205 protein-coding genes, 3 tRNA genes, 1 other RNA gene, 2 pseudogenes and 1 other annotated feature (2 of these 212 running past the window's edge) are annotated in these 230,686 nt (G+C 45.4%); of the genes and pseudogenes, 176 read left to right on the top strand and 35 right to left on the bottom strand.

Annotated elements, in window-relative coordinates; all coding sequences use genetic code 11:
• From GON05_RS21885 to GON05_RS21865, 5 genes are all read left to right on the top strand, one after another.
• Positions 1-1,207 carry the 3' portion of a DEAD/DEAH box helicase family protein gene (locus GON05_RS21885; RefSeq protein ID WP_181646166.1) on the top strand. 2,168 nt of this gene lie to the left of the window's left edge, so the window shows 1,207 of its 3,375 coding nt (coding positions 2,169-3,375); its start codon lies beyond the left edge, outside the window; the stop codon is at positions 1,205-1,207.
• Between the two features lie 306 nt (positions 1,208-1,513).
• Positions 1,514-1,759, top strand: a complete 246-nt coding sequence (locus tag GON05_RS21880) for a hypothetical protein (RefSeq protein WP_157321769.1) — start codon at positions 1,514-1,516, stop codon at positions 1,757-1,759.
• 111 nt (positions 1,760-1,870) lie between these two features.
• Positions 1,871-2,917: a nucleoid-associated protein gene (locus tag GON05_RS21875; protein WP_157321767.1), complete on the top strand. Its 1,047-nt coding sequence runs from the start codon at positions 1,871-1,873 to the stop codon at positions 2,915-2,917.
• A gap of 44 nt (positions 2,918-2,961) precedes the next feature.
• Entirely contained in the window at positions 2,962-4,434 is a 1,473-nt protein-coding gene (locus GON05_RS21870; RefSeq protein WP_157321765.1) for a hypothetical protein, read from the top strand.
• A gap of 450 nt (positions 4,435-4,884) precedes the next feature.
• The gene (locus GON05_RS21865) at positions 4,885-6,606 is read left to right on the top strand and encodes a TniQ family protein (RefSeq protein ID WP_157321764.1); all 1,722 of its coding nucleotides are present in this window, start codon (positions 4,885-4,887) and stop codon (positions 6,604-6,606) included.
• Positions 6,607-6,626: 20 nt separating this feature from the next.
• On the opposite strand, the gene GON05_RS21860 is transcribed toward GON05_RS21865, so the two are convergent.
• The gene (locus GON05_RS21860; RefSeq protein WP_157321762.1) at positions 6,627-6,902 is read right to left on the bottom strand and encodes a hypothetical protein; all 276 of its coding nucleotides are present in this window, start codon (positions 6,900-6,902) and stop codon (positions 6,627-6,629) included.
• Between the two features lie 96 nt (positions 6,903-6,998).
• Here GON05_RS21860 and GON05_RS21855 point away from each other — a divergent pair, with 96 nt between their 5' ends.
• The 13 genes and pseudogenes from GON05_RS21855 to GON05_RS21795 all read left to right on the top strand — a co-directional run bounded on the left by GON05_RS21855 (position 6,999) and on the right by GON05_RS21795 (position 24,509).
• Positions 6,999-7,877 carry a helix-turn-helix domain-containing protein gene (locus GON05_RS21855; protein WP_157321761.1) on the top strand — a complete coding sequence of 293 codons (879 nt, stop codon included), beginning with the start codon at positions 6,999-7,001 and terminating at the stop codon, positions 7,875-7,877.
• Positions 7,878-8,078: 201 nt separating this feature from the next.
• Positions 8,079-9,683, top strand: a complete 1,605-nt coding sequence (locus tag GON05_RS21850; RefSeq protein WP_157321759.1) for a TniQ family protein — start codon at positions 8,079-8,081, stop codon at positions 9,681-9,683.
• Positions 9,671-11,638, top strand: a complete 1,968-nt coding sequence (locus tag GON05_RS21845) for a Mu transposase C-terminal domain-containing protein (RefSeq protein ID WP_157321757.1) — start codon at positions 9,671-9,673, stop codon at positions 11,636-11,638. Before GON05_RS21850 ends, GON05_RS21845 begins: the two co-directional genes overlap by 13 nt.
• Positions 11,619-12,551 carry a TniB family NTP-binding protein gene (locus tag GON05_RS21840; RefSeq protein WP_157321755.1) on the top strand — a complete coding sequence of 311 codons (933 nt, stop codon included), beginning with the start codon at positions 11,619-11,621 and terminating at the stop codon, positions 12,549-12,551. Before GON05_RS21845 ends, GON05_RS21840 begins: the two co-directional genes overlap by 20 nt.
• Before the next feature lie 1,254 nt (positions 12,552-13,805).
• The gene (locus tag GON05_RS21835) at positions 13,806-14,315 is read left to right on the top strand and encodes a DUF1643 domain-containing protein (RefSeq protein ID WP_157321753.1); all 510 of its coding nucleotides are present in this window, start codon (positions 13,806-13,808) and stop codon (positions 14,313-14,315) included.
• Between the two features lie 380 nt (positions 14,316-14,695).
• On the top strand, positions 14,696-16,114 hold the full coding sequence (locus GON05_RS21830; protein ID WP_157321752.1) for a 3'-5' exonuclease: 1,419 nt from the start codon (positions 14,696-14,698) through the stop codon (positions 16,112-16,114).
• The gene (locus GON05_RS21825; RefSeq protein ID WP_157321751.1) at positions 16,104-16,787 is read left to right on the top strand and encodes a DarT ssDNA thymidine ADP-ribosyltransferase family protein; all 684 of its coding nucleotides are present in this window, start codon (positions 16,104-16,106) and stop codon (positions 16,785-16,787) included. The genes GON05_RS21830 and GON05_RS21825 overlap by 11 nt, the downstream gene beginning before the upstream one ends.
• Before the next feature lie 7 nt (positions 16,788-16,794).
• Entirely contained in the window at positions 16,795-18,426 is a 1,632-nt protein-coding gene (locus tag GON05_RS21820) for an ADP-ribosylglycohydrolase family protein (RefSeq protein WP_157321749.1), read from the top strand.
• 1,341 nt (positions 18,427-19,767) lie between these two features.
• Positions 19,768-20,499: pseudogene (locus tag GON05_RS21815) on the top strand (DNA/RNA non-specific endonuclease); the annotation flags it as partial.
• Positions 20,500-21,053: 554 nt separating this feature from the next.
• Positions 21,054-21,239 carry a hypothetical protein gene (locus GON05_RS21810; protein WP_157321747.1) on the top strand — a complete coding sequence of 62 codons (186 nt, stop codon included), beginning with the start codon at positions 21,054-21,056 and terminating at the stop codon, positions 21,237-21,239.
• A 345-nt stretch (positions 21,240-21,584) separates the two neighbouring features.
• Entirely contained in the window at positions 21,585-22,436 is an 852-nt protein-coding gene (locus GON05_RS21805) for a hypothetical protein (protein WP_157321745.1), read from the top strand.
• 204 nt (positions 22,437-22,640) lie between these two features.
• Positions 22,641-23,342 carry a hypothetical protein gene (locus GON05_RS21800; protein ID WP_157321743.1) on the top strand — a complete coding sequence of 234 codons (702 nt, stop codon included), beginning with the start codon at positions 22,641-22,643 and terminating at the stop codon, positions 23,340-23,342.
• 432 nt (positions 23,343-23,774) lie between these two features.
• Complete coding sequence (locus GON05_RS21795; RefSeq protein WP_185157233.1) at positions 23,775-24,509, top strand: hypothetical protein; 735 nt, start codon at positions 23,775-23,777, stop codon at positions 24,507-24,509.
• Positions 24,510-24,931: 422 nt separating this feature from the next.
• On the opposite strand, the gene GON05_RS21790 is transcribed toward GON05_RS21795, so the two are convergent.
• Complete coding sequence (locus GON05_RS21790; RefSeq protein ID WP_157321739.1) at positions 24,932-25,588, bottom strand: hypothetical protein; 657 nt, start codon at positions 25,586-25,588, stop codon at positions 24,932-24,934.
• Positions 25,589-26,126: 538 nt separating this feature from the next.
• Between GON05_RS21790 and GON05_RS21785 the strand changes: the two genes are divergently transcribed.
• Entirely contained in the window at positions 26,127-27,803 is a 1,677-nt protein-coding gene (locus tag GON05_RS21785; RefSeq protein ID WP_157321738.1) for a ComEC/Rec2 family competence protein, read from the top strand.
• Positions 27,804-27,807: 4 nt separating this feature from the next.
• Here GON05_RS21785 and GON05_RS21780 read toward each other — a convergent pair whose 3' ends face one another.
• The 4 genes from GON05_RS21780 to GON05_RS21765 are packed head-to-tail and all read right to left on the bottom strand — an operon-like array spanning position 27,808 to position 31,864.
• A complete protein-coding gene (locus tag GON05_RS21780; protein ID WP_157321736.1) occupies positions 27,808-27,993 on the bottom strand; it encodes a hypothetical protein in 186 nt (61 codons plus the stop codon).
• 3 nt (positions 27,994-27,996) lie between these two features.
• Entirely contained in the window at positions 27,997-29,199 is a 1,203-nt protein-coding gene (locus GON05_RS21775) for a Ger(x)C family spore germination protein (protein WP_157321734.1), read from the bottom strand.
• Positions 29,189-30,298: a GerAB/ArcD/ProY family transporter gene (locus tag GON05_RS21770; RefSeq protein WP_157321733.1), complete on the bottom strand. Its 1,110-nt coding sequence runs from the start codon at positions 30,296-30,298 to the stop codon at positions 29,189-29,191. Before GON05_RS21770 ends, GON05_RS21775 begins: the two co-directional genes overlap by 11 nt.
• A gap of 3 nt (positions 30,299-30,301) precedes the next feature.
• Entirely contained in the window at positions 30,302-31,864 is a 1,563-nt protein-coding gene (locus tag GON05_RS21765; RefSeq protein WP_309491764.1) for a spore germination protein, read from the bottom strand.
• Positions 31,865-32,202: 338 nt separating this feature from the next.
• Here GON05_RS21765 and GON05_RS21760 point away from each other — a divergent pair, with 338 nt between their 5' ends.
• The 3 genes from GON05_RS21760 to holA all read left to right on the top strand — a co-directional run bounded on the left by GON05_RS21760 (position 32,203) and on the right by holA (position 35,213).
• The gene (locus GON05_RS21760; protein ID WP_127449845.1) at positions 32,203-32,751 is read left to right on the top strand and encodes an RNA polymerase sigma factor; all 549 of its coding nucleotides are present in this window, start codon (positions 32,203-32,205) and stop codon (positions 32,749-32,751) included.
• Positions 32,748-33,977 carry an anti-sigma factor family protein gene (locus GON05_RS21755; RefSeq protein ID WP_157321729.1) on the top strand — a complete coding sequence of 410 codons (1,230 nt, stop codon included), beginning with the start codon at positions 32,748-32,750 and terminating at the stop codon, positions 33,975-33,977. Before GON05_RS21760 ends, GON05_RS21755 begins: the two co-directional genes overlap by 4 nt.
• Before the next feature lie 216 nt (positions 33,978-34,193).
• Positions 34,194-35,213 (top strand): DNA polymerase III subunit delta, encoded by a 1,020-nt coding sequence (gene holA, locus GON05_RS21750; RefSeq protein ID WP_157321727.1) that lies wholly within the window; start codon positions 34,194-34,196, stop codon positions 35,211-35,213.
• Positions 35,214-35,284: 71 nt separating this feature from the next.
• Here the strand turns inward: holA and rpsT are convergent, their stop codons facing one another.
• Positions 35,285-35,536 (bottom strand): 30S ribosomal protein S20, encoded by a 252-nt coding sequence (gene rpsT / locus GON05_RS21745; protein WP_028557986.1) that lies wholly within the window; start codon positions 35,534-35,536, stop codon positions 35,285-35,287.
• A 196-nt stretch (positions 35,537-35,732) separates the two neighbouring features.
• Here rpsT and gpr point away from each other — a divergent pair, with 196 nt between their 5' ends.
• The 19 genes from gpr (at position 35,733) to GON05_RS21645 (ending at position 56,131) form a co-directional block, all read left to right on the top strand.
• Positions 35,733-36,731 (top strand): GPR endopeptidase, encoded by a 999-nt coding sequence (gene gpr, locus GON05_RS21740; protein ID WP_157321725.1) that lies wholly within the window; start codon positions 35,733-35,735, stop codon positions 36,729-36,731.
• Positions 36,732-36,864: 133 nt separating this feature from the next.
• The gene (locus GON05_RS21735) at positions 36,865-37,338 is read left to right on the top strand and encodes a nucleotide-binding protein (RefSeq protein ID WP_157321723.1); all 474 of its coding nucleotides are present in this window, start codon (positions 36,865-36,867) and stop codon (positions 37,336-37,338) included.
• Entirely contained in the window at positions 37,335-38,312 is a 978-nt protein-coding gene (locus GON05_RS21730) for a TIR domain-containing protein (protein ID WP_157321721.1), read from the top strand. Before GON05_RS21735 ends, GON05_RS21730 begins: the two co-directional genes overlap by 4 nt.
• A 588-nt stretch (positions 38,313-38,900) precedes the next feature.
• Positions 38,901-40,127 (top strand): stage II sporulation protein P, encoded by a 1,227-nt coding sequence (gene spoIIP, locus GON05_RS21720; RefSeq protein ID WP_157321717.1) that lies wholly within the window; start codon positions 38,901-38,903, stop codon positions 40,125-40,127.
• A 59-nt stretch (positions 40,128-40,186) separates the two neighbouring features.
• Positions 40,187-40,600 (top strand): DUF3679 domain-containing protein, encoded by a 414-nt coding sequence (locus GON05_RS21715; protein WP_157321715.1) that lies wholly within the window; start codon positions 40,187-40,189, stop codon positions 40,598-40,600.
• Positions 40,601-40,676: 76 nt separating this feature from the next.
• Positions 40,677-42,491, top strand: coding sequence for a translation elongation factor 4 (gene lepA / locus GON05_RS21710; protein WP_157321713.1), 1,815 nt, complete (start codon positions 40,677-40,679; stop codon positions 42,489-42,491).
• A 133-nt stretch (positions 42,492-42,624) separates the two neighbouring features.
• A complete protein-coding gene (gene hemW, locus GON05_RS21705) occupies positions 42,625-43,776 on the top strand; it encodes a radical SAM family heme chaperone HemW (RefSeq protein WP_157321711.1) in 1,152 nt (383 codons plus the stop codon).
• 153 nt (positions 43,777-43,929) lie between these two features.
• Complete coding sequence (locus GON05_RS21700; protein WP_127450506.1) at positions 43,930-44,409, top strand: N-acetyltransferase; 480 nt, start codon at positions 43,930-43,932, stop codon at positions 44,407-44,409.
• Positions 44,410-44,520: 111 nt separating this feature from the next.
• Entirely contained in the window at positions 44,521-45,549 is a 1,029-nt protein-coding gene (gene hrcA / locus GON05_RS21695) for a heat-inducible transcriptional repressor HrcA (protein WP_127449825.1), read from the top strand.
• Complete coding sequence (locus GON05_RS21690) at positions 45,546-47,087, top strand: TCP-1/cpn60 chaperonin family protein (protein WP_157321709.1); 1,542 nt, start codon at positions 45,546-45,548, stop codon at positions 47,085-47,087. The genes hrcA and GON05_RS21690 overlap by 4 nt, the downstream gene beginning before the upstream one ends.
• Before the next feature lie 60 nt (positions 47,088-47,147).
• Positions 47,148-47,723, top strand: coding sequence for a nucleotide exchange factor GrpE (grpE, locus tag GON05_RS21685; RefSeq protein WP_157321707.1), 576 nt, complete (start codon positions 47,148-47,150; stop codon positions 47,721-47,723).
• A gap of 74 nt (positions 47,724-47,797) precedes the next feature.
• Complete coding sequence (dnaK, locus tag GON05_RS21680) at positions 47,798-49,645, top strand: molecular chaperone DnaK (protein ID WP_157321706.1); 1,848 nt, start codon at positions 47,798-47,800, stop codon at positions 49,643-49,645.
• Positions 49,646-49,753: 108 nt separating this feature from the next.
• A complete protein-coding gene (gene dnaJ, locus GON05_RS21675) occupies positions 49,754-50,866 on the top strand; it encodes a molecular chaperone DnaJ (protein ID WP_127449817.1) in 1,113 nt (370 codons plus the stop codon).
• A gap of 242 nt (positions 50,867-51,108) precedes the next feature.
• Positions 51,109-52,839, top strand: a complete 1,731-nt coding sequence (locus GON05_RS21670; protein WP_309491763.1) for an alkaline phosphatase — start codon at positions 51,109-51,111, stop codon at positions 52,837-52,839.
• 83 nt (positions 52,840-52,922) lie between these two features.
• Positions 52,923-53,600, top strand: a complete 678-nt coding sequence (locus GON05_RS21665; protein WP_157321704.1) for an ABC transporter ATP-binding protein — start codon at positions 52,923-52,925, stop codon at positions 53,598-53,600.
• Positions 53,597-54,820 carry an ABC transporter permease gene (locus GON05_RS21660; protein ID WP_157321702.1) on the top strand — a complete coding sequence of 408 codons (1,224 nt, stop codon included), beginning with the start codon at positions 53,597-53,599 and terminating at the stop codon, positions 54,818-54,820. The genes GON05_RS21665 and GON05_RS21660 overlap by 4 nt, the downstream gene beginning before the upstream one ends.
• Before the next feature lie 17 nt (positions 54,821-54,837).
• Positions 54,838-55,626 carry a hypothetical protein gene (locus GON05_RS21655; protein WP_246239281.1) on the top strand — a complete coding sequence of 263 codons (789 nt, stop codon included), beginning with the start codon at positions 54,838-54,840 and terminating at the stop codon, positions 55,624-55,626.
• A 78-nt stretch (positions 55,627-55,704) separates the two neighbouring features.
• Positions 55,705-55,854 (top strand): YfhD family protein, encoded by a 150-nt coding sequence (locus GON05_RS21650; RefSeq protein WP_157321698.1) that lies wholly within the window; start codon positions 55,705-55,707, stop codon positions 55,852-55,854.
• A gap of 1 nt (position 55,855) precedes the next feature.
• A complete protein-coding gene (locus tag GON05_RS21645; RefSeq protein ID WP_157321696.1) occupies positions 55,856-56,131 on the top strand; it encodes a hypothetical protein in 276 nt (91 codons plus the stop codon).
• Between the two features lie 70 nt (positions 56,132-56,201).
• On the opposite strand, the gene GON05_RS21640 is transcribed toward GON05_RS21645, so the two are convergent.
• A complete protein-coding gene (locus GON05_RS21640) occupies positions 56,202-57,008 on the bottom strand; it encodes a glycerophosphodiester phosphodiesterase (protein ID WP_157321695.1) in 807 nt (268 codons plus the stop codon).
• Positions 57,009-57,245: 237 nt separating this feature from the next.
• On the opposite strand from GON05_RS21640, the gene prmA reads away from it, so the two are divergent.
• From prmA to deoC, 5 genes are all read left to right on the top strand, one after another.
• A complete protein-coding gene (prmA, locus tag GON05_RS21635; RefSeq protein ID WP_157321693.1) occupies positions 57,246-58,220 on the top strand; it encodes a 50S ribosomal protein L11 methyltransferase in 975 nt (324 codons plus the stop codon).
• A gap of 10 nt (positions 58,221-58,230) precedes the next feature.
• On the top strand, positions 58,231-58,902 hold the full coding sequence (locus GON05_RS21630) for a site-2 protease family protein (RefSeq protein WP_157321691.1): 672 nt from the start codon (positions 58,231-58,233) through the stop codon (positions 58,900-58,902).
• A 117-nt stretch (positions 58,903-59,019) separates the two neighbouring features.
• Positions 59,020-59,787, top strand: coding sequence for a 16S rRNA (uracil(1498)-N(3))-methyltransferase (locus GON05_RS21625; protein ID WP_157322307.1), 768 nt, complete (start codon positions 59,020-59,022; stop codon positions 59,785-59,787).
• A gap of 5 nt (positions 59,788-59,792) precedes the next feature.
• Positions 59,793-61,133: a tRNA (N(6)-L-threonylcarbamoyladenosine(37)-C(2))-methylthiotransferase MtaB gene (mtaB, locus tag GON05_RS21620; protein ID WP_127449799.1), complete on the top strand. Its 1,341-nt coding sequence runs from the start codon at positions 59,793-59,795 to the stop codon at positions 61,131-61,133.
• Between the two features lie 118 nt (positions 61,134-61,251).
• On the top strand, positions 61,252-61,932 hold the full coding sequence (gene deoC, locus GON05_RS21615; protein ID WP_157321689.1) for a deoxyribose-phosphate aldolase: 681 nt from the start codon (positions 61,252-61,254) through the stop codon (positions 61,930-61,932).
• Here deoC and GON05_RS21610 read toward each other — a convergent pair.
• On the bottom strand, positions 61,895-62,896 hold the full coding sequence (locus tag GON05_RS21610; protein ID WP_157321687.1) for a Na/Pi cotransporter family protein: 1,002 nt from the start codon (positions 62,894-62,896) through the stop codon (positions 61,895-61,897). The genes deoC and GON05_RS21610 overlap by 38 nt on opposite strands.
• 121 nt (positions 62,897-63,017) lie before the next feature.
• On the opposite strand from GON05_RS21610, the gene GON05_RS21605 reads away from it, so the two are divergent.
• From GON05_RS21605 to GON05_RS21570, 8 genes are all read left to right on the top strand, one after another.
• On the top strand, positions 63,018-64,394 hold the full coding sequence (locus tag GON05_RS21605; RefSeq protein WP_157321685.1) for a class I SAM-dependent rRNA methyltransferase: 1,377 nt from the start codon (positions 63,018-63,020) through the stop codon (positions 64,392-64,394).
• A gap of 824 nt (positions 64,395-65,218) precedes the next feature.
• Complete coding sequence (locus GON05_RS21600) at positions 65,219-66,337, top strand: citrate synthase/methylcitrate synthase (protein ID WP_157322306.1); 1,119 nt, start codon at positions 65,219-65,221, stop codon at positions 66,335-66,337.
• 180 nt (positions 66,338-66,517) lie between these two features.
• Positions 66,518-70,045, top strand: a complete 3,528-nt coding sequence (gene addB / locus GON05_RS21595; protein ID WP_157321683.1) for a helicase-exonuclease AddAB subunit AddB — start codon at positions 66,518-66,520, stop codon at positions 70,043-70,045.
• Positions 70,046-70,070: 25 nt separating this feature from the next.
• On the top strand, positions 70,071-74,033 hold the full coding sequence (gene addA, locus GON05_RS21590) for a helicase-exonuclease AddAB subunit AddA (protein WP_309491761.1): 3,963 nt from the start codon (positions 70,071-70,073) through the stop codon (positions 74,031-74,033).
• 15 nt (positions 74,034-74,048) lie between these two features.
• Entirely contained in the window at positions 74,049-75,236 is a 1,188-nt protein-coding gene (locus tag GON05_RS21585) for an exonuclease SbcCD subunit D (protein ID WP_157321678.1), read from the top strand.
• The gene (locus GON05_RS21580) at positions 75,223-78,696 is read left to right on the top strand and encodes an SbcC/MukB-like Walker B domain-containing protein (protein ID WP_157321676.1); all 3,474 of its coding nucleotides are present in this window, start codon (positions 75,223-75,225) and stop codon (positions 78,694-78,696) included. Before GON05_RS21585 ends, GON05_RS21580 begins: the two co-directional genes overlap by 14 nt.
• A 152-nt stretch (positions 78,697-78,848) precedes the next feature.
• The gene (locus GON05_RS21575; protein WP_157321674.1) at positions 78,849-79,946 is read left to right on the top strand and encodes a chymotrypsin family serine protease; all 1,098 of its coding nucleotides are present in this window, start codon (positions 78,849-78,851) and stop codon (positions 79,944-79,946) included.
• A gap of 128 nt (positions 79,947-80,074) precedes the next feature.
• The gene (locus GON05_RS21570; RefSeq protein ID WP_246239280.1) at positions 80,075-82,021 is read left to right on the top strand and encodes a stalk domain-containing protein; all 1,947 of its coding nucleotides are present in this window, start codon (positions 80,075-80,077) and stop codon (positions 82,019-82,021) included.
• A gap of 64 nt (positions 82,022-82,085) precedes the next feature.
• Here GON05_RS21570 and GON05_RS21565 read toward each other — a convergent pair whose 3' ends face one another.
• Positions 82,086-84,008 (bottom strand): FAD-dependent oxidoreductase, encoded by a 1,923-nt coding sequence (locus tag GON05_RS21565; protein WP_157321670.1) that lies wholly within the window; start codon positions 84,006-84,008, stop codon positions 82,086-82,088.
• Between the two features lie 191 nt (positions 84,009-84,199).
• Between GON05_RS21565 and rsgA the strand changes: the two genes are divergently transcribed.
• The 26 genes and pseudogenes from rsgA to rnpB all read left to right on the top strand — a co-directional run bounded on the left by rsgA (position 84,200) and on the right by rnpB (position 105,674).
• On the top strand, positions 84,200-85,261 hold the full coding sequence (rsgA, locus tag GON05_RS21560) for a ribosome small subunit-dependent GTPase A (protein ID WP_246239279.1): 1,062 nt from the start codon (positions 84,200-84,202) through the stop codon (positions 85,259-85,261).
• Between the two features lie 84 nt (positions 85,262-85,345).
• A complete protein-coding gene (locus GON05_RS21555) occupies positions 85,346-85,657 on the top strand; it encodes a hypothetical protein (RefSeq protein WP_157321668.1) in 312 nt (103 codons plus the stop codon).
• 162 nt (positions 85,658-85,819) lie between these two features.
• Complete coding sequence (locus GON05_RS21550) at positions 85,820-86,170, top strand: histidine triad nucleotide-binding protein (RefSeq protein WP_127451851.1); 351 nt, start codon at positions 85,820-85,822, stop codon at positions 86,168-86,170.
• A gap of 114 nt (positions 86,171-86,284) precedes the next feature.
• A complete protein-coding gene (rpsU, locus tag GON05_RS21545; protein ID WP_029195880.1) occupies positions 86,285-86,458 on the top strand; it encodes a 30S ribosomal protein S21 in 174 nt (57 codons plus the stop codon).
• Positions 86,459-86,466: 8 nt separating this feature from the next.
• A complete protein-coding gene (locus tag GON05_RS21540; RefSeq protein ID WP_127451853.1) occupies positions 86,467-86,910 on the top strand; it encodes a GatB/YqeY domain-containing protein in 444 nt (147 codons plus the stop codon).
• A 140-nt stretch (positions 86,911-87,050) separates the two neighbouring features.
• Positions 87,051-87,722 carry an NfeD family protein gene (locus GON05_RS21535; protein ID WP_157321666.1) on the top strand — a complete coding sequence of 224 codons (672 nt, stop codon included), beginning with the start codon at positions 87,051-87,053 and terminating at the stop codon, positions 87,720-87,722.
• Between the two features lie 12 nt (positions 87,723-87,734).
• Positions 87,735-88,727 carry a flotillin-like protein FloA gene (floA, locus tag GON05_RS21530; RefSeq protein WP_157321664.1) on the top strand — a complete coding sequence of 331 codons (993 nt, stop codon included), beginning with the start codon at positions 87,735-87,737 and terminating at the stop codon, positions 88,725-88,727.
• A 15-nt stretch (positions 88,728-88,742) separates the two neighbouring features.
• Positions 88,743-89,201, top strand: coding sequence for a hypothetical protein (locus tag GON05_RS21525; protein ID WP_157321662.1), 459 nt, complete (start codon positions 88,743-88,745; stop codon positions 89,199-89,201).
• Positions 89,202-89,360: 159 nt separating this feature from the next.
• Entirely contained in the window at positions 89,361-89,639 is a 279-nt protein-coding gene (yqfC, locus tag GON05_RS21520; RefSeq protein ID WP_157321660.1) for a sporulation protein YqfC, read from the top strand.
• A gap of 28 nt (positions 89,640-89,667) precedes the next feature.
• On the top strand, positions 89,668-90,861 hold the full coding sequence (yqfD, locus tag GON05_RS21515; protein ID WP_157321658.1) for a sporulation protein YqfD: 1,194 nt from the start codon (positions 89,668-89,670) through the stop codon (positions 90,859-90,861).
• A gap of 6 nt (positions 90,862-90,867) precedes the next feature.
• The gene (locus GON05_RS21510) at positions 90,868-91,833 is read left to right on the top strand and encodes a PhoH family protein (RefSeq protein WP_127451865.1); all 966 of its coding nucleotides are present in this window, start codon (positions 90,868-90,870) and stop codon (positions 91,831-91,833) included.
• Positions 91,834-91,873: 40 nt separating this feature from the next.
• Positions 91,874-94,102 (top strand): HD family phosphohydrolase, encoded by a 2,229-nt coding sequence (locus GON05_RS21505; RefSeq protein ID WP_157322302.1) that lies wholly within the window; start codon positions 91,874-91,876, stop codon positions 94,100-94,102.
• A gap of 33 nt (positions 94,103-94,135) precedes the next feature.
• A complete protein-coding gene (ybeY, locus tag GON05_RS21500) occupies positions 94,136-94,663 on the top strand; it encodes an rRNA maturation RNase YbeY (protein ID WP_127452390.1) in 528 nt (175 codons plus the stop codon).
• Complete coding sequence (locus tag GON05_RS21495) at positions 94,663-95,367, top strand: diacylglycerol kinase family protein (protein WP_127451867.1); 705 nt, start codon at positions 94,663-94,665, stop codon at positions 95,365-95,367. Before ybeY ends, GON05_RS21495 begins: the two co-directional genes overlap by 1 nt.
• A gap of 13 nt (positions 95,368-95,380) precedes the next feature.
• Positions 95,381-95,812: pseudogene (locus GON05_RS21490) on the top strand (cytidine deaminase); the annotation flags it as partial.
• A gap of 6 nt (positions 95,813-95,818) precedes the next feature.
• Complete coding sequence (gene era / locus GON05_RS21485) at positions 95,819-96,718, top strand: GTPase Era (RefSeq protein ID WP_127451871.1); 900 nt, start codon at positions 95,819-95,821, stop codon at positions 96,716-96,718.
• A gap of 96 nt (positions 96,719-96,814) precedes the next feature.
• A complete protein-coding gene (locus GON05_RS21480) occupies positions 96,815-96,967 on the top strand; it encodes a YqzL family protein (protein WP_127451872.1) in 153 nt (50 codons plus the stop codon).
• 45 nt (positions 96,968-97,012) lie between these two features.
• Complete coding sequence (gene recO / locus GON05_RS21475; RefSeq protein WP_157321654.1) at positions 97,013-97,762, top strand: DNA repair protein RecO; 750 nt, start codon at positions 97,013-97,015, stop codon at positions 97,760-97,762.
• A gap of 183 nt (positions 97,763-97,945) precedes the next feature.
• A complete protein-coding gene (locus tag GON05_RS21470; RefSeq protein WP_127451875.1) occupies positions 97,946-98,761 on the top strand; it encodes a pyruvate, water dikinase regulatory protein in 816 nt (271 codons plus the stop codon).
• Between the two features lie 93 nt (positions 98,762-98,854).
• A complete protein-coding gene (locus tag GON05_RS21465; RefSeq protein WP_127451877.1) occupies positions 98,855-99,319 on the top strand; it encodes a YaiI/YqxD family protein in 465 nt (154 codons plus the stop codon).
• A 49-nt stretch (positions 99,320-99,368) separates the two neighbouring features.
• Positions 99,369-101,216, top strand: coding sequence for a DNA primase (gene dnaG / locus GON05_RS21460; protein ID WP_157321652.1), 1,848 nt, complete (start codon positions 99,369-99,371; stop codon positions 101,214-101,216).
• A 37-nt stretch (positions 101,217-101,253) separates the two neighbouring features.
• The gene (gene rpoD, locus GON05_RS21455) at positions 101,254-102,369 is read left to right on the top strand and encodes an RNA polymerase sigma factor RpoD (RefSeq protein ID WP_127451881.1); all 1,116 of its coding nucleotides are present in this window, start codon (positions 101,254-101,256) and stop codon (positions 102,367-102,369) included.
• 113 nt (positions 102,370-102,482) lie between these two features.
• On the top strand, positions 102,483-103,313 hold the full coding sequence (locus tag GON05_RS21450; protein ID WP_127451883.1) for a hypothetical protein: 831 nt from the start codon (positions 102,483-102,485) through the stop codon (positions 103,311-103,313).
• A gap of 3 nt (positions 103,314-103,316) precedes the next feature.
• Entirely contained in the window at positions 103,317-104,081 is a 765-nt protein-coding gene (locus tag GON05_RS21445; RefSeq protein WP_157321650.1) for a tRNA (adenine(22)-N(1))-methyltransferase, read from the top strand.
• On the top strand, positions 104,057-105,166 hold the full coding sequence (locus tag GON05_RS21440) for a Nif3-like dinuclear metal center hexameric protein (protein WP_157321649.1): 1,110 nt from the start codon (positions 104,057-104,059) through the stop codon (positions 105,164-105,166). The genes GON05_RS21445 and GON05_RS21440 overlap by 25 nt, the downstream gene beginning before the upstream one ends.
• A gap of 90 nt (positions 105,167-105,256) precedes the next feature.
• Positions 105,257-105,674, top strand: an RNA gene (rnpB, locus tag GON05_RS21435) — RNase P RNA component class A.
• 108 nt (positions 105,675-105,782) lie between these two features.
• Here rnpB and GON05_RS21430 read toward each other — a convergent pair.
• The gene (locus GON05_RS21430; protein WP_157321639.1) at positions 105,783-107,723 is read right to left on the bottom strand and encodes a S8 family peptidase; all 1,941 of its coding nucleotides are present in this window, start codon (positions 107,721-107,723) and stop codon (positions 105,783-105,785) included.
• Positions 107,724-107,896: 173 nt separating this feature from the next.
• Here GON05_RS21430 and GON05_RS21425 point away from each other — a divergent pair, with 173 nt between their 5' ends.
• The 9 genes from GON05_RS21425 (at position 107,897) to GON05_RS21385 (ending at position 116,053) form a co-directional block, all read left to right on the top strand.
• Entirely contained in the window at positions 107,897-108,397 is a 501-nt protein-coding gene (locus GON05_RS21425) for a YpuI family protein (RefSeq protein ID WP_127451891.1), read from the top strand.
• A gap of 78 nt (positions 108,398-108,475) precedes the next feature.
• The gene (locus GON05_RS21420) at positions 108,476-109,570 is read left to right on the top strand and encodes a glycoside hydrolase family 15 protein (RefSeq protein WP_157321637.1); all 1,095 of its coding nucleotides are present in this window, start codon (positions 108,476-108,478) and stop codon (positions 109,568-109,570) included.
• 47 nt (positions 109,571-109,617) lie between these two features.
• The gene (locus tag GON05_RS21415; protein ID WP_127451895.1) at positions 109,618-109,833 is read left to right on the top strand and encodes a DUF1540 domain-containing protein; all 216 of its coding nucleotides are present in this window, start codon (positions 109,618-109,620) and stop codon (positions 109,831-109,833) included.
• A 2-nt stretch (positions 109,834-109,835) separates the two neighbouring features.
• The gene (locus GON05_RS21410) at positions 109,836-110,261 is read left to right on the top strand and encodes a hypothetical protein (protein ID WP_157321636.1); all 426 of its coding nucleotides are present in this window, start codon (positions 109,836-109,838) and stop codon (positions 110,259-110,261) included.
• Between the two features lie 350 nt (positions 110,262-110,611).
• On the top strand, positions 110,612-111,904 hold the full coding sequence (locus GON05_RS21405) for a hemolysin family protein (RefSeq protein WP_157322301.1): 1,293 nt from the start codon (positions 110,612-110,614) through the stop codon (positions 111,902-111,904).
• A 141-nt stretch (positions 111,905-112,045) separates the two neighbouring features.
• Positions 112,046-112,744 carry a lytic transglycosylase domain-containing protein gene (locus GON05_RS39775; RefSeq protein WP_157321634.1) on the top strand — a complete coding sequence of 233 codons (699 nt, stop codon included), beginning with the start codon at positions 112,046-112,048 and terminating at the stop codon, positions 112,742-112,744.
• A gap of 162 nt (positions 112,745-112,906) precedes the next feature.
• Positions 112,907-114,085 carry a cysteine desulfurase family protein gene (locus GON05_RS21395; protein WP_157321632.1) on the top strand — a complete coding sequence of 393 codons (1,179 nt, stop codon included), beginning with the start codon at positions 112,907-112,909 and terminating at the stop codon, positions 114,083-114,085.
• A complete protein-coding gene (gene thiI, locus GON05_RS21390; RefSeq protein ID WP_157321630.1) occupies positions 114,082-115,290 on the top strand; it encodes a tRNA uracil 4-sulfurtransferase ThiI in 1,209 nt (402 codons plus the stop codon). The genes GON05_RS21395 and thiI overlap by 4 nt, the downstream gene beginning before the upstream one ends.
• Before the next feature lie 82 nt (positions 115,291-115,372).
• On the top strand, positions 115,373-116,053 hold the full coding sequence (locus tag GON05_RS21385) for a TerC family protein (protein ID WP_127451904.1): 681 nt from the start codon (positions 115,373-115,375) through the stop codon (positions 116,051-116,053).
• 94 nt (positions 116,054-116,147) lie between these two features.
• On the opposite strand, the gene GON05_RS21380 is transcribed toward GON05_RS21385, so the two are convergent.
• On the bottom strand, positions 116,148-117,356 hold the full coding sequence (locus GON05_RS21380; RefSeq protein WP_157321628.1) for an MFS transporter: 1,209 nt from the start codon (positions 117,354-117,356) through the stop codon (positions 116,148-116,150).
• Between the two features lie 221 nt (positions 117,357-117,577).
• Here GON05_RS21380 and GON05_RS21375 point away from each other — a divergent pair, with 221 nt between their 5' ends.
• The 6 genes from GON05_RS21375 (at position 117,578) to GON05_RS21350 (ending at position 121,511) form a co-directional block, all read left to right on the top strand.
• Positions 117,578-118,060 carry a LiaI-LiaF-like domain-containing protein gene (locus GON05_RS21375; RefSeq protein WP_157321627.1) on the top strand — a complete coding sequence of 161 codons (483 nt, stop codon included), beginning with the start codon at positions 117,578-117,580 and terminating at the stop codon, positions 118,058-118,060.
• 164 nt (positions 118,061-118,224) lie between these two features.
• Positions 118,225-120,066, top strand: coding sequence for a translational GTPase TypA (gene typA, locus GON05_RS21370; RefSeq protein WP_157321625.1), 1,842 nt, complete (start codon positions 118,225-118,227; stop codon positions 120,064-120,066).
• A 135-nt stretch (positions 120,067-120,201) separates the two neighbouring features.
• Positions 120,202-120,480, top strand: a complete 279-nt coding sequence (locus GON05_RS21365; protein WP_157322294.1) for a YlaH-like family protein — start codon at positions 120,202-120,204, stop codon at positions 120,478-120,480.
• Positions 120,477-120,905, top strand: coding sequence for a hypothetical protein (locus tag GON05_RS21360; protein ID WP_157321624.1), 429 nt, complete (start codon positions 120,477-120,479; stop codon positions 120,903-120,905). Before GON05_RS21365 ends, GON05_RS21360 begins: the two co-directional genes overlap by 4 nt.
• A 1-nt stretch (position 120,906) precedes the next feature.
• Positions 120,907-121,188 (top strand): hypothetical protein, encoded by a 282-nt coding sequence (locus GON05_RS21355; RefSeq protein ID WP_157321622.1) that lies wholly within the window; start codon positions 120,907-120,909, stop codon positions 121,186-121,188.
• Positions 121,189-121,367: 179 nt separating this feature from the next.
• The gene (locus tag GON05_RS21350) at positions 121,368-121,511 is read left to right on the top strand and encodes a hypothetical protein (protein ID WP_157321620.1); all 144 of its coding nucleotides are present in this window, start codon (positions 121,368-121,370) and stop codon (positions 121,509-121,511) included.
• A 42-nt stretch (positions 121,512-121,553) separates the two neighbouring features.
• Here GON05_RS21350 and GON05_RS21345 read toward each other — a convergent pair whose 3' ends face one another.
• Positions 121,554-122,099, bottom strand: a complete 546-nt coding sequence (locus GON05_RS21345; RefSeq protein WP_127451914.1) for a YhcN/YlaJ family sporulation lipoprotein — start codon at positions 122,097-122,099, stop codon at positions 121,554-121,556.
• Between the two features lie 110 nt (positions 122,100-122,209).
• On the opposite strand from GON05_RS21345, the gene GON05_RS21340 reads away from it, so the two are divergent.
• A complete protein-coding gene (locus tag GON05_RS21340; protein WP_127451916.1) occupies positions 122,210-123,541 on the top strand; it encodes a PhoH family protein in 1,332 nt (443 codons plus the stop codon).
• A 54-nt stretch (positions 123,542-123,595) separates the two neighbouring features.
• On the opposite strand, the gene GON05_RS21335 is transcribed toward GON05_RS21340, so the two are convergent.
• The 3 genes from GON05_RS21335 to GON05_RS21325 form a co-directional block, all read right to left on the bottom strand.
• On the bottom strand, positions 123,596-124,084 hold the full coding sequence (locus tag GON05_RS21335) for a hypothetical protein (protein WP_157321617.1): 489 nt from the start codon (positions 124,082-124,084) through the stop codon (positions 123,596-123,598).
• 37 nt (positions 124,085-124,121) lie between these two features.
• On the bottom strand, positions 124,122-125,216 hold the full coding sequence (locus GON05_RS21330) for a coiled-coil domain-containing protein (RefSeq protein ID WP_181646164.1): 1,095 nt from the start codon (positions 125,214-125,216) through the stop codon (positions 124,122-124,124).
• Positions 125,217-125,319: 103 nt separating this feature from the next.
• Positions 125,320-126,285, bottom strand: a complete 966-nt coding sequence (locus GON05_RS21325; RefSeq protein WP_157321613.1) for a hypothetical protein — start codon at positions 126,283-126,285, stop codon at positions 125,320-125,322.
• 90 nt (positions 126,286-126,375) lie between these two features.
• On the opposite strand from GON05_RS21325, the gene GON05_RS21320 reads away from it, so the two are divergent.
• Positions 126,376-127,497, top strand: a complete 1,122-nt coding sequence (locus tag GON05_RS21320; RefSeq protein ID WP_157321611.1) for a class I SAM-dependent methyltransferase — start codon at positions 126,376-126,378, stop codon at positions 127,495-127,497.
• 59 nt (positions 127,498-127,556) lie between these two features.
• Here GON05_RS21320 and GON05_RS21315 read toward each other — a convergent pair whose 3' ends face one another.
• Positions 127,557-127,787, bottom strand: a complete 231-nt coding sequence (locus tag GON05_RS21315) for a DUF2626 domain-containing protein (RefSeq protein WP_028558057.1) — start codon at positions 127,785-127,787, stop codon at positions 127,557-127,559.
• Between the two features lie 367 nt (positions 127,788-128,154).
• Between GON05_RS21315 and GON05_RS21310 the strand changes: the two genes are divergently transcribed.
• The 38 genes from GON05_RS21310 (at position 128,155) to ileS (ending at position 171,146) form a co-directional block, all read left to right on the top strand.
• A complete protein-coding gene (locus GON05_RS21310; protein ID WP_157321609.1) occupies positions 128,155-128,808 on the top strand; it encodes an RsfA family transcriptional regulator in 654 nt (217 codons plus the stop codon).
• A gap of 109 nt (positions 128,809-128,917) precedes the next feature.
• Positions 128,918-129,877, top strand: coding sequence for a ketopantoate reductase family protein (locus tag GON05_RS21305; protein WP_157321607.1), 960 nt, complete (start codon positions 128,918-128,920; stop codon positions 129,875-129,877).
• A 15-nt stretch (positions 129,878-129,892) separates the two neighbouring features.
• Positions 129,893-130,294: a DUF3397 domain-containing protein gene (locus tag GON05_RS21300; RefSeq protein WP_157321604.1), complete on the top strand. Its 402-nt coding sequence runs from the start codon at positions 129,893-129,895 to the stop codon at positions 130,292-130,294.
• Between the two features lie 401 nt (positions 130,295-130,695).
• Complete coding sequence (locus GON05_RS21295; protein WP_157321602.1) at positions 130,696-132,378, top strand: peptide ABC transporter substrate-binding protein; 1,683 nt, start codon at positions 130,696-130,698, stop codon at positions 132,376-132,378.
• Between the two features lie 104 nt (positions 132,379-132,482).
• Entirely contained in the window at positions 132,483-133,415 is a 933-nt protein-coding gene (locus GON05_RS21290; protein ID WP_157321600.1) for an ABC transporter permease, read from the top strand.
• A gap of 3 nt (positions 133,416-133,418) precedes the next feature.
• Complete coding sequence (locus GON05_RS21285; protein WP_157321598.1) at positions 133,419-134,351, top strand: ABC transporter permease; 933 nt, start codon at positions 133,419-133,421, stop codon at positions 134,349-134,351.
• 16 nt (positions 134,352-134,367) lie between these two features.
• On the top strand, positions 134,368-135,402 hold the full coding sequence (locus GON05_RS21280) for an ABC transporter ATP-binding protein (protein WP_246239275.1): 1,035 nt from the start codon (positions 134,368-134,370) through the stop codon (positions 135,400-135,402).
• Positions 135,395-136,357: an ABC transporter ATP-binding protein gene (locus GON05_RS21275; RefSeq protein ID WP_157321594.1), complete on the top strand. Its 963-nt coding sequence runs from the start codon at positions 135,395-135,397 to the stop codon at positions 136,355-136,357. The genes GON05_RS21280 and GON05_RS21275 overlap by 8 nt, the downstream gene beginning before the upstream one ends.
• A gap of 158 nt (positions 136,358-136,515) precedes the next feature.
• Positions 136,516-138,144: a bacillithiol biosynthesis cysteine-adding enzyme BshC gene (gene bshC, locus GON05_RS21270; protein WP_246239274.1), complete on the top strand. Its 1,629-nt coding sequence runs from the start codon at positions 136,516-136,518 to the stop codon at positions 138,142-138,144.
• Positions 138,145-138,156: 12 nt separating this feature from the next.
• A complete protein-coding gene (locus tag GON05_RS21265; protein ID WP_157321590.1) occupies positions 138,157-139,419 on the top strand; it encodes an adenosylhomocysteinase in 1,263 nt (420 codons plus the stop codon).
• A gap of 134 nt (positions 139,420-139,553) precedes the next feature.
• Positions 139,554-140,639, top strand: a complete 1,086-nt coding sequence (locus GON05_RS21260; RefSeq protein ID WP_157321588.1) for a DUF4349 domain-containing protein — start codon at positions 139,554-139,556, stop codon at positions 140,637-140,639.
• Between the two features lie 125 nt (positions 140,640-140,764).
• Positions 140,765-141,202, top strand: coding sequence for a division/cell wall cluster transcriptional repressor MraZ (mraZ, locus tag GON05_RS21255; protein WP_157321586.1), 438 nt, complete (start codon positions 140,765-140,767; stop codon positions 141,200-141,202).
• A 27-nt stretch (positions 141,203-141,229) separates the two neighbouring features.
• Complete coding sequence (gene rsmH / locus GON05_RS21250) at positions 141,230-142,180, top strand: 16S rRNA (cytosine(1402)-N(4))-methyltransferase RsmH (protein WP_127451958.1); 951 nt, start codon at positions 141,230-141,232, stop codon at positions 142,178-142,180.
• A gap of 20 nt (positions 142,181-142,200) precedes the next feature.
• The gene (ftsL, locus tag GON05_RS21245; RefSeq protein ID WP_127451961.1) at positions 142,201-142,635 is read left to right on the top strand and encodes a cell division protein FtsL; all 435 of its coding nucleotides are present in this window, start codon (positions 142,201-142,203) and stop codon (positions 142,633-142,635) included.
• 15 nt (positions 142,636-142,650) lie between these two features.
• The gene (locus GON05_RS21240) at positions 142,651-144,858 is read left to right on the top strand and encodes a penicillin-binding transpeptidase domain-containing protein (RefSeq protein ID WP_157321584.1); all 2,208 of its coding nucleotides are present in this window, start codon (positions 142,651-142,653) and stop codon (positions 144,856-144,858) included.
• Positions 144,859-144,952: 94 nt separating this feature from the next.
• Entirely contained in the window at positions 144,953-146,881 is a 1,929-nt protein-coding gene (locus GON05_RS21235) for a stage V sporulation protein D (protein ID WP_127451966.1), read from the top strand.
• Positions 146,882-146,993: 112 nt separating this feature from the next.
• Positions 146,994-148,481 carry a UDP-N-acetylmuramoyl-L-alanyl-D-glutamate--2,6-diaminopimelate ligase gene (locus GON05_RS21230; protein ID WP_157321581.1) on the top strand — a complete coding sequence of 496 codons (1,488 nt, stop codon included), beginning with the start codon at positions 146,994-146,996 and terminating at the stop codon, positions 148,479-148,481.
• Positions 148,478-149,860: a UDP-N-acetylmuramoyl-tripeptide--D-alanyl-D-alanine ligase gene (locus GON05_RS21225; RefSeq protein ID WP_157321580.1), complete on the top strand. Its 1,383-nt coding sequence runs from the start codon at positions 148,478-148,480 to the stop codon at positions 149,858-149,860. The genes GON05_RS21230 and GON05_RS21225 overlap by 4 nt, the downstream gene beginning before the upstream one ends.
• 96 nt (positions 149,861-149,956) lie before the next feature.
• A complete protein-coding gene (gene mraY / locus GON05_RS21220; protein ID WP_127452395.1) occupies positions 149,957-150,892 on the top strand; it encodes a phospho-N-acetylmuramoyl-pentapeptide-transferase in 936 nt (311 codons plus the stop codon).
• A gap of 3 nt (positions 150,893-150,895) precedes the next feature.
• Complete coding sequence (murD, locus tag GON05_RS21215) at positions 150,896-152,290, top strand: UDP-N-acetylmuramoyl-L-alanine--D-glutamate ligase (protein ID WP_157321578.1); 1,395 nt, start codon at positions 150,896-150,898, stop codon at positions 152,288-152,290.
• Between the two features lie 101 nt (positions 152,291-152,391).
• Positions 152,392-153,489 carry a stage V sporulation protein E gene (spoVE, locus tag GON05_RS21210; RefSeq protein WP_157321576.1) on the top strand — a complete coding sequence of 366 codons (1,098 nt, stop codon included), beginning with the start codon at positions 152,392-152,394 and terminating at the stop codon, positions 153,487-153,489.
• A 7-nt stretch (positions 153,490-153,496) separates the two neighbouring features.
• Positions 153,497-154,567 (top strand): undecaprenyldiphospho-muramoylpentapeptide beta-N-acetylglucosaminyltransferase, encoded by a 1,071-nt coding sequence (locus tag GON05_RS21205; RefSeq protein ID WP_157321575.1) that lies wholly within the window; start codon positions 153,497-153,499, stop codon positions 154,565-154,567.
• A gap of 200 nt (positions 154,568-154,767) precedes the next feature.
• Positions 154,768-155,673 carry a UDP-N-acetylmuramate dehydrogenase gene (gene murB / locus GON05_RS21200; RefSeq protein ID WP_157321573.1) on the top strand — a complete coding sequence of 302 codons (906 nt, stop codon included), beginning with the start codon at positions 154,768-154,770 and terminating at the stop codon, positions 155,671-155,673.
• A 15-nt stretch (positions 155,674-155,688) separates the two neighbouring features.
• On the top strand, positions 155,689-156,969 hold the full coding sequence (murA, locus tag GON05_RS21195; RefSeq protein WP_157321570.1) for a UDP-N-acetylglucosamine 1-carboxyvinyltransferase: 1,281 nt from the start codon (positions 155,689-155,691) through the stop codon (positions 156,967-156,969).
• 115 nt (positions 156,970-157,084) lie between these two features.
• A complete protein-coding gene (locus GON05_RS21190) occupies positions 157,085-157,975 on the top strand; it encodes a cell division protein FtsQ/DivIB (RefSeq protein ID WP_157321568.1) in 891 nt (296 codons plus the stop codon).
• 303 nt (positions 157,976-158,278) lie between these two features.
• Positions 158,279-159,526: a cell division protein FtsA gene (gene ftsA, locus GON05_RS21185; RefSeq protein ID WP_127451985.1), complete on the top strand. Its 1,248-nt coding sequence runs from the start codon at positions 158,279-158,281 to the stop codon at positions 159,524-159,526.
• A gap of 30 nt (positions 159,527-159,556) precedes the next feature.
• The gene (gene ftsZ / locus GON05_RS21180; protein WP_157321566.1) at positions 159,557-160,693 is read left to right on the top strand and encodes a cell division protein FtsZ; all 1,137 of its coding nucleotides are present in this window, start codon (positions 159,557-159,559) and stop codon (positions 160,691-160,693) included.
• 234 nt (positions 160,694-160,927) lie between these two features.
• The gene (spoIIGA, locus tag GON05_RS21175; protein WP_127451988.1) at positions 160,928-161,851 is read left to right on the top strand and encodes a sigma-E processing peptidase SpoIIGA; all 924 of its coding nucleotides are present in this window, start codon (positions 160,928-160,930) and stop codon (positions 161,849-161,851) included.
• A gap of 139 nt (positions 161,852-161,990) precedes the next feature.
• Positions 161,991-162,713: an RNA polymerase sporulation sigma factor SigE gene (gene sigE / locus GON05_RS21170; RefSeq protein WP_090816111.1), complete on the top strand. Its 723-nt coding sequence runs from the start codon at positions 161,991-161,993 to the stop codon at positions 162,711-162,713.
• Positions 162,714-162,928: 215 nt separating this feature from the next.
• Complete coding sequence (gene sigG / locus GON05_RS21165) at positions 162,929-163,711, top strand: RNA polymerase sporulation sigma factor SigG (protein ID WP_127451991.1); 783 nt, start codon at positions 162,929-162,931, stop codon at positions 163,709-163,711.
• 136 nt (positions 163,712-163,847) lie between these two features.
• Positions 163,848-164,147, top strand: coding sequence for a YlmC/YmxH family sporulation protein (locus tag GON05_RS21160; RefSeq protein ID WP_127451993.1), 300 nt, complete (start codon positions 163,848-163,850; stop codon positions 164,145-164,147).
• Between the two features lie 107 nt (positions 164,148-164,254).
• Entirely contained in the window at positions 164,255-165,106 is an 852-nt protein-coding gene (gene pgeF, locus GON05_RS21155; RefSeq protein WP_157321564.1) for a peptidoglycan editing factor PgeF, read from the top strand.
• 45 nt (positions 165,107-165,151) lie between these two features.
• Positions 165,152-165,838, top strand: coding sequence for a YggS family pyridoxal phosphate-dependent enzyme (locus GON05_RS21150; protein WP_157322288.1), 687 nt, complete (start codon positions 165,152-165,154; stop codon positions 165,836-165,838).
• A gap of 41 nt (positions 165,839-165,879) precedes the next feature.
• Positions 165,880-166,302, top strand: coding sequence for a cell division protein SepF (locus GON05_RS21145; RefSeq protein WP_127451999.1), 423 nt, complete (start codon positions 165,880-165,882; stop codon positions 166,300-166,302).
• 65 nt (positions 166,303-166,367) lie between these two features.
• On the top strand, positions 166,368-166,607 hold the full coding sequence (locus tag GON05_RS21140) for a YggT family protein (protein WP_157322286.1): 240 nt from the start codon (positions 166,368-166,370) through the stop codon (positions 166,605-166,607).
• A gap of 2 nt (positions 166,608-166,609) precedes the next feature.
• Complete coding sequence (locus GON05_RS21135) at positions 166,610-167,392, top strand: YlmH family RNA-binding protein (RefSeq protein WP_157321561.1); 783 nt, start codon at positions 166,610-166,612, stop codon at positions 167,390-167,392.
• 116 nt (positions 167,393-167,508) lie between these two features.
• Positions 167,509-167,988 carry a DivIVA domain-containing protein gene (locus GON05_RS21130; protein WP_127452003.1) on the top strand — a complete coding sequence of 160 codons (480 nt, stop codon included), beginning with the start codon at positions 167,509-167,511 and terminating at the stop codon, positions 167,986-167,988.
• A 73-nt stretch (positions 167,989-168,061) separates the two neighbouring features.
• Positions 168,062-168,308 (top strand) — a binding site (T-box leader).
• A gap of 69 nt (positions 168,309-168,377) precedes the next feature.
• Entirely contained in the window at positions 168,378-171,146 is a 2,769-nt protein-coding gene (gene ileS, locus GON05_RS21125) for an isoleucine--tRNA ligase (protein WP_157322284.1), read from the top strand.
• Between the two features lie 55 nt (positions 171,147-171,201).
• Here the strand turns inward: ileS and GON05_RS21120 are convergent, their stop codons facing one another.
• Positions 171,202-171,942 carry a TraR/DksA C4-type zinc finger protein gene (locus tag GON05_RS21120; RefSeq protein ID WP_127452004.1) on the bottom strand — a complete coding sequence of 247 codons (741 nt, stop codon included), beginning with the start codon at positions 171,940-171,942 and terminating at the stop codon, positions 171,202-171,204.
• Between the two features lie 179 nt (positions 171,943-172,121).
• On the opposite strand from GON05_RS21120, the gene lspA reads away from it, so the two are divergent.
• Genes lspA through GON05_RS21105 form a run of 3 tightly spaced genes read left to right on the top strand, consistent with a single transcriptional unit; the run spans position 172,122 to position 174,751 of the window.
• Positions 172,122-172,640 carry a signal peptidase II gene (gene lspA, locus GON05_RS21115; RefSeq protein WP_127452400.1) on the top strand — a complete coding sequence of 173 codons (519 nt, stop codon included), beginning with the start codon at positions 172,122-172,124 and terminating at the stop codon, positions 172,638-172,640.
• The gene (locus tag GON05_RS21110) at positions 172,615-173,565 is read left to right on the top strand and encodes an RluA family pseudouridine synthase (protein WP_157321559.1); all 951 of its coding nucleotides are present in this window, start codon (positions 172,615-172,617) and stop codon (positions 173,563-173,565) included. Before lspA ends, GON05_RS21110 begins: the two co-directional genes overlap by 26 nt.
• Before the next feature lie 31 nt (positions 173,566-173,596).
• Positions 173,597-174,751, top strand: a complete 1,155-nt coding sequence (locus GON05_RS21105; protein WP_157321557.1) for an aminotransferase A — start codon at positions 173,597-173,599, stop codon at positions 174,749-174,751.
• 51 nt (positions 174,752-174,802) lie between these two features.
• On the opposite strand, the gene GON05_RS21100 is transcribed toward GON05_RS21105, so the two are convergent.
• From GON05_RS21100 to GON05_RS21085, 4 genes are all read right to left on the bottom strand, one after another.
• Positions 174,803-175,924 carry an N-acetyldiaminopimelate deacetylase gene (locus GON05_RS21100; protein WP_157321555.1) on the bottom strand — a complete coding sequence of 374 codons (1,122 nt, stop codon included), beginning with the start codon at positions 175,922-175,924 and terminating at the stop codon, positions 174,803-174,805.
• A gap of 20 nt (positions 175,925-175,944) precedes the next feature.
• The gene (gene dapD / locus GON05_RS21095; protein ID WP_127452012.1) at positions 175,945-176,655 is read right to left on the bottom strand and encodes a 2,3,4,5-tetrahydropyridine-2,6-dicarboxylate N-acetyltransferase; all 711 of its coding nucleotides are present in this window, start codon (positions 176,653-176,655) and stop codon (positions 175,945-175,947) included.
• A gap of 107 nt (positions 176,656-176,762) precedes the next feature.
• Positions 176,763-178,649 carry an ABC transporter ATP-binding protein gene (locus GON05_RS21090; protein ID WP_157321553.1) on the bottom strand — a complete coding sequence of 629 codons (1,887 nt, stop codon included), beginning with the start codon at positions 178,647-178,649 and terminating at the stop codon, positions 176,763-176,765.
• The gene (locus GON05_RS21085) at positions 178,646-180,370 is read right to left on the bottom strand and encodes an ABC transporter ATP-binding protein (RefSeq protein ID WP_157321550.1); all 1,725 of its coding nucleotides are present in this window, start codon (positions 180,368-180,370) and stop codon (positions 178,646-178,648) included. Before GON05_RS21085 ends, GON05_RS21090 begins: the two co-directional genes overlap by 4 nt.
• 522 nt (positions 180,371-180,892) lie before the next feature.
• Here GON05_RS21085 and pyrR point away from each other — a divergent pair.
• The 7 genes from pyrR (at position 180,893) to pyrE (ending at position 189,638) form a co-directional block, all read left to right on the top strand.
• Complete coding sequence (pyrR, locus tag GON05_RS21080) at positions 180,893-181,447, top strand: bifunctional pyr operon transcriptional regulator/uracil phosphoribosyltransferase PyrR (RefSeq protein ID WP_157321548.1); 555 nt, start codon at positions 180,893-180,895, stop codon at positions 181,445-181,447.
• A 2-nt stretch (positions 181,448-181,449) separates the two neighbouring features.
• On the top strand, positions 181,450-182,349 hold the full coding sequence (locus GON05_RS21075; protein ID WP_157322282.1) for an aspartate carbamoyltransferase catalytic subunit: 900 nt from the start codon (positions 181,450-181,452) through the stop codon (positions 182,347-182,349).
• Between the two features lie 19 nt (positions 182,350-182,368).
• Complete coding sequence (locus GON05_RS21070; RefSeq protein ID WP_157321546.1) at positions 182,369-183,652, top strand: dihydroorotase; 1,284 nt, start codon at positions 182,369-182,371, stop codon at positions 183,650-183,652.
• A gap of 158 nt (positions 183,653-183,810) precedes the next feature.
• Complete coding sequence (locus tag GON05_RS21065; protein WP_127452021.1) at positions 183,811-184,995, top strand: carbamoyl phosphate synthase small subunit; 1,185 nt, start codon at positions 183,811-183,813, stop codon at positions 184,993-184,995.
• A gap of 14 nt (positions 184,996-185,009) precedes the next feature.
• On the top strand, positions 185,010-188,219 hold the full coding sequence (carB, locus tag GON05_RS21060) for a carbamoyl-phosphate synthase large subunit (protein ID WP_157321544.1): 3,210 nt from the start codon (positions 185,010-185,012) through the stop codon (positions 188,217-188,219).
• On the top strand, positions 188,212-188,964 hold the full coding sequence (gene pyrF / locus GON05_RS21055) for an orotidine-5'-phosphate decarboxylase (RefSeq protein ID WP_157321535.1): 753 nt from the start codon (positions 188,212-188,214) through the stop codon (positions 188,962-188,964). The genes carB and pyrF overlap by 8 nt, the downstream gene beginning before the upstream one ends.
• 32 nt (positions 188,965-188,996) lie before the next feature.
• On the top strand, positions 188,997-189,638 hold the full coding sequence (gene pyrE / locus GON05_RS21050) for an orotate phosphoribosyltransferase (protein ID WP_127452026.1): 642 nt from the start codon (positions 188,997-188,999) through the stop codon (positions 189,636-189,638).
• Positions 189,639-189,775: 137 nt separating this feature from the next.
• Here the strand turns inward: pyrE and GON05_RS21045 are convergent, their stop codons facing one another.
• Positions 189,776-190,660, bottom strand: a complete 885-nt coding sequence (locus GON05_RS21045) for a LysR family transcriptional regulator (RefSeq protein WP_157321533.1) — start codon at positions 190,658-190,660, stop codon at positions 189,776-189,778.
• A gap of 123 nt (positions 190,661-190,783) precedes the next feature.
• Here GON05_RS21045 and dapA point away from each other — a divergent pair, with 123 nt between their 5' ends.
• Positions 190,784-191,659 (top strand): 4-hydroxy-tetrahydrodipicolinate synthase, encoded by an 876-nt coding sequence (gene dapA / locus GON05_RS21040; protein ID WP_157321529.1) that lies wholly within the window; start codon positions 190,784-190,786, stop codon positions 191,657-191,659.
• Between the two features lie 19 nt (positions 191,660-191,678).
• Positions 191,679-192,068, top strand: a complete 390-nt coding sequence (locus GON05_RS21035) for a RidA family protein (RefSeq protein ID WP_157321527.1) — start codon at positions 191,679-191,681, stop codon at positions 192,066-192,068.
• Positions 192,069-192,166: 98 nt separating this feature from the next.
• Here GON05_RS21035 and GON05_RS21030 read toward each other — a convergent pair whose 3' ends face one another.
• Both GON05_RS21030 and GON05_RS21025 read right to left on the bottom strand, forming a co-directional pair.
• A complete protein-coding gene (locus GON05_RS21030; protein ID WP_157321525.1) occupies positions 192,167-192,673 on the bottom strand; it encodes a GNAT family N-acetyltransferase in 507 nt (168 codons plus the stop codon).
• A gap of 18 nt (positions 192,674-192,691) precedes the next feature.
• A complete protein-coding gene (locus GON05_RS21025) occupies positions 192,692-194,074 on the bottom strand; it encodes a dipeptidase (RefSeq protein ID WP_157321523.1) in 1,383 nt (460 codons plus the stop codon).
• A gap of 188 nt (positions 194,075-194,262) precedes the next feature.
• Between GON05_RS21025 and GON05_RS21020 the strand changes: the two genes are divergently transcribed.
• The 16 genes from GON05_RS21020 (at position 194,263) to GON05_RS20950 (ending at position 214,415) form a co-directional block, all read left to right on the top strand.
• The gene (locus tag GON05_RS21020) at positions 194,263-194,808 is read left to right on the top strand and encodes a GNAT family N-acetyltransferase (RefSeq protein ID WP_157321521.1); all 546 of its coding nucleotides are present in this window, start codon (positions 194,263-194,265) and stop codon (positions 194,806-194,808) included.
• Between the two features lie 254 nt (positions 194,809-195,062).
• Entirely contained in the window at positions 195,063-195,833 is a 771-nt protein-coding gene (locus tag GON05_RS21015; protein ID WP_157321519.1) for an ABC transporter ATP-binding protein, read from the top strand.
• The gene (locus GON05_RS21010; RefSeq protein ID WP_157321517.1) at positions 195,796-196,890 is read left to right on the top strand and encodes an efflux RND transporter periplasmic adaptor subunit; all 1,095 of its coding nucleotides are present in this window, start codon (positions 195,796-195,798) and stop codon (positions 196,888-196,890) included. Before GON05_RS21015 ends, GON05_RS21010 begins: the two co-directional genes overlap by 38 nt.
• Positions 196,890-199,835 carry an ABC transporter permease gene (locus tag GON05_RS21005; protein WP_157321514.1) on the top strand — a complete coding sequence of 982 codons (2,946 nt, stop codon included), beginning with the start codon at positions 196,890-196,892 and terminating at the stop codon, positions 199,833-199,835. Before GON05_RS21010 ends, GON05_RS21005 begins: the two co-directional genes overlap by 1 nt.
• 1 nt (position 199,836) lies before the next feature.
• Positions 199,837-200,760, top strand: a complete 924-nt coding sequence (locus tag GON05_RS21000) for an ABC transporter ATP-binding protein (protein WP_127452040.1) — start codon at positions 199,837-199,839, stop codon at positions 200,758-200,760.
• Positions 200,757-202,229, top strand: coding sequence for an ABC transporter substrate-binding protein (locus GON05_RS20995; protein ID WP_157321512.1), 1,473 nt, complete (start codon positions 200,757-200,759; stop codon positions 202,227-202,229). The genes GON05_RS21000 and GON05_RS20995 overlap by 4 nt, the downstream gene beginning before the upstream one ends.
• A gap of 54 nt (positions 202,230-202,283) precedes the next feature.
• Positions 202,284-204,434: a hypothetical protein gene (locus GON05_RS20990; RefSeq protein ID WP_157321510.1), complete on the top strand. Its 2,151-nt coding sequence runs from the start codon at positions 202,284-202,286 to the stop codon at positions 204,432-204,434.
• Positions 204,435-204,724: 290 nt separating this feature from the next.
• On the top strand, positions 204,725-207,835 hold the full coding sequence (locus GON05_RS20985) for an efflux RND transporter permease subunit (RefSeq protein WP_157321508.1): 3,111 nt from the start codon (positions 204,725-204,727) through the stop codon (positions 207,833-207,835).
• Positions 207,836-207,864: 29 nt separating this feature from the next.
• Positions 207,865-209,124: an efflux RND transporter periplasmic adaptor subunit gene (locus GON05_RS20980; protein ID WP_127452047.1), complete on the top strand. Its 1,260-nt coding sequence runs from the start codon at positions 207,865-207,867 to the stop codon at positions 209,122-209,124.
• Between the two features lie 24 nt (positions 209,125-209,148).
• Complete coding sequence (locus GON05_RS20975; protein WP_157321506.1) at positions 209,149-210,900, top strand: hypothetical protein; 1,752 nt, start codon at positions 209,149-209,151, stop codon at positions 210,898-210,900.
• Positions 210,901-211,057: 157 nt separating this feature from the next.
• Positions 211,058-211,222 (top strand): hypothetical protein, encoded by a 165-nt coding sequence (locus GON05_RS38865; protein ID WP_164484139.1) that lies wholly within the window; start codon positions 211,058-211,060, stop codon positions 211,220-211,222.
• A gap of 89 nt (positions 211,223-211,311) precedes the next feature.
• Positions 211,312-211,388, top strand: a tRNA-Met gene (locus GON05_RS20970).
• A gap of 10 nt (positions 211,389-211,398) precedes the next feature.
• Positions 211,399-211,472, top strand: a tRNA-Ile gene (locus tag GON05_RS20965).
• 195 nt (positions 211,473-211,667) lie between these two features.
• The gene (locus GON05_RS20960; protein ID WP_157321504.1) at positions 211,668-213,215 is read left to right on the top strand and encodes a copper amine oxidase N-terminal domain-containing protein; all 1,548 of its coding nucleotides are present in this window, start codon (positions 211,668-211,670) and stop codon (positions 213,213-213,215) included.
• A gap of 45 nt (positions 213,216-213,260) precedes the next feature.
• Positions 213,261-213,548, top strand: coding sequence for a DUF2277 domain-containing protein (locus GON05_RS20955; RefSeq protein ID WP_127452054.1), 288 nt, complete (start codon positions 213,261-213,263; stop codon positions 213,546-213,548).
• A 132-nt stretch (positions 213,549-213,680) separates the two neighbouring features.
• The gene (locus GON05_RS20950; protein WP_181646162.1) at positions 213,681-214,415 is read left to right on the top strand and encodes a DUF1906 domain-containing protein; all 735 of its coding nucleotides are present in this window, start codon (positions 213,681-213,683) and stop codon (positions 214,413-214,415) included.
• Between the two features lie 47 nt (positions 214,416-214,462).
• Here GON05_RS20950 and GON05_RS20945 read toward each other — a convergent pair whose 3' ends face one another.
• Positions 214,463-215,602: a hypothetical protein gene (locus GON05_RS20945; protein ID WP_157321501.1), complete on the bottom strand. Its 1,140-nt coding sequence runs from the start codon at positions 215,600-215,602 to the stop codon at positions 214,463-214,465.
• Between the two features lie 177 nt (positions 215,603-215,779).
• Here GON05_RS20945 and GON05_RS20940 point away from each other — a divergent pair, with 177 nt between their 5' ends.
• From GON05_RS20940 to GON05_RS20915, 6 genes are all read left to right on the top strand, one after another.
• Entirely contained in the window at positions 215,780-216,631 is an 852-nt protein-coding gene (locus GON05_RS20940; RefSeq protein ID WP_157321499.1) for an alpha/beta hydrolase family protein, read from the top strand.
• A 7-nt stretch (positions 216,632-216,638) separates the two neighbouring features.
• On the top strand, positions 216,639-217,979 hold the full coding sequence (locus tag GON05_RS20935) for a Na+/H+ antiporter NhaC family protein (RefSeq protein WP_157321497.1): 1,341 nt from the start codon (positions 216,639-216,641) through the stop codon (positions 217,977-217,979).
• 19 nt (positions 217,980-217,998) lie between these two features.
• A complete protein-coding gene (locus GON05_RS20930; RefSeq protein WP_157321495.1) occupies positions 217,999-218,511 on the top strand; it encodes a metallophosphoesterase in 513 nt (170 codons plus the stop codon).
• Between the two features lie 76 nt (positions 218,512-218,587).
• Positions 218,588-218,761: a hypothetical protein gene (locus GON05_RS20925; protein ID WP_157321493.1), complete on the top strand. Its 174-nt coding sequence runs from the start codon at positions 218,588-218,590 to the stop codon at positions 218,759-218,761.
• A 180-nt stretch (positions 218,762-218,941) separates the two neighbouring features.
• Positions 218,942-219,259: a hypothetical protein gene (locus tag GON05_RS20920; RefSeq protein ID WP_157321491.1), complete on the top strand. Its 318-nt coding sequence runs from the start codon at positions 218,942-218,944 to the stop codon at positions 219,257-219,259.
• Positions 219,260-219,418: 159 nt separating this feature from the next.
• Positions 219,419-219,925, top strand: coding sequence for a hypothetical protein (locus GON05_RS20915; RefSeq protein ID WP_157321488.1), 507 nt, complete (start codon positions 219,419-219,421; stop codon positions 219,923-219,925).
• Positions 219,926-219,996: 71 nt separating this feature from the next.
• Here the strand turns inward: GON05_RS20915 and GON05_RS20910 are convergent.
• Positions 219,997-220,069: transfer RNA gene (locus GON05_RS20910), tRNA-Val, on the bottom strand.
• A 372-nt stretch (positions 220,070-220,441) separates the two neighbouring features.
• Here GON05_RS20910 and GON05_RS20905 point away from each other — a divergent pair.
• The gene (locus GON05_RS20905) at positions 220,442-220,636 is read left to right on the top strand and encodes a hypothetical protein (RefSeq protein WP_079420361.1); all 195 of its coding nucleotides are present in this window, start codon (positions 220,442-220,444) and stop codon (positions 220,634-220,636) included.
• Positions 220,637-220,727: 91 nt separating this feature from the next.
• Here the strand turns inward: GON05_RS20905 and GON05_RS20900 are convergent, their stop codons facing one another.
• The 3 genes from GON05_RS20900 to GON05_RS20890 all read right to left on the bottom strand — a co-directional run bounded on the left by GON05_RS20900 (position 220,728) and on the right by GON05_RS20890 (position 221,730).
• On the bottom strand, positions 220,728-221,021 hold the full coding sequence (locus GON05_RS20900; RefSeq protein ID WP_157321486.1) for a hypothetical protein: 294 nt from the start codon (positions 221,019-221,021) through the stop codon (positions 220,728-220,730).
• Between the two features lie 200 nt (positions 221,022-221,221).
• Entirely contained in the window at positions 221,222-221,431 is a 210-nt protein-coding gene (locus GON05_RS20895; RefSeq protein ID WP_127452072.1) for an alpha/beta-type small acid-soluble spore protein, read from the bottom strand.
• A gap of 143 nt (positions 221,432-221,574) precedes the next feature.
• Positions 221,575-221,730 (bottom strand): hypothetical protein, encoded by a 156-nt coding sequence (locus tag GON05_RS20890; RefSeq protein ID WP_157321483.1) that lies wholly within the window; start codon positions 221,728-221,730, stop codon positions 221,575-221,577.
• 306 nt (positions 221,731-222,036) lie between these two features.
• Between GON05_RS20890 and GON05_RS20885 the strand changes: the two genes are divergently transcribed.
• From GON05_RS20885 to GON05_RS20875, 3 genes are all read left to right on the top strand, one after another.
• On the top strand, positions 222,037-222,363 hold the full coding sequence (locus tag GON05_RS20885; RefSeq protein ID WP_127452074.1) for a hypothetical protein: 327 nt from the start codon (positions 222,037-222,039) through the stop codon (positions 222,361-222,363).
• 169 nt (positions 222,364-222,532) lie between these two features.
• Positions 222,533-223,081: a superoxide dismutase family protein gene (locus tag GON05_RS20880; protein ID WP_157321481.1), complete on the top strand. Its 549-nt coding sequence runs from the start codon at positions 222,533-222,535 to the stop codon at positions 223,079-223,081.
• A 22-nt stretch (positions 223,082-223,103) separates the two neighbouring features.
• Positions 223,104-223,622 carry a hypothetical protein gene (locus GON05_RS20875; protein ID WP_157321478.1) on the top strand — a complete coding sequence of 173 codons (519 nt, stop codon included), beginning with the start codon at positions 223,104-223,106 and terminating at the stop codon, positions 223,620-223,622.
• A gap of 338 nt (positions 223,623-223,960) precedes the next feature.
• On the opposite strand, the gene GON05_RS20870 is transcribed toward GON05_RS20875, so the two are convergent.
• The 3 genes from GON05_RS20870 to GON05_RS20860 are packed head-to-tail and all read right to left on the bottom strand — an operon-like array spanning position 223,961 to position 227,478.
• A complete protein-coding gene (locus GON05_RS20870; protein ID WP_157321476.1) occupies positions 223,961-225,052 on the bottom strand; it encodes a Ger(x)C family spore germination protein in 1,092 nt (363 codons plus the stop codon).
• Entirely contained in the window at positions 225,049-226,125 is a 1,077-nt protein-coding gene (locus GON05_RS20865) for a GerAB/ArcD/ProY family transporter (RefSeq protein WP_157321474.1), read from the bottom strand. The genes GON05_RS20870 and GON05_RS20865 overlap by 4 nt, the downstream gene beginning before the upstream one ends.
• A gap of 42 nt (positions 226,126-226,167) precedes the next feature.
• Entirely contained in the window at positions 226,168-227,478 is a 1,311-nt protein-coding gene (locus GON05_RS20860; RefSeq protein ID WP_157322280.1) for a spore germination protein, read from the bottom strand.
• Positions 227,479-227,551: 73 nt separating this feature from the next.
• On the opposite strand from GON05_RS20860, the gene GON05_RS20855 reads away from it, so the two are divergent.
• Positions 227,552-227,689: a hypothetical protein gene (locus GON05_RS20855; RefSeq protein ID WP_157321473.1), complete on the top strand. Its 138-nt coding sequence runs from the start codon at positions 227,552-227,554 to the stop codon at positions 227,687-227,689.
• Between the two features lie 154 nt (positions 227,690-227,843).
• On the opposite strand, the gene GON05_RS20850 is transcribed toward GON05_RS20855, so the two are convergent.
• Complete coding sequence (locus tag GON05_RS20850) at positions 227,844-228,275, bottom strand: CBS domain-containing protein (RefSeq protein WP_127452081.1); 432 nt, start codon at positions 228,273-228,275, stop codon at positions 227,844-227,846.
• Positions 228,276-228,436: 161 nt separating this feature from the next.
• Between GON05_RS20850 and GON05_RS20845 the strand changes: the two genes are divergently transcribed.
• A complete protein-coding gene (locus GON05_RS20845; protein WP_157321471.1) occupies positions 228,437-228,898 on the top strand; it encodes a divergent PAP2 family protein in 462 nt (153 codons plus the stop codon).
• Between the two features lie 75 nt (positions 228,899-228,973).
• A complete protein-coding gene (locus GON05_RS20840; protein WP_157321469.1) occupies positions 228,974-229,411 on the top strand; it encodes a GNAT family N-acetyltransferase in 438 nt (145 codons plus the stop codon).
• A gap of 29 nt (positions 229,412-229,440) precedes the next feature.
• Here GON05_RS20840 and GON05_RS20835 read toward each other — a convergent pair whose 3' ends face one another.
• Positions 229,441-230,686 carry the 3' portion of a sensor histidine kinase gene (locus GON05_RS20835; protein WP_246239273.1) on the bottom strand. 332 nt of this gene lie beyond the right edge of the window, so 1,246 of the gene's 1,578 nt are visible here — the last part of the coding sequence; the start codon falls outside the window, past its right edge; its stop codon occupies positions 229,441-229,443.

The following is a 230,686-nucleotide window of genomic DNA, read 5'->3' as shown; positions in this document are numbered from 1 at the left end:
ACCTAATCAACATAAAACGCACGCGCTGTTGTTTGATATGTGTGGGAATGTGGAATATTTTGATGCGTTTCAAGAAGGAGAAGACGAAGGTTCAAAGGTCATCTCTCTTAGTGAACAACTTTTTGAGCAACGTAGCGAACTCATCTATGAATTACATAAAACTCAGCAGTATCCAGACCTGATGAATGCAACCATTTCATATGTGACAAATCAATTAGAGCAAATGGATGAACATCACTTTACGATACGTCCTCATTTATCAACTGTAATTAAATATCGGCAATCTGAAAATTGGATATCACTCTCAGAGGGAATTAAAGCAGAAGTTATTTCAACCCTTGCTCCGATCGTATACGAAGATGTGACGGAAGAGAAAAAGCGGTTTGATTTGCTAATGTTACGTCTTCAAAGGTCAGTGCTGGGTGTTACATCGATAGGAAAAAGGAATTCGTATATTAATAAACTAATATCAATTGGAACACAGCTACTAACGAAAGATAAACAAAATATCAAGGAAATCAAAGATCATTTGCCACTCTTAAAGAAAATAACGACAACTGAGTTTTATAACGAAACCAATGTTTCTGAGCTAGAACATGTCAGACTGGTTGTTCGTGAACTATTAGCTTTACTAGATACCGAGCAGCGAACGATTCTTTACACGAATTTTACCGATGAATTACAAAGTGATGAAGAAGTAGATCTTCCTAAGTCCAGTGATTTCTCTGCTTATCGTAAGCATGTATGCGACTACATTTTTAAGCATCAAGATCATATTGCGATTCAAAAACTTCGTAAAAACAAACCTATTACTGGATACGACGTGAGTTCTTTCGCAAGCATGTTGTTTAACGAACAGATAGGCACCCAGGAGCAATTTGAGAAGCTCTTTGGTGGAAAAGGTGCGGCTTCTTTTGGATCCTTTGTAAGAGAGCTTATAGGGCTAGAACAAGATGCAGCGCAAGAAGCATTTGCAAATTTGCTTAGTAAAACGAATTTGAACCCTAATCAAATACATTTCATTAATTTGATTATCGAATATCTAACTAAGAATGGAAATCTGGATCCCGGTAAATTAATGGATGAACCATTTATCCATCTTCATCAAGAAGGTGTTTATGGAATGTTTGAAGAAGCTGAAGTTGACGAGATCGTACAAGTAGTGCGATATTTGCAAAATAACGCAAAAATAAATGATGTTTCATAAAATAATTATTAATTGTAATCAAGGGTGCACGCACGAATAAAAAGCTTTATTAAAGAAAAGTATGCTGGATTTTTCCAGCATACTTTTCTTGTTTCAATTCTTTTGTGTAGGGGTATTGTTTCATAATAAACAAGTCTCATACATTCGAGAAAGTGACATAGTATATTGTGAAGGTTGCATGTTGCAGTTCCCCACTCCGTAAATGGATTATACATCTACACTATTGTCGATAATGGAACTATGTAAATGTCTTGCTTTTGTTTATTTATGTGATGAATACTTTCAAATCTAAATAGGAGTTGATATATGATGAAAAATCCAAGAGTCGTACGAGCGCAAGTGACGGTAATTTGCGAGGTTCTTGTTGACGATGAATTAGTAGAAGGAATTGCTGACCAATATAAAACACCCAAAGACGATCAAGATGCTGCAACTCAATTGTTGTACGCCATGATAAATCCAAAACTACAAGGCGCATCCACAGAAGGGAACTGGGACGGCGTTTGTGATTTCACAGGTAGGTTTAAAAATCTTAATGTTTCAAATAAATAAAGTATCAAAAGGTGGGGGAGCTTTCCACCTTTTTTTGTTAGGTTATATCCCCAAGAGGAAATTTGTGGTAAATTGTTAACAACTGCTTATTCTAAGGGGAGAGATTTTAATTTGTCAAACATTACAATTGAAAAAATGATTGCACACGATTTAAATTTAGGCAACGCGGCTCCACTATTTTTTCGTCAAGTGATTAATTTAGTAGATAGCGAAGTAACAAGCTTCTTCAGTAAGCATATCGAAAACGCATTGAAAACAAAACAAATAAGAATGTGTACTTTTACATATGAGAACGCTTCAGTCCTTGTAGATACCATTGAAATTTCAAATGATGTAACGAACGATCAATTATTCGTAGATAACACAATTAATATGACGCAATCATTATTTAACAATATGAGCGGTGCAGCGTCTAATGGAGCATTAATATTTATTTTATATATCGATGCACGAACGGATCATCGTTATTTAGCTATTCTTAAAATGGATCCCAATAAGGCTATCCGCCTTGACCGAACTACCTTCTCTTTTACTGTACAAAGAGATATTTTACCAAGTGTAAATGAGAGGCTACATAAATGTGCTTTTATCAAAGTAGATAATAATCTTTGGAATGAGGAAGTTCATCTTCGCGTTCTGGACAAACAGCAAAATACCGGTGAAATATCAAAATACTTTCTTTTGAATTTCTTGGAAGCAAAAACGTGTGTTGATGATAAAGTGATGACTGAATTGGTGGATTCAACAATTATTGATTTTGCCGTGGAGGAAGGATTTATTTCCACAACTGCTGAGAAATTGGATTTTGTCTCTAGAGTAGATCGGCTATTATTTTCAGGCAAAGTGGTTGACCTTGAGCGAGATTTAGAGAGTTTATTTGAAACTTATGTTTCAGGAGAAGAAGATCTAAAACAAAAGATTGACCGATATAAAGACAAGCTCTTGGAAAAACGTGAAAACCTTCATTTTATTTTTACTGCGGAAAAGAATCCTACGGTTGCGGTTTATGCTGATGAAGGTAATGATATTAAAATCCAGTTCCCAATTAGATACAACAACAACAAAGTCAAAGTGGATTATGAAGACGAAGATGATGGTACAAAAACAACAGTTATTCGAATCGTAGGTGTGGAATTAAAGGAAAAATTTAAGCATTAGGGAGCAGTGTCATGAATGAATTGTTAAATACTTTTTTAACAATTATGAAAGAAATTGAAACCTCCGAAATAAAAGCAATTGAAAATTCGGAGGATTTTACAGTGCAATATGAGGTTAATATCGATGCGATAAAATTATTATCGCATCGATATGTAAGTGTATTTCAAAATTCACAAATTAGCTTTGAGGTTAATTGTGAGGGGAAAAACTTAGGTTTTGAGAATTTTAACCGTGTATCTGATTTCCTAGACGCAGATGGAAAAGCGCAATTAACGCTTGCCATTAATAAAAAACAGCATTTTCAACTTGATGAGAACACATTTATTTTTTTTAAGAGAGAGTCTTTTTTTAAAAATTTCGATGTGTTAAATAAAAATTTTATCAAAAATATAAATTTTCAAAAAACTATTCACTTTCATCTTCCTGTTGATAAGGAATATTCAAATTCATACGTAAAACTTTATCCGATTGAAAATGGCATGATATATTATGCTGCCGACCTCGATGATAACAGCATCTCTGAGCAAGAGAGATTAATAAAAATTAGGGATGATACTTCTCGTGCCACTAGACCTTTTTTTGTGCCTAATTTTTATGAGTTTCCAAAAATATCAGAGGATTTTAAGCAGTGGTTTGATAAAAATTTATTTAAGGCAAGTTTGATTTATTTATCCAACAAAATTTCTAATGATAATAAGGTTATTATTCGTGGACATAAAAATACTGAAATTGATTTTTCTACGGACCATTGTGTAAAACATGCCGAAATAATCTATAAAAAAATATTTCAATTTGCGTATGAGGAAAAGCACTATAATGATAAAATTGAAATTGCCAGAAACATTTTAACTATTTATTTAAGTACAAGCGATTCAACCGAGAAATTAGACGAACTGATGCCTAAAATTGAAAAAACAATTTCCAGTCATTTTACGGCATACATACAGGATAGTATCAAAAAGTTTTTCACAGATCGGAAAGATGTAGTAAAAGAAACCCATAAATATGCAACGGATTTAAAAGGCGAATCGGACAAATTACTAACCTATATAAATACATCATTAATCGGTGTAGTTACTGCGGTCTTTTCTGGAGCTTTGGGTTTATCTAAAGGGGATCGTTTGTTCTTGATAGTTGCCTTTTCACTTCATGCGATTGTTTTTGCGGTATCTTATTTTTACAATAAGAATTATGTAAAAGAAAGAATCGAAGAAATTGAACGCGTTTATGGAGAATATACAAAAGAATTTGTAGTAGTAGCGGAAAAAGATCTTTTGGAAATTAAAAATATATATATTAATCCTGCTGTTCAAAATGTTGAGAAATACATTAGAAGATATCGCAATTTGATAACAATCTTAGTTTTATTAATGTTAGCAGCGGCTGTCACATCGTATTTTCTTTCCAGCTCATTTTTTAATAACAAACCACAAGAAAATAAAATTAGTACGCAAATAAATAAAACTGGAGAGAATAATCCTTCTGTGCAGAGTGTCAATGAAAGTATTTATAAATAAAAGATATAGGAATAGTGGTGTTTTTGGCAACAATTCCCATTAAATAACGGAATTTGCCGTTACGCTTGCCATATGAATAATATTATTGAAAACAGACCAGTCAGATGGCAAGTTCCGCGTTTTTCTTCGTTTTTGTAATAATAGTTGCTAAACCTGCCTGAACATGCAGAAGGCGGTGAATGAGCGATGACCAATTTCTTTGCATACGACTAACTATTGCCGAAAGCCACACTTGAACTTTGTCTGTATCACTGATCGTAAATGTTGTGAATTCCCTGAGGGGTTAAACAAATGTAAGAACTATAATAAGGCTGCCACTAGATTGGCAGCCTCATTTATTATGATTATATCGACATAACAAAAAAGGCGCAGCGCTATATCCGCGCTTTTTTTTGTTTTTCTATTCATAAAAAACGGTCACTTGCTTATATTAGGCTTGAGGTGACAAAAATGAATGTTATACCCGAAGTAAAATCTGGTGAGAGTTTGGCAAGTTATATCTACAGATTAGCAGAAGCCAATTTTTATGTAAGCATGGAAAGCCTATTATCCGAATGGAAGATGAGAGTTAGACAATTAGAAAAGAATGTTTTTACCGATTCCGTGCTAGAGATTATTATGGGAATTACTGGAGTTGAGAAGAATAGTATTCGTCAAATGAGTAGCCAATATTTTAGATGTCAGTTTGGTGACGGTTTTTACAAGAAGTATGTAATTCGTAACCAGCATAAATATTGCCCAGAGTGTCTTTCACAGCATGCATATCACAAGCATGATTGGATGCTTGAACCAGTTACAATTTGTCTGGATCATGAGCTATTACTTTTGGATGCTTGCCAGGGATGTCAAAGTAAAATTACTTTGAGAGGCTTGATGACAGGAGCTTGTGAAGGATGTGGTTTTTATTTTTCGGCAGCAAACAAGGAGAAAATTAGTGATCCTTTTCTTGTAGAATCCCAAAAAATTTTACAAAATCAGCTTTTGAATAATGAGATTATTAAAAAGGGTGCTTTAAAAGGACTGGATATCGTTGGATTTTTAAAGCTCGCAAGAAGCTGCAGCTACTTCCTTCAAGGCAATCTTAGTTTTGTTGGAAAACCTATTGTCATTGAACCGTTTTATAAAAAGAACGTAACATTAAATAATGAAATGTCATGTTATAAATACGGAAATGTTTACTGGATATTTATTGATTTTCCAATAAATATAAAAAAGGTTAAAAAGAATTTTGATCAATTACCAAATCGGTATAAGCATGCAAAGCTGCAAATGGCAAAAAAAATATCGTCCAATTCGGACTGCTCAGTTCTCCTTGGAAAGATTTATGAATTGTTGGACAAACCAACAAAAGCGCGCGTTAAGCAGACAAAAAAGATAATTCCAGTTCTAAAAAAACAACGCAAGCAAAAGCAAGCCTGTGCCGCAAAAGACAATGTTGTAATAACCAATGACTTGGTCGATCAAGATTGTATTACACGAGAAGAGGCATGCTCAATTTTGGGGATAATAGGAAAAGAACAAATGAATAGAATCATTGATTCTGGCTTTTTGATTCTTCGGAAATACCCAAAAGGTCGCTGGTTTTTAAGTAAAAATGAAGTGGTAAATTTCCTTGAAAAATATACTGGCGAATATAAATCTTTTGACAATGGCATTACTTTTTACGGTGCTTTAAAAAAATATTCCCAAAGTGGACTTAGCATGGTGAGATTGTTGAGCTTTATAAGAGAAAGCAAACTGGAGCCGTTTAGAATAAAAAAGGGAGGTAATTTCACCGATGTAATTTTCCAATCGTGTGAATTGAAGAGATGTATGAATGATTTTTATAAAATTAAGTATGAAAGGAAGGGATATACGAAAAGCGAATTGTTAAAATTATTGCGAATGGATTTTTTTACAATAGATGCGCTTGAAAAGAGGGGGGTTATTAAGGCTAGTTTTGAAAAATCCAAGTTAGGCAATAGAAAAATCAAAATGTATGATAAAAAGACAATTGAAGATTTTCAAAAAAGATATATTGATTTAAAACAGGCAGCCGCATTGTTTAACGTTACTATCCTGCATCTGAGAAAATTAATTTGGAGTGGAGTTCTTCATGAAGCGCTGCCTGGAATTACAAAGAAATATATTGTAGATGTTAATGAAACTAGAGCCTTACTAGTTTCTAGCTGAGACCGTGCAAACGGTCTTTTTTATTTGAACAGATTTTTTAAACGATGCTTTTTATTTACTTCTTCTAAGGTAACCTTATAAAGTAAAGCAAACCAATCTGGTTCTAAGAAAGAATCGTTTTTAAAAAATGTGTACTTGCTCACTATGCCCTCTTCGAAACTTATAGAAATATACCCAATAAATTCATCAATTAATGTTCTCTGAGCAAACCAATAATAATAAATTTTTCTGTTGTTAATAGGTATTTCCAGACGAATAAAATGCTGATTGGATTTTAAAAAATTTAAAAAATTCATTTTTTCACCTCCAATCTATTTATTTCCTTAAATACAAGTTTAATTCAAATGAAAAACTATCATACTACTAATAATAAGTATGGAGAGTGATGACTGTTGGTAAGAGCTGGGGGAAATCTACTATTTTCAGTTAACGATTTGGTTGAGCTGATGGAAAAAGAAAGTGTACATATATATGTTATGTATCCAGCAGCATATGAGAATGATTTTAATGAGGTTATAGGCTCTTTTGAGAATATCATTTTGAAAATTGATCTATTCTCAGGTAATAATGATATGCGTCATGAAATGGAGGCGAATCATATTCATGAATCATTTCAACCTGATAACAACGAGCAACCTCAGATATTATCTTTTGGTAGTTATGAAGAAATAAAGAAGAAAATTGGTAAAAACTTACGATCGTCAATAAAGAGTAAAGGTTTGAATCAGGCTAGTGCCGCGAGTATATTGGGAATTTCAGACGCGGCGATATCAAATATAATAAACGGGAATACCTCATTAAAAATAGAATCAGTGGCAATGATAGAAGCGCGGTTAGGGATTAAGAAGGAGGAATTGCTACACGGCATCAAGTGGGATGAGCAAGCGTACAGTGACCAAAAAAGTATTGAGGATTCTGCCCCCTTAGATGAAGCATTAAATAAAATCATTGGCGCCATTTCCCGAATTTCAAAAGAAGATGAAAATAACCATCTGGCGGGTGTAGTATCATCCATAGAACGCATATCAGGTAAAATTGGCATCGAGAGCACAAAAATTATTCTTGGAGAAATTGAACAGCTTATGAGAAAACTCTTAAATACAGTAGATTTCCCTAAGGTATGGTTTGTCGAAGAATACATCAATTTACTTGACAACATTACCAAAGTATTTACTTCTTACAAGCCCGGGTACGAAACAAGCATGAAGCGAATTTTAGATTTGCTGGATTATATGCAATATCAGAATAAAAAAAACAAGGATCATGATTAATTAAAACTAAATTAAACTTTGAAAGGAGCGTAGTTACTACGCTCCTTTTTTGCATTTCCATAAATATTGGCAGAGATATTGAAAAGTTATTTTTCAATATCCAGATGTATGCTGTTTACGAAAGCTGATGCAGTCAAAAAAAATTTTTTTGAGATTCATTGGATTTGTCCATGAGCTGAATATAGTAGGAGGGAACACAATTTGAGTCAACTACAGCTGATTCCAGAAGTGCAACCTGGTGAGAGCTTTATGAGTCTTGCGCAACGACTTGCAAAGGCAAACTTTCATCAGACTTTACAGACATTCATCAATCGAAAAGGGAGTCATTTCGACTACAGGTCGAACCTTAACTATTACCAAGAGAAAAACCGTTGGAATAGTGAGATTGTGAATATCTTGAAAGCGCAAAATTATGAGAATGTGGACAACCTTACCCTAAATCAGTTTGATGGGTTGTTATTTGGTGGGTCATCCACGCTTCTACAAAGGCGGCAACACTATTATCAGTCAAAGGTTAAGTTTTGCCCACATTGCGTAATGGAGGCTAATTACCATCGACTTGTGTGGGATGTGAGTATGGTGGGGGTATGCTTGAGACACGATTGTTTCTTAATTGAGAATTGTAATGGTTGCAATCGAGTTATCAGAATGAATGATCTAATAGGAGGTGGATGCATATGTGGGGTTAATTACGCCGACATTTGCGAAGGTGAAAAGCCAAACGAAGACATTTTATCTGCGCAACGAATTATCCAAGGCTTCATAGCGGATGAAATTAACGAAGTGGTGACGGAAGAGGGCATTACCCTTACAGGGAAGGAATACTTTAATGGGCTTGATTTGCTTTCTAAGCTCTTGGATGGCTTGCCGTTTGCCAACATGAAATTCGCAGACTTCACTGTCACTTTAGGAGAAGCAAACTACAGCTTAATTAGGGGAGATAAGCGCAACCTCCTAATGATTATTTATCTTTCTACTGTAGCACATCACTTGTTAATGTCTCCAAATAAGAATTTTGCCGCGGTTATTAATGAAGTGGAAATTAATCGATCGAGCAATAGACAAATGCGGAGAAAGAGGGAACTTTTCGATAAAATCATTTGCTTAGGAACTTTTGCAGCACACAAGAAAATTTATATTGATTTTCACAATACTGTAAATTTGGAGTTCGCTCGAATGAGATACATTTTACAACCAGAAGAATTCCGCTTCTGTTCCTTGTTAGCTGCAAGGAAAATATTGAAATGTGACGACAACATCTTGAAAAAGCTTGGGGAAAGTGGCGTACTCGAGTTTATGTCTCGAAAGGTGGGGCGGCGTAAGTTGACGCTAGTAGAAATCGAAAGTGTTGAGAAGTACGCCAAAGTTAGAGAAGAGTTTATCACAAGCATAGAAGTAGCTAAGTGGCTTGGTGTTCCAGGTTCAATCATTAGAAAACTAAGTGATTTGAAGTTACTGCTCATCGAGCATGGTCCAGGGAAAGATGTGTTTGGAAGACGTCTATTTCATCCCAGTGCTATTAATCGATTGCTAAAGGAGCTCGAGGAGTTATGCGTTAAGGAAATTTCAGACTCAGACCAGTCAAATTGGGTGCCTTTTGATTTTAAACTTCTAAAGGAAATGCACTATCACTCTAATTTTGCTAGTGTCCTGAAGGCAGTTATTTCCGGCAATATCAGGTGTTGTTGCACCACTGAGGTCAGAAGATTTGCAGATGTAAAACTCAGCCGCGCTGAGCTTATGAATTACATTGGCTCTAAAAAAACTAATGACAAAAGAAAAGGGGTATATAAATGCAAACTGTGATTATTGAAAAAGGGGTCCGTTTTAAAATGAACGAAAGCGTATTTGAGATTTCGAGAGAGCATCTTCCAGGTAAATTTATTATCAAGAACCTAACAGGTAATAGTGAAGTATTGTTTGACCTGAAGGACTTGATGCTGTTTCATGAGAATGGCACTTTAAAGTTCGAGCCAATTGGTCCGGCAACAAGCTTGTTGGAGTCGTCAGGGGTACGTGAAAACAAAATCGTAGATTACTCGATGCTACCCGAATCTGAAAGAAAGATTGCTGCTGCGCGATACGATGCAATAAAACCGCTGCTACCTTTTGCAGGGCAAAAAATGTCTCGTTATTTTGATGCCAGGGAAAAAGAACTTGAACTCTTTGGGCATAAAGTATCCGCAATGTCACTAAGGCGGTGGTTCAATGCTTTTGTAAATAGCGGCGGAGACATCACAGCTCTGGTTCCCAATACTGCTGACTGTGGCACGGGAAATCGTATGTCGAACGAGGTAGAGGAGAAGATCGATGGCGTTTTGGATAGTTTTTACGCAAAAAGAGAAAAGCCTTCCGGGAAAGATGCTTATGCGATGCTTGGAGATTCAATTGAAAATATCAACAAATTTCGAACGGAGGAAACGAAAATTAAGATGCCTTCCTACAATACAGTTCTTAGGCGTATTGCGGCAAGAAACCCGTTAGAAATGTTAGAGAAAAGAGAAGGGAAGAAATACGCATTTGATAAGTTAAGTTCTGTTAATACAAGGGTAAAACCCACAATCCCTTTGGAAGAAGTTGAAATGGATCATACCAAACTTGATTTATTTGTAGTTGATGATGACAGCAGATTACCTCTGGGAAGACCATGGATTACTATTGCAATTGATAAAGCGACGGGGAATCTAATTGGCTTGTACGTAGCATTTCACTCACCTTCTTATGTGTCAGTGATGAAAACTATGAGGCATATGATGACTTCCAAGTATTATGTTAAGGATTTATACCCAGACATTAAAAATGAATGGGTAGCATACGGGGTTCCAAGATTGTTAGTGTTAGATAATGGCAAGGAGTTTAGGAGCCGTTCATTGCTAGATGCATGCAAACAGCTTGGAATTAATGTGAAATTCTGTCCACCGCGCAAACCTTGGTTTAAAGGTCAAGTGGAGCGCACTTTCCGAACGCTTAACCAGCAACTTATCCACCAGATGCCGGGTACTACATTTTCAAACGTAGTAGATAAGAAAGATTATGATCCAAAAAAGAATGCGATTGTGGGTTACAAAAAACTCATTTATCTTATTCACCGCTGGGTAATTGATGAGTATTCTCAACAATACAACAAGGGTGTTAAAGGTTCGCCTGCAAAGCTATGGAGGGAACATATTGAGAAACATGGGCGTCCAGCATTTCTCGACGATTCTGAAAAATGGGATATCGTTTTAGGGAAATTGAAAACAGGATCCACTATTCAACGTCCTGGTATTCAATATCAATACCTTTTTTATAACTCCCAAGCTTTACAAGAATTAAAGCTTGAGTTAATGAAGAGGCGCATCGGCACCGTGGATTTTAAGTATGATCCCTCAGATCTATCTCAAATTCATGTCTATGATGAGTTGAATAGAACGTATATCACGGTACCTTGTTCTGACCAAGACTATAGCCAAGGATTGCAAGAGTTTACCCATAAACTTCTTGTGCGTGATATTAACAAACGTCAGAAAGAAGTAACCTGGAAGGAGTTAAACAGCTCAAAGGCAAGATTGATGGCTGAACTTAAAAGTGAGAACAAAAAAACGAGTGGAGCTAGAGCGGCTGCCCACATTCAGCCTTCTTCTGCAGAGATTGCTTCATCTAAGGCAAATGATGCTCAGAAGGAAAATGTGAAGATGGCGAATATAGTTCGGAAGCATTTCAATTACAATGAAGAACAAACAGAATGGGGGTCGGTAAACAATGCTAACATTAACTCGTGAGGACAAGTTTAGGTTTATTGAGGGAATTCGGATTATTCATCCTCAATTCCAAAAAGCCATGAACTTTATCGAAGAGGCTCATCATGAATCCACCTATTCATCAGATCCATTGTCTGTCCTTATCTATGGTGATTCTGGTGCTGGAAAAACTACCATCTATGAGACATATATCGCCAAGTTTAATAAAGTGGAAAGTCAAACTGTAAATGGGATGAAATTGACAACTCGTGTAATTCTTTATGTCAGCGTTCCAAGTCCAGCATCTCATGTCAATTTGACTGAAAGGCTACTCACAGAGTTAGGTGATCAGTATCCCAATAGGGGGACGTCATCACAAAAATATAACAGGCTCGTGAATTTGATTAATAGTAACAGAGTGGAGCTCATTTTACTTGATGAATTCCAGCATTTTGTTGATCGCGACAAGGAGAAAGTGATTTATAAAATATCCGATTGGTTTAAATCTTTGATCAATCAGACAAAAGTACCCTTTGTCTTGTTTGGCTTGGAGGATTCAGGTGTGGTACTAGATTGCAATCCTCAATTAAGTCGGCGCTTTCCAATTCGACTCAATTTAAAGCCTTTCGGTTACAATAGCAAGAGTGAGGTAGAAACATTTCGCAGATTGTTGCATGAAATTGATCTACAACTTGCAGAAGTATTTGTTAGTCCTGCAATGCTCGCAGATGAATTATTGTGTGATCGAATGTACTATGCCACGAGGGGATCCATTGATTCCATTATGAAGCTGATACGAAAAGCAGCCAAATATGCAATTGATCGTGAAGCGGAATGTATTGAACTAGCCGATTTTGCTAGAGCATACGAACTTTACACACATGTAAGTATGGGGAAAACAGTTAATCCCTTCCTTATCGAAGACTTCTCATTATCAAAATTTCCTTTAACGTAAATCGGTGAGGGTCCTTTTCAAAAAGCCAAGCGTAATTGCTTGGCTTTTATGTTTGTGCGCCAAGAATTGGTGTCATCATTAGGGTGAAAGTCCCGAACGCCTACTGTTAGCCAAGTGCAGTGCAAGGGGGTTCATCGAGAGGTAGAATCTGGTGGCAGTGTTAGTCGGTTGAGTGACCAAGGCATGCCGCAATCCAAAGTTTGCAGGCAGAAAGATGACGTTCCTATCTGGGGAGAGCTGCAGAAGAAATGTGGAGTAACTTCGTAATCGTAGCCCAGAGGATACGTCGAACCCCTAGGACTCAGCAGACGCCATATTACGGGACGCTGAAAACTGGAAGGGCTGACTTAAATAAGAGGAGAAACCGATGCGTCTGAACAGTGAGAAACGAGTGCAGCCAACTTCATATGAATCCTCGCGGCAAGAGAAGAGGATGCTTAAGGGGATAACCTCAGAACCGCGTTCAAACGCGTTAAACAAAATGAAGGAGCCCCCAGCAACAGACAACATGCCGGTAGCTGAGCTATAAGTGCACGTATGGGGACGATGTGAAATTGGGAAGAAGGAACTCAAATCAGGTACTTACAGACCGATAGCAGTCAAACTGGTGGAAATCCCAAATCAAATCGGAGGCGGATGGCGTTATTCAACCGTATTAACGACCGCTTGATCCAGCAAGCCCTGATGCAAGTGATAACGCCGTTATTCGATTCGCAAATTTGCCGAAGACTACGGATGTGTGTTGATGTAATGGATGTTACGAAATCCATACTTCGAATCTTCCATGTTCTTGGTATTCCAGAGTGGGCGAACACTCGAGCCTCTACTCAAACAAAGTACATATAGAGGGGAGAGGTAGCGTCTCATAATCTATATTTTTTGCTATTTTGATAGGTATATCTTGCAGTTCATACGCAAAAAATTAATATGATCTGCAGAAATAACGTTTTCATCGAAGGAGCTAATACAACCTACATATTCGTTAGTTCCTGCAACGTTTATTTCAAGCTTAACTTTATTAATAAGACATAGAAATAATCTGCTATCCGTTTCAATTACAATACGTTGTTTTTTTGTCCTCATCAAATATCATCCTCACTCTACAAAATAAAAAAGCACCGATTAACCCTTTTCAGGGTTAATCGGTGCTTCCGATAAGTTAAAAATAGCATATTATCCTATAAAACGCAATATGGATGGATCCTAGGTACATGAAGATCTAATTCTATAAAATACACTAGAGGAGGAATTTTGGTGAGTAGAATATGTTTCCCAAAAGAAATTATGTCATCTCCAAAACGATATTATCTCAGAATTTCTTGGGATAAAACAAAACCGATATTAACCGCTTTGCTTCTAAATCCTAGTAAAGCCAATCATATAAAGTCTGATGCAACCTCAAATTTTATGGTTGATTTTGCTAAAGCAAATGGGTTTGGAACGTTAATTTTAGTCAATGTTATTTCTTTTATTGAGCCAAAATCAACTAAATTAAAATTGTATAATTCAGCTTTTGATGAAATAAATAAGAAATATGTCCGAAGAGCACTTAAGCTGGGAAGCGAAATCATTGTTGGTTGGGGCGAAAAGGGAGAATTTGCTGCATTACAGTTATCGGATTTAATTGAAGAGTTCAAATATAAAATGGTTTGTTTTAGATACAATCAAAACCGGAGTCCAACTCAAGCTACATATATGCTACGAATTATGAGAAAGGAGAAAAAAGAGCCTCAGGATTTAAAAGTAATTAAATTTGAAAAATAAAAAAAAAATTTTTACAGCAGTGACAATCTTGGCTGGATGTTTCTTTTTTTGAATATCAACACTATTAATTTACATTCTTTAAGGATTTATTTCCTAAATATGTTTCAAAAAGAATAAACCACTATTAGATGGCACAAAAATCAATAAAAAACACACCGTTGTTTACCAGACGGTGTGTTTTTTATTTGAATTTTTTATGCTTTTTTATTATTCATGAAAAGAATTTTGCTGGCTTGCCAAGTAACGACAAATTTCGACTATTTGATTATGTTATGTTTTATTGTAGGTGAAAAATAGTCATATTTTCTTATTATTTATCGAATAATTTTTGTTGAATGATTCGAATTAACCACGCGAATTTACAACTAGGAGGACTTTAGATGTCATTACCTGTACCAGAAGGTTTACAATCAGAGGTTTTGTATTTACCAGAAAAGGGTCACTTTGTAGTATTGGGTACAGCAGGAAGCGGTAAAACAACGTTGGCAATCTTACGATCAGCTTATTTAGCGTCTACACATTGCAAACCAGGTGAGCGAGTAATGCTCGTTACTTTTAATAAAGCACTGGTTACTTACTTGAAGTCGATCTCGGATAATAGATATTCTAATGTGGATGTCTTGAACTACCATAAATTTGCACGTGGATATTTAAATTCAAGGAATAAAATGGGTTGGGGAGTTATCGCCCCATCAGATACTAAAAACGATTTAATAAAAAAAGCATTGACACATGTGAGACTTGAAAATCCAAATGTTAGTACGCTTGATAGAAATTCTGAGGTCTTTATCGAAGAGATAAGCTGGCTTGAAAAGATGGGGATTCGAACTTTAGAGCAATATGAATCAGTAGAACGTATTGGCAGAAGCGGGACGTGGATAGCTAGAACTAATCGAAAATATTTCTTTTATGTGTATCTCGAATACTTAGAGTTGCGGGAAGAAGAAGGACATAAATATGATTTTGAAGATTTAGCACTTCATGTATGTGACGAATTAAAAGTAGATAGTTCCAAAAGAATGTATAAGCATATTATTCTAGACGAAGGTCAAGATTTTTCGCCTATGATGCTCCTTTCGTTGGCATTAGCTGTACCTAAAGATGGAAGCTTAACATATTTTGGTGATGTTGCTCAACAAATTTACGGTAGCCGTATTTCTTGGAGGTCCGCAGGTTTGGTTAATCCTAAAATATGGAAATTTGAACAAAATTATAGAAATACTAGGGAGATTGCTTCACTTGGATTAGCGATCTCAAAAATGAAGTATTTTCATGAAGATACAGATTTAATTGAACCTAAATTTTCTCGAGCTTCTGGTCCTAAACCTGCGTTATTGGAATTCACCTCTGAAAAGGACGAAATAGACTTTTTTATAGAAAATGTAATTCGTAATAATAGAACCAGAACGATTGCGATATTAGTGCGAGATCGTGAAACGGTTAATCAAATTATCAACAAAGTAAGACAAATATATCCGATTCAGGAATTATACGGCGAAATGAGTAGGTGGCTCTCCGATCCAAGAGTATCTGTGGGAACGTATCATTCCGCTAAAGGATTAGAATTTGATACCGTCATTCTACCATATTGTAATTCTTTAAGGCTGCCTGCCGAAGAAAGAATTCTAGCTTTAGAAAGTTATGAAGAAGCGCTTAGTGAAGAAATAAAGTTACTTTATGTTGGAGTAACCAGAGCAAAATCCGAGCTATACATTTCATACTCAGGTGCATTAACTGAATTGCTCCCTAGAGAAAGCGAATTATATCACGAAGATGATGAGGACAGCCATGACTACTAATAAACAACTTTTAGAGCAAAAGGGTATAACAAGACTTTGTCATTTTACCAAATCAAATAAGTTGCCTCATATTTTGTCCAAAGAATCAGGCATCGTTGCAAATACTGAACTAGATGATCAGAAGGAATTGTTGAGTAAGAATGACCCTTTAAGATTGGATGGAAAAGAAGATTATGTTTGCTGTACAGTTCAGTATCCTAACACATGGTATTTAAGAAATATAAAAAACAATGACCCATTATTCACTGAATGGGTTATAATTTTGATTAACCCACTTCTTGTTACGAATGAAACCACTCTTTTTTGTCATAGAAATGCTGCAGCCGGAAGAGGAGTGTATATCAAAGATGGATATGACGGGTTTTCAGGAATGTTTAATCAAACGGTTCAAGGACAAAGACCAATGTATAGAACCCAAAGTATGCTCTCTTGTTGTGCGACAGATGACCAAGCTGAAGTTTTAATTTATAAAAATGTATCTCGAAGCGATATATTAGGTTTGGTTGTACCAAATGAAGAGCAAGCTAGGAAAGAAAAAGCAAGATTAAAGTTTATTAAAGGTGTGCCGGATGATCTAACCTTTATTATTGCACCAGATCTTTTTGAGGTTTCTTGGAGTGCAATGGTTCGAAGAGGGCAAGTACCTTCAGAAATACTCTATAGAGAGGAATGAAGGAATAATGCATTCACAAAATAAAGTTCAAACCATTGATAAATATATGGGTTCCATGCTAGGGGCAATGATCGGAGATGCCCTTGGATGGGTGTATGAAGATCGTGGAATGAATACAAACAAAAAAGATTTTATACAGAAAAACTTTATTTCTTGGAATAGAAAAAGTGGAGGACGTTATCAGCCTCATCAAGAAGAAATTTCTGCTGGCTCTTATAGCGATGATACTCAATTAATATTTGCTACAGCAAGAAGTTTGGGATATAAAAATTGGTTTTCACATTTCGTCAAAGTCGAGTTGCCCGCTTGGCTGGTTTATGAAAGAGGTGGCGGCGGAGCAACAAAAAGGGCTGCTGACACTTGGAGTAGTGGGAATCCACCGTGGAAAGTTGATAAACAAAATCTAGATGATGTTAAAAGATATTTTGAAGCGGGTGGAAATGGCGTTACGATGCGTATCATGCCACACGTGTTTTTCTGTAGAGGTAGAATAGAAGAATTAACAAATCAAGTGTTTTTAAATGGAATTGCTACCCATGGACATCCTAGGGCATTATTAAGTGCAATTGTTTATGCCTGGGCATTACACTATTTAGTGGAGAAAGAGAGCTCATTGGATTATGGGGAGTTAATTGCATATTTAATTGAAAATAAAATGAGATGGTCCCAATTTCCTAAAGTGAATAATATAAAGGAATGGCAAGATACAGCTTTTAACATCACTAACGGTCAATATATGAAAACTTGGGAAGAAACTGCTAATGAAATAGTTGTGGGATTAGAATTGTCTCAAAAAGCTATCAAAAGAGGGCTTCTTGATTCGAAAATGGATACCTTAACAAAATTAAATTGCTTTGACAAGAAAACTCGTGGAGCAGGTACAGTTGCAACGTTAGTAGCCATTTATATGGCTTCTAAGTACGCGGCTGACCCAAGTGCAGCCATTATGGATTTGGCATCAATGGACAATGCAGACACAGATACTAACGCTTCAATGGCTGGTGCTTTACTTGGAGCAATACATGGAACGGAATGGATCCAACCCGAATGGTTTCTAGTTCAAGATTATAGTTATGCGAGAACATTAGTAAATAATATGGGAAAAACAATTTACGAAGACGTAAATGAGAGATTATGGCATTGGTCAGATAATAAAAAGTTCAAAGAAAAAATTGCTAACTTAAAAAATGAAAAAGAGGAATTTTCATTTGGACCGTTTTCTTCGTTAAAACTGATTGAAAAAATCAATAATAAATCATCAACAAATAAAATTGATGTAAATACATATAAGTTTTCATCAGTCGAAGGTCAAACTTTTTATGTTAAAGTAATAAAGAAAATCGACGTTAATCATGAATTAATAGTGGATAAGCCGTTTGTGAATGTAAAGCAGAATGCGGAAGAAATATTTATAAATTTAAACGGGAAAGATTTTGAATATTTAAGTAAAATCCTTCCTCCAAGAGTAACAGTAAGTACCGTTTTTAATATTTTTTCTGAAATTTTAAAAGAAAAGTCGGTTTCTTCTGATGTAACTTCGAGCGATTTGAATTTGATGGTTACAAAATATGTAAGTAAAAGCCTAGGGGAAAAATCAGTACAAGACTTAGTTGCATTCATAAAATCAAAAATGAAATAGTAGGAAGCATCTAACTATAAAAGCGCAGATAAACCTGCGTTTTTTCTATTATTTTAGACAAGACCTTGATAATAAAAGCTTGAGCTTGAGCTTCGTCTAATTTATTCTTCTCGGTGAGCTTGACTATTTCAAATTTAAGTTCGTCAATTACTTTTATTAGAGGTAATGGATTGGAAAAAAATTTAGAATAGTTTTATAAAAACAAGTTTACCTGCGCTAATTGCTGTAGTTCCGCTACCGCGCGAAGCTCCCAGCGTGCGGTATGGTGTCGCATGACGGTCGTCAACCACATGTCTTTAATGCCAATCATTCATTACACAAGGAAACAGCTGCCCTTCAGAGGTGCGGTTTCATTAGCCTCTCGCGGATTGAGCGCAACGAGGAAAATGTGACCTTAGAGAGCCAGGTGGAGGTTTTAAAGGGCTTATGCATAACGATTAAGGAAATGTTTCTTCATGTTGACGCGCATTTTTATCTTTTGAGTGAATATTTGGGTCTAAAAGAGCCATCATTCCGGAGATTAGTGAGCCACCCCACCGGAAAAATTGAGTCATTTCTCCGGTAATGGGAGCCACCATGTACCGCTGAACTATCGGGCAGCAGTTTAGTATGACGATTAGAGTAAAGGAAAGTATTAAGTCAAGGAGGAACGAAGTGAAAAAAATAATTAGTATTTTAATTGCGTGTATGATTATTACATTAGTAGGGTGTGATGTAGATTCAAATGGACATGAAGATGAAGCAAAAACCCCCTCAGGTTCAAGCGTAAGCACAAAAGCAGAAAATAATGCACCTGCTACAGGGGTCATCGAAGCAAGCGGAGTCTCTATTGTTAGAAATGTAAGTGGATTCGATACTAAGTCCAACAAAACGATTACTTTGAGTGGAGTTGATTTCTCCTTTCCATCTTATTACGATGTGCTAGACAAAGATTCAACGGAAAATTTGATGCACTATTATCCTGAAGAAAAAGATTATTATGCGTCTATATTATTTCAGAGCAAAGATATTTCAGTGACACAAGAAGAGTTTAATAAAAGTATACCTTCTATTGTTGAGAGTACCTTGAAACTAGGGAAAATCGACAAATCAGATGTACAAATATCAGAGAAAACAACTATTGCGGGTTTACCAGGTTGGACAATTAAATATACCAGACCTCACACAGATGGTGGTGGGGTGACTTCTACTATTAGTTATTCATTTGCCTATAACATAGATGCTGGGAAAGTAGTCATGATTTCCTGCACATACGACAGCAAAGACAAATCACAATATGATTATTTAGGCGATTGCCAAAAAGTAGTGAAAACCGCAAAGTTGATTGAAAGTGCCCAACCAAGTAACAATCTATTCGCAGGATTCAAACGTATTGATGTGAATGCTTGTGATCTATCGGGGAATCGTGAACCTAATGTCGTTGTGGATGTTGGTTATGGGGATCGTAAATATTGGGCATTTACAAACGAATATGGGCAGTTAGTGCGAGTCATTGCTGACAAAATCAGTCTACAAGATGCCAGTAAAGAGTCTGTCTCATCTTCTGGTAGATATTGTTCTGATGAGGCGAAGGTTCCAGGTGTCGAAAGTGCTAATCTAGATGAGGGGCATGTCATTGCTGATTCTCTCGGAGGGGTATCGAATGCATATAATATTACCCCGCAAGATAGCACTCTCAACCGGCATGGTAATCAAGCGTATATGGAAGATACGATACGCAAAGCAGGCGGAGCAACTAATTTCGAAGCGATTATTACCTATCCGAACAACAAAACGCAAATTCCTTCAAGTTATCAGTACACTTATACGATAAAAGGTAACGTGATTGTCGATAAATTTGATAACGTGAACCCTGACGAGGTTAACGCATCGCTTGGTTTGACAGGCGATAATACTTCTAAACCTAATAGTACAAACATAAATGGGGACCTTGCAAAAGTTGATACAAATGGAAATGGAAAAGTGACGATTAAAGAAGCAAAAGCGGCGGGCTTCAAGATGCCCATAACGAGGGATCATTGGTTATACCCTTATATGGATGATGCTGATAACGATGGTATGGTAGGTGAGTAAGACTAAAATATATGAACGAAAGAACAGAACGTTTTCCTCGTTGGACGATTTTTTACAATTTGTAAATGGGTGTCTGTACAGGAAATAACTAAATAAATTAATAGTCATATCATCTATATAATTTATATGGTGAAAAAATATAATTATTTTACTAACGGAGACGATAGTTCAATATAATTCTGGAGAGCCGCTCAAGATAACAGTTGGCTCTCTTTTCCAGAGGGTTGGCTCAAAAATGTCGGAGACGTGGCTCTCACTCACCGGAATGATGGCTCAATATGCTCCGGAGTATTCATTTGAGCGAATCGTTCTGAAGCTGACTGCAAAATGGTACTATCCATGGGAAAAGGACAAATATAAAATTCGGTAGCCCTTTTCAAGGCTACCGAATTTTTTTGATTTTTTGAGAGCGATATTCCCCTAGAATTTCAAACGAATTATTTTTTTATAACCAAATTCCTTATTTTTTCACCCTAGATTGTCGTTTGACCTAATTGCCATGAGGAAGTAGCATTACAGTATGCTCGAGCAAATCAAACAACTAGGTGATTGCGATGAAAAAGAAGCAGTGGTATGTAGTTCATGCTTATAATGCAGAAGAATTTATGATCTTAATAACCGACGATAACAAAGCAGATGTTTATGCAGGGTGTTTTTCAACGACTTATGATATGTATACGTACCCGACATTATTAAAAGCCCAGGTCGCAGCCATAAAACTGAAAAACCTAATTACTTAAAATGAATTATGATAAATAAATTGGCAGTTTTGAACTCGAGTTCAAAACTGCCAATTTGTTTGAAAAACTTGTAATTCTGCATTACGTTTGATTATCCCGGTCCCGTTGATATCTTTATTACATGTTATTGAAATGAACTCCCTTGAAGCTTTGTTGATTTCACTTCAAGACATGAATGATACTTAGGAGCGGGGCGAGCCTGTTAATTAGCGTTTAATAATAAAGGCGTCGATTAAGTCTTCATTGGTTAAAAGTGCATTTTGTCCTTGAAGGAGTTTGATACTTGTTTTGACTTTAGGATATTATGATCTTATGAATTGGGGGAGCAGAGGGGGCTGGACTGTTATGCTTACAATTGAAGAATATATTTCGCGGAGAAAAAAAGAGGACCGGTTAAATGAATTCAATCCGGATGAACGTAATCAAAACATGAAAAATTGTGTCGATTATGTATTCGAATATTTCAATCAATATTTGGACTTTAGTAAAATGGACGAAAAAACTGCACTTAATGAAGAGCGTCTTGAAAAATATAGAAAGGCAATAGATCGATATGATATTAATATTCAGGAATGGTTGATGAGTATTTACGATCAATACGATAAACAACTTAATCGTTCTATTGTCAATTTGCTAAAAACAGATGAGCTTTTTCTTATTTATGATTCAGATAGCGAATTTAGGAGATCTTCATATGAATGCTATTCAAAGCTTGTAAAGAAACATCCCTACTTAAAAAATCAGACTGAATTTTTGTTCTTGTTTATAAAAGACTATCATGAGCTAGTCAGTCAGCCTAGTGGGAGAATTAATCAAATTTATATTTCTGACGAAATAAGTGAGTGGATTGAAAAGACTTGGCTTAAGCACCAAGTAAATATATTAGCGTTTACATCGGACTGGGCTCATCGATTTTATACAAATGAGGATTATTGGTCCCCTAAACATAAAATTAAAACCAATAATAGTTGGCGAAAGTATGAATACGATTATAAACAAAAGAACAATTTGTTCAATCTTAATTCTCTTTTCACGAGGATTTCCGAGAAACCATTTTTAAGAGGAAAAAAGCAATTTCTTGAAATTCTGATGATGTATTATTGGTTACATGATGTATTTGGAGATGAAGATAATTATTGGCATGAGTATCTGAGTAAATGTAACATTGAAGTAAATAGTCGAAATTTATCTGGTTGATCTACTTTTGAGATCATAGTGAGTTCGAAACGCGTATTACATACCAGAAATGTGGTATGCGGATTGATCAAAGGTCATGATGTTAACCTTATTTTGTAATGTGGATGCCACTGCTTTTAACCGAAACGCAGCTCTTGCCTTTCTTTAGTCTTAGCCCAAATGGAGTATTAGAGTATAAAACTGATACACGGAGGATTGAAGTTAATGGAATATATACTTTATAATACTGATATTTTTGATCCAACGCTTGCCGAAAAATTTGATGCTGTTATTTTAAGTGAATTACACCAATTTGCAGATAAAAAGGTATATAAATTTATTGCGAGTTTTCATGTTGAAAATTTAAGTAACGTATCTGGATTCGAAAGTTTTAAATTGCCGCCTTCAAATAAAGTGAAAACTCGAAATAAAAGTGATGGTAAAGACAAGATGTATGAAGTATTAGGTTTTCAATTAAAACAACTTGAAGGTGTGTTATTGAAAAATAACATTGAATTTATTTCAACGACTATTCAAGGGGATCGGTTAGAGTCCTCACAAATTATAAAAATTGAAATCGAATCAGATATGCCTAAATCTACTGCTAGCAACAATGGTAGGAAACAACAATTCGGTAGGGTTAGTACAGTTATGCCAAGTAAGATTTATACAGAAAATCTAGTATCAAAACTGGCTTCCGAACGTTTAACCGAATTATATAATAAATTTTTTAGCATCATTAGAAACAAAAAAATGATGTCGGAAATTCTTGAGATTGACGAAACTGATGATGATAACAAATTATTTCAAGCATTTGTTAAGAAGTATGGTCGTTTATGGCTTACTACCTGTGAAAATGAAAAAGAATTACTAGATAATCTTAAGAATAAATCGATTGAGATTGTAAACAAATATCTTGCTGATTAATTTTGATGCAAAGCAAACATGATAAATTAAATGCGGACCGCTGCTACGGGTCCCTTTATTTCATTGCGTTTTTCTAGGTACACCTATCTAATAAATGAGATTTAACTATAATTAACCTTCATAGAGATATAGGTACACTTAGATGGTGTGCCTTTTCTCTATGCAAGTAAAGTGGTGTTTTGTTATTATTTTACATGAGTTAGTAACACTGCGTTAAATTCAAATTATGGAGTGACATATATGGATGAAACTAACAATTTTAATTTAGTTGTGTACGGAATCGATGCGGGCGCCGATTACGGTTGGATACGGCTAGAGTGTCACCCTGGGGATATAGATAACTACATGCCGGAACTTAAATGCTATAGTTCGAATTGCTTCGACCCGGTTAGTAAGAATAGTAATTGTGTTTGCAGGCGCCATTCAACTTTTTTGCGTGATCAAGTTAGTGATGTTGTTTGTTCTAATAAGCCATTTATCGCAGGCAGGAGGCATAGAGAGTATAAATATATAGGGAAAAAAAGGACCTTAATTCATGAAATTGATGATACAACTGATCTTGCAGATTTAATTGCCCAAGACTTGAGGGATAATAAAAGAGTAGCAATTGGCATGGAAGCGCCGATGTGGTTTCCGACTCAGCGGCAAATACGATTTAACGATGAAGGATCGCAAAATGCCCACTGGTGGAATCCAGCAGCTTCAGCAGCTACTATTTCAGCTATTGGGATTGGTGTGAATTTATTTAGCATCCTTCGGAATTTCTTATTAGAGCATAAGATTGAACCTACTACAAATTTAGATGATTGGTTTTCTTCAAATAAATTCGAAATCTTTCTTTTTGAAGGTTTCATTAATGGTCCAAAATATAAACTTGAGTCTAAGCAATGGATGAATAAATTCAATAAAAGTATCCACGATCAGAAGCCGCCTGATGAACACATTTGGGATGCTTTCTTGGTAGCAACTGCATTTTGGGAATTCTTTATGCAAAGACAGCAATTGAATTCAAGTAATACACAAAAAAATACACAAAAAGTAATTGTACATTCGATCAGTTATAACGATGCTGTGTTTTCTCATTGGCATAATATTTTGACAAAAAATAATATATTGCTTAACCCTGTTGTTCATTCAGATTGTCTGGTATTGTCTCTTACTAAATAGAACTGCTTGACGCTGCATAATAATGCTAGACGACTAATGAGTCCAATGAGAATCTAGTGCACGCGGATACAACATTGATTTACAATTCAATCGTGCCTTAAAAAGAGCAAGATTCGGCAACAAGACGACTTGTTGTACCAAGTCGTCTGCATCATTTTTTCTTTGCTTCCGCATTCAACATCGATAACAATATGTTGATGAATTGGCTTGTACTTATTTTTGTCTTCTTACTAATTATCCTCAACAAGTAACAGTTTTTTCAGCCTACGCGATTTCATCTTTCTTAAAATACTTCGATTGATGACTAATTCATCTGGATATTCCTCTCCAATCTGTTCTAACATTGTTATGTGATGTTCTAAGTTCCGAACTATACGTTCCAGTCTTTGTAGTTCCATTTAAAACTTTCCCTCCTAGGTTGTTTAAACATGATTGAAATGGTTCGGCTCAGCCGATGAATTCATTGTTTGTGCAAAATTCAAACCAAGCCGAACAAGTGACTCATTTTCTTGTGCACGTTTTATACAATTTGAAATCGCTCGTTTTTTTGAAATTACCCATTTGAATGAATCAATGAATTCTCCCAAATTACGATTTGACTTTACTAGATTAATAAACCACAAGCACAACACGATATTTCCTTTTGTATAGCCTTTTTCTGGATCGAGCCTTTCAACTGACATATGAAAAAAAGATTTGGGACCTGTCATTTTCCAATCCATTTCTACGTCAGTATAAAAGCATTTTTCTTCTTGAGCGAAGTACAGTTCTTCCAAGTAAGCTGACAGTTCAACAACTGGTAGGCACTCAAAAGCTCCACCACATTTGTTATATCTACTTCTTGCAGAAACTGCCAGTGCGTAAAATTTGTTTTTCTTTATTTTCTCTGCAGTCACTTTTGTTGTACAAACTTTGCATCTCGAATTAAATCCATAAACGCCGCCGCTGCCTGTACTACTCGAATAAAAGTTTTTTTTGTTAAGCGGCTTGTAAGATTTACACATTGAACAGCGTTTTTCAATTTTACTACCGATAATCCGATAAGGGCTATTTGCCCTTTTTTTATGTAATATTTCCACAAAATTAACCCCTTTGTTATTATTGGACTGAACTCATTGAGTGAAGGAAGGACTATGTAAACAGCTTTTTCAACCTTTCAGCTTTATACTTCTTAAGGTACCTTGAAGCAAATGGAACAATTGAATGATGGTCACCGACTGGCTCGTGACTTATAACAAATAGTTCCAGATTTCGAATTACAAGTTCAAGCTCTTTACACGTACTCGTAATTCTTTTTTGTCTTGTCATTAGCAAACTAATCAGAAGGATTGATTCATTTTTCACTTTAGCAACTCCTTTTGTTGTTTTGTACTGTTAAAATGCTGCTCGCTAGCAGCATTTCCAAAATTTGATAAAAATAAACATTTAAAACTTGAAAAAACCTTTTTCACTATTATGATAATGAAAAAGGTTTTTTCAAGTTTTATGGTTTAGATTTCAAACTTTTTACTATTTTTATGGCGATAAAAAAGAATTTTCGATTTTTTTGCGAATTTGTATAAGAGTTTTCAATTTACCTGCAAATAGTGTTTCAATATTTACGGCGACGACCTTGATTTGGCGCGGGTTTTAGCGCATTATTTTTTCAAACTTTTTGGTGGCTTACAGCCCTTCTACATACTGCTGACTGGGGCATCTCCTTCCATTGTAAGAGCGGGGTTAATGGCTATGGTGGCGCTGTACGCGGCAAGAAAAGGAGTAACGAAGGATGTGCTTCACAGCATGGCGATCGTGGCTTGGGTCATGCTAGTGTGGAATCCGTATTTCTTGCTGGATGTCAGCTTTCAGCTTTCTTTTCTGGTTACTCTTGGACTCATTATTGGGGTACAGCGTGTAAATGATTTGCTGGAAGGGTGGTTAACTTCCTCCATCTTAAGAAACACGGCGTCAATAACCCTTGTTTCGCAATTCGTTTCCTTTCCTGTTTCGATCTATTATTTCAATCAATTTTCCTTGCTTTCCTGGCTGGCGAATGCCGTTCTGGTGCCTGTTATCAGTTTAGTTGTCTTTCCTGCTGGTATTGTGGCGGTCGTTGCGGGACTATTGTATTTGCCGGCTGGCCAAGGAATAGGGTGGCTCATTTCGTGGTTGAATGATGCGATTTTTTGGGTGACAGACAACCTGCAGCAGCTATACCTATTCAAACAGATTTGGCCCACCCCAAGCTTGCCGTGGATTGCTTTTTATTATCTGCTGTTGATTGGGATTTATGGGTTATGGAGACGCTGGATGCTCGGCAAAATGGATGAGCCCCCGATTAGGTTAGAGAGTTTACAAGACAGAGGAGGAGCGAAGCACGCGATGATAGGATTATGGCTTGCCGTAGGAGGGTTCCTTGTCCTATTGTGGATGGGCTATTCCCCTGACAGACTGGAGAGGACCGGACTTGTTCAATTTATAGATGTGGGTCAAGGGGATGCCATCTTCATTCGAACACCGTATGGGCGCAATCTTCTGATAGATGGCGGAGGCACAATTTCGTTCAGAAAGGCTGGCGAAGGTTGGAAAGCGCGAAAAGATCCTTATGAAGTAGGGAGAAAACTGCTGGTTCCTTTGCTTAAAAAACGTGGTGTTCATCAATTGGATATGCTGGTACTGTCTCACGAAGATGCCGATCACAGCGGAGGGTTGCAGGCTGTTATGGAACAAATTCCTGTTAAGCAATTTATGTTCAATGGTACCTACAATCCGAATAAAGGCATAGAGAAACTATTCCAAACTGCTCTAGATCGCAAAATCCCGATGTTTGCCGGGGAGCAGGGTGGATGGATTCAGATCGATCCTGTGACCCGACTGCGGGTTCTGTATCCTTTTTCAGAAACAGTGGATCATGCAGAGGTTGTGAAGGAACAAAACGAATATTCTGTTGTGCTTCTGCTTGAAATGATGGGAACGAAGTGGCTTTTTACAGGAGACATGGGAAAAGATTCGGAGCTGGCACTTCTGGGTCGTCTGAAAGAAAACAAAGAGGAGCCGGGCCGACTCGATGTTCTGAAAATAGCGCACCACGGCAGCAAATACTCTACTTCGCAGGAGTGGCTGGATTATTGGCAGCCTCGAACGGTTGTGATTTCAGTAGGAGCTGGAAATCTATATGGCCATCCTGCGCCCGATGTCATGGAGCGGTTAAGAAATATCAGTTCACACGTATTTCGAACAGATCAGATGGGAGAGGTTCAGTTGGAAGTGCGCAAAGATGGGCTATTTTCGCGTACGAAAATCGTCTTACCCTAATGTTTCAAGACTTTGCCTCCGGCGGCTTCGATTGCTGCTGAACCGTTTCGTTTTGCTGCTTCCATGGCGGGTCTCCGTTTTTGTGAAGGAGTTGATTAATCACATAAGTACCGAGTGGTACAACAAACGAAAGGATGGTACAGATCAAGACCAAGCCGGAAGGCATTAAGCCTAAAAAGGTTGACCACATGGCTCATTGCTCCTTCGTTGATTCGAAAATATTGCCAATACGGCGGATAATCACTTTGGTCTGCACGTCGACTTCTGCTTGGGAAAACAAATTTTCTCCGTTATCCCAATTTTCCGCAATTGGCTTCCACATTTTATAATGATCCTGGAATAGGTAGGGACCGAGGCCCAACGCGTCTTTTTTGTAGGAATGCTGCAATTTTTTGATCGTCTTATTGGCTGTGGAGGTGAGTTTATCTTCCAAGCTTTGCTCAAGCGCTTCTACGGTTTTCCCTTCAGAAGGATCGATGTTGGTGATGGATTTGTCCAAAGTGCCTTCGGCTATGATTTTAATCGTAAATTTCATATGTCCCGGACTTGTTTGTTGAACGTAAAACTTCCTGTTTGCGCGCTCAACTTTAAAAGCTACGACTTGTTCATCGATGTTGGATTCAATGATTCCGCCTTTCACTCGCTTCGTAATAAAGTTTAATCCTTGCGTTTCTTCTCCTGTAAGGAAGCCGAGCAACTGTTTGGTTGTTCCATCAAATAAGGCGCTCCCATTTAGAGTTACACCACCGTCTTCTTTTTTGATTGTTTGGAGAACAAAGCTTTCATTTTTAATTAAAAATTCGTGCACATCGCCAATTCTCGATTCAGGCAGCATGAAATTCGTTTTTTGATTGTTTTTGGCGATGGAGGAGATATAATCAATTGGCGTTGATTCATTGTTTGGGTAAATGCCGAGGATATCCGAGGCTTTCCCATCCGCGACTAAAATTTGAACACCGCGCCGCATTTCGCTATTCCGCAAGAAAAAATCAAGCACATTGGGAAGATTCTCTTTATTTTTCGCGACATCGCTGGAAATGATGATGATTCTTAAGTGTTCAAAATAAGGAGATCGGCTTGTTCTTCCTGCTATTCTGGCAGCTACTGCCGGCATCGAGTTTTCTGTTGTCGAGATATTGAAATAAGCCTGTCCGGCATGAGGATTCATGCTGTTGCCTTGTCCGGTAGTACTCCCGCTGCTTTGTTTTAGGCCGCCAGGCACTATCATTTGGTAGGTACCTTTGTATTGATTTTTTCCGTTATCTCCCTCCGGTTTGTCAATGGCGACTCCAACAACGAAGCCGCGTTGATTAATTTCCACACGGTCCCAGCATCCTGTCAGCAGCAACAACGTGCAGCCGAGATACAGCGTGCAGAGAACTTTTCTAGGAAGCATCACTCTTCACTCCTCGAAGCTTGGCAACCGTATGAATGAGTATTGGAAACAGAATGCTCACCACGAGTCCTTCGTAACTGATGAAGGTGCTCATTTTACTAAAATCAGAAAGATTTTTCGGATACATACACAACAAATAGATGATCGGACTGAGAATAAATACCCATGTTTTGTGCTTGGGTTTGGGAAACAAAGACCGAAGTCCATAAATCGTACAATCATAGGCCATTACAGTTGTCGTAAAGACAGCCATGATCCAAATCGTAAAAAATATGGATTCAAACCGTTCAAAGAATTCGCCAGGGATCTGCATTTCCTTAGCAAGCTCAACAGCAGGATAAGTGATTTCCGGCAGTGCGAGCTGTGAAAAAACACCTACACAAACAAGATAGATGGCCGTATATAACACGAGAGGGATAAGTACACCGATGGCTACAGCTTTTGGGGCATCTTTCGGTCGGTTCATCATTGTAATATAGAACAGGACGACTTCAAAACCCAAAAGTGAAAAAGCGGTCGTTTTCGTTGCAGCGGCTAACGATTTCCAATTCGTGGTGAAAAAAGGTTTTAGTTCTTTCAGATCGACCATACCAAGGCTAAAAAGAAGAACGAGCACCGCGACTAAGAGTACGATCGGGATAAATAAGATATTTAAACGAATGAGACCTACGCGGCTGCCGCTAACGGCATACACGTTTACCATTAAGAAAGCAAAGGCAATGACCTCTACAGGCGTTGTTTCAAATAAGTATTGTTTGGCAATATTGGCGATAGCCCTAACTTCATAAGCGCAAAAGGAAAGAAAATAAAGCGATAGCAATAAAACGGCAGCGAAAGCAAGGGGTTTTGTGATCGCAGCAGAAGCATAGACATAGTAGCCTTGGCTGCTGAAATGTATCGCTATTTTGGCGAGTATCCAAGCGACTCCGATGGCAAGTATGCCTGCTACGAGCATAGATATCCAACCATCCGAGCCATTGACTGATTTTGCTAACTCACGCGGGAGCATCAAAATGCCAACCCCGATAATCATCGAAGTCACGGTAATGGAAATATCCAATGAACTGATCTCTTTATCCCCGTATTCAAAAGACTTCATTTTTTATTTCTCCTTGGTTTTCATTCTGTCATCATTGTTGGTTTGAAGCATTTGCGGACGCTTCTTCATGAAGTGGAGAGGGGCACGCAGAACGAGATCCTTCCAGTCGCGAATGAACATAGGCGCAAAAGGTGTAGAGTACGGGATTCCAAAGCTTTTCAGATTAACGATATGGATGTTGATCATGATATAAGCCAGAATGATTCCGTAGAGTCCAAGGAATGCTGCGAACAGCATAATGCCGAACCGCATGACACGTAAGGAAATGGCAAATGAGTAGGAGGGCAGGGAGAAGGAGGCAATGGCCGTGACGGCAACGACGATAACCATAACAGGACTTACCATCCCGGCAGCTACCGCGGATTCTCCAATAACTAAACCTCCTACGATCCCAATCGTTTGTCCAATGGGTTTGGGAAGACGCAGCCCTGCCTCTCGAAGCAGCTCCAATGTGAATTCCATGACGAAGGCTTCAATAACGGCTGGAAACGGTACACCTTCCCGTGCCCCAGCGATAGAAAAGGCAAGTTTGGACGGAATCATCCCGTGATGAAACTCAAGTAATGCAATATAGAGCGCAGGCAGGAAAGTGGCAATAAAGGCTGAAATCAGCCGCAGAATCCGAGTCAGCGTGGAGATCAGCCAGTTTTGATAATAATCCTCAGGTGATTGTAGGCTCGAGGAAAACGTAATCGGCAAAATGAGCGCAAATGGATCACCGTCAACTAAAATAGCGACCCGTCCTTGGAGGAGAGCGCCGGAAACTTTATCAGGCCGTTCTGTATTCAAAATGACAGGGAAGGGGCTCAGAAAGCTATCTGTGATCCATTGCTCCAAATAACCGGAACCCTCGATATCATCCATATCAATACTATTGATGCGCCGCACAACTTCCTTTACTAGATCCGGATGGACGATATCGGCGATATACGTGACAATTACTTTTCTTCTGGCTCTTCGGCCGATTTGATAAGTGTCAAAAACAAGATTGGTTTCCTTTATGCGCCTTCTAAGCAAAGCGGTATTTGTTCGTAAATCTTCGGTGAAACCGATCCGCGGTCCGCGAATGATGGATTCCGTCTGGGGTTCTTCGACAGCCCGGGATTTCCAGCCGCTGCTCGTAACAATAATGTATTGAGATAGATTATCCAGTAAAATCAATGTGTTTCCGGAAAGGATCTCTAAGAGTGCCTCGTCTAGAAGTTCACCGGTTTCGATTTCGAAGCTAGTTAAAACCTGCTGCGTTAAGATGTTTAAAAGCTCCAGGGCTGAGCCTACAGGTTGTAAGGCGGAATGAAGCATCGGATTAATGAGCTGCTCGTTAACGAGCGTTGTATCTACAAGGCCATCAATGCAGACGATTGCGCAAGGGTACTCTTCCTGGCCAACCGTAAACTGTCTGATAATGAGGTCGCTGGGCTGATGAAGCAGCGTTCTAATGGTATTCAAGTTATCTAACAGAGTCGGCAGCATGACTTTGGTCTGGTCTGATGATGAAGGTTTTGCTTGAGATTTTGTAATGCTGCTGTGAGACATGCGTCTTCTTCCGAATAATTGTTTGAACACGGCAAGCCCTCCGCTTATAAGTAGCTTCTCAGTAATATTTACCACTTTAGTAAGAAATAAACGGTTTTTTTGTAAGGTACTACGCAAACATAGTACTTTCCGAACGATGGAAAAGGTTTAGAATGAAGAGTAATTTGACCGAAATCAGAAAGGGGAATGAACAATTTCATCCAAATGGATTAAACTAACACGCTTCTCTCACGTCTAAGATGTGTATTTATTCACGAAAGTTTGTTATTCTGGAAGTTGCAAACAGCCTTTATATTTTTTATTCTAAAAATATTGCAACATTATGAGACGTTGCTGCGTCTGTAAGATTGCAAGAGGGAGGGATCCCAGTGGTAGCACCCGAACTGGTTAAAAGAGCTCAGGCCGGTGATCGTGATGCACTCATTACCCTATTGCGAGAAATTGAGTCTCACGTCTATCGAACCGCTTATTATATTTTGAATAATGAACAAGATGCCCTTGATGCTTCACAGGAGGCGCTCCTTCGGATTTATACCAAAATTAACTCATACGAAGAAAAAGCGTTGTTTAAGACGTGGGTGCAGCGGATTGTAACGAACATCTGCATCGATAAATTTCGCAAGGCGAAACCTACGGTTTCTATTGATGAGCATGATATGACGTTTACTGCAGAGCAAAATGTTGAATATGAAATTATGTCTGGCTATTTAGCCAAAGATATTCGAGAAGCAATCGATAAGCTTCCCGAGCACCATCGGTCTGTTGTTGTTCTTCGTTATTTGCAGGACTTTTCGTATCATGAAATTGCCGAATCGTTGAATTTACCGCTAAATACGGTGAAGTCTTACTTATTTCGAGCTAGACAGCAGTTACAATTGTTGCTCCAAGATTATCAGAAAGGAGGTGTTCGGGGATGAATTGTCAAGAGGTGATGGAACTTATGCAAAGGCAGCTGGATGGAGATCTGAACTCGCAAGAGGAAGATGAGCTCCATGCTCATTTAGCCTATTGTCTAGACTGTGTACAAGTGTTTGAACGTTTACAAAGATTGTCGGGTGAACTCGCCCAATTACCGAAGGTTGTCCCTCCATACAGCTTGGTCGATGCCATTCTGCCGCAGCTAGCTGAGATTGATAAAGGAGCCGCGGAGTCCATTACCGACAAGGCAGCTGTCTTCAACGCAGAAGTTAGCCATATCGAGCAAGGACAGCGCAAGAAACTCCCTTGGACACGCCGATTAGGATCGCAGTTCTCTTGGAAATTTGCAAGTGGCGTCGTTGCCGCGGGTCTCATTATTGGATTCTTTGCTTTTAACATGAACCATCCTGTGATGGATAATGCCGATGGTTTACTGCCGATGGCAGCATCCAAGCAAGAGGTTGGCCAGAAGGAAGCGGCTTCCCCAGAGCTGAAGTTGAATCGAGAAGCTCAGGATCAGATGAAAGTTTCCGGTAATTCTGGCGCTGCCGAGTCACCTGCGCCAAGTGATGCTGTTTCTGGTTCTACACCGGCAGCGGGGACGGAGTCCCAGTCTACAGGGTCTACGGGGTCCAATGTGGTGGAACCGCAGGCTACAACGAATGCACCACTGGAAAAGCCGGGTGCGATAAGTCCGTCAACATCGGTGGACTCCAAAGATTCAACGCCTACGGTCCCTTCAACTTCGGAGCCTGCACGTATGAAAGATCCAGATACAACTGGCGGAAATGAGCAGAAATCTGCGGATCAGAATCAAGTGAATCCGAATCCGGCACCACCTGTAGCTTCCAATAAAGCTGACAATGATCAAAAAGCAGTAACCATACAGCCTTCACCAACTCCTTCTCCTAGCCCATCTGCAAAAAAAGGGATTGAGAGAGATACGGGGGCAGGCATGTTTGCGATGACTGTACCGGTCACGGATAATTTTATGAAGTCAGCGACAGGGGCGTTAACGGCGGCAGTTGAAGATCATCACGTCGTGATCCGTAATAGTGAAACTTTGGAGATTATTTTTGAGTCCAAGCAAGTATGGAAGCCGGAGGATCAGATCACATTGGTCGAGTGGTCCAAGGATGACAAATTATTTTATCAAGTGCAAAGCGGGGGCACCCTGCATACCATTCGCGTCGATGTGAAGCTCAAAACGGAAGTATCTCCGTAAAAAGCTTAAAATGAACGCACCATTAGAGGGGCTCTTGCGTATGTTATACAAAAGGGAAGCGAAAGTATGCTAGGGGGTTCGCCCACACGGTCTAAGGTTTCTAGAGCCTTTAACCGGTGTTTAAATAGACAGACAAAGGGATTACTTCAAGGTCCAAGGACTTTGACGTAATCCCTTTGTTGTTGGTAAAATGAAGGCGAGGAGTGAACGCCAGCTATGGACGCAAAGAGAGCATTGAAAGATATACAAGCAGGGCGGCAAGCACCCGTGTATTTGTGCTACGGTCCTGAGAAATATAAAATGAGAGAGTTTATTCAGGTGTTAACAGATTCACTTATTGAGCCGGAACATAAGGAATTTGCTGTGAGTAAATTCGATTTGAGCGAAATCTCGCTTTCATCCGTACTTGAAGATGCGGAGACGCTTCCATTTATGGTGCCTAAGAAGCTTGTCATCGCCAAAAACGCGCTGTTTTTTACTGGGGCCAAGGAAAGCACGAAAATTGAGCATCACTTAGACCGTTTAACCGACTATTTAAAATCGCCTGCCGAGCACACTGTCGTGGTGTTTACTGTAGACGCTGATAAATTGGACGAGCGCAAAAAAATCGTCAAAGCGCTCAAAGACATTGAGGCGGCTGTTCCCTTCCTATCCCTAAGCCCAGAGGAGCTGCAGCAATGGGTGGCTGCCAGGGCTCGTCAGCGGGGGTTCTCGTTTACCGGGGAAGCTACGGACAAACTGATTCTCTATACAGGCGGCAATTTGCAATCGTTATCCGCAGAAATCGAAAAGATCTCCTTATATGTGGGGGCTGGGAGCGAGGCAACCACAGATGTAATTGATCAGCTTGTCGCTCGAAGCACGGAGCAGAACGTTTTTATACTCATTGAAGACATTGTGAACGTGAGGCTGGATCGTGCCTTTGTTATTTTAGAAGAGCTGCTGAAGCAACGGGAAGAGCCGATCAAAATAGCTGCGCTTATCGCAAGGCAGTTTCGCATTATGCTGCAGGTCAAAGAGCTCAGCAAGCAAGGCTACTCTCAGCAGCAAATGGCTTCTCAGATCGGTCTGCACCCCTTCGCGGTGAAGGTGGCTGAAGGTCAAGCACGGAAATACAATATTGAAAAACTGAGCGCTATCATGTCCCAGCTGGCTGATCTTGATTTCCAGATGAAGACCGGGAAAATTGATAAAGTGCTAGGGTTAGAAATGTTCCTTCTTAGGCTGGCTGCCTAAGGAGGTTTTTTGTTAAACGGAAAAAAGCCCAATTCTCGGAAGAGAACTGGACTTTTGCTTTATGTCCTGTATTACGCTTGGGCCGTAAGAGCGTTCAGCTTTTTAGCCAGACGGGACTTCTTGCGGTTAGCGGCATTTTTATGGATTAAACCTTTAGAAGCTGCTTTATCTAACTTCTTGGAAGCGTTAATTAGAGCTTCTGGGCTTACAGCTGTTTCGAAAGCTTTCACAGCAGTACGCAGAGCGGACTTTTGGGAAGCGTTACGAAGACGGCGCTTTTCGCTAACTTTTACTCGTTTAATAGCGGATTTAATGTTTGGCATGAAATTCACCTCCTACTTACAAAACACGGTTCAACGTTACATTTGTATGTTTGCTGACAACTTTAAGTATTCTACCATGCAACTATTGAAAATGCAAGACCTGTCAATAGGTTTTCAGTGGCTATTCCATTTGCATAACGGCCTCATATTCGTCACACACTAAGAGATGCAAAGCACCTCAGAAAGGGGAACTTCCATGGACTTAAGCTCTTTTACCACCCATACGGATCTTGCGCTGGATGCAAGGGATATGGCTCATGCAGCGAATCAAGGGCAGCCGATACCTGGTATTGAACAGGAGTCGACTCGTGAAAATGGCATACGCGTTACCAAAATTAACGTAAAAAATGAAGAAGGCTCCAAAGCCCTTGGCAAACTCCTTGGTCATTATATAACGATAGAAGTTCCTGCACTACGCGAAAAAGACAGCCAATTGCAGGACCGTGTAGCTACGAAGCTGGCCCAAGAATTCGAGCAATTTTTGCGGGACATAGGGATTCCCCAGAATGCCAAAGCGCTGATTATCGGGCTCGGCAACTCCAACGTGACGCCGGATGCGCTCGGCCCACTCGTCGTTGATAATATCATGGTGACACGCCACTACTTTGAACTGATGCCGGAGGATGTGAGTCCAGGTTATCGCCCCGTCAGTGCGGTAGCTCCCGGAGTGCTTGGGACAACGGGGATTGAAAGCAGTGATATCGTGCTCGGGATTGTTGAAAAATCCAAACCTGATTTCATCATTGCCATCGATGCGTTGGCTTCCAGATCGCTCGATCGAGTAAACACGACCATTCAAATTGCGGATACAGGCATTCATCCGGGCTCCGGTATCGGCAATAAGCGCAAAGGGTTAACAATGGAGAATCTTGGCATACCTGTAGTGGCCATTGGCGTGCCGACGGTTGTTTATGCTTCGACCATTGTCAATAACGCCTTCGACCTCATGCAAAAGCATTTTAGCGAACAGACGGCCAATACGGGACAAATACTTGGGCTGCTGGACAATATTCATGAGGAGGAGCGTCTTCAGCTCGTCAAAGAAGTGCTAAACCCTGTCGGCCACGATTTATTAGTTACTCCGAAGGAAATTGATCAGTTTATCGAGGACATCGCCAATATTATTGCCAGCGGTTTGAATGCTGCCCTGCACGATGCCGTTGGCGTTGAGAATGTCGCGGCTTATACGCACTGAACATATCGGAACTGTGTCTGCGATTTTCGTGGAACAGTTCTTTCTTTTGCCCATTGTTAGGACGATCTGGAAGGAAAAAGATGGCAGGTGTCGAAGTAACAGACAATCACCATAAAATAAGGAAGTGGTTACTGTGAGCAGCACACAGCTGGCAAAGCTATTCATTGGGTCGTCTGCTGAAAGTATTGACGTAGCAGAGGCTTTGCAGTCAAATCTCCATTTTTCCTGTGATGTCACGGTTTGGAGCCAGTTGCTATTCCCGCCTTCACATACAACGTTAGCACCGCTAATCAAGCAGGCTCAAGCAAGTGATTTCGCTATTTTTGTCTTTCAACCAAATGATTTAACACTTTTGAGAGATTCGGTTGTCAGTACCGTTCGCGATAATGTGATTCTGGAGCTTGGATTGTTCATCGGGCAGATCGGCTTAGAAAGAACTTATTTTCTCATCCCGGAAAAAGAAGACCTTCATATTGCCACTGACCTTTTGGGATTGACACCGCTTACTTATAAAGCAAATCATCCATCCGGCTTGATGGCGGGTCTGGGACCGGCCACTTACACTGTGAAACGAATGTTGAAAGAGTTAGGATTGAGAATCAAATGAAACCTAAAATGTTTATTGGTTGTTCGCCTGCAAGTCTACTTTGGGCGGAATTCTATCAATCGCAGCTAGCTTCGACGGCTGATGTCACCGTCATTAACCAAGGTGTCCTGACGGCATCCCAGCATAAATTAAAGATGCTCAAAAAGCATATTGAAGAAACAGATTTTGCTCTGCTGATTCTGAGTCGCGAGGACATGCAGCATAAGGTGACTTATGCCAATCTCTTGGTACTCATTGGTCTATGCATTGGTGAGCTAGGGCACAGCAGAACATTTATTGTGATGTCGAGCGACGGCGAACTGCCTGAATACCTCGAAGGCTATAACCCGCTGCGAGTCGATGACACGCAAATGAATCCAGAAATCGGGGAGTTGGCAGGCCCTCATCTTTATCCAATGAAAAGCAGCATTGCTGCGCATAAGAAACGGATGAAACCATCCGATTTGAAAAAGAATGATGCCATTCGCAGTTTCCTCTTTGATGCGCTGGACTCGCTGAGTGTCTCAAACGTGGATTATGACCGTGTTCTAGACAAATTCCATAAGACATTTGATACCAATTGTGGTATAATCGAGCTTCAAGAAGTGACGGCTGCAACGTTGTTTGAGCTTCTTGATGACGGAGTTACTTTACAGCAGTTTGGCCGTGCAGGACAGGTCAGCAACAATCACAGTTTTCATGTGAATGATCCTACCAGTTACCTGGCGGAATGCTACCGCGGCAAAGATACGAACATCTACCTCGGGCGAGCCAAGGATAAAGAAGACGGCGAGTTTGAATATATATATTGCGTAAAGCTGCATCCAACCATCGTTTCTTCCATACATTTCAAAACAAGAGCGGATATTCCGCAGCGCAATCACCATCAAGTTATGATGGAGTTATCGGAAAGAAACGCGAAGCTCGTGTCTTCACTCAAATCCATTGTGAAAGGAAGGATTCTCTATGCTGAAGCACATGAAGAAAGTTCGTAACCGACTAACCGCCAAACATGCCCACAAAGCTACCGATAAGACCAAACTATATAATGGCCCCACGGTTCTTAACAAACCAAGCGGGGTAACAATCGTAGCCAAAGGATCATTCGATTTCGAGTCCTTAGCTTAACTCAATATGGAACGTTCAAGAACCCCTAACGGGGTTCTTTTTTATTACTTAAGTACTCCACCCCATGAAAATTGCTGCTATGGCTTTAGCGGTTTCACCCTGGCCTGGGAGGGGAGCTACAGAGCGCTATTTCATCGAAATAGGCTCTTTTTTGCGCGGAGGGGAACTGTGGGCTGCTATTTCGTTTTCTTCAAGAAAACGGGTTTGGCGGTCAAATAAGAGCCTGTAGTTCCGCTCGAACGGGGCAACAGGCTGAACTTGCTAGAATAGCAGCCTGTAGTTCCTCAAAGGAGTACCGTAGATTAACAGAGCCCTCGTATGAGGTCCCCCCCCCCTCCGCCAAGAGTGCAAGTGATGCTGTTATCTCCTTCTATCAAAAAATTCTATCGTTTCGGGTTCTATCGACGGGGCTCGTTTCATAGATTGAATTAAGATAGTTTAGGAGGAATCAGACTATGAAATGGACTTCAGCCACTCTCAATCTCAGCCACGTTCGAAAAACCTTTCAGAGCGCCAGTTCCGTCGGAAAAACGTTCTTTATTCTAAGCGCAGCAACATTAGCCATTTTTGTTTTAGTTGGCGTAGGAGGTTATCTGCAGAATAAAGTCATAACGACCTCACCGGTTTCGTCGATGAAAAGTTTAGCCGCGTCTGTCACGAATCAGTTTTTTATCGATATGCTTGGCATGGAAGTGCCTCATCTAAATAAAGACCAGAAGAAGTTTACGTTCTCTCAGCACAATGTCTTTCATTTTGCTTTCCAGTTCCTGACGGATATTAATCCAAGTGACCCGAAAAGTTTGGTAGCCAGCGAAGTTCCAGGTATGGATGCCAACAAGTCAACCGTCCTGGTCAAAGGAAGCGAAGCGAACCCGAGCGATCCTGTGGATTACAATCCCGTCTCTACGGATCTGGAAGCTGAGGCCAAGAATCCTCCGAGCCCGACGCCCGAACCCACGCCAACGGGTACTACAATGCCAGTTGTGAGCCAAACAGGCCAGCCGCCCAAATCAGCAGGTGACAATGTAGCTTTCATCTACCAAACCCATAGCAATGAATCTTTCCTGCCTGAGCTCAAGGGAGTTACAGATCCGGACAAAGCTTACAGCGATAAAGTCAACATCATTTCCGTTGGCCAACGGCTGGCGCAGAATCTGGAAAAAGACGGAATTGGAGCTGTCCATTCACAAACCATTTATCCAAGTACGGTTAAAAATTTCGAATATCCATACTCTTATAAATATTCCTTAAAAACATTGCAGGAAGCAGCCGCCCAGCATCCGGATTTACAGTATTATTTCGATCTGCATCGGGATTCCGCGGCTCGCAATAAAACAACCGTTACGATTGACGGCAAAGATTACGCACAGGTGTATTTCATCATCGGAGGAAAGAATCCAAATTGGAAAAAAAATGAGGAGTTCGCCAATAAGATTCATCAAGTGTTGGAGGCCAAACATCCTGGGATCTCCAAAGGGATCCATGCGAAGGAAGCTAGTGAAGGCAATGGCTTATATAATCAGAACTTTTCGCCAAACAACATATTGATTGAGGTAGGCGGTCCCTACAATTCATTGGAGGAGTGCTATCGAACAACGGATTGGCTGGCCGATGCCATTTCAGAAGTGATTTTGAATGCGAAGAAAGTTGACGCTCCGGCTGCAAGTCCTAAGCAATCCTAAGCAATTTGAGGAATGAAGAAGCTTAGAGCAACATCATGAAATTTAAAGGAGGCTTTCTCATGAAGCTGAGGCACTTTTATATCAAGGTGAGCTTGTTCGGATTGCTGCTGCTGTTCTGCATTTTATTCGGTGTCAGCTTAGCGTCCAGCGGGATGGAACGAATTCAAGGTCCTCAACCTTCTGCGAAAGCCGCCGCACAAGAACCGGTGAAGCCAACTGCGAAGGGGACAGTTGCAGCTGCGAGTGCCGGTAAGGCAACTACATCTCCAGCCCCCAAAGGTGACGCAGGTACTAAAACAAATGCAGGTTCAACCGCGAAACCTGAAGCCGATAAGCAAGCGGATCCCGTAGCCGACCACGACAACTCTCTGAATCATGTGGGAAATAAACTCGGAGACCTGCTGCAAATCGCATCGCATCATGGAATTAAGCTGTTTGTGTCGATCTTTGACGCTATATTGGGCAAAGGATGAGGGTGTACATTGCTGCAACTTCCCACAACTGCTATAATGAAAATTATTTGCATGTTGTGGGGGTTATTACGTTAGCATGACTGACATTCGCGAAAGACAATCAAGAATTCGAAACTTTTCAATCATCGCTCATATCGATCACGGCAAATCAACACTTGCTGACCGCATTTTGGAATATACAGGTGCGCTGTCGACCCGTGAGATGCAGGAGCAAGTACTTGACCAAATGGATCTGGAGCGGGAACGCGGGATTACAATCAAGCTGCAAGCGGTAAGACTGAATTACCGGGCGGATGACGGCATTGATTATATCCTTAATCTGATTGATACACCAGGACACGTCGACTTTACTTATGAAGTATCCCGAAGCCTTGCGGCTTGCGAAGGCGCTTTGCTGGTCGTGGACGCTGCACAGGGAATTGAAGCTCAAACGCTGGCTAACGTGTATCTGGCGCTTGAAAATAACTTGGAAATTTTACCTGTCATTAATAAAATCGATTTGCCAAGCGCTGATCCGGATAAAGTGAAGCAGGAAGTCGAAGACGTGATCGGGCTTGATGCCAGCGATGCGGTGCTCGCTTCTGCGAAAGCAGGGATCGGCATTAAGGAAATCATCGAGCAAGTTTGCCAGAAAGTGCCGGCACCACAGGGCAATCCTGACAATCCGCTCAAAGCGTTGATTTTCGATTCTCACTATGATGCATACAAAGGTGTTATTGTTTATGTGCGTGTTGTAGACGGCTCGATCAAGGCAGGTTCCAAAATTAAGATGATGGCGACCAACAAAACGTTCGAAGTCATCGAGGTTGGCGCATTCAAGCCAAGAATGTCCTCGGTTCCATCGCTCGAAGTCGGAGATGTTGGTTTCATCGTTGCTGGTATCAAAAATGTCGGAGACACACGCGTCGGGGACACGGTAACCGAAGCGGATCGTCAAGCGCCAGAGCCGCTGCCAGGCTATCGACGGATTAACCCGATGGTTTTCTGTGGATTGTATCCAATCGAAACAACGGATTATAATGATTTGCGTGAAGCCCTGCAGAAATTGGAGCTCAATGACGCATCACTTCGTTTCGAACCTGAAACGTCGACAGCGCTCGGATTTGGCTTCCGCTGTGGTTTCTTGGGGCTGCTGCACATGGAAATCATTCAGGAACGTATTGAACGTGAGTTCAACATTCCGTTAATTACGACGGCGCCAAGCGTTATCTACCGCATCACGTTAACGAATGGCGATGTGATGGACATTGATAACCCATCGAATTATCCGGATCCACAACGTATCGATTTCGTTGAAGAGCCGTATGTCAAAGCTTCCGTCATTGTGCCAAATGATTATGTAGGAACGATCATGGAGCTATGCCAAGGCAAGCGCGGCGAATATTTGAACATGGAGTATTTGGATAGCAATCGTGTCACATTGACTTACGACATCCCTTTGTCTGAAATCGTTTATGACTTCTTCGATATGCTGAAATCCAGAACAAAAGGTTATGCGTCCTTTGATTATGAATTGTCCGGATACAAGAAATCGAATCTCGTGAAAATGGACATTTTGCTCAATTCCGAGCAGGTCGATGCGCTTTCCTTCATTGTTCATAGGGATACCGCATATCACCGCGGTAAAATCATTTGCGATAAATTGAAGGATTTGATTCCTCGCCAAATGTTCGAGGTGCCGATTCAAGCGGCAATCGGACAAAAGATCGTAGCCCGCGAAACCGTTAAAGCTATGCGGAAGAACGTCCTTGCCAAGTGTTATGGCGGTGACATTTCGCGTAAACGGAAATTGCTCGACAAGCAAAAAGAAGGTAAAAAGCGCATGAAGCAGGTCGGCAGCGTGGAAGTGCCGCAAGAGGCGTTCATGGCTGTACTCAAAATAGACGAATAGTTTGCAGTGAATAAGAAGCTGGGGTGGCAGAGTACTCTGTCCCTTGGCTTCTTATCAGTTGATAACCTAGACAAACGCGCTCATCCGCAAGGACGACGAATTTGGCTGTCCAGGATAGAAAGGAAATACCCTTATGTTAGTTACTTATGCAGCTCCAACTGCTGTGTACATTCATATCCCGTTTTGCACAAATAAATGCCATTATTGCGATTTTAACTCCTATGTGCTCAAAGGCCAGCCTGTTATGGAGTATTTAGATGCGCTGGAACGTGAAATGGAGCTTACCGTAAAAAATAACCCGCCGGCTAAAGTAGAGACAATTTTCGTAGGCGGAGGAACACCGACTGTTTTGCTTCCTGATCAAATGGAGCGGTTTTTACGGATGGTCCGCACGTATTTTCCGGCTGACGCGGCGGAAGTCGAATTTTCCATGGAAGCCAATCCGGGAACCACGGATGAAGATAAGCTTGCGGTAATGAAAGAAGGCGGCGTCAATCGCATAAGCTTTGGCGTACAGTCATTTAACAATGATCTGCTTTCGGCAATTGGCCGTATTCATAATACAGATGATGTGCATAGAAGCATTGAGAATGCCAAAAAGCTTGGCTTTGACAATTTGTCCATCGACTTAATGTTTGGTTTGCCGAAACAAACCGTCGAGATCATGCAGGCGACCTTGGATGAAGCTTTATCGCTCGATCTGCAGCATTACTCCATCTACAGTTTAAAAGTGGAAGAAAATACGTTGTTCCACACGTTGTTCAACAAAAATCAGCTGCCGCTGCCAAGTGAAGATGAAGAGGTCGATATGTATGAGCTCATTATGAAGCGTTTGGAAGCTGCAGGTTACAAGCAATATGAAATTAGCAACTTTGCGAAGCCAGGGCGGGAAAGCAAGCACAATACGATGTATTGGCGTAACCGATCTTACTATGGACTTGGCGCAGGCGCGCATGGCTATATGAATAGGCAGCGTCATGTGAATGTAAAAGGGATTCAGCCTTACATTGATGCGACAAAAACAGGATTGCCGATCATGGAACAATTTGAAGTTACGCGGCAGGAAGCCATGGAAGATTTCATGATGGTCGGCTTGCGTCTGTTGGAAGGCGTTCGGAATGTCGATTTCCAAGAGCAGTTTGGAGACACGATTGAAGCACATTTCGGAGAAACCATTAAAGGCTGGGAACAGAAAAAGCTGTTGGAGCGAACGCCAGACGGGTATCGGTTATCCAAACATGGCATTCTGCTGGGCAATGAAGTGTTTGCTTCTTTCTTAACTTAAGCCCTTCTTGAATTTGACCCGGAGTCGGGCAAAAAATCCCTTGTGCAAATATACGGTATGTTGTATATTTATACATGAATCCACAAGCGTTGCAGCGGTTAGGCTGTGAAGACGCTAGCGTGGGTTTTGTGCATTTTTGTTGCGATTGGTGGGATGACAGTGAATTCATCAACTACAGTGTCCGTTAGGAAAGCATCGATTATCGATATCGATAAGCTTTATGAAATTATACAAGGCTATGCGAAGCAGGGCATTATGCTGCCGCGTACCAAGGAAATGCTGGAGGAGCAAATTGACTCTTTTGTCGTTGCTGAGCATGATGGTACATTAATAGGCTGCGGCTCCCTTACAAGGCTTGGACCCGATCTTGTCGAGATTCGCTCGCTAGGGATGACGCCAGGCTTCAAAGGGCAAGGAATTGGCGGCAAGCTGGTTGATTTCCTGGTTGAAGAAGCAAGAAGCCAAGGCATTGTGAAAGTAATGGCGCTAACGTATGAAGTTGCTTTTTTTCAAAAAAATGGTTTTACCCTTGTACCAAAAGAGATTTTTCCGGAGAAGGTTTGGAAAGATTGTATGCATTGCAAAAAACAGTATTGCTGCGATGAAATCGCCGTACTCAAACGATTGGATTGACTTGACAACAGACCTTAGGGTCTGTTATTTTTGTATTAGGATTTAGCACTCACTAAATACGAGTGCTAACGAAAGTGATCATAGAGCGATTGTGAAGAGGAGGGGTACTTGATGTTGACGGATCGGCAACGCATGATTTTAAGTGCTATCATAGATGATTATGTTCGTTCAGCAGAGCCAATTGGTTCAAGAAGTATTTCGAAACGAGGCAATGTCGGTTTCAGTCCGGCTACGATTCGTAACGAAATGTCCGATCTCGAAGAGATGGGTTACTTGGAGCAGCCCCATACGTCCGCAGGCCGTATTCCCTCGCACAAAGGTTATCGTTACTATGTCGATCATCTGCTCCAGCATGGGACTTTGCATGAGAATGATTTGAATTCAATGAAGGGCACTTTTGCTCAGCGCATTCAAGAGATGGAAGGTGTTATCCAGCATGTTGCCGGTGTACTGTCCTCCTTGACGAATTATACATCGATTGTGCTTGGGCCTGAGGTATTCAGTACGACGTTGAAGCATTTGCAGATCATCCCTCTTACCGAGACGACTGCTGTTGCCATCATTGTCATGAATACAGGGCATGTGGAGAACAAAACGATTACGATTCCTGATGGTATTCGAATGTCCGACATCGAGAAGGTTGTCAATATTCTGAATGCCAAATTGCAGAATGTGCCGCTGATCCAGTTTAAATCCCGACTTTATAATGAAGTCGCGAGCGAGCTGGGCAAATATGTGAATGGTTACCAGGAGCTGCTTTCGGTTGTGGAAAGTGTGCTGCAAAGTGATGAGAAGGATCGCGTGTTTCTTAGCGGTATGACCAACATGCTGACACAGCCTGAATTTAAGGATGTTGACAAGGTGAAAAGCATTTTTGATCTATTGGAAGAAGCACCTACACTTATCAAATTGTTTACTCCGACAAATGAAGGCATGGAGATCAAAATCGGTGCTGAAAATAGTATTGAAGCCATAAATAATTGCAGTTTGATTACGGCCTCCTATTCGATTGGCGGCCAGCCTCTGGGTACCATAGGCATCTTGGGGCCAACGCGAATGGAATACGGCAGGGTCATTAGTTTAATGAATCATTTATCGAAGCAAATGGAAGACGTGCTGGGACGTTGGTACGGCAAATGAGCGGTATCAAGACAGGACACAGCGAGGGCGAAGAACGCTACTCTACATTAGTTAATAATGCAGCAGCCGTTAGAGCTATTTGTTCCGCGGTTGAGGGCACACTGGGCCCTAAGGGGCTGGACACCATGCTGGTTGGCGGACAGGGTGATGTGATTATCACCAATGATGGAGTCACCATTTTAGAAAAAATGGACGTTTCCCATCCCGCAGCCAGATTGATGATTCAAGTCGCGCGAAGCCAGCAGAGGCAAATTGGCGACGGCACGACGACAGCGACGGTTCTTGCCGGCGCGCTGGTGCAAGAAGGTGTCGCGCAAGTAACGCGCGGCGTACCGGTTGCCAAGGTCGTCAGCGGGATGCTGCAAGGCATCGAGCTGGCGGTAGAAAGCCTGGAGCGCCGAAGCCGCGCGATCACGGGTCTAAGCGATAATGCGCTGAAACGCATCGCGATCACGGCGGGGCGAGAGCAGACGGATATCGCGAGGCTCATCGTTCAAGCCGCCGAAGCGGTCGGCGAGGCGAAGCTGCGCGAAGACGGCTATCGCTTCGCAGACAGCGTGATCGCCCATGAAGAGGCGAGCAGCGAGGTCTGGACCGGCATTCTGCTAAACCAGAAGCCGATGAACCTGCATCTCGACCAAGAGCGGCGAGATGCTCGCATTCTTGTGCTGCATGATGCCTTGGAGCCTGAGGCGGTCAGCGAGGAATCGCTGGTCACCGAGGCAGGCTTCCAGCGGTACATGCAGCTGAGAGAGCTTTTCCGCAGCAACCTTGCGTCGCTGCTGGAGCTTGGGGTCGGACTCATCGCGTCCGACCGCGGGGTTGACCCCGAGGCGGAGCAGTTCTGCTCCGACCATGGCATCATCGTGCTGCAGCGCTTGTCCCGCAGGGACTTGCAGCACCTGAGCGAGCACACCGGCGCTCGGCCGGTGCGTCGCACGGCGCTGCGCAAGAGCGCGCCGGAGCTTGACGCGGCGCTAGGCCGCGCGGGCTATGCCGCGTACGACGAGCGCCTGGGGCGCGTGCGCGTAGCGGGTGGTCACGGCGAGCAGCACGTGACCGTGATCGTCGGCGCAGCGACGCGCGAAGCGGCGCATGAGCGCTCGCGCATCGCCAAGGATGCCGCCTCAGCCGTGCAAGCCGCCGTGCGCGGCGGGTACTTGCCCGGAGGCGGCGCCGCAGAGATGGCGGTCGCACATGATCTCGAGCGCGTCCGCGAGACGATGAAGGGCATGGAGGGCTTCGGTGTGGCCGCTGTCGCAGGAGCACTGCGCAAGCCGCTGGCTCAGATCGTTGTCAATGCGGGTTACAATCCGCTTGAAAAGGTTGAAGAGCTGAAAGCGGCACAGATCGCGCTGGAAACCGATAGCCTCGGAATCGATTGCGACACCGGTCAGGTGACGGATTTCGTCGAAGCCGGCATTGTAGACCCCGCAGATGTGAAAATTCATGCATTGCAAGCTGCAGGAGAGGTTGCTGCCGCTGTATTGCGTATTCATACCGTGATTAAGATGAAGCAGCCTTTTGAAGAAGAGTAAAGCTGGGCAAACTGACGATAACGAAATTTTGTTGTATTATGTTGAGGAGGTGAAGGACAATTGAGTACTGATAACAAAACAGAAGAGCAAGACGTGAACACTACATACGCAGCCGACAACGAGCAAACCGCAGAAAACCAGGAAGATGCGGCAGCTCAAGACACTCAAGCTGATGCTTCTGCGGAGGCAAGTGAATTAGAGAAGGCGCGTGTGCAAGCCGAAGAAAACTACCAGCGTTTATTGCGCGTTCAAGCGGACTTCGACAACTTCCGCCGCCGCGCTAGAGCGGAGAAGGAAGACTTTGCTAAATATGCTTCACTTAAATTGATTGAGCAGCTTTTGCCGATTGTAGATAACTTCGATCGCGCGTTAGCGTCAAGCAAAGAGACGAAGGATTTCGACGCATTGGCGAAAGGTTTGGATATGACTTATCGCGGCATGGATCAACTGCTGACGGCTGAAGGCCTGAAGCCGATCGAAGCCGTTGGTCAACCGTTCAACCCGGAATTCCACCAGGCTGTCATGCAGGTTGAATCTGACGAGCACGAGGAAGGCATTGTCGTTGAGGAGCTTCAAAAAGGCTACATCCTTAAAGATAAAGTCATCCGACCAGCTATGGTGAAAGTTAGCGTCTAGATCTTATCATTTTAAAAATAAAAATATCGAATCTATTCAAATGTTCCCTAGGAGCAAAAGGAGGAAGCTTTAACATGAGTAAAGTAATTGGTATTGACTTAGGTACTACAAACTCTTGCGTAGCTGTTATGGAAGGCGGAGAAGCCGTCGTCATTCCTAATCCGGAAGGTAACCGCACGACGCCGTCCGTTGTTGGTTTCAAGAAAGATGGCGAGCGTGTAGTTGGTGAAACAGCAAAACGTCAAGCGATCACAAATCCTGACAAAACAATCAGCTCCATCAAGCGTCACATCGGTACGAACCACAAAGAGCACATCGATGGCAAAGACTATACGCCACAAGAAATTTCAGCGATTATTCTTCAAAAGCTGAAAGCTGACGCAGAAGCTTACTTGGGCCAATCGGTAACACAAGCGGTTATCACAGTTCCAGCTTATTTCAACGACAGCCAACGCCAAGCAACGAAAGATGCTGGTAAAATTGCTGGTCTTGAAGTACTTCGTATCGTCAACGAGCCTACAGCTGCAGCACTTGCATACGGCTTGGAGAAAACAGAAGACCAAACGATTCTGGTTTATGACCTTGGGGGCGGTACGTTTGACGTGTCCATCCTTGAATTGGGCGATGGCTTCTTCGAAGTTAAAGCAACAAGCGGTGACAACAAACTGGGTGGCGATGATTTTGACCAAGTCATCATTGACTACCTCGTAGCTGAATTCAAAAAAGAGCAAGGCATTGACCTTAGCAAAGATAAAGCAGCGGTTCAACGTTTGAAAGATGCTGCTGAAAAAGCGAAAAAAGAGCTTTCCGGCGTACTGACAACAACGGTTTCCCTGCCGTTCATCACAGTAGCTGACGGCGTGCCACAGCACTTGGAGTTAAACCTTACTCGTGCGAAGTTCGAAGAACTTTCCGCTCACTTGGTAGAAAGAACGCTTGGACCAACTCGTCAAGCTTTGCAAGATTCCGGGCTTTCCACTAGCCAAATCGACAAAGTTGTTCTTGTCGGCGGATCCACTCGTATTCCTGCGGTTGTAGAAGCGATCAAAAAATTGACAGGTAAAGAGCCTCACAAAGGCGTTAACCCGGATGAAGTTGTTGCTCTAGGCGCAGCAGTTCAAGCTGGTGTTTTGACTGGTGAAGTAAAAGACGTTGTTCTTCTTGACGTAACACCACTTTCCCTTGGTATCGAAACAGCAGGCGGCGTGTTCACGAAAATGATCGATCGCAACACGACGATCCCAACAACGAAATCACAAGTGTACTCCACTTATGCAGATAACCAAACTAGCGTAGAGATTCACGTGCTTCAAGGTGAGCGCTCCATGGCTAGCGGCAACAAAACACTGGGCCGTTTCATGCTTGGTGATATTCCTCCGGCTCCTCGCGGCGTTCCGCAAATCGAAGTTAGCTTTGATATCGATGCGAATGGTATCGTGAACGTGTCCGCTTTGGATAAAGGAACAGGCAAAAGCCAAAAAATCACGATCACTTCTTCCAGCGGCTTAAGCGATGCGGAAGTTGAACAAATGGTGAAAGACGCGGAAGCTCATGCTGAAGAAGACCGCGCTCGTAAAGAACTTGTAGAAGCTCGCAACGAAGCCGATCAACTTGTTTACTCCGTTGACAAAACGATCAAAGATCTTGGCGACAAAGTAGACCAAGGCGAGATCGATAAAGCAAATGCTGCCAAAGAGAAAGTAACAGCTGCTCTAGCTGGCAACGATCTTGAAGCAATCAAAGCTGCAACTGCAGAGCTTACAGAAGTGATCCAACAGCTTTCTGTGAAGCTGTATGAGCAAGCTTCCACTGGGCAAGGTCCAGATGACGGTGCAGCAGGCGGAGGAGCAGGCGAAGCTCCTAAAGGTAGAGAAAATGTTGTTGACGCGGACTACGAAGTGGTTGACGAACAAAAAAAATAAACATATCCTATAGTAATGCTGGATGTGTAGAAACGAATGAGTCAAAGCCAAGGGGGTTCCCCGTGGCTTTGACTTTCCGTTTGTAGTCTTGAACATGGGAGTGGAACAATGAGTAAACGTGATTATTACGAGGTGCTTGGGGTCGGCAAGGATGCTTCGCAAGAAGACATCAAAAAGGCTTACCGTAAAATGGCGCGTCAGTATCACCCTGACGTGAATAAAGCTGCGGATGCGGAAGATAAATTCAAAGAAGCAAAAGACGCTTATGATGTGCTTAGCGATAATCAGAAGAAAGCCCAATATGACCAGTTTGGTCACGTTGATCCGAACCAAGGGATGGGCGGCCAAGACTTCAGTGGCGGCTTTGGCGATATTTTTGATATGTTCTTTGGCGGTGGCGGCGGTAACCGTCGTAACCCGAATGCGCCGCAGCGCGGAAACGATTTGCAATACACAATGACCATTGAGTTTAAGGAAGCGATTTTCGGCAAAGAAACCGATATTCATATTCCGCGAACTGAAAATTGCGATACGTGTAATGGCTCTGGCGCAAAGCCGGGAACGAAGCCGGAAACTTGCGGCGGCTGTCACGGCAGCGGTCAGCAAGAAGTTGTACAAAATACGGCATTCGGACGCATTGTGAATCGCCGCGTATGTACGCAATGTAATGGCTCCGGTAAAATCATCAAAGAAAAATGCGGAACCTGCCATGGCGCGGGTAAAGTGAAAAAACAACGCACCATTCACATCAAGATTCCAGCCGGTGTGGACGACGGCGCACAACTTCGCGTATCAGGCGAAGGAGAAGGTGGTACTCGTGGAGGCCCATCCGGTGATCTTTACGTTGTCATTCGGGTGAAATCCCATGAATTCTTTGAGCGTGAAGGCAATGATGTCTATTGCGAAGTACCACTTACTTTTATGCAAGCGGCACTTGGTGATGAGATCGAGATCCCGACGCTGACAGAGAAAGTCAAGCTCAAAATTCCGGCGGGCACGCAAACCGACACGTATTTCCGCTTAAAAGGAAAAGGGGTTCCGCACTTGCGCGGCTTTGGTCAAGGTGACCAACACGTGAAAGTGATCGTGGTAACGCCTACGAACTTGAGCGAAGATCAGAAGGATTTGCTGCGCCAATTCGGCAAACAAACCGGTGAGCATACGCATGAGCAGAACCAATCGATTTTCGAACGTATGAAAAGAGCTTTCTTGGGCGACTAAATTCATATTTTTCAATAAGAACTATGAGCACTCCCTTGACGTTTTCACAGATTTTGATCTGTTGAAGAGGCCAAGTGGAGTGTTTTTTGTTGGGCTACAGGGTGCAAGTTCACAACTTGTTTACATTCAGCTAACAGTATATGGAATCTTTTACATAGCGAATACGTAACGATAACTTCCTCTTAATCTATGAAAGTTATGCTAGATCACGTGAGATACTTTATATTTGGAGGGAATACACCTTGAAAAAAAGCTTGAAACAAATCATGGGTTCCGGTCTAGCAATTTCCTTACTGGCTCTAAACGTAGCAGGCGTAGCATCAGCTGCTGAAACAACTCCGACTTCCGTTCCAGCGGAGCAACCGCAATCCAAAAACCTGATCGTACTGATCGGTGACGGCATGGGTCCGGCTGAAGTGACGGCAGCAAGATACTACTCCAAAAAGTTTTTAAATAAAGACCGCTTAGAGCTTGATGGCGGATACTATGTTGGTAAAGCAACTACATACTCGCAAGCAGGTCCATACACGTCGGAATCCGGTGCTGTAACTGACTCCGCTGCAGCTGCAACTGCCTTCTCGACAGGTAACAAAACTTACAACAATGCGATCAGCGTTTCCAACGGCGATGTTGCTAAGCCTTATGGTTCCATTATCGAAGCAGCTATGAAACAAGGCAAGTCTACTGGACTTGTATCTACAGACAATATTACTGGAGCAACACCTGCGGTATGGGCATCCCACGTTCGTCAACGCGGTAACCAGAACGCAATTGCTTCTCAATACTTAGCTAGCGGAGTAAATGTTATTTTCGGCGGCGGTAAAACGAACTTTGTAACTAAAGACGATAAAGGAAAACGTACTGACAAAAATATCATTCCTGACTATGAAGCAAAAGGCTTCAAAACAGCGTTTGATAAAGCAGGTTTAGATGCAATTCCTGCTACAGCTGACCATGCGCTTGGACTTTTCGCAATGAACGAAATTCCATACGTACTGGATCGCGATGCGAGCACACCAAGCTTGCCGCAAATGACGCAAAAAGCACTTGATATTTTATCCCAAAATAAAGATGGTTTCGTACTATTGGTTGAACAAGGGCGTATCGATCACGCGGGCCACGCGAACGATCTGCCAGCTAACGTTCAAGAAATGCTGGAGCTGGATGCAACATTCAAAACATTGGTTGATTTCGCGAAAAAAGACGGAAATACTTCCGTTGTTGTCTCGGCTGACCATGAAACAGGCGGTTTGTCCTTGGGGATTAACAATGTGTATGAATTGAACGTAGATTTGTTTAATAAAGAGAAGCACTCCTACGAGTATTTGGATGCGATTTTGAAAGCTGCTCAAACAGCTGATGACGTTCGTAAAATCGTTGCTGACAACATTGGTTTCACAGATTTGTCTGACGAGGAAATTGCCTTGATTTTGAAAGGTGACGGCTCTTCTTATGGACGTGCTGGAGGTTACAACGCTGTTGTATCCAAACGTTTAGCTATTGGCTGGACGGGACATGGACATACTGCTGTAGACGTTGGTGTATGGGCATACGGACCGATCGCTTCTTTGGTTAAAGGCGACATCGATAATACGGATATTGCCAAAAGCGGTGCAAAAGTAATTGGCGCTGACCTGGCTGCAGCAACAAAAGAACTGCAAGATAAGTACTTGTACCCATTGTTCAAAGTAACTCGCGATAACAAAACATTGTTTACAGCGAAATCGCTTGCTGAAGCATTAGACATTCAAGTGGTTTGGGACGAAGCAACGAAATCCGTTACACTTTCCAAAGACAACCAAAAGTTATCCGTACAAGTTGAAACGGGAGCTATCACGGAAAATGGCAGTGAAAGCACACTTGTTGGCAATGTCGACAATGGCAAGCTGTACCTGCCGCTGGAAGCATTCAATAAGCTGACTGGCAAAACGATGACATGGGATTCCTTCAACGAGCGCATCGTGAAAAACTAAAAGTAATGGCAAAGAAAGGACAGGGGATCACGCTTCCCTTGTCCTCTTTTCCTATCTTGGACCTATGAATTTGGAGGACAGCTATGATTGAGTTGAACAATATTTCAAAGTCATTCACGATGCATGGGCAAAAGCTGCAAATCCTAAGTGTTCCTTCGTGGAGCATTGCGCAAGGGGAACGCATTGCTTTGCTCGGCCCGAGCGGAAGCGGTAAAAGCACGCTCCTGCACTTGCTCAGCGGTGTTATGGTTCCAGACGAAGGGGAAATACGTGTGAACGGCTTACCGCTTCATACATTTTCGCAAAGTAAGAGAGATCGTTTCCGTGCGGAGCATGTCGGTTATATTTTTCAAGATTTTCATTTAATTTCATCACTGACTGCCCGACAGAACGTTGAGCTCATTGTTCCGGATACCTGGTCGAAGAAGATGACCAAAGACCAGCTTGATGACTGGTTTGAGAGAGTCGGCTTGAAGGATCGTCAGCATCATATGCCGAATGAGCTGTCGAGAGGGCAGCAGCAGAGAGCCGCCATTATTCGAGCTATTCTAACTAAGCCGCAGCTTGTGCTGGCCGATGAGCCTACAGGCAGTTTAGATTGGGAAACAGCTGGCGATGTCATGTCGCTATTGCTGAACATTTGTGAGACGGAGAAGCTCACGCTTGTTACCGTTACTCACGATTTGCATCTGGCGGAAATGTATCCGACACGTGTTCATATCGGCGAAATTAATGAGCTATCGAGGAGAAATGCCGTATGAGATTAGTGGCTTTAGTCTGGAGAAATATGCTTCACCGTAAAACACTCTCACTGCTAACCATTTTATCTGTAACGATTACGGCCGCTTTGGTTGTGTTTTTACTGCTTTGCAGCGAAGGGCTTGAGCAGGGAGCTGAGAAGGGCTACGGTCCCTTCGAGGTAACGATCGGTGCCAAAGGCAGCGCGACGCAGCTTGCTTTGAACACTTATTATCATGTAGGCGCTCCTACAGGGAATGTACCGTTTTCACTGCTCAGCCAGCTTCAAAAGGATGAGTCCGTTGATAGCGCCTATGCGATGACGACGGGAGATAACTATAACGGATTTCCTATCGTTGGGATTGAACCCGGCTATTTCGCTTCCCGCTATGGAACAGAGAAGCAGATGGCGGAAGGGAAAATGTACGGAAAGCTTGGCGAGACCATAGTTGGATCGCACATTGCGAGCTCGCTAGGGCTTCATATCGGAGATAAATTCCAAGGCGCGCATGGCTTGATTAAAGGGCTTGAAGAAGCGGAAGGCGAAGATCACGAAGGTGATTCCGCTGAAGAGGAGCATCATCATAATTTTACATATACCGTAGTTGGTATCTTACCGCCATTATTTACTTCCGATGATCGAGCTGTTTTTACGACTTTGGATTACGCTTGGGCTGTGCATGAGGGGCAGGATGCTGAACATCGGGAAGTCACCTCCATTCTGATCAAGCCGAAGACGCTGCTCGGTGCACAATCGATCAAAACGAAATACGGTCAAATAAACAATGTTCAAGCGATTTATACAAGTAAAGCGGTTGCTGATGTTGTGAACGTCATCGATAAAGGAACCGGGGCGCTAATGGTTGTCACGATCATCTGCATTTTGCTTGCCGCAGGCACCATCCTTCTTTCGCTTGTCGCAGCTGTGAATGAACGAAAGAAAGACGTCGCTTTACTGCGTTTAATTGGAAAATCCAAAGGATTCATATGGTCCTCGCTGATCGGAGAAGGATTATTGCTGACGGTGCTCGGCCTTGTTCTGGGCATGCTGGCAGGCCATCTCGGCGGTTATTTAAGCCGCGAAGCTGTATTTGAATATACAGGTTTGCAGCTGCAATCCTTTCAGTTCATGCAAGGAGAATGGCTGTTAATTGCCGGAACATTAGGAATTGGTGTTCTTGCTTCAACAGGCCCGGCATTGCAGGCCTATCGTGTAGATCCATTGCAATTATTCAAGTCATGAAGTCTGAGGTGATGAAAATGAGAAAAATGCTGTTCACGTCCGTTTTGGCTGTCGTCCTACTCGTTTCAGGATGCGGTCAAAAGAAAATGGACACCGCAGGTCAAACGTTCGGCAGTATGGATCAGACCACGATCGAAAGCTCTGTGCCTTCTCCGCTTCCAACTGTAAGTGCACAGCCAGTCCCATCTGTTACGCCGGACAAAGCCGTTCCGTCCGAATCGCCAAAGCCTACTCCTGAACCTGTAGCGACAACAACCGTTACAGAAACACAGCCTACACCGCTTCCATCTCCGAAAGTAGCGGAGTCTCCTAAAGCTGTGCAAAGCACACCTCCACAAGTTGACGCAACAAATGTCAAAACGGATGCTGCGCCGTCCTCCAGCCCGCAACCGAAGCCTGCAGTCGCTGAACCCAGTAAAACGGTAAAGCCATCGCCAGCTTCCAACGAAATAAACTGGGATCAGTTTTTTGACAATGAGAAGCAGGATACCCCCTCGGATCGCTTCTGGGATATGAGTGGTAAAACGGTGCAAATCAAAGGCTTCATGGGTGAAGTGCTCTCCTTTGAAAAGCATTGGTTCCTGCTGATTCCAAAACCGGGAGCAGAATGTCCTTTTGATAATGGGGATGAAACCTATTGGAATAAAATTATGATCGTATTTGTGCCGGATGATGTCAAACTTCGATACACTTCGGGTCCGCTGCTCATCACAGGCAAGCTCGATGTAGGCGTGAAACTGGATGAATCGGGTTACAAGACGATGTTTCGGCTCTATGATGCCTCTTTCGAGAAAATAAAGGAATAGGCTGTTTCGTATAATAAAAACTCGTTTTGGCAAACTAAAAACTGGATTTTACTATGATAGCTTTCAGGAGGTTCAACGATGAGTGCGAAACAAAACCAAGAAAAGCATAGTCAGTTGCCAGTTGCCAAAAACGAGGATGTAGAATTTTCGGCTGAGGTTGCCGATCGGGACGATTTCGAGGCGGCCGAACGGGCGAAAGCTGCGGATCATAGACAGGAAGACAATTAACATGGCGGAAAAAGCAATTCTTGCTTATTTCCATTCTCCTGAGCAAGCCGAAGGTGCGGCAGCCAAGCTAAAAGCGCTAAGAGCTGCTGAAGTTCAGGTGGACCGGTTCAATAATGAAATTGGACGCGGTTTTGAATCTGCGATGGCGGATAGTATGATGAGCGTAGACGGGGACATGAAGTCAGTAGGCTTGGATATCATCCTGGCTGCAGTCATTGACGACTCTGTGTACGATCAAGCATGCCGTGTTATTGAGAGTGCCGGCGGTTCCATATAAACGAACAAAAGCATCGTTACCCGTGTAATGCGCGAGTAATCGATGCTTTTATATTTTTGCAAAAGATAAGTTAATTATGAACGTTCATTAAATGAATGAGTTGATCGGGAGCATCTGTAATAATACTTGTGACACCGAGCGCAAGCATACGCTTCATCAACGGTTTGTCGTTGACCGTCCAAGCGTAAACTTCTTTGTTGTGCGATGCGGCTTCTTTCATGAATTCATCGTTGACTAGCGGGTATGCCGCAGAGACGACGTCGTAATCTTGACTTTCCCAAAGGGAGGAAGTTTCTGATTTCTGACTTATAATAAGCCCCGTTTTAATACGAGGGTTCATTTTTTTTACGGTGTGAAGTAAACCGACATCAAAGGACGTGACCGTGCATTGCTTTTCAAACTCATGAGCGCCAATGATTTGAACCGTCTTCTGAGCAAGTTGTACACCGTGCCCATTATTTTTCAGCTCTATATTTAGCTTGATCCGGTCTTTGGTCAGCTCGATCACTTCATCGAGTGTAGGGACGCGGTCGCTTTTAAACTTTGGGCTGAACCAATTACCGGCACTGGCAGATTTAAGCTCAGATGAGGTGACTTCCCACATGTTTTTGTTGATGCCCGTCGTGCGTTGAGCACTGTCATCATGCATGAGCATAACAACTCCGTCCGACGTTTCTTGCACGTCTAGTTCGGCGAATCCAGCTTTATCCGCAATGGCTTGGCGGAACGCGCTCAAGGTATTCTCAGGCGCTTTCTTGGAGCTGCCGCGGTGAGCGGTCACTTGGCTGTAGTTATCAGCCAGCAGGGTGGCACTAGCAAAAGGTGCTGTGAGTTCCAACCCAACAATAATAAGAAAAATGAGGAAAGTTCTTACCATGCGAAGACTCCATTCTAGGATAGTATAAGTGAGGTAATAGCCATTGATAACTGTTGTTCACCTGTTATTAAATGTACCACGAATGTATTAGGAGATTATTAAGAAAATAAAAAAATATAGCGCTTACATTCAGGTTATTTTACCCAAGAAGCGAAGTGTAGTACAATGATCCTTGTAAAAATAGCCCTGATGGGCTTATTTTCGCGAAGGTGATAACCGATAGGAGGAGCACGACTGATGCTTTGGCAAGAATTAACCGTATATACGACAGAAGAAGCAATAGAAATGATTACGAACTTTGTTCATGAATTAGGCGCTGGGGGCGTCTCAATTGAAGAATCAGGGACACTAAACAAAGAGCGGGACACGTCATTTGGCCAGCTGTATGAAACGCCTTTTAACGACATTCCCGAAGGAAGAGCTGTGATCAAAGGCTATTTCTACCATGGGACGGATATGGAGCCGGTTATGGCGAATTTAAAGGCTTCGGTCGAACAACTAAGCGAATACGACATTGATACGGGCAATCCAACTTATGAACTTAGAGAAGTGGATGACGAGGATTGGGCGCACGCATGGAAGCAATATTTCAAACCGATTCGCATCACGGACCGTCTAACGATTAAACCGACATGGGAAGAGTATACAGCTTCACCTGGTGAACTGATTCTGGAACTTGATCCTGGCATGGCGTTCGGAACAGGCACACATGCGACAACGTCACTATGCTTGAAAACGCTGGAGAAGGTGCTTCAGCCAGGGGATGATGTCATTGATGTTGGAACGGGTTCCGGCATTTTGTCCGTTGCAGCCGCCAAACTCGGGGCTAAGCATGTTTTAGCCGTGGATTTAGATCCTGTTGCTGTGACTAGTGCTGAGGATAATACGAAACAGAATGGGCTCGAATCTAACATTACGGTAAAATTGAGTGATTTGCTTGGTGTTCTGAAAGAAAGCGAAACAGAAGGCGCTAGCAAGCTTGGCGTTACGATTCCTGTGCAGCTGGTTGTCGCTAACATTTTGGCAGAGGTTATTGTTACTTTCGTTGATGATGTTTATGAAGTTCTGCAGCAAGGTGGCTATTACATAACGTCCGGTATTATTACCGCTAAGGAAGAGCTCGTCGAAAAAGCGCTGGTTGCTGCCAAATTTACAATTGTAGAGAAAAACTATGATTCGAATTGGGTTGTAATCGTAGCTAGAAAGCTGTAGGTGTTCATCCATGGGAGGATTATTGTTTTATGACTGGAGTACGCTGCCTTTCGTTATTCTGGTCCTCGTGCTTTCATTTACGATTCATGAATTCGCACATGCGTATAGCGCTTATAAATTAGGAGATTCTACGGCTTATCAATTCGGCAGGGTTTCCTTGAATCCGATGGTGCATTTGGATCTTTTCGGGACCATTATGCTGCTCATTGCCGGGTTCGGTTGGGCAAAACCGGTCCCTGTCAATCGCGGGAATTTCAAAAGCCCACGTTTAATGGGGATCATCGTTACCGCAGCAGGGCCGATAAGCAACTTGATTCTTGCATTTATCAGTTTATTTGTCTATGTGCTCTTCAAGAAATACGGTTGGCTCGAAGGCATGTCAACAGGAAGCGCCAGTGCAATTCTAATCTTTTTAGGAAAAATGTTAGAAATAAACTTAACCCTTTTCTTGTTCAACCTTATTCCAATTCCGCCGCTCGACGGGTACCGTATTATTCAAGATCTAGTCGATTTGAGATACACGGAGTCTTTACAGAAGTTTGAGCAGTGGGCATCGGTCATTTTCCTGCTTGTTGTATTCGTTCGACCGCTGCGCCAGGTGACATTAGATCCTTATTTAGGATTAGGGAATAATATCATAGCGCTATTTTCCAGGCCAATCGCGTTCATTCTTGGTTTGTAGCTGCCAGTTTCATCCCTTTGTAGCTTTTCTGGTTCAAAAAGGGTATGATGGTGAGTGGAAGATTGACCTAGGAATCCAATTGACATGGAAATGAACGAAGATAGAGAGGCTTGGACTATGCAGCGTTATTTTCTCCCGCCCGAGCAGTTTCACCTTGACAATCAGACTGTCACCATTGAGGGAGACGACGCACATCATCTGATGCGCGTGATGCGAGCAGACATCGGCGACAAGGTGATTTGCAGCAATGGCTTGGATCGCGAAGTGCTCGTACGGATTTCTCAGTTAGATAAGGGGCAAGTCACCGCGGAAATCGTGGAGGAACTGCCGATGAACGCTGAGTCGGCGGTTCAGGTCTGGATTGCTCAGAGCCTGCCCAAAGGCGATAAGATGGAAACGATTATTCAAAAAGGGACCGAGATCGGGGCAGCCCGGTTTCTTCCTTTTTTATCGGAGCGTACGATTGTGCAATACGACGCCAAGAAGGAAGCGAAACGGACGGAACGTTGGCAGAAGATTGCCAAAGAAGCCGCCGAGCAAGCACATCGCAATCGTGTGCCGCAAGTAGAAGCCGTTTATTCGTGGAAGCAGCTGCTTCAGCAGGCCAAAGAAGCGGATGCTGCGTGGATCTGTTATGAAAAAGAAGATGGCCAGCAATTGAAGCCAGCCATCCAGGAAGCGCTCGCCGCGGGTAAATTGGGACAAGGAAGCAAAGTCGTTATTGCAGTGGGGCCGGAAGGCGGATTTACGGAGCAAGAAATTAAGCAGGCCGAAGAGGCAGGCTTCCGATCCGTATCCCTAGGGGCTCGTATTTTACGCACGGAGACTGCTGCGATGGTAGGTCTTACGTGTCTTTTCTATGAAACCGGAGAGATGGGAGGATAAGCGTTATGGCAACGGTAGCGTTTCATACATTAGGTTGTAAAGTTAATTTCTATGATACAGAGGCCATATGGCAGCTTTTCAAAAATGAGGGATACGAACAGGTTGATTTCGAACAAACGGCAGACGTTTACGTAATCAATACTTGTACGGTAACGAACACGGGGGATAAAAAGAGCCGCCAAATGATCCGCCGTGCGATTCGTCGCAATCCGGAGGCGATAGTTGCCGTAACAGGCTGTTATGCGCAAACTTCTCCGGCTGAGATCATGGCGATCCCGGGTGTTGATATGGTTATCGGGACACAGGACCGTGATAAAATTATTCCGATTGTGAAGCAATTTGAAACGGATCGCCAACCGATTAATGCGGTTCGCAACATCATGAAAACACGTCAGTTTGAAGAACTGGATGTGCCTGATTTTGCTGATCGGACAAGAGCTTTTCTGAAAATTCAAGAGGGCTGCAACAATTTCTGTACATTTTGTATCATTCCATGGTCGCGCGGGCTAATGCGCAGCCGTGAGCCACAAAGCGTTATTGCGCAAGCGGAGCAATTAGTGGCTGCAGGCTATCAGGAAATTGTCCTGACGGGTATTCATACCGGCGGATATGGCGAAGATATTGAGGATTACAGCTTGGCTAAATTGCTTTGGGATTTGGACAAAGTCGAAGGCCTGAAACGTATTCGGATTTCTTCAATCGAAGCAAGCCAAATTACAGACGAAGTCATTGAGGTTCTGAAATCCTCGGACAAAATGTGCCGTCATCTGCATATTCCTTTGCAAGCTGGAGATGATCGTGTACTAGCGCGCATGCGCAGGAAATATACGACAGCTGAATTCGCCAGCAAAATTGAGCGCCTGCATGAGATTATGCCGGACGTTGCCATTACGACGGACGTGATCGTGGGCTTCCCGGGTGAAACCGAAGAAATGTTCCGTAACGGCGTAGAATTCATGGAGCGCATGAAATTCTCCGAGATGCACGTCTTCCCTTATTCCAAGCGGACTGGCACACCAGCGGCGCGGATGGAAGATCAAGTGGATGAGGAAATCAAAAATACGCGCGTTCACGAGCTGATCGATCTTTCTGAGAAAATGCAGCTTGCTTATGCGCAGCAGTTTGTAGGTCAAGTACTGGAAGTAATTCCGGAACGTGCTTACAAAGGCGCACCTGACAGCGGTTTGTACATGGGCTACTCGGATAACTATGTTCAGCTTGTTTTCCAAGGTTCAGAAGACATGATCGGCCAAGTTTGCCGTGTGAAAGTGACGGAAGCGGGCGTGAATGAAAGCAAAGGCCAATTGGTACGAGTGCTAGAAACAGCAGCTGTAGTAAATTTGTAAGTCAAATGTCTAGACGTTAACATTTACCTCTAAGCGCGGTCGCTTCCTGAGTTGGCCGCGATAGAGGTTTTCTCTATTAGGTGGAGAGCTGGCAAAAAATGATGATGAGGTGCATCTAATGACTTTAAATGCGAAAGAAATTGCCAAATATATCGATCATACCCTTTTGAAGCCCGATGCGAGTACGGCATCTATTCACAAACTGTGTGAAGAGGCCGCTGAGCATCAATTTTTCAGCGTGTGCGTGAACTCTCAGTTTGTTAGCGTAGCTAGCAAGGCGCTGGAAGGTAGCGGCGTGAAAGTTGCCGCGGTTGTAGGTTTCCCGCTTGGAGCAAGCTTGAGCGAAGTGAAAGCATTTGAAGCTGCGAAGGCAGTTGAACATGGTGCAGCTGAAATCGATACCGTGCTTCCAATCGGTCTGCTTCTAGAAGGTCAATATGATGCCGTTCGTTCGGATATTCAGCAAGTCGTGGAGGCAGTCAAAGGAAAAGCGATTGTTAAAGTGATTATGGAAACCGGCTTTTTGAACGATGAGCAAAAGGTAATGGCTTGCAAGCTTTCGGAAGAAGCCGGCGCTCATTTTGTCAAAACATCCACAGGATTTGGTCCTGGCGGTGCGACAGTAGAAGATGTACGTCTTATGCGCGCAAACGTATCGGATACGATTGGCGTCAAAGCATCGGGCGGCGTAAGAGATTTGCAAGCAGCCGTTGCGATGATTGAAGCTGGAGCAACTCGTTTAGGTACTAGTTCAGGCGTTGCTATTGTGAACGGAACTCAAGGCGCTTCCACATATTAAGATAGCAAAAAGGTAAGGCGATCAGCGAACAGACGACATTGAAAATCGTTTGTGAACGAGCGATTTGCGACGATGCGTCATCCGCGAGAAGAGCCGAAAGACTGACAAGCTGATGGATGAAGGGGTAAAAGAGGATCGCTCCACCGACGTTGAGCAGGATGTGTGACCAGGCGACGTATCGCCCGGCGCGTGAGGAGCTCATCCCGGCGATCAGTGCCGTCACACAGGTGCCGACATTGGCGCCAATTGTGATGGCAATGCCCAGCTCGACGGGGATGCCTTGGATCGCGGCGAGGCCCATGGCCATCGCAATAACCGCTGCGCTGCTGTGCACCAGAGCCGTAACGGCGGCGCCGGCGATAATACCCCACAGCAAGCTTTGTTTGGCTTCGGTGACAAACCAAGCGAAGAGCCCGCGGGACTGCAGCGCAGGCCCGATGGTTTGCATGATCTCGATGCCGAGCAGCACGAGAGAAAAGCCCGCCACCGCCAGCGATCCATAGCGGACGCTGCGCAGCCATTCGCGCCCGCCGGCAGCGGCGGCTGGTTCTTGCCCTTGCGCCGCTGATGGCGGCAAGGGGCCGGCCAGCCAGCTCGCCATCCAGATGGCGGCGCTCACAAGCAGGATCGGCACACCGATCCCCCCGAGGCTGAGTCCAATCAGCTCGGTGGTGAGGCAAGTGCCGATGTTGGTGCCGAGAATGACGCCGAGCGTTCTCGGGAAGGTCAAGACGCCGGCGCCGACAAGGCCGATGGCGATGACCGTAATGGCGGTGCTGCTTTGCAGCGCCGCCGTGAGCACGGTGCCGGTGACGAGGCCGCGCACCGGCGTTCGGGTAAACCGCTCCAGCCACAGCTGGAGGCGGGGGCCCGCCCACCGTTGAAGCGCTGTTTCCATGAGCTTCATGCCGAAGAGAAATAAAACTAACCCTGCAACGACGGGTAGGATAATGGTATTTATCATCATAGCATTCTCCCTCGCAAATGAACTTTTCATTATCACTCAATATATGTGACCGTACAGACAAGCATGACAAGCGCCAAAGAGACGGAACGGCATCACACAAAGGACGGCTAAAGGATATATGGCAGCAGTATTTTTACATAAGAAACGTAAACCTCGTTTAGAGCAAGGTCACCCATGGGTGTACAAAAGTGAAATTGAGCGTGTAGACGGAGAAGTTGTGCCGGGACAGCTTGTTCCGGTGCAAACACATCTGGGCCAGTATTTAGCGACGGGTTATTACAATGAAGCTTCGCAAATTACGGTCCGAATTGTATCTTACAAGCCGCTTGAAGCTATGACGACAGACTTTTTTGTAGAACGATTCACACGTTGCTTGCAGCATCGCAACCGCTTCGTAAAAGAGGCGAAATCTTACCGGTTGGTCTATGGTGAAGCGGACTTTTTACCGGGGCTTATTGTAGATAAGTTCGAAGATACGCTTGTTGTGCAGATTCTTACGCTGGGGATGGATCGCTGCCGTGAGCAAATTGTTGCTGCACTCGTTCAGGTTGTAAAGCCTGCAGGCATCTATGAGCGCAGCGACGTTTCGATACGTGAGTTGGAAGGATTGGAACAAACCAAAGGTCTGTTATATGGTGAGTGTCCCAAACATGTGGATATTCTTGAAAATGGTCTGCGCATTCGGGTAGACATCGAAGAAGGCCAAAAAACCGGCTATTTCTTCGACCAAAGAGAAAATCGCGCAGCTATTGCTCCGTTGATGACTGGTTGGGGCCATCGCAGCGGTATCGAGCTTCGTGAAGTCGAACATGAGGGAACCATGCAAACATTGCCTGTCAATGCGAACGGCAAAGTCGTGACATTCCCTTACTGGGACGGCGCCTCCGTACTGGAGTGCTTCTCCCATACCGGCAGCTTTACACTCAATGCATGTAAATTCGGCGCGAAAAAAGTGACCTGCCTGGACATTTCCGAGCATGCCATTGAGAGCGCGAGAACGAATGTCGGGTTGAACGGTTTCCAAGACCGCGTCGAGTTCGTAGTCGCAGATGCTTTTGAATACTTGCGGACCCAAGTTAAAGGCTTGGATGAACGGAAAGTGCGAGCCAATGCCGGCAGCGGCGCACAAGGGAAAAAGATTGATACATCCAAGCCGGTTGCTGAAGGTGGCAGGACCTGGGATGTTGTCATTCTGGATCCGCCTGCTTTTGCCAAAACGAAAAGCGCAGTTGAAGGCGCATGCCGCGGCTACAAAGATATTAACCTGCACGGCATGAAGCTTGTGAATGAAGGCGGATATCTTGTGACGGCGAGCTGTTCGTACCACATGCATCCGGAGCTTTTCCTGGAGACGATTCATGCGGCGGCGACAGATGCAGGCAAAATCCTGCGTTTAGTTGAATTCCGCGGAGCGGGCATGGACCATCCGCGCATTCTCGGCGTGGATGAGGGGCATTACTTGAAATTCGCGATTTTTGAGGTGCGAAGCAAATAAGTTGAGTGGAGCGGGGCCAATGAGGCCTCGCTTTTTTACTGGACGGGTTTTCAGGGAACTAGGGTCCGTTATTTCATTGTAAATGCACATTCCTCGCGAATCCCTCTAACCTTGTAGAGGCTCTTGCACAATAAATCAAGCTACTTTATCTACCTTCCACGACCGAACTGTTCTACTCAACATGCTGCGACCTTCCACCTCACCAGATATAGAAAGACTAGCGGAGAATTCCGCTAGGGCAGATCATAAAGGAGCTGGCGTTCTCTATTTCCGGGATATCGTACAGACTTCCTCGACGAGTGGAACTACAGGGTCTTATCTGACCCCTGTGACAGGCATTTCGGTCGAAATTCGTGGAATAGAGGCCTGTAGTTCCGCTTACATAGTCATCAGGCTTTTTTTCTGAAAATAGCGGACTCTAGTTCCCTTTAGTGACCCCATAATAGGATTCTCCTTAGGAATTAGGGATTTCAATGGATGAAATCCAATGAAAACGCTAAAAGTAGCTCTAAATTGCTCATTTGCTTGGAGAAAATCCAACGTAATGGAAATATCTGGAGCTATAATACCACGATTAACCGATCTCATTGGATTTTATCCAGTAAGATCAATAATTGAGCTATTAAATCACTGTGTTCGCTGGATTTCATCCACCGAATCAAAAGTCAGCACTATATTCAACATAAACGAATATAATCACTAAATTTTAAGCGAAACATTTTATTTATCATAACGAAAGAAAATGCGAATTGGATGAACATGTCATTTCCGAATATGATGAAGAAAAGCGATTTCATACTTCACAGCGAAAGGAAAATGACGAGATGGCATCCGTAACCGGTTTGGACGGCATAATAGCGGCAGAAACAGAATTGTCCTTGGTTGATGGTCAGAATGGCGTTCTGGTGTATCGCGGATACGAAGCGAAGGAGCTCGCACTGCACAACAGTTTTGAGGAAGTCGCCTATTTATTGTGGCATGGTGAGCTTCCTTCCACGGACGCACTCAATGCTTCCAAGAAGATTTGGGCGGAACAACGCAGTATCCCTGCTGAACTGAAGGCGGTACTGGATCTGCTGCCCAAGGAAAGTGAAATGATGAGCGTGCTCCGCACAGCTACCTCTGTACTAGGTACAATCAGCCATCGGGAGGCTGAATGGCCGCTGCATTTTGAGCAGATTCTTATGAATACTCTCATGCTCCCAACGATCATTGCTTATCACTATCGGAGGTCGCAAGGGTTATTGCCCATCGAGCCTGACCCGCAGTTAGATCATGTGGCCAACTATTTGTACATGCTGACTGGTTCCGTACCACAGCAGGTCCATGTGAAGGTATTAACAGCTTATTTGATTTTAGCCATGGAGCATGGGATGAACGCTTCCACCTTTGCCGGACGTGTTGTGTTGTCGACACAATCCGATCTAGCTTCTGCGCTCTGTGCTTCCATAGGTGCAATGAAAGGACCCTTGCACGGAGGAGCGCCATCGGAAGTGCTTCATATGCTCGATGCGATTGGAGACAAAGAGAAGGCGGAGGCATGGCTGCGTGATGAGCTGAAGGCCGGTCGAAAACTCATGGGCTTTGGTCACCGCATTTACAAAACAAACGATCCCAGAGCGGAAGCGCTTCGCCAGCTCATGACTGAGTTAGCTGCTGAGGATCCATGGTTCGATTTGGCCATCCACGTAGAAAAGGTAGCTGTCGAGCTGCTAAATGAATATAAACCTGGCCGGAAATTGTACGTGAACGTAGAATTTTATGCTGCAGCCGTGATGCGGGCTATTGCGCTTCCGACATCTCTCTTCACACCTAGCTTCACGCTGAGCAGAATGGTAGGGTGGACGGCTCATTTAATGGAGCAAACGAGTTGTAATCGTATTTTTCGGCCGCAATCCGTTTATATCGGCGAATTACCGCCGTCACTGCGGAATCATGCCTAACCAACAAAAGACTTATAAATAAAAGCCTTTCTCCCTTGTCATGAATTTTCAAGCCAAGGTGGATAGGCTTTTTTGTTATGCAAGCTTAAGCCCATCATCTGCCACGCCTCTTTTCTACCAAAAGTATGATAGAATAGATAAGATTGATATCTTTTGAAATCAGCTTGAAGGAGGCCCTGTATGTCTATTCGTTTCGTGATCGGCAGAGCCGGCAGCGGAAAAAGTGAATGTTGTTTAATAGAAATGAAACAGCAGTTGGCGGTAGAGCCGGAGGGTGACCCGCTCGTGCTATTAGTGCCGGAGCAGGCGACCTTTCAGGCTGAACATGCCATTGTGTCCGATCCCGGCATTCGGGGAATGATTCGCGCCCAAGTGCTAAGTTTTCACCGATTGGCATGGCGTGTCATGCAAGAAGAGGGCGGTACAGCGAGACTGCCGATTGATGATATGGGTAAGAAATTGCTGCTTACAAGCATTTTACATAAACAGAAAGAAAAACTCCGCCTATTTGGCCACTCGGCTGAGCAAATGGGTTTTGTAGATCGTTTAAACCAGCTTTTTACGGAGATGAAAAGGTATTGTGTAACGGCTAAGCAGCTCGAAGAGCATGAGCAGAAACGGGCTTCCGTACTTGGGGAGAGCGGTTTGCTGCGAGATAAAATGCATGACATTCAGCTGATTTACCGCCAATTTGAATCCGAGCTATCTCGTCAATATTTGGACGGCGAGGATTATTTAACCCTGCTGGCGGAGCAGATTCCGAATTCCGCTTATTTGCGGTCCGCTTCGATTTGGATCGATGGTTTTCACGGTTTTACGCCGCAGGAGTTTGCCGTGCTTGGCGCGTTATTTTCAACCTGCAAGCAGGTGACGATTACACTGTGCCTCGATCGGGAGTTGCAAGCCGGGGATGCGCCGGATGAGTTGGATTTATTTCACCCTACGGCAACGACGATGGTTCGGCTGCAGGAGCTTATTTGGCAGCTCGGATTGCCGTCAGCCGAGGTTCATCTCCTCGCGCCGGATCGCTCGCCACGTTATGACGATAGTCCGTTACTCGGATATTTGGAACGCAACTTCGACCGTCGGATTGGCGGTGGAGCTCAGCGTTATAAACCGGCTGCGCATGAGAAAACCAGCGATCAGCTCGTGATTGCAGAGGCTGTTCACCGCCGTGCTGAAGTAGAGGGCGCAGTCAGGGATATGCTGCAGTTGGTTCGTGAGCATGGCGTACGTTGGCGTGAAATTGCCGTCATGGTTCGCAATATGGAAGGTTATCAGGATTTATTAAAAGCGGTACTGACCGACTACGAAATTCCGCACTTTTTTGATCAAAAGAGGACCGTTCTACATCACCCGTTGGTTGAATTTATTCGTTCGGCTCTGGAGGTTGTCCAACACAATTGGCATTACGACGCCGTATTCCGCTGCGTCAAAACGGATTTGCTTCTGCCGAGCGAGGCGGCTGATCAGCGAACAGAGTTGGATAAGCTGGAAAACTATGTGCTCGCTTTCGGTATTCAAGGCTACAGGTGGACGGATGGTAAGCCATGGAGCTACAAGTTCCGGGCCAATCTGGAAGAAGCGGATGAAGGTGTACAAGAGCAAACGGCTGAATTAGCCGCTTTGAATAGAAGCAAAGAGTGGGTGGTTAGGCCGCTTCTTGCTTTTGCCAAACGTTTGCAGCAAGCCGGGTCAGTGAAAGCGCAAGTTGAGGCTCTATATGAACTTCTCATTGCCGTTCAGGCTCCCGAAAAATTGGAAGCCTGGAGTCAGCAAGCGATTCAGGAAGGCAAGCCGGAGAAAGCTCGAGAGCATGGCCAAATGTGGAACAGTGTCATGGAGATGCTGGATCAGCTCGTGGAGACGATGGGGGACGATGAGCTGTCTCTTGAGATTTTTAACAGCCTCGTAGAGACGGGCATGGAAAGCATGAAACTAGGGTTAGTGCCGCCTTCGATGGATCAATTATTAATTGGCAGCATGGATCGGACCCGCTCAAGCGGTATTCGTTATGCTTACATATTAGGTGTGAACGATGGCGTAATCCCTGCCCAAATGCCGGAAAAAGGGGTTCTTACGGAAGCGGAACGGAGCGTTCTGATGGAATCCGGACTTCCGATGGCGGATGGAAGCCGGCGCAAGCTGTTGGATGAGCAATTTATTGTCTATACGTCATTAACCGTGCCGGGCAAAAGACTGTGGATGAGTTATCCGCTGGCAGATGAAGAGGGGAAATCTCTGCTGCCTTCCGAGTTGATCAAACAAATGCGCCAACTATTTCCCGGGACAGAGACACCGCTATTGCTCGCTGAACCGGCTGCTGAATCTCCGGATAATGAGCAGGCAGCTTATATGGCGCATCCAAATCAGGCGATCTCCTATCTGGCTGTTCGCATGAAGCACTGGATGCTGGGCGGCCGTATGGCGGATTTGTGGTGGGAGACCTACAACTGGTATGCAGATAAACCCGAGTGGCAGATGAAGCTGCAATCCGTCGTTCAGGCGCTGCGCTACACGAACAAAGAGAACAAAATATCTTCCAAAACGAGTAAGCTGTTATACGGTCAAAATCTGCGGGCGAGTGTGTCACGCATGGAGAAATATGTGGCATGTCCCTTTTCTCACTTTGTATCCCATGGTTTGAGACTGCAAGAAAGACGCGTCTACCGGCTGGATGCCCCGGATATCGGGCAATTGTTTCATGCGGCATTAAACCAATTTGTCCAAAGATTGCAGCAGGATCAACTGGATTGGGGATCGCTGTCCGCAGAGGAGTGCATGGAGCGTTCCGCACAGGTTGTGGATGAGCTTGCCCCGAGACTGCAAGGGGAAATTTTGCTCAGTTCCAGCAGATATGCCTATATCGCGAGAAAATTAAAGCAAGTTGTGGGCAGAGCGGCTGTTGTTCTAGGTGAACATGCGAAACAGGGCCAGTTTGAACCGCTAGGTCTGGAAATCGACTTCGGACCGGGCAAAGAACTGCCGCCTTTAACCTTTGATTTAGAGAATGGCTGCACGATGGAAATCATTGGACGTATCGACCGGGTGGATCGGGCGGATGGCGAGCAGGGCGTATTGCTGCGAGTCATTGATTACAAATCAAGCTCAACTTCACTGCAGTTATCCGAAGTGTATTATGGACTGTCCTTACAAATGCTCACCTACTTGGATGTCATTATTACACACGCAGAGCGTTGGTTGGGCATTGCGGCGAAGCCGGCGGGCGTGCTTTATTTCCATGTGCATAACCCAATGCTGCAGCAAAAAAATGCGCTGGATCCTGCGGCCGTCGAGAAAGAGCTTCGGAAACGTTTTAAAATGAAAGGTTTGATCACGGCAGACGCTGAAGTTGCTGGACTGATGGATCGTGAGCTATTAAAAAGCGCAGGGCACTCGCAGTTAATTCCAGTTGCTTTGAAAAAGGACGGAAGCTTCTATTCAAGCTCCTCCGTCGCTACGGATGAACAGTGGGACACGCTTAGGAAATATGTGCGCAAGCAGGTAAAAGGAATCGGAACGAGCATTACTGATGGTCATGTCGACATTGCTCCCTACCGTCTAGGCAAAAAAACAGCCTGCTTGCACTGCTCTTATAAATCAATTTGTCAGTTTGATCCGTTGTTTGAAGGCAATGAAATTCACATTTTGAGACAGCGGGGGAAAGACCAGCTCTGGTCCGAATTGGAGCAAAATGTTAGCCCGTGATGAAGACGGAAAGGAGTGCAACGAAGTGAATAAACAACAACAGCCCAAGCCTCCCGGCAGTACGTGGACGGACGATCAGTGGGACGCAATTACGCTCAAAGGTCAAAATATGCTCGTTGCCGCTGCGGCCGGATCAGGCAAAACCGCCGTACTCGTGGAGCGAATTATCCGGCGAATTTCCGATGAGTGGGAGCCCATTGATGTAGACAGACTGCTGGTCGCAACCTTCACCAAAGCGGCGGCCTCGGAGATGAAACATCGCATACGCGAAGCGCTGGAGAAAGAGCTGATGAAGCAGCCGCACTCGCAGCATTTGCGCAAGCAGATCGCGCTGATGGGGCGCGCTTCGATTACAACGCTCCACTCCTTCTGCTTGGAAGTTGTGCAGCGTTACTTCAGCCTCATTCGTCTTGATCCCGGGTTCCGGATTGCGAATGAGACGGAAGCGGAACTGATGCGCCAAGATCTGCTTGGCGAGATGCTTGAGGAATATTACGCCGCAAGCGGAGAGAACAGCGCCTTCTGGCGGCTGGTCGATTCGTTTAGCGGTGAGCGGAACGACGACGCGATCATGCAGCTTATTCAGAAGCTGTATGATGTGTCGCGCAGTCATCCGTGGCCGGAGCATTGGCTCAGAGCGACGGCTTCGATGTTTGGAGCGCCGGAGCCTGCGCCGCAGGAGGTACCGGATGAGGCAGCCGCCGTTATACAGGAGGCGCTGCCGTATGTTGCCGCTGCGTCGGCGCCGGCGGACTACGGGATCTGGGAGCAAAGTCTAATTCGCGACCTTGTTTTGGAATTGGAAGGAGCCGCCGACTTATTGCGGCAGGCAATAGAGATCGCCGATTCTCCAGGCGGGCCAGCTCCTTATTTGGACAACTTGCGAGAGGATTTGCTGCTCGTAAATAATCTGCTGGAAACGACAACATATCCGTGGTCCGTTCTGTATCGGGGTTTTCAAACCGTCGAGTTTGGCAAGCTCAAAGCATGCAAAGGTGACGACTACGATAAAGCGATGCAGGAAGAAGTGAAAGAGCTTCGCAATAAAGTCAAAGAGCAAATAAACAAAATGCAAGAGGAGCTGTTCGGCCGAACCCCGGAGCAATTCCATCAGGAAATTGCCGAGATGGCGCCGCTTTTGCATACGTTAGTAGATTTGGTTGCGGATTTCGGTCATCGTTATCAGGCAGGTAAACAAGCGAAAGGTTTGATCGATTTTGCTGATTTGGAGCATTATTGCTTACAAATTTTAAGTGCGCCTGGTTCCATTCCCGGTGAATTGGTTCCATCTGAGGCAGCGCAGGCTTATCGGAAGCAATTCGCTGAAGTACTGCTCGATGAATATCAGGATACGAATCGTGTGCAGGAAGCGATTGTGGAATTAATTTCGAACGCTAATCCTGGAAATCGATTCATGGTTGGCGATGTGAAGCAAAGTATTTACCGATTCCGGCTTGCGGAGCCAGGTCTCTTTCTTGAAAAATATAAAGCTTACCGCTCTAATAAAGATGAGCCATTAGAAGTAACGTCCGCAGGCGGCAGAATTGATTTGGCGCGTAACTTCCGCAGCCGTATCGAAGTCGTGGACGCGGTCAATTTTATTTTTAAACAAATGATGAACGAAACCGTAGGCGAAGTCGCTTATGATGAGCGTGCTGAGCTCGTATATGGAGCGGGTTATCCGCCATCTGTCTCGGATTGTTCCGTCGAAATGCTGATCATTGATCGAGGAACAGATGCGCCAGACCCGGGTGAATCTTATTCAGCGGATTCGGAAGAAAATGAAGAGATGAATGCTGAAGCTTCACCCGAAGGTGCTGCTGTTGATCCTGCTTTGGAAGCGCAGGAGCTGGAAACCGCGCAATTGGAAGCGCGAACCATTGCCCGCCAAATTCAGGGGCTGATGGGTACCGGCGGCAAGGAAGCTTTTCAAGTATTTGATAAAAGAACCGGCGGTGACCGCCCTGTCACGTACCGGGATATCGTCATCCTGCTGCGTGCCACGCAGATGTGGTCGCCTATCCTCATTGAAGAACTCAAAAAGATGGGTATACCTGCCTACGCAGAGCTAAGTACTGGATATTTTTCCGCAACAGAAGTGGAAGTCATGTTATCCCTTTTGAAAGTCATCGATAATCCGTATCAGGATGTACCGCTTGCGGCTGTACTGCGGTCACCGGTTGTGCAGTTAACGGCCGAAGATTTGGCACAGATTCGCATTGCAGATAAATCGGTGCCTTTCTATGACTCTGTGCTACAGGCCGCTGGGAGCGAGAAGACCGAGGAAAATGAGGTTCTGCTGCAAAAGCTGAACTACTTCCTGGAGCTGCTGGAAACGTGGCGGACTGAGGCGAGACAAGGCTCTTTGGCGGATTTAATATGGCATATTTATAGACAAACAGGCTACTACGATTTCGCAGGCGGTTTGCCAGGTGGCGTGCAAAGGCAGGCTAACTTAAGAGCGTTGTACGATCGTGCCAGACAATATGAAAGCACATCCTTGCGCGGGTTGTTCCGATTCCTTCGGTTTATTGAAAGAATGAAAGAAAGCGGTGGGGATCTGGGCACAGCGCGTGCGCTCGGAGAACAGGAAGACGTTGTCAGGATCATGTCGATTCATAAAAGTAAAGGGCTGGAATTCCCTGTTGTTTTCGTGGCGGGGATGGCCAAAATGTTTAACCAGCGGGATCTGAATGATTCTTTTCTTCTGCATAAAGAGCTCGGGTTCGGCCCGCGTTTTGTAGACACGACATTGCGTGTGAGCTATCCAACTCTGCCCTCCCTTGCGATTAAAAGAAGGATGAAACTGGAGCTGCTTGCGGAAGAAATGCGAGTGCTCTACGTAGCATTGACAAGAGCCAGAGAGAAGCTTTATTTGCTGGGGACTGTCAAATCATTGGATAAGCTCTTGCGCGGATGGGGCAGGCATCTGTCGAGAACGGAATGGTATTTGCCCGATTTTGAACTGGCGAAAGCCAAAAGTTATCTGGATTGGGTAGGTCCAGCGCTGCTGCGGCATCCTCACGCCGGTCTCTGGAGGGAGCGTTTGGGCATTAGTGAGGCTTCATCAGGGGTACGATTATTGGATGATCCTTCGGCATGGAAGCTGACGGTTATTAAGCCTGAAAGCCTGCTAACGGATGAAGTGTCGGAAGAACATAACTTGGCCCCTGACGGAGACCGGATGGACAGCATTCGCCGGATCGAAACCGTAACGACATCGGGGGAATGGCAGGAGTGGCTGGATGACCGGCTGTCATGGTCGTATTCGTTCCCGGAAGCCCCTAAACTTTTTGCGAAGACGACGGTTTCCGAAATGAAGCGGTTGTCGGAGCTGAATCGAATCTCGGATGAGATGGAAATGCCGGTTGCAACTGAAGTCATAGCTCCAGGAGCTGCGTCGCCGACTTCCGGTAACGGAAGGTCGATGATTTGGCGCAGGCCTAAATTTATGGAAGAGAAGAAGCTGTCAGCAGCGGAAAAAGGAACTGTCGTTCACGCCGTCATGCAAAATCTCTCCCTGCAGGAAGCACCAACGGAAGCAAGCATTCGGGGGACACTGCAAGAAATGCTAACGAAGCAAACGTTGACGGCTGAGCAAAGTGAAGTGGTGGATATTCCGATAGTTTTGCGATTCTTCGAGACCGGAGTTGGACAACGGATGCTTCAGGCCAGGAATGTACAACGCGAGGTGCCTTTCAGCTATGGGCTGCAGGCAGACGAGGTTTACACGGGAACGAACCGTTCCACGAGCGGTGAAACGGTGCTGATTCAAGGCGTCATCGATTGTTTATTCGAGGATGAACTGGGCCTGGTTCTGGTTGATTATAAAACGGATGCAGTGAAAGGCAGCAGCGATGCGGAGCTAAAGCTGCGGTATGAGCAGCAAATTTCCCTCTACACGTGTGCTGTGGAACATATTTGGAAACGTCCGGTAAACGGCAAGTTTCTGTATTTCTTTGATGGAGCAAAGCTGCTCGAAATGTAAGGTGGAGGATGAGGTATGCGAATTTTACACACGGGTGACTGGCATTTTGGCCGAACGTTGGAAGGGCGAAGCCGTCTGGAGGAGCAGTCCGCATTTGTAGACGAGCTGGTAGGTATCGTACAAGACCAAGAGATTGACTTGGTCTTAATCGCCGGCGACGTGTATGACAGTGTCAATCCTCCGGCAGCTGCGGAACAGCTTTTTTATGATAGTATGGCCCGTCTCGCCGATGGCGGCAAACGTCATGTAGCCATCATCGCAGGCAATCATGACCATCCGGATCGCGTCGCTGCTGCAGCACCGCTTGCGGGAAAACAAAACATAACATTGATCGGTTTGCCTGTGCCTGAGATTCAATCGATAGGAATCGCTCGAACCGGGGAGCTTGCTCGTCTTATTGCGCTGCCGTATCCATCGGAATCTCGCCTGAAGGAACTTCTCTCGGATGTAGCAGAGGAGGAGGCACTGCGGAGCAAGTATTCCGAACGGGTAGGCGCGCTTATTCGTAAACAGGCCGCTGCGTTTGAAGCGGGGACGGTTAATTTGATCATGAGTCACCTCTATGTGCTCGGAGGCCTCGAAACCGAATCGGAACGGCCGATTCAAGTGGGCGGAGCATATACCGTAGATACAACAGCTCTGACAGCAGGGGCGCAGTATGTAGCGCTAGGGCATTTGCACAGACCGCAGAATGTAAAAGCAGCTTCGCCTATCCGCTATTGCGGATCGCCAATTGCCTATAGCTTCTCGGAAGCCGGACAGGCCAAGTCCGTAACGGTGCTTGATTTGCAACCTGGACAGGCGGCTGAACCGAAGGAAATTTTTCTGACCTCTGGACGCCCGCTCGTCAGTTGGAAAGCAAAAGAGGGGATCGGGCAGGTTCACCAATGGCTGGATGAGAAGCGGGATGCTTCCGCATGGATCGACTTGGAGATCAACATGACGGAAGCGATGTCGATTGAACAAATTCAATCGCTGCGCAAAGCGTATGATGGTTTCATTCATATTCGTCCCATTTATCCGGAGATGGAGGCTGTCAGGGCAGCAGCACCGAAGGCGGACCTGTCCATGGAGGAGCATTTCACGCGCTTCTACTCCCGGCAAACCGGAGGCGCTCAGCCAGAGCCTGAGCTGATTCGGCTGTTCTTGGAGCTGCTGGAGGAAAAGGAACAACTAGGAGGACCTGAATATGCGTCCAATTGAGCTGCAAATGTCCGGGCTCCAAAGCTATCGAGAACTGCAAACGATTGATTTTAACCAACTGCTAGGAGCGGGTGTGTTCGGTATTTTTGGACCGACGGGGAGCGGGAAATCATCCATTCTCGATGCCATCACGCTATCTTTGTACGGTAAAGTCGAGCGGGCCAGCGGCGGCACGCAAGCGATTATGAACCATGCAGAGCAGACGCTGTTCGTTTCTTTCACTTTTGAGCTCACGAATGCAGCGGGCACAGAACGTTATCGCGTAGAGCGGCAATTCAAGCGCGGAACGGAAATGTCCATTAACGGAACGATCGCCCGATTATTGCATTTGCAAGACAAGGAGACGATTGTACTTGCAGATAAAGCGGGTGAAGTCAATCAGAAAGTGCTGCATATTCTTGGGTTGTCAATGCAGGATTTTACGAGAGCCGTCGTGCTGCCGCAAGGGAAATTCGCTGAGTTTCTGACGTTGACAGGCAAAGATCGCAGGCAAATGCTGCAAAGGCTTTTTCATCTCGAACAATATGGGGATCAATTAAGCGCCAAAGTAAGCTCCAAAGTGAAAGAAACGGATAGCCTGGTGAAACAGCTTGCGGCCGAACAGATAGGCTTAGGCGACGCTTCGGAGCAAGCGCTGCAAGCAGCGGGTGAACGGCTTCAAGAAGCTGAAAGCGAAGCGGTGAAAAGCCGCCTGCACTTGAATGAACAGGAAAAGTGTTATGAGGAGCACAAGCAGATTTATCATTGGCAGCAGGAACAAACCGTGCTTGAATCGGAAGCGCAAAAACTGCAGGAGCAAGAGCCGCAAATACGCGAAAAAGAGCTTCTTTTGGGGCATGCAGAGAAAGCTGAAAAAGTTAAACCTTATCTGGAACAGCATGAATTAGCTGTCAAAGACGTCACAGGCGGCCAGTCGAAGCTGGAGGCTGCAAAAGTGGGCCAACAAGCATCAGAGGCAGCGTACCAGCAAGCAACGGAGCGATATGAACAAGCTCAGCAAGAGCTTTCGCTGAAGGAAGGTCCTCTGTTACTGAGGTTAGACCAATTGCAGCAGGCCCTGGTTATTCAACAGGAGCTGGATCAAGTTGGCCAACAAGTGAATCTTGCCCAGCAGCAAGAAAATGAAGTGAAAACAGCTTTAGCAGCGCTGCAAATAGATCTAAAGAAGAGTAATGAGACGAAGCAAAAAGCGATTTTAAAACAATCGGAACTGAAGGAACAACTCAAGCAGGTGGAGACCAATACGGCGACTACGCAGCTGTTACATAAAGCGCTTCAGGAGAAAAAGGCGATTGAACAGCTCCAGCTGCAGAAGGATGACGCTCAAAAGTCGTTCGAAGAGAGAGGGCGTTCGCATGCTGCGATCGAGCAAAATCAATTGCAGCTAGCCGATAAACAGAAAGCCATGATGGACAAGCTGCACGGATGGCTCCAACGTTCAAGTGAAGTCAGCTCGGAGGGGCAGCAGCGGAATGTTTTATCCCATGCCTTGATTCCTGCCTTGCAAGATGAGCTGGCTCAGATGAAGCAGCGTTGGAAAAAGCAAGAACGTCATGCGCTTGCGGCTATTTTGGCCGGTGAGCTAACGGATGGAGAACAATGTCCAGTGTGCGGAGCAACCGAGCATCCTTCCAAGCACATCCCATCGGCAGAACTGGCAAATGGAGAAGACATCGAGCTGCAGCTTCAACAAGGGGAAGCCCTGCTTCAACGGGTCAAGGAGCGATTATATACCCATGAGCAGCGTTTAAATCGAATGACAGCTGTTATGCAGCAAGCTGTTGAATTGGCGTCGCAACCATCACGATCGCCACTGGCTGACCACGAATTTGGGCAAGTCTGGAAGGAAGCGGCAGCAGGTCTGGAAGGAGCTGTATCTCTCCGTGTGGCTGAGTCACATGAAGAATCTGGACTCTCTGGCTTGGAACATCAATGGATGGAAATGGAAAAAGAATGGGGGGCGATCATCTCCCGTGCCGATGAATTCGAGCACTCGTTTCAAGCTTTATCCAAAGAGTATAGTGCACTAGAACAACAAACTGTGCAAGCAGCCGCGCAGCAGCAAGCAGCTGCGAGTCTATTAACTGAGGTGGAAGCTAGACTGACAGCTGTCCAAACAACAATGTACGAACAATTGAAGCAGTGGCAGGTTAGATATGCTGAGCTTTCTTGGGAAGAGATTGATCAGCAGCTGGAACAATTGCTGGCCAAAGAAAGGCTGGCTGAGGAGCTTCGCGCACGCATTGAGAAAAGCGTGCCCTTCCTGGATGAGCTGGCTGTGAAGATCGATGAGCTTCAGCGTGCCGCTGCGGAGCAGGATCGGACCGCTCTGCAGCTGCACGAGCGCCTGCAGGGCCTTGCGCAGCTCGCCGCCGACAAGTCGCGGCAGCTCGCGCAGTTCGCGCAGCGCGCGCCGGGCGCGGCTGTGCCGCAGCTCATCGCGGAGGCGACCTCCGCGCTGGAGCAGCTGCGCCTCGCCGCGCAGCAAACCAAGCTCGCGCACGCTGCTGCGCAGCGCGAGCAGTCCCTGGCGGCGCAGCGCTATAGCGCCGCCGCCGAAGCCGCTGCCGCTGCCGCGCGGCAGCTGGCACAGACGGAGCGCGCGCTGCACGGCGCGCTCGCGGAGAACGGCTTCGCGTCGCGCGAAGCCGCAGAAGCTGCGGCGCTGGCGCCTGAGCAGCGCCGCCAGTGGGCTCAGCTCGCGGCGGAGCACCGCGAGCGAGAGCAGGCGCTGCGCGCCCAGCTGGCGCAGCTGGCAGCGAAGCTGCAGGGCCGCGCGCTGAGCGCGGACGCGTGGGCGCAGACGCAGGCGCTGCTGAGCGCCGCGAAGGCCGCCGCGGAGGCTGCGCTGGAGGCGCGGGCCAAGGCGGCCCAGGGCGCCAGCGAGCTGGCGGCGCGGCACGCGCGGTGGTGCGAGCTCGAAGCGCAGCGCGCGGAGCAGGCGAAGCAGCTGGAGCGGCTGGGCAAGCTGCAAGCCGTGCTGAAAGCGAACGCCTTCGTTGAGTACTTGGCCGAAGAGCAGCTGATGCAGGTCAGCCGCGCTGCTTCTGAGCGGCTGGGTGAATTGACGCGGCGACGGTATGCGATTGAAGTCGATTCCGGCGGCGGGTTTGTCATCCGGGATGATGCCAATGGAGGCGTCAAGCGCCCGGTTAGCACATTGTCTGGCGGCGAAACCTTCCTGACTTCGTTAGCTCTGGCGCTCGCGCTCTCCGCGCAAATTCAGCTCAAAGGCGAATATCCGCTGGAATTTTTCTTTCTTGACGAAGGCTTCGGCACTCTGGATCAGGAATTGCTCGATATGGTTATTGGCGCTTTGGAAAAGCTTCATATGGACAGCTTGGCGGTTGGCGTTATTTCTCACGTGCCAGAGCTGCGAGCTCGTCTAGCCCGCAAATTAATCGTGCAACCGGCAGAGCCGTCCGGACGTGGAAGCCGTATTGTGCTCGAGGAGCAATAGCGCACGAGCCTTTACTATATGTCTTTTGTCTTTTTCACAATATGCCTTTTGCCTTTTTTAGTCTCCTTTCCTATGTGTTAGGTAAAATCATCAAGCCGATTCGTACAAGTTGGCATAAACTGCTACATCTTTTACGAAGAGGAGAATGGTGAATGGCTACTTTTCATGAGGCTTTGAAACATAAGAATAGAATTTCACCTGTTTTGTTGAAACGTGCGGAAGTTGTTGCGGTTGGTGTAGGTTATGTGGACCCAAGCAAACCTGCGCTAGGTTCAGGTGTCGTCGTGTACACCCAGAAGAAAATCGTTCCCTCTAGTATGAACAGCCTCAAAGGTGCGCTTGCCAAAGCGGGTTCGTCAGTACCTATTCGTTTTGTTTCTGCTGGGGAATTCAAGCGGCATGCTGCGGCTCCAAAACCGAAAGCGGCGAAAATAGGCGGCTATCAAGGTAAACATCGTCCTGTTCCCGGTGGGGTAAGCTTGGGGAAAGTAGATCCGGAATCCACAGGAACAGGCGGTCTTATCGTAACGAAAAACAATCAGCTGTATATTTTGAGTAATAACCATGTACTGGTCAAAAATAACACATCAGCGTCGGTCATAACCGTACAACCTGGTCCCGCGGATGGCGGTCAAGCGCCAGAAGATACGCTAGGAAGGCTCTTTGAGTTCACTAAATTAATCCCTAATGGAGTCAACTTCCAGGATTCTGCGCTTGCAAAGCCAACTTCGAACAGCTTGCTGAATCCAAGATATTTAATCAGTGCATCGGGTCGGCTGATTACGGTGCCAGGTCATGTGAAAACTTACCCTGTTGGGTTGCAGTTAATGAAGTCAGGCCGTACAAGTGGATTTGTCAGAGGAACGATTGAAGCTAATCATGCTGACGTGCGGGTGACTTATGGAGGATCACTTGGCGAACTGACGTTCCGTAATCAATTGGTCATTCGCGGTACTAAAGGGCCAGTTTCCCTGCCGGGCGATTCCGGATCGGTATGGCTGCGTTCGAGTGATAACTTTGCTGCGGGGCTTAATTTCGCTGGGAGTGATAATGGCATGCTTTCGATCAGTAATCCGATCGATGTCGTCATGTCCCGCTATGGGGTGCGGACCGCTGTTCCTGCGGCCAGAGGCACATTCAAAGCAGGCGTAATTAGAGGGCATGCGGCGCGGGGAAGTCGTCCTCTCGTGAAGCCTCTCTCTGTAGGACAACGCAAACGTATTCGCGCCGTGCGCGTTATTTCGAAGTAAGACAGAGCTGGAAAGGATGCAAGTCCTTTCCGGTTCTTTTTTTGCCCGTTAGTGCTACTTTCCGCTCATGTGTACGTATGAAGTATAGGCATTACACATACCTGAACGCTGAAGGGAGTCATTTCTTCTTGAAAAAAATATATAAAAGAATCAGCATCATGTCGCTCGTTGTTGGTGTATTGGCTGCCAGTTTGGCTAGCTCGCCTGCGCCTGCACATGCAGATATCGTATGGGATCACTGGCAGAAAGCAGAAGCGCTGGTTGCCGGCGGCAATGAGTCGGAGGCTGTCTCGCACTGGCAGTTTCTTGCGGATCACTATGGGAGCTCCGGTGAATGGGAGAATGCAGCGCTATTTTACGGGAAATTAGCTGCGTATTTCGATACCACCCGAGATTATGAACAAGCCATCCAGTATTACGAGCTGGAAAATGAGTACTGGGTCAAAGCGGGCCGGGATTGGGGTGCCGTTAAGCTGCAGCGTGCGGATCAAATTCGCACAACTGTTGAGCTGTATAGGCAGGAGTGCAATCAGTCCGCTATTCGGGAGCTAACAGTCCCTCCAAACGGCAAATTGGCCAAGTTTGAACCCGCCTTCGGTACATATCTAGGGATGTATTCGGAACAAGATCCCAAAGTGGGCAACACCTTTTCGAAGACGGAATCTGTTTATGGTAAAAAGCACGCAATCTATTTGGCCTATGCGCATTGGGGGCAAAGCTTTCCGGCTATGTACGCGAAAAGAGCCAAGGATGCAGGCGGCGCGCTGCAGATTGCTTGGGAGCCTGATGACGGTTTGGACTCGGTAGCAAATGGCGCTTATTTGCGGAAATGGGCGCAGGATGCGAAAGCCGCGGGTATCCCGATCTTTTTGCGTTTTGCGGGCGAAATGAATGGCGCTTGGGTTAAATGGCACGGGAACCCCGCTCAATATATCGCGAAATTCCGCATGCTGCATGATGTATTTGCGGCTGAGGCGCCGAATGTAGCAATGGTATGGAGTCCTGGGGACGTTCCTGCGAATGATATCGATCCGTATTATCCGGGTGACGGCTATGTCGACTGGGTTGGCGTCAGTTTATATATTGAGCCTTATGAAAACGGAGATCCGTCGCTGCCTTCCATGTTAGCTACGAGCAATGTGGAAAGACTGACAAGGCTTTACAATACGTACTCTGACCGCAAGCCGTTAATGCTAAGTGAAACGGGAGTTCCGCACTACCAGTATGCGGCTGGAGAAGATTTTACGGAATGGGCGAAGCTGAATTTACAGCGGCTTTATGAAATTATGCCCTACAAATATCCGAGGCTAAAAGCCATTACTTACTTTAATGTGAATCAAGGAATGAATAATGCCAAAAACGATTACTCCTTGTCCAGTTCATCAGAAATCCAAAATTACTATTCCAAACTGATCGCAAATCCCTATTTGCTCTCGAAAGTGAGCGATTCGGCTCAGCCGACAGACGGGGTTGGGTATGTCCCGGTCGATGCAGACCATCAGTCATTTACGAAAAAAACCAAATTCGTCCCTTTTATTAAAATACCCGAGGTTTACATTGGGAAAGTCGAGTACATCCTCAACGGACGGGTCATTGCTGCTCAAACTGAACTGCCCTATGGATTGGAATTGCGTGCTGGAGAAGTTCCCGAAGGCTCTGTTCTTCAAATCCGTGTGCTGAACAAAGCAGGCAAGCAAGTCTCCCTGCGTACTTTTGGCATATCGTCTCAGGTTTCTGTCGAGATTGATGGAAAAGATCAGATCTTCGAGCAGGCTCCGGCCATCGTTAATGGATCTACACTCACACCGCTTCGCGCCATCTTTGAAGCCATGGGAGCAAAAGTGGAGTACGAAGCAGCGACAAGAACGGTGAACGCCAAAAAAGGAAACATAACTGTACGCTTAACCCTTGATCAGAAAACGGTCTATGTGAACGGTAAAGCCGTTCAGCTTGAAGAGCCAGCGCGGCTCGTAAACGGCTACACACTGGCTCCAGCCAGATTCGTGGGAGAAACATTTGGCGGCAAAGTGGCTTGGGATGGCGGCAGCCGGACCGTCACCATATCAACAAAATAGCGGTAGGTATGCAAAAAGGCTCCAGCCTTGACTTAACGTCAGTGCTGGAGCCTTTTTCATAGTATTATACGCTTTGAAGAGCTTGCTCTACTTCTTGAACAACCGCTAGGGCAGCCGTGCGTGCGCTTGAGAATGCGCGTTCTGCGAGTTCTCCTTTGCCCGTACAACCGTCTCCGCAGAAGTAGAAAGGCACATTTTCCACGCGAATAGGGAGGAGATGGTTCGTCGAAATGTTTTTGACGCTCGATACCATCGCTTTCTTGGACACCCTTTTCACCGCGGTGAAATCGCGCCAGCCCGGATAATGCTTATCGAACAAAGCTTCCATCTGCGTATTTTTATTGTCGAGATAGGATTTGCGTTGTTCGTCGCTTTCGAATTGATCGCTCAAGTAGGCGATACCTTGCAGCAGCTGTCCGCCTTCCGGCACTAACGTGTGATCCGTTGCGGAAACATCACTGATAAAGAGCTTATTGTCCATGTCGCTAATATAGCTGAACGGTCTTGCAACTACCTTGCTAAGTCCTACGTCGTATACCATAACTTCAGTCGCCGTGTTGGACTCATATGGAGCCAAGAAAGGCTCCCAAGCCGTGCCTTTCAGCAATTTGACGACTTGCTGTACCGGCATGGCAAAAATCACTTTATCAAAGGCTTCTTCCCGGTTTTTCGTTTGAAGAACGAATTTGCGGTCTGCATAACGCAAGCTTTCCACGCCTTCTTGAATGGCGATTTCCCATCTGCCTGATGTTGTGAGTTTTTGCTTAAGTTGGTTGGTGATGACGGCCCAGCTTCCAAGGATATAGTTAACCGGTTTGGAAGAAAGGAACAGGTTATGATAGTACTCGCTGATCACCGCGCCGGATACATTGCGCGCATCTTCAGGAGTGATGAAGAAGTTGGAACAAACGAGATGTTCCCACAGTTCTTTCACATCTTCGTCGGCATTGGACTCAGCCAGGTAATCAGCCAAAGTAGCATAATTTTTCAAATTATGAATGTTTGCAATAATGGCAGCAATTTCACCGACGAATCGAACTTTCTGCGCTGTGCTAAGCAAATCCGTTTTGAGAAGGTTGATGGCATCTAGCGGAGCGGTAGTCAGTTGATTGTGCTTCGCATAAACGACCTTCCGTTTATCGACTTGCTTGGAGGAGAAAGACAATCCCAGTTCCCGCTCCATGTTCGTAATGGTATGACGATCTATTCCGTAAATGGCGTGTGCACCATAGTTTAGTGTGAACCCTGCTTTTTCATAAGTGAATGCACGGCCGCCAAGCTGCGGACTGCGCTCAAAAAGGATACCTTCAATATGCGGATTCTCCGATAAATAAGCGGCCGCGGTTAATCCGGCTAAGCCTCCACCAATAATAGCTACTTTCATTTTGTGTTCCTCCTCGGGGACTGGTTCTAGCTGCAGTGGTGCGTTAGGCTCGCTTACACGAATGCCTACCCACATCCAAGCTAAGTTGTTTTTCATCATATCGACTAAATCAGAATGCTCCTGGTTGCACCAAGTGCGAATCGTGCCGTTATACATACACACGAGCAATTCTACTTTTTTCGGTTCAGGCAGCCAATGCAGCAAGCTCTCAGAGAGTACATTCAGCTGGCGCTGTTCCTCCGTTTTTACGGTTTCATTTTGTAAGGATAAGGCTTGTAAACTGCGGATTAGAAGTGGTGAAACGCGAATATTAGACGCTAAGTCTAAAAATAAGCGGTTGATATGCCCTTCAAGCGACTGCACCTTGGAAGGAGTCATTTTCACCCATTCCTGAATCAGTTGGATTTGTTTGCTGTAAAGGTCAGCGATGATGGCGTCTTTGCTTTTAAAGTAATGGTAAAAAGTACCTTTGGACGTTCCGGTTGCTGCAATAATGTCGTCAACAGACACGTTCTCGTAGCCTTTTTCCATAAACATCGATAAGGCGACGTCCATCATGACATCACGCTTTTTGCGGGTGGTTGCCCTCATGAATTGGCTCATCCGCTCACTCCATTCCAACTATCGATTTATTCCTATTATATGCAAAATTAGACCGATAGTCTACAAGCGAATTGACCGATGTATAAATTGTTTATCAGGAAAAAATAATCTAAATGATTGTTTACCGTGTGATGGTGATATCCGTAGTCTATACTTCTTGTTAGAACGACATGAGAGGATGAATTTTACACTTGACCAAAGAAGAATTAGGCTGGAATTTATTATTTGAAAAAGCATTCGAACCTTATCAGGAAGAAGGATACCAAGCTGGACGTGTATCCTTGGAACATAAACATATGTACCGCGTTCAAACGGAATCCGGTGAAGCACTCGCAGAGGTTTCAGGGAAGATGCGTCATCTTGCCGTTCGCCGAGAAGACTACCCGGCTGTAGGCGATTGGGTTGTTGTCTCTGTGCGTGAAGAGGAACAACGAGCAACCATCCATGCTGTTCTGCCGCGCAAGAGTAAGTTTTCCCGGAAAGTTGCCGGTCAAGTCACGGAAGAGCAAATTGTCGCTACTAACGTGGATACTGTATTTCTGGTTACTGCGTTAAATCTGGATTTTAATGTTCGGCGTATAGAACGCTATTTAGTGCTCGCTTGGGAAAGCGGGGCAAATCCCGTTATTGTCCTTAGTAAAGCGGACTTATGCGAAGATCCGGATGCACTTGCGGCCGAGGTAGCGGCAGTTGCGGTAGGCGTACCTATTCATATCATCAGCTCTGCCGAAAACAGAGGACTTGAAGAATTGGCTGCTTATGTAACATCGGGTCAAACAGTCGCGCTGCTCGGATCTTCAGGTGTGGGCAAATCTACCTTAGTGAACCGTATTTACGGCAAAGTAATTTTGGAAACGGGAGATATCCGTGAAGGCGATGACAAAGGGAAGCATACGACGACTCATCGCGAATTGATTGTGCTGCCTGGAGGAGGTATCCTCATCGACACGCCCGGCATGCGCGAACTGCAGCTTTGGGATGCATCTGAGGGTTTGAGCACGTCCTTTCAAGACATCGAAGAGCTGGCAGAGCAGTGTTATTTCCAGGATTGCAAACATGAGAATGAACCGAAATGTGCTGTAAAAGGCGCATTGGAGGATGGCACACTTCCGCAAGAACGATTTTCTAACTATGTAAAATTGCAGAAGGAACTTGCTTATTTGGCGCGCAAAGAAGATAAAGGGCTTCAAGCTGCCGAGAAAGCGAAGTGGAAGAAGATCCATCAGTCCTTGAAAAGCCAGATCAATCGTTAAACTGTTTTTGCAAATCATTCATGTGTGCAAAGTAGCCTTTTGCCTATAGCTGAATATGCTGTAGAAAAAAGGAGGCATGAGCCCATGAAACATCCTGAAATTCATGAGATTTGCAAAAAACATATGTACCGTTATGTCAGTGTAACAATGACGAACGGTGCTGTTTATGACGGCATTGTCGAAAATGTGGATGACGACAATTTATACTTAGCTGTGCCAATCGGCGGTATGGATCATGAACAAATGAGAGCGTTTCTGCCCTACGGCGGTTATCCGTTTCCGTATTATGGCTACCCGTACCCTGGTTACGGATATGGATTTGGACGCCGGAGATTTGCAAGGCAAGTACTGCCATTAGCCGGTTTACTAGCTTTATCATTACTTCCTTATTATTAATAGAAATCCAATTTTTATTGAGAAATCTCGCCTTTCAGCTGCGGGGTTTCTTTTTTTTGCTATTGTTCCTTGTAATAGGACGGAATGGGTTGGATTTTTTCACGCGTTTCCGATAAAATTAAATGTATAGATTTTTATGAAAGTGGAGGGACTAGCCCATTTATGAGTGATTGTATTTTTTGCAAAATTGTTGCGGGGGAACTGCCCTCGAAAAAGGTGTTTGAGAATGAGGAAATTCTAGCATTTCATGACATTCAACCTGCCGCCCCGATCCATGTGCTAATTATTCCTAAGAAACACATCGCCTCACTGGCGGACGCGCAAGCGGAAGATTGGTCTACTATTGGGCAAATGCAAGCGGCTGCGGCGCAAGTTGCTAGAGAACTAGACGTTGAAGAGTCAGGTTATCGTGTCATCACAAATGTGGGTGCAAATGCGGGACAAATTGTTCACCATATCCATTATCACTTGATGGGCGGGGCGCGTTTAGCTCCTTTAGGCGTACATAATTAGGGTTAACTTTAGGGAAACCTAACTATTCGATTGACACCCTAATTACTATCACCTATAATGAGATTTGATGAACCGTTTGATCCTAGATGGTCTGTTCGGAGGGAGGGAAATCTGTTGTCAGAAACTCGAGTTCGTAAGAACGAAACTATAGATGCTGCACTTCGTCGCTTTAAGCGTTCCATCGCTAAGGATGGCATTCTAGCAGAAGTTAAGAAACGTAAACATTATGACAAGCCTAGCGTTAAGCGTAAGCTTAAATCTGAGGCTGCTCGCAAGAGAAAGTTCTAGGAGGCAATATGAGCTTAAGCGATCGATTGAACGAAGATATGAAGCAAGCGATGAAGAGTCAGGACAAGTTCAAACTCTCTGTAATTCGAATGGTTAGATCAACAATTAAGAATTCTGAGATTGATCTGAAAAGATCCTTAGATGACAATGAAGTGCTTGACGTACTAACTCGTGAAATCAAGCAGCGTAAGGATTCCCTCCAAGAATTTACGAAGGCCGGCAGAGATGATTTGGCCGAGAACCTGCAGGCAGAACTTGTCATTCTAGCTGAGTACATGCCGCAACAGCTTTCTGAGGAAGAAGTGAAAGCCATTGTACAGCAGACCATCCAGCAAATTGGTGCTTCTTCCAAAGCGGATATGGGCAAAGTGATGACGGCATTGATGCCACAGGTTAAAGGACGCGCTGATGGTAAGCTTATAAATCAGTTGGTCCAACAATTATTGGGATAATACTTAATTATGTTTGAATGACAAGACCGAGCGGATACAATATCCTCTCGGTCTTTTTATTTTCCGGCAAAATGAAACAGTTTGTTGGGTAAGACGTACATATTAATGATAAGGAACAATCAGGAAAGGAGTGGAAGATGATGTTTGCAGAAAACTTATCGGCCTTTCTGACCCATCCCATTACCGCGACCGTGTTATTGATGGTCGGAATTATTGGAATCGCTTTAGAACTTCTTTTCTTCAGCAGCGGTTTACTTGCGTTAGCGGGTGTAGCTGGTTTTGCACTTTATTTTCTCGGGTTTTATTTGGCGGGGTTTGCCGGGTTCGGCGACTTGGCCGTGTTTGGGATTGGCTTAGTGCTTCTTATCTTGGAACTGGTCGTTCCCAGTTTCGGGATTCTGAGTGTGCTGGGTGCCATATGCCTTTTTGGCGGGGTGCTGCTCGCTTCTTCGAACCCTATGGATGCCGCGGTCATGCTGGGAATCGCGTTATTGGTAGCCATCGTTGTCATTGCCTTTGCCATTAAAACTTTTAAACACCGCGGAGTGTGGAATCGTTTTATTTTGAAGGAGCAGCTGACAACGGACAAGGGCTTTACGTCCAGCCCGGACAGAACGCATTTAATAGGGCTTACAGGGCAATCGGTAACGCCATTGCGGCCGGCTGGCACAGCGATCATTCAAGGAGAACGTGTAGATGTCGTGACGAACGGAAGCTTTATTGCCAATGCCAAGGAAATTATCGTTGTAGACGTTGAAGGGGCTCGTGTTGTTGTGCGAGAGATTGAAACTAATCATGCAAATCATCTTTAGGAGGTAAAATGAATGAATATTGAACCAGGATTATATTTGGTACTACTTGCGGCTATCATCATTATTGCGCTTTCGATACTGCTCAGTGTTGTTCCGGTCATGTTGTGGATTTCAGCCCTAGCATCAGGAGTCCGGATTAGTATTATTACTTTAATTGCCATGAGACTGCGCCGTGTTACACCAAGCAGAATCGTGAATCCGATGATTAAAGCGACTAAAGCCGGTCTTGATTTAAGCATTAATCAGTTGGAGAGCCACTTCCTTGCCGGCGGTAATGTCGACAGAGTTGTGAACGCCCTGATTGCCGCCCACAGAGCCAAAATCCATTTGGAGTTTGAACGTGCGGCAGCAATCGATTTGGCGGGCCGCGATGTGCTGCAAGCTGTACAGATGAGTGTCAATCCGCGTGTCATTGAAACTCCAAACGTTTCAGCCGTTGCCAAGAACGGGATTGAAGTCAAGGTTATTGCCAGAGTAACGGTACGGGCTAATATCGAGCGTTTAGTCGGCGGCGCCGGGGAAGAAACCATCATTGCCCGCGTCGGCGAGGGGATTGTTACCACGGTTGGTTCCAGCGATTCACATAAAGATGTTCTTGAGAATCCGGATCTCATTTCCCGCACCGTTCTTGGCAAAGGATTGGATGCCGGTACGGCTTTTGAAATTCTGTCTATCGATATTGCAGACGTTGATGTCGGGAAAAACATCGGTGCACATCTGCAAACGGAACAAGCCGAAGCTGACAAGCGTATCGCCCAAGCGAAAGCCGAGGAAAGACGGGCTATGGCGGTTGCGGCTGAACAGGAGATGAAAGCAAAAGTCGTAGAGATGCGCGCGAAAGTAGTTGAATCGGAATCGCAGGTGCCTCTTGCGATGTCAGAAGCACTGCGCAGCGGCAAACTCGGTGTTATGGACTATATGAATCTTAAAAATATTGACGCAGACACCCAAATGCGCTCAACGCTCGGTAAAATTAACGACGGTAAGAGTGAGAAAGACTCCTAGGCATGAGGTGATTGCATGGAACAGCTCATTGTATTTTTATTTAAACATTGGTATTTGGTTATTATTGCGATTACTTTTTTGTATCAACTCCAGAACAAAGGGCGCCGAGCGAGTCAAAAGGGGCAGAGAATGGGCATGCCGACTTTTGGGGAGTCCCCTGGCCAAGCTCAGCGGCGTCCTGAGGCCAGGGAGTTGGACCGGAGGGTCAATGTTCCATCCGAGCCATCGGGAGCCTTACGAGACGAACTCCGTCGTCCTAGCGCGTCTCAAAATGCAACGTCTAATCCAAAGGCGAAAGTTTCTCCTTTCAGTTCCCCTAAGCAGGCGGAAATAGGCGGCTCGTCCGTTTATGCTGGTGATCTTACAGCACCAGCTCCATTTCCAGAGTCACCTAATCAAGATCAGCTTCTGCAGGGTGTAGTGTGGGCTGAAATTCTGGGCCCTCCACGGTCGAAAAAGCCTTATCGCAGATAGCAGCCAAAGCAGCAGGCACCTCTCTCGAGCAATCGGGAAAGGTGCTTTTTGTTTTCCAGTTTTTTCACATAAATCCCGGGCAAACCGCATAATTTGGTAGAAAGCTATGCGACTTTTCTGTCGTTATGATCATCCAGTCAGAGGGGGTAGTGCCCAGCTATGCGTCGCTTGAGCCGCAAATGGAACCAGTTCACGGCCAAAATTCTGGATCTTCCCCAGGATGTGGTGCAGGACTTGCCGCGAATCACGATGATCGGCAACGTGCAGCTTTATGTGGAGAATCACCGGGGCGTACTCCATTTTTCCAGTGAAAACTTAAAGCTTGAGTTAACGAAAGGGACGCTAGAAGTGTTCGGTAAAAACTTGGTCATTCGAGCGATTCTCTCGGAGGAAGTTTTTATTGAAGGCTTGATCGATGATGTCAGATATATGCCATAGATGAAAGACTGGGAAGGGGAGCTGGGTTATGAAACAATCGATGTTCATTGCCCGTTTGCGCGGGTATGTGCGCATTCAAATTCGGGGAACTGGATGTGAAAAGTTGATTAATCCCATGATGGAGAAGGCGTTCTCCATTTGGGATATTCAAGCTGCCGAGGATGGCAAGCTCGAACTTAATATTCTGATTAAAGATTTCTTCAAGCTTAAGCCGCTGCTCAAACGGACAGGCTGCCGGGTGCATGTCCTAGAGCGGTACGGGCTTCCTTTTTTTATGGAGAGATTGGGGCGCAGGAAGGTCTTTCTTGGCGGGATTGCCGCATTTATAATCGGGTTATACGTATTGACTTCCCTCGTCTGGCAAATTACCGTGGAGGGCAATGATCGGATCTCGGAAGCGGATATTTTGCAAGCGGCCTCCAAACAAGGCATCCATATGTATCAGTGGAAATTCCGGCTGAAAAAGGCGGAGGATTTGTCGCGAGAGATACAGGGGATGCTGCCTGGAACGGCATGGGTTGGCGTGGAAATACGTGGTACTCATATCACCATTAAAGTCGTCGAAGCGACGATACCGGATAAACCGGGTCTTAAGAATCCGCGGAATCTCGTTGCCGCTAAAAACGCGCTTGTGACAGAGATTTTATCTGAGAAAGGCAAACCGATGGTAAAGCCCAATACGTATGTGAAAAAAGGGGACGTGCTTATTTCGGGCACAATCGGAGATGAGCAGAACAGTCAAGTGGTCGTGGCTAGCGGTAAAGTAAGAGGTGTCGTTTGGTATACCTCCCGAATTGAATCCCCGCTTACGAAAACCTATAAAGCATATACGGGAGAAGCGACTAATCGCAATTATCTTGTTTTCGGTACGAGAGCTTTACAAGTTAGCGGTTATGGAAAACTGGGATATGAGCATTTTGAAACGATTCCGGAACGTAAAACTTTGGCTTGGCGCTCTTTTACTTTGCCTATCGGTTGGCTGCATGAAAAGGTCATGGAGGTTGAAGTTGTAGAAGAGCCTATTGATCCCGCGATCGCTAAAAAGACAGGCCTGGAGCAGGCTAGAGCGAAGTTACTCGGCGCTACTGGTCCAGATGCTAGACTCGTAGGTGAAAAAATTTTGCATGAAAAATCAGAGAATGGTAAAATTTATATAGACGTGCATTTTGAAGTCGAAGAGAATATCGCCGAAGAGCAACCAATTGTCATACGAGGAGAATGAGACCTGTTGGTAGAAAACGCACAATCCGTAAAACTAACATTGAAAAACCCGAACGAAGGGCTGGCATTATTTGGTCCCCAGGACAAGTTTCTGCATGTGATTGAGAGAGAGATTAACGCGCAAATTTTTACGCGTGAAGCCGAAATAACGATTCAAGGTCCGGCTGCGGAAGTGAATTCGCTTCAGCAGCTTTTTGAGGTTCTTCTGCAGCTCATCCGCAATAACTACACGTTGACAGAGCGGGATGTGCTGTATGCCGTTGAGCTCGCCAAGCAGATGAAAGCGGATCAATTGCTGGATTTGTTCAAAGGTGAAATTACGACAACGCACCGCGGTAAACCGATTCGCGTCAAAACGATTGGACAGCGGAAATACGTAGAGACGATCAAGAAGAAGGATATCGTATTTGGAATTGGACCTGCCGGTACAGGCAAAACCTATTTGGCTGTCGTACTCGCCGTCACGCGTCTGAAAGAAGGCGCTGTCAAAAGAATTATTTTAACGCGGCCGGCGGTTGAAGCAGGGGAAAGTCTGGGCTTTTTGCCCGGCGATCTACAGGAAAAAGTTGACCCCTATTTGCGCCCATTGTATGATGCTCTTAATGACGTCTTGGGACCTGATCAGGTAGCGAAATCTTTAGAGCGCGGTCTGATCGAGATTGCTCCTCTAGCGTATATGCGCGGGAGAACCCTGGACGATTCATTTATTATTCTAGATGAAGCCCAAAATACGACACCTGAACAAATGAAAATGTTTTTGACACGGCTCGGTTTCGGATCCAAAATGGTCATTACCGGTGACGTAACGCAAATCGATTTGCCGCGCGGCAAGTCATCAGGACTTGTAGAAGCTGCTCGAATTCTTGATGGGATTGAGGAGCTTGGCTTTATTTACTTTGATGAGCAGGACGTTGTGAGACATTCACTTGTTCAGAAGATCATTGTGGCCTACAATGCTGAGAAGGAAAAGTAACTGTGCTGGTTTGTCAGGTAGAGAGGAATGACCTTCCGTGATGAAAAATGAAGTGCAAATGAAAGGTAAATTTCATTACCAGCTGAACGGATGGAAATACAGTACGGGCATTCGGATACTGTTGTTTCTCTTGCTGGCTTTAGTTTTCTATATATCTCTTTATGCAAAGCTCGTTCCTCAGGTCTATGACATTGAGCTGGGAACAACCAGTGAAACAACGATTTATGCGCCAAGGCAAATTGAGAACGCGATTGCGACGGAACAAGCGAAAGAAGATGCGGCGAAGCGGGTTCAGCCTGTTTATCGCATCGTAAATCTCAAAAATGATGCGATGATTGATGCCATTTATGATAAATTATTACAAATTAATGCCGATGATGAAGTAAAATTCGATGACAAAGTAAGCATTTTCCGTCGTGTCATTCCTCAGTTGATCAGTGATCTGGAGAATCAGTCGATCAAATTGCTCAGCACAAGCGCTCAGTACAATGAAACGCTGATTGAGCAGATTCAACAGAGTTTAGCTGAGCAGCAGTATCCGCTTCCTGAGGAGTCTTATTTCAAGCTTCCCCGATTAACGAAGGATGACTTGACGGCGATGCTCCCTGTAACCAAGGATATCGTTACGAAATTGATGAACGATCAAATTCTTGATGCTCAGACGGCCAGGGCTAAAGTTGCCGAGATGGTAAATACGTCGAACCTGGCGAAAAATACGATGCGTGAAATGGTTACAGAGATTGCCCGGGCTGTCATCACGCCGAATAAGTTCTTTGATCAGAAGGGTACCGATGATGCCAAAGGACAAGCTAGAGAGAATGTGAAACCGGTGTACATCAACAAGAATGATGTGCTCGTGAAAGTCGGAGATGTTATCACCGAAGAGATTTATGCAAGATTGGACAAACTGGAGTTGCTCAAAAGCAAAGCGAATCACTTGCCTCAAATTGGTTTAGCGATGCTCTCCGCTTTATTGTCTTTTGTTGTTTCTATGTTCGTCCGGCAGAGCCAGCTTGCTATTAAATACAATAACTCTCAGCTTTTGATGCTGATTTTGATTTTTTCAATCAATATCACGTGTATGAAAATCATCTCACTTGTCCAAAACTTGGACTATCCGTTTATCGGTTACCTGGCACCGACTGCATTAGGAAGTATTCTGATTGCCATTTTATTGGATTCTCCGCTGGCTTTTATTTCATCGGTCTTATTCTCTATAATGGCAAGTATTATTTTTAATACGGAGCATACGCTTCTTTTTGACTTCCGCTATGGGTTGGTGTCCTTGGTTATTTGTTTCAGTGCGGTATTTACGATTCAACGAGCCAGCCAGCGCGCTACGATCTTGAAAGCGGGCCTGATGATTGCCTTTTTCGCCATGCTTACGATCACGTCCATGCTGCTTATGGAAGATCACTTCCAGCAGCGCGAAGCGATCATGTCTCTTTCCTTTGCTGCTGCCGGTGGATTATTAACGGTTGTTTTCGTTATTGGTTTGCTTCCTTTCTTCGAGGTTGCCTTCGGCATTCTTTCACCGCTTAAACTGGTGGAGCTTTCGAACCCGAATCATCCCTTGCTGCGGAAGTTGCTTACGGAGACACCAGGAACGTACCATCACAGTGTCATGGTCGGCAATTTATCCGAGGCGGCTGCTGAATCCATCGGTGCAGACGGACTTCTCTGCAGAGTCGGCTCTTATTATCACGATATCGGCAAGACGAAGAGACCGAGTTATTTTATCGAAAATCAGACCAATATTGAGAACCCGCATGACCGCATTGATCCGAATTTAAGCAAATCCATTATTATCGCTCATCCTCGTGATGGCGTTGAGATGCTGAAGGATTACAAAATGCCCAAAGCGATACGAGATATTGCGGAACAGCATCACGGCACAACGCTGCTGCATTTTTTCTATCACAAAGCAGTAAAACAAGCCGAAGAAGAAGGCAGCGAGAAGGAGATCCGCGAAGAGGATTTCCGTTATACGGGGCCTAAAGCGCAGTCCAAGGAAGCCGCGATTGTGGGAATTGCTGACAGTGTTGAGGCAGCCGTTCGTTCATTGCGCAACCCAACATTGGAGCAAATCGATTCCATGGTGCACAAAATTATCAAATCCAGATTAGATGATGGTCAATTCAATGAATGTGACATCACGCTCAAGGAACTTGATAAAATCGCCAAAACGTTGAACGAGACTTTGCTGGGCATTTTCCACGCGAGAATCGAGTATCCAAACGAACTGTCGCCTAAGAAGACAGGGACATAACGAATTGACAGGAGGGTGTCGCATATGGCAAGTATGGATTTAACGCTAGAGTGGAGCAGCGAGCAGGAAGTGAAAGAGATCACACCGGCTTTTATAGAGAAAATTGAGGAATTGCTGCGTTTAGCTGGTGAGCTTGAAGGCGTTACAGCCGGAGAAGTTGCCCTTACATTCGTAGATGATGAAGCGATCCAAGAGCTGAATAAACAGTATCGCGATCTGGATAAGCCTACCGATGTGCTGTCTTTTGCCATGAGCGAGTTTGGCGAAGATGAGATTCAGATTAACTATGAAGATAATGAGCAGGATAGCGGAGAAGGATCCGAAGATGATGAAACAGTGTCCGAAGCATTCATTGAACCGTTAGGGGATATTATTATTTCGGTTCCGCGCGCAATTGCTCAAGCGGAAGACTATGGACATTCAGTAGAACGCGAACTCGGCTTCTTGTTCGTACACGGTTTCTTGCATTTGATCGGCTACGATCACCAAAGTGAAGAGGAAGAAAAGATTATGTTTGGCAAGCAGGAGGACATTTTGCAGAAAGCAGGTTTAACCCGCTAATGTCAGACGGCTTCCGTAAATGGCGCAGAAGCTTCCGATATGCCTATGAAGGAATCAAATATGCCTTAGATACGCAGCGCAATATGAAGTTCCATTTTTGCGTTGCTTTTCTTGTTTTGTTGGCTGCTTTGTTTGCACGATTGCCCAAAACGGATATTCTGTTTATCTTACTAGCCGTAACCTTAATGATAGTAACAGAATTGATTAATACGGCTGTGGAAAAGACGGTGGATCTGGCGATGCCGGATCGCCACCCATTAGCCAAGATCGCAAAGGACGTCGCCGCGGCGTCCGTCTTGGTGTCTGCCGGTTTTGCTGTCATCGTTGGGATGATTGTGTTCTATGAACCGATTGATCAGCTTCTGCGTGCATCCAGGACGCATGATACCCAGATATCCGCAGGGACAATTTGGGTACTCATCGCTTTGGTCATTCTGACCGTCATTGTCATCGAAACGCGGTTCTCGGACAAAGGGAAATTAGTCCGGCCAAGTTTATTGACGGCAATAGCTTTCTCGATCTCCACGGTTATTGTCATATTCGTCTCACAGACGATTGTTGCGCTGCTGGCGTATACGCTCGCTGCACTTATATTTATTATGCTCTACGACAAAAAGACACGTCCATTTCCTGCTCTTTTTCTAGGTGCGCTTATTGGTACGGTTGTCACAATTCTAGCTTTATCTTGTCTAAACATGTTATAACGTTACTAATACAGAAAGAAGGATGATGGCCATGAATCACCAAGAACTCATTCAACACGCGAAAGAAGCGATGAAGAGAGCTTATACGCCATATTCTCATTTTAACGTAGGCGCGGCTCTTCTGGATGCGGATGGTCATGTTCATTACGGCTGTAATGTAGAGAATGCCGCATACGGTCCTACGAACTGCGCTGAGCGAACTGCGCTTTTCCGCGCAATTGCAGACGGGCACAAAGCAGGCTCCTTTCGGGCCATTGCTGTCATGGGTGACACCGAAGATCCGATTTCGCCTTGTGGCGTATGCCGACAGGTACTAGTTGAGTTATGCGGGCCGGAAATGCCCGTTTATCTAGGTAATCTCAAAGGCGATTTTGCAGAAACAACGGTTTCCGCTTTATTGCCAGGTGCTTTTACAACGAAAGATTTGCATTCAAATGGAGGATAATTAGAAGTGGCTAAAAAAGAATTTAAATCAGGCTTTGTCGCAATCATCGGACGTCCGAACGTTGGTAAATCAACGTTGATGAATCAAATCATCGGACAAAAAATCGCCATCATGTCAGACAAGCCTCAAACAACAAGAAATAAGATCCATGGTGTATATACGTCAGGAAATGGGCAGATTGTCTTTTTGGATACTCCGGGTATTCATAAGCCGACTTCCAAATTGGGTGATTATATGAGTAAAGTGGCTCATGGCACCCTTGGCGAAGTAGATGCTGTTCTTTTCCTTGTTGATGTCGTTGACGGCATTGGCGGCGGAGACAGATATATTATTGAACAGTTGAAGCATGTGGAAACGCCGGTTATTTTGGTCTTAAACAAAATTGATCTTGTGCAACCGGAAGCATTGCTTGCCATCATCACCCAGTACAAAGATCTATATAACTTTGCAGAAATTGTGCCGGTTTCGGCGCTCAAAGGCAATAATGTAACGACGCTTTTAGAGCAAATTATTAAGTATTTACCGGAAGGACCACAATACTACCCAGCTGATCAGATCACTGACCATCCGGAGCAGTTCGTGTGCGCAGAGCTTGTTCGCGAGAAAATACTGCATTTGACCCGTGAAGAAATCCCGCATTCCATTGCTGTCCAAATCGAGGACATGCGTGTTGAATCCAATGGTGTTGTGCATATTTCCGCGGTTATCTTTGTCGAACGCGACTCCCAGAAAGGTATCGTTATCGGTAAACAAGGCAGCTTGCTCAAAGAAATCGGACGGCAGGCCCGTAGAGATATCGAAACGCTGCTTGGCTCCAAAACTTTCCTAGAGCTGTGGGTAAAAGTCAAGAAAGACTGGAGAAACCAAGACAGGGTGCTGAAGGATCTCGGTTTCCGCCACGACTAATTATCGATTACCTATGAGTTCCAGTTATTTGTCCGCATAGAGAAGCATTCTCTGCACATCCTATGAACATCACGTTCGATGGGGAGGATGCTGAACATGAAAGATTTTTCGTGGACGTATTTTTCAAAGACCGGTGATGTAGATGCCTATCTTTTGTACAAACAAGTTACCGGGCAACCCGGCATGGACACGGATGTACAGGAAGAGGATCAAAGTAATGAAGAGCCGCTCGAAGGTCTGAATTTGTAAGCGAACGATTCGTAAACTCAGAGCGGCACACATGGGGGAAATCATTTGCTGCGTAGTGTACAGGGGATCGTACTCCGTAGTATGGACTATGGAGAGGGGAACAAGATCATTAGTCTGTTCACCCCCGAGCTGGGTAAGGTTGGAGTCATGGCTCGGGGTGCGAAGAAAGTGAAAAGTAGACATGCCGCCGTTACGCAGCTTTTTACGTACGGCGATTTTGTTTTTTTTAAAACGCGCGGCCAAATGGGATCTTTGAATTCTGCGGAAATCATTGAAGCGCATCACGCTTTGCGAGAGGATTTGCACATGTCTGCACATGCCTCTTATTTGGCTGAAATGACAGACCGCATGCTTGGCGATGAAGAAGGCAGTACGTATCTGTTTGAGCAGCTGAAAGCGGGCTTAATGGCGATCGAAGAGGGCAAGGATATGCAAATCGTTGTTCACCTCTATGAAATGAAAATGTTTGAGTTGGCCGGTTATTTACCTGTCACTGACGCTTGTGTATCTTGCGGTGAAACCTCAGACATCACGCACTTCAGCCCTTCCATGGGCGGCACACTATGTAGTAGATGTCGCTATAAAGATACGGTCGCAATTCGTGTTGGAGAAGGCGCGCTCAAGCTGCTTAAATTATTCCCGCGCATGGATATGCGCAGACTTGGTGCCGTCCAGGTCAAGGATGAAACGAAAGCACAGCTTAAGACATGCATGAGGACTTATATGGATATACATATCGGTGTGAAATGGAAATCAAGAGATTTTATCGAACAAATGGAAAAATACAATATATAAACATGGTCTTATTTGACATGTGTTGTTCGCTTTGATATGATGTGGTGGAAAACACCTCGCCTTTGTGCTGTCCGCATATCGGTGAGTTTTTTTATGCTTACGTTCTGTTCGAATCTACTTTACATACAAATGCTAATGTAGGGCCTGGTCCCTGCTGATATGGTTGAAAGGGGCTATAGGAAAATGGATCATCCATTACCTACTCGGGTTTATGTCGTTTCTGACTCTGTCGGGGAAACAGGGGAGTCTGTTGTACGCGCAGCTGCCATGCAATTTCATCCCGTTCCTGTGGAGATTGTTAGGGCGCCGTTTATCCATGATATCGAAGGCATCGATAAAGTGATTAATGCGATTCGCATTCATGGCGGTATCGTTGTTTTTACCTTGGTCATACCGGAACTTCGTGACGATTTGATTGCCAAAGCCAAAGAGCACGGTATCCCGCATATCGATCTTCTTGGACCCGTGGTGAACACCTTGGGGCAGGCCTTGCGCCAAGAGCCGCGTAGACAGCCAGGCATGATTCACCCGCTCGATGAAGATTATTTTAAGAAGGTTGAAGCGGTTGAATTTGCGGTTAAATATGATGATGGCCGAGATTTTAGCGGTATTCAAAAAGCAGATATCATCCTTCTCGGTGTGTCCCGCACGTCCAAAACGCCTTTATCCATGTATTTAGCACACAAAAGATTTAAAGTAGCTAATGTACCCTTAGTGCCTGAAATGCAGCCTCCTGCTGCTATCTATACGGTTTCAAAGGATAAAATTATCGGCCTTCGGATTGATCCGGATAAGCTGAATGTTATTCGCCAAGAGCGGCTTCGCACACTTGGACTTGCAGAAAATGCAACCTACGCGAATGTAGAACGTATTAAGATAGAACTGGCTTTTGCTGACAAAATTATGAGCAAAATCGGTTGTGTCATTTTCGATGTCTCGAATCGCGCCGTAGAAGAAACGGCAAGTCTGGTTATGGATCATATTGAACATGTCCAGTAAGGTTTTATGTTTCTACTTGCAGGATTTTTTAGAAGTTCATCGTATATAATAGTACGGTGAGATTTCGTCAAAAAAGGGCGTGGACTGAACCGTATGGGTGCGAGAAGTATAATCGTTGATGCCGATGCTTGTCCCGTGAAGTCCGAAATAGAAGAAGCAGGCAGGCAGTTCGGTGTACAAGTTGTTCTAGTTGCTTCGTTTGATCATCGGATGAAGACGAACCCTGGTGTTAGGGTCGTACAAGTGGATCGCTCCGATCAATCCGTTGATTTGTATATCGCCAATCAAATTAAGTCTGGTGATATTTTGGTGACGCAGGATTTCGGTCTCGCAGCGCTTGGTTTAGCAAAAGGCTCGTATTGTTTGACGAATCGGGGTCAGGAATATACGGACAGCTCGATTGATTTCTTATTGGATCGTCGTCATACTTCAGCAAAAATGCGAAGAGCGGGCAAGCATTCAAAGGGGCCAAAACCCTTTACGGATGAGGATCGCAAATATTTTCTACATGGTTTGACAAAACTTTTAAAAAAATTGCAGGAAATCGAAAAAGAGTAGCGAATAGTACTTAGTCGGAAAAGCGACCTGAATTGTGGGTGGAAATAACATGAGGTACGGACGCATACCTGAAGAGGTCATTGAGGCTGTACTGAAGCGCCATGACATCGTTGATGTGATTGGCAGGCACGTACATTTGAGCAAACAAGGGCATTATATGAAAGGGCTATGTCCTTTCCATTCAGAAAAGAGCCCTTCCTTCACAGTCACGCCGGAAAAACAAATTTACCGTTGTTTCGGGTGCAATGTCGGTGGGAACTTAATTCGTTTCGTTATGGAAATAGAAGGCCTTAGTTTCTCAGAAGCCGTTACGAAGCTGGCGGAAGAAGCAGATATCCCTATTACATGGGAGGAAGCGTCCGAGGAGCAGACCGAACAGCAGCAAGAGAAAGCAGTTCTGCTGAAAGCTTATGACTTTGCTGCTAAACTTTATCATTATATTTTAGGCAACACAGAGCAAGGCAAAGTGGCAAAAGGGTACTTGGCTTCAAGAGGTATTTCGGATAAGCTGATCGATACGTTTCAAATCGGTTATGCCCCTGCAATGTGGGATACGTTAGTCCAGCAACTAGTGAAGCGTGAGTTCGATCTCTCCCTGATGGAGAAGGGCGGATTAATTTCGGCCAAACACGAAGGAACTGGCTACGTGGATAAATTCAGGGAGCGCATTATGTTCCCCATTTGCGATGCTGCCGGTAAGGTCATTGCGTTTGGCGGAAGGTCAATGGGCGATGCTCAGCCCAAGTATCTAAATAGTCCTGAGTCTGCTCTTTTTAATAAAAGCAGGACCATGTATAATCTTCACTTGGCTAGACCCAATATGCGAAAACTGCAGCAAGCGGTCCTTTTTGAAGGATATGTAGATGTTATTAAAGCTTGGGAAGCAGGCATTAGCAACGGTGTCGCCACGATGGGAACTGCACTGACGAAAGAACACGCGGCGCTGCTGAACCGTAACGCCGATCAAATCGTCGTATGTTACGACGGGGATAACGCAGGACAATCAGCTGCTTTCAAAAGTATTCCGCTCTTGGAAGAGACGGGAAGCCGAGTTACCGTAGCGATGCTGCCGGATGGCAAGGACCCCGATGATTATGTAAAACAATATGGTTTTGACCGATTCGTACGGGAGATTATTGAACCTGCCGTACCGTCGATGAAATATAAGCTTTTGTACATCCGCAAAAATTTTAAGTTGCATGAGGACGGTGACCGACTTCGTTATCTGCAATCCGCTGTGAAGTTAATTAGTGAACTACATTCTCCGATGGAAAGAGAACATTATTTGAAACAGTTGGCTTCTGAATTCCCGGATTCTTCGTATGAGGCGATGAAGTTAGACCTTCACGAAATCTTGCTGCAATCGGAAAAAAACCGACCGGATGGGGATAATAAACCAATTCTGTGGAATAATGTTATGAATAATGGGAGAACAGCGGAACGAACACGCAAGAAAACGCCTTCGCTTTTGCCAGCTTATCACAATGCTGAACGATTGATTTTGGCTGTTATGATGCATGATCGTGATGTTTGCGCGCATGTGGAAGAACAGTTGGGAGATCAATTCAACGTTGAAGCTCACGCAGTCTTAGCTGCTTATTTATATGCTTACTACGCTCAGAATGCTGAGCCGGATGCAAGCCGATACATTGCCATGCTGCAAGACGAACAGCTGGAGAGCTTGGCCAGTTCCATCGTTATGATGGGAGCGGGTCATGGAATGAACGAACAAGTGATTGACGACTATATTCGCCAAATTCGTAAAGTTCCAATGCAAGAAGAAATTGAACGTAAGAAAGAAGAACGTGTTCGCGCTGAGCGCGAGGGCGACCATCTTCGAGCAGCACAAATTGCAATTGAAATTATCGCCCTAGAAAAACGATTGAAGTCAACGTAGAACTACTGAATTGACTAGGGAGGAGGGAGTCCGTACTATGGCGAATGATCAGCGTACAGAACTAGAGACAGAGTTGACCTTGGACCAGGTGAAAGACCAGCTTATCGAGCAAGGGAAAAAGCGGTCCTCACTAACTTACAAGGATATTATGGAAAAATTAGCTCCCTTCGATCAGGATCCTGAGCAAATCGATGAGTTTTTTGAGCAGCTATCGGAGCAAGGTATCGATGTTGGGAATGAATCGGATGACGATTCCATGAATCCTGAAGAAAACGATCGCGATGAATTTAACTTCGATGATGATCTGGCTTTGCCGCCAGGGATTAAGATTAATGATCCAGTTCGGATGTATTTGAAAGAAATTGGTCGTGTACCGCTTCTTTCTGCGGAAGATGAAGTGGGTTTAGCCAAACGGATTGAGAACGGGGACGAAGAGGCGAAGCGACGCCTGGCAGAAGCGAACCTAAGACTCGTTGTAAGTATCGCCAAAAGATATGTAGGCCGCGGCATGTTGTTCTTGGACTTGATCCAAGAAGGGAATATGGGGCTTATTAAAGCGGTTGAAAAGTTCGACCACACGAAAGGTTACAAGTTCTCTACGTATGCAACTTGGTGGATTCGTCAAGCCATCACCCGAGCAATTGCAGACCAAGCGAGAACGATTCGTATTCCTGTACATATGGTCGAAACCATCAACAAATTGATTCGTGTTTCCCGTCAATTGCTGCAAGAGCTAGGGCGCGAACCTACTCCTGAGGAAATTGCAAAAGAGATGGACCTAAGTACGGATAAAGTACGTGAAATCATGAAAATTGCTCAAGAGCCTGTATCATTGGAAACTCCAATTGGTGAAGAAGATGACTCGCATTTGGGAGATTTCATTGAAGACCAAGAAGCGCTGGCGCCGGCAGATGCTGCTGCTTATGAACTTCTAAAAGAACAACTAGAGGACGTATTGGATACGTTGACTGAGAGAGAAGAGAATGTGCTTCGCTTACGTTTCGGTCTGGATGATGGTCGTACACGCACATTAGAAGAAGTAGGTAAAGTATTCGGTGTTACACGTGAACGGATTCGTCAAATTGAAGCAAAAGCTTTGCGTAAATTGAGACATCCTAGCCGTAGCAAACGCTTGAAGGATTTCTTGGAATAAATCGCTGTGAGAGGGCCCTGCCAGTTTTCGGCGGGGTCTTTTTTTATTACAAAAGTACTACTAAAACCTAAGCATGAAATCACCGATAAAGTAGTAGGAAGGTGAGCGATGATATGGATACAGAGAAAAGAAAAGTAATAGTTAAAGAAATCGATCACTGGCGGCGAAGCAAACTGCTTCCTGAACACTACTGTGATTTTCTGTTGAATTTGTACATGGATGAAACAACTCCGAAACCTGCATCCATCATGGGGGTTTCTGCATCTTCAATTGCAAACAGTTCTTGGAAAATATGGTTAGGCATAATGGCGGTTATAGCCGCTCTGGCCTTATCTGCTCTTAATTTTAACTCTTTTGGAATGCCAATGCAAATTGGAATTTCCGCACTTTTTGTCATCGTTTGCTATGCGTTTGCGTATCGTCAATTTCCTAAATCCCCCGTGATTTCTTATCTGCTTTGCGGTGTTTCTTCAATAGCTTTGCTTTTGCTGGGCTTATATTTAATGGATATGTATCAAGTGAATTCTCCTTATACGTATATTGGTTATTTAGCGTTTTGCAGTGTAGTGTGGTTAATCAACGGCGTAATAGGAAAAATGGGGATTTTCCAATTTTGCGGTTGGTTAGGGCTGGTTGGAACTTATGGTTGGTTGCTTTTGCAAAAGCTGAGCAATCCAGGTTGGTTCTCTCTTGAAATTAGTTGGATTCCGGTTAGTATTGTACTTATATGGATTGCTTGGCTTGCGCATCATACCAATAAGCAAGCAGCGAGCGTGCTTTTAGTTATCGGCGTGTTGGTTTGGTTTATCCCTGAAGCGATGACGTTTCTTACAGATGTTGATATGAGTTCCCGCGTCATTCAATTATCGTTTACAGGGAAGTTGGTTTCGGCGGGCGCGGCGTTTTTCTTGCTGCGTAAAAAATGGGTAGAGTGGGTCGTTTAAGAGATGGTAAAATTATCGAAGAGATTGCAAATGATCGCAGATCGTGTGCCAACAGGTTCTAAGGTGGCGGATATTGGTTCTGACCATGCTTTGCTGCCGACCTATTTGGCGCAACAAGGCGTCATTGTGTTTGCTGTAGCAGGTGAAGTCAATCCGGGTCCTTTCGAGGCGGCGACACGACAAGTGCTTGAGAGCGGTTTGTCTAAAAAAATAAGTGTTAGATCCGGTGACGGTCTGGCGGTCATTGAACCAGGTGAAGTGAATGTCATCACGATTGCCGGTATGGGCGGCAGTTTAATGGCGAGTATTTTAGAAGCAGGCAAGCAAAAGCTCGGGGGTGTTACGCATCTGATTTTACAACCGAATGTCGGGGAAGATCAGGTCCGCAAGTGGCTGCTTGCAGAGGGCTGGAACCTGGATGCGGAAGCCATCCTTGAAGAAGACGGGAAAATTTATGAGATTTTGACGGCAACAGCAGGAAGTGCTCAGGACAAGAGCTCGCAGGAAACTCTTTATGCCGAACGTACATTATCTGGAGGAATCGTTGTGAGCAAGGAGCGGCTGCTCCAAATGGGACCTTATTTAGTAGAAGAAGCTCCTGCGGTATGGTTCAGCAAGTGGGATAGCGAATTGAAAAAATTGGCCATGATTGAAGGCCAGTTGAAACTTTCAACAGCGGAAGCATCAGCCGTGAAAGCAGAGCAAATCGCGCAAGAGATCAAGGAAATAAAGGAGGTACTCGCTTGTTTGCAAAAGGTCAAACCGTAATTCAGCTGTTTGAACAGCTGGCGCCTAAGCATTATGCGATGCCTGATGATAAAATTGGCTTGCAGCTGGGCTCCTTGCAGAAGGAGATCCAGAAGGTGCTGGTTGCCCTGGATGTTAATGATGAAGTGGTGGACGAAGCGATTCGACTAGGCGCCAATCTTATTATTGCTCATCATGCGATTATTTTCAGACCGCTTGCTCATCTTCAGACGGATACGCCGGCAGGCAGACTCTATGAAAAATTAATCAAAAACGATATTGCCGTCTATATCGCACATACGAATTTGGATGTAGCCGAAGGCGGCGTCAATGACATGATGGCGGATAAACTCGGCCTCAAAGAGCTCACGCATCTCGAGGATGTGCATACAGAGAAGCTGCAAAAGCTGGTCGTCTTCGTTCCGGAGACGCACCACCAGGCTGTGCTGGATGCCCTCTTCACCGCGGGAGCGGGGTGGATCGGGCAGTACAGCCACTGCAGCTTCAACATCCCCGGAACGGGGACGTTCCTTCCGCAGGAAGGGACTCACCCGTATATCGGGGAAGCAGGAAAGCTTGAGCGCGTACAGGAAGTACGCGTTGAGACGATCGTAACCGCCAGCGTCCAGCGCAAGGCGGTACAAGCAATGCTGAAGGCCCACCCCTATGAGGAGGTGGCCTATGACCTCTACCCGATGGACCTCAAGGGTAGAGTGTTCGGTCTCGGGCGCGTGGGCAAGCTGCCCACGCCGATGACGCTTCGCGAGCTGACGGAGCTCGCGAAAACGGTGTTCGACGTGCCTATGGTGCGCGTCGTAGGCGATCTATCACGGCCCATCCGCAAGGTGGCCGTGTTGGGTGGTTCCGGCGGCCGCTATATGAGGCACGCCATGTTTGCCGGCGCCGATGTGCTGGTCACCGGCGACATTGACTACCATACCGCGCACGATGCGCTCGCGGCAGGGCTTACTTTGATCGACGTTGGGCATAACGTCGAGAAGATCATGAAGCGCGGCGTTGCGGACTATCTCGCCGCGCAGTTAACCAAAACGGATACGCAAGTGCTGGCATCCGAGGTGAACACAGAACCGTTCCAGTTCCTGTAGGATACTCCTGTAGGATTGCCTATGGCAGACGAGGAAACGAACAACAGTTGTATTTCGGAGACATTCCTAGTATACTAGCAAATGCGTCGGAAAGTTTGACAGACAATCGCTGGCTGTGGGTAAGCCACAGCGAGAGGAAAGTCCGGGCTCCATAAGGCAGGGTGCTGGATAACGTCCAGTCAGCGCGAGTTGAAGGATAGGGCCACAGAAATGGACCGCCGATGGCTCATCTTCGGATGAGATCAGGCAAGGGTGGAACCGTGGTGTAAGAGACCACGAGGTTCTATGGTGACATAGATCCTGGTAAACCCCACTTGGAGCAAGACCTAGAGGAACGCTAGCTGTCTTCGAGACAGCAGTCTTCGCCTGAGACGCGTTCGGGTTGGTCGCTTGAGCTGTGCAGCAATGTATGGCCTAGATAGATGATTGTCGCTTCAATGGTGGCAGGGGACAGACGCCCGTTATGACCACCGGAAGTACAGAACCCGGCTTACGGCAAACTTTCCATACTGTCGGTTACCCGCAAGGCTTCGGCTTTGCGGGTATTTCATTATATGCAAGCAAAAAAGGCCACCCTGGGTATCGAATTCATCGAAACCAAAGGGCAGCCTTTTTATTATTTGTGCAGGGCAACTCCCGCATATTTCTTGGAAACAAGGTTCATCTGCCGAAACCAGCGGGAAGGCCAGTCGAAGCCAACATTCGGTTGCTCTTCCGCTTTTTGCACGGCTTTGACAACGTCGATCAGGCCATACCCGAAGTATTTATCATGACCCGGGGTGCCAATATCTTGCGCGGTATCTCTCATGATTTGGTAAACTTCCGTGTTTTTCAAATTAGGATTTGTAGAACGAATTAATGCTGCTAATGCCGTCACATGGGGGCTCGCCATGGAAGTGCCTGACAACGCGGCATATTGATTATTTGGATACGTGCTGGCAATACTTACGCCTGGCGCCGTTACATCGATATAATCACCGTAATTGGAAAAAGGAGCTTTGTTGTTCTCTGAATCGCTGGCTGCGACAGCGAACACTTCCGGATAAGCCGCCGGGTAGCCTGGCCGTTCCGTATTATCATTTCCGCTCGCCGCGATCAAGGCTACGTCCTTGTCGTACGCATATTTAATAGCATCATGCAGAAATCCAGAATCCGCGTAGTTGCCTAGGCTTAAATTCATTACTTTGGCGCCATGATCAGCAGCCCAGATAATGCCTTGAGCCACGGAATAGGTGCTGCCTGCCCCGGTTTGATCCAAGACTTTAACCGGCAGTACTTTGTTATACCAGCTGATTCCAGCTACGCCTAAGTTATTGTTAACGAGTGCTGCGATGACTCCTGTCACGTGAGTTCCGTGTCCAACATCATCCTGCGGTTGATCATCCCCGCTGATCACATTATAGCCAGGCAGAAGCTTGTCTTTTAAATCCGGATGCTGCAAGTCCACACCTGTATCTACAACAGCCACAACGACATCTTTGGTGCCCCGGTTCAACTGCCAACCTTGTTCGGTTTCAATCAGCGGCAAATTCCATTGATACCGGCTGTACAAATTGTCATTAGGCTTGAAGTTAGGGGCAATGCTCGTTGTTTCATCAGGACTAGTTGTGCTGTCAGTGCTATCGGTATAGTCGCTTGAATCTTTTTCATCGGCAGCTTCTTGATCATCATAATAATCATTGGTCAAATACAAGAAATGAGGTTCCACATAAGCAACATCCCATTTTTTAAAATAGGCCATTAACGCTTTAGCTTCCATGCCTTCCGTACGGAAAACATAGGTGTAGCCCAGCTTCTGCATCGAATTGGCTTTGATTTCTGACTTTATTTGAGACAATTGAGCCTCGGTAGGGTCTTTCTTGAACTTAACGACAACTTCGTTTTGATGATAGTGGCTTGTGCCTTGATTATCCTCTGGATGATCTACCACTTTGTCTTTTAAAGTATCGGTATCTACCGACTCGACTTTCCAACGATTTTCGTTTGGATAAGGCTCTAGACGTAAATTTTTCATTTGATGGTCAGTTACATGGTGAAGAATGTCTTGATGAATAACGCCTATGAGGGAAGAGTTACCATCTGTAGATGGCGTCCCCTGGACAAAAAACACCTGCTGCGCGGCCCCGAATTTCGGCGACTGATAATGCTTGCCTGATTCTGTAGCTGCTTTGGCCTCCGCTAAATACTTGCTTGCCTGATCCTTATAGGAGGCAGGAATTTCTCCAACTTTTATTCCTTGATCCAAAGCTTGTTTGTTTTTTGACCAAATCAGAACATCCATTTTTTCATGGTGTGTCTTCATATCCCCAAGCACTTTGGCTGCGGACTCACCTGATTCAATTTGGGAGATCATCTTGGAGTAATCAATGGAGCACTGGGAGCGGCATAAATCATCAGTTAACTTTACATCTTGCTGCAGTAAGGAAAGCTTCTGTTCCGTCTCATACTTCGCGCTGTAAACCTCAGGACCGGGTGTATTCTCGTTATTCGAGTGGTGGGGAAATAGAACGAAACCTAATCCAAGAACTAGACTAATAGAAGATAGATAACGCCACATCGATAGTCCTCCTTCTTAACTCGTTTCTCCGCTTCTGTCAGCAAATGCAGTGTCTTTAATTAGAGTGAGGTTCGAGGGATTCTTTTATGCATGGAATCGGGAGTTTTACATATACCTTTTCAGGTTAATTTATGGTAGGATAGGAATAGCGCAATTAGAGGAGGTCTTCATAAATGGCTGTTTTTAATGTCAAAAATATTTGTGATTCAACACGTACGAAGTTAAAAGAAACAACCGCTAAAATGGAGCTGTTTCTGAATCAACATTCGCTTTCACAACTCAATGTAGAGAATGATCCCGCTATGGATGAATTTTATCGTGGTTATCTCCAAGATACACGTCATCTATTAGTTTTCTGTGAAGTGGCCTATGAGAAATTGGGCGTAAGTTTGAGACGACCAACTTTTAATGTTGATTTTTCGGAAAAAGTATTGTATGAGGTATATCATACTTGCGTGAATACATTTTTCTATCCTAAAAATGAGTGCTATTCCGAGGATGGGCGTTACGCTTATACCGGACAAGATGCTATTCGTTTCCGCAAAAAGCCTTCCCGTGATGTGAGAGATTTAACTATTGAATTGTCCAAAGTATTCGAAGAGCTTCGCGAGGATCTGGCTTATTATGAGACAGATTATATCACGCAGCGCCGTATGCAAGGTGAAAAAGTATAATTGTGATGCAAAATTACAAAAGATATAAGGGATGCGGCTAGCAGCGCATCTCTTTTCTTTTAAAAGGGGACATGGTGCATGCAACGCGAACAGTTAATCAACCATTCGATCTCGATTATTAAAGGCAATCAGCATCCTCGCGGAGGGTACATCGCATCTCCACTTTTCCCGCCTTATGCATACAGTTGGCTGCGAGACGGTACATTTATAGCTCATGCAATGGATCGTACGGGGGAGACAGACAGCTCAGCGCTTTTCCATCGATGGGTTGCCGGAGTGCTTAAGAACAAACGTTCTCGTGTCGATGCGCTTGTACATAAACATAATAACAAAGAGTGGATCGACCGTTCCGAGTTTTTGGGGACACGTTATCATCTGGATGGCCGAGACGATGTTTCGGAATGGGGCCACTTTCAATTGGATGGTTACGGGGCTTGGCTGTGGGGACTTACGGAGCATGTGAAAACAACCGGGAATAAAGAAATGCTGAATGAACTCAGGGAAAGTATTGAGATTACGGTTGATTATTTGATGACGTTCTGGCATTATCCGAACTTCGATTGTTGGGAAGAGTTCCCAGATTATGTGCATCCTGCAACTCTTGCCTGTGTGTATGGCGGTTTGAAGGCACTGGGAGAATTAGAGCAGCGTCCTCAGCTGTTGGAAAAGGCGTCTATGATTAAGAACTTCATCCTCAGCAATTGCGTCTACGAGGACAGATTTGTGAAGTCTGTTCACTGTCTGGATGAAATATGGAAGCCGGCCTTAACGGGTGTAGATGCAAGTCTGCTATGGCTTGCTGTTCCATTTGGCGTATGCGAAGCAGACGATCCTATTATGCGGAAAACGGTGCAAATGATTGAAAGTGAACTGAAACACGAGGGTATTCAGCGCTACGTAGAAGACCGTTACTATGGCGGCGGTGAATGGCTTCTGCTCACGGCTTGGTATGGATGGTATCAGAAAGAGCTCGGGAACCGTGAAGAGGCGCAGCGCTGTCTGGAATGGATCATAAGCAAGGCCGATCACCTTGGGCGTCTTCCCGAACAAGTTCCCGATGAGCTTAGAGAGCCTTCCGCTTATTCAGAGTGGTTGGGCAAATGGGGGGAACCTGCACTGCCGCTCCTTTGGTCTCACGCGATGTTCTTGGTGCTATCTGACAGTCTGGCCTGAGCATAGCTCGCCCTGATAGCGGGCAAATTGTTAGTGGGGTGATGACTATGCCAGATGTCAAATGTTCAGTTGCCAACTGCGAATATTGGACGCAAGGAAACAACTGCAACGCAGGAACTATCATGATTGAAGTAGATCAGCATGCCAACGCCAATTACAATGAAGAATTTGCAGGGGAATCATTCGATACCGATCATCAAGATGCAGCGAGCAAAGCCGCGAACACTTGCTGCCACACCTTTCAAGCAAAGAAGAAGCAGTAATCATGCGCCAGCATGGAGGCAATTTGGATAAAACCACCAAGGAGCGGTTCCAGAAGGAGCAGCTTCGGACTGAAAGTGGTTTGAACAGCAAGGAAGAATATGCAGCCGAGATAACAGCGCCCTCGCGGAGAATTCATTATGCCGAGCCCTATCAAGCGAAACATGCAGAGGTTGAGAAATCGGAAGTTTCCGATGAGGAGATCGATGATTTAGTTGAAGCTGTTACGCGAAATAAAGCGGTAGGATACGTCGCTTTATTCGTCGCATTGGCTTCCCTCTTTGTGTGGCCTGTACTGCTTGGCGTATCGGGCATTATTTTAGGGGTTATCGCATTCCTAATGGGCAACAAGGGAATAGGAACCTGGTCAGTGGTGCTTGGTTTTATAGCTGTTGCTGCCTATTTTTTACTGTTTCCTTTTTACTCTTAGTGTTGGATAAACATGGTGGAAAAGCAAGCCGAGACATCGGCTTGTTTTTCTTTTTCAGAAGGAAAATCGGGTATATTCGTGTTTTAGGGGGATAATTAGCGGGTAAAGACTCATTATGGCATCATTTTAAACCCTATACTCCCGTTTGCTCGTACTATTTGGCTTCAAGAGTCATATTCGCACCTTTGAATGATTACAGTATTATTATATAATGAAAAGTGATAATTCAACTTTAAATTAAAATTAAGGGAGGTGTACCTACTCTCCTTGGTGCCTTTAACCGCGCTTGACAGGGGATAGGTAAGGTATTGGAAGATCCTTTGCCCGAAACGTTAATTAGCTTCTTATTAATGTTTGGACTGGTGTTACTGAATGGTTTTTTTGTCGCAGCTGAATTCGCGATGGTGAAAGTAAGAGGTAGTCGAATTGATTCTCTTGTAGATGAAGGTCGCCGTAATGCGAAATTTGCGCAAGGAATTATGAACAATCTCGATGCGTACTTAGGTGCTTGTCAGCTCGGGATTACACTTACTTCGTTGGGACTTGGTTATGTCGGGGAGCCGACCTTTGCAAAAATTTTGGAACCACTATTCGCTCCGCTGAATTTACCAGATTCGGTGTTCCACACGATTACCTTTATTATTGCCTTTTCATTGATGACTACTTTGCATATTACACTGGGCGAGCAATTCCCCAAAACCTATGCCATTCGTAAAGCTGAACAGATCACGTTGCTTTCCTCGGGACCGATGGTCTTATTTTACAAAATCATGTATCCATTTATTTGGTTGCTAAACGGGATCTCCAATTGGATGCTTCGCCGCGCCGGCATTGAACCGACAACGGAACATGAATCAGCGCATACGGAGGATGAAATTCGCGTCCTCATGAAAGAAAGCCACAAAAATGGACTTATAGATAATACAGAGCTTACGCTTGTTGATAATATATTCGGATTCGCCGAGACAACAGCTAGAGAAATCATGATTCCAAGAACTGAGATGGAATGTTTATATGCAGGACTGTCCTATTCGGAGAATCTAGCGATAGCGATTAAGGAAATGCGTACACGTTATCCGGTATGTGATCCGGACAAAGACAACATTATCGGCTTCGTTCACATCAAGGATTTGCTCAAGCCGGATGCTAACCTGAAAGGCATCAAGAAGATTATCCGTCCGATTACGACGGTACCGGATTCCATTCATATCAGTGACTTGCTGAAAATGATGCAAAAAAGAAAAAGCCAGATGGCCTTGCTTATTGATGAATACGGCGGAACTTCAGGGCTTGTCACACTGGAAGACATCATGGAAGAAATCGTTGGTGAAATCCAGGATGAGTTTGACGAGGAACGTCCAACGATCGAAATCAAAGACGAGAACACGTTTTCCATTGACGGTCTGCTTTTGATTGATGAAGTGAATGATTACTTCGGGCTGGATATCGAGTCCGACGATTATGATACAATTGGCGGCTGGATCTACTCACAGACAGAGATTCCGCCTAGCAAGAATCAACAAGTGACCTATAACGATGAATTCTTGTTCATTGTGGAAGAAACGGATCATTTGCGAATTTCGAGATTAATTGTTAGAAAAATGACGGAACAAGATGAGTTTCTACAACAGAACATCTCTTGAAAAGATCTAGGGACAGTCGAATGACTGTCCTTTTTCTATTTTTCGGGGCCTAGGGAGGAAACGGAAATTTTAGGATAGTCGGGAGGGCACAAAACGTGTACAATAAAAACAACGAATGTTATACGAAACGAGGTCTGACCGATGAACGGCACGAACAGCATTGATCCAAGAGTTCTGAAAGAGCTGCTGCAGCTTCAGGTGATGGGAAGAATTAATTTGTTATCCGGGGATACCGATACATCCAACACGGATGATTCCAGTGATTTCAGCACGCTGCTGAATACGTTAATGGGACAAGCTTCCGGTTCTGGTCTTGACGGTCAATCTAATCTCAATCCGATGACGGCGAATAACATACCTAGTTCCTTGGGCGCTTTGAATAAAGCCTATAGCCCTCTCCAAAGTTGGAGTCGCACGACGTCTACTTCACAGTTTGATGATTTAATTAAAGAGGCCAGCGCGAAATATGGCGTCGATGAATCACTCGTGAAAGCGGTCATTCAGCAGGAATCCGATTTCAATCATCAGGCGGTTTCCCCGGCTGGCGCTAAAGGTCTAATGCAGCTTATGGATGGCACCGGACGCGGCTATGGCGTGACGAATCCGTTTGATCCTAAGCAGAACGTGGATGCGGGCACGCATTTCTTGAGCAATTTGATCCAGAAGTACAATGGGAATGAAGGGGTTGCTCTTGCTGCGTACAATGCGGGTCCAGGCCGTGTGGATCGCTTAGGCATCAAGAATGACCAGGACCTATCAAATAAATTGCACCAATTACCGAAGGAAACGCAAGCTTATGTTTCTCAGGTATTAGGGCATAAGATGAAATTTTCACTGTAGGCGGCAATTTCAAGAAGCTGATTTTCGCATGAATCATGCGGAGATCGGCTTTTTGTGTTCATCGGCATGCTTGAGTTATGAGCGGTTTTAAGTTTTAATGATGGAAGGCATTATTTTAATTGCACATTTGTAGGGCATCGAAAAAGGGGAATCAGCAAGAACATGCTATATTTGGATAACGCGGCAACCACACCGCCATATAACGAAGTCGTCGATACGATCGCAGAAGTTATGAAAATGCACTATGGAAACCCATCATCCATTCATGGATTAGGAGTCCAAGCAGAGAAACTGCTGCAGAGCGCTAAAGAAGTGATAGCGGGAGCTTTAGGCGTGATGCCGGCTAGTATTATCTGCACATCCGGAGGAACGGAGAGTAACAATCTAGCAATCCGAGGTGCTGCCTATCAATATCAGAATCGAGGCAAGCATCTAATCACTACACAAATTGAGCATCCTTCTGTGAAGGAAGTTTTCCTTAGTTTAGAGCGAGAGGGATTTCGCGTCACCTGTTTGCCCGTTAATCAAAACGGTTGTCTGGAAGTAGAGACGCTTCGCGAAGCTCTCTGTGAAGATACCATATTGGTCAGCGTCATGTATGTCAATAACGAAGTCGGCACAATTCAGCCGATTCAGGCAATCGGGCAATTACTTACCAAGTACCCGAAAGTGACGTTTCATGTAGACGCCGTGCAAGGCATCGCAAAACTTCCCTTATCGATGAAGGAATGGGGCATTGATTTATGCAGCGTTTCTGCGCACAAGTTTCGCGGACCCAAAGGGGTGGGCTTTTTGTACCGCAGAGAGGGCGTACAACTGAAGCCGCAGCTCGTTGGCGGGGGCCAAGAAGACGGGCTTCGCTCAGGAACGGAGAACGTTCCGCTCATCGTTGGGATGGCCAAGGCGCTGCGCCTATCCATGCAAAACTTGCCAGCGAAGCTGGAGCATAAATACCGTCTAAGACGTCATCTTGCAGACGGTATTCTAACGATTCCGGAGCTGACCTTAATGGGCTCCGAGCGTCATGAGGAGATGGCTCCGCACATCGTTCATTTTGCTTTTACCGGAATGAAAGCGGAAGTTGTCGTTCATGCGTTAGAGCAAAGACAAATCTATATTTCAACGAAATCAGCTTGTGCTTCAGATGCCACTGATCCCAGTGAAGTTATGCTGGCGTTAGGTTGTACGCATGAGCAAGCGGTCAGCGGGCTAAGAGTGAGTTTTTCCGATGAGCATCAAATAGAGGATATTGACCAATTTTTGCTAGCACTTAGGGAAGTTGTGAACGAACTTTCTCCCATGTTAAGCAAATCAACAGCCAGAAAGGGGCAGCAAAAATGAAACCGGATTGTTTAATCTTGCGTTTTGGTGAATTAACACTGAAAGGCAGGAATCGTAAGCGTTTTGAGAACAGTGTCATCAAGCAAATTCGTAAAGTTTTAGGGGCATTTCCAGATTTGAGGTATATTCCGGAGTACGGGCGCGTATATGTGGAGCTAGGGGGAGCAGCGTATGAAGAAGCTTCGGAGGCCTTGCAGCGCGTATTTGGACTGGCATCGTTCAGCCCGGCCTACCATGCTCCTATGGAGCCAGAGGCCATTAAAGAAGTGGCGCTGCGCATGATGCAAAATTTGCCTAAACCTCCAAGTACCTTTAAGGTGAATGTTCGGAGGGTCAATAAAGCTTTTCCGTTAGACTCCCAGGAAATGAATTATCTCATCGGCGGCTACATTCTTGAAGCAATCCCTGGTTTGCAAGTGGACGTTCGTCAACCAGAAATCGAGCTTCGTGTGGAAATTCGTGAAGATCAAGTGCTTTTGTATGCAGAAGTGATTGAGGGAGCGGGAGGATTCCCGGCAGGCACGAGCGGCAATGCGCTGTTGATGCTTTCCGGAGGGATTGACAGTCCTGTAGCAGGATGGTTGGGGATGCGAAAAGGGCTGACTCTCGAAGCGATACACTTTCACAGTTATCCTTACACAAGTGAACGGGCAAAGGATAAAGTGATAGATCTGGCTCACCAGCTTTCGGGGTATACAGATTCTATCAGGCTGCACCTCGTGCCATTTACGGAAGTGCAGACGTCCATACATCGTGAATATAAGGATAACTTATTAGTCACGCTGATCCGAAGAGCTATGTATCGCATTGCGGAGCAAATTGCCGATCGTGAAGGTCTAAGCGCGCTGGTAACTGGAGAAAGCTTAGGACAGGTGGCCAGTCAAACGCTGCCAAGCTTGAATGTGATCGGACGCGTCGTCACCTTGCCGATTTTGCAGCCGCTGATGATGATGGACAAGCAAGAAATTATTCGAATTGCCGAAAGCATCGGTACATTCCCGATATCCATTTTACCTTATGAAGATTGCTGCTCCTTATTTCTTCCTCCTTCTCCGAGCACCAATCCGAATCTGCAAATGGTTGAGCGAATCGAGAACGGCATGAACTTTTTGCCGGAATTAATCCAGAAAGCCGTGGAACAAACCGAAACAATTGAAATCGTACATGGTCAAATGAAGAAGGTGCCCGATCAGCATTTCTTCTAAATGCTTCTACGGCGCCGAACGGTAGGTGACTTCATCACCACTCTTCACCAGCTCGCCATGTATCCCGGGAGGAAGATAAAGCATGATTGATGCGCTCATTTTGTTTTTACAAATTATGTTGATCAATATTGTGCTCAGCGGCGATAATGCGGTTGTTATTGCGTTGGCGAGCAAAAATCTTCCCGTCGAACAGCGTAAGCTGGCCGTGTGGTGGGGGGCTTTCGGAGCCATAGCGTTGCGGCTTGTGCTGACGTTAGTCGCTGTAAGCCTGCTCGATATTCCCTATATTCAAGCGGGTGGTTCGATCTTATTGTTCTGGATTGCCATCAAATTATTGACCGATGATGACAGTCATGCGAATGTGAAAGAGGCTTCAACGCTGGGCAAAGCGATCTGGACGATTATCGTCGCGGATTTCGTGATGAGTCTTGACAACGTGCTGGCGATTGCAGCCAAAGGCAACGGCAACAATACGGTCATCATACTGGGGATTGGACTTAGTATCCCAATCATTATTTGGGGAAGCACGCTTGTTATGAATTTGCTGCACAAATATCCGGTTCTTGTTCTTTTGGGGGCAGGCATTCTGGGGTATACAGCTGGTGAAATGTTCGTAAAAGACGAGAAAATGATCGATTGGTTCCTTCATGATTACGAATTTCTACATGTCTGGATTCCGATTGTAGCATCCGCGCTTGTTATCGTGATTGGGGTATCCGTGAAATGGTTGAGATTGCTGCAATTAAAAACAAGAAATGAATAGAGAAAAGGAAAACCGCCAAGCTGGTCTTATCCAGCGAAGCGGTTTTATTGTTGTTGGGAGAACCTCGGCGCAGCGGCTCAGTAGGTTACATTCCTTATCGCTGTGGAAGCTGTACGCTGCGCCAAACGTGCCAAAAGCTCCATCCGTATATAAGCAGAAACACAATGATGAGTACGCTTGAGAAGCGGTACATGAGCGCATAGCTGCCGCTTAAGTTGGCCAAGGCGCCAAGAACCATGGCACCAAGTCCTATGCCTAAATCGTTGGCGGAGAAGAAGGTTCCGCTGGCCGCGCCACGCCGATTAGGGGCTGCGCGAGCAATTGTCCATGCCTGCAAGGCAGGCTGGATGGAACCAAAGCCGATCCCATAGCATAGCGCCGCAATCGCCAAGCTGAATTCTGTGCGCGCGTATGAAAGCAGAAGCAGTCCGGTTATCGTGAAAAGTGCTCCAGGCAGCAGCACCCATTCCGGACCTTTTCGATCAAAAAGCACGCCTGTTATAGGCCGTACAATAAGCACCATAGAAGCATTGCACAGAAAAAACCAGCCTACATTTGAAATGCCGGCTTCGAGGCCGAACAAAGTAATGAAAGTCACGATCCCTCCATAACAAATGGCCGTACACAGCAGTAAAACCGAGGGGACCAAAGCCGTACGTTCCCATAAGCGATCAATAAGCTTAGGCTTTTGAACCGACTTTTCGATAGGCACAGGTTTGGCGTAGGAAATAAAAAGTGAACTAAATAAGGAGAGCACAGCCAGCAGGGTAGAAATCAAAAGAACGCGATGGAAACTGTACGTTTGCATGATCCATAATCCGGTAAGCGGAGCAAGCGCCATGGCAAAGGTATTGGATAATCCGTAATATCCCATACCTTCCCCGCGACGTTCAGGCGGAATGATATCAGCGATTACCGTTCCTAAGGACGTCGTAGATATGCCCCAACCAATCCCGTGAACGAACCGCGCGGCAAGGATGAGTGCAATGACAGCCATATACGAATAGCCGGCTATCGTAAGCGCACAGATCGTTAAGCCAACTAGCAACACGTGCTTTCTACCAAGGAGGTCAAGCGCTCTGCCGGCAAATGGACGAGTTAGAAGCGATGAAATTGTAAAAATTCCAATAACGAGTCCGACTTGAAAGTCATTCCCCCCTAACTGCGATATATGTGTAGGGATGGTTGGGATCAGCATTTGAAAACTGAAAAAAAGCAGTAAATTGGACAATGAAGTGACGAGAAAAGCTTTGGTCCAGAGCGGTTTTCGTTTTTTCTGTTCCTTTTCAGATAAAGATTTCATGTGGCCTCCCGTGTTGAACGTATGCCAACCTGCTAGATAGAGGGAAATCAGGCACCACGCCTTTCAGTATGCCCCAAGGAAGGTAAATGAACGCAAAAAAACGGCGTGCCCGCAAATAGGTTGCAGGCTAGCAATTTTGAGCAAGGTACGATAAACTACTTGTTGAATGGTGTCGAAAGAAAGTGACATCGAATTGACAAGTGAAATAGGAGGGAATTGTAATGGCTAGAAATAGCTACTCCATCGGTATCCTGTTAATTGGCCTGGCCGTATTATTGCTTCTTGGGAAATTAGGCGTTATTCACTTTATTTTTTCCTTCTTCTGGCCTCTTGTTTTACTTGCACCTGGATTGCTTTTTCACATTTTGTTCTTTAACCGCACTTGGCCGGCAGGCGTACTCGTCCCTGGAGGTATTTTGACGACGTATGGCTTGATGTTCTTTTTCTGCAATATATTTGGTTGGGGTTCAATGAGCTATCTCTGGCCTGGATTCATACTCGGTGTAGCCATCGGATTATATGAGTTGCATCTGTTCGATCGCGGAAGTGACCGTGGGGTGTGGATAGGCGCACTAGTGCTTGGTATCGTTTCTGCCGTACTTTTCGGAATTACGCTGCTTGTTAAATTAGGGATATATGTAATCGCTTTGATCCTTGTTGCAGCTGGGCTTCTTATGATTTTCCGGAGGAAAAATGTGTGGTAAACCGTATGTGTTTTATGTAAAAGTTTTATATTGCTCGTCAATTATCTTGCATAATGTCGAGAAACTGCGTATAATAAACATAAATGTCAAGCGTCGGCGCTTTTGTCCGACGCTTGTTTTATGAACAGAGACGAAAATTATAGGGTAGAGAGGGTTTGACATTCATGCAAGCAAGAGAAAAGATCCGCAATATTGCAATTATCGCTCACGTTGACCACGGCAAAACAACACTCGTTGATAAATTACTTCAACAATCCGGTACATTCCGTGACAATGAAGCTGTCCAAGAAAGAGCGATGGACTCAAACGATCTCGAAAGAGAACGCGGTATTACCATTCTTGCAAAAAATACAGCGATTAATTATAAAGATTTCCTTATTAATATCGTAGATACACCTGGACACGCCGACTTTGGCGGTGAAGTAGAACGTATCATGAAGATGGTTGACGGCGTTTTGCTCGTTGTTGATGCCTTCGAAGGTACAATGCCGCAAACTAAGTTCGTTCTTCGTAAAGCCCTTGAAAGCAACCTGAAGCCAGTTGTTGTTGTTAACAAGATTGACCGTCCGAACGCTCGTCCAGCTGAAGTTGTGGACGAAGTTCTTGACTTGTTCATTGAGCTTGGTGCTACGGATGAGCAGCTTGATTTCCACGTGGTTTATGCTTCCGCATTGCAAGGTACTTCCAGTCTTGACCCTGATAAACAAGATCAGAACATGGAAGCTATCTATGAAACGATCGTTACACACATTCCTTCTCCAACTGAAGATGTGGATCAACCGCTGCAATTCCTCGTTACACTGATGGATTACAACGAATACCTTGGTCGTATCGGCGTAGGCCGTGTGAACCGCGGTAAAATTCGTCAAGGCCAAACTGTTGCAGTAATGACTCGTGAAGGCGGACAAAAGCAAGCGAGAATCGAGAAGCTATTCGGCTTCAATGGTTTGAAGCGTATTGAGATTGAAGAAGCGGCTGCAGGGGACATCATTGCCATTGCTGGTATCAAAGATATCAACATTGGTGAAACGGTAGCAGATCCAGCGAACCCTGAAGCTTTGCCGGTATTGAAAATCGATGAGCCTACATTACAAATGACATTTGTCGTGAATAACTCACCTTTCGCAGGTCGTGAAGGTAAATGGGTTACTTCCCGTAAAATTCGTGAGCGTCTGTACAAAGAGCTTGAAACAGATGTAAGTTTACGCGTTGAAGATACAGACAGCCCAGATGCTTTCATCGTATCAGGCCGCGGTGAGCTTCACTTGGGTATTTTGATCGAAAACATGCGTCGTGAAGGTTTTGAATTGCAAGTTTCCAAACCGGAAGTTATCATCCGTCAAGTTGAAGGTCAAAAAATGGAGCCGATCGAGCGTTTGATCATCGACGTTCCAGAAGACAGCATGGGTTCCGTTATGGAGAGCTTAGGTTCACGTAAAGCGGAAATGGTTAACATGATCAACAACGGCAGCGGCAACGTACGCCTTGAGTTCCTGATTCCAGCGCGTGGTTTGATCGGTTACAGAACGAACTTCCTAACATTGACTCGTGGTTATGGAATTATGAACCACGCTTTCGACAGCTATGGTCCATACCAAGGAGCTAACGTTGGCGGACGTCATGAAGGCGTACTTGTATCCAGTGAAACAGGCGTTTCCACGCTGTACGGTATTCTTTCCGTAGAAGATCGCGGTATCCTGTTCGTTCACCCGCAAACGGAAGTTTACGAAGGCATGATCGTTGGTGAGCACACACGCGACAACGACATCATCGTGAACATTTGTAAAGAAAAAGCGGTAAACAACATCCGTTCCGCAAACAAAGAAGAAACGGTGAAAATGAAAACTCCTCGCGTATACTCTTTGGAGCAAGCTCTTGAGTATTTGAACGATGATGAGTACTGCGAAATTACGCCAAAATCCGTTCGTATCCGTAAAAAGATCTTGAACAAAAGCGAACGTGAACGTGCTGAGAAACAACGTAAAGTGGCTGAAGCTAACGTCTAGTTCACAAAGTGTTCTTAATAGGGGAAATGTCAGCCTTCCGGCGGCATTTCCCTTTATTTATTTGCGCAATTGAGCGATAATACAATAAGTTGACTTTACTTTTTAAGCGAAATGGAGTGTATGGTATTGACAGCGTTGAATGAATGGTTTGGAAATCACATTTACATCACTTATTTGTTAATCTTCATATTTATGTCCTACGTATATAACAAAGTTTTTCGGACTCGCAAATTACCGGTTCTTAAGACAGCCGTTGTTTACTTGCTCATGGCGATTGGGTCCATCATGTTACTTGGTTTTCAGTTGGTAGGACTACCAATTGTACTTTGCTTGACTGTCGCGATTTCTCTCATGTTTCTAGTTCGGGTACGTTATTTTATCGAAAAAAGAAGCGGGAGCAGCAGCCCGGAATGACCAGATACTGGCTAACTCCAATTGTGAATGATTCGCCCTTAGTTCTTGGGGCAGACCGTATCCATTGTACGCCGCTGAAAGAGTTGGAGTCGCTCCGAGAATTGGCAAATGGGAAGCATCCCAGATTGCTTGCGATGTTTAAGTCCAGTCTGCTCTTAAGTGACGACGAGGAGCTATGCGGCTCAGAACTTGTAGAGCTGGATCTCGAGCAGTTTGAGGCGATCAGCTTTGATGGTAAGCCCTTTCATCTCTCGCATTGTGCTGAAGCCTTTCTTGACCGTTTGCTTACGCGTAAAGAGGCTCTGGAGCTTGTCTCTTGCTTGAAGTGTGATGTAGATTCTGAACATAGCAATTGGATCAATCAATGGCTTCGTTGGTTGGAGTCGGGTTATGATGTCATTTTACTCAGAGAGGATGGGCATTAAGATGAATCTCCAAGATACTTTTTTCAATTGGCTGCAGATGCAGATCGTCAGTGAAGCCAGACCAAACGACGAGGCTGCCAAAGAAACATTGGATTTTTTCGCAATGATACTTCATGAAGATCATGGAGTCAGCCAAATTGAACTCGTTGATGTAACGGATCCAATGAAAATTCACATTTCCTATGAACGTGAAGGAGTCAAGAGCAGACAGAGCTTTGATCGCGAATCCGCTGAGAAGCTATTGGATGATATTAATGCCAATCCTATTTACAATAATCAATAGACAGGAATTTTGGCGACATAACTTTTTTAATCCAACGTACAATAAGGTATATCTGGGTTAAAAAGGAGTGTTCGCATGACCTGAAAATAGATACATAATGGTGGAACGCTTGCCACCAGCTATGCTATACTGTTAGTGTAAGTAGCGTTTTCAACCACCTAGTAGGAGGCGCAAGCGATATGGCTGAACACATCACAGCTTTACCGGAGCAATTAATTGATCGCGCCCCAATGATGACAACAGTTGAATATGAGAAAACTTTTGCGTGCCGAGTATCTGTCAAGCCACCCGGCCAAGTTTTTGATGCGATAAAAAAAGCCTAGATCTGCTGTGTGCAGTCAGGCTTTTTGTTATCTTTCCGCGAATTATGGATTTGGATTCCCGGCCTGGTTCGCGTCATTAGGTCCTGTATTGTCTTGGGGATTGCGTATATCACGCGGCAGTTGCGGCATAGCCCGGCCCATGATATCCGCCATTTGCTCAGCGAACCCGGTAATCGGCCTTCCTGCTCTTACGTTATCCCGAATGTTGCGCAGCCGTTGATCTAGATCAAGATCTGCTGTTACGATGGCATTCACACCATAGGGATCTTTTTTGAGAGCTTCCGCTACCGAATATTTGACGGTGCCCACTCTCGAGCGATCCATATCTTTTCTGAGGTTGATGCCAACGACAGCGGTATTGCCGAATACAACACAATGCGCACTTTCAACTTGCGGGATACTGGTGGCTAGGCTTTCCAATCGTTCCGCAACAGCTTTAGAATCTTTGATCTCCAGCTTTTGTGGAGCAATTTGTTGTACCTTTACCTGTCTTTGATTTGTATCTTGAGAGGGGGCACCGCTTTTCGGCGCTTGACTACAGCCAACCGCGAGGGTCAGTACCAACGATAATACGCACAATAGTCTCACTTGAATCGATCCTTTCCTTGAATCTCGCGTTTAGTTTGTCCTGCACAGCTAGGTTGTATGTATGAAATATAACCAATGATCTGACGCCAAATCTGGGAGGGGACACACCAATGAAAAAAATTTACGTGTTAGATACCAATGTACTGCTTCAGGACCCTAATGCATTATTCGCGTTCGAAGATAATGAAGTAGTCATACCCGCCGTGGTGTTGGAGGAAATCGATTCTAAGAAACGAAATGCGGATGAAATAGGCCGAAATGCGAGACATGTCTCCCGATTACTCGATGGGTTAAGGACTAAAGGTACCTTATCTGACGGCATTAGCCTTGAACGAGGCGGAAGCATTAAAGTGGAGCTTAACCATCGAAGTTTTGCGAAATTGCAGGATACTTTCTCCGAATTAACGAATGATAACCGCATACTTGCCGTGGCGCTCAACTATCATCTGGAAGAGCAGGCGAATGATATTCCGAGACCCGTTATCATCGTTAGTAAAGATACGCTGGTACGGATCAAAGCTGATGTGCTGGGCATTCCTGCACAAGACTATTTAACCGATCGCATCGTAGCTCAAACAGATATGTACACCGGCTGCATCACCTTATATGTTCATCCGTCTGTGATTGACGAATTTTACTCATATCGCTTCTTAACCGTGACATCATTGAATTTGGGTTATATGCTTCACCCGCATGAATTTGTTATCTTACGGGATGAGCTGGGTTCATCGAAATCCGCTCTGCTGAAAGTAACGACAGATGCCAAAAAACTTGAGCCGCTCTTTATGAGTAACGATCCCATCTGGGGAATTGCCGCGCGAAATGCGCAGCAGCGCATGGCTCTTGAGCTTTTGCTCAATGACGATATCCCGCTCGTCACCCTGACTGGGAAAGCGGGAACTGGTAAGACGCTATTAACGCTTGCTGCGGGTCTCATGAAAATTGAAGATGACCGCAAATACAAAAAGCTGCTTATTGCTCGACCAGTTGTTCCTATGGGCAAGGATATTGGTTATCTGCCTGGTGAAAAAGAAGAGAAGCTGCGCCCATGGATGCAGCCGATCTATGATAATCTGGAGTATTTGTTTGATACGAAGAAACCCGGAGATATTGAGAAGGTACTGGCTGGTCTCGGCAGCATTCAAGTCGAAGCGCTCACTTACATTCGTGGGCGTTCCATCCCAGGACAGTTCATCATTATCGATGAGGCGCAAAACTTATCCAAGCATGAGATCAAAACAATCGTATCTCGTGTGGGTGAGGGCAGTAAAATCGTTCTGTTAGGCGATCCGGATCAAATTGACCATCCTTATTTGGATGCTTCGAGCAACGGATTAACCTATGTGGTTGAACGATTCAAGCAAGAGGGCATCAGTGGTCATATTACGCTGGAGCGAGGCGAACGTTCGCATCTAGCGCAATTAGCAGCTGATTTACTCTAACACGAATAAACCCCTCCTCCCAGGTAATCTGGGAAAGAGGGGTTTATTTGTGTGTTAAGCGAGCATTTCGATGCGGCATCGATAAGCTTTGGCGATACCTTGCATCAGCTCTTCGAGCTGTCGATCGACAACGTAAATATCACGCCCATGATCCTTGTAAAGGGCAAGGAGATGTTCTTCGATTTGCAGCGAGGCTTGATCGACATCCGCTTCCTTGCTGTCTTCCGTGAATCGGAAGGAGACAACCAGCTTCTCGTATAAGTAGTTGTTCTCACCTTCGCTAGTAAATCCATAATCGCTGAAGAGATCCGTTAATTCAGCATCTGATGGCAGCAAAAGCAATTTCATTTGATCCGTATTAACGCCCAGTCCTGCCATCACCTCGATAACGGCGAATTTCTCGGCCTCCGAGCTGACAATGATCATTTCGTTGTCTTGATCGAAGATATTTGCTTTGCCTGCCAGAGCTTTTTCAATTTGCGTATAGAAATCGACCAGCTTGCCATCAGGTACATCCATTAAAAGTCCAATTTTTGCTTCCATGCTACGTCCTCACTTTATTTAATTATCCATAGCTAGTTTACAGGGATAATTTGAGTTTCACAACTGCGGTGCCGTTTTTCGTTTCTACACTGACGACATCCAGGTAACTGACGATTTTTTTCGGGATGAAGCCAAGTTGGAATTCCTTCGAAAAATCTTCAATTGTCGTATCAGGCAGCTGAAAGCCATTGAATTCAAGCTTATCCACGACAAACCGTACTTCATTCATGTCGGGATTTTCCTTTAACAAGAATCGGCCTTCGATGGTCATCTGAATTTGATCCTTTTGGCCTTTGGCAATAATGGAACCGTCGGTAAATTGAAAATTCAAATTTTGCAGCGACTCATTTTTGCCGTGCAAATAGGCGTTGAAATCCGTATCGCTGATCGTAATGACTGGATTTTTGATGGAAGATAAGTCCATAAATTTACTTTCTTTCGTTACATATTGCGGAAGTTCCCGAAACGCCGCGGACAGATTTTTCAAATACTCGCGGAACAAAGGGATGCCTTCTGATTTCCACTGATCGTTTAAACTCTTTATTTGTTCCTGGATGACCCCGGCTTGAGCGCTGACAGCGAGCTGTTTGTCCAATTCATCTTGGAGTTTCACGAGCCTTTCCCGCTGTTCAAGATAGGTATCTTTCGTCTTTTGCAGGTCGGCACGGGATGTTTCCAGATCTTTTTGTAAGCTTTTCAATTTATTGAACGAATCTGTAAAAGCGGCTAATGCACGGTGATCATTGGATATGATCATTTGTAAATACTCGAACATCCGCAAGGCATCGGCGAAAGAATGAACGGAAAACAGCAGCATCCAGATCGAGTCTCGATCTCCAGTGTAATAAGCCCTCATCACATTGCCCGCGTGTTTGCGTGTGCTGTCAACATGACTGTTTTGCTTCGTGATATCTTGTTCATTTTGCTTGATTTGCAGGACGATTTTGGCGTCTTGTTCATTAAGCCGGCTTACTTCTTTATCGATTTCAAAAATGGTAAGTCCTTTCTGGACGAGTTCCTTGGCTTCGTCGACTGCTGGCTTATTCTCTTCAGCTAATGCAGGATGGAGCGGAAGCGTAAGCTGCATCATCAGCAGGATGGACATCATGATTGATAGGCATTTATATCTCATTGAACGCATTCTCCCCCTATGAACAGATTATCATATTTCTATTAATTGAAGCACAAAAAAATACTTACCTCGGAGGACGAAGTAAGTATTTCCTATAGGTTTCTTATTTCTTGACAGGTGCTATTAGCTTCAGAATTTCATCAAAACTTTTGACATTCTTAGGTACTTCCTTCGTTAAAGCAGTTGCTTGGTTGATCGCGTCGTACGTTTGGTGAATGACGATGTGGTTCTCTTGGGGCTTGCCATCCACGGTCATTTGAAACACAACATCGATGGATTGATCCCGGATAAAACCGCTGTCGTCAATTGAGACGACCATTTTGCTTGGAGCTTTCAGCTGGATGGCACCAGACTGTGATTTCTTTAGCTGTTCCGCTTTGTCGGCCGGTATAAAGCCGTTATTTTGAAGTGTCCCGATAAACTCAGGCAGCTTAGTTTGAAAAACGGTATTAATGTCCTTTTCATTTTTGCTTGTGAGCTCAACACTGATGGACTTGGCCGATGATCCGTCCTTTAACTTGACAGGCTCCTTGGCTTCTTTGTACCATTTTGGATCAATGCCGCTAAATACTAGATTGCCTAATGAAGTGGAGAGCTGAGAAGTATTTTTCAACGTATCCAACGTTAAAGGACTCTTACTGGTTTGGCTCATTTGCTGCAGATCAATTGCATAATACTCGTCTGCCGTCTTATTTAATGCTGGCATATTAAAATACATTTTGCTATCTTTAATGAGAATTGGTATCTCGAAAGGTGACGTAGAGCCCTTAGGGGTAATTTTCAAATCCGTTTGGAATTGGAGCGGTTCTATATTGCTGATTCCTTTCCAATCTATCGTGCTGTCTTTGACTAGAGATAAAAGGCTATTCGTCAAAGGGTTGGATGTTTTCAACAAAGCATCACTGATGGCGAGTGTTGTGCTTCCTTCAAAGGTGTAAGACTTCATTTCCTTTTGTTTATTGAGAGATTGTTCCAAAGCTTCTTTTACTTTTGTGTTGTCTGTACAAGCTGTCAACGATAGCAAGCTGATGGCTGTTACCGCTGTAAGGGTTATCCACTTCTTTGACATGCGTATTTTGTCTCTCCTTCCATGATCCTTATTCATTATAATGGTTTCCTGCTGCTTTGTCTTTAAGTAAAGAAATGGAGGTGGCTTCAATTGGAGCTTAAGCTCGGACATCCGGAATTGGTCTCAATGATCATTCACGCCATACATTCCTCTGAAAACCAGGCGATTTCGTTCCGGAACTATATGGAGCTATGTCTCTATAGCGAACCTAACGGGTATTATCGAAATGAGAGCCTCAAAATCGGGAAAGAAGGCGATTTTTATACCAGTTCTTCCATCGGATCTGTGATGGGCGAAATGATAGCCTCTTTTATTGGAGATGAGCTTCAAAGACGGGAACTTCTCGGTTCGGAACCGCTGCATCTCGTTGAGTGGGGCGGGGGAAACGGTCGCATGGCCCTGCATCTCTTGGATGAATTAAAAAGAAGTGCGCCGTCAGTTTACGAACGCGTAACCTATACAATCATTGAAACTAGCGCTTTTCACCGTGGACTTCAGCGTACCGCTCTGAATATGCACGAGCAGCTTCTTCGGTTTACAAGTGAGCAGGAATGGTTGGACGAGGAACCTCAAGCGAATATGTTTATTTTGGCAAATGAACTGTTGGATGCTTTTCCGGTCCATCGAATCCGATATGTAGACGGAACTTATCAAGAATCTTATGTCACGTGGCAGGAGCGAGATCGGACTTTTAGTGAAATTTGGCTGTCTATTAAGTCCAAGCCTCTATTAGACACCATAGATCGCCTAAAGGTTCATTGGTTAGATGGCCAAATCGGTGAGCTTAATCTTAAAAGCGAAGCTTGGATATCACGAATTTCCAAACGGATGATTAGCGGCAGCTGTCTTATTATTGATTATGGCGACACCGAAGAAGAGTTGTTCGCGGCTCACAGACACTTGGGCACATTGATGTGTTACCGGAAGCATCAAGCGCACGAGAATCCGTGGATCTATCAAGGCGAACAGGATCTAACTTCCCATGTAAACTTTAGTGCAGTGGAAGAGGCTGCTCGACAGAACGGTTTTACCAATTGCCGACTTCTGACGCAGAGAGATTTTCTAGTGGAACGTGGTATTTTGGAAAAATTGCAAAATCATTACGATCCCAATCCCTTTAGTGAAGTTTCTAAGCGCAACAGGTCTATAAGGCAATTGCTGCTTAGTGATCAAATGAGCGAACTGTTCAAGGTGCTAATTGCCGCGAAATGAAAAAAGGTGAACCGATGGACAACCATCGGCTCACCTTTTTGTTTGTTGTTGTCCTTGTACTAGATGGACATTTTGAAAAATGACCAGTACGTAAACCCACTGAAGGAAATAATCATATATCCCCAGAACAACAATATGTAAGTTCGTTCTGACAAGCGCATATAGCCTAGAATGACGAATACAGCTGTTTGGAAAAAGAAAATCAGAGACATAGGTATCATATCGCCTGCTAAACTCATCAATGCGATAACAAGTGTCCAAAAACCTAGAACCCGAAACATGCGATCCATTCTCGTTACATCCCCCTCTCGTACCACGTTGCACTTTAACTACAACACATTATACCTTTTGAACTGAACAGTGTAAACCGTCAAACGGTGACGAAATTGCAAACATTTCATCATATAGATGTAGTATGTCTTTTTATCCGAATCCCATGTATGAGTGTCAAAAAATTTGGCAATACCATTTAGTATCAAATAGATTCTATGAACTCTAGTACGGGCATAGAAATAGTAATAATGGCACGAATCAATTTATACACGGGTACTCACGAATTGATTCTTCTTTATTCATACTGAAAGATGGCCCGCTGAATCATGGGTTCACTTCTTTCAGTTCGTTGCATCTGTACATTATGTTAGGAGGTTTAACCTTATGTCGGCTATAAGACAAGATGCTTGGAGCGATGAAGACGATTTGATTTTAGCGGAAGTGACTTTGCGTCACATTAGAGAGGGAAGTACGCAATTATCTGCGTTTGAAGAAGTTGGGGAGCGAATTGGACGTACGGCGGCAGCATGCGGATTTCGATGGAACAGCTTTGTAAGAAAAAAATACGAGGCGGCCATCCAAATTGCGAAAGCTCAACGCCAAAAAAGGACGCAGCTTAAGAAACATGCGGCTGTATCCATTTCGGGATCATCTTCCATTGGATTACTGGATGCTCCGGAACTGTCAACGGGCAAAACGGAAGCTTTTACAGAAGAAACGTTATCTATTGATGCCGTGATCAGGTTCTTGAGACAATGGAGAAATACGTATCAAGATATGAATCGTCATATTAAAAACTTGGAAAAAGAACTGCAGGACAAAGAAGATGAACTAGATAGACTGGGCAGAGAAAATAATAAGCTCAATAAACAAGTGAACGAAGTTGAAACAGATTATCGGGTTGTCAACGATGATTACAAGGCGCTGATTCAAATTATGGACCGTGCGCGGAAGATGGCCTTTTTGGTGGAGGAAGAGGAAGAAGAGAAGCCGCGTTTCAAAATGGATGCGAACGGCAATTTAGAGAGAGTAGAGTAAACCATTCTGCTGCTCCAGTCGAGAGAAAAGCTTCAGATCAAGGTGAATCCTTGGACTGAGGCTTTTTTGTTGTATAATGATGACGATTGCTATGAGTGGAGGAACTAGAATGCGAATTATGATAATTGGAGCAGGTTCGTTAGGTCTTTTATTTGCTGCCAAGCTGTCCGCTCTGTGTGAGCATTTGACCGTAATTGCACGAACGAAAGAACAAGCTGATCAGCTTGTTCAAGAAGGCATAAAGCTAGGCGGAACGACCGAGCCCCATAGGACAACTCGCGGCGGTTTCATAGAATTTAGTCATTACCAAGAAGACAAGGAGTCTGTGGCTACTGCTACCGCTCCTGTGCACCCATATGATTATATATTTCTCATGGTCAAGCAACCTGCAATTACGAAAGAACTCGTACAATATATAGATTCTCGGCGCTCAGAGATTACGTATCTAGTTAGTTTCCAGAACGGAATCGGACATGAGGCTGATTTGAGTGAAAATGACAGAGGAAATAAGCTGCTGCTTGCTGTGACGACAGAGGGAGCTAGGCGAGAAAGTCCAACTGAAGTCTCTCACACAGGTCATGGCGTAACCTACATAGGTGCGTCTAATTGCACGGATCCTGATCATAAAAAATCTACGCACTTTTTGTTAGTGAACTTGCTGGAAGAGGCAGGATTTCGGGCAGAGATGTCGAAGAACATGGAAGTAAGAATTTGGAGTAAATTGATTATTAATGCCGTGATTAATCCGCTTACAGCTATTTTGCATGTAAAAAATGGGGAGTTATTGGAGTCAACTTGGACAAAGGAATTGATGTTTGACCTTTACCGAGAGGCTTGTTTCCTGGCTGAGGCCAAAGATATCAAGCTGCCTGATGCGTTATGGCAAACCATTATAACTGTTTGTGAGGCTACAAGTAGGAACCATTCATCTATGCTACAGGACATCGAGCAGTCCAGGCCCACAGAAATAGACCGAATAAACGGAAGTTTATTGCAGATGGCTGATGAACTGAACCTCGAACTTCCTACACATCGTACGGTGTACCGATTAGTGAAAGCACTAGAATAAAATAGGTGGTTGAAGATGATGGATGTATTGATGAGTTGGATTTCCACACTTTATGCAGTCCTGGCTGTTGCACCGTTTATTACTTTTGTTTTATTATGGTTTCTAGTGTTTTACTTCCTTCGTGATAAGAAGATGACGACTAGACTGACCATGGATGTCACGACCTTTTTTCTCCTTGGCTCGGTTTCGTTAATGTGGAATCGATTATTTCATACAAATTTTGGGTTCTGGATGATCGCCCTTGTTCTGCTGATTGCTTTTGGCATTATTGGCGGTTATCAAACGCATTTGAAAGGGAAAACAGACTTGCTTAAAGTAAGCAGAGTGGTTTGGAGGCTTAGCTTTTTAGGGCTTTCGATGCTTTACATTTTGCTTTTTTTCGTCCATATTGGCAAAAATTACATTTTTTCGACATGAAACAAAGTCTCTTTTGTTGAAATTGCACGAAAAAAGAGACTTTTCTGCTTTTCTTTGTAATATTTATTTGAGATTTGTAGAAAATAACAATGAAAATCGTGTAGATTTTATTGACCGATGGTTGTATAATTAGAAACCGGAAGACACTAAATTTTTCAATGTTTCTAACATTTATTCTTACTTAGGTAAATTAAGTCTGGACAAAGCGTGGTTATATGTTATAATTCCTTGCGTAGAGTCTAGTAAATTTTTTTACCAGAGATTCATGTAATATATTATGACATGTCTGAAGCGGTTTCACTTGTTTTTGGGTCTGAGGTGTGAGGTTGATGTTAATAAAACTATCAAACGCACCTAACCATAGATATTCTAGACATACATAATTTTAGAGGAGGCGTTTTATGAAAGCGACAAAGTGGGTTACAACAGCAGTAGCATTAACACTTATGGGCAGCGTAGCGATTGGTTGCGCGAAGAATGAGGGAACTCCTTCCGCGTCCCCGTCCGGAGATACGAAAGGTACTGCAGCACCAGCTTCCAACAAACCGCAAGAAATTAAAATTAACTTTAGTGCAGAGCCTCCAATCATGGATAGCTCCAAAGCAACGGCAAATGCTGCTTTTACATTTATCAGCGCATTTAACGAAGGTCTTTATCGTACGGACAAAGACGGTAAAGCTGTTGCTGGACTTGCTAAAGATATGCCGAAAATCTCTGCTGACGGTTTGACGTACACAATCGACATTCGTGACAATGCAAACTGGTCGGATGGTCAACCGGTTAAAGCACAAGATTTCGTTTATTCCTTCAAACGTACATTAGATCCTGCTACAAAAGGGCAATATAGTTTCGTAGTAGCTTGGATTAAAGGTGGAGAAGCTGTTACTAAAGCTAAAACACCTGAAGAAGTTAAAAAAGCTCAAGATGCTCTTGGTGTAAAAGCGATCAGCGACAAACAACTAGAAATCACGCTTGAGAAACCAGTTACTTTCTTTACACAAATGCTTGCGTTCGGAACTTTCTTGCCACAACGTGAAGATTTCGTAACAAAAGCTGGCGATAAATACGGCGCGGAAGCTGATAAAGTTATCGGTGCAGGTCCGTTCATCCTTAGCAAATGGGATCACGGCCAAACGCTTGAACTTGTTAAAAATGAGAAGTACTGGGATGCTGCTAACGTAAAAATTACTAAAGCAACAGTTAACATTGTGAAAGATCCGAATACAGGTCTTAACCTGTATGAAACTGATGCTGCTGATTTGACTGAAATTAACCGTGATCAATTGAAACTTTACGCTGGCAAACCGGACAACCTGCCTAAACCAGAGTTGACTAACACATACTTGATGTACCAAACGAAAAAAGTTCCAGCCTTGGCTAACAAGAAAATTCGTCAAGCATTAGGTATGGCAATTGATCGTCAAGCTTTTGTTGACACTGTTCTTGCGAATGGTTCCGTTCAATCCACAGGTCTAGTACCAGGTGGTACTTCCGACGGTGCAGGCGGCGATTTCCGTAAATCTGCTGGCGAAACACAACCAAAATTCGATGCTGCCAAAGCAAAAGCATTGCTTGCTGAAGGTTTGAAAGAAGCTGGCTTGACAGCTCTTCCAAAAATGAAAGTGAATGCAGATGATACTGAAACTGCTAAAAAATCACTTGAGTTCATCCTTGCACAATGGAAACAAAACCTTGGATACGAAGCAGAAGCGAACCCGGTTCCACACGCACTCCGTATCGAATTGTCGTCCAAACATGACTTCGATATCGCTCTTTCCCTATGGGGCGCAGATTACAACGATCCAATGACATTCTTGGATATGTGGGTAACTGGTGGAGAGTTTGACGAAGGTGATTACAGCAACCCTGAGTATGACAAACTAATTAAAGCAGCTCAAACGGAAATTGACCCTTCCAAACGCGCGAAAAATTTGGTTGATGCTGAGAAAATCCTGATGGATGATCAAGGTGTATCTCCAATTTACTTCCGTACTCGTGCTTACTTGAAAAAGCCAAATATCGATGGTTTGATCCTTCCTTCCTTCGGTCAAGAGTGGGAATTGAAATGGGCTTCTGTTAAGTAATTTTTGAACTATAAGGTTTTGAATCAAAGGAAGGGGCCGTTCGCACCTCGTGGGAGCGGCCTCTTCTAAATTTCTTAGCTGTAAATTATTAAAGGAGGAGCAATATGGTCAAGTTTATTCTTCGCCGTCTCATATATGCGCTTATCACGTTATGGCTGATCTCATCATTTACTTTCGTATTGATGAAAAACTTACCAGGTAATCCACTAGGAGAAGGCGCCGAAAAGATTCCTAAAGCTACAAGAGATATGCTGCTTAAGCAATACGGACTAGATAAGCCGTTATGGGAACAGTATTTGACTTTCTTGAACAATATCATCCATGGCGATCTAGGAGCTTCCTTTCAATTCCCTGCACACAAAGTTACAGATATTATCAAACAAGCGTTCCCGTCTTCATTGGAGCTTGGTTTGATCTCAATCGCTATTGCGATTATTGCTGGTCTTACTTTGGGGATTATTGCGGCGCTTAAGCATAACAAAGCAGGCGATTACACTGCTATGTTTATCGCGATTTTGGGTGTTTCGATCCCATCATTTGTACTAGGTCCTTTGCTTTCGTATTATATTGGTGTTAAATGGGGAATTCTTCCAGCTGGTTTGTGGAAAGGACCAAGCTATCGTGTTTTGCCAGCGATTGCGCTCTCTTTCGGAACCATTGCCATTTTGGCTCGCTTGATGCGTACATCCATGCTAGACGTTCTTAACCAAGATTACATTAAAACGGCTAAATCCAAAGGTTTATCCAATATGACGGTTGTTGTGAAGCATACAATTCGAAATGCGATATTGCCAGTTATCACAATTATCGGCCCAATATTTGTAAACGTTATTACAGGTACTCTTGTCGTTGAACAAATTTTCTCAGTGCCAGGTTTGGGTAAACATTTCGTTTCATCGGTTTACTCCAACGATTACACCATGATTTCTGGATTGACGATTTTCTATTCAGCCATTCTCATTTTGGTTATTTTTATCACAGACATTGTGTATGGTTTTGTAGACCCTAGAATTCGTCTTGGGAAAGGCGGGAAATAATTCATGCAAACTCCGAATAACGCAACAGAGAATAGCTACAAGTTTGCTCCCGTTGCAAAAGAAACATTAACTGGCGAAAGAATCGTAAGACCTTCGCTTAATTATTGGCAGGACGCTTGGAGACGACTTAAGAAAAATAGACTGGCTATGGCTGGCTTAATTATATTGGTTGCTTTAATCGTATTAGCGATTATTGTTCCTTTTGTTTCAAGCTACGATTATCAGACGCAGGATCTTAAAATTAAAAATATTACTCCTAACGCCCAACATTGGTTCGGAACAGATGACTTCGGTCGTGATCTCTGGACACGTGTATGGTGGGGAACTCGTATCTCGTTATTCATCGGGATTGTTGCTGCATTAATTGACTTGGTTATTGGTGTTATTTATGGTGGTATTTCTGCTTATTACGGCGGAAAAGTGGATGAAGTGATGCAGCGTGCGATTGAAATCGTTTATGCGATTCCTTTCTTGTTGATCGCCATCCTGCTCATCATGGTTATTGGATCAGGTGTTTCTTCTATTATTTTGGCAATGGCAATAACGGGTTGGGTTCCTATGGCTCGTTTGGTACGTGGTCAAATGTTGACGCTCAAAGAACAAGAATTCGTACTTGCTTCTCGCACACTTGGCGCATCGCCAATGAGAATCATTTTGCGCAGCTTAATTCCGAATGCGCTTGGGATCATCATCGTACAAATTACATTCGTTGTTCCATCAGCGATTTTTACTGAAGCATTCTTAAGCTTTATCGGTCTTGGCGTAAAGCCGCCGCTGGCATCGCTGGGTAACTTGTTGTCTGACGGCGCCAACTATATTCGGTTATATCCGCATCGCCTCATTTTCCCGACAATCATTTTCAGCTTAATTTTGTTAAGCTTCAATTTGCTCGGCGATGGGCTTCGTGATGCGCTGGATCCAAAAATGCGCAAGTAAGAAGGGGTGAATAATGATGAGCACCAAAGACAATTTGCTTGAAGTGAAAGATTTGCGAGTTTCTTTCCGTACGTATGCGGGGGAAGTTCAAGCTGTTCGCGGCGTATCTTTTTCTTTGAAAAAAGGTGAAGTGTTGGCGATTGTAGGTGAATCCGGTTGCGGTAAATCCGTTACGGCACAAACGCTCATGCGTTTAATTCCTACTCCGCCTAGTTATATAAAAAGCGGCTCTATCATGTTTGACGGAAAAACGGATATTACCAAACTTTCCAACAAACAAATGGAAAAAATTCGCGGATCCGAAATCGGTATGATTTTCCAGGATCCGATGACCTCCCTGAATCCGACGATGAAAATCGGCGATCAAATTACAGAAGGTCTTATCAAGCATGAAGGATTAAGCAAGAAGGCGGCAACCGAAAAAGCGATTGAAATTCTAAAGCTTGTCGGAATCAACTCGCCGGAAGGCCGTATCCATCAATATCCGCATGAGCTTTCTGGTGGTATGCGTCAACGTGTTATGATCGCGATTGCGCTAGCTTGTTCCCCTAAGCTTCTAATTGCGGATGAGCCAACAACGGCTCTGGATGTTACGATTCAAGCTCAAATCATCGATTTGATGAAAACCATTTCCGTGAAGACGGACTCATCTATTATTTTAATTACGCATGACCTTGGTGTTGTAGCTGATATGGCGCAGCGCGTTGTGGTTATGTATGCAGGTAAAATTATCGAGCAAGGAACTGTAGACGAGATTTTCTACAATCCGCAGCATCCGTATACATGGGGTTTGCTTCGTTCTGTACCGCGCTTGGATACAAATGCGAACGAAGAACTTGTACCGATTCCTGGTACACCACCAGATTTATTTGCACCTCCAAAAGGTTGTGCATTTGCAGCTAGATGTCCATATGCAATGAATCATTGCTTGGAAGTAGATCCGGAACACACTACGCTATCCGAGACGCATAGTTCTGCTTGCTGGCTGTTGCATCCTGATGCGCCGAAAGTTGAACGTCCTGTTGGAGTGGGAGGTCATCAACATGTCTAATGCCAATAAACCAATTCTGCAAATTCGCAATATGAAGAAGCATTTTAATCTTGGCAACGGGAAAGTGTTGAAAGCCGTTGACAATTTTTCCATCGAAATCAACCGCGGTGAAACCTTCGGTCTCGTAGGGGAATCCGGATGTGGTAAATCCACGGCTGGTAGAACGATTATTAAGCTTTATGATGCGACAGAAGGCGAAGTTATTTTCGACGGCGAAGATGTTCATAAGCTGAAAGGCAAAAAGCTGAAAGAATTTAACCGGAATATGCAAATGGTATTCCAAGATCCTTACGCATCCTTGAATCCACGTATGACGGTTGGGAATATCATTGCAGAAGGTATTGATATTCATGGATTGTACAGCGGAGCGAAACGCAAAGAACGCGTTATGGAGCTGCTTCGCGCAGTTGGTCTGAATGATGAGCATGCGAACCGTTTCCCGCATGAGTTCTCCGGTGGTCAACGTCAACGTATCGGGATTGCCCGCGCGCTTGCGATCGAGCCGAAATTCATTATTGCCGATGAGCCGATCTCAGCATTGGACGTTTCCGTACAAGCTCAAGTTGTCAACTTGTTTAAGAGATTACAGAAGGAAATGGGCCTGACTTACTTGTTTATCGCGCATGATTTGGCGATGGTGAAGCACATTTCTGACCGTATCGGTGTTATGTATCTTGGCAACTTGGTTGAAGTTACAACATCCGATGATCTTTACGCGAAACCGTTGCACCCGTATACGCAATCGCTGCTATCAGCGATTCCGATTCCAGATCCGGAAATCGAACGTACACGCGAACGTATCATTCTTCAAGGCGACGTACCAAGCCCGCTCAACCCGCCTAGCGGTTGTCCGTTCCGTACGCGCTGTCCGCAAGCGATGCCGCAATGCGCGGAATCCATGCCGCCAAGCAAAGAAGTGGAACCAAATCATTTCGTAGCTTGTCATTTGTACTAAGCACTCATTTGCCGTCCCGAAAGGGGCGGCTTTTTGGCATTGATGCATTCAATTGTAATGATTTGAAATACAGTTTTGACGATTGAATCTCTACCGTGTACAATCAAAGGATAGTCGATTTATTTGGTATGAAGAGGGGACACTAGTCGCATATGCAAATGGAAACTTTTCATTGGAAAAAGAGTCAGAAGCTAGCTGAAGATTATATTCAACAGTCAGCAGAAGCTTCACCATTATTTCCATATTATTTTGGAAATCAAGAAGATTGGCAGTCTCGCGTTAAGTGGCTGGACGAAGGGCATTCCGCACGCAAGGCGGATCGCGGGCGCCTGGTGGAAGTGCTGAAAGCATACAATGAGCGAATTGGTAATACCGGGGCTGCCTTGGATCAGATTACCGCGCTAGCCAGCCAAGAGGCACTCGCCGTTGTTGGAGGACAGCAAGCAGGGCTGTTTGGCGGTTCACTGCTTGTTTTGTACAAAGCCATCACGATTATTCAACTCGCTCGTGAGTGGAGCTCCAAATTAAATCGTCCGGTCGTACCTGTTTTTTGGATCGCTGGCGAAGACCATGATTTTGATGAAGTAAATCATATGTACGTCCTGTCTAGTACGCAGCAGATTGACAAAATGAAGGTGGATCACCCAACAGGGCACCGCACGTCAGTCAGCAAGCTTCCACTGGAGCCTGAAGCGTGGAAGGACGCCTTGGCGGCCTTGGATCAGTCTTTGATGGATACAGAGTTCAAAGCTTCCTTGATGGCGAAATTAGAAAGCACGACGGAAGGCAGCGCTACGTTATCCGATGCTTTTGCCCGTTGGATGGCTGTTCTGTTTGGCGAATACGGACTTGTTCTGATTGATTCCGATGAACCCGCGCTTCGAGCGATAGAAACAGAGATGTTCGAGCAGCTTGTTTTGCAAAATGAAGCCTTCGCTGCATCTCTAATGAAGAGTCAAGACGAGGTGCAGCAGGCAGGTTACAGCAGTCAAGCGGAAATTGCAGAGGATGGGGCTAACCTTTTCGTTTACGCTGGAGGACATCGTTTGCTTCTGCATCGAGAGGGTGAGTATTTTACAGATAAGAAAAAGGAGTATCGCTTTACGAAAGAGCAGTTGCATGATCTGGCGGTAACGAGCCCCGAGCAGTTGAGCAACAACGTTATGTCCAGACCGCTGATGCAGGAGTTTCTGTTCCCTGTGTTGGCCAGCGTATTAGGGGCCGGTGAGATTGCCTACTGGGCGCTCACGAAGCAAGGGTTTGAACAGTTTGGGATGAAAATGCCGATTGTTGTGCCGCGCTTGGAGTTTACTTTAATTGAAGGCACCGTTCAGAAGCAGATGCACAAATATGATTTTACGTTTGAGGATGTTCTGCATCGCTTTGAGCAAAAGAAACAGGATTGGCTGGATGCGCAAGATACAATGCGGCTAGGCGAGCGTTTTGATAAGGTGAAAACCGATTTCGAGACCAGCTATGGGCCTCTTGTAGAATCACTGGCCGTAATTAATCCAGGCATTAAAAAGCTCGGAGATACGAACTTGACGAAGATTTTAGAACAAATAGAATTCCTGCAAAATAAAGCTTCGGATGCGTACAAAACACAGTTTGATGCGACGTTAAGACAGCTTGAGCGCATTCGACTAACCATAATACCGTTAGCAAAGCCGCAAGAAAGAGTGTATAATGGGTGTGTTTATATGAATCGATATGGGAATGATTGGCTGCGTGCGCTTGTCGAGACGCCGATTCCTGTGGACGGTTTGCACCGTGTTTATTATTTGTAGGAGGAAGTATACATGACAACTGTTGAAAAAAGTATTGTTACGGATATGTCGCTGGCACCTGAAGGCCATTTGAAAATTGATTGGGTTCATGCGCATATGCCTGTTTTGAACCGAATTCGTGAGCAATTTGAAAAAGAGCAGCCTTTTAAAGGGTTGAAAGTAACCATCTCTTTGCACTTGGAAGCCAAAACAGCTTACTTGGCTAAAGTGGTAAAAGCAGGCGGAGCGGAAGTTACGATTACAGGCAGTAATCCTCTTTCTACACAAGATGACGTATGTGCTGCACTTGTTGAGGACGGCATTACGGTATTCGCGAAATACAACCCTAGCCCGGAAGAGTACAAGGAATTATTGATTAAGGCGCTTGAAACGAAGCCTGACCTGATCATTGACGACGGAGGGGATCTGGTATCCATTCTTCACTCCGAGCGTAAAGACCTTGCTGCTCAAGTTCGCGGCGGTGCGGAGGAAACAACAACCGGCATTCTTCGTTTGAAAGCGATGGAAAAGGAAGGGAAACTGGAATTCCCGATGGTTGCTGTGAATGATGCTTTCTGTAAATACTTGTTTGACAACCGCTATGGTACAGGTCAATCCGTTTGGGACGGCATTAACCGTACAACGAACTTGGTTGTTGCAGGTAAAACAGTTGTTGTTGTCGGCTACGGCTGGTGCGGTAAAGGTGTTGCGATGCGGGCCAAAGGCCTTGGCGCTAATGTGATCGTAACAGAGATTGACGCTATCAAAGGCGTTGAAGCTTACATGGACGGTTTTGCGGTAATGCCGATGATTGAAGCGGCGAAATTAGGTGATTTCTTCGTGACGGTAACGGGCAACAAGGATGTTATCCGCGGCGAACACTATAAAGTGATGAAGGATGGCGCTATTCTTTCGAATGCAGGCCATTTCGACGTAGAAGTCAACAAACCTGAGCTTGAAGCACAATCCGTATCCAAACGTACGGTTCGTCGCAATATTGAAGAATATCAACTGACTGATGGCCGTAAAATCTATGTATTGGCTGAAGGTCGCCTTGTGAACCTGGCGGCAGGTGACGGACACCCTGCTGAAATCATGGATATGACGTTTGCGCTGCAAGCGATGTCTCTCAAATATGTGAATGACGAGTATAATAAATTAGGAAAAACAGTTGTCAACGTGCCTTATGTACTGGATGAGCAAGTGGCCAGATTCAAATTGGAGTCGTTAGGCACTAGCATTGATTCTTTAAGCGATGAGCAAAAGTTGTACCTTGACAGTTGGGCAGAGCATTAAGAACTTGAGAACCTTTTGGACCGCTTTTAAGTGGTCTGAGAGGTTTTTTTATTTGTAAAAATTTTGCAACATTTTTTGTTTGTTACCCGTTTATAGGGTGTATAACCTATATTTGGTAGCGAGGAGATGGCAAGATGGGGGTCAAGAAGTGGGGTCAAAAGGTTTCGTTGCTGCTTGCTGTGTGTATGCTGATTAGCAGCCTAGTGGCTGGATGCAGTTCATCCAAAAATGATGCCGCATCGTCTTCAGAGCAAAAAATGAGTTCAAGCAGTGGGGCAATGGCGAAAGAAGAACTACGTGCCGAGAGTCAAAAGGCCGCGACTCCTGCCGCTCAGACGCAGGCGGCGAGTGACCTCAAAGCGGCAGAGTCAGGGACGGCTCAAACGCCGGCCGATGGCAAAGATGCGACGATGACTGTCATGCCGGCATTGGGCAGCGATGAAGCGGCGGGATTTAATCGTAAGCTGATTTACCGGGCTAATTTGGTTATGCCCGTTGATGACTACGGGAAGGCTCAAACAGCGCTTAGAGACCTTGTGACTTTGAGTGGAGCTTACATCCTGCAGTTCTCGGAGAATGCTAATACAGGAGAGAGAGGCGGCACGTATACCATCAAAGTAGCGGCCAATGGCTTTGTTTCTTTGTTGGATGGCTTGGAGAAGCTTAGTCCGTCTCTGCAAAGGAATGTGCAAGGGCAGGATGTAACGGAAGAATACGTTGATCTCAGCTCGCGTTTGAAAGCCAAACAGCTGGTTGAAACGAGATTGCTCGGATTTATGGAAAAAGCTTCAAAGACGGATGATTTGCTGGCCTTCTCAAATGAGCTCTCGAAAGTGCAAGAGGCGATCGAGCAGATCAAAGGTCGAATGAGGTATTTGGATCAAAATGTTGCTTATTCCACGATTGAAATTCGGATGTATCAACAAACGGATAAGAAGCCGTTTCTTTCGGATCCAAGCAAACTTAGTTTAAACGACCGTATCCAGAAAGCATGGAACTCTAGCCTAAATGTACTAGTAGCTGTGCTGCAAGGGATCCTTGTTTTCCTGGCGGCTGCGTTCCCAATCCTCGTAATTGCACTGTTGATCGGTATTCCGATTTGGGTATACAGGCGCAAAAGAAACAAGCAATTGGCCGCGATGCGAAATCAGCTCAAAGAGCAAAATGCTTCTTTAAACTCACTTGAAGATGAGAAACAAGGAACAATAGACGCAGAATAGACCCAAAAATGAAAATTTTTTCACAAATCCTGCTCAAAAAGCAGGATTTGTTGCGTTATTGGCGAATTAACATTAAAAAGTGGTGAAAAGTGGTACGAAGTGGAGGGAAAGGGGGACGCCATGCTATGTTCATGGGGGAATATCAACATAGCATAGACGAAAAAGGCCGAATGATTATCCCGGCCAAGTTTCGTGAAGCCCTTGGCGAATCCTTCGTTATCACTCGCGGTCTAGATCAGTGTTTGTTCGTGTACCCTCGTTCCGAGTGGACCATTCTCGAACAAAAACTGAAGGCATTGCCACTGATGAAATCAGATGCACGTGCATTCACCCGCTTTTTCTTCTCAGGCGCAACCGAATGCGACCTTGATAAACAAGGTCGGGCGAATATTCCAGGCAATCTCGTTGACCACGCGAAGCTTGAAAAAGATTGTGTCGTTATCGGTGTTTCCAACCGAGTAGAGATTTGGAGTAAGCAAATTTGGGAAAGCTATGCCAATGAATCGGAACAGTCGTTCAATGAAATAGCGGAGAAACTCGTCGACTTTAATTTTGATTTATAGATGCTTGAAATTTAGGAGGACACCAAGTTGTTTCATCATGTGACGGTACTAAAAGAAGAATCAGTTGAAGGTTTACATATAAAGCCTGATGGCGTATACGTGGATTGTACGATGGGAGGTGCGGGGCATAGTTCCCTCATAGCTTCTAAATTAGGTCCTAATGGGTTACTGATTGCCCTTGACCAGGACGATGTTGCTCTGGCTAATGCTCAAACCGTACTAGCTCCATACCTGGATCGCGTGAAAATCGTGAAAAGCAACTTCAGAGACTTGGAGCAGGTGCTCATGAATGAGCCAAGAGCACTACGGGATGGAAAACCGCAGGTTGATGGGATTCTCTTCGATCTTGGCGTATCGTCCCCGCAGCTGGATGATGGCGAGAGAGGCTTCTCCTATCATCAAGATGCAGAGCTTGATATGAGAATGGATCGTACGACGGAATTAACCGCCAAAACGATCGTCAATGAATGGGCTCCTGAGCGAATTGCGAAGATTTTGTTTGAATACGGGGAAGAGAAATTTTCACGGCGTATTGCAGGCGTCATAGCCGAAGCTCGTACCAAAGGGCCGATTGAAACCACAGGTGAGCTTGTTGAGCTGATTAAGGAAGGAATTCCTGCAGCCGCAAGAAGAACAGGTGGACATCCGGCTAAGCGAAGTTTTCAAGCGCTGCGTATAGCGGTTAACGATGAGTTGGGCGCTTTTGAAGAAGCGTTGGAGCAATCTGTGAGATGTTTGGCTCCGGAGGGCAGAGTAGCGGTGATCACGTTCCATTCTTTGGAGGATCGCATCTGCAAGCAATTTTTCGTCAAAAATGTGGAGAAGTGTACGTGCCCGCCGGCGTTTCCGATGTGTGTTTGCGATAAATCTGGTGATCTTAAATTAGTAACACGCAAACCGATCATACCTAGTGAGCATGAACTTGAGGTGAACCAAAGAGCAAGATCCGCCAAATTACGTATTGCCGAAAAGCTTTGACACAAAAGGAGGAAGTTGATATGCCATCTTACATCCAGGGGAATTTAGCTCTTGACCGGAAAAGGACTGTTCCAGCAGCTAAGGTTAAGATTAAAGAGACAACGAAAGTTGTTTACCGCAATAAATCGCTACCGACCCAAGAAAAAATGCTGTATCTGTTCACGGTTCTCCTCTGTGTCCTTGTTGCAGGTGTGATCATTTGGCGATACGCGTCCATCTATCAAATGAATGCAAGCATATTGAAAATGCAAGGAGAAATTCGCGAGATTCAAGCCCAGAACAGCGCTTTGAAGCAGGAAGTAGAGAAACTGCAAAGTCCTGATCGTCTCAAAGAGGAAGCTGTCCGCCTCGGGTTTAATTTAGATGATGACAAAAAGGTAAGTTTAGTGACTCCGGCCAAACCGAAAACTACCACGAGCAGTAGTAAAAATACTAAAGCTGCTTCTAAACCGTAACGGGCAGGTATCGATATGACAAAAAAAATTAAGCTGCGTTCTTTACTCATTGGAGGGTTCTTCACCCTTCTTTTTGTTGTCCTTATTGCTAAAGTCTATTGGATCCAAGTGGTAGATGCTTCTTGGTTGCTAGAACAAGCGGAAGAAAAGTGGGAGACGGACAAAATTATCGCGCCTGTTCGCGGGACTATTCTTGATCGGAATAATAAAGTGCTCGCTGAAGAAGGAACCGCCTACACCGTTACGCTGAATCCCAAAATGATAGATAGCCTGCATGCGGCGGATGATATCGCCAGAGGGTTGGCGGATATTTTGAAAGAATCCGATGTGACTAAAGCAACGCTTGAAAACAAGATTCGCGAGCTTGCCACAAGGAAGAAGCCGGACGGCAGTGATTTTGCGGTCAATGTCGAAATTCGCAACGAAGGTTGGAAAATTGACAAGGAGAAAGCGGATCAAGTTCGTGACTTCATTACAACCATGCAAACGCGATTGAATAAATCGGCGAAAACGAACATTGGAATCGGGATCATTGAAGAAAAGAAACGGTATTATCCAGGGGAAACGTTAGCTGCGCATATTCTTGGATATACGAACAAAGAAGGTAAAGCTTCACTTGGCTTAGAGTTGAAGCTGGACGACACGCTGAAAGGCGTTCCTGGCATGCTGAGCTATGAAAAAGACGGCAAAGGCGTGGAACTGCCGGATGCCAAAGTTGATTTTAAACCGGCGGAAGACGGCAATAATGTGCGGCTCACCATTGATAAGAACATTCAGTTCTATTTGGAAAGCGCGCTGGCCAAAGTAAACGATAAATGGCATCCCAAAAGCTTGACGGCTATTGCAGTCGATCCGCAAACGATGGAAATTTTGGGTATGGCGAATACACCGACCTTTAATCCGAATACGTACTGGAATATTAAAGATCAAAGTGATTTTAAAAATAATGCGGTTGCTTCCCGATATGAGCCTGGCTCGACGTTCAAGATTGTCACTTTAGCAGGTACGGTCGAAGAGGGGTTGTTCAATCCCAATGAGATGTACCAGTCAGGTATGATTCGTGTGCAGGATAGGGAGCTGCATGACCACAACCGTGTGGGTTGGGGCAAAATTTCTTATCTGGATGGTCTTAAGCGTTCAAGTAACGTAGCTTTCGTCAAATTAGGAATTGAGAAGCTCACGCAACCTAAACTCAAGAGTTACATAGAGAAGTTTGGATTTAATGAAAAAACAAATATCGATATGCCTAATGAAGTATCCGGACTCATCGACATGAAATATCCATCGGAGTATGCAACTGCAACATATGGACAAGGGAAAGTCGTTGTTACGGCCATTCAGCAAACGGCCGCTTATGCAGCAATGGCGAACGGTGGTAAATTAATGTGGCCGCACATTGTGAAGGACATCTTAGATCCCAAAACAGGGAAAACCATTCAATCCTTCGCGCCGCAAGTCGTGCGACAAGTCGTGAGCGAGAAGACGGCAGCTACGGTTAGCGGCTACTTGGAACAAGTCGTCTCCGACCAAGATATCGGAACAGGGAAGTTGGCCTACATGGAAGGCTACCGCGTAGCCGGCAAAACAGGTACGGCAAACTTGGTACTTCCTGGAGAAAAAACGTATTCAACCGATACCTGGGTTATCTCTTTTATTGGTTATGCACCTGTTGAAAATCCCAAAATTCTCGTCACGTTGATCGCAGATCAGCCTGATCTTGGCGGTAATTACCATTTGGGCGGACAAGTTCTAGCACCGGCTTTTAAAGATATTGTTGGGGAATCCCTGCAATATATGGGGGTTAAATCAAGCAAGCAGACACAAATGGTTGCCAAAGAAGCGAACAAATTAAAAGTGCCTAATTTCATGGAAATGACATCCGCGAATGCGAAAGCAGCGGCGAAGGATAGCAATTTGGCATTGGAAGTTTTCGGCAAGGGAGATCAAGTTGTCGATCAATTCCCCAAACCGGGAACTGAAATCTTATCCACGCAACGAATATATGTGGCCATGCAGAACGTTAGTGAAATGCCCCTGCCAAACCTAGTGGGTCGATCCTTGCGCGATGCCGTAGAAGCTTGCTCCTTCTTCAAAGTGGACTGCCAAACTTCTGGCGAGGGTTATGTCTCGGAGCAAACGAGTGCAGGTGAGGGGGAAGGGCGCAGCGCAACACTGACGCTGAAACCATTAAGCGATAAACCGGCGGTAGCAAGTACAAAGTAGCCTGAAAGTGGTAGGCTTGTTCTAACCCCTGTTTGTCCCGAATAGTCATGTTAGGAATGAGACTGACTTATTTGGGAAGGGAGATTGAACGTTCATGCGTGCTTCTAACGTTACTGTTCGCCGCAGATTGTTTACTGCGCTCATCATTGGCACGATTATTTTCACTGCCCTTATTCTCCGTTTGGCCTACGTCCAGCTATGGATTGGACAAGACTTGGCGAATAAAGCGGAGGATAGCTGGAGAAGACAGATTGAGTTTGCGCCGAAACGAGGAGAAATTCAGGATCGCAACGGGATCACTTTGACTTATAGCATGAGCACGCCGACGATCGTGGCGATACCGGTTCAAATTCAAGATCCTCAGAGCACGGCAGCCAAACTGGCGGAAGTGCTCCAAGGAAATGCGGATGATATCTATAAACAAATTACGAAAAAAACGTCCCAAGTCGACATCAAGCCGTCCGGTCGGAAAATAACGATTGAGAAAGCGCAGGAAGTTCGCAATCTGCACCTTCCCGGGGTCGTAGTCGCCGAAGATAATAAACGATACTATCCGTTTGGCAGCTTGGCAGCACACATCCTGGGCTTTGCCGGCATAGATAAAGGTCTTACAGGGATTGAAGCAAAATACGACAAGGAATTGACGGGCATCCCCGGCAACATTTCGTATATGACAGATGCAGCAGGCAGGCCTCTGGCAGGGACGACGGATAAGTATACAAGCCCGAAAGACGGGCTTAACGTAAAACTGACCATCGATAACCATTTGCAGTCCGTGATGGAAAGAGAATTGGACCAAGCGATGGTTCAGTATCAAGCGCAAAATGTCGTCGCCATTATGATGGATCCGAATAATGGTGAAATATTGGCCATGGGCAGCAGACCGACGTATGAGCCGGGCAATTACAAGAATTTTCCGGCAGAAACGTATAACAGAAACTTGCCGATTTGGAAAACGTACGAGCCAGGTTCGACGTTTAAAATCATTACGCTTGCAGCAGCTTTGGAAGAAAAGAAAGTGGATCTCAAGAATGAACCTTTCTATGATCCTGGTTTTATTGAAGTTGGAGGAGCTAGACTGCGCTGTTGGAAACGTGGCGGCCATGGCAGTGAAACGATGCTCCAGGTAGTTCAAAACTCTTGCAACCCGGGCTTTGTCGTCATGGGGCAGCGGCTCGGCAAAGAGAAGTTGTTTGACTATATTTCCAAATTTGGTTTTGGGAAAAAGACTGGCATCGACCTCGGAGGCGAAGAGAACGGGATTATGTTCAAACCTTCCCAGGTAGGGCCCGTGGAACTTGCAACGACCGCTTTCGGCCAAGGGGTTTCCGTAACGCCGATTCAACAAATTACGGCTGTATCTGCGGCAATCAATGGCGGGAAGCTATTTAAGCCTTATGTGGCCAAATCGTTCTCGAACCCGGATACGGGTGAAGTCGTTGATGTTGTAGAGCCGGAGCTTGTGCGCAATGTTATTTCCGAGGGAACTTCGAAACAGGTCCGAGAAGCGCTCGAAAGCGTAGTAGCGCTAGGTACAGGGCGCAATGCCTTCATCGACGGCTACCGGGTCGGAGGGAAAACGGGAACCGCGCAAAAAGTTATCAACGGCCGTTACTCACCCGATGAGCATATCGTGTCCTTTATCGGTTTTGCCCCGGCGGATAATCCGAAAATTGTTATTTATGCGGCTGTGGATGACCCCAAAGGCATTCAATTTGGCGGCTTGATCGCAGCGCCTTTAGTGAAGAACATGATGGCTGACGCTTTGCGCTATATGAAGGTTGAGCCGAATAAGCAGCAGCTCGATAAAGAGTACCGATATGGGGAAACACCGGTTGTTGAGGTGCCGGACTTGGTTGGAGCGTCAGTTGATGATATATTAGAAGATCTGAACATGAATTTTAAGCTGGCGAAGTCCGGCAATGGCAAATATGTGATCAGCCAAGCGCCGAAAGCAGGCACTCGGGTCGATCAAGGTTCAACGATTCGTATTTTTTTATCGAACAATGAGCCACCGCAATAAAGGGTTAGCTTCCGATTCAAAAAAAAGATTTGCAAGTAAGACATGTTTAGCTTTTCCATATGCATAAAATTGTCCATAATAGATAGGAAAAATGTTAAGGAGAGGGTTGCTCATGAAACTGCAGGAGCTTGCTTCCGCACTGCTCATTACCCACATACATGGAAATGCGGATACGGAGATTACGGGGATTGAAGCAGACTCTCGTAAAATTAAACCAGGCGATTTGTTTTTATGCATCCCAGGACTGACGGTTGACGGCCATGATTACGCCCCAAAAGCGATTGCGCTTGGGGCTTCTGCGCTTGTTACCGAAAGAGTGCTGGATTTGCCGGTTCCACAGCTGGTGGTGAAAGATGCGAGATACGCGATGGCCGCATTGTCTGCTCATTTCTACGGGTATCCGAGTAAGGAATTAAAGTTAATCGGAATTACAGGGACCAATGGCAAAACAACTTCAACCTACTTGCTGGAAAAAATATTACGCGATCAAGGCTTTACCACAGGGCTGATGGGCACGATTCAAATGAAAATCGGTGATACGTACACCGAGATGGAGCGAACAACGCAAGAATCCGTTGATCTGCAGCGCAGTTTCCGCAGCATGTGCGAGGCAGGAACAGATTACTGCATAATGGAAGTTTCAAGTCATGCTTTGGAGATGGGCCGTGTGAAGGGGATTCACTTCCGTTCCGGCATTTTTACGAACCTGTCCCAGGATCATTTGGATTATCACAAAACCATGGAAGCTTATGCAGCGGCAAAAGGGCTTTTGTTCTCCAGGCTGGGCAACGGTTTTTCAGGCAATCCCGAAGATCGTCAGTATGCGATTTTGAATGCGGATGATGCGGCATCTGAAACATTCAACAGGCTTACTGCCGCACAAGTAATTACATACGGAATAGAGCAGCCATGTGATGTTCGAGCAACGGACATTCGGATGACCGCAAAAGGCACAGCATTCAAGTTAGTCTCTTTTGCCGGAGAAGCGTTCTTCGAAATGAAATTGGTAGGAAAATTCAATGTATATAACGCCCTAGGCTCAATCGCAGCCGCATTGGCGGAAGGTATTCCGTTAGAGGCAATTCGAAATAGCTTGGAAAGTATTGCTGTCGTTGATGGACGGATGGAGGTCGTGGATGAGGGGCAGGATTATCTGGTTCTGGTTGACTACGCCCATACGCCGGATGGACTTGAGAATGCACTTTCTACGGTCCGTGAATTTGCCGAGGGCAAAGTCATTACCGTATTTGGTTGTGGAGGAGATCGCGACAGAACGAAGCGCCCCTTGATGGGTAAGGTAACAGCGGCCTATAGCGATTATTTATATGTGACTTCCGATAATCCTCGCACCGAGAATCCGGATGCGATCCTTCAGGACATTGTTCCTGGTCTGAAGGAGGTCAATTATCCCGAAAATAACTATGAATTGATTCCGGATCGTAAAAAAGCGATACAAAAGGCTATTGATGGGGCAGGCCCCAAAGATGTAATATTGATAGCGGGAAAAGGCCACGAAACGTATCAGGACATCATGGGGGTCAAGCATGATTTCGATGATCGTTTGGTGGCTAAGGCTGCGATAAAGGGGAGAAAGCGATGATCCAGCGTACATTAGAACAAATTGCAGACATGTTGGGGAGTGAGGTTCGAGGGACTGAAGCTGCCGTGAGCGTTGCGGGCGTCTCGACCGATACCCGCTCGATTCCGGCCGGCAGTCTATTCGTCCCGCTGATTGGAGAAAAGTTTGACGGGCACGCCTATGCAGAGGAAGCTTATCATAAAGGAGCGGCGGCTGTATTATGGCAGGAGGATCGCGGAGAGGCACCTGCAGGTGTTCCTTATATCCCCGTGGCAGATACGCTGGCAGCTTTACAGCAATTAGCCAAGGCTTATCGGAAGCAACTGCCTGTACGTATCATAGGCATAACTGGCAGTAACGGTAAAACAACAACGAAAGATTTGGTCGCAGCGGTTTTGGGCAGTACGTATAAGGTGCATAAAACCAAAGGGAATTTAAATAATCATATCGGGTTGCCGGTTACGCTCTTGCAGCTGGAGGAAACGACAGAGTTTGCCGTTGTTGAAATGGGGATGAGCGGACGGGGCGAGATCGAGCTGCTAAGCGATTTGGCCGAGCCGGATGCTTCGATCATCACGATGATCGGCGAGTCTCACATGCTTCAGCTGGGTTCGAGGGAAGAAATTGCCCGGGCGAAAGTGGAGATCGTAAGCGGCATGCCAAGCGGCAGCCTGCTAGTGTACAACGGTGACGAGCCGCTCATTGAGATGGCTCTTGCAGAGCGCAGCTTGCCGGAGGGGCTTCACCGTCTCCGCTTCGGACATGGCCAGGACAATGCGAAATACCCGACCGCGATTCGTATGGATGCGGACGGTGCGCACTTCCAGATCAATTCACCGAATTACGCGGAATTGTACATTCCTTTGCTCGGCACGCATAACGTCATCAACGCGTTAGCGGCCATCGCCATCGGCGAAGCCTTCGGCGTTCAGCCGGAAGCCATTGCAGCGGGGCTCCGCTCGCTGGAGATGACCAGCATGCGCATCGAGAAGCTGACGGCAGCCTCAGGGCTGACCGTGCTCAACGATGCGTACAATGCCAGCCCGGCCTCCATGCGGGCGGCCATTACATTGACCGAGACGCTGGGCGGCTTCGGTCGGAAGTTCCTCGTGCTCGGCGACATGCTGGAGCTTGGCGAGCACGAAGAGCAGTTCCATCGCGAAATTGGCGCGATGGTTTCGCCGGAACGTGTAGACTACGTCTTCACGTTCGGCCGTTTGGGCCGCTTCATCGCAGAGGAAGCGGCGGCACGCCTCTCGAAGGACCGCGTGCGCGCCTTCGAGGACAAAGAGCTGCTCGCGAGCGAGCTAGCCGCTTTGGCACAGCCGGAGGATATTGTGCTTGTGAAGGGCTCGCGCGGTATGCGGCTTGAGCAAGTCGTGAACGCTTTACTCACCTAATAGGAACAGAATGAACTTATGATGAAACAGTAGATCGTTTTCGGATAACGGAAACGAGCAGGGGGAACCAACGTGGAAAACGCAATTTTATTAACGATGGGCGTCGCATTTGTGCTTGCGCTTATTATGGGGCCGCTTTGTATTCCGATATTGCGGCGTATGAAGTTTGGCCAACAAATCCGTGAGGATGGCCCGCAGGGACATTTGAAGAAACAAGGAACACCAACGATGGGCGGCATCATCATTCTGATTGCCCTGGCTTTGGCAAGCCTTCGTTTTGCTGATAAAAATACCGATCTTCTCATCTTGCTGATTGCTTCACTAGGTTACGGCCTGGTAGGTTTTCTGGATGATTACATCAAAATTATTTTCAAACGCTCGCTTGGCCTTACAGCGAAACAAAAGCTATTCGGGCAGCTGCTGATCTCGGCTATTGTTTGTTACCTGCTGGTAAGGGAAGGACATAGCACGGACTTATATATTCCTTTTGTGGAGTTCCACTTCAATCCGGGTTGGTTGTATTTCCCACTGATGGCGATTCTCATGTTAGGCGCGTCGAACGCGGTGAATTTCACCGATGGGTTGGACGGTTTGCTGGCAGGGACAAGTGCAATTGCATTTGGCGCTTATACGGTGATTGCAATGAACAACACACAGCCGGAAGCAGCGATTTTCTCAGCGGCAATGGTCGGTGCTGTGCTTGGTTTTCTCGTCTTTAATGCACATCCGGCAAAAGTGTTTATGGGAGATACAGGCTCGCTTGGCATCGGCGGCGGCTTAGTGGCTGTTGCGATTTTGACCAAAGCGGAGCTGCTGCTGGCGGTTGTCGGCGGCGTGTTCCTGATCGAGATTTTATCTGTCGTTATTCAAGTTGTTTCCTTCAAGACCAGAGGCAAGCGTGTTTTCAAAATGAGTCCGATTCATCACCACTTTGAACTGGTCGGATGGTCGGAATGGCGTGTCGTTATCACATTCTGGGTCGTAGGTCTTGTACTTGCTGCACTCGGATTATATATGAATGAGGTGTTGTAGAACATGATGCATCCGCGGGAATATCGTGGACTTGAAGTGGTCGTATTGGGCTTGGCTCGCAGCGGTGTCGCTGCGGCTAAGCTTTTTCATCAACAAGGTGCCCTGGTCACCGTTAATGACAAAAAAGAGCGGAGCGCATGCCCTGAAGCCGACGAATTGGAGGCTCTGGGTATTTCTGTTGTATGCGGGTTTCACCCGGAGTCCTTGGTGCATGAGGGGGTTGCGCTTGTAGTAAAAAACCCGGGCATTCCATACTCGGTTGAGCCGATCCGCAAAGCATTGGAGCTTGGCATTGAAGTCGTTACGGAAGTAGAGGTCGCCTATCAGTTCTGTGAAGCGCCGATTATCGGGATTACAGGTTCAAACGGGAAGACAACAACGACAACATTGATTGGATTAATGCTGGATTCAGCAGGCTTATCGCCTGTTGTGGCGGGGAATATCGGGCGTGCTCTTACGGAAGCGGCCCCTGAGGTAACGGCCGACAATTGGATGGTTGTGGAGTTAAGCTCCTTTCAACTCAAAGGGACAACTTCGTTTCGTCCGAAAATTGCGCTGTTCTTAAATGTGTACGAAACTCATCTGGACTACCATGGTTCGATGGATGACTATATTGCTTCAAAAGCAAAGCTGTTTGCCAATCAAACAGAAGAAGATACGGCTATATTAAATTGGGACCATCCGGTATGCAAATCGCTTATTCCTACGCTAAAAGCGAAGCTTTTCCCATTCTCAAGGAAAGAAGTACTGTCTTACGGTGTTTATTATGACCAGTCATCGGATAACCTTGTTTATGCGAATGGCCAGGGGGACATTGTGCCGATTATGCCGGCACGTGAAATGGGAATGCCGGGCAGCTTTAACATTGAGAACGCTTTGGCGGCAGCGGCAGCAGCCCTCACAGCAGGCGTAGAGCCGCATACGATCGCGGAAGTGCTTAGAAGCTTCAAAGGCGTAGAACACCGTCTGGAGTTCGTGAGAGAACTGAAGGGGGTTACGTTCTACAATAACTCGAAATCGACAAACGCTGTGGCAACGATTAGCTCGATTGAAGCCTTTGACCAAAAGCTAGTTTTAATTGCAGGAGGCTTGGATCGAGGCTCTGATTACATGGAGCTGCTTCCAACATTCCGTGAGCGAGTGAAAGGGATTGTCACACTGGGACAAACAAAAGAGAAAATTAATCATATCGCAGAGCTGGCAGGGATTAGCCGCACTCAAACCGTCGATACTGCTAAGGATGCAGCGGATGCAATTTCGCAAGCCGTTCAGCTTGCTTGGCAGATGTGTGAAGCGGGAGACATCGTCCTGCTTTCGCCGGCTTGTGCAAGTTGGGATATGTTCCCCTCCTTTGAGGACAGGGGACGCATGTTTAAGGAGTCCGTGCATAACCTTTAAATAGGGCTTATCCACATGTGTTTGCTGGCAGGTGACGGTTGTCTCCTGCTCGGCTATTCATCCTTTGGATGTGGCCCAGAACACATAAAGAGGTGTCTGTTATGGGTAAATCACGGTCTGCTCCTGATATTTGGATTATTATTCCAACCTTGCTGCTTTTGACAATTGGCATTATTATGGTTTACAGTGCGAGCAGTGTACTTGCCTTTCGGGAATTCGGCGATTCCCTGTATTACCTCAAACGGCAGTTAATTTTCGCTGTTTTAGGGATCATTGCGATGTTTTTTACGATGAACGTAGATTATCTCGTTTGGAAAAAGATAGCGCGTATTACACTGATCGTATGTTTCTGCATGCTCATTATTGTGCTCATTCCCGGCATCGGGGTTGTGCGTGGCGGGGCCAGAAGCTGGCTCGGGATTGGCGCCTTCGGTATACAGCCGTCGGAGTTTATGAAGATGGGGATGATTCTGTACTTATCCAAATTGTTATCCGAGCAGCAGTCCAAAATTACCCAATTTACCAAAGGGTTATTGCCTCCGCTAGGGATTATGGGGTTAGCCTTCGGCTTGATTATGCTCCAGCCTGACCTTGGAACCGGCGCTGTTCTGGTCGGAGCTTCGCTGCTTATCATTTTTATCTCAGGCGCACGATTGCTTCATCTTTCATATCTGGGTATGATAGGGGTTGCCGGTTTTATTGGGCTCATCATTGCTGCTCCTTATCGCTTGAAACGGATTACTGCTTTTTTAGATCCTTGGCAGGACCCGCTTGGTGCAGGTTATCAATCTATTCAATCTCTCTATGCAATTGGTCCAGGTGGCTTAGTAGGGTTAGGACTTGGTATGAGCCGTCAGAAATACAGTTATTTGCCTGAGCCGCAAACCGATTTTATTTTCTCCATCATTGCAGAAGAACTTGGTTTTATTGGCGGTACTTTAGTACTTCTATTATTTACCATCTTAGTATGGCGCGGTATGCGGGCGGCTATTACAGCTCCGGATACATTTGCAAGTTTAATTGCTGTTGGCATTATAGGCATGATTGCTGTTCAGGTAATTATTAATATCGGTGTCGTCATTGGGATGTTTCCAGTTACCGGTATTACGTTGCCATTCATAAGTGCAGGCGGTTCGTCATTGACGCTTATGCTGACATCCGTCGGCATCCTGCTCAATATATCCCGTTATTCGAGGTGACAAAGGAATGAAAACAATTGTCTTTACCGGAGGAGGCTCCGCAGGACATGTTACGCCTAACATTGCTCTTATGCATAAGCTGAAAGAGTTAGGTTGGGAAATTAAATACATAGGCTCGGCTACAGGCATCGAGAAAGACATCATCGAGCGCGAAGGTGTTCCTTTTTACCCGATATCCTCTGGGAAATTGCGTCGATATTTTGATCTGAAAAATTTCAAAGACCCTTTTAGAGTGATGAAAGGTGTTTATGAATCTTATAGATTGCTCCGTCGTCTGAAGCCCGCCATCGTCTTTTCGAAGGGCGGGTTCGTTTCCGTACCGGTCGTTTTGGGCAGTCGCATGAACAAAGTGCCGGTTATTATTCATGAATCCGATATGACGCCAGGACTGGCTAACAAAATATCGATTCCTATGGCAACGAAAGTATGTGTAACATTTCCGGAGTCCATGCAGCATGTCAACAAAGAAAAAGCGGTTTTAACCGGTTTGCCAATTCGCGAACATATTCGGAGCGGGAAAGCCTCCAAAGGCTATCAGCTTTGCGATTTTCATAAGCAAAAACCTGTTATTTTGATTATGGGGGGAAGCCTGGGCTCGCAGGTTATCAACCAAGCCGTCAGATCCAATCTGCCCCGCTTGCTTGAGCAATTCCAAATTGTTCATTTGTGCGGCAAGGGCAATATTGCGGCTGAGTTTTCCGGGACGCGCGGTTATAAACAGTTCGAATATTTGAATGAGGAACTCCCGGATGTCTTAGCTATGACAGACCTTGTGATTTCCCGGGCTGGCGCTACATCCATCTATGAGTTTTTGGTATTGGAAAAACCGATGCTGCTTATTCCCTTGTCTTTGCAAGCAAGCCGTGGCGATCAGATTCTGAACGCCAAGTCGTTTCAGAAAGCCGGTTACGCGGAGGTTATGCAGGAAGATGAGCTTACAGCTGAATCGCTGCAAGCCCGCCTGGAGGCTCTCTATGCAAACAGAGAAACTTATAAAGCAGCTATGCAATCCCGCAATGACAGCGATGCTGTTGCTGCGATCGTTAAATTGATTGAATCCTACAGCTTATCGAGTTAGTTTTTCGAAAGCGAATGGGCGATTGTCACACTCTATCCGATTTTACATAAACTATACTATAACCGTGACAGACACCTAAGGCTTAATATGGCGCCAAAGATTGAAGCCCGGCCATCTTCAACTTGGTCCGTATTTTTGAAATTATGGAGCTTAAGCTGATTCGATAATTTCGCCCTATGTTCTGTGAAGGAGGTTTTCCCATGCAGCAGTTAATATCCGACTTAAAGGCAGCAAATATTGGCGAGATTCGAACGAATGAGCGACTGGCCCCTTATACGACTTGGAAAATCGGTGGTCCGGCCGATTGCCTTATCCTCCCGAACACGAAGGAGCAGGTTGCTGCAGTCATCCGTTTTCTGCATCAACGTGGAGTACCATGGACGATTATCGGTCGTGGCTCTAACCTGCTTGTCAGTGACAAAGGAATTAGAGGGGTAGTTATCAAACTTGGCTCTGCGCTGGAAACTTTGCGCTTTGAAGGTGCGACGGTTTATGCAGGCGGTTCCTATTCGTTCATTAAATTGTCTGTGCTAGCAGCCAAGGAAGGTTTAACCGGACTGGAGTTTGCTTCGGGCATTCCCGGTTCTGTGGGAGGCGCCGTCTACATGAATGCAGGGGCTCACGGGTCCGATGTGTCACGCATACTCAAGCAGGCTGAAGTCATCCTGGACACAGGGGAATTGGTCACGATGCAGGCAGAGGATTTGCAGTATGCCTATCGGCATTCGATTCTGCACACTCTACCCGGCATAGTCACAGAAGCTGTCTTTGAATTACAGGTCGGAGAACGCAAAGAAATCGCGGGAGCCATGGCGGCTTACCGGGATCGGCGTCTTCGCACTCAACCGCTTCAATTAGCTTGTGCTGGAAGTGTTTTCCGCAACCCCGCAGGGGGATTCGCCGCAAAGCTCATCGAAGAGGCTGGCCTGAAAGGCAAACGTGTCGGTGGAGCGCAAATCTCCCTACTACACGCCAATTTCATTGTGAACACCGGAGATGCTAAAGCCGAGGACGTTCTCACTCTCATCGCTGAAGTACAGCAAATCGTACAGAAACAGTACGGCATATCGCTAGTACCGGAAGTTTTGGTGATGGGTGAGAGGTAAATCGGAGGTGGAACTTTGGAGAAGCTCGTTATCGAAGGTGGAAAACCTCTTACGGGAGCCATCCAGATACACGGCGCTAAAAACGCCGCATTACCAATCTTAGCAGCATGCATCCTGGCTAGCGGCACTCATACTCTGCATAATGTTCCTAATTTGCTCGATATCGACACCATGCTGCGCATTCTTCGTGCGTTGGGCTGCCGTGCCGAACAGCAAGGGGATACGGTATCCATTACAACATCCACAGCTAATTCCTCGCATATTCCAGAAGAATTGATGGGGCAGATGCGTTCATCCATCTTTCTAATGGGACCGCTGCTCGCTAGATTTGGCAGTGTCACCGTGTATCAACCCGGAGGCTGCGCAATCGGCGAACGTAAAATTGATTTGCACCTGAAAGGGCTGCAAGCTTTAGGAGCCAACATCGAAGAATTCGCAAACAAAATTGTTTGCACAGCCGAATCGCTTCATGGCAGTGAAATCGTTCTTGATTTCCCAAGCGTCGGAGCGACGGAAAATATCATGATGGCTGCTGTGAAAGCAGAAGGCATCACAACGATTTATAATGCGGCCCGCGAACCGGAGATTCAGGATTTGCAGAACTTCCTGAACGCCATGGGCGCCGACATTATCGGAGCAGGAACAGATACCATCACCATTCGTGGTGTGGAAACTCTGTCACCTTGCACCTACCGCATCATCCCTGACCGTATTGTGGCTGGAACCTTTATGGTGGCCGCTGCTGCAACGAAAGGGAACATTACTTTAGAGAAGGTTAACCCTGCTCACTTAACCTCTGTGATTCATGTCCTCAAGCGCGCAGGTGTTCAAATCATCTCTGACGGTGATATAATACATGTAAGCTGTCCGACTAGACCGAAGGCCGTCGAACGTATCGTGACTTCGCCTCATCCATCGTTTCCTACTGATTTGCAATCACAGGTTATGGTGCTGCTATCCTTAGCAGACGGGATGAGCGTAATGAAAGAAACGATTTTCGAAGGTAGATTCAAGCACGTAGATGAATTGTCCCGTATGGGTGCAGATATCCGTGTAGATATGAGTTCAGCCTTTATTCGTGGCGTTCCCAGGCTGTATGGAGCGACAGTGGAGGCGACCGATTTACGTGCTGGCGCAGCACTTGTTATCGCCGGTCTGGCTGCGCATGGTACGACGATCGTTGAGCAAATTCATCATATTGATAGAGGCTATGATAGAATTGAACATATGCTTTCAAGATTGGGTGCGTCCGTGCATCGACAATCACCTGTTCCAAGCGAGCAAGCGAACAACTGAATGAATTCCGCGCATCCCTTCCTGGATTCAGGCGGGGATTCACGGTTTCATTTGATTGGTACATACAAGATTGTAAATTTTAACCTTCATTCGAAACTATTAGGTGGTGCCCAGCTTGTCTGACGACCGCAATATGCCCGCTCTGCCGCCCGTTCCAAAGCCACGAGCCCGTACGAATAGAAAACTGCTCATCTTTTTATTTATTTTTTTTATCATCATTTTAGTCATTTTGTTTTTTCAATCTTCACTAAGCCGTGTAAGTGCCATTGAAGTTGAAGGAAATGAGCTCATAACCTCAGAAGCGATCGGACAAGCTAGCCAGATTGCCGTCGGGGACCGGTTTTTTGCCTTCAGTTCACAAACGATAACACAACGTATTGCATCTCTACCCATGATTAAGACAGCTACGGTGAAGAAGCATTTTCCAGGCAAGGTTCTCATTACCGTGCAGGAGTATCCGAAGGTTGCTTTCCAGATAGCAGCAGATGGCAAGAAGCAAGCCGTGCTTGCCGATGGCGCTGTCGTTGAATTGCCTGCTGGCAGCAGCATTCCACTGGATATGCCTATTTTGACAGGGTGGACGGATGGTGATCCGAATAAAGCAGCACTATGCAAAGTGCTTGGTGAAATTCCGGAGAGTGCGCTCTCGGACATTTCCGAAATCAAACCGGACCCGTCGGAGCCGTACCCGGACAAAATCAAGCTGTACACGAGATCCCAATTTGAAGTGTACACCACGATAGCTTACTTGCCTGAGAAAATTGACAATCTGCCTGCTTATATAGCAAGCTTACAAGAGGATCATATTACTAGCGGCATTATCAAAATGCTAGAAGTAGAATATCATGCTCCTTTTGAACCTAATGAAGATACGAAGAATGATTCGAATAATACGTCGGGCCAAAAAGGTGGAAGCAACGCAGCAGCAAGCCCATCACCTGATCCTAACAAGGATGGGAACAAGTCGACGCCAAAGCCGACTCCAAAAGCGACACCGAAACCGTAATCCCAGAGACAGCGCGCCCTTCCTGATAAAAAAACGGTTTAATGGACTACTCAACCATGAAAAATAATGTTAAAATTAGTTTTATGGTTAAATAGGAAATCTATTGACCCTATGAAGTGTACAAGCAATTACTAGACTTGTTTTATCCCTATTCTATTGAAAATTAACTGTTTAAAAAAACGACTTTGCTTCCGTTAAAAAAAATGTTGAAAAAAGAGGGAATATGGCGGTTGTGTGGAATACGTATTTAAGTAATTGTAATGTAAACACAATATTATCCAAGTTATAGGAGGTGCCAGGGGCTTGAGCAACAATGATATCATTGTTAGTTTAGACATCGGTACATCCAAGGTTCGTGCTATTATTGGGGAAGTTGTTAACGGAACCATTAATATAATAGGTGTGGGATCTGCCGAGTCAGAGGGTATTCGTAAAGGCGCAATCGTTGATATTGACCAAACGGTCAACTCCATCCGGAGCGCTGTTGATCATGCTGAACGAATGGTCGGCGTACAAATTTCCGAGGTTTACGTAGGAATTTCAGGGAATCATATTGCTCTTCAATCGAGTCACGGTGTTGTCGCTGTTTCCAATGAAGACCGAGAAATCGGGGAAGAGGATATTGATCGTGTCATTCAAGCGGCAAGAGTCATCGCATTACCTCCCGAGCGTGAAATTATTGGAGTCGTACCTAAGCAATACTTAGTTGATGGCCAAGAAGGCATTAACGATCCTCGCGGCATGATCGGCGTTCGCTTAGAAGTGGAAGCGACGATTATCACAGGCGCGAAGACTGGGATACATAATCTGATCCGAGTTGTGGAAAAATCCGAACTTAAGGTCGCAGGCCTCATCTTGATGTCGCTTGCATCCGGACAGTTAGCTCTTTCCAAGGATGAGAAATCAGTTGGAACTGTACTGGTTGATGTTGGTGCAGGTGCAGCGACGATCGCTGTGTTTGAACAAGGGAATCTGACAGCCACATCAACGATTCAAATCGGCGGTGAGTATATCAGCAATGATATCTCGATAGGCCTTCGTACTCAGCTCGAAATCGCAGAGAAAATAAAGCTGAAATACGGTTGCGCATCGGTAGACGACTCGGCCCCCGATCAAATGTTTAAGGTTACACGAATGGGAAGCAATGTGGAAAAAGAGTTTTCGCAAGTTGATCTCGCGAATATTATTGAACCCCGCGTTGAAGAAATTTTCCAAATGATCCGTGCAGAAGTGCACCGCCTGGGATATGGCGATCTAGCTGGTGGGTATGTACTCACAGGCGGGACCGTTTGTATGCCAGGTGTACTCGCAATTGCACAAGCTCAACTCGCTACATCTGTTCGAATTGCCGTTCCTGATTTCATCGGAGTGCGTGATCCTTCTTACACGAGTGGTGTTGGCATCATTCAATTCGTTTCCAAGTACATGAAAAACCGGAATACCGCTTTCACCAAAAAAGTGGCATCCAAACCTGTAACAAAAAAATCCTCCGAGAGCTCTAAACCTGGTATTTTGGAACGTGTAAAAAGTTTTTTCAGTGAATTTATATAGTGAACGCAACGTTAGGGGGATATGACTCACATGTTTGAATTTGATATGGATATGGAACAGTTGGCTCAAATAAAGGTCATCGGTGTTGGTGGCGGTGGTAGTAATGCGGTAAATCGAATGATCGAGAACGGCGTTAAGGGCGTTGAGTTTATTACCGTTAACACGGATGCTCAAGCTTTACACCTTGCCAAATCGGTGCATAAATTGCAAATCGGGGACAAGCTGACGCGCGGTCTTGGCGCAGGCGCAAACCCGGATGTAGGGAAGAAAGCGGCAGAAGAGTCAAGGGAGATGATTCTGAACACGCTTCGCGGCGCAGACATGGTATTCGTTACTGCAGGAATGGGGGGCGGTACTGGAACTGGAGCGGCTCCCGTTATTGCTGAAATCGCAAAAGAAGTGGGCGCATTAACCGTTGGTGTTGTTACTCGCCCGTTTACATTTGAAGGTCGCAAACGTTCTTTACAAGCAGAGCAAGGGATTGCTGCATTGAAAGAAAAAGTGGATACGCTTATCATTATTCCTAATGATCGTCTCTTGGAAATCGTAGATAAGAAGACGCCTATGCTTGAAGCTTTCCGCGAAGCCGATAACGTACTTCGCCAAGGTGTTCAAGGGATCTCCGATTTGATCGCGGTTCCTGGTCTGATTAACTTGGACTTTGCCGATGTGAAGACAATCATGACAGAACGCGGCTCCGCCCTGATGGGAATCGGAGTGGCAACAGGTGAAAACCGCGCGGCTGAAGCAGCGAAGAAGGCGATTTCATCACCACTCTTGGAAACGTCGATCGAAGGTGCTCGCGGGGTGCTGATGAACATCACAGGCGGCGTGAACCTCAGCTTGTACGAAGTCAATGAAGCGGCGGATATCGTGGCATCAGCTTCCGATATTGAAGTGAACATGATTTTCGGAGCCGTTATTGATGATAAACTGAAAGACGAAATTCTGGTAACAGTCATTGCTACTGGTTTTGAGCATAGAGCATCACCGTTGGCTCAACCGGTTAAGCGTCCGGTCAGCGGACATCAAGAGCAACCACAATCCTCGCCATCCGTTTCTTCCGACCGATTGAACAACCTCAAACCTTTTGGCTCACAGCCGTCAAACGATCAATTGGATATTCCGACGTTCCTGCGCAATCGCGGACGGAATAACGACAAATAATTACACGAAATGTGTAAAGAGACCGAAGTCCTACGTCATGTAGGGGCTTCGGTTTTTTGTTATTTTGAAGGCTTTTCTAGCTAGCTAAAGGCCGCGTCAACTGACAAAAAAAGTAGTAGCTTACTAGCAAGTTTAGACAGACTTTGAACTAGGATTGCCCTATACTGATTTAGAACCTTAAAGTTTCGTCAGGAAAATGGTTGAAAAAGCATCTATCATGGAGGTGAGGACATTGTGATCGTCTACGCGGATCTCATTTTCCTACTGAACTTTCTGATGGATGCGGCCATGCTGATCGTAACGGCCAAAACGCGGAAAATATCGTTCAAGTGGTGGAGAATCGCAGGTTCGTCGTTCTTAGGAGCCTCCTATGTCGTCATTATGTTCTTGCCGGTACCCGTGTTTCTTTTTACATTTTCTGTGAAATGTATGTTTTGTATAGGGATGATTATGACTGCTTTTGGGTTCGGGTCTTTACAAAATTTATTGAGAAACCTCGGAACGTTCCTCTTAGTAAATTTTGCTGTCGCTGGCGGGATGTTTGGTATCCATTACGTCCTTGCATCATCCTCTGAGGTGATGAAAGGGATTGTATTCACCCAATCCGGTGTGGCCATGTTCCAATTCCAAATTGGCAGCGTGCTCTTTGTTCTTTTGTTACTTATTCCATTGCTCTGGTGGTTCAGGACCGTGCTGCAAAGCACGAAGCAGCGTGAGGTGCTGACAGCCTACGTTGCGGAAGTTACGATTCATGTAGGAGATTACACGGCCTCCTGCAAAGGATTAATTGATACGGGAAATCAATTGTATGATCCACTAACGCGCACCCCTGTGATGGTCATGGAAGTGTCGGAATGGGGCGATGTATTGCCTGTAGAGTGGCTGCAGCGGATTCGGTCAGCGGATGTTGACCAAATCATAAGCGGTTTGGGTGTAGAAGAGTTCGTTTGGCAGGACCGCTTGCGTCTAGTGCCTTATCGAGGCGTTAATCGGAACACCCAATTCATGCTGGCCATTAAACCGGATAAGGTGGTGATTACCCATAATAGTACGCAAATTGAAGCATCTAAGGTGCTTATCGGACTCGACGGTGGAAAGCTTTGCAGTGACGGATCCTATCAAGCGATTATTCATCCGGCATTAATATCTGCTGGTTAGCGCTTTCATTGCCCTGGCGAAGTCTGTTCTGATACGCAAAACTCAGCGAATGCTTACGAAGCAAGTTTTGCTAACGCAAAACTCAGTTTATGCTTACGAAGTAAGTTTTCCTACGGAAAACTCTTAGGAGGAAACTAACATGCTCTTGAAGTGGAAAATGCTTTTTCAACTAGCGTACTATCGAATTTTGATGCTCCTCGGCCTTAAGGGAGAAGAAATCTATTACATAGGTGGAAGCGAAGCTCTACCACCACCGCTAACAAGAGAAGAAGAAGAATACTTATTGGAAAAATTACCGTCCGGGGATGCCGCTATTCGAGCGATGTTGATTGAACGCAACCTGCGATTGGTTGTTTATATAGCCAGGAAATTTGAAAATACAGGCATCAACATCGAAGATTTGGTTTCCATTGGCGCTATTGGCTTAATAAAAGCTGTTAATACGTTTGATCCAGAGAAGAAGATTAAACTTGCTACATACGCCTCCAGATGTATAGAGAACGAAATTCTAATGTACCTGCGGCGTAATAGTAAAATCCGTACGGAAGTATCTTTTGACGAACCGCTGAATATCGATTGGGATGGCAATGAACTGCTATTGTCCGATGTGCTCGGAACAGAGAACGATACCATTTACCGCAACATTGAAGAACAAGTAGACCGTAAGCTGCTGCACAAAGCGTTGGATAAATTAAGTGAGCGTGAGCGAATTATCATGGAACTGCGGTTTGGATTACAAGACGGCGAGGAAAAAACGCAAAAAGATGTTGCAGATCTACTCGGTATTTCGCAATCCTACATCTCCAGGCTGGAAAAGCGAATCATTAAAAGGCTTCGTAAGGAGTTTAATAAGATGGTGTAAGGTGAAAAGAGAGCTTGGGATGAGGTTGCGATCCCACCTCTCTTTTTTTTGTGAAAAATATTTTTGAGCTGGTGATATCGAAATTGTTCAGGCGTCACAGGGGGGAGCGAGTCGGAGGCCTTTTGTCAAGTGGCTGGACGGGGGGTTAAGCAGGAATAAATCACTCACTCAGGGGGATAATTAACATTAATGTTTCTCCTTGGGAGGTAATCACGGTGACCCGAAATAAAGTTGAGATATGTGGTGTTGATACCGCCAAACTGCCTGTTCTGACCAATGCTGAAATGCGCGAGCTGTTCGCTGATTTGCAGACCAAGCAGGAGCGAACGGCAAGAGAGAAATTGGTGAATGGGAACCTCAGATTGGTTCTAAGTGTGATCCAGAGGTTCAACAATCGCGGAGAGTATGTGGACGATCTCTTCCAAGTTGGCTGTATCGGTCTGATGAAAGCCATTGATAACTTTGATTTAAGCCAAAATGTCAAATTCTCAACCTATGCTGTACCGATGATTATAGGTGAGATACGCCGCTACTTACGTGACAACAACCCGATTCGCGTTTCTCGTTCCTTAAGAGATATTGCTTACAAAGCGCTGCAAGTCAGAGACAGCCTGACGAATGCGAACTCACGCGAACCTACGATTTATGAGATCTCCGAGGCGCTGAACGTGCCCAAAGAGGATGTCGTGTTTGCACTCGACGCTATTCAAGACCCGGTTTCGTTATTCGAACCGATTTATCATGATGGCGGTGATCCGATTTATGTCATGGATCAAATCAGTGATGAAAGAAATAAGGACATGTCCTGGATTGAGGGAATCGCACTTCGTGAAGCGATGCGCAAGCTGAATGCGAGAGAGAAAATGATTCTCTCCATGCGCTTTTTTGAAGGAAAAACACAGATGGAGGTTGCCGATGAGATTGGCATTTCCCAAGCACAGGTTTCGCGGCTTGAGAAATCAGCCATCTGCCAGATGCAGAAACATGTGAAATCGTAATTTCTATACATAAAGACCGGAGCAGCTGTGACAAGCTGTGACGGTCTTTTTTTGATATTCAGGACATTTTGCCCACACCGCACATATACTAGTACAAAATCAGTTAAAATCCTATGGATTCGTGGTGAATAGCCTCATGAAAATATCTGATTTCCAGACAAAAGATGTCATCAATATCGTGGACGGCAAAAAGCTCGGCCAAATCAGCGATCTGGAGCTGGATCTGCTGCAGGGACGGATCGAAGCGATTGTCGTGCCGAACCAAAGCCGATTCTTCGGATTGTTTGGTACCGGAACAGACGTCATCATACCATGGAAACATATTGTAAAAATCGGCGCAGACGTTGTGCTAGTGAAGCTTGAAGATGCTCGTCCGTATCGTCAAACCGATGAAAATGAAGGTGTCTATGAGTTCAACAGACAGTTCCGCAACTAACGTATGACACACGAATGTAGGCTGAATTCACACAATCAGCCAAGAGACAATCGTGTGTCTTTTTGTTTTGTGCTAAAGTAGAGGTAGTATGAAAGCAAGGGAGTGGGATGATTGTGGAACCATTTGTGAAACAAGTTAGAGAGGGGCAGCCAGCACTCTTTACGATAGAAAGCTGGATGAATCAATTTGAAGGACTTACTGCGGGCTTTACGTCACGACATGGCGGAGTGAGCGAAGCGCCCTATTCAACGCTGAACTGTGGTTTGCATGTACTGGATAATCCTGAGCACGTGATCAGGAACCGCGAGCGTCTAGCTGAGGCAATCGGTCAGCCATTCGACGCTTTTACCTATGCGGAGCAGGTGCATGGCAATGAGGTGACCGTTGTGTCGCTTCAGGAGAAAGGGATAGGAAGAACGTCGAGGGAGTCAGCCATTCAAGCGAAGGACGGCTTTATTACGAAGGAGAAGGGAATTGTGCTCTGTGCGCAGTTTGCAGACTGTGTACCGCTGTTTTTCTACGATCCTGTGCAGCATGTTGTGGGACTCTCTCATGCCGGATGGAAAGGAACCGTGCTAAACATTTCCATGGCTACAATATCCTTAATGACACATACTTTTGGTAGTCAGCCTAAGGACATCAGGGCGGGCATCGGACCTTCCATTGGTGTTTGCTGTTATGAGGTGGACGAAACCGTTGCAACACGTGTGTATGCTGTGCTGGAAGAGATGAATGCAACGCCCGATGAAAGTCTTACGGTGATTACCAGTAAGGACAACGGCAAGTACATGCTGAATTTGCAAGAACTGAACCGAAAATTGTTGGTACAAGCAGGAATTTTGTCGTCCCATATCGAAGTTACTCAGTTATGTACGAGTTGTCGCTCAGATGACTTCTTTTCTCATCGCAAAGAGGGCGGATCAACAGGTAGAATGGTTGCTTGGATTGGTCTTCGGTAAGGAGAAACAAGGAGGCAACGTTTGAAAATTGAGGTGTTTACATATATGACTTTACTAGCGCGTAAAGAAGAAGTTGAAGCTCGTGTTGCCGCAGCTTGCCAGCGGTCAGGACGAAATGAGAATGAGATCAAGATTATTGCTGTGACCAAATATGTATCCTTGGAGACGACCCGAAACGTACTGGATACGGGATTGCTGCATATCGGTGAAAATCGTTGGCAGGATGTGAAGCCTAAGTGGGAAGCACTGCATGACCGGGGTACTTGGCATTTCATAGGCCATTTGCAGACAAACAAGGTGAAGGATGTCATCGGTAAATTTGCTTATATTCATTCGCTCGACCGAATGTCGCTCGCCAAAGAGTTGGACAAGCAGGCTGCGGCACTGGGTATGAAAGTGAATTGTTTACTGCAAGTGAACATATCCGGAGAAGAATCCAAGTATGGCATGGACCCCGAGCATTTCTTCGAATTTGCTGAAGAAGTCAGCAAACTGCAGCATATACATATCTCCGGTTTAATGACGATGGCGCCTTATGAGATGGAAGCCGATGCGACTAGACCTGTATTTCGTGGTTTGAGAGAACTGAGAGATCGGTTGAATGAGCGCAACATCTTCCCTTATGACATCAAAGAACTATCGATGGGAATGTCCGGGGATTTTGAAGTGGCGATTGAAGAGGGAGCTACATGGGTGCGATTGGGTACTGTTCTGGTTGGAAAAGAAGCATAAAGGTTATAAAGGATTGAAGAAGCGGATAGGAGGGAATTATAATGGGAGTTTATAACCGGTTTATGAATTTTCTTGGATTACAAGAAGAGGAAGAAGTTGTGGAGCGTGAGCGAATCGTGGAAACAACGGAAGAACCTGAAACCAATCCTTATGAATTGCGTAATAAAAATAAGGCGAATGTCGTCAGCATTCACTCTCAGAAGAACGCGCGTGTCGTGCTGAGCGAGCCTAGAACGTACGAAGAAACGCAAGACATCGCGGATCATCTTCGTTCTCGAAGAGCGGTGGTCGTCAATCTACAGCGAGTTCGCGGTGATTTAGCCATACGCATCGTAGATTTTTTGAGCGGAACAGTATATGCTTTGAATGGGTCTATATCCAAACTGGGACCGAATATCTTCCTTTGCACACCTGATACAGTTGATATTCATGGCCACATCTCAGAGATGATGGGTGAGGAGTAGGCGCATATCCTAACACAGAGGTGGATGCGTACGTGGATTACGTTCACTATTATCTTAGTATTTTGATGGAAATTTATTATTTCATGATTATCGGTTACTTAATTCTTTCCTGGTTTCCGAATGCACGCGACAGCTTTGTCGGTGGTCTGCTGGGGAAATTAGTTGAACCGTACTTAAGTCCTTTCCGAAAAATAATTCCAAGCATCGGGTTCATCGACTTGTCACCGATCGTTGCCCTTATCGCTTTGCGATTTGTGGTCATGGGGATTATTGCCGTTCTAGATTTCATTGTAGGGATGTTTTAAAATTGTCTAAAGAACTCTATAGTCATTTTCATTCAGACGAACATTACTTTGTAGATAAAGCCTGGGATTGGGTGGAGCGGGCGGCACAGAACCACGCCGTGAAGCTGACTGATTTTCTGGATCCCAGACAAGCTTTCATTTTAACCTCACTCGTGAATCGGCATCCGGATGTGCACTGCCGGTTCGACGGAGGTTATCCGGATGCGGAACGCAGAAGGGCGCTAGTCGCCCCTGACTACCGGTCTTTGGACGAGGAAGATATGGAGATGGCGGTTCTCTCCGTTTCATCTGGGGACGGTAAATTTCTAACATTAGAACATGGGGATTACATGGGCGCCATTCTTGGACTCGGCATGAAGCGAGACAAGGTTGGCGATATTCATGTTATAGAGGGTGGCTGCCACTGCCTGGTTACCCAGGATGCAGCCGATTATTTGCACTTGAACTTGTCACAAGTTCACAGGGTGCATGTTCAGACAGAGCTGCTGCCACTGAATAAGCTGGAGCTAGCTGCTGTGAACCTGGACGAGCTGACGTTATCCGTTGCCTCCATGCGGATGGACGGTATTGTAAGCGATGTATTCAGGCTTAGCCGCGCTAAAGTGCTGATACCTATTCAAGCTGGGCGCTGCCGAGTCAACTGGAAGCCGGAAGAAGATCCGAGCAAGCCTCTGAAAGAGGGCGACATGGTTTCTATGCAAGGGTTCGGCAGATTCAAGGTGCTTGAAGTCGAAGGCGTAACGAAAAAAGGTAGGATTCGTGTGAAGATCGGCAAGTTTGCGTGAGCGTGGATAATTTATCCACGAACCATGCAGGAATTGCTAATTTTCTGTCGAACTGATTCAGTATAGATGTGCGTATTGCCGTGCAAAGCTGTGCAAAACGCAAAGGAGGGGCACTGATGCCATTAACACCGTTAGATATACATAATAAGGAATTTTCCCGTTCTTTTCGCGGATACGATGAAGATCAAGTCAATGAATTCCTCGATCAAGTCATTAAGGATTACGAGGCATTGATTCGTGAGAATAAAGACTTAGCTAATCAAACGGTGGCCCTGCAGGAGCGTCTGGATCATTTCACGAATATCGAAGACTCGTTGAGCAAAACCATCATTGTTGCCCAGGAAGCAGCGGATGAAGTTAGAAATAACGCCAAGAAAGAAGCACAGCTGATCTTGAAAGAAGCTGAGAAGAACGCTGACCGGATTATTAACGAATCCTTGACGCGTTCACGTAAGGTAGCCTTGGAGATTGAAGAGCTGAAGAAACAAGCGTCGATTTACCGCACGCGTTTCCGGACGCTGCTGGAAGCTCAGCTGGAGCTTTTGAATAATGAAGGCTGGCAGAGCATGCAGTTCGATCAAAAAGAAGAAGCTTAGGATGGCGGCTGCCAGGCAGCTGTCATATTGACTATGTCTAGTGAATTCGGTATACTCCTGTTATTAGTATCTCAGTAAAGCTATGACTGGAACGAGTAGGTCGCCTAAGCAGTGTCAGCGAATTAGGGTATCGGTGTGAGCCTAATCTCTGCAGCGTATCGAATATCCCCCAGGAGCGTCTCTTGAATCAAGTAGAGAGAACCGGGTCATGCCGTTATACATGATCGAGTGAATGAGCGAGGAATTGTATGCGTTTAGCGCGTATGTTCGGTGACTCATTAACGAGGGTGGTACCGCGAGTAGAGTTTCTCGTCCCTTTTAGGGGATGAGAGGCTTTTTTTGTTTTTTTGGATGATAAAATGTATGAAGGTAAGAATGGAGTGGTTGAGTTGGATTATGGCAAAACATTAAACTTATTACAAACCGATTTTCCGATGAGAGGGAATTTACCTCAAGCGGAGCCTAAAATTCAAGAACATTGGGATGCCGAAGACATCTATGCCAAAGTGCAGGAGAGTCGCAAAGGCAGAGAAAAATTTATCTTGCATGATGGACCTCCATACGCGAATGGTGACATTCATATTGGACATGCCCTTAACAAAGTATTGAAAGATGTGATTGTTCGTTTTAAAACGCTGCAAGGATATGACGCTCCTTACGTGCCAGGCTGGGATACACACGGCTTGCCGATTGAGCAGGTGATTACGAACAGCGGGAAAGTCGACCGGAAGAAAATGACGGTCCCTGAATTCCGTGAATACTGCAAAGAATACGCGCTGCAATCCGTTGAGAAACAAAAGAGCCAATTCAAACGTCTAGGTATTCGAGGCGACTGGAAGAATCCGTATATCACTTTACTGCCGGAATATGAAGCGGGACAAATCCGTGTATTCGGCAAAATGGTGCAAAAGGGTTATGTCTATAAAGGTTTGAAGCCTGTTTACTGGTCTCCGTCTTCCGAAAGCGCGCTAGCTGAAGCGGAAATTGAATACAAAGAAAAAACGTCCTCATCCATCTATGTCGCATTCCCGGTTAAAGACGGAAAAGGCAAGCTTCCTCAAGACGCAGCAATCGTCATCTGGACGACTACAGCTTGGACGCTGCCAGCCAACTTGGGAATCTCTCTGCACCCGGAATTTGATTATGCTGTGGTGCAAGCTGGCGGGAAGAAGTATGTGCTTGCGAAAGGCTTGCTGGAAGCAGCGGCCAAAGAAATCGGTTGGAGCGATTATGAAGTCTTATCGACTGTGAAGGGCCAAGAGTTGGAGTATGTGACTTGCCAGCATCCTTTCTATGATCGCGAATCGCTTGTTATGGTTGGCGAGCATGTTACGCTTGAAGCCGGTACAGGTTGCGTACATACGGCTCCAGGTCACGGGGAAGATGACTTTGCAATTGGTCAACGCTATAACCTCGGAGTCCTTTGTCCAGTGGACGATCAGGGTCATTTTACAGCGGAGGCTCCTGGATTTGAAGGCATGTTCTATGAAAAAGGCGGCAAGCTGATCATTGAGAAGCTGCAGGAATCAGGCCTATTGCTAAAAGCAGGGGAAATTCAGCATCAATATGCGCATGACTGGCGTACGAAGAAACCGGTTATTTATCGTGCTACGGAGCAATGGTTCGCTTCGATCGATAAATTCAGACAAGAGATGTTGGATGAAATCAAGAAAGTGAAATGGACGCCAGAGTGGGGAGAATTGCGCCTGCACAACATGATCGCCGATCGTGGAGACTGGTGTATTTCGAGACAACGTTCATGGGGCGTACCCATCCCGATTTTCTACTGCCGCAGCTGTAATGAACCGCTCGTCAATGAACAAACGATTGAGCATGTGGCCCAGCTATTTGAGCAAGAGGGATCGAACGCTTGGTTTATTAAAGAAGAGAAGGACCTGCTTCCTGCGGGAACTAGCTGCTCGAAATGCGGTCATGGCGAATTCCGCAAAGAAACAGACATCATGGATGTTTGGTTTGATTCCGGTTCCAGCCATGTGGCCGTGCTTGAGGCCCGTCCTGAGCTTCAGTGGCCGGCAGATTTGTACCTGGAAGGTTCTGACCAATACCGTGGTTGGTTTAACTCTTCCTTGATTACAGGTGTTGCGACGAAAGAGCAATCTCCTTACAAAGGCATTCTAAGTCACGGTTTCACACTGGACGGAGAAGGGCGTAAGATGTCCAAGTCCATTGGGAACACGATTGATCCAAATGTGGTTTGTGGCAAGCTAGGAGCTGACATTCTGCGTCTATGGGTATCCTCTGTAGATTACCAATCAGACCACCGGATTTCGGACAACATTTTAAATCAAACGACGGAAGTTTATCGCAAAATCCGTAACACGATGCGTTTCTTGCTAGGGAACCTGAGTCACTTCAATCCAGAGACAGATCGCGTAGCTGTTGAAAATTTGTCAGAGCTTGACCGTTATGCATTGATCCGTCTGAACCGGATGATTGATAAGGTTGTAAAAGCTTACGATGCTTATGAATTCAACATTGTGTATCAAACGATTCATCATTTCTGTGCGGTTGAGATGAGCTCGTTCTACTTGGATATTATCAAGGATCGCTTATATGCCAACGCACCGCAAGATCCAGCACGGAAAGCTTCGCAAACAGTGTTGTATGATTCATTAGTCGCGGTGACTAAGCTAATTTCGCCAATTTTGGCTCATACAGCTGATGAAGTGTGGAAGTACATCCCTGGCGTAACATTAAGCAGTGTTCAGTTGGCTGAGCTGCCGGAAGTGGATTCGAGCTTGTACAATGTGGAATTGGAAAATAAATGGAACAGCTTCCTCGACATTCGCGATGAAGTGCTGAAAGCGTTGGAAGAAGCGCGTAAAGAGAAAGTCATCGGTAACTCCTTAGGGGCTGCTGTGCACCTGTATCCGAACGAAGCGACTTTTGCTCTGCTTAGCCAGCTTGAACAGCTAGATCAATTGTTCATCGTGTCCGCTGTAACTGTACATCAGCCAGGTACTAGTGCACCTGAAGGGGCTCATCAAACGAAGGATTTGGCTATTGCTATTGAAGTAGCGAACGGTGAGAAGTGCGAGCGCTGCTGGATAGTGACTCCAGAGGTTGGGCAAAGTAAAGAACATCCAACGCTATGCGTCAGATGTAATGACGTGGTTACTGCTCATTACCACGAGTAAGAAAGGAGCAAACGAGCTTGCGCTATTATAGCGAAGCTCGTTTGTCCTGTTTATGTTAGAGCGGCTCGTCATCAAGGGAGCGGTTCTCCGGCTCAAGAAAAGGGTCGCCTTCCTCGCTGTGCATATAATCCCGGTAAGCTTTGCTGCGCACTATGGTGACATGCTCACCATATAAGTCTGTGGCTACGAAGCTTTCGAAAGATTCAACATAGCCGACATTTTCATCAGCTTCAATGTACATTTCGTTGTAATTTTCAACGTTTGGGTCTTCTGCGAATGCAGGCGTATTGGACGTGCCCCAGCTTTCAACGATTTGCCAAGCGTCCTCACCATCAAATTCGGTTTCGTCATTACGCTCGTCAAAGCTTGTTCGGCCAAACGGCGGATAAAGCACTTGCTCTTCAACCGGTCTTCTGATGGACTGTTCAGGATCAGGCACATGTTCTTTGCAGTAGAGCGTGGTTGGAATGGCTTGCAATCGCTCAAAAGAAATCGGGCTATGGCAGAAGATACATTGGCCATAATCGCCTTTTTCCATATGTGCTAAAGCTTCATCAACTTGCCTCAAATGAAACTCAGCATGCTCATTGAGCGAGATATCTTTTTCACGTTCGAAGATTTCAGAGGCCACGTCAGCAGGATGATTATCGTACATGGAGAGCTCACCTGTGCTGTCTTTGAATGAGTTTGACAGGCCAAAATGATCGTTCGTGGCAAAATGTTTTTCAAGACCCAGCTTTTCCTCCAATAATTGCAGGTATAATTGATTTGATTGCTCTTCGGTTAGATGGCTCATAGGTCGTACAGCTCCCTTCTTACAGCTGATCCTTACCGTTATAATGCCGAGCAGCCGCGTTTTTTAGTGAGGTAATTCCTTGAAATTAAGGTACCTTTCTTGCTTACGGATAGATGTGAATGTTTATGAAGTGGGTTTTTGCAGAGGCAAAGCTCTTAGGAGGAAAAGAAATGAAGTATATGAAGTATTATTTCTATGCGTTAATCGTGTTTATTTTGGATCAAGTGTCCAAATGGTTCATCGTAAAAAGAATTCCACTCGGTGAAGAAAGATCTGTCATTGGTGAGTTTTTCATGATCACTTCCCATAGAAACCGGGGAGCCGCATTCGGCATTTTACAAAACCAACGATGGTTTTTCATTATCATTACGACCTTTGTGTTGATCGGTATCATCTGGTATATGCGCCGGACAATTCGTGATGGTAAAACGTTGTTGACATGCGCACTTAGCTTACTCCTCGGAGGAGCTATCGGAAACTTTGTAGACCGCGCATTATTCGGAGAAGTCGTGGATTTCCTGCAGGTGACTTTTGATTTCAGCTTGTTCGGTAAGGACATTTATTACATTTATCCGATTTTCAATATCGCTGATTCCGCCATCGTGATCGGGGTTATCCTCATTTTCTTAGATTCAATTCTTGCGTGGAGAAAAGAGAAAAAAGGAGCGGCTCATGAACACAAATCAGACCTCGTCTGAAATGGCATCTCAAGATGTTATCGAATGGACAGTTGATAAAGAGTATGCGGGTGAACGGATCGATAAATTCATCACCGAAGCGTTGGAAGAAGATGTGTCCAGAACCTTGGTGCAGCAATGGGTCAAAGACGGGCATGTTAAGGTAAATGAGAAAACGATCAAACCGAACTATAAGCTCTCGGAACAGGATGCGATTTCGCTGCAAATCCCTGATCCGCAAGGTGTCGAGCTGCTGGCTGAAGACATTCCGCTTCATGTGGTATACGAAGATGCGGATGTCATCGTCATCAACAAGCAGCGCGGGCTTGTTGTACATCCTGCGCCAGGACATTATTCAGGCACGTTAGTGAATGCCTTAATGCATCATTGCAAGGATCTTTCCGGAATCAACGGAGAGCTGCGTCCCGGCATTGTACACCGCATCGATAAGGACACATCCGGCTTGATTATGTCTGCTAAGAATGACAAAGCCCATGCGAGTCTGGCTGAACAATTGAAGGCTCATACCGTTAATCGCAAATATATCGCGTTGGTCCACGGACATCTTCAGCATGATCAAGGCACGATCGATGCGCCGATCGGGCGCGATTCCCATGATCGCAAGATGTACACGGTAACGGAGAAAAACAGTAAGCATGCGGTGACGCATTTCGTCGTGCTGGAACGTTTCGGCGATTTCACTTTAGTGGAACTCAAGCTTGAAACAGGGCGAACGCACCAAATTCGTGTGCACATGAAGTTTATTGGACATCCCTTAGTCGGTGATCCGATGTACGGCAAGAGCAAAGGGATGTTGATGGATGGTCAAGCGCTCCATGCCGCAGTGCTAGGCTTTGAGCATCCTCGGACAGGGGAATGGCTGCAGTTCGAAGCGCCGATTCCATCGGACATGGAACAGCTGCTGCAAACAATACGAACATCCTAGGGTTCATCTGATGGGGAGAGGAGCGAATCATATGGAGCATTTAATTAATCCACAAGTAAAAGACATTCAGATTTCGGGTATTCGTAAAATCTCCAATCTAGTCAGCACCTTTCCGGGTGCACTGACACTTACGATCGGACAACCAGATTTCCCTACGCCGCGGCATATTATTGAAGCGGGACAGAGGGCGCTGGACGAAAATAAAACCGTCTATACGCAAAATCCGGGCTTACTTGAGCTTAGACAAGCGGTATCTCACTTTGTGAAAGTGAAATATGGCCAAACCTACCGTGCAGCAGATGAAATCATCGTGACTGCCGGCGCAAGCCAAGCGGTAGATATCACGCTGCGGACCATTCTTACGCCGGGGGCGGAAGTCATCTTGCCGGCTCCGATTTATCCGGGGTACGAGCCTTTGATACGACTTGCCGGCGGGGTTCCAGTTTATGTAGACACCAGAAAAAACGGCTTGAAATTAACAGCTGAACTGTTAGCGCCACACTTAACTGACAAAACGCGCTGCGTGATCTTATGTTATCCGTCCAATCCAACAGGCCAAGTGCTATCGAAGCAAGAATTGAACGACCTGGCACAGCTATTGGAAGACCGTGAATTATTCATTTTATCCGATGAAATATACAGCGAGCTTGTATATGGCGAAACGCATCAATCCATTGCAACGATTGGCAGCCTGCGAGAAAAAACGATCGTCATCAATGGATTGTCCAAATCTCATGCCATGACAGGATGGCGGATTGGCTTCACCTTGGCGCCGGCTAACATAACCGAGCATATGGTCAAGGTACACCAATATAATGTCACCTGTGCCAGCTCAGTAAGCCAATACGCGGCTTTGGAAGCATTGACAGCAGGGATCGACGATGCTCTGCCGATGCGAGAAGAATATGAAGCTCGCCGAGATTACGTCTTTAATCGTTTGCTGTCCATGGGCTTTGAACTGGAGAAGCCGGATGGGGCGTTCTATTTGTTCCCGTCCATCGCCAAATTCGGATTATCCTCTCAAGAGTTCACGATGAGACTTCTTCAAGAAGAGCATGTCGCGGTCGTGCCTGGGGATGCTTTTACCTCCTACGGCGAAGGTTTCATCCGTATTTCCTATGCGTATTCGCAGGAAGTACTGGAAGAGTCGCTGAATCGTGTGGAACGTTTTATCAGCAAATTGTAAGATGCAAAAAACCTCCAAAGCCGAAGGGCTTGGAGGTTTTTTTGTATCCATTTATTGAGATTTAAATTCGAAGTATGCAGTAATGGTGTTAATAGCAACATCAATCGCCCGTTCATCCGGGTCAAGTTTGGCATTGTGCAGTCCGTGAGGAGTGTCTACCCCTAACCAGAACATGAAGCCGGGAATTTGCTCCAAAAAGTAGCCGAAATCTTCGCCGGTCATAGCTTCCGTACATTCTACAAGCTGAACTTGATCGGTTGTTCGCAGCCACGCCATGAACTCCCCAGTCAAAGCAGGATCGTTAAAAACTTGACGGTAGTTTGAGCCGTAATCGATCGTTACTTTGCATTCAAAAGAGCTTTCGATGCCTGCTGCGATAGCCTCAATCCGTTTCTTGATCTTGTCCATTGAACCAGCGGAAAGTGTGCGAATCGTGCCTTCTAGGCGACCTTTTTCGGCAATGATGTTCTGTTTGGTGCCAGCCTCCATTTTGCCGATGGTCACGACAGCCGAATCCAGCGGATTCACATTACGGGAAACGATGGTTTGCAGTTGGCCAACCATTTGTGTCGCCGCGATTATCATATCATTCGCTTGATGCGGGTAAGCGGCGTGTCCACCTTTGCCTAGAAGGTCGATGAACAACTCAGAAGTGTTGGCGAACAAGATCTCAGGCCGTGTAGCAATGGTGCCAACCGGGTACTCAGGCGCGATATGGAGGGCAACCATCTGATCCGGCATCCAGTCCTTCAGCTCCTCCGAAGCAAGCATGGGCAGTGCGCCCCCAGGTCCTTCTTCGGCCGGCTGGAACAGGACAACAAGATCATCCTTCATAGGCTGGTTAACAAAATTGGTGATCACGCCCATCCCGATCGACATGTGAAAATCATGACCGCAGGCGTGCATATACCCAGGATGCTGCGAAGGAAACGGAAGCGTGGTTTCTTCCGTAATCGGCAGCCCGTCCATATCCGCCCGATAGCCAAAGCGTTTGGTCGGATTTGTTCCTTTGATATAAACCAAAATGCCTGTCCGCCAAGTCCGGATGCTGATCCGATCCTGAGGCAGCTTAGCAAGTTCGTCTAAGAGCAGCTTTTGCGTCTTGAACTCTTCAAAGCCCGGCTCCGGAATTTGGTGAAGCTGACGACGCAATGCGATGAAAGGGCTAGACATAGGTGTTCCTCCAGATGATCTTACAGGGTACGCAGATCTTGTAAGATTTCTGTTTTGGATTTTGTTTTATCGTCAACTTTCTTGATTACACGAGCAGGAGCGCCTGCAACAACCGTGTACTCTTCAACATCTTGTGTAACGATAGCGCCTGCGGCTACTACAGAACCTTTGCCAATGCGAACGCCTTCCAAGATTACAGCATTAGCACCCACAAGTACGTCATCTTCAATAACGCATGGTTGTGCAGAAGGAGGCTCAATAACGCCGGCAACAACTGCACCAGCACCGATGTGACACATTTTACCGATTTGTGCTCTGCCGCCAAGAACAGCGTTCATATCGATCATTGTGCCGTCGCCTACGGAAGCACCGATGTTAATGAGAGCGCCCATCATGATAACCGCGTTGTCTCCGATATGTACTTTATCGCGAATAACCGCGCCTGGCTCGATACGAGCGTTGATTCCTTTCAGGTCAAGCATAGGAATTGCGGAGTTACGGCGGTCAGATTCAACCACGTAATCAACGATTTGCTCTTTGTTGGCTTCAAGCACAGGGGAGATTTCGCTCCACTCGCCAAATACGACGCCGCTGCCACCGGAAATGAAGGATTGGCTGCCTTCTCCGAATTCAATACCTTCAAGGTTTCCTTTTACATATACTTTAACGGGAGTTTTTTTCTTGCTTTCTTTAATAAACTGGATGATTTCTAACGTATTCATTTCGCTCATGGTGACATCTCCTTAAATTAAATTGACTCTCCTATATTATCAGATAGGTGGCGACGTGAAAAGGACTGCGTGACGAGTCGAATTAACTCGAATGCGCAGTCCATCGATTATGAGATCGCTTTTGAAGCAAATTGGCTGTTATACAGGTCGGCATAGAAGCCATTTTGCGCTAAAAGCTGTTCGTGTGTTCCCTGTTCGATAACCGTTCCATGATTCATCACCAGAATGAGATCAGCGTCACGGATGGTAGATAAGCGATGGGCAATAACAAAGCTCGTGCGGTTCTCCATCAGGTTGTTCATAGCCCTTTGAATGGAGACTTCCGTGCGAGTATCTACGGAGCTAGTCGCCTCATCCAGAATCAAAATCGCAGGATCCGCCAATATCGCTCGAGCAATGGTCAGCAGCTGCTTTTGGCCATGGGAAAGATTGGAAGCCTCTTCATTTAAAATGGTGTTATATCCATCCGGCAGCGTTCGAATGAAATGATCGGCGTACGCCGCGCGAGCCGCATTCACGATCTCTTCCTCGGATGCGCCGTCTCGCCCGTAAGCGATGTTCTCCCGAATCGTGCCGTTGAACAGCCACGTGTCTTGGAGGACCATACCGAACAGTCCGCGAAGATGGCTGCGAGACATTTTACGAGAATCAACGCCGTCGATGGAGATCGTTCCGCCTTTTAACTCATAGAAGCGCATGAGCAGGTTTACAATAGTAGTTTTTCCCGCACCGGTCGGGCCAACGATGGCCACGGTTTGACCTGGCTCGACTTCGATGTTCATATGCTCTATGAGCGGCTCATCCGTTTTATAGGAGAAAGCAACCTCGTTGAACTGGACGTGCCCGCGCACCTGTGTAACGGACTTGCTTGCGGCGTCCTCTAGCACCTCTTCAGGCTCATCCAGCAGCTCGAAGATCCGTTCCGCGGCTGCGATGGTGGATTGAATAATGTTTGCGATATTAGCAACCTGTGTGATAGGCATCCCGAACTGCCCGGAGTACTGGATGAAGGCCAAAATATCACCAATTTTGATCGTGCTTTGTGTCACCATGATACCGCCAATGACACTGACGAGCACATATCCGATATTTCCGATAAATGACATGAGGGGAAAGATCATCCCGGAAATAAATTGCGCCTTCCAGCCGGAATGATACAACCGGTCATTGATTTCATTGAATTTCTCGATAGAGTGGCGTTCACGCCCGAATGCTTTGACAATCGTATGTCCCGTATACATTTCCTCGACGTGGCCGTTGAGCTCGCCAAGTGTTTTTTGCTGGCCTTTGAAATATTTCTGCGAGCGGGAAGCAATCATTTTTGTTGCTAAAATGCTTAAAGGCAACGTGATGATGGTTACCAATGTCAACAGGGGACTAATCGTAAGCATCATAATGATAATCCCGAGCAGCGTGACGATGGATGTGATGAGCTGAGTTAAACTTTGCTGCATGGTGGAAGAGATCGTATCAACATCATTCGTTGCGCGACTCATCGTATCTCCATGACTACGTGAATCAAAGAAAGAAAGTGGAACCCGAGTCAGCTTGTCGCTAATATCCTTGCGGAGATTAAACACAATTTTCTGTGTGACACCAACCATGATTCTTTGCTGGATAAAAGTTAAAACAGAGCTGAATACATATAGCGCAGCTAGTATCAAAACAATTTGCAGCAGCGCATCAAAGTCAATTTTCGCACCAGGCACACCCTTGAATTTAGCCATGGAGCCTTCATACAGCTTTGTCGTTGCATTCCCCATAAGTTTGGGACTAATGATGCTGAAAACCGTACTGAGCACGGCTGCTATAAAAACAGAAATGATAGATACCCGGAAGGGCTTCATATAGCCGGACAGCCGACGCAAGGTACCCTTGAAATCCTTTGCTTTCTGAACGGGCATGCCCATCGCACCCATTCCGCCCCGGCCAAAATGTGCTGGATTCACACCTTGGGAGGGAGGACGCTGCCTGTTTCTCGGTTGATCACTCATGCAATTTCCTCCTCTGACAGCTGGGAAGCCACTATTTCTTGATAAACCCTGCAGGTGCCCATCAGCTCGGCATGTGTGCCGATCCCGGCAATGCGTCCGTCTTCTAGCACGATAATCCGGTTGGCATCCATGATGGTGCTGACTCGCTGAGCTACGATGAGTTTCGTTGCTTGCGCGGTTTCAGCTTTAAGTGCCGCCCGCAGCTTCGCGTCGGTTTTGAAATCAAGCGCAGAGAAGCTGTCATCGAAGACGTAAATTTCCGGTTTGCGAGCGAGAGCTCGGGCAATGGCTAACCGCTGCTTTTGACCGCCGGATAAATTAGTGCCTCCCTGAGCCAGGATGGATTGATAGCCATCTTTCAATTCGGCAATGAAATCTGCGGCCTGCGCCGTTTGCGCAGCCTGTTGGATTTCGTCCTCCGTTGCAGACTCGCGTCCGAACCGGATATTATCGGCAACCGTACCGGAGAAGAGCGCCGCTTTTTGCGGGACATATCCAATTTGTTGTCTTAGGCTATCTATTTGTATAGTTGGTAAAGGATGGCCGTCAATCGTAATGCTACCTTCATTAACATCATAAAAGCGCAGCAGCAAATTGATCAGTGTTGTTTTGCCAGAACCTGTACCGCCAATAATGGCTGTTATCTCTCCCGGCTCTGCGCGGAATGAAATATCACGGATGGCAGGCTGCTCGGCACCCGGATAGCTGAAAGAGACATGTTTAAATTCAATCGCGGCTTGATCGGAAGGAAGAACCTTTGCCTCTTTGGTATTTTGTATCGTAGAGGTCAAAGCCAGAACTTCATTAATACGCCCGGAAGAGGCGGATGCTCTAGGGATCATCATGAAAATCATCGTCATCATGAACATCGAAAACATAATTTGCATCGCATATTGAATGAAAGCCATCAAATCGCCAATTTGCATCTGGTTGTTATCAATGCGAATTCCCCCATACCAAAGGATCACGACAATCCCCAAATTAAAAACCAGCATCATGATTGGCATCATCGTAGCCATAATTGTGTTTACTTTGATGGCTGTTTGGGTGTAATCGAGGTTCGCTTTCTCAAACTTCCGCTGTTCATGACCGGAACGGTTAAAAGCGCGAATGACTCGGATACCGGTCAAATTCTCACGAAGCACGAGATTGATGGCGTCTATTTTGACTTGCAGCACTTTAAAAAGAGGCAGCCCTTTGGACATGATTCCTATGATGGCTAATGCGAGGATCGGAATGACGGCAATGAGGACAATAGCCAGATGGGCATCTTTATAGGTTGCCATGATGACACCGCCGATCAACATTGTTGGCGCACCGATGAACATCCGCATCATAACAATGACTTGCTGTACTTGTGCGATGTCATTGGTGGTTCGTGTAATCAGCGAGGAGGTGCCAACCTTGTCAAACTCATTTAAGGAAAAGCTCTCGACATGGCTAAAAAGCTTGCGGCGCAAATCTCTGCCGAATCCAGTGGCTGTCCGTGCCAGCAAGTAGCTGGCGACCATAACGCAAACCATCGCGCCCATAGCTACCAAAAGCATGTAGGCCCCATAACGGAGAATATAGGCAACATCCCCGTGCAAGACTCCGACATCGACGATGTCCGAGAGCAAAGTGGGGAGATACAGTTGAGACAATGACTGAAGAAGCATTAAGGCGATGATGGCAACAACTGAAACTTTGTACGGATTCAAAAGTCTAAACAGTTTGAACAAATGTTTTCCTCCTTAGGGAATTGTGAGTAATGCCATAGTGGATTTTGATATGTAAATTATAACACATGATAAAAATTCTGTTCAAAAATTCAACGCAATTCATATTGACTTATCTTGTCGAAAGTGGCATAATTCTTTTAATTACATATGTACCTTTAAAAACAGTCCAGAGAGGCTGGCAAGGTAGTCGATAAGAAAAGACGGGATAAATTGAATCGTGAATTCAGTTTATGAACAAGCTTGGGGATGTGCGCATCCTTATGCCCCGCTCTGTATCTTTATGCACGCTAACTCCTTGCCGATGAATGGGCAAGGAGTTTTTTTGTGTGTTTTAACCTGGCCAAAACTCAGCTAATGCTTACGATGCCAGTTTTCCTACGGAAAACTCAGCCAATGCTTACGATGCCAGTTTTCCTACGGAAAACTCAGCCAATGCTTACGATGCCAGTTTTGCTAAAGCAAAACACAGCCGATGCTTACGATGCCAGTTTTCCTACGGAAAACTCTTAGGAGGCGAATCAAATGAACGAAGCAACCGAGCACACGATTATAGACGAAATGGGAATTCGTCGTGCTCTTACGCGGATTGCACATGAGATACTTGAAAAGAATAAAGGGGTAGAAAATTGTACCCTAATTGGGATTCGGACACGAGGCATTTATTTAGCGAAGCGGGTCGCTGAGAGAATCATGGAAATCGAAGGCGTGCCGGTTCCTGTCGGTGAGATTGATATCACTTCTTATCGAGACGACCGCGTCAAAGTGAAATCAGTCGAGAACGTCCAAGAAGGCGGCCGCATCCAAATTCAAGACCGGAAAATCATTCTGTTCGACGATGTCCTGTTTACGGGACGCACCGTGCGGGCAGCGATGGACGCCTTGATCGACTTAGGCAGGCCGCAAATGATTCAGTTGGCCGTGCTTGTGGACAGAGGGCATCGCGAACTGCCGATTCGCCCGGATTACGTAGGAAAGAACGTACCTACCTCCAAAAGTGAAAGCATTGAAGTGCTGCTAACGGAAATCGACGACAAAGACGGCGTCATTATACTTCAACAGAGGGGGAAACAGGAGTGAGCATGGTGAGTACACAAACCAAACATTTTCTAGGACTAAAAGGAGTTAGCGCAGATGAGATCATAAGCATCCTTGATCGCGCGGCTTATTGGGAGCAGAGTCCTGCGAAAGTGACTAATCAATTTAACGGCAAATTCGTTTCCAACTTATTTTTTGAAAATAGCACAAGAACCCGCTTTTCCTTCGAACTGGCGCAAAAGCGTCTAGGCGCAGATGTTCTGAACTTCTCTGCAGCGGAGTCCAGCGTTCAGAAAGGCGAATCCATCTACGACACAGTCCGTACGCTAGAGTCGATGGGGATCGACGCAGGCGTCATCCGCTTGAAGCCGAACGGCGTGCTCCAGGAGCTCGCGGAGAAAATCAAAATCCCGCTGATTAATGCGGGCGACGGCAACAATGAGCATCCGACGCAAGCGCTGCTCGACTTCTACACGATGCGCAAGCAATTCGGCGCCATCAAAGGGCTGACCGTCTCCATCGTCGGAGACATTCTGCACAGCCGCGTGGCACGCTCCAATCTGTGGGGACTGCTAGCACTAGGGGCGAAAGTGCAATTCTGCGCACCAGCGAGCATGCAGGCTCCAGAACTCGCAGAGTTCGCGCCGTATGTGTCCTTCGATGAAGCGCTGAAGGCAGACGTTGTTATGATGCTGCGTGTGCAACTGGAACGCCACGATACAGGGCTACTTCGCTCCGCAGAAGAATACCGTGAGCAATACGGGTTAACGGTAGAGCGCGCAAGCCGCATGGCTCCTCATGCGATCATCATGCATCCGGCACCGGTTAACCGCAACGTGGAACTGGACGATGAACTGGTTGAACATGAGAAATCAAAGATTTTCACACAAATTGCTCACGGCGTGCCGATTCGTATGGCCGTCATCGAACGAGCTTTATCATAAAACAGGGGGACTTACCACAATGGGCATTTGGATTCTAAACGGAACGACAGTTGACGCAAATAATGTACAAGCGAAGAAACACATTTTAGTTGAAAATGATAAAATTGCTCAGGTTCTGGACGATGTTGAAGGTTCAGCGCCACAAACGGAAGGGCATGAAGTCATCGATGCAGCAGGCAAATTGGTAACACCTGGCTTTATCGATATGCATGTTCACTTGAGAGAGCCCGGGTTTGAACATAAAGAAAACATTGCGACCGGAACGCGTTCCGCTGCAAGAGGCGGATTCACAACGATTGCTTGTATGCCGAATACAAGACCCGTCATCGATACGGTAGAGACGGTGAACTACATATTGGACAAAGCAGCTACAGAAGGCGTAGTACGTGTCCTTCCTTACGGCACGATCACGAAAAACGAGCTTGGCCGCGAGTTGACTGACTTTGCCGCGCTGAAAGAAGCGGGAGTCATCGGCTACACAGATGACGGCGTCGGCGTGCAAAGCGCGCAAATGATGAAGGATGCCATGGCCTTGGCTGCATCCATCGGAATGCCCATCATCGCTCACTGCGAGGATGATACGCTTGTTGTCGGAGCGCCGGTTAGCGAAGGCTCCTTCGCCAAGAAGCACGGCTTGAAAGGCATCCCGAATGAATCCGAAGCGATTCACGTTGGCCGCGACGTGCTGCTGGCTGAAGCAACAGGTGTTCACTACCACGTGTGCCACGTTTCTACCGAGCAATCGGTTCGCTTGATCCGTCATGCGAAACAGTTCGGAATTAAAGTAACTGCAGAGGTTTGCCCGCATCACCTTGTGCTATCCGATGAAGATATTCCAGGGCTTGATGCGAACTGGAAGATGAACCCACCGCTGCGCACACCACGCGATGTGCAAGCTGTCATCGAAGGCCTTGAAGACGGGACGATCGACATTATCGTGACGGATCATGCACCTCACTCGGAAGAAGAGAAAGAGAAGGGCATGATGCTGGCGCCATTCGGTATCCTTGGTTTCGAGACGGCCTTCAACCTGCTGTACACGAAATTTGTCCTGACCGGCAAATGGACGCTTGGCTTCCTGGTAGATCGTATGACTAAGAAACCAGCTGATGTATTCGGACTTCCATACGGAACGTTGAATGTAGGCAGCATCGCGGATATCACTATCGTGGATTTAGAAACAGAACGCGAAGTTCTTAAAGAAGAGATTGTTTCACGCAGCAAAAACACACCGTTTATCGGATGGAAACTGAAGGGGTGGCCGGTTGTTACCATCGCTTCCGGGAAAATCGTTTATTCATAAAAACGACACGAACGATCTGTACGGAAACCATAAAATCGTGTATATTTATACAAACTGATCATTTTTTATGCAAGTCTACGCATAAAGATGATAACAAATAAGCATGACATCTGCGGTTCGTTAGAATCGCCTGACAATAGTGAAGGAGCTGAACATACATGCAGGCAAGATTGTTGCTGGAAGACGGCACGCTTTTTACAGGAAAATCGTTCGGTAGTGAAGGAGAGTCCGTCGGTGAGGTAGTATTCAACACGGGAATTACAGGGTATCAGGAGGTTCTTTCCGACCCTTCCTACTGCGGTCAAATCGTAACGATGACTTATCCATTGGTGGGGAACTACGGTGTGATTCGTGATGATTTTGAATCCGTACGCCCATTCATTCATGGTTTTGTCGTTCGTGAGCACGAAGAAATCCCAAGCAACTGGAGAGCGCAATACACACTTGGCAGCTTGCTTAAAGAATATGGCATCGTAGGCATCAGCGGTATCGATACGCGCATGTTGACTCGTAAGATCCGTCACCATGGCGTTATGAAAAGCTTGCTGACAACTTCCAATAAATCCGTTGCCGAGTTAACTGAAATCCTGAGAGGGACTTCCCTCATGACGGATCAAGTAGCGCGCGTCTCCACGAAAAGCGTGTACGGAGCACCAGGTCACAAAGAGCGTATCGTATTGGTTGACTTTGGGGCAAAAAGCGGAATTATCCGCGATCTGAGCAAACGCGACTGTGACGTTGTTGTTGTGCCTCAAGATGCAACAGCGGAACAAATTCGCCGCCTTGCACCAGACGGCGTCCTGCTGTCTAACGGCCCTGGGGATCCGAAAGATGTTCCACACGCTGTTGAAATGATCAAAGGATTGCTTGGCGACATCCCGCTTTTCGGAATTTGCTTGGGTCACCAGCTGTTCGCACTTGCTTGCGGCGCTGACACTGACAAACTGAAATTCGGACATCGCGGCGGTAACCACCCGGTGAAAGATTTGGCTTCCGGCCGCTGCTACATTACATCGCAAAACCATGGCTACACAGTGAAAGATGAGTCCGTTGCCGGAACTGATCTTGAAGTGACGCACATTAACAATAATGACCGTACAATTGAAGGTTTGAAACATAAGAAATTCCCGGCTTTCTCGGTTCAATACCATCCGGAAGCTGCACCTGGACCGTTTGACTCCAGCTATCTGTTCGATGATTTCATCTCGATGATTCGTCAGCACAAACTAGATAATCCAGAACAACCGCGCCAAGCGCAAATGCTTGCTCAATGGAAAGCGTCCGCGGCATCGACATCTGTAAGTAAAGCTTACGAAGCAAGTTTTGCTGAAGCAAAACTCTAGGGAGGAACTGTAATATGCCAAAAAATAATACACTCAAAAAGATCCTCGTTATCGGTTCCGGTCCGATCGTTATTGGTCAGGCAGCGGAATTCGACTATGCGGGAACGCAAGCTTGCCAAGCATTGAAAGAAGAAGGCATGGAAGTTATCCTGATCAACTCCAACCCGGCTACGATCATGACGGATACGAACATGGCTGACAAAGTATATATCGAACCAATTACCCTTGAATTCGTTACACAAATCATTCGTCAAGAGCGTCCGGACGGTTTGCTTCCAACATTAGGCGGTCAAACAGGTCTGAACATGGCTGTAGAACTTGCTCGCGCAGGAGTTCTTGAGAGCGAAAACGTGAAGCTTCTGGGTACGCAGCTTACTGCGATTGAGAAAGCGGAAGACCGTGATCTTTTCAGAGACTTGATGAGAGAACTAGAGCAGCCTGTACCGGATAGCGTTATCGTAACAACAGTCACACAAGCGGTAGAATTTGCTAATGAAATCGGCTTCCCGATCATCGTTCGCCCAGCTTACACACTTGGTGGTACTGGCGGCGGTATCTGTAACACAATGGAAGAGCTGACGGAAATCGTAGCTTCCGGAATTCGTTACAGCCCAATCGGACAATGTCTGGTTGAACGCAGTATCGCAGGCATGAAAGAAGTCGAGTATGAAGTTATGCGTGACGCGAACGACAACTGTATCGTTGTATGTAACATGGAGAATTTTGATCCAGTAGGCGTACATACAGGAGACAGCATCGTAGTAGCGCCAAGCCAAACGTTGTCGGATCGTGAATATCAAATGCTTCGCTCCGCATCTCTGAAAATCATTCGCGCTTTGAACATCGAAGGCGGTTGTAACGTACAATATGCGCTTGATCCACACAGCTTCCAATACTATGTTATCGAAGTTAACCCACGTGTAAGCCGCTCTTCGGCGCTTGCATCGAAAGCAACAGGTTACCCGATTGCTAAAATGGCAGCTAAAATCGCGATTGGTTACACGCTCGATGAGCTTGTGAATCCAGTTACGGGTCAAACGTATGCTTGCTTCGAGCCAGCACTTGACTACATCGTATCCAAGATCCCGCGCTGGCCGTTCGATAAATTTACGGCAGCTAACCGCAAGTTGGGAACACAAATGAAAGCAACCGGCGAAGTTATGGCGATCGGACGTACATTCGAAGAGTCCATTCATAAAGCGGTTCGCTCTTTGGAAATTGGTGTACATCGCTTGTTCCTGAAGGAAACTGACCTTTTAGATAAAGAAACTTTAGAATCCCGTTTGCAAAAACCTGATGATGAGCGCTTGTTCTTACTAGCTGAAGCTTACCGCAGGGGCTATTCCGTGGAACAATTGCAAAATTTGACGAAAATTGACTGGTGGTTCTTGAACAAACTTGAAGGTTTGATCAAGTACGAGAAAGAAATTGCAGCAAGTGAATTAACGGCTGAGCTGATCTTTGACATTAAGCGCAAAGGCTTCACTGACCGCGCTGTTGCTGAAATTCGTACGCTTGCTGGCTGCACAACATTCATTAACGAAGCGGATGTAAGAGCTTATCGCTTGAAGCAAAACATTAAACCTGTTTACAAAATGGTTGATACTTGCGCAGCGGAGTTTGAAGCTTCGACGCCATACTACTATTCAACTTATGAGCAAGAAGATGAAGTAACGGAAACAAAGAAAGAGAAAGTTGTTGTACTTGGTTCCGGTCCAATCCGTATCGGACAAGGGATCGAGTTTGACTACTCAACGGTACACGCAGTATGGGCGATTCAAGCTGCTGGCTACGAAGCTGTTATTATCAATAACAACCCAGAGACAGTATCCACGGACTTCAACACATCCGATCGCTTGTACTTCGAGCCATTGTTCTTCGAAGATGTGATGAACGTCATTGAACGCGAGAAACCAATCGGGGTTATCGTACAATTCGGCGGTCAAACCGCGATCAACTTGGCAGCTCCTTTACACAAAGCAGGAGTACGCATTCTAGGTTCCGATCTGGAAAGTATCGATACTGCGGAAGATCGCAAGAAATTCGAAGCTTTGCTAAGCAAGCTTTCCATTGCTCAACCTCCAGGCGGAACAGTAACTTCTGTGAATGAAGCGGTTGGAACTGCAGCGAAATTCGGTTATCCGGTTATCGTTCGACCTTCCTATGTCTTGGGCGGACGTGCGATGGAAATCGTCTACTCCGATGAAGAATTGCTAAGCTACATGGAATATGCGGTGAAAATCAACCCTGAGCATCCGGTTCTGATCGACCGTTATATGCTGGGCAAAGAGGTAGAAGTAGACGCGATTTGTGATAGAGAAACGGTTCTAATCCCTGGGATTATGGAACACGTTGAGCGTGCAGGGGTTCACTCCGGCGACTCCATCGCGGTATACCCACCGCAATCGCTGTCTGACGAAATTAAGGCGCAAGTTATCGAGATTACGACAAAAATCGGTTTGGAACTTAACGTAGTGGGCTTGGTAAACATCCAGTTCGTTATCCACAACGAACAAGTGTATGTAATCGAAGTTAACCCACGTTCTTCCAGAACGGTACCTTTCTTAAGCAAAGTAACGAACATTCCGATGGCTAACGTGGCAACACGCGTCATTATGGGACAAAAGCTGGCGGATATGGGTTACCAAAGCGGTCTATGGCCGGAAGATAACTATGTCTCTGTAAAAGTGCCGGTATTCTCCTTTGCGAAACTTCGCCGTGTCGATACAACGCTTGGACCTGAGATGAAATCCACAGGTGAGGTAATGGGCCGCGATACGAACTTTGCTAAGGCTCTCTACAAAGGTTTAATCGGTGCGGGTATGAAAATCCCGGCTGCCGGTTCAGTCGTAGTAACGGTTGCTGACAAAGACAAGGAAGAAGCGATTGAAATCTTGAAAGGCTTCTACCGTCTCGGTTATAAAATCATCGCAACCGGAGGAACAGCTACAGCGATTGAAGAAGCTGGTCTTCCAGTTACAACGGTGCATAAATTGAGCGAAGGCTCACCGAACATTTTGGACTTGATTCGTAGCGGAGACGCGCAGTTTGTTGTCAACACGCTAACCAAAGGCAAAACGCCTGAGCGCGACGGTTTCCGTATCCGCCGTGAAGCTGTTGAGAACGGTGTGGTTTGTATGACATCGCTTGACACAGTAAGAGCACTCGTAAATATGCTTGAAGCCATCAACTTCTCCTCACGCGCAATGCCAGTGCATGTCTAAGAAAGAGGTGACGGACTTGTCAGTATTAACTCGTACGGATGTTGCAGGACGCATTATGGTCGCGCTCGATTATGCGAATGCGGCAAGCGCCGAAGGGCTGCTGAAGCAGCTCGAGGGCATCCCTTGCTACGTGAAGGTGGGCATGCAGCTGTTCTATGCTGCAGGTCCAAGCTTCGTCGCGAGCCTGAAGGATCGCGGTTATAAGGTGTTCCTCGATGTGAAGATGCATGACATTCCGAACACGGTCAAAGGCGGCGCGGAAAGCGTAACGCGCCTAGGGGTGGATGTGTTCAACGTCCATGCCGCCGGAGGCAAGGACATGATGGTCGCTACCTTGGAGGGTGTCGACAAGGGATTGGCCGCAGGCGCAGCACGCCCGATCGTTATCGGCGTGACGCAGCTGACCAGCACCTCGCAAACGGTGCTGAACGAAGAGATCGGCTTGACCGGTACGGTGGAGCAAGCCGTCATTCGTTATGCCCGCTTGGCGCATGCCGCGGGGCTTCAGGGCGTCGTCGCGTCACCGCTAGAGGTGACGGCGATTAAGGCGGCGTGCGGTGACGGGTTCGTCACCGTAACGCCGGGCATCCGCCCGGCAGGAGCGGATGTGGGTGACCAGTCGCGCATTATGACGCCAGGCGAGGCGTTTGCGCAGGGAACGGACTACGTCGTGATCGGCAGACCGATCACAGGCGCGGCGGACCCTAGGGCTGCATTGGAATCGATTATTGATTCCATCTTGTAACATCTAACAACGGAAGGAACGGTGGAAGTAACATGAGTCAACTCGAAACGATTGCGAAGCATGTCGCGGCTTCCTTATTAGATATTCAAGCGGTAGCGTTAAGACCGCAGCAACCTTTTACATGGACATCGGGCCTGAAATCCCCGATTTATTGCGACAACCGTCTGACGATGTCACACCCGGCGATTCGCGAAGCGATCGCTGACGGCTTCGTCAGCTTGATCCAAGAGAAGTTCCCGGATGCAGAGGTTGTAGCCGGTACTGCAACGGCTGGCATCCCTCATGCAGCATGGGTCGCTCAGAAGCTGGGTCTCCCAATGATTTATATTCGCGATAAAGCGAAAGGCCATGGTAAAGAGAACCTGATTGAAGGTTCTGTAAAGCCCGGCCAAAAGGTCATCGTTATCGAGGACCTGATTTCAACAGGCGGAAGCTCTCTGAAAGCAGCGATTGCTGTCAAAGAAGCCGGAGCCATTCCGTTAGGCGTACTAGCTATTTTCTCCTACCAATTGGACAAGGCGACAGACGCTTTCCAAGCTGCGGAGATGCCGCTTCACACGCTTTCCAACTACTCTACGCTGCTTGAAGTAGCTTTAGAGAAGGGTGCAATCAAAGCTGAGGATATGGCTTTGCTCCGCTCATGGAGAGAGAATCCTGCTGCTTTTGGTGTGTAAAAGGATTTGAAGTGTGCCAGTTTCAGTTTTCGACTGGTTACCGCACCGGCGGCGCCACATTAGGATGACATTCCCGACATCCAAATATAAATAAAATGCGAAGAAGCCCTACCTTTTCGAAAAGGAGGGCTTCTTTTTTATTTGTCTTCCTCGTTATTGGTCAATAGTTGGATAAAAGTTTGCAAGGGCTGGGAGATCCACTTTTTCGGATGAAGCAGCAGTTGGATATCCAACTTTAAATCTTCATGTGAAAAAGGCAGGGAAACAAGCCTTTTTTGTTCGAGCTCGCTCTGAACGACAATTCTGGGAAGCAGCGCAATCCCGAGCCCGTTCATGACGCATTGTTTAATGGCCTCTAAATTGCCTAGTTCGAAGCCAATTTGGAACGGGATGGCGTTATCTTTGAGCAGCTTCTCAAACATGCCTCGATAAATGCAGCTTTCTTCTGTCACAATAAACTCAGTTTGTTGTAGATCGGTAAGCTCAATTCGGTCTAATTGTGTGAGCGGATGAGTCAATGGAGCAACGAGCAGCAATGGTTCTTCTTTAATTTTCGTACAGGTTAAGAGGGGCTCAGCTGGATATCGGTCCAAAAGCAAACCCAGATCGTAGTCGCCTTCTCTAACTTTGGTCATCAGGGAGGCTTCGCTGTCCGGATATAACTGAATATTGAGGCCAGGATAAAGCTGTTTCAAAGCTTGTAAATAAGGAGGCAGGTAATAAGCTGCTAGCGAGTTGATCGTGCCAATCGTCAAAGTACCGGTGACCTGGCTTGCCACCATTTCTTTGGATTGATCATAGAGATCGAGCATCTGCACGGCCAGTTTCAGAAGGCTTTCACCAGGAGAGGTAAGCCGTAGCTGCCGACCAAATCGTTCAAAAAGAGGAACGCCGTATTCACGTTCAAGCTTCTGAATTTGCATCGTAATGCTGGATTGTGCATAGCCTAATTCTTCGGCGGCCTTGGTAAAGCTCTTTCTTCGGGCAACCTCCCGAAAGGTGCGGAAATACGTTAAGTCCATGGCTGCCTCCAATTCTTACTTCAAAATTTTTGATGAGTAGTATCATTTATTATAGCTAACTGTGATGCGATATTCCATGCTAAAGTGGATGTACAACATCAAATTCACGGGGAGATGGCTTATATGTTAAATGAAAAAGATTTGCATGGTGTGTATGTTCCTATCATTACGCCTTTTGACGAAGATGGCGAGTTGGATGCTGCTTCCTTTTATAATCATGCCTATAATTTGTTTCAAGACGGAATCGATGGGCTCGTCGTTAATGGTACGACAGGGGAATCCCCGACGATTGCGAGTGATGAACTGGGCGTTATGTTTGCAACCGCTCAAGCTGCCCGAGATGCAGCCCATGTGCATGTCCCGCTTGTAGTGGGCACGGGCACGAATGATACGCGTTCTACGGTGCGTAAAACAGAAGAAGCTGGAAAACTTGGCGCTGACAGTGCTTTAGTCGTAGTACCGTATTATAATAAACCTAGTCAGCAAGGGATTATTGAGCATTTTCGCCGTGTTGCGAGTGTTGGTGTGCCCGTGATTCTCTACGAGGTTCCCCATCGTACAGGGATTAAATTAGAGCTGGATACGGTTCGGACCATCCTCGAGCTGGATGGTGTAATTGGAATGAAAGACAGTACGCCCAACACTCAGCTAGTCTCGGAGCTTACTAGAGTGGGCTCGAAGCCGATTTTGTGCGGTGAAGATACGTTGCTTTTCGAGGCTCTTCAATCAGGAGCTAAGGGTGTAATGAGCGCATCTGCGAATGTGGAGACAGAGCGGTTTGTAGCGTTTTACCGCCAATTTCTGGCAGGGCAGCAGGAGAAAAGCCAAGAGCTTTTTGAAGAATTGCTTCCGCTGATTCGCCTGCTTTTCCAAGAGCCTAATCCAGCTCCACTGAAATGGCTGCTTGAGCAGCAAGGGGGCATTGAAACGGGTACGCTTCGCTTGCCGCTTATGCCGGTATCGGAAGGTTTGCGCGCTAAGCTTGCATCTTATCTGTAAAAGGAGAGTTGAGTGAAGGATGACTCGAACAAAAGTATTTACAGGCTCGCCTTGGGAGCCAACGGTAGGTTATTGCCGCGCAATCCGAGTAGGAAATCGCATTGAGGTAGCCGGAACAACAGCAATGAGGGATGGCGAAGTGGTTGGCGTAGGCAGCGCTTATGAGCAAGCGCGTTATGTGCTGGAAACGATTGAGAAAGCACTCTTAGAGCTTGGAGCCACGATGTCGGATGTCATACGAACGCGCATGTTTGTGACGGATATTTCCTTATGGGAGGAATTCGGCCGTGCGCATGGGGAATATTTCCGGGATGTTCAGCCTGTGGCAACAATGGTTGAAGTGAAAGCTTTAATTGATCCCAGGTTAATGATCGAAATTGAAGTTGAGGCGTTGAAGACCGAAGAGTAGAGATGTGTTCAGGTTAAAAAATAAATAGCGCTTTTCCGTTTTGTCGTTGATGTCATATCGCTGACAAGAGGAAAAAGCGCTATTTGCGTTGTTATTTGTTATCCGACCCGTTTACCAAGAATAATCAAGTCTCGTTCGATTCCGTCAAGCTCGGCAATGCCAGGCAGATGCGCCCAATTTTCAAAACCAAATTTACGGAAAAGCTGCAAACTAGGTTCATTATGACCGAAAATAAAGCCCAGCAAAGTCTTAAGCCCCAGCTTTGGACAAGCTTCTAAAGCCTGCTCCATGAGGTATCGGCCGATTCCTTGGCCGCGGCATGTTTCGTCTATGTAAATACTGACTTCTGCCGTGGCATTATAGGCCGGGCGGCCATAAAAGGATTGAAAACTAAGCCAACCGCAGATTCCGCTGCCATTTTCCAATACCCATAAAGGCCGGAAATCGGCGGAGTGCTCATGAAACCAGCCTTCACGACTGGCTGTCGTCACGGGTTCCGTATCTGCGGTAACCATGCGCCCTGCGATTGTTGAATTATAGATACGTACGATATCCGCGAGATCTTCCAAGTTGGCGTCGCGGAGAGATAGATTTGTTGTGCTCATGATGTTCGCTCATTCCTCTCATGCTTTCTCATTTCGTGCAGCTAGTTTCAGCCAGAAACGGCTGATTGTCTCCGTTCCCTTTTCCCAATTGATCAAATGGAAATGCTCATTAGGGGCATGCAAGTTCTCACCCGGAAGGCCAAAGCCGAGCAGAACAACAGGGGCATCCAGCACGCGGCCCAATACTTCAACGATGGGAATGGAGCCGCCGCTTCGTGTGTACACAGGCCAAGCGCCATATGTATCTTCAAAGGCTTCTGCAGCTGCAACCATAACAGGCTCGTCGATTGGCGTAATAAATGGATTGCCGCGTAATTGACGATCGAGCGTTACTTTAACGCCAGGCAAATCTTGGGCATGAATATGCGCTTCAACGGCATTCATGATCTCATCCGGGACTTGCGCAGCAACGAGTCGGCAGGCAATTTTGGCGGAAGCACGGTTCGGGATAATCGGTTTAATCCCTTCACCTTGAAAACCGCCGCTCACCGAAGTTATTTCCAAAGTGGGTCTGGACGTTGTTTGTTCGTAGAACGAGAATCCTTTTTCCCCATATAACTTGTCAACATTTAGATCAGTACGGACTTTATTTTCATTCGGTTCAACTTGTTTAAAAGCTTCGCGCTCTTTGTCTGAAAGCTCAATAACCCGATCGTAGAAGCCTTCAACGGCTACCCGGCCATCGGCATCATGAAAAGAGCTTAGCAGCTTGGTTAAAGCATGAATCGGATTTTGGACAGCCCCGCCAAATAACCCGGAATGCAGGTCGCTATTCGCTCCATCGATCGTAATCTCAAAGCCGGCAAGACCACGCAAGCCATACATAAGCGCCGGTTTGCCAGGGCCGTGCATCTGAGTATCTGAAAGGGTTATGGCGTCAGCCTGTAATTTGTCTTGGTACTTTTCTACAAAGGGAGGGAGGTTTTTACTGGCAATTTCTTCTTCGCCTTCAATGCAGAATTTCACATTCACGGGAAGAGTGCCCTGCGTGCGAAGGAAAGCTTCGACCACTTTTACATAAAGCAGGAGTTGGCCCTTATCGTCTGTACTGCCACGGGCATAAAGCTTCCCATCGCGAATGACAGGCTCAAAAGGTGGAGTGTCCCATAATTCCATTGGGTCAGCCGGTTGAACGTCATAGTGTCCATAAATAAGCACAGTTGGTTTACCTTCTGCATGCAGCCAGTCAGCATAAACGACAGGATGCCCGCCAGTAGGCATGATTTCAATATTTTCTAAGCCGGCTTTTCTGAGGGAGTCAGCCGTCCATTCCGCACAGAGCTTCATATCCGGTTGGTGTTCGGCAACAGCACTAATACTTGGAATCCGCAAAAATTGCATTAATTCCTCTATGTGTTGGTCTCTTTGCTCTTCCAAATAGGTTTTGATTGTTTCAATCATGTCGGTATTCTCCTTCTTTGTAAGCAATTCTTAATAAGCTACTTCTTTTAACTTCCCCAAAGGGCGGGAAAATCCTGCAAATGAATGCTGCCGTTTCACATTTTGTAGGACAGTTGCATGCAGCTTGGGGAAGCGGGTATTATTGTAAAGCCAAATAAACGGAACCGCGACGGTTAAGGAGGAGTAACATGCAGCTTGTTTGTAAAACAGATCGAATGTCTTTGGTTCGTTTAGATCCAACTTCATCTGAGCTGGTGCTTGATTATGTGAATCGCAATCGGGCTTTTTTGAAGGAATGGGAAATTGAGCGCAATGAGCAGTATTATACGAATTCGTATCAAGCTGATTTGCTTGAGAAAGAAGTTAAACTGATCGAGGACGGCTTGCTGCTGAAAGTATGGATGTTGTATGAAGACCGTGTGATTGGGTCGATTTCTCTGAGCAATATTGTCAGAGGAGCTTTTCAATCCTGCCATCTGGGCTATCGAATGGATGGAAGTCTCGTCAATCGGGGGCTCATGACGGAGGGGGTCCAGGCCATGATTGACTATGCTTTTGAGGTCGTGGGGCTGCACCGAATTGAAGCCAACATCATGCCACGCAACGCTGCCTCTTTGATGGTTGTGAAGAAACTGGGGTTCTATGAGGAGGGCTTAGCGTTCAAATATTTGAAAATTCATGGTGTTTGGGAGGACCATATTCATATGGTGCTGCGAAATACGGCTATGGAATAAAAGCGGTAGATGTAGATAAGGATCATCTCAAAAGTCTGTAAGGACTTTCAGGATGGTCCTTTTTTGGATAAAATTAGGTATTTTGTTGTATAACATTTTTTTACAAATGATAGTATATTTTAATAGATTCATACAAGAGAATGTTCGTGCTCAAAAACTTTCAGCAAATTTTCAGTTTCGTGGAACTTTTTGAAAACATCGAACGTCTAATTTATCATACAGGTTATTTTGGAAATGAAAGGAAGAAGTACCATATGGCGAATTGGTTTCGCAAAAATAACAGGGCTGAGCCTGCAGGTACTGAGGATAAGATAATCTCTAACGAGTTGCAAGCAGCTACGCACGTACATAATTCGCCGCTGCTAACGGTAACGGGTGTTCATCGCTCTTTTCAAGTCGGCGGCGAGCGTTTAGAGGTGCTGAAAGGGATTGAGATGGAACTCAGACCGCTACAGCTTGTAATGCTCAAAGGCCGCTCAGGCTCAGGCAAAACAACACTTTTGAATTTAATTGGGGGGCTTGATCAGCCGAATGAAGGAGAAATCATGTTCCTAAATCATGCTTTTCATTTAGGGAGCGACAATGAACGAACATTAGTTCGCCGAAAGGAGATCGGCTTTATTTTTCAATCGTATGCCTTAATGCCGTTGTTATCAGCATGGGAAAATGTGGAGCTTGCGCTTCGCATGGCGGGTGTTCCTCGGTCTGAATGGAAAGAACGGGTTGCGTATTGTCTTGAACTCGTCGGGCTCGGTAAGCGAATGTACCATCGGCCTTTCGAGCTGTCTGGCGGTGAGCAGCAGCGTGTTGCCATTGCCAAGGCGATTGCGCATCGACCTTCCTTGATTTTGGCCGACGAACCGACGGCTGAGCTGGACTCCCAGATGGGAGCACAAATCATGTCCGTTTTTCGCAGTATGATTGCAACGGAGCAGGTAACAATTTGTATGACGACCCATGACCCTACGATTTTGGAGGATGCCGATCATGTTTACGAAATGGTGGACGGGAAATTCGTCTCCTAACTGGGGAAAGCCCGTAACTGCACTACTTATCTCTACTACACTTATTCTATCTTCCGGCTGCTCGCTGCTGCCAAAGGAACAGGAAGAAGAGGCGCTTCCAAGCATTAATCCACCTAAGTTATCCAAGAAGCCTGAATACACGGTGAAAACAGAAACACTTGAGACGAAAGTAAGAGGGAGCGGGCGTCTCATGGCGCTGCAGGAAGAAAAGCTGTTCTTCTCCGAAGATATGACTTCCAAACGGATCAGTGCCATTCTCGTGAAAAATGGCGATGCGGTTGAGAAAGGTCAGCCCGTTGCTGAGCTGGACGTTTCGGATATGGAAAGCGATTTGAAGCGGAAGAGGCTTGAAACCCGCAAAGATGAGCTGACGATGATCGAAACGCTGCGAAAAGCGGACGAAATGACGCCGGAGCAAATTGAGCAGGCGAAGATTGATTTTGAGCTGAAGCGGGAGGAACTCACGAAGCTGGAAACCCAAGTGAGTAAAGCGAAGCTTCTCGCACCGTTCAGCGGAACGATCGTCACGGTTACAGCGAAGAAAGGCGACACAGTGAAGTCAGAAGAGTCCGTCGCGACACTTGCGGACTTGAATGAACTGACAGTGGCGGCAAGTATAAGCGCAGACGATGCGAAGAAAGTCTCCATCGGGATGGAAGTCCAAGTGGATATTAACTCTGCCGGACAGCACAAAGGAAAGGTTAAGCAGCTGCCGAATCCGCAAGCGGCAGGGAATAATAACGGCGGCTTCCCGGGAGGCGGGCAAGACGGCAAACAGGACTCCATTGATCAATATTTAGTCGTTCAGTTGGATGAATTCCCAAAAGGCCTGAATCGTGGAACACCGCTTAGCGTGACAATTATTACCCAAAGGAAAGAAAACGCGACAACGATCCCGCTTGCGGCGCTTAGATCCTACTCCGGTCGGAATTATGTGCAGGTAGTTGATAATCAGGGAAATAAGAAGGAAGTTGATGTAGAAATCGGTCAACAGACGTCAACGGATGTAGAGATTGTAAAAGGTCTTACCGCCGGACAGAAAGTAGTTGGTCGCTAATGTCTATTCCCATGCTGCGGTTTTTATTTCGGAAAATGTGGAATACCCGCTGGCTGACGCTCAGCACATTGCTTGGTTTGATTATGGCTGTTGCGTTTACAACCAGCATACCGATGTATGCGGACGGGTCGCTGAAGCGTGTCGTAGCCAAATCGCTCGAAGAGAAGAGCAGCGGACTTCCGGCTGGATCTGTGCTTATGCGATATCAAGCGGTTGGGACGGAACGTGCAGGGTTAGACGAGCTAAAAGACGTCAATGTGTACATAGGAGAAGAAATTCCCAAAGAAATTGGATTTCCGATTGAAACTTTTGCCAAAAGCTACACGATCAAAGCAGCTCAAATAACTCCTGTTGATCCATCGAAAGTAGATCCCAGCAAGAGGCGGCAAATGGCGCTCACCTCATGGAGCGAGCTGAACAATCACGTGGATTGGTCCATCGGTCAAATGGCTTCGGATCAAGTGCAGAACGGTATTCTGGAAGCTGTTGTTTTGGATGAAGCTCTATACCGGAATGATTTGCACATCGGCGATGTGTTCAACTACTCGGTTTCTGGTGCAGGAGGCAGCCAACTGCTTAAGGTGAAGATTGTCGGCTCTTTCAAGCCCAAAAATGAAGCGGATGCGTACTGGTTTCAAGGTTTAGAGGGGTTACTTAACTCCCTTATCGTAAGTGATGATGTTTTTATGAAGACATTGCTAACAGAGAAGAAAATTCCGCTCCAGCTGGCTAATTGGTATTATGCTTTCGACCTTCGGAATATTCAAACAAGTCAGTTGTCACCGCTAGATCAACGTCTGGAGAGATTGGATATCAACCTGTTCCAGAAACTTAAAAATACGAAGGTCGATGTTTCCTTCAAGCCGATGCTTGCTGAATTTAAGGCGCAAAGCTTGCAGATGCAAATTTTATTATTCACATTAGCAGCACCTATGATTGCCATGGTCTTCTATTACATTGTTATGAATGCCAGACAATCCCTGGATCGGCAGCGGGGAGTTATTGCCACTCTGCGAAGCAGGGGCGGCAGTACGAAGCAAATCATTGGCATTTATTTTCTGGAAGGTTTATCGCTAGGGATCATAGCGTTGGTGGTTGGACCGTTCATGGGCTGGTTCATGGCCAAGAGCATAGGTTCTTCCAGCGGGTTCCTGACTTTTGTGGACCGCAAATCAATTCCGGTCAGTTTTACCAAGGAAGCAATGCTGTACGGTGGGCTTGCTGTGCTAATTGCCATCCTGGCAAGTGTCATTCCTGCGGTTCTTTTCGCCAAAGCTTCAATCGTGAACTATAAGCAGCTCCTTGCTCGATCTGATCGATCTCCGCTATGGCAGCGTTGGTTTATAGACATAGTACTGCTCGGTGTTGTAGGTTATGGCTTTTATCTGTTTGATCAGCGTCAGGTGTTGTCTGTACAGACTGGCTTAACGACCGATCAGCTGCAAGTTCATCCGCTACTGTTTTTTGTGCCTGCACTCTCGATTTTCGCGTTGGGATTATTCTTTCTGCGAATTTTCCCGTGGCTGCTGCGCTTTTTTGGATGGCTTGGGCGGAGATTCCTTCCAGTGCCTCTCTACTTAACACTTGTGCAGCTTTCCCGGTCGGCCAAAGCATACTATCCATTAATGCTGTTATTGATTCTTACACTGGGACTCGGTGTATACAATTCTTCGGCGGCACGCACGATTGACCTGAATTCCACGGAGCGAACGCTCTATCAATATGGAACGGATGTGGTGCTGCAAACGGTATGGGAAGGCTTCTCCGATGATCTGCCTAAAGATCCTAATGCAGGCGGGAATTCTGGAGGTTCTCAGGGTGGCGGCGCAGGAGGTAATAACGGCGGTAACGGTGGCTCCGGGAATGGAGGAAACGGTGCTGGCGGTGGTCAAGGAGGCCAAGGCGGTCAGGGTGGTGGAAATCCCGGAGAGGAGACACCATCGAAAATTCGCTACGTCGAGCCGCCATTTCAAGTTTTTCGCGAGCTTGAGGGCGTTCAGGCGGCGGCAAGAGTGCTGCAAACCAAAGGCAACGTCGTGGTTTCCGGGAAATCGACGGGCCAAGGACTTGTCATGGGTATCGATAACGTCGATTTTGCCAAAGTCGGGTGGTTCCGGCCAGATTTATTTCCAGCTCCTCCGTATCAATATTTGAACTTGCTTGGCAGTTATGAGCAAGCGGTTATTATTCCTTCTAATTATGCAAGCAAGTATGCGCTGAAAGCCGGGGATCTGCTTTCCATTACGATTAGCCAGCAGCCTGTGGAATTCGTCATCGTTGGCATTCTTCCGTACTGGCCAAGTCAATATCCCGATCAGACGCCATTTTTCATTACAAATTTGGATTATGTATACGATCAAGCGCCTATGGTCCCTTATGAAGTTTGGCTGAAGATGAAACCAGACGCGAAAGTGGCCCCGATTGTAACTGCTTTGCAAAATAAGGGAATCGAGCTGGCTTCTGTGAAGGATGTTCGCAATGAACTCATTGTTCAGAAAAAGCTTCCAGCCAGAGGCGGAGTTTTCGGGATTCTAAGCTTAGGTTTTCTCGTATCTGTCCTTGTGTCTTTAATCGGCTATATGTTGTACTGGTTCTTTAATCTTTCAAGTCGTGTCGTGCAGTTTGGGGTCCTTCGCGCGATGGGGCTTTCCCGCAAGCAATTGACCGGCATGCTGCTGCTTGAGCAAGGCTTTACAGCAGGTTTATCGATTGCCTTAGGAATAGCAATAGGTAAACTGACTAGTTATTTCTTTTTGCCTTTCTTGCAAACTTCACAGAATGTGAAGACTCAAGTGCCGCCTTTCCGGGTTGTTTTCGACTCCAAAGATACCAATCAGCTCTATTTCGTTGTAGCTTTCATGATGGCAACAGGAGCTTTACTGCTGTTCTTGCACATTAGAAGGCTGCGTGTTCATCAAGCTGTGAAGCTCGGGGAGGAGAAATAGAATGATTACTTGTGAAGGCTTAGTCAAAATTTACAAATCAGACGAAGTGGAAGTTGTCGCTTTGCAAGGATTGAACATCCAAGTTGATGCCGGCGAGCTCATGGCCATTATCGGGAACAGCGGAAGCGGCAAGTCTACCTTGTTGAACATCTTGGGAGGTCTGGATCGTCCTTCCGCAGGTCAAGTGAAAGTCGGCGATTGGGATTTGTTGAAAATCACAGATAAGCAGCTGGTCGAATACAAACGCCATACAGTCGGCTTCATTTGGCAAAATAACGCTCGCAATCTTGTTTCCTATTTGACCGCACTTGAAAATGTAGAAATGCCGATGATGCTCAGCGGGAAATATGATCCCGCCTATGCCAAACAATTGTTGGAATGGGTCGGGCTTAGCCATCGGCTGAACAATAAACTGCAAGAGCTGTCAGGAGGCGAACAACAGCGTGTAGCTATCGCGATTTCGCTTGCTAACCGTCCGAGGCTGCTGCTCGCCGATGAACCTACAGGTTCCGTAGATTCCAAAACGGCGGATATGATACTAAACATTTTTCAGCGTCTGAATAAAGAATTGGGGGTTACGATTGTGATTGTTACCCATGATTTATCCATGGCTGGAAAAGTGGGAAGAGTCGTTGCTATCCGGGATGGAATGACCAGTTCAGAGTTTATTGCGCGCAGTCCGTCACTTGTAGGAACGGCGGGTATTGCGGGTGGACTTGCAAATAAGGACCATGAAGAGTTTGTTGTATTAGACCGTGCAGGCCGCTTGCAAGTGCCCAAAGCTTATCTGAACGCCTTGCAAATCGAAGGCAAAGCAACGATGGAGTTTGACGGCGAGAAAATTATGATTAAAGCGCCAAAAGCCATACCGGCTTTTGGGGGCAAAGATATGAATTCACATGCTGACGGAGGTAAATCCAAATGAAATCAATTACACGTAAAATGGTCGCTACATCTTTGACCTTGGCCATGGTCGTACCCCTTGCAGTGGCTTGTACCAAGGGTGAGAAAAAGGACGATAAACAGGAACGGGTGCTGAAGATCGCCACATCCATGGGGTTCGGTGATGATGAGTATTTCCGACAACAGTTTACAGAAATATTTGAGTTCGCCAACCCGAATATTAAGATTGAAATGATTCCAACGATGGATGATAAGTATCGCTATGGCGGGGTGCAGCCTGGTGAGAAGATGCCGGATCCGATGGAGAAGCTGAAAGAGGTCATGCAGGGGGATAACCCGCCGGATGTCGTGATGGTCGGCTTCGAACAGCTGCCGGATATTATTGAAAGCAATATGCTGACGCAACTGGATCCGCTGATTACGAAAGATAAATTCGATACAACAGGCATTGTGCCTGCTGTCATTGATGGCATCAAAAACGCTGGCAGTGGTAAGTTGTATGCACTTGCGCCAACCTTCTCGTCCTCGGCTTTGATTTATAATAAGAAAATGTTCACGGATGCCGGTGTTGATTTTCCGAAAGACGGTATGACGTGGGATGAGGTTTTTGACCTTTCCAAACGGCTGACCAAAGGAGAAGGAGAGAACCGATTGAACGGCTTCTCATTCTCAACGCAGGCTCAAGGCGATTTGTTCTATGGCATGCAAATGTACACGGCTCCGCTTCAACTCAAGATGTTTGATGATGCTGGAGATAAAATGACGGTGGATACGGATCAGTGGGAAAAAGTATGGACGAAGATGGCACAGCTGCAAAAAGACAATGTGTTCCCTGAGCTTATGGATCCACAAAAGGGGATGAATCGGAAATTCGATCAAGAAAATCCTTTTGCTTATGACGATTTCATGTCGAACCGCTTGGCAATGGGAATTATTAATTATGGTCAAATTCAACAAATTACGAATGCGAACAAAAACGCTGCCAGCTACAAAGGATTTACACCGATTGATTGGGATGTTGTAACAATTCCTTCCCATCCTGAAGCGAAAGGCGTGGGCGGTTCCATTTATATGAATGGGATTATGGGGATTAACGCGAAAGCGCAGAATCCGGACGATGCCTGGAAATTCATTAAATTCGTGAATGGCGATGACTGGGCCAAACTGAAATCATACAGTTCTTATAACTTAGTTGCGCGTTCCAAGTATTTGAAGCCGAAAGACGGTTTGGACTTCCATATGGAGGCATTTTACAATGTTATTCCTGCTCCGTCGGATAATAACTTCAAAATTTATCGTGATAAGCCAAATATTTATCAAGTCCAAGAAATTGGCCATCAATTGTTTAACAATGTTTTACAAGGAAAAACGACGGCTCGTGAGGCACTGAAAGAATGGCAAACCCAAGGCGATGCGATGCTGAAGCAAATGAAGGAAAATCCAGGTGAACCGCCGAAACCTATGACTATGCAAGCTGTGCCTGCCGGTTAATAACGACTAACGATAAGATGACTGTTACAAACAATGAAGGAGGCCATTCACACCATGAAGATCAAGTTCGGCTACAAATATGCGGCCACAATTGCTTTGTCTGCCACAATGGCATTTGGCGCCATAACCCCCGTTTGGGCAGATGGTAGTCCAGCCGCCGTAACTATGGCGATAGGTAAGGTACCGATTACGAATAGCAGCTATTTTGAATTAAAGCAAATTCATGTTTTACCTGATCAAAGCGGCAAGATCGCGACTTTCACGATTACGATTCATAATGAAGGCAGCAGTGAACTGCAATTTATTGATTACTGGGCTAGATTGAAAAGTAAATCAGGCAATCAATTCTCAGCGCGCTTGCTGCCTGCTGATAAGGATAAGAACCGGGTAGCCCCCGGTTCTACAACCGATTTAACATTCTATGCAACGGTGAATCCAAGCACGAATCTTCAGGACCTTGTTGTCCAATTCATCAAGTGGGATTTTAGCCAAACGAATTTCGAACGGGTGCTTGGAGAGGTCGCTGTACCGGAGAATTATACAGATGTCGTTCCCTCTGAAGGTACGGGCACCATTTCGATTGGCGGCGTGGAAGTACGCGCTTCTATTAAAAAATTCGTCAGCAACAAAAACGAGAAATATCATGTTCCTACGGTTTATCTGACCTTGGAGAATGTAGGTAGTCATGCTGTAACTGTCCCTGCTTACTTATTCTCAATTAGGACACAGGACGGGCTCTTGTATCCTTTGGAAGCCAAAGGGGTCAAGGATTTGAAAATTAATCCAAAAGAGAGTAAGGAAATTCAGCTCTCCGGTTCGATTCCCGTAGCTGTAGCCGCGGATGCTTGGCAGCTGGCCATTGCGGATACGATTGCGGATTTGAAGCTTAATGTAGCCGTAGCCAATTTCCAACTTCCTGCCGTATCATCGCAAGAAGGTGGTTCCATTGGCAAAGAGTATTCTTTCACGAATAAATCGGGCGTTTACACAGCTCAGCTAGGTGGTCTTCACCGTCTTCCTTGGGAGGATCAAGATCTTTTGACAGCAGATCTAGTACTGAGCAATAAGGGAGATGAGTCGCTGCCCATTCCGAAACTGTCCGGATATTTCCTCCTGGATGATGCGGTCAAAATCGATGCAAAGCTTATCCAGACAGCTAAAGTGATTGGGCTTGGAGCGGGTACAAGCGTTAACCTGCAGCTTGCCGGCAAATTGCCGTATACGTATGAGTTCTCTCACGTGAAGCTTGTACTCCAAGAGAATGAGGGAGATGAGCCAGCTACGGGAACAGAGACTACAAGCACAACAACAACGGATGTTCTTGAGTTCTCAACTCAAGCTGAACTGCAAGCCGTTCCTTTAATTGGATTGGGCGAATCCTACTCGTCGACGGATGTCGGGCGCAAAGCCAAGTATGCAGTTAGAAGTGTATCGACCTATGAGGACAAAACGAGCATCATGTATTCCGCTATGGTTGAGGTGACTAACCTGGAGAAAAGATTCACGAACGCCACCAAGCTTGTCGCGAATTTCCGGTCGCCAGACGGAACCGTATTCCCGGCTTCTGTTGCCGAAGTGAAGAACAAAATTTCTCCATCGGGAAAAGGGCTGCTTAACGTTTGGGCGCCTGTGCCAAAAGGCTTTTCAACGGAGAATATGAATTTGCTTCTTGGCGAAGCCGTAACGGAAGGAAAACTGTCGGAAGGCGACAAGGCTGTAGCTGATTCCTATGTAAATCCAGTTGCCTATACACTGCCAGCGGAGATTACGAAAGTGGCAGATACACTTACAAATGTGGACTTATTCCCTTACACGATTAGCATTAATAAAATTGGGACGAGTATTGAGGATAAAGTATTTACACTCAAATTCAACTACGAGTTAACGAAAGAGAAGCTTACCGAAATTAATACCGAAGGCCACAACTTATTGCTTGTATTTGAAGATGGCGGCGGAATTAAACGTTTTGAGAGGAGATTCGATTTCAAAGACTTTGACGTCTTCAATGGAGAATCCACGGGAGATGAGGATACGAAGATGCGACTTGGGAAAAGAGAGAATTTCAAAATCTCGATCCCCGATGAAGGCCTTATTTTTAACACAAAATTCCTGCAAAAATATACACTTAGTGTGTACGACGAATTCCAGGGGCAACGAAAATTAGTTGCTTCTCAGAAAGCAGATTGGTTTATTACTACGGATTAATAACATACATCTAAGGGTTGTCTCAAATGGTCTGCAAAAACCAATGAGCAGCCCTTTTTTTGTGTCCAGTCATAAGAAGTCATAACAGGATTGCCCGCCATATGACCAACATATGACTGAAATATGACTTCACTCACCTGTTTTTATACATAGCCCGATATATAATAAACCCAGACCGAAAAAAAACATAAATTTTCCAATGTAATTTTATGTTTTGTTAAGAAATTCCAAGTATGATGGTTGAGTGAGTGTTTCAGAGTATTAAAGCTGGTGATAGGGGAGAAGTGAGAATGATCAAGTTAACCGAGTTTTCAATGAAAAATGTAGCAGCAATTTTCATTCTGATGCTGCTGTTAGTCGTAGGTGGTACGTACTCCACAACGACGCTCAAGGTAGAAAGCTTTCCAGACATTACTTTTCCGGTCGTCATTGTAAGTACTACATACGTAGCGCCTCCTAAGGATGTGCTAGACGAAGTTACGAAGCCGCTCGAAAAGGCGGTTGCAGGACTAGACGGTTTAAAGACCCTTAGCTCAAGTTCGCAGGATAATTACTCACAAATTATTTTGGAGCTTGAACAGGATAAGAAGCCGGAAGATGTGAAGAAGGACGTTGAGAGCTTAATCTCCAATGTTAAGCTTCCGCAGGGATCTGAGAAGCCTAAGGTGTTGACAGCCGGCTTTGCTTCCGAACCGGTCTACTATCTAGCCGTATACGGTGACGAGGGAATGAACCAAGCTGAGCTGGATAATGCGTACAAGGATACAATTCTTCCAGGCTTTAATGGACTTAAAGGGGTTGACCATGTCGACTCTGTCGGTAACCAGGACGCAGTACTCACGATTAAGCTGGATGCGCCTGCGATTAACAACTATGGTTTAACTCCAGCGGATGTATCTGGATCCATTAAGGCAGCATTGGTTTCCAGTCCTGCAGGTACCGTGGATTTCAATGGTAACCAACAGATGGTTCGTGTGAAAGGCGAAATGGATACCATCTACAATTTGGACAATTTAAAAATCACGACAAAAACAGGCGATACGCTACTCCTTAAGCAGATAGCCAAGGTTGAAGCCATTAGCGAATCCAAGTTTATTGCCAGATTAGACGATAAACCGGCGATCGGTGTGCTTTTGTACAAAACCAAAGCGGCCAACGCTGTTGAATTTGCAGATAGCGCAGATAAATTAATGACAGACTGGGCCCAGACTTTGCCTGGTGTGAAGTTTCACAAAATTTATAACTCAGCCAACGATATTAAAGATTCTATCCATGGAATGGTCCAAGAAGGCGGCTTAGGTGCAATCCTGGCATCTGTCATGATCTTGCTGTTCCTCCGTAATATACGGATGACACTGATCGTACTCGTTTCCATTCCTCTATCGATTCTCGTCACGTTGTTAGTCATGGGACCATTGGGCATTTCCCTGAATATCATGACGCTTGGCGGTATGGCAATCGCGGTTGGCCGGGTAGTAGACGACAGTATCGTCGTTATCGAAAATATTTATAGCCAGCTGCAAGTGGCTCAACAACGTAATGAATCCGTTATTCGATTAGCAACGAAACAAGTTTCGAGTGCAATTACGTCTTCAACCATTACAACCGTAGGTGTATTTGGTCCGATCGGCTTCGTAAGCGGGGTTGTCGGCGAAGTTTTCCGTCCTTTTGCGATAACGCTGGTTGTTGCTCTTTTATCTTCATTAATTGTTGCGTTAACTGTCATTCCTATGTTGGCGAAGCTGATGGTGCTTAAATCCAATAAACTTACCAACCACGATGAACATCATGTTGGACCGATGGGTGAGAAGTATAAGAAAGCGATCATCTGGTCTTTAAACAACCGCATCAAAACGCTTTTGATAGCTGGAGTAGCCCTTATTCTTTCTATTGTTATTACGGTTCCGAATTTAGCAGTGGCCTTCATGCCAAACAGTGAAGCTGTCAAACAAGGGGCCATTGAAATAAAAATGCCTCGCGAAACATCCATTGAGATGATGAATGAAAAATCCAAAGAACTCGAAAGAGAATTGAAGCAGCATAAAGACAAATTGGGCAATCCTGCTTTCAAGTATATCGAATCTCTAGTTGGTTATAACCAAAGCAGCGACCGGTATGCTTATAGAGCGATGATGTTCTTCGAATTAACCGCAGACACAGATGCGACAGAGGCTGTCAAAATCTACAAAGAAGATATGCTGAAATTGATGCCGCCAGGTTCGGATGTCAACGTCCAGTTGTTTACGGGTGGACCTCCAACATCAACAGGCTCTGATTTTGCCTACTCGCTGAAGGGCGATGACCAGTTATATCTCCAACAAGCTGCAAAGATGGTAGAAGAGAAGCTGAAAGAGTTTCCAGAAATAAATGATATTAAAGATAGTTTGAGTGATTCTAAAACGGAAGTTGAGATTACGGTCGATCAAAATAAGGCGCGATTGTACGGACTATCTTCAGCGCAAATTCTACAATCTGTTAGTTCCTGGATCGCAGAAGAAAAGCTCGGAGATTTGAAGTTTAACAATGTGACCTATGCAACCAAAGTTATGCTTAATCCAATGTATAAAAATTCCGTGGATAAATTAGGCACATTCTTGGTCAAAACACCTACGGGTCAAACTATACAGTTAAATGAAGTCGCTCATATTTCGCAAATTGACGCGCCCAACAGCATCAGTCGTGAAGATGAAGAACAAATTGTAAGTGTAAGCGCCAAAATTGACAGTACGGATAAAGGTGGCGTGAGCCAAAAAATAACGGCTGAACTGGCAAAGCTGGAGCTGCCGTCTGGGGTCTCACGTGAAGTCAAAGGGGTTTCTGATGATATTAACAGAAGCTTTATGCAAATGTTTGTCGCCATCTTTGCATCCATTTTCATTGTTTACATTGTCATGGTAATCGCATTTGGGAACGCAAGAGCGCCGCTGGCTATTCTTTTCTCACTGCCGCTTGCGGCTATTGGAGGGCTTCTAGGGCTTTTGATTACGGGAGAATCCATCAATGTTACTTCACTCATCGGTTTCCTCATGCTGATCGGTATCGTTGTAACGAACGCGATTGTACTTGTAGACCGTGTACAGCAGCTTAGGGAGCATGGCCATTCCATCCGTGATGCACTTATTGAGGCAGGGATTACCCGTTTAAGACCGATCATTATGACGGCAGGCGCAACGATTATTGCCCTACTGCCGCTTGGATTAGGTTTATCCAAAGGGACCATTATCTCCAAAGGATTGGCGGTCGTTGTTATTGGGGGACTTACAACTTCAACGTTGTTAACACTGGTCATTGTGCCGATTATGTATGAGATTTTATTTAAAAAGAGAGATCGTCGTTGGTTCAAAAGAAAAGGGAAATCGTCAACCATACAAACGGAGCAAGCACCATCTGCGCTTCAATAAGCTGAATTGGGGAAAAGGAGAAATCGAATATGAAACGTCAGTTGTTCACGATTAAGCAAAGTGCCAAATTATTCGGTGTCGTCGCGCTTAGCGCGGCGATCATCGCAGGATGTTCCGCATCACCTGCTGCAAGCCCGAGCGCAACGCCGGGAACTGCTGCCGAGCAAGGAGTTAAAGTTGTAAAAACGGCTAAAATTGCTAAACAAAAGATTGGTAATCCGATCGAGCAAGTAGGGGATGTTGTCTCTTCCATACAATTGGATGTGGTAGCGAAGTCAGGCGGTGAAGTTATTGAAATTCTTAAAAAACGCGGAGATAAAGTTGAAAAAGGCGATGTGCTGTTCCGCTTGGATCCGACCGATGTTTTGATTCAAAAAGACTTGAATACCGTGAGTATAAAAGGAGCCCAGGCCGGGCTTGTTGAAGCCAAACAGAAGACAGCCAACGGGATTGCTGATGCCAAAGACGGGGTGTCCAAATTAGAAACGGCCGTTAGCGATCTTGAGAAGGCCTATAATAAGGCTCGTAATGAATACGATCTAGGTACAGCAACGAAAACGCAGTTAGAACAGTCCGAAACAGCGCTAACAAATATGAAAAAAGATTTGGAGAGCGCACGTAGAACGCTGAAAACTGCGCAAGAGACGAATTCTCTTGCACAAGTGGAAACTAGTCTGGAGTCAGCACAGGTAAGCGCACGGAGCATTGATAGAACGCTAAGCAACCTCGATGTAAAAGCGCCTGCTTCCGGTGTGCTAACGGATCTCAATGTGACCGTTGGTGAAACTTTATCACCAGGCGGCCGTGTCGGTGAAGTGCAGCAGACGAACCCGGTCAAAATCAAGTCCCAACTGACCGAAGCATCGGCAGCTCTCGTTCGAGGCAAAAACGAACTTATTTTCTACATACCAGACGTAACAGATAAAGCGAGCGCTAAAGTCACATATTTATCTGATGTGATCAATGGTCAATCCAAGGCGTATGATTTGGAGTTAGAGGTCCCGAATCCGGATGGCAAGTTGAAACCGGGCTCCAAAGCGCAAGTCGAGCTTACAAAAGACGATGAACAAATCGTACCGGTTATCCCGAGCCTTAGTATCGTTCGCGAAGGCGGCGACAGCTATGTGTATATCGCGAACGGGGAAACCGTACAAAAGCGTAAGGTTGAACTTGGTCGCCTAAACGAAACGAATCAAGAAGTGTTATCCGGTGTTAAGGAAGGCGAGATGCTCGTAATTTCCGGACAGCACCAGCTGAAAGATCAAGATAAAATTAAAGTGAGCAACTAGCAGGGGCTCAAGGAGGAGAACTACGTGAATAAGAAAATGAAGAGATCACTGGCCACTATTGTACTATTCGCTGCACTTTTAACTACCGCTTCTTTTCCTGCATGGGCTGCGGAGGGTGTGAGCTCGGCAGTTTTCGCTCAAACAAGCACGAATACCAGCTATGCGCTGACAGATAAAGTTGAAGTGGAAATCAAAAGCATACTCAACCAGCATGAATCGGATTCAACGAAGCTGGGAGCAGTCATTCGGATTAAAAATACCACCGATAAAATAACTCGTGTCCCTGATTTTGAATTACGTGTTCGCATGGCGGATGGCATTGAATATACGCTGCAGCCGAGCGCCAAAAATCCAAAGTCGATACTACCGAAGACGCAGCAAGAGCTTAGCTATCTAACGAATGCAGAACGCAGCGACGATGCTGAGCTTAGTGAGCTTAGCTTTGTAGATGTGGATATGGAAGTATATCCAAAAAAAGAAACAACACTGCTGAGCGTACCGGTTGACGCGGCGCTCGTGTGGAAAGGCAGTGACAGCACGATTACCAAAGCTTCTGCACTTCTGAAGTGGGGCGAGGCTTTCACGCTGCCATCACTTAGGACATCAGTAGGATTCATTCCTGTAGATATCCACAAGGAAATCACAGCCAAAGGCGTGTCTACTGTTGTGCAAATTCAGGTCGTCAATCCAACGAATGAACGTCAAACCGTGCCGAATTTCGGAATCGACGGCAAGACGGAGAGCAAGGTTTATTCCGGAGATCGTGCGGAAGCTTCCGTTGTGCTTGATCCGGGTGAGAAAAAGTATATCCACATCGTGATCCCAACCGATTTGGACACTGAATTCACGAGTTTGAATGTCGTGACGCCAGAGAGTTTCTTCGCCTCGCAGGGGGATGGCAAATTGCAAGAAGATACTTACCGTGTAGGACGCGCGAACATTTTACTGCCTGTTGGAGCGGCGACACAAGGCGTCATTCCGGCTCCAGATTACACATTGGGAACACCTGTTAAACTGGATTCTACGAATAAATTCGTACCATCCAATGTTGATGTGTCGCTTGTTGAACTGCATGTCACCAACAATGAAGATGATGGATTCAATACGGCAGTTGCCAAATTTAAACTAACGAATAATAGCGATCGTCCAGTCCCTATTCCAGCGATACAAACGGAGCTTGTAAGCAAAGACGGCTTTGCTTATGGAGGAAGAAGACAGTTGGCAACTGCGCTTAGTGTTGTTCCTAAGGCTTCTTATGTTGTCAGCTATTCCTATGCGCTTCCTGCTTCCGAAACGGGCGAGGGCTTGAAGATGAACTTATACAGCCAGCAAGTTAGCGGAGATACGGTGTATAAGTCTTTGCTCGCAACAGCGAAAGTGCCAGTTCAGGACAACGAGACAACGAGTAAAGTACTTAACGTTTACCCTTACGAGATCAATATTAAGGACTGGAGTATCTCAGCGATATACCAAGCTTCCTTGACCTACGATTACAAGTTGAAGCTGGAGCTGGACATTAAACCGGATAAACAGGTGACAGCAGATAAGTATAACAACATGCTTTCCTTTGAGTTATTTGATAAAGTTGGCAATCCCGTTGGAAAAACAACAAGAGATTTGTCAGGCGAAGGTAGATTGTACAATGGTACGAATACAATTGACCTAAGCGCGAGATCCGGCCAACTGGATTTCCCGATTCAAGTCAAAGTTTACGAGACCTTTACGAACGAATACGGAGAAACGGTTAAACGATTCCTTACAACGTTCAAACAATAGTCTTTCAATGGATAAATCGCCTGGTGGTGCATGAAGCACTGCTAGGCGGTTTTTCGTTTTTATCGTGCATACAGGATGTTCGTGAGGTGGGACTCATAAGTCTGATCTGTTTTGGATAAGATAGGTTTATCGATTTCATTAAAACGGAGTGATTGCGATGAACTGGATATATTGGGCAAAATTATATGATTCCAAGTTTCAAGCGGGCTGTCTGGCGAAAAGAATGGAAGAAGACTGGTGGATTTACGGGTACGAATGCCCACAAGAAGTAGAAGTTTTCAAGTCGAAAAAGGGACGTTTCGGCGTTCGTTACAATACGTAATTTCCTGCATTTTATCTAAAAATTAACGCTTGACTTACCACTCGCGCTTAGTGTATATTTATTTTTGTCGCTGTTGAGCGGCAACATGACGCGGGGTGGAGCAGCTCGGTAGCTCGTCGGGCTCATAACCCGAAGGCCGCAGGTTCAAATCCTGCCCCCGCAACCAAATTTTATTTGGGCCTATAGCTCAGTTGGTTAGAGCGGTCGGCTCATAACCGATTGGTCGGGGGTTCGAGTCCCTCTGGGCCCATAGTAGTGAAACCCTTTGAATAAGGGTTTTTTATTATTTTAGAAGATAAAACAAGCCTCTTATTTTCATCAATCGTTTGATGAAGATGAGGGGCTTGTGCACGTTTTGTGCACATTGTTTACAAAAAAATAATCAGAGAATCAATTTGAAAGGTATGGTAAACTGTGTAAGAAATTACTACTTGGAGGAAGTTGCATGCCATTAAAATTTATTAGAAGAAGCCTCATTTTATCTGCATTACTAGTATGGACTTATTCACCATTAGCTGTGTTTGCTTCATCTACAAGTGGATCCTCTTACATCAAGTTAACATTGGGGGAAACCAAAGCTTCAATTAATGACAAGAGCGTTACGCTTCAAATGTCTCCGCACCTTGTAGAGAATACAACGATGGTACCGCTCCGATTTGTTACAGAAGCCTTAGGCGCTACCGTTAAATGGGATGGAGCGGCACAGAGAGTTGACTTGACATATGGGACAAAGCTCCTCTCCATGCAGATAGGAAATGCAACTGCTCATGTAGATGGTACGCCAATTCACCTTGAGCAAGCTCCTATTATTGAAAATGAAGTCACTCTTGTGCCGATTCGGTTCATTGCAGAGAATTTCCAACAGACAGTTACATTCGATGAACATACTCGGGTTATCACGATTGCCTCATCTGACAACCAAAGCCCGAATGGTGCTCTCCCTGTCAAAAAGCCGCTGGATAAGCCAACGGTTGATAATCTAACTTCACAGAACTCAATAAAAATTCCTTTAACTGGACTTCTCCCATCATCTGGACTTTCTCCAGGTTATTTCTTTAATGATATGGAGATGATCTCGGATGGTAAGGATGATTTGTACTTCATCTCACAAAATGATCAGTCTAACTTCTATATCAAGAAGATGAATTTGAGCAAAGGAAAAGAGATAAATTTAGAAACCATCGTTTCGTTCAACGATACAAAGTTTGATTTTGAATATAAAGACGAGCATGGTTCGGCAAGCAAATTTCTACGTTATGAATTCATCCCAAAATCATTATTCTATGACCAAGCCTCAGATAGACTTTTTGTCATGGGGAGAGACTTTTATAATAAAATGGCGGTTTTTTATCAAGTATGGCCTAGCGTGAAAATGATTGCGTTCGATACGAGTGGACAATTAGATACGGATACGGATTTTATTCAACCTTTGAATGACGGACAAACGTATGCGATAAGCAACTCTTTCAAAAACATCCTGTACACAGCTCATGAGGGGGAGAGGCTCACATCCTATTTGAGTGTCGAGGGAAATCGCATGCATCATCTTGTTCCTCTTGTTAATAATGGGATCTTGTATGTTCTTGATCGCGAGAGCAAGCAAATAAAAGAGATTACTCCTGGGGTAGGATCACGGGTAGTTGCTACATTAACTATGGAACAAATAAATACCGCAATCACGTATGATGGATATTTTTTCCTTACAGATGCGAAGCAATTTTATCGAGTCAATGTAGAGGGGAAGATTGAACCCTACGCGAATATGGATAATGCCATTTATAAAAAGGGTATTTTTAATTCTTTGACAGGGAACTATGATCAGATGCCCATTCCTCCAGGTTACTCGGGAGCAATAAATGATGATTATGATTTTGAGCCTAAAAAAATGGTTCTTGGTATTTCGCCGCACTTTGCCATTGATGCCGATGGTAATATTCTGATTTATGATGATATCAGTTTAATTCTTAGGAAAATTACCGTTTTCGAGAATTAAGCTGGAGTGTTCAACAATAAAAAAATTGCAAAGGAGCTGCTTGTTATGTGCCGAAATATTAAGCCGCTTTTTAACTTCAACCCAGTTGCTACAGATGCTGAGATTCAGGCGGCTTCATTACAATTTGTTAGAAAAATATCGGGTTTCACCGCGCCATCCAAGGCTAATGAAGAAGCTTTCAACCGAGCGGTTACTGAAGTTGCGCTAGCTGCACGTCAATTAATGGATTCACTCGTCACTACTGCGGAGCCGCGCAATCGAGAAATCGAAATCGAGCGTGCACGCGCTAGAAACGCCAAACGATTCGGAACCGTAAAAAAACTGGAGTCCTAATAAAAAGGCTTTTACCTTCTTAGGTAAGAGCCTTTTTGTTGCTTTCCTTTCATTAGCAACTCATTTGAAGGTAGCAATCTATTGTCTACGAGCATATGATGTAACAAACTAGTAGAAATTAGGTGATAGAAAGTGACCAAAGGTTTTGATTGCTCAACGCCTTTAACGGCGCAAACCGCCGCAGCTTTCGTCAAAGATGGCTACTCGTTTGTGGCCAGATATCTCGTCCCGAGCGGGTATAAGGCTTTAACGAAAAGTGAAGCGGAACGAATCAGCCAAGCAGGTTTGGACATTGTATCTGTTTTCGAAACTACAGCAAACCGGGCTCTTGGCGGTAGAAATGCAGGATTGGCTGACGGCGCTACCGCGGTACAGGTGGCTCATCAGCTGGGACAGCCCGTAGGAAGCTGTATCTATTTTGCTGTCGATTTTGACGCGACTAGCGCTCAAATGGCTACGGTTATAGCGTACATCCAAGCGGCAAGTGAAGCGACTCCGGAGTATACCACCGGTGTATATGGGTCGTATGCGGTTATGGAAGCTGTGAAGCAAGCAGGTGCTTGCTCAAGGTTTTGGCAGACCTACGCATGGAGCGGCGGTAAAAAATCCACATTCATTAACATTTATCAATATTTGAATGATGTTTCCGAGAATGGCATCCAGATAGATCATGACGAATCCTATGGCAGTGAAGGCTGGTGGAATACACTGACACCAGTGAACTATCCACTTACAACGCATGATGCCAATGTCATCATTCCTTTTCTGTCTGCCGGTTATATGGCGACAACTTCGCTTCCAGCCCGAGCAGAATTCAATCGCTTGGCGAATGAACTGCGCAAGGCGTCTGGTCAGCCGCTGCAGTAAATGTAAAGCCCGTTAACTCTCATTATCTGAGAGTTAACGGGCTTTTGTCATTGCATGACAGCGCTGCGAATGTACCAGCGCGAATCAAGGGAAGCTCTTTCGAGCCGAAAGAGCACACGCCTGTGTGCAGGCGCGGAAGCACGTGCCGGTGTAACCGTAACGTCGACCGCAGCCTCAAGCTCGAGGAGCTGGGACACGTCCCGCTCCGGGAACTTGGACAGGCGGCGCATGCTTCGCACATGCATCGCCTGCTCTTGCCCTGTGGTGACCTGCAGCAGCTGCAGGTCACCTTGGTTGGCGCCGCTGATCCAGACGTCGATCAGCGCCCAAGGCGAAAGCTTGCTGATGTAGGACGTCAGCAAGCCTGCCGCGCGGTGCACCATGACCTGGTGCGCCGGATCCGAGGAGTGGGAGCCATGCGTCACGCTCCCGAGGAAGTGAATGCAGAAATGACCGTTGAAGTCATTTCCGGGAATCCCGTCTCCGCCATGCGGCATGCCATGCATGGAGCCGGCCAGTGTGCGGCCGTTAAACTTCACGAGGACCGCTTTGCGGTCCCAGCTCCAGGCGCCGCCATAAATGGTTTTGAGCGTCGCAGAGTCGGTCTTCGTCAGCGGTTGGACATCCGCGTGGCTAGAACCCGCGCGGCGCTGTCCTTCAAAGCTAAGACCGCTTTCCACGTCGGTTATCGTGAATTTACTATATTTGGGGATGACGGCGCTTGCGTCTTCCCAAGTCAGGATCTCGCCATAGTGCTGAGCTCTAAGTGCTTGAACTTGCGTGCGAAGCGCTTCTTGCACGCCCGGTGACACCGCATAAATGGATTTGGTCATTGAATCAACCAATTCCCCATTTTCCGTGACGCCGTAATGTTGCGTCTGCCCTTTTTTATGATAAATGAGGGTGGTATCCGGCGGCAAAGGCTCCGTATACGAAGCGCCTGCCTGTAGCTGCTCAAGCTCTCGCTGTAATTTTTTATTTTCAAAAGATGATTCTGATCGGTAGGCGGCATGTGGAGAGGCTTGGACGACCAACTGAAAAGTAGTCGTATTCGTCGTTTCTTGAGACCTGAGGGCTTGACCATAAGCATGGTGGCCGAATGGACAAAACAAACAAATGGACATCACAGAAAGCAACAGGGTGCAGATCATCGTTCGGAGCAAGCGGGTTGCTCGGGCATGATGCATAGGTAAGCTTCCTCCTGAATTGATTTTAGTAGCGGTCCACATTTGAACAGCAGGATGAAACGCCATAGTCAAGTTTTTACTAATTGCCATAAATTTATGAACAAATTCATCGTCATCTGCTGCCCGAATGGCATCTGTGTTAAAATATAGCAGTACTTAGGAAAGGGAGGTTATCTCATGCAATCAAGTGAAAGTAAAGCATTTGAGCTACATATAGCAGAGGATCGGATTGTGAGAGGTGATTTCTATGAAGCGGCGTCTGGGCCGGCTCTGGGGACCTTGATCATTTGCCATGGATACAAAGGTTTCAAAAACTGGGGGATGTTTCCGCACGTAGCGCAAGCATTATCTAAGGATGTAAATGTCATGGCCATCAATTTCTCTCACAATGGTGTTGGAGAGGATCTGCATGAATTTACAGAGCTCGAGAAGTTCGCGCGCGATACATATTCTAGGGATCTTGAAGATTTGGAAGCCGTTGTGGAAGAAATTCGGCGAAATGAACAGCTTGCTGGTGCTGATTCTGATGCCGGAGGGAAACCGATATTGCTTTTGGGACATAGCAGAGGGGCAGGGGTATGCCTTATCTATGCGCTTGATCATCCTGATCAAATTGCTGGTGTTATCAGCTGGAATGGCATTTCGAATGTTGATCTGTTGACAGAGGATAATAAAAAAGAGATGCGCACAGCGGGAAGATCGTATACGTTGAACGGTCGTACGAAGCAAAATATGCCGTTAGATCTTGAAATCCTAGAAGATATGGAAAGCAACAGCGAGCGATTCAATATTATGGGCAGAATTAGCGGCGCAGCGTTTCCGATTGCGTTAATTCAAGGAACCGAGGATAGCGAGAGGCTAATTCGAGGCTCACAACAGATGGTCGAGCAAAATTCAGCTATTCAATGGATCCGAATTCCGGAGGGCAATCATACCTTTGGCTCGGTTCATCCTTATCAAGGAGAGTCCCAAGCGCTGAAGCAAGCCATTCAAGAGTCTCTTCAAACCATTCGAGAAATGTTAGGATAAAAAACACATGTTAACGAATAGACAACTTGGCGTAACGATACTTATTACCATTCTTGGACTCGCTGCCGCATATGTGCTGCATATTGCCTTGGCGATTGGTTTTTCATTTGGACTCATCACATTGGTTGTCATCGTATGGCGAGGTGGAGCTGCATTCAGTGGCATTCTGCGAAGCATGGGGGAGGGCGTCAAGCACACCAAAGAAGTGATGTGGATTCTTGCATTGGTTGGCGTTGTTATCCCTACATGGACAGCTAGCGGGACTATTCCCTATATGATCGATTTAGGACTTCGCATCGTAGATCCTAGCTATTTTCTTACATTTTCGTTTGCTCTTTCCGTGTGCATTTCCATGCTGCTAGGCACTTCCACGGGGACGCTGAGTTCGGTCGGAATCCCGTTAATCGGTCTTGCTGTGCTGCTTCAAATTCCTTTGCCGATGGTTGCAGGCGCACTAGTTTCGGGGGCTTTTGTCGGTGATAGGACTTCGCCTTTTTCCAGTGCGAACCGTCTGGTGGCATCTTCCACAGGTGTTTCCGTCAAGGACTTATTCAAAGCCTTGCTGCCAACTACGATTGGGGCTGGAGGTATTACCCTCGCATTTTTCTTGTTTTGCGACATGAGAGGGAAGTGGCATCAAGAGGAAAACAATGTGCTCAGTCAGCAATTTGGCTCTGGTTTTAACTACAGCATTTGGTTGTTAGTGCCTGTGCTGCTTTTACTGTTTTCGATTTTGCTCAGATTTAAAACAAGAAACGGATTTCTCCTTTCTATCGCGAGCGCAATCGGAATTGGCCTGATTTTTCAAGGAGTCACTTGGGAGGAATGGCTGCATGCGATGTGGTTTGGTTACCACTCCATGACTTTTGAATCGCTGCAAACCAAAGGGTTGTCCAGTATGGTTGAATTAATTGTACTTATTGCACTCGCGGGAGCGTTCAACGGGATTTTAGAGGAAAATCGTGTTTTACAGGCCTATATGCAAAAATTGTTGGGAGGAAACTCCACCTCCTTATTCACAGCTACGATTCGAACCGGCTTATTTGGTCTAGGCCTTGGCCTAGTTTCGTGTACACAAACCCTCCCGATCATGATGACAGGCAGGAGTTTGCTGTCTTTCTGGGAGGAGCGCTTCCCGCGCAGCCAGCTTGCCAGAGTTGTTGCAGACTCTAGCCTCATTTTAGCTGCTATGATTCCTTGGAATATGCTCGCTATTGTATGTGGAACCATTGTAGGAGTACCAGTCGAACATTATATTAGTTATGCGCCATTTCTTTGGGTTTTGCCACTATGTACCATGATTTGGTCATATGGGGTGGGGCGTCGTGGCAGAGCCGTCGGATATTGAATTGAAGGGGAGTTGCAAGATGCCTACAACTTATTTTATTTCAGACCACCATTTCGGCCATAAAAACATCATTGACTTCGAAAACAGGCCTTTCGCAGATGTTGATGAAATGACAGAAGCCATGATAGCAAAGTGGAACGCTGTCGTCCGTAACGAGGACAAAGTTTTTCATTTAGGCGACTTTTCTTTTTTAAATAAAGAACGCACTCAGGCCATTGTTTCACAGCTGAACGGGTATAAAATCCTCATCCTGGGCAATCATGATCGGGGTAGACCGAGGACCTGGTGGCTTGATGCTGGATTTGATGAAGTAAGTGAGTATCCACTTATTTATATGAATTTCTTCTTCCTTTCGCATGAGCCAATGTATATGAATAAACAGATGCCATATTTGAATGTTCATGGGCATATTCATGGTCAGAAATATGAGGGACGTCAATATTACAATGTGAGTGTGGAACAATTAGACTATACGCCGGTGTCTTTTGAACAGATTCGCGATTCGGTTGTGGTGGATGAGGAACAGGCATAATGGCGCTTGAACGACAAGTATGAAGGTGTATAAAAGGTGGGAATAATGAGATTAATTGTTCGAGGAGGTTGATTTTATGTTAACGAATGACAAGCTGAGTGAAGCCGATATCGAAGTTATTTTGATGGCCATAGACACTTCAAAAGACGCACTACTTAAAGTGTATACGAAAGATTGGCTCGAAACGAAAATCGATGATATAAAAAACAAGCTTCACGCACAGCAGGAGGAACTGGAACGAAATCATTGAATCATGCGATCGATTCTTTTGGCAAAAAGCACTAATGATCATTGATCATTCGGGTGCTTTTTTTACAATGGATTTGAAAATGCGGGTGGTAAGTCGTACAATGATTTGAAGAGTAAATTCATGTAAGTTTTTCGGACGTAGCCTTACCTCCAATAAATTATGCCTAAGGAGATTTGAATCATGCCTCAAATGTCATCGTATAAATTGCCTTGTGGAACTAAGAAATTTTATCCTGAAAAGCTTGATTATTTAACACGTAAAGGAAATTATCTATTGTTTCATACGTTTTCACCTAAAAATAAAATGGCCTATATCATCTCTCCGAAACAGAAGGGCATGGATATCATTGTTGAAGGCCCACCGAGCGATATCGTTAACCTCTATGAAAGTATCGGCCTTGATGAACATGAGATTCGCGATGAACATGGCGTATTTATTTATAAACAAGCTCAAACAAAGGAAGAATTTGAACAGGTTTTTGAAAAGTTCGTCCGTTAGTTTTATGAAATAAATAAACTTATAGAAAGAGCACTTGAATTTATTCAAGTGTTTTTTGTTGTAATGGATGCTCTGCGATAGGGGTAATTCGAGATAATTTATACAATCACATAATTTGGGAATACTGTCTGAATATCAGAAAGTACAAGGTGGTACAAGATGTTCTATAAAAATCAACAAAAATTTTATCAAGAACCCGTGTACAAGTCCCCTTACGCTGCTGCACTTTGGTCATTATGTCTGCCAGGATTCGGGCAACTTTATGTCCGTGAATATTTTATCGGTATCATCTTACTCGGTTCTGAAATTGTCTTTAATATTTTGTCTAAATTAAACTGGTCTATTTATTACTCGTTTACTGGAAAATTGCAAGAGTCTTCCGAGATTGTCAATATGGGATGGGGGTTGTTCTATCCCTCCGTTTACGCGTTCAACATCTGGCATGCTTATAATACGGCAAAGGTCATGAATGCTAAGTTAGAAGCAGAAGGAGTTCCAAAGCCTGAAAAACTAGCACATAATATGGGCTTTTTTACTGGGCTAGTTTTTGGTATGTTTTTCGGACTGCATTGGGCATTTTTGATAAGTCCTGTTTTTTCTGGTATTGTCCTGGGATTTTCTTTGGCTATTATTGGGCATTTGATTGAGAAGTGTGTGAGTCGATGAATTTATATGTAAAAGACGTTTTAGTAAGCGTAAAAGAAAAAAGCCCTTACCTTGTAAGGACTTTCTCTGTATGACCTGTAGTGGGCTCGAACCACTGACCCCTACCCTGTCAAGATAGTGCTCTCCCAGCTGAGCTAACAAGTCGTTTTGTGAAGACAATTAGTAATATACCAAGAATTCTCAAGCATGTCAATATATAAGTTGGTTATTTTGTAAACGGATTAATTACGCCAAAATCGAAAAAGCTTGGTGAGGAGATGGTAAGTTTTACGCTTCTTTTTGGACCTGGGCATGAAGGAAAAATCGTTCGTTGAAGTTTCTAAAGTTGATGTATGACCTTTCCCCAGCAGGATGGACAGTTCATCGTCGGTTACGCCTTGCATTGTCATGGATTAGTCAACCTTTCCGCTCAATCATGTCATTAATATATCAAAAAAGTCAGCGCTTTGATATAGGACTTTCATATTAGCGGGATTTATGGTAACTTGGTGTCATTAGAGTTTGGGAGGAACAGGAATGACGAAGCAGCAGCATCGATGGAATTTGCGTTTAAAAAGCAGTAATGTATATCTAGGTACCGTATATTTGGGCGATCCGCTTCCTGAAGTAGAAGATGTGATTATGATTGGCGATAAGAAATATACAATTCTTGAGCTCGGTAGTAATCGCGATGCAAGCGATGTGTTTGTAGAAGAAGTGAAGAAGAAGTAACACATACTAAAAAGCGCTGTCTAGGAGGATTCATCCTTCTAAACAGCGCTTTTTAATTTAACTTACACTGGATCCTATGCTTTTGTATGTACTAGGCAAGGTTGTAGAGTGAGGCCAGGCAATCAACGAACATTTTGTTATATTCCTCGCGGGTGTAGTCTTTGTTGCAGGCAATGTCTCTTCCCAGGAATTGAAACCAGGTAATTTCTGTTTGCGCTTTTTTGTAAATAAATTTGCCGTGTTGGATGAGGAAGGTGTCATTCTCGAAGTAGGGGACGTTGTCAAACTGAAGCGTTTTTTCACCTTTTTGTTCGGAAACTAATGTCGCCAATAGAATAAGCATGCGGTACGGATCACGGAAAATTTCATATTGTTGTTCAGTCATGGTTTACCACTCCTTTCGTGTATAAGGGATAAAGCCATCATACTAGAGAGGTAATCTGAATAGAATATGCGAACGAAAACTCGTGAGGATATCGAAGGAACAGATGACAATATTGAAGAAATAGAAAAAAAAGACTGACAGTCACTCTAAGGAGGATCGAGTGAAATCAGTCTTTTGGAGTTTGTGCCTAAATCCAAGGATTAACGTTTAAAGCTGGAAAGTTGTTGTTCAGCGATTTGTACCAAACGCTTCGTGATGTTTCCGCCGATTGCGCCAGCATCACGAGTTGCCAAGTTACCGTTGTAGCCAGTAGGGGAGAGAGGGACACCAATTTCCTGAGCGACTTCAAACTTCAGTTGATCCAATGCTGCTTTTGCTTGTTGTACGACTAAAGTGTTGTTACTAGCCATTCAAAATCATCTCCTTTTTTATGGTACACCAGTATTATTTGAATGTTCAGAAAATTTATACGCAAAAAAATAAAAATATCTATATCATCAATAAACCCCCAACCGGTTGGCTGGGGGAGGATATATTTTAAAATAAGGATCAATTATTCCTCTTCGGATTCCACGCTTTCTTCAGCCGCAGCAGCTTCTTGACTCGCCTCTGCAACTTCTTCAGCCGCCTCTTCGTTCACTACTTCTTCAGTGGACTCTTCAGCGATTTCTTCTTCATTTTGGGATACAACTTCTTCTTCTTGGCTCATGCATTTCACCTCCTCGGTTATGTATAATATCATTCTATCCGCTTCTATCAGGCCCTACAAGAGGGTTTAGAGGGCTATGCATAGATTTAATGAAACCTTAATTCGTTTGTCAAATCCTGCTAAAATGGGGTAGCGAGGAAACTCGTTTTTTGTGCCTAAATGACTTATTTTCGCCGGATTTCTCTAATGAGCATGTTTTATTTTTCTATGAATATACATGAGGCAAGCAGCGAAAGTTCATGAATGACTAAGCTGAGCTACGCTATAAAGATAGTTTTCTCACGAAAACTCTTAGGAGGAGTCCGAATGAACCGGTCGGATGTTATTTTGGAATTACAGTTAGTCCCTGAGCTTCTCAAGCAAGCTGAAGCGATCTATGTGGATGCCGTATCTGAGCTGAGTTGGGCCAAACACGAACTATTGACGAAGGAATGTGAGGTCATAGGTGACGGATTGGTGACAGGGAAAAATGAACAGCAGCGCCAAGCTGAAATGTGGCCTTACACGAAAGATTTGCAGCAGCAAGTGTTAAGAATGGAAGATGCCGTCGAGCATACGAAGGTAGAGTTCCATTTTTACAAGCGAAAGCTTGAAAATCTACAAATTATAGCCAAATTGATGACCATTCTATAAGGGGAAATAAATGATGAGAAGCCTGCGATCGATTGATTGCGGGTTTTTTACTATTTCTGAGCATAGATGAAAATTTTATTTTTGTTATACGGTTACAGCAGAAGTCAGTTGTGCATCCTAAGGGTAGATTATGTAAAATGCTAAGTTTTCGGGAGGACGAAGATACGTTATGAAATCATTAAAAATTGTTGTGACTGTGAGTTTGGGGCTACTGGTGCTGACAGGCTGTCAAAGCGTGAAAAGTACGGCAACAGCAGAAGCTGGCTCTACGCCACCACTAGAGGTTACATTAATTGGGGCAAGTGGACAAACGGTTGGAATGGCGCAATTGGCAGCCGCTCCAGAGGGGGTACAAATTGATCTGCAAGTAAGCGGACTAACACCTGGTGCCCATGGTTTTCATATTCATGAAAAAGCCGCTTGCGATGCGCCGACATTTGATTCGGCAGGTGCTCATTTTAACCCGATGCATAAAGAACATGGTTTTCTTAATCCCAAAGGTGCGCATGCTGGAGACCTTCCTAACTTGGTCGTAGATGAGCAGGGAAATGGCCGTTTGAGTACGGTCACCAAATCCGTGGTGCTGCTTCCTGACAAGCCAAATTCATTGTTTAAGCCAGGGGGAACCTCTCTCGTCATTCATGAGAAAGCAGATGATTTGAAGACAGATCCATCCGGAAATTCTGGTAAGCGAATCGCCTGCGGTGCCGTGAAATAAAGGAAGGAGCATTCATGACAACATGATCAAAACACAGGATCTCAAATTGCAGATGGATGAACTCACCAAACAGAACGACTTAGTGCTAATTGAGCTCGAACAGGTAAAGAAAATGTTGTTAGGCGGATCTCAAAGCTCGCAAGGTGGCCAAAATCAGCAGCAAGCTTCGAATTCCGGTCAATCGCAAGCGCAGGGTGAAGATCAAGGACAGAACCAGGATCAAGCTCAAAGTCAGGCCCAAGGACAAGATCAGGGACAGGGACAGGCTCAAGGACAATCTCAAGGCCAAGGTCAGCAAGCCGGACAAAACGGCGCTAACGGCCAGCAAGTCTCAGACTTAGCCAATGAACTATTGAAAATTAAGGATTTGGTTGAAAAGCTGGAACAAAAAACATCCCAATATGTCAGCAGCCAGTCCAATAACGGGACATTAACAGAGAAGGACGCTGTCAATCTAATATTGACGTTAATGAACGGCATGGTCGATTGGGCTAGCGAATTTGTATCATCCAAAGCCTCTTCGAATGGACAGCTGCAATAACATAAAAGAGATCATGACCCAAATAAAAGAGCTGCCTGTGCAGCTCTTTTTGGTTTTTTGTCGAAACGAAACGCTTTTCATTTGTTTTTTCAGTGACGCGTTTTATTGATTCTTTAGGCGATTCGACAATATGCACTTATTTACATAATCGAGTCTGACCGATAAAGTAAAGAAGAGTTAAACGTAAAGAGACAAACCATAGATGGGGTGTAGTGTATGAGAGAAATAGATATTCATCATCTGATGAATCAACTCGGGATTCAGCCTGATCAATTACATAAATGGATGTCTGATCAAGGGAATGCCGCTAAGGTTGAAGTCACTCGTAGAGCCGATCATTATTTGATCACGCCGACCCCTTCAAGCTTCATTTCGACCCCGACGCGGAACTCTAATTCGGGATAAAGAGCTTGCCATGTATGCCATTCCTCTTCAACTGTTCCGAAGTGACGCGATCGATACTTCAATCCAAAGCCAAGAGGATCCAGGTTGTTGTCTCGAAATTTTTTTAAAAGCCGCACTATTTTTTCTTCAGAGGATTGACAAACCGCCGCTTCATATTGCGAAAGCTGATTGATTTCGAGGGGACCTGATGCCGATTCTTCAATGACACCTCTCATCTTAATGTGCATATCGACATACGGAGGTCCATTTTTAGGAATGCGAATGTGATATTTCGAATTAATGTTATCCACCGAAACGAAAAATTTCGAATCCCGAAAGGGCGCTTCAATTTCAACTTTGTTAATACTCGCTTTCATAATATTAAAAAGTCGTGTTTCATTCGAGTTTAGTGTAAGCTTTACATTCTCCTTATCAAAAAGGACGGCCGTGTTAATCGTAAAATGATTGTTAGCCGATTCCACAATGGAGAGAATGGGATCTAATCCTAGTTCTTTTTTTTTGCGATAAAAGTTGAATAGGTACTCGGAAACCACATAACCGGATTCTACCCCCGTCTTTCCAAAGCTTAGCAGCAAAGAGTTGCCGGGCATCCTCTCATGAGATATTTTTGTTCCCAATACGGCTTCTGCTGAAGGTTGTCCAACAGCAACCCAGGACACGAGTTGGATATCTCTGCGGCGATTGAGCCAATCCAATTCATTGATGCCATTTTCCTTCAGAAACGGATACCCAAAAATAATAATTTTGGCATGACCGAAATCTAGTTCTTTGTCGACCTTAGACTTCAGCAATCGAACAGCTTCTGTGATGGAGTTGGCATCCTGTGCGATCAATTCGTATTGCGCGGAACTATTATCGAGACTATTTCCAGGAACGGCTAGTTTAAGCGATATCCGATATTTCATATCTTTATGTTCAGATTTATCAATGCCAATGGAAACAACGAAAAATCGTTTGTCAATATCCTTGAAGCCGCACCCTCCGCACAGGCACAAGAGCAGCAGGATGAAGAGCCATTTCTTCACGCCATTTTCCTCCTGGCAAAAATAACAATGATGATCACCAAGGCAATTTCAGAAGCCAACCTCACGTTTAAATAAAGAGTGCCAAAATTGAATAAGGAGTCGTCGTTGAAGAAGTAGCTGAGTAGAAACGTAACCCCGCCCATAAGGGCTATAACGGCCCAAGTGAAGTAGCTTTTTTCTTTTTGGCTAGGAATCAGCTCTTTAAAAAATTCAATCCCGACATGCCAATGGATAAAGGAACCGGCTAAGCTAATATTGGTGTACAGCAGCATGAAAATAAATAAGACCCTTTCGACTAAACCAAATTCTACCCGCATAGAATCTGAGGTTGAAATCCAAGGGTAAATGTAAGTATTCACGGCCATTGTTCCATGATACCCCACTGGAATCAGAAAGCTCGTTAACAAAACACAAGTGCCAACAATCGGGATTGTCCAGAGTAAGGGGATTTTTTTATTTGGTGTAAGAAGCCTGTTGAAGATAACCAAATTCGTATATCCTGTGAAAATGTAGGTGCCAGCAGATAAGGAGTCCCATGTTGGCCTATTCAGAATATGAGTGGCAATTTCAAAACAAGCATCATAATGCATGGCTTCGTTCGTTACGGCTTTATATAAGACCCATACAATAACAGGGACATTGGTAACCAGTAAGATTTCCATGCAAAAAAGAACGGATTCCGATTTCAAACGGGCAATCATGCCGACAACAGTCACGAAAGCCAGCACGATTAACATCGACGAAATGTCCGGATTAATATATTTTTTTGTGATCTCGCTAAATGCAATCAGCGTAATCATGCCGGCCAAATACCAGATAACAATGAAATAGATCAAAATGGGAATACGCACCCATCGCGGCGCGTGTTGTTTTAATATTTCCGGGAAACCCTGTCCGGGGAACTTCGCGATTGATTTGACGAACACATACAGGAGGGTAAAACCGATCGGTATGGACAAAACCAACGATAGCATACTTCCTTCAAATCTGTGTGAGAGCAGAATGCGAGGCACGAAAAGGATGATATTCGCCAGCATATTTAATAAAACCAAATAGTAAAAATAATGGACCATCGGTGCAATCACCCCACTCAATTAAGACTCGTAGGACTCGCTTTATTTTCGGTAGAAAAATAAGCGTAAATAAGGAACGCCAAAGCTTCTTAAATTTGACAAATAGGCTGTCATGCCAATGAGTCCAAGGACGACGCCAGTGATGCCTAACATGGATGCCAGCAGGACAAGTGGATATTTCATGATTCTCATGGCGAAGCTCATTGAATTGATGGGAACGACAAAATTGGAGATCGCCACCGTCGACACAATGATGATCATAATATTGCTAATTAAGCCTGCGGAAGTAGCGGCTTGTCCCAGAATTAATCCGCCAACGGTAGTTGCTGTGGACCCTACGGACTTCGGCAAGCGGATACTTGCTTCCAATAATAGCTCCATCAGGATCAACATGAGCAAGACTTCGACATACGCCGGATAAGGCACAGAAGCCCGGCTACCGGCAATGGACAGCGCAACCTGGACCCGGAATATTTCCGGATTATAGGCAGTTAGCGCGACGTAGGCTGCAGGTAAAATCAAACTTAGGAATAAGGCGATGTAGCGTAAGATAAGCAGAAAATAACTAACTAAAGAAAGCTGATAGTTGTCATCCATCGCCGAGTAGAAATCATAAAACACGACAGGCAAAATCAGAACAAATGGTGTTCCTTCGAGCATTAAGATTATTTTTCCTTGTGAAAGATTTAGAATGGTTCTGTCGGGACGTTCTGTCGTCAGGAAGGTGGGAAAGATAGAGTACTTTTGTTTGTTCAAAAGTTGGGTAAGCTCGCTTGTCGATTGCAAAGTGTCAACTTTGATCTCATCAATCATTCTTCTTACTTGGTCAAGTACCTGATGGTCAACTTGCAAATCATCGTACATGATGCACAGTCTGGATTTGGACAACCGACCGAGCTCTAAGCACTCCACGCGCAAGGAGTTGTTCTGATAGCGAAAGCGGATCAGGTTGATATTTGTATCAATGTGCTCGCTAAAGCCCGTTTGCGGTCCTTGAATCGTCGCTTCCACTTGAGCATCGCTTAGCGCGGCTGCTTTTATTTGTGCGGCATTGAAGAGCAGAATGCGCTCTCTGAGCACAATGGCGACATGGCCCGAAGTAATTTTGTTCAGAGCATCAACATTGGAAGCGGGCCGATTGCAGCCTGGAAAAGAGAGTAAGTAATTTTCATACTCAGCTTCCTGTTTCATTTGGAAAAAGGGTTGAATGATTTCATCCCGGATCAAGCTGCTGTCACAAATATTGGTAATAAATAAAATTTCGGCCTGAATATGATTGGATTGCATCATACGATGCTCCAAATCGTCGGAAGGGCCTAATTTATCTAGCAGCCATTGCTTGTTCTGGCTCATTGGATTCAAGGATACCCTTCCTTTCCAAGCAAAGTTTTCCTCTTAGTCTGTCTCTGGAAGGCAGACCCTATCCATGGCTAAAGGGAAACTGGCTGATTCAGGAAGTGAAGAAGATAATCTTGAAATTGCGTGGGTGGCGCTGTTTTTTCTGGTGGGAGGAGCGTTTTCTGCTTGGGAAATAAGAAAAGCGAGAGGGGGAGGCAATTCGTAATGAGACGTGGCAGCGGGGGAAGCGGGTGATCCGTTCCTGGGAGGAACGGACCCGATCTTCCGAGATTCCACTCAGTGGAGCAAATGACCACAGAGCCGCGATTTTAGATAAAATGAATGAGGGTTTGGAAAAGGACAGGTCTGGAGTGCCGTGACTACCTCTCTCCTGCAGCGGAGGGGGATTTGAACACGACTTGCTTCGCGCAATATTCAATGATTTCGCTTCTTCGCACAATGCCGATGAATTTATCGGAGTCATCAACAATCGGCACGAAGTTTTGCACTTTGGCTAAATCAATGAGATCTACCATGTCCGCATGGATATGGACAGGTTTGTTTTGCACGCGTAGCGGAACCTCAGACAGCAAATGCCGGTGCGCATTCTCAAACGTTATGCCTTCCGAATTTTTCAAAAACCATAACAAATCGCCTTCAGTGACAGTCCCTACATAATGACCATCGTCGGATAATATCGGTACCGCGGTATAACGGTGATATTCCATACGCTCAAGTGTTTGACGAAGCGTTGTTTGTAATGTTGTTGTAATAACCTCTGATTTCGGTAAAAGGAAAAAAGCGATATTCATCATTCACACTCCTTAGAGTTTTCATAAGAAAACTGACGTTGCTAGCAAAGGCTTGGAGTTTTTCGCAGGAAAACTTTCTTCGTAAGCTAACACTCCTATTGTATCAAAATTTACGAATAGAATCTAAACCTGTGTTGGATGCTACAAGAGAGGTGAGCAGAATGAATAGAGCGCTTATAACAGCACTGCTAGGAATTGGTACCGCACAGGCGATAAAAATGCCTCTTACTTATATGACAACGAAGAAGTGGGACTGGTCGCAACTCATTCAAACCGGTGGAATGCCCAGTTCGCACTCCGCGGGTGTGTCGGCTTTAGCTACTTATATCGCTATGAAAAGAGGGCTCTCGGCCGTTGATTTTGCCATTACCTCAGTGTTTGGCGCTGTCGTCATGTACGACGCCATGGGAGTTCGCTATGCTGCTGGGGAGATTGCGGTAGAAGTGAATGAAATTGATGTGCAGGTAGAGCGGCTAGCTAAACAGCATCCGGGCCTATACCATGCTCGCAGACGGAAAGCTTTGAAGGAAAGACTGGGGCATTTGCCACGGGAAGTCTTGGGCGGTGCGATTTTGGGGGTAGCCATCGGCGCTTCCAGCTATTTGTTGGAGAAAAAGAGGTAGGCTTTGACGCGTGTGGACATCCTTTCTTGAATGAGATAAGATCAAGGAATATTCATTGAAAGGAAGAAAGTCCACATGGAAATCATTCGCGTTACTAGTCATGATCAACTGAAAGATTGTTTTAAGGTTCGTTTCAAAGTATTTGTCGACGAGCAGCAAGTGCCTGAACATTTGGAGATGGACGAAAAGGATGAATCGCCGGAAGCCAGCCATCATTTTCTTATTCTAGACGGCGAACAACCGGTAGCCGCAGCCCGTTGGTATGAGTACCAGCCCCAAACCGCCAAATTGCAGCGTGTAGCTGTTTTGAAAGAATATAGAGGCCAATCCCTCGGCAAGCAAATCATTCTGGCTATGGAGCAGCAAGCCCGCGAGTTGAACTGCACGTCATCCATTCTGGATGCTCAGTGCCAGGCTGAGGGCTTTTATAGTCAATTAGGATATCATGTCATCTCGACAGAACCATTCTACGATGCAGGCATTCTGCACGTAAGAATGAAAAAGCCGCTGTAACTACAGCGGCTTTTTTTGCTATGGTGATGTTATTGCGCTAATGGGAAAGTAATGATGAATCGTGTGCCGGTGCCAAGCTCGCTTTCCACCTCCAGCGTACCTTGGTGATCTTGCACGATTTTGTAGCAGATCGATAAACCAAGCCCTGTGCCGGATTCTTTGGTCGTGAAGAAAGGATGGAAAATCTTCTCTAATTGTTCGTTTGGAATCCCAGGGCCATTATCGGCAATGACCACAGTCACGCTTTTGGCATCAGACGTTAATTGCATGTGTACGACACCGTTTTCTTCCATGGCTTCGCAGGCATTTTTTACGAGATTGAGAAGCAATTGAATCATTTTATCCTGATCCATCAAGACAAGGACGGGTTCCGTCGCTTCTTTGTAATGAATTTGATGGCCGAATCGGGTTGCTTCCGACTCCATCAGCGCGATAACCCTGAGCACACACTCGTGCAAGGAGTAGACGCGAAAATCGATGCTATGAGGCTTGGAGAACTGCAGGAATTCTCCGGTTAAATCACTCATGCGATCAATTTCTTCCATAATCAAGCTGTACCAATTTTCTATATTGTAACCGTTTGCTTTGGAGATTTGTAGAAATCCTTTGACCGTTGTAAGCGGGTTTCGTATTTCGTGAGCCATACCGGAAGCCAATTCGCCGATTACCCTTAGCTTATCGGATCGAAGCATATGCTCTTCACGCTTTAGCCAAGACTCCCGTTTACTCGTAAATAAGTTATTCTCAGCTAACAAGATCAGATCATCTTTCGTCAAGCCGTCCAGCGGATAGGAAGCAATCCCGTATGTAATTTGGATACCAGTTAGTTTAGGCAGTTCGGAGTCCAGCTTTAGTTTTAAAGAAGAGGTCGCTGATTGGTCAGCAACTAACGGCATAACCACTGCGAATTCATCACCGCCGTATCTCGCTATGAAGAGCGCATCTTTAAACAAGATTTGGAGGAGCTCCGCCATCTGCTTCAAGATAAAGTTTCCAGCCTGAAAACCGCGGGTCGTATTCATCGATTTCAAATCCGTGCAGTCGATCAGAATCAGGACCAGACCCTGTTTCTGACGAATGAGCTGCTCAAGCCGGCGATGGGACTCTTCATAGTTGTAAAGGCCTGTTAGCGAATCCTGCTGCGAGAATAAGTAACGTTCCTTTTTCAACCGGTCAGCTTGTTTGAGCGTGGAATATGTTGCTTTCGTCAGTAATGCAACCGTTGTGAAATGCAGCAAGCATTCAATCGCATAAATCCATAGCAAGTCATATAGC

Origin of the sequence: Paenibacillus anseongensis (assembly GCF_009757995.1) — a bacterium.
Classification (GTDB): Bacteria; Bacillota; Bacilli; order Paenibacillales; family NBRC-103111; genus Paenibacillus_E; species Paenibacillus_E chondroitinus.
This window is presented reverse-complemented; position numbering and strand designations above follow the sequence as displayed.

Coding starts and splice junctions, on each gene's coding strand:
- GON05_RS21880 (WP_157321769.1), top strand. CDS start 1,514: ATGATGAAAAATCCAAGAGTCGTACGAGCGCAAGTGACGGTAATTTGC.
- GON05_RS21870 (WP_157321765.1), top strand. CDS start 2,962: ATGAAAGAAATTGAAACCTCCGAAATAAAAGCAATTGAAAATTCGGAG.
- GON05_RS21865 (WP_157321764.1), top strand. CDS start 4,885: ATGAATGTTATACCCGAAGTAAAATCTGGTGAGAGTTTGGCAAGTTAT.
- GON05_RS21860 (WP_157321762.1), bottom strand. CDS start 6,902: ATGAATTTTTTAAATTTTTTAAAATCCAATCAGCATTTTATTCGTCTG.
- GON05_RS21845 (WP_157321757.1), top strand. CDS start 9,671: ATGCAAACTGTGATTATTGAAAAAGGGGTCCGTTTTAAAATGAACGAA.
- GON05_RS21840 (WP_157321755.1), top strand. CDS start 11,619: ATGCTAACATTAACTCGTGAGGACAAGTTTAGGTTTATTGAGGGAATT.
- GON05_RS21830 (WP_157321752.1), top strand. CDS start 14,696: ATGTCATTACCTGTACCAGAAGGTTTACAATCAGAGGTTTTGTATTTA.
- GON05_RS21825 (WP_157321751.1), top strand. CDS start 16,104: ATGACTACTAATAAACAACTTTTAGAGCAAAAGGGTATAACAAGACTT.
- GON05_RS21820 (WP_157321749.1), top strand. CDS start 16,795: ATGCATTCACAAAATAAAGTTCAAACCATTGATAAATATATGGGTTCC.
- GON05_RS21810 (WP_157321747.1), top strand. CDS start 21,054: ATGAAAAAGAAGCAGTGGTATGTAGTTCATGCTTATAATGCAGAAGAA.
- GON05_RS21805 (WP_157321745.1), top strand. CDS start 21,585: ATGCTTACAATTGAAGAATATATTTCGCGGAGAAAAAAAGAGGACCGG.
- GON05_RS21800 (WP_157321743.1), top strand. CDS start 22,641: ATGGAATATATACTTTATAATACTGATATTTTTGATCCAACGCTTGCC.
- GON05_RS21780 (WP_157321736.1), bottom strand. CDS start 27,993: ATGTGGTCAACCTTTTTAGGCTTAATGCCTTCCGGCTTGGTCTTGATC.
- GON05_RS21775 (WP_157321734.1), bottom strand. CDS start 29,199: ATGCTTCCTAGAAAAGTTCTCTGCACGCTGTATCTCGGCTGCACGTTG.
- GON05_RS21770 (WP_157321733.1), bottom strand. CDS start 30,298: ATGAAGTCTTTTGAATACGGGGATAAAGAGATCAGTTCATTGGATATT.
- GON05_RS21755 (WP_157321729.1), top strand. CDS start 32,748: ATGAATTGTCAAGAGGTGATGGAACTTATGCAAAGGCAGCTGGATGGA.
- holA (WP_157321727.1), top strand. CDS start 34,194: ATGGACGCAAAGAGAGCATTGAAAGATATACAAGCAGGGCGGCAAGCA.
- rpsT (WP_028557986.1), bottom strand. CDS start 35,536: ATGCCAAACATTAAATCCGCTATTAAACGAGTAAAAGTTAGCGAAAAG.
- gpr (WP_157321725.1), top strand. CDS start 35,733: ATGGACTTAAGCTCTTTTACCACCCATACGGATCTTGCGCTGGATGCA.
- GON05_RS21730 (WP_157321721.1), top strand. CDS start 37,335: ATGAAACCTAAAATGTTTATTGGTTGTTCGCCTGCAAGTCTACTTTGG.
- spoIIP (WP_157321717.1), top strand. CDS start 38,901: ATGAAATGGACTTCAGCCACTCTCAATCTCAGCCACGTTCGAAAAACC.
- GON05_RS21715 (WP_157321715.1), top strand. CDS start 40,187: ATGAAGCTGAGGCACTTTTATATCAAGGTGAGCTTGTTCGGATTGCTG.
- lepA (WP_157321713.1), top strand. CDS start 40,677: ATGACTGACATTCGCGAAAGACAATCAAGAATTCGAAACTTTTCAATC.
- hemW (WP_157321711.1), top strand. CDS start 42,625: ATGTTAGTTACTTATGCAGCTCCAACTGCTGTGTACATTCATATCCCG.
- GON05_RS21700 (WP_127450506.1), top strand. CDS start 43,930: ATGACAGTGAATTCATCAACTACAGTGTCCGTTAGGAAAGCATCGATT.
- hrcA (WP_127449825.1), top strand. CDS start 44,521: ATGTTGACGGATCGGCAACGCATGATTTTAAGTGCTATCATAGATGAT.
- GON05_RS21690 (WP_157321709.1), top strand. CDS start 45,546: ATGAGCGGTATCAAGACAGGACACAGCGAGGGCGAAGAACGCTACTCT.
- dnaK (WP_157321706.1), top strand. CDS start 47,798: ATGAGTAAAGTAATTGGTATTGACTTAGGTACTACAAACTCTTGCGTA.
- dnaJ (WP_127449817.1), top strand. CDS start 49,754: ATGAGTAAACGTGATTATTACGAGGTGCTTGGGGTCGGCAAGGATGCT.
- GON05_RS21665 (WP_157321704.1), top strand. CDS start 52,923: ATGATTGAGTTGAACAATATTTCAAAGTCATTCACGATGCATGGGCAA.
- GON05_RS21660 (WP_157321702.1), top strand. CDS start 53,597: ATGAGATTAGTGGCTTTAGTCTGGAGAAATATGCTTCACCGTAAAACA.
- GON05_RS21655 (WP_246239281.1), top strand. CDS start 54,838: ATGAGAAAAATGCTGTTCACGTCCGTTTTGGCTGTCGTCCTACTCGTT.
- GON05_RS21650 (WP_157321698.1), top strand. CDS start 55,705: ATGAGTGCGAAACAAAACCAAGAAAAGCATAGTCAGTTGCCAGTTGCC.
- GON05_RS21645 (WP_157321696.1), top strand. CDS start 55,856: ATGGCGGAAAAAGCAATTCTTGCTTATTTCCATTCTCCTGAGCAAGCC.
- GON05_RS21640 (WP_157321695.1), bottom strand. CDS start 57,008: ATGGTAAGAACTTTCCTCATTTTTCTTATTATTGTTGGGTTGGAACTC.
- prmA (WP_157321693.1), top strand. CDS start 57,246: ATGCTTTGGCAAGAATTAACCGTATATACGACAGAAGAAGCAATAGAA.
- GON05_RS21630 (WP_157321691.1), top strand. CDS start 58,231: ATGGGAGGATTATTGTTTTATGACTGGAGTACGCTGCCTTTCGTTATT.
- GON05_RS21625 (WP_157322307.1), top strand. CDS start 59,020: ATGCAGCGTTATTTTCTCCCGCCCGAGCAGTTTCACCTTGACAATCAG.
- mtaB (WP_127449799.1), top strand. CDS start 59,793: ATGGCAACGGTAGCGTTTCATACATTAGGTTGTAAAGTTAATTTCTAT.
- deoC (WP_157321689.1), top strand. CDS start 61,252: ATGACTTTAAATGCGAAAGAAATTGCCAAATATATCGATCATACCCTT.
- GON05_RS21610 (WP_157321687.1), bottom strand. CDS start 62,896: ATGATAAATACCATTATCCTACCCGTCGTTGCAGGGTTAGTTTTATTT.
- GON05_RS21605 (WP_157321685.1), top strand. CDS start 63,018: ATGGCAGCAGTATTTTTACATAAGAAACGTAAACCTCGTTTAGAGCAA.
- GON05_RS21600 (WP_157322306.1), top strand. CDS start 65,219: ATGGCATCCGTAACCGGTTTGGACGGCATAATAGCGGCAGAAACAGAA.
- addB (WP_157321683.1), top strand. CDS start 66,518: ATGTCTATTCGTTTCGTGATCGGCAGAGCCGGCAGCGGAAAAAGTGAA.
- GON05_RS21585 (WP_157321678.1), top strand. CDS start 74,049: ATGCGAATTTTACACACGGGTGACTGGCATTTTGGCCGAACGTTGGAA.
- GON05_RS21580 (WP_157321676.1), top strand. CDS start 75,223: ATGCGTCCAATTGAGCTGCAAATGTCCGGGCTCCAAAGCTATCGAGAA.
- GON05_RS21575 (WP_157321674.1), top strand. CDS start 78,849: ATGGCTACTTTTCATGAGGCTTTGAAACATAAGAATAGAATTTCACCT.
- GON05_RS21565 (WP_157321670.1), bottom strand. CDS start 84,008: ATGAGCCAATTCATGAGGGCAACCACCCGCAAAAAGCGTGATGTCATG.
- GON05_RS21555 (WP_157321668.1), top strand. CDS start 85,346: ATGAAACATCCTGAAATTCATGAGATTTGCAAAAAACATATGTACCGT.
- GON05_RS21550 (WP_127451851.1), top strand. CDS start 85,820: ATGAGTGATTGTATTTTTTGCAAAATTGTTGCGGGGGAACTGCCCTCG.
- GON05_RS21540 (WP_127451853.1), top strand. CDS start 86,467: ATGAGCTTAAGCGATCGATTGAACGAAGATATGAAGCAAGCGATGAAG.
- GON05_RS21535 (WP_157321666.1), top strand. CDS start 87,051: ATGTTTGCAGAAAACTTATCGGCCTTTCTGACCCATCCCATTACCGCG.
- floA (WP_157321664.1), top strand. CDS start 87,735: ATGAATATTGAACCAGGATTATATTTGGTACTACTTGCGGCTATCATC.
- GON05_RS21525 (WP_157321662.1), top strand. CDS start 88,743: ATGGAACAGCTCATTGTATTTTTATTTAAACATTGGTATTTGGTTATT.
- yqfC (WP_157321660.1), top strand. CDS start 89,361: ATGCGTCGCTTGAGCCGCAAATGGAACCAGTTCACGGCCAAAATTCTG.
- yqfD (WP_157321658.1), top strand. CDS start 89,668: ATGAAACAATCGATGTTCATTGCCCGTTTGCGCGGGTATGTGCGCATT.
- GON05_RS21505 (WP_157322302.1), top strand. CDS start 91,874: ATGAAAAATGAAGTGCAAATGAAAGGTAAATTTCATTACCAGCTGAAC.
- ybeY (WP_127452390.1), top strand. CDS start 94,136: ATGGATTTAACGCTAGAGTGGAGCAGCGAGCAGGAAGTGAAAGAGATC.
- GON05_RS21495 (WP_127451867.1), top strand. CDS start 94,663: ATGTCAGACGGCTTCCGTAAATGGCGCAGAAGCTTCCGATATGCCTAT.
- GON05_RS21480 (WP_127451872.1), top strand. CDS start 96,815: ATGAAAGATTTTTCGTGGACGTATTTTTCAAAGACCGGTGATGTAGAT.
- GON05_RS21470 (WP_127451875.1), top strand. CDS start 97,946: ATGGATCATCCATTACCTACTCGGGTTTATGTCGTTTCTGACTCTGTC.
- GON05_RS21465 (WP_127451877.1), top strand. CDS start 98,855: ATGGGTGCGAGAAGTATAATCGTTGATGCCGATGCTTGTCCCGTGAAG.
- dnaG (WP_157321652.1), top strand. CDS start 99,369: ATGAGGTACGGACGCATACCTGAAGAGGTCATTGAGGCTGTACTGAAG.
- rpoD (WP_127451881.1), top strand. CDS start 101,254: ATGGCGAATGATCAGCGTACAGAACTAGAGACAGAGTTGACCTTGGAC.
- GON05_RS21450 (WP_127451883.1), top strand. CDS start 102,483: ATGGATACAGAGAAAAGAAAAGTAATAGTTAAAGAAATCGATCACTGG.
- GON05_RS21445 (WP_157321650.1), top strand. CDS start 103,317: ATGGTAAAATTATCGAAGAGATTGCAAATGATCGCAGATCGTGTGCCA.
- GON05_RS21430 (WP_157321639.1), bottom strand. CDS start 107,723: ATGTGGCGTTATCTATCTTCTATTAGTCTAGTTCTTGGATTAGGTTTC.
- GON05_RS21425 (WP_127451891.1), top strand. CDS start 107,897: ATGGCTGTTTTTAATGTCAAAAATATTTGTGATTCAACACGTACGAAG.
- GON05_RS21420 (WP_157321637.1), top strand. CDS start 108,476: ATGCAACGCGAACAGTTAATCAACCATTCGATCTCGATTATTAAAGGC.
- GON05_RS21415 (WP_127451895.1), top strand. CDS start 109,618: ATGCCAGATGTCAAATGTTCAGTTGCCAACTGCGAATATTGGACGCAA.
- GON05_RS21410 (WP_157321636.1), top strand. CDS start 109,836: ATGCGCCAGCATGGAGGCAATTTGGATAAAACCACCAAGGAGCGGTTC.
- GON05_RS21405 (WP_157322301.1), top strand. CDS start 110,612: ATGTTTGGACTGGTGTTACTGAATGGTTTTTTTGTCGCAGCTGAATTC.
- GON05_RS39775 (WP_157321634.1), top strand. CDS start 112,046: ATGAACGGCACGAACAGCATTGATCCAAGAGTTCTGAAAGAGCTGCTG.
- GON05_RS21395 (WP_157321632.1), top strand. CDS start 112,907: ATGCTATATTTGGATAACGCGGCAACCACACCGCCATATAACGAAGTC.
- thiI (WP_157321630.1), top strand. CDS start 114,082: ATGAAACCGGATTGTTTAATCTTGCGTTTTGGTGAATTAACACTGAAA.
- GON05_RS21385 (WP_127451904.1), top strand. CDS start 115,373: ATGATTGATGCGCTCATTTTGTTTTTACAAATTATGTTGATCAATATT.
- GON05_RS21380 (WP_157321628.1), bottom strand. CDS start 117,356: ATGAAATCTTTATCTGAAAAGGAACAGAAAAAACGAAAACCGCTCTGG.
- GON05_RS21375 (WP_157321627.1), top strand. CDS start 117,578: ATGGCTAGAAATAGCTACTCCATCGGTATCCTGTTAATTGGCCTGGCC.
- typA (WP_157321625.1), top strand. CDS start 118,225: ATGCAAGCAAGAGAAAAGATCCGCAATATTGCAATTATCGCTCACGTT.
- GON05_RS21360 (WP_157321624.1), top strand. CDS start 120,477: ATGACCAGATACTGGCTAACTCCAATTGTGAATGATTCGCCCTTAGTT.
- GON05_RS21355 (WP_157321622.1), top strand. CDS start 120,907: ATGAATCTCCAAGATACTTTTTTCAATTGGCTGCAGATGCAGATCGTC.
- GON05_RS21350 (WP_157321620.1), top strand. CDS start 121,368: ATGGCTGAACACATCACAGCTTTACCGGAGCAATTAATTGATCGCGCC.
- GON05_RS21340 (WP_127451916.1), top strand. CDS start 122,210: ATGAAAAAAATTTACGTGTTAGATACCAATGTACTGCTTCAGGACCCT.
- GON05_RS21335 (WP_157321617.1), bottom strand. CDS start 124,084: ATGGAAGCAAAAATTGGACTTTTAATGGATGTACCTGATGGCAAGCTG.
- GON05_RS21330 (WP_181646164.1), bottom strand. CDS start 125,216: ATGAGATATAAATGCCTATCAATCATGATGTCCATCCTGCTGATGATG.
- GON05_RS21325 (WP_157321613.1), bottom strand. CDS start 126,285: ATGTCAAAGAAGTGGATAACCCTTACAGCGGTAACAGCCATCAGCTTG.
- GON05_RS21315 (WP_028558057.1), bottom strand. CDS start 127,787: ATGGATCGCATGTTTCGGGTTCTAGGTTTTTGGACACTTGTTATCGCA.
- GON05_RS21310 (WP_157321609.1), top strand. CDS start 128,155: ATGTCGGCTATAAGACAAGATGCTTGGAGCGATGAAGACGATTTGATT.
- GON05_RS21305 (WP_157321607.1), top strand. CDS start 128,918: ATGCGAATTATGATAATTGGAGCAGGTTCGTTAGGTCTTTTATTTGCT.
- GON05_RS21300 (WP_157321604.1), top strand. CDS start 129,893: ATGATGGATGTATTGATGAGTTGGATTTCCACACTTTATGCAGTCCTG.
- GON05_RS21295 (WP_157321602.1), top strand. CDS start 130,696: ATGAAAGCGACAAAGTGGGTTACAACAGCAGTAGCATTAACACTTATG.
- GON05_RS21290 (WP_157321600.1), top strand. CDS start 132,483: ATGGTCAAGTTTATTCTTCGCCGTCTCATATATGCGCTTATCACGTTA.
- GON05_RS21285 (WP_157321598.1), top strand. CDS start 133,419: ATGCAAACTCCGAATAACGCAACAGAGAATAGCTACAAGTTTGCTCCC.
- GON05_RS21280 (WP_246239275.1), top strand. CDS start 134,368: ATGAGCACCAAAGACAATTTGCTTGAAGTGAAAGATTTGCGAGTTTCT.
- GON05_RS21275 (WP_157321594.1), top strand. CDS start 135,395: ATGTCTAATGCCAATAAACCAATTCTGCAAATTCGCAATATGAAGAAG.
- bshC (WP_246239274.1), top strand. CDS start 136,516: ATGGAAACTTTTCATTGGAAAAAGAGTCAGAAGCTAGCTGAAGATTAT.
- GON05_RS21265 (WP_157321590.1), top strand. CDS start 138,157: ATGACAACTGTTGAAAAAAGTATTGTTACGGATATGTCGCTGGCACCT.
- GON05_RS21260 (WP_157321588.1), top strand. CDS start 139,554: ATGGGGGTCAAGAAGTGGGGTCAAAAGGTTTCGTTGCTGCTTGCTGTG.
- mraZ (WP_157321586.1), top strand. CDS start 140,765: ATGTTCATGGGGGAATATCAACATAGCATAGACGAAAAAGGCCGAATG.
- ftsL (WP_127451961.1), top strand. CDS start 142,201: ATGCCATCTTACATCCAGGGGAATTTAGCTCTTGACCGGAAAAGGACT.
- GON05_RS21240 (WP_157321584.1), top strand. CDS start 142,651: ATGACAAAAAAAATTAAGCTGCGTTCTTTACTCATTGGAGGGTTCTTC.
- GON05_RS21235 (WP_127451966.1), top strand. CDS start 144,953: ATGCGTGCTTCTAACGTTACTGTTCGCCGCAGATTGTTTACTGCGCTC.
- GON05_RS21230 (WP_157321581.1), top strand. CDS start 146,994: ATGAAACTGCAGGAGCTTGCTTCCGCACTGCTCATTACCCACATACAT.
- GON05_RS21225 (WP_157321580.1), top strand. CDS start 148,478: ATGATCCAGCGTACATTAGAACAAATTGCAGACATGTTGGGGAGTGAG.
- mraY (WP_127452395.1), top strand. CDS start 149,957: ATGGGCGTCGCATTTGTGCTTGCGCTTATTATGGGGCCGCTTTGTATT.
- murD (WP_157321578.1), top strand. CDS start 150,896: ATGATGCATCCGCGGGAATATCGTGGACTTGAAGTGGTCGTATTGGGC.
- spoVE (WP_157321576.1), top strand. CDS start 152,392: ATGGGTAAATCACGGTCTGCTCCTGATATTTGGATTATTATTCCAACC.
- GON05_RS21205 (WP_157321575.1), top strand. CDS start 153,497: ATGAAAACAATTGTCTTTACCGGAGGAGGCTCCGCAGGACATGTTACG.
- murB (WP_157321573.1), top strand. CDS start 154,768: ATGCAGCAGTTAATATCCGACTTAAAGGCAGCAAATATTGGCGAGATT.
- ftsZ (WP_157321566.1), top strand. CDS start 159,557: ATGTTTGAATTTGATATGGATATGGAACAGTTGGCTCAAATAAAGGTC.
- sigE (WP_090816111.1), top strand. CDS start 161,991: ATGCTCTTGAAGTGGAAAATGCTTTTTCAACTAGCGTACTATCGAATT.
- GON05_RS21160 (WP_127451993.1), top strand. CDS start 163,848: ATGAAAATATCTGATTTCCAGACAAAAGATGTCATCAATATCGTGGAC.
- pgeF (WP_157321564.1), top strand. CDS start 164,255: ATGATTGTGGAACCATTTGTGAAACAAGTTAGAGAGGGGCAGCCAGCA.
- GON05_RS21150 (WP_157322288.1), top strand. CDS start 165,152: ATGACTTTACTAGCGCGTAAAGAAGAAGTTGAAGCTCGTGTTGCCGCA.
- GON05_RS21145 (WP_127451999.1), top strand. CDS start 165,880: ATGGGAGTTTATAACCGGTTTATGAATTTTCTTGGATTACAAGAAGAG.
- GON05_RS21140 (WP_157322286.1), top strand. CDS start 166,368: ATGGAAATTTATTATTTCATGATTATCGGTTACTTAATTCTTTCCTGG.
- GON05_RS21130 (WP_127452003.1), top strand. CDS start 167,509: ATGCCATTAACACCGTTAGATATACATAATAAGGAATTTTCCCGTTCT.
- GON05_RS21120 (WP_127452004.1), bottom strand. CDS start 171,942: ATGAGCCATCTAACCGAAGAGCAATCAAATCAATTATACCTGCAATTA.
- lspA (WP_127452400.1), top strand. CDS start 172,122: ATGAAGTATTATTTCTATGCGTTAATCGTGTTTATTTTGGATCAAGTG.
- GON05_RS21110 (WP_157321559.1), top strand. CDS start 172,615: ATGAACACAAATCAGACCTCGTCTGAAATGGCATCTCAAGATGTTATC.
- GON05_RS21105 (WP_157321557.1), top strand. CDS start 173,597: ATGGAGCATTTAATTAATCCACAAGTAAAAGACATTCAGATTTCGGGT.
- GON05_RS21100 (WP_157321555.1), bottom strand. CDS start 175,924: ATGTCTAGCCCTTTCATCGCATTGCGTCGTCAGCTTCACCAAATTCCG.
- dapD (WP_127452012.1), bottom strand. CDS start 176,655: ATGAGCGAAATGAATACGTTAGAAATCATCCAGTTTATTAAAGAAAGC.
- GON05_RS21090 (WP_157321553.1), bottom strand. CDS start 178,649: ATGAGTGATCAACCGAGAAACAGGCAGCGTCCTCCCTCCCAAGGTGTG.
- pyrR (WP_157321548.1), top strand. CDS start 180,893: ATGAACGAAGCAACCGAGCACACGATTATAGACGAAATGGGAATTCGT.
- GON05_RS21075 (WP_157322282.1), top strand. CDS start 181,450: ATGGTGAGTACACAAACCAAACATTTTCTAGGACTAAAAGGAGTTAGC.
- GON05_RS21070 (WP_157321546.1), top strand. CDS start 182,369: ATGGGCATTTGGATTCTAAACGGAACGACAGTTGACGCAAATAATGTA.
- GON05_RS21065 (WP_127452021.1), top strand. CDS start 183,811: ATGCAGGCAAGATTGTTGCTGGAAGACGGCACGCTTTTTACAGGAAAA.
- carB (WP_157321544.1), top strand. CDS start 185,010: ATGCCAAAAAATAATACACTCAAAAAGATCCTCGTTATCGGTTCCGGT.
- pyrF (WP_157321535.1), top strand. CDS start 188,212: ATGTCTAAGAAAGAGGTGACGGACTTGTCAGTATTAACTCGTACGGAT.
- pyrE (WP_127452026.1), top strand. CDS start 188,997: ATGAGTCAACTCGAAACGATTGCGAAGCATGTCGCGGCTTCCTTATTA.
- GON05_RS21045 (WP_157321533.1), bottom strand. CDS start 190,660: ATGGACTTAACGTATTTCCGCACCTTTCGGGAGGTTGCCCGAAGAAAG.
- dapA (WP_157321529.1), top strand. CDS start 190,784: ATGTTAAATGAAAAAGATTTGCATGGTGTGTATGTTCCTATCATTACG.
- GON05_RS21035 (WP_157321527.1), top strand. CDS start 191,679: ATGACTCGAACAAAAGTATTTACAGGCTCGCCTTGGGAGCCAACGGTA.
- GON05_RS21030 (WP_157321525.1), bottom strand. CDS start 192,673: ATGAGCACAACAAATCTATCTCTCCGCGACGCCAACTTGGAAGATCTC.
- GON05_RS21025 (WP_157321523.1), bottom strand. CDS start 194,074: ATGATTGAAACAATCAAAACCTATTTGGAAGAGCAAAGAGACCAACAC.
- GON05_RS21020 (WP_157321521.1), top strand. CDS start 194,263: ATGCAGCTTGTTTGTAAAACAGATCGAATGTCTTTGGTTCGTTTAGAT.
- GON05_RS21015 (WP_157321519.1), top strand. CDS start 195,063: ATGGCGAATTGGTTTCGCAAAAATAACAGGGCTGAGCCTGCAGGTACT.
- GON05_RS21010 (WP_157321517.1), top strand. CDS start 195,796: ATGTTTACGAAATGGTGGACGGGAAATTCGTCTCCTAACTGGGGAAAG.
- GON05_RS21005 (WP_157321514.1), top strand. CDS start 196,890: ATGTCTATTCCCATGCTGCGGTTTTTATTTCGGAAAATGTGGAATACC.
- GON05_RS21000 (WP_127452040.1), top strand. CDS start 199,837: ATGATTACTTGTGAAGGCTTAGTCAAAATTTACAAATCAGACGAAGTG.
- GON05_RS20995 (WP_157321512.1), top strand. CDS start 200,757: ATGAAATCAATTACACGTAAAATGGTCGCTACATCTTTGACCTTGGCC.
- GON05_RS20990 (WP_157321510.1), top strand. CDS start 202,284: ATGAAGATCAAGTTCGGCTACAAATATGCGGCCACAATTGCTTTGTCT.
- GON05_RS20985 (WP_157321508.1), top strand. CDS start 204,725: ATGATCAAGTTAACCGAGTTTTCAATGAAAAATGTAGCAGCAATTTTC.
- GON05_RS20980 (WP_127452047.1), top strand. CDS start 207,865: ATGAAACGTCAGTTGTTCACGATTAAGCAAAGTGCCAAATTATTCGGT.
- GON05_RS38865 (WP_164484139.1), top strand. CDS start 211,058: ATGAACTGGATATATTGGGCAAAATTATATGATTCCAAGTTTCAAGCG.
- GON05_RS20960 (WP_157321504.1), top strand. CDS start 211,668: ATGCCATTAAAATTTATTAGAAGAAGCCTCATTTTATCTGCATTACTA.
- GON05_RS20955 (WP_127452054.1), top strand. CDS start 213,261: ATGTGCCGAAATATTAAGCCGCTTTTTAACTTCAACCCAGTTGCTACA.
- GON05_RS20945 (WP_157321501.1), bottom strand. CDS start 215,602: ATGCATCATGCCCGAGCAACCCGCTTGCTCCGAACGATGATCTGCACC.
- GON05_RS20940 (WP_157321499.1), top strand. CDS start 215,780: ATGCAATCAAGTGAAAGTAAAGCATTTGAGCTACATATAGCAGAGGAT.
- GON05_RS20935 (WP_157321497.1), top strand. CDS start 216,639: ATGTTAACGAATAGACAACTTGGCGTAACGATACTTATTACCATTCTT.
- GON05_RS20930 (WP_157321495.1), top strand. CDS start 217,999: ATGCCTACAACTTATTTTATTTCAGACCACCATTTCGGCCATAAAAAC.
- GON05_RS20925 (WP_157321493.1), top strand. CDS start 218,588: ATGTTAACGAATGACAAGCTGAGTGAAGCCGATATCGAAGTTATTTTG.
- GON05_RS20920 (WP_157321491.1), top strand. CDS start 218,942: ATGCCTCAAATGTCATCGTATAAATTGCCTTGTGGAACTAAGAAATTT.
- GON05_RS20915 (WP_157321488.1), top strand. CDS start 219,419: ATGTTCTATAAAAATCAACAAAAATTTTATCAAGAACCCGTGTACAAG.
- GON05_RS20905 (WP_079420361.1), top strand. CDS start 220,442: ATGACGAAGCAGCAGCATCGATGGAATTTGCGTTTAAAAAGCAGTAAT.
- GON05_RS20900 (WP_157321486.1), bottom strand. CDS start 221,021: ATGACTGAACAACAATATGAAATTTTCCGTGATCCGTACCGCATGCTT.
- GON05_RS20895 (WP_127452072.1), bottom strand. CDS start 221,431: ATGGCTAGTAACAACACTTTAGTCGTACAACAAGCAAAAGCAGCATTG.
- GON05_RS20890 (WP_157321483.1), bottom strand. CDS start 221,730: ATGAGCCAAGAAGAAGAAGTTGTATCCCAAAATGAAGAAGAAATCGCT.
- GON05_RS20885 (WP_127452074.1), top strand. CDS start 222,037: ATGAACCGGTCGGATGTTATTTTGGAATTACAGTTAGTCCCTGAGCTT.
- GON05_RS20880 (WP_157321481.1), top strand. CDS start 222,533: ATGAAATCATTAAAAATTGTTGTGACTGTGAGTTTGGGGCTACTGGTG.
- GON05_RS20875 (WP_157321478.1), top strand. CDS start 223,104: ATGATCAAAACACAGGATCTCAAATTGCAGATGGATGAACTCACCAAA.
- GON05_RS20865 (WP_157321474.1), bottom strand. CDS start 226,125: ATGGTCCATTATTTTTACTATTTGGTTTTATTAAATATGCTGGCGAAT.
- GON05_RS20860 (WP_157322280.1), bottom strand. CDS start 227,478: ATGAGCCAGAACAAGCAATGGCTGCTAGATAAATTAGGCCCTTCCGAC.
- GON05_RS20855 (WP_157321473.1), top strand. CDS start 227,552: ATGGCTAAAGGGAAACTGGCTGATTCAGGAAGTGAAGAAGATAATCTT.
- GON05_RS20850 (WP_127452081.1), bottom strand. CDS start 228,275: ATGAATATCGCTTTTTTCCTTTTACCGAAATCAGAGGTTATTACAACA.
- GON05_RS20845 (WP_157321471.1), top strand. CDS start 228,437: ATGAATAGAGCGCTTATAACAGCACTGCTAGGAATTGGTACCGCACAG.
- GON05_RS20840 (WP_157321469.1), top strand. CDS start 228,974: ATGGAAATCATTCGCGTTACTAGTCATGATCAACTGAAAGATTGTTTT.